At 70.8% G+C, this 175,437-nt stretch carries 148 protein-coding genes, 4 tRNA genes and 5 pseudogenes; 91 read left to right on the forward strand and 66 right to left on the reverse strand.

The features are described from left to right. Both ACHBTE_RS20305 and ACHBTE_RS20310 read right to left on the reverse strand, forming a co-directional pair. Positions 1–479 (reverse strand): annotated as a pseudogene (locus ACHBTE_RS20305) (plasmid transfer protein); the annotation flags it as partial. Between the two features lie 2 nt (positions 480–481). Next, entirely contained in the window at positions 482–841 is a 360-nt protein-coding gene (locus ACHBTE_RS20310; protein WP_394725395.1) for a hypothetical protein, read from the reverse strand. A 185-nt stretch (positions 842–1,026) separates the two neighbouring features. Here ACHBTE_RS20310 and ACHBTE_RS20315 point away from each other — a divergent pair, with 185 nt between their 5' ends. Then, positions 1,027–1,386: a GntR family transcriptional regulator gene (locus ACHBTE_RS20315; protein ID WP_394725396.1), complete on the forward strand. Its 360-nt coding sequence runs from the start codon at positions 1,027–1,029 to the stop codon at positions 1,384–1,386. Between the two features lie 126 nt (positions 1,387–1,512). On the opposite strand, the gene ACHBTE_RS20320 is transcribed toward ACHBTE_RS20315, so the two are convergent. Then, positions 1,513–2,727 carry a multiprotein-bridging factor 1 family protein gene (locus ACHBTE_RS20320; protein ID WP_394725397.1) on the reverse strand — a complete coding sequence of 405 codons (1,215 nt, stop codon included), beginning with the start codon at positions 2,725–2,727 and terminating at the stop codon, positions 1,513–1,515. 929 nt (positions 2,728–3,656) lie between these two features. Beyond that, positions 3,657–4,376, reverse strand: coding sequence for a type II toxin-antitoxin system Phd/YefM family antitoxin (locus ACHBTE_RS20325; protein ID WP_394725398.1), 720 nt, complete (start codon positions 4,374–4,376; stop codon positions 3,657–3,659). A gap of 899 nt (positions 4,377–5,275) precedes the next feature. Here ACHBTE_RS20325 and ACHBTE_RS20330 point away from each other — a divergent pair. Beyond that, positions 5,276–8,089 (forward strand): DNA methyltransferase, encoded by a 2,814-nt coding sequence (locus ACHBTE_RS20330; RefSeq protein ID WP_394725399.1) that lies wholly within the window; start codon positions 5,276–5,278, stop codon positions 8,087–8,089. Positions 8,090–8,296: 207 nt separating this feature from the next. On the opposite strand, the gene ACHBTE_RS20335 is transcribed toward ACHBTE_RS20330, so the two are convergent. Beyond that, positions 8,297–9,589 carry a competence protein CoiA family protein gene (locus ACHBTE_RS20335; protein WP_394725400.1) on the reverse strand — a complete coding sequence of 431 codons (1,293 nt, stop codon included), beginning with the start codon at positions 9,587–9,589 and terminating at the stop codon, positions 8,297–8,299. Positions 9,590–9,996: 407 nt separating this feature from the next. Between ACHBTE_RS20335 and ACHBTE_RS20340 the strand changes: the two genes are divergently transcribed. The 3 genes and pseudogenes from ACHBTE_RS20340 to ACHBTE_RS20350 all read left to right on the forward strand — a co-directional run bounded on the left by ACHBTE_RS20340 (position 9,997) and on the right by ACHBTE_RS20350 (position 11,461). Then, the gene (locus ACHBTE_RS20340; RefSeq protein ID WP_394725401.1) at positions 9,997–10,275 is read left to right on the forward strand and encodes a type II toxin-antitoxin system Phd/YefM family antitoxin; all 279 of its coding nucleotides are present in this window, start codon (positions 9,997–9,999) and stop codon (positions 10,273–10,275) included. Then, positions 10,265–10,723, forward strand: coding sequence for a type II toxin-antitoxin system VapC family toxin (locus ACHBTE_RS20345; protein WP_129803556.1), 459 nt, complete (start codon positions 10,265–10,267; stop codon positions 10,721–10,723). Before ACHBTE_RS20340 ends, ACHBTE_RS20345 begins: the two co-directional genes overlap by 11 nt. 305 nt (positions 10,724–11,028) lie before the next feature. Then, a pseudogene (locus tag ACHBTE_RS20350) lies at positions 11,029–11,461 on the forward strand (NUDIX hydrolase). 171 nt (positions 11,462–11,632) lie between these two features. On the opposite strand, the gene ACHBTE_RS20355 reads toward ACHBTE_RS20350, so the two are convergent. The 6 genes from ACHBTE_RS20355 to ACHBTE_RS20380 form a co-directional block, all read right to left on the reverse strand. Further along, on the reverse strand, positions 11,633–11,992 hold the full coding sequence (locus ACHBTE_RS20355; RefSeq protein ID WP_394725402.1) for a DUF6463 family protein: 360 nt from the start codon (positions 11,990–11,992) through the stop codon (positions 11,633–11,635). A gap of 496 nt (positions 11,993–12,488) precedes the next feature. Beyond that, entirely contained in the window at positions 12,489–12,986 is a 498-nt protein-coding gene (locus tag ACHBTE_RS20360) for a hypothetical protein (protein WP_394725403.1), read from the reverse strand. 387 nt (positions 12,987–13,373) lie between these two features. After that, positions 13,374–14,717 carry a hypothetical protein gene (locus ACHBTE_RS20365; RefSeq protein ID WP_394725404.1) on the reverse strand — a complete coding sequence of 448 codons (1,344 nt, stop codon included), beginning with the start codon at positions 14,715–14,717 and terminating at the stop codon, positions 13,374–13,376. A gap of 5 nt (positions 14,718–14,722) precedes the next feature. Beyond that, positions 14,723–15,022 carry a hypothetical protein gene (locus tag ACHBTE_RS20370; protein ID WP_394725405.1) on the reverse strand — a complete coding sequence of 100 codons (300 nt, stop codon included), beginning with the start codon at positions 15,020–15,022 and terminating at the stop codon, positions 14,723–14,725. A 183-nt stretch (positions 15,023–15,205) separates the two neighbouring features. Continuing rightward, a complete protein-coding gene (locus tag ACHBTE_RS20375; RefSeq protein WP_394725406.1) occupies positions 15,206–16,168 on the reverse strand; it encodes an SDR family NAD(P)-dependent oxidoreductase in 963 nt (320 codons plus the stop codon). A gap of 14 nt (positions 16,169–16,182) precedes the next feature. Then, positions 16,183–17,139: an NAD-dependent epimerase/dehydratase family protein gene (locus ACHBTE_RS20380; protein WP_394725407.1), complete on the reverse strand. Its 957-nt coding sequence runs from the start codon at positions 17,137–17,139 to the stop codon at positions 16,183–16,185. A gap of 159 nt (positions 17,140–17,298) precedes the next feature. On the opposite strand from ACHBTE_RS20380, the gene ACHBTE_RS20385 reads away from it, so the two are divergent. Further along, a complete protein-coding gene (locus tag ACHBTE_RS20385) occupies positions 17,299–18,258 on the forward strand; it encodes a D-2-hydroxyacid dehydrogenase family protein (RefSeq protein ID WP_394725408.1) in 960 nt (319 codons plus the stop codon). A gap of 13 nt (positions 18,259–18,271) precedes the next feature. Here the strand turns inward: ACHBTE_RS20385 and ACHBTE_RS20390 are convergent, their stop codons facing one another. The 5 genes from ACHBTE_RS20390 to ACHBTE_RS20410 all read right to left on the reverse strand — a co-directional run bounded on the left by ACHBTE_RS20390 (position 18,272) and on the right by ACHBTE_RS20410 (position 21,761). Continuing rightward, on the reverse strand, positions 18,272–18,871 hold the full coding sequence (locus tag ACHBTE_RS20390) for a DUF2087 domain-containing protein (RefSeq protein WP_394725409.1): 600 nt from the start codon (positions 18,869–18,871) through the stop codon (positions 18,272–18,274). A 95-nt stretch (positions 18,872–18,966) separates the two neighbouring features. Then, complete coding sequence (locus ACHBTE_RS20395) at positions 18,967–19,827, reverse strand: tyrosinase family protein (protein ID WP_394725410.1); 861 nt, start codon at positions 19,825–19,827, stop codon at positions 18,967–18,969. Then, the gene (locus tag ACHBTE_RS20400) at positions 19,811–20,305 is read right to left on the reverse strand and encodes a tyrosinase family oxidase copper chaperone (RefSeq protein WP_394725411.1); all 495 of its coding nucleotides are present in this window, start codon (positions 20,303–20,305) and stop codon (positions 19,811–19,813) included. The genes ACHBTE_RS20395 and ACHBTE_RS20400 overlap by 17 nt, the downstream gene beginning before the upstream one ends. Before the next feature lie 131 nt (positions 20,306–20,436). After that, positions 20,437–21,054, reverse strand: a complete 618-nt coding sequence (locus ACHBTE_RS20405; protein ID WP_394725412.1) for a vitamin K epoxide reductase family protein — start codon at positions 21,052–21,054, stop codon at positions 20,437–20,439. After that, a complete protein-coding gene (locus tag ACHBTE_RS20410; RefSeq protein ID WP_394725413.1) occupies positions 21,048–21,761 on the reverse strand; it encodes a beta-glucanase in 714 nt (237 codons plus the stop codon). Before ACHBTE_RS20410 ends, ACHBTE_RS20405 begins: the two co-directional genes overlap by 7 nt. 367 nt (positions 21,762–22,128) lie before the next feature. Here ACHBTE_RS20410 and ACHBTE_RS20415 point away from each other — a divergent pair, with 367 nt between their 5' ends. The 4 genes from ACHBTE_RS20415 to ACHBTE_RS20430 all read left to right on the forward strand — a co-directional run bounded on the left by ACHBTE_RS20415 (position 22,129) and on the right by ACHBTE_RS20430 (position 23,938). Then, a complete protein-coding gene (locus ACHBTE_RS20415) occupies positions 22,129–22,401 on the forward strand; it encodes a hypothetical protein (RefSeq protein WP_394725414.1) in 273 nt (90 codons plus the stop codon). Between the two features lie 418 nt (positions 22,402–22,819). Continuing rightward, complete coding sequence (locus tag ACHBTE_RS20420; protein ID WP_394725415.1) at positions 22,820–23,176, forward strand: hypothetical protein; 357 nt, start codon at positions 22,820–22,822, stop codon at positions 23,174–23,176. Positions 23,177–23,236: 60 nt separating this feature from the next. After that, a complete protein-coding gene (locus ACHBTE_RS20425) occupies positions 23,237–23,557 on the forward strand; it encodes a hypothetical protein (RefSeq protein WP_394725416.1) in 321 nt (106 codons plus the stop codon). A gap of 60 nt (positions 23,558–23,617) precedes the next feature. Then, positions 23,618–23,938, forward strand: a complete 321-nt coding sequence (locus ACHBTE_RS20430; RefSeq protein ID WP_394725417.1) for a hypothetical protein — start codon at positions 23,618–23,620, stop codon at positions 23,936–23,938. 361 nt (positions 23,939–24,299) lie between these two features. On the opposite strand, the gene ACHBTE_RS20435 is transcribed toward ACHBTE_RS20430, so the two are convergent. Beyond that, positions 24,300–24,602 carry a hypothetical protein gene (locus ACHBTE_RS20435; RefSeq protein ID WP_394725533.1) on the reverse strand — a complete coding sequence of 101 codons (303 nt, stop codon included), beginning with the start codon at positions 24,600–24,602 and terminating at the stop codon, positions 24,300–24,302. Between the two features lie 409 nt (positions 24,603–25,011). Here ACHBTE_RS20435 and ACHBTE_RS20440 point away from each other — a divergent pair, with 409 nt between their 5' ends. Genes ACHBTE_RS20440 through ACHBTE_RS20475 form a run of 8 tightly spaced genes read left to right on the forward strand, consistent with a single transcriptional unit; the run spans position 25,012 to position 34,592 of the window. Next, complete coding sequence (locus tag ACHBTE_RS20440; protein ID WP_394725418.1) at positions 25,012–26,154, forward strand: glycosyltransferase; 1,143 nt, start codon at positions 25,012–25,014, stop codon at positions 26,152–26,154. Beyond that, entirely contained in the window at positions 26,151–27,617 is a 1,467-nt protein-coding gene (locus ACHBTE_RS20445) for an exopolysaccharide biosynthesis polyprenyl glycosylphosphotransferase (RefSeq protein ID WP_394725419.1), read from the forward strand. The genes ACHBTE_RS20440 and ACHBTE_RS20445 overlap by 4 nt, the downstream gene beginning before the upstream one ends. Positions 27,618–27,623: 6 nt before the next feature. Continuing rightward, on the forward strand, positions 27,624–29,063 hold the full coding sequence (locus ACHBTE_RS20450; protein ID WP_394725420.1) for an O-antigen ligase family protein: 1,440 nt from the start codon (positions 27,624–27,626) through the stop codon (positions 29,061–29,063). After that, on the forward strand, positions 29,060–30,862 hold the full coding sequence (locus ACHBTE_RS20455) for a lipid II flippase MurJ (RefSeq protein ID WP_394725534.1): 1,803 nt from the start codon (positions 29,060–29,062) through the stop codon (positions 30,860–30,862). Before ACHBTE_RS20450 ends, ACHBTE_RS20455 begins: the two co-directional genes overlap by 4 nt. Beyond that, on the forward strand, positions 30,852–31,643 hold the full coding sequence (locus ACHBTE_RS20460) for a polysaccharide deacetylase family protein (protein WP_394725421.1): 792 nt from the start codon (positions 30,852–30,854) through the stop codon (positions 31,641–31,643). Before ACHBTE_RS20455 ends, ACHBTE_RS20460 begins: the two co-directional genes overlap by 11 nt. After that, complete coding sequence (locus tag ACHBTE_RS20465; RefSeq protein WP_394725422.1) at positions 31,640–32,782, forward strand: glycosyltransferase; 1,143 nt, start codon at positions 31,640–31,642, stop codon at positions 32,780–32,782. Before ACHBTE_RS20460 ends, ACHBTE_RS20465 begins: the two co-directional genes overlap by 4 nt. Beyond that, complete coding sequence (locus tag ACHBTE_RS20470; protein WP_394725423.1) at positions 32,779–33,450, forward strand: lipopolysaccharide biosynthesis protein; 672 nt, start codon at positions 32,779–32,781, stop codon at positions 33,448–33,450. Before ACHBTE_RS20465 ends, ACHBTE_RS20470 begins: the two co-directional genes overlap by 4 nt. Beyond that, entirely contained in the window at positions 33,447–34,592 is a 1,146-nt protein-coding gene (locus ACHBTE_RS20475) for a GNAT family N-acetyltransferase (protein ID WP_394725424.1), read from the forward strand. Before ACHBTE_RS20470 ends, ACHBTE_RS20475 begins: the two co-directional genes overlap by 4 nt. Here ACHBTE_RS20475 and ACHBTE_RS20480 read toward each other — a convergent pair. The 11 genes and pseudogenes from ACHBTE_RS20480 to iolC form a co-directional block, all read right to left on the reverse strand. After that, positions 34,583–35,902, reverse strand: a complete 1,320-nt coding sequence (locus ACHBTE_RS20480; protein WP_394725425.1) for a glycoside hydrolase family 26 protein — start codon at positions 35,900–35,902, stop codon at positions 34,583–34,585. The genes ACHBTE_RS20475 and ACHBTE_RS20480 overlap by 10 nt on opposite strands. An 88-nt stretch (positions 35,903–35,990) precedes the next feature. Continuing rightward, positions 35,991–37,931, reverse strand: a complete 1,941-nt coding sequence (locus tag ACHBTE_RS20485; protein WP_394725426.1) for an AMP-dependent synthetase/ligase — start codon at positions 37,929–37,931, stop codon at positions 35,991–35,993. A gap of 104 nt (positions 37,932–38,035) precedes the next feature. Then, entirely contained in the window at positions 38,036–39,586 is a 1,551-nt protein-coding gene (locus ACHBTE_RS20490) for a von Willebrand factor type A domain-containing protein (RefSeq protein WP_394725427.1), read from the reverse strand. A gap of 147 nt (positions 39,587–39,733) precedes the next feature. Beyond that, positions 39,734–40,600, reverse strand: a complete 867-nt coding sequence (locus ACHBTE_RS20495; protein ID WP_394725428.1) for an ABC transporter permease — start codon at positions 40,598–40,600, stop codon at positions 39,734–39,736. Next, the gene (locus tag ACHBTE_RS20500) at positions 40,597–43,257 is read right to left on the reverse strand and encodes a CocE/NonD family hydrolase (protein ID WP_394725430.1); all 2,661 of its coding nucleotides are present in this window, start codon (positions 43,255–43,257) and stop codon (positions 40,597–40,599) included. The genes ACHBTE_RS20495 and ACHBTE_RS20500 overlap by 4 nt, the downstream gene beginning before the upstream one ends. A gap of 91 nt (positions 43,258–43,348) precedes the next feature. Continuing rightward, positions 43,349–44,764: an APC family permease gene (locus tag ACHBTE_RS20505; protein ID WP_394725431.1), complete on the reverse strand. Its 1,416-nt coding sequence runs from the start codon at positions 44,762–44,764 to the stop codon at positions 43,349–43,351. A gap of 199 nt (positions 44,765–44,963) precedes the next feature. Continuing rightward, entirely contained in the window at positions 44,964–46,466 is a 1,503-nt protein-coding gene (mmsA, locus tag ACHBTE_RS20510) for a CoA-acylating methylmalonate-semialdehyde dehydrogenase (RefSeq protein ID WP_394725432.1), read from the reverse strand. A 14-nt stretch (positions 46,467–46,480) separates the two neighbouring features. Next, positions 46,481–48,365: pseudogene (iolD, locus tag ACHBTE_RS20515) on the reverse strand (3D-(3,5/4)-trihydroxycyclohexane-1,2-dione acylhydrolase (decyclizing)). Further along, a pseudogene (locus tag ACHBTE_RS20520) lies at positions 48,362–48,679 on the reverse strand (5-deoxy-glucuronate isomerase); the annotation flags it as partial. The pseudogenes iolD and ACHBTE_RS20520, both read right to left, overlap by 4 nt. Before the next feature lie 121 nt (positions 48,680–48,800). Continuing rightward, on the reverse strand, positions 48,801–49,682 hold the full coding sequence (locus ACHBTE_RS20525; RefSeq protein ID WP_394725433.1) for a deoxyribose-phosphate aldolase: 882 nt from the start codon (positions 49,680–49,682) through the stop codon (positions 48,801–48,803). Continuing rightward, a complete protein-coding gene (gene iolC / locus ACHBTE_RS20530) occupies positions 49,679–50,629 on the reverse strand; it encodes a 5-dehydro-2-deoxygluconokinase (protein ID WP_394725434.1) in 951 nt (316 codons plus the stop codon). Before iolC ends, ACHBTE_RS20525 begins: the two co-directional genes overlap by 4 nt. Before the next feature lie 137 nt (positions 50,630–50,766). On the opposite strand from iolC, the pseudogene ACHBTE_RS20535 reads away from it, so the two are divergent. The 3 genes and pseudogenes from ACHBTE_RS20535 to ACHBTE_RS20545 all read left to right on the forward strand — a co-directional run. Then, positions 50,767–51,039 (forward strand): annotated as a pseudogene (locus tag ACHBTE_RS20535) (2-keto-myo-inositol dehydratase); the annotation flags it as partial. 371 nt (positions 51,040–51,410) lie between these two features. Further along, positions 51,411–51,614 (forward strand): helix-turn-helix transcriptional regulator, encoded by a 204-nt coding sequence (locus tag ACHBTE_RS20540; RefSeq protein WP_394725435.1) that lies wholly within the window; start codon positions 51,411–51,413, stop codon positions 51,612–51,614. A gap of 70 nt (positions 51,615–51,684) precedes the next feature. After that, positions 51,685–52,275: a GNAT family N-acetyltransferase gene (locus tag ACHBTE_RS20545; RefSeq protein ID WP_394725436.1), complete on the forward strand. Its 591-nt coding sequence runs from the start codon at positions 51,685–51,687 to the stop codon at positions 52,273–52,275. A 104-nt stretch (positions 52,276–52,379) separates the two neighbouring features. Here ACHBTE_RS20545 and ACHBTE_RS20550 read toward each other — a convergent pair whose 3' ends face one another. Next, positions 52,380–54,611: an MMPL family transporter gene (locus ACHBTE_RS20550; protein ID WP_394725437.1), complete on the reverse strand. Its 2,232-nt coding sequence runs from the start codon at positions 54,609–54,611 to the stop codon at positions 52,380–52,382. Between the two features lie 183 nt (positions 54,612–54,794). Here ACHBTE_RS20550 and ACHBTE_RS20555 point away from each other — a divergent pair, with 183 nt between their 5' ends. The 3 genes from ACHBTE_RS20555 to ACHBTE_RS20565 all read left to right on the forward strand — a co-directional run bounded on the left by ACHBTE_RS20555 (position 54,795) and on the right by ACHBTE_RS20565 (position 58,266). Next, on the forward strand, positions 54,795–55,490 hold the full coding sequence (locus ACHBTE_RS20555; protein WP_394725439.1) for a TetR/AcrR family transcriptional regulator: 696 nt from the start codon (positions 54,795–54,797) through the stop codon (positions 55,488–55,490). A gap of 185 nt (positions 55,491–55,675) precedes the next feature. Beyond that, positions 55,676–55,915 carry a heavy-metal-associated domain-containing protein gene (locus ACHBTE_RS20560; protein ID WP_394725440.1) on the forward strand — a complete coding sequence of 80 codons (240 nt, stop codon included), beginning with the start codon at positions 55,676–55,678 and terminating at the stop codon, positions 55,913–55,915. An 8-nt stretch (positions 55,916–55,923) separates the two neighbouring features. Further along, positions 55,924–58,266, forward strand: a complete 2,343-nt coding sequence (locus ACHBTE_RS20565) for a heavy metal translocating P-type ATPase (RefSeq protein ID WP_394725441.1) — start codon at positions 55,924–55,926, stop codon at positions 58,264–58,266. 674 nt (positions 58,267–58,940) lie between these two features. Here ACHBTE_RS20565 and ACHBTE_RS20570 read toward each other — a convergent pair. From ACHBTE_RS20570 to ACHBTE_RS20580, 3 genes are all read right to left on the reverse strand, one after another. Further along, positions 58,941–60,230 (reverse strand): citrate synthase, encoded by a 1,290-nt coding sequence (locus tag ACHBTE_RS20570; RefSeq protein WP_394725442.1) that lies wholly within the window; start codon positions 60,228–60,230, stop codon positions 58,941–58,943. A 263-nt stretch (positions 60,231–60,493) separates the two neighbouring features. Continuing rightward, on the reverse strand, positions 60,494–62,749 hold the full coding sequence (locus ACHBTE_RS20575) for an ATP-dependent RecD-like DNA helicase (RefSeq protein ID WP_394725443.1): 2,256 nt from the start codon (positions 62,747–62,749) through the stop codon (positions 60,494–60,496). A gap of 227 nt (positions 62,750–62,976) precedes the next feature. Beyond that, positions 62,977–63,342 carry a hypothetical protein gene (locus ACHBTE_RS20580; protein WP_394725535.1) on the reverse strand — a complete coding sequence of 122 codons (366 nt, stop codon included), beginning with the start codon at positions 63,340–63,342 and terminating at the stop codon, positions 62,977–62,979. A gap of 314 nt (positions 63,343–63,656) precedes the next feature. Between ACHBTE_RS20580 and ACHBTE_RS20585 the strand changes: the two genes are divergently transcribed. The 12 genes from ACHBTE_RS20585 to ACHBTE_RS20640 all read left to right on the forward strand — a co-directional run bounded on the left by ACHBTE_RS20585 (position 63,657) and on the right by ACHBTE_RS20640 (position 73,333). Beyond that, positions 63,657–64,745, forward strand: coding sequence for a LacI family DNA-binding transcriptional regulator (locus tag ACHBTE_RS20585; protein WP_394725444.1), 1,089 nt, complete (start codon positions 63,657–63,659; stop codon positions 64,743–64,745). After that, positions 64,742–66,274, forward strand: coding sequence for a sugar ABC transporter ATP-binding protein (locus ACHBTE_RS20590; protein ID WP_394725445.1), 1,533 nt, complete (start codon positions 64,742–64,744; stop codon positions 66,272–66,274). Before ACHBTE_RS20585 ends, ACHBTE_RS20590 begins: the two co-directional genes overlap by 4 nt. Further along, the gene (locus tag ACHBTE_RS20595; RefSeq protein WP_394725446.1) at positions 66,264–68,219 is read left to right on the forward strand and encodes a substrate-binding domain-containing protein; all 1,956 of its coding nucleotides are present in this window, start codon (positions 66,264–66,266) and stop codon (positions 68,217–68,219) included. The genes ACHBTE_RS20590 and ACHBTE_RS20595 overlap by 11 nt, the downstream gene beginning before the upstream one ends. A gap of 150 nt (positions 68,220–68,369) precedes the next feature. Further along, on the forward strand, positions 68,370–69,272 hold the full coding sequence (locus ACHBTE_RS20600; RefSeq protein ID WP_394725447.1) for a ribokinase: 903 nt from the start codon (positions 68,370–68,372) through the stop codon (positions 69,270–69,272). After that, positions 69,269–69,658 carry a D-ribose pyranase gene (gene rbsD, locus ACHBTE_RS20605; RefSeq protein ID WP_394725448.1) on the forward strand — a complete coding sequence of 130 codons (390 nt, stop codon included), beginning with the start codon at positions 69,269–69,271 and terminating at the stop codon, positions 69,656–69,658. Before ACHBTE_RS20600 ends, rbsD begins: the two co-directional genes overlap by 4 nt. Before the next feature lie 283 nt (positions 69,659–69,941). Further along, the gene (locus ACHBTE_RS20610; protein WP_394725449.1) at positions 69,942–70,373 is read left to right on the forward strand and encodes a DUF937 domain-containing protein; all 432 of its coding nucleotides are present in this window, start codon (positions 69,942–69,944) and stop codon (positions 70,371–70,373) included. A gap of 43 nt (positions 70,374–70,416) precedes the next feature. Then, positions 70,417–70,707, forward strand: coding sequence for a gas vesicle protein (locus tag ACHBTE_RS20615; protein ID WP_394725450.1), 291 nt, complete (start codon positions 70,417–70,419; stop codon positions 70,705–70,707). A 46-nt stretch (positions 70,708–70,753) separates the two neighbouring features. Beyond that, entirely contained in the window at positions 70,754–71,245 is a 492-nt protein-coding gene (gene gvpJ, locus ACHBTE_RS20620; protein ID WP_394725451.1) for a gas vesicle protein GvpJ, read from the forward strand. Positions 71,246–71,252: 7 nt separating this feature from the next. Next, positions 71,253–71,801, forward strand: a complete 549-nt coding sequence (locus ACHBTE_RS20625; protein ID WP_394725452.1) for a gas vesicle protein — start codon at positions 71,253–71,255, stop codon at positions 71,799–71,801. Beyond that, the gene (locus ACHBTE_RS20630) at positions 71,798–72,637 is read left to right on the forward strand and encodes a GvpL/GvpF family gas vesicle protein (protein ID WP_394725453.1); all 840 of its coding nucleotides are present in this window, start codon (positions 71,798–71,800) and stop codon (positions 72,635–72,637) included. Before ACHBTE_RS20625 ends, ACHBTE_RS20630 begins: the two co-directional genes overlap by 4 nt. 20 nt (positions 72,638–72,657) lie before the next feature. Then, on the forward strand, positions 72,658–72,951 hold the full coding sequence (locus ACHBTE_RS20635) for a gas vesicle protein (RefSeq protein WP_394725536.1): 294 nt from the start codon (positions 72,658–72,660) through the stop codon (positions 72,949–72,951). After that, positions 72,935–73,333 carry a gas vesicle protein K gene (locus tag ACHBTE_RS20640; protein WP_394725454.1) on the forward strand — a complete coding sequence of 133 codons (399 nt, stop codon included), beginning with the start codon at positions 72,935–72,937 and terminating at the stop codon, positions 73,331–73,333. The genes ACHBTE_RS20635 and ACHBTE_RS20640 overlap by 17 nt, the downstream gene beginning before the upstream one ends. A gap of 565 nt (positions 73,334–73,898) precedes the next feature. On the opposite strand, the gene ACHBTE_RS20645 is transcribed toward ACHBTE_RS20640, so the two are convergent. Beyond that, a complete protein-coding gene (locus ACHBTE_RS20645) occupies positions 73,899–74,945 on the reverse strand; it encodes a LacI family DNA-binding transcriptional regulator (RefSeq protein ID WP_394725455.1) in 1,047 nt (348 codons plus the stop codon). A 282-nt stretch (positions 74,946–75,227) separates the two neighbouring features. Between ACHBTE_RS20645 and ACHBTE_RS20650 the strand changes: the two genes are divergently transcribed. From ACHBTE_RS20650 to ACHBTE_RS20660, 3 genes are read left to right on the forward strand one after another with little or no spacing between them, the layout of a single operon-like run. Then, positions 75,228–76,385, forward strand: a complete 1,158-nt coding sequence (locus ACHBTE_RS20650; RefSeq protein ID WP_394725456.1) for a Gfo/Idh/MocA family protein — start codon at positions 75,228–75,230, stop codon at positions 76,383–76,385. Further along, positions 76,382–77,533: a dihydrodipicolinate synthase family protein gene (locus ACHBTE_RS20655; RefSeq protein ID WP_394725457.1), complete on the forward strand. Its 1,152-nt coding sequence runs from the start codon at positions 76,382–76,384 to the stop codon at positions 77,531–77,533. Before ACHBTE_RS20650 ends, ACHBTE_RS20655 begins: the two co-directional genes overlap by 4 nt. A gap of 32 nt (positions 77,534–77,565) precedes the next feature. Next, entirely contained in the window at positions 77,566–78,366 is an 801-nt protein-coding gene (locus ACHBTE_RS20660) for a sugar phosphate isomerase/epimerase family protein (protein ID WP_394725537.1), read from the forward strand. Positions 78,367–78,415: 49 nt separating this feature from the next. Here ACHBTE_RS20660 and ACHBTE_RS20665 read toward each other — a convergent pair whose 3' ends face one another. Then, on the reverse strand, positions 78,416–78,994 hold the full coding sequence (locus tag ACHBTE_RS20665; RefSeq protein ID WP_394725458.1) for a TetR/AcrR family transcriptional regulator: 579 nt from the start codon (positions 78,992–78,994) through the stop codon (positions 78,416–78,418). A 178-nt stretch (positions 78,995–79,172) separates the two neighbouring features. Between ACHBTE_RS20665 and ACHBTE_RS20670 the strand changes: the two genes are divergently transcribed. The 3 genes from ACHBTE_RS20670 to ACHBTE_RS20680 all read left to right on the forward strand — a co-directional run bounded on the left by ACHBTE_RS20670 (position 79,173) and on the right by ACHBTE_RS20680 (position 81,646). Continuing rightward, positions 79,173–79,769 (forward strand): dihydrofolate reductase family protein, encoded by a 597-nt coding sequence (locus ACHBTE_RS20670; RefSeq protein WP_394725459.1) that lies wholly within the window; start codon positions 79,173–79,175, stop codon positions 79,767–79,769. 79 nt (positions 79,770–79,848) lie between these two features. Further along, positions 79,849–80,781, forward strand: coding sequence for a GNAT family N-acetyltransferase (locus ACHBTE_RS20675; RefSeq protein ID WP_394725460.1), 933 nt, complete (start codon positions 79,849–79,851; stop codon positions 80,779–80,781). Between the two features lie 64 nt (positions 80,782–80,845). Further along, positions 80,846–81,646, forward strand: coding sequence for a sugar phosphate isomerase/epimerase family protein (locus ACHBTE_RS20680; RefSeq protein WP_394725461.1), 801 nt, complete (start codon positions 80,846–80,848; stop codon positions 81,644–81,646). A 20-nt stretch (positions 81,647–81,666) separates the two neighbouring features. Here the strand turns inward: ACHBTE_RS20680 and aroA are convergent, their stop codons facing one another. Then, positions 81,667–82,905 (reverse strand): 3-phosphoshikimate 1-carboxyvinyltransferase, encoded by a 1,239-nt coding sequence (gene aroA, locus ACHBTE_RS20685; protein ID WP_394725462.1) that lies wholly within the window; start codon positions 82,903–82,905, stop codon positions 81,667–81,669. A 407-nt stretch (positions 82,906–83,312) separates the two neighbouring features. On the opposite strand from aroA, the gene ACHBTE_RS20690 reads away from it, so the two are divergent. From ACHBTE_RS20690 to ACHBTE_RS20705, 4 genes are all read left to right on the forward strand, one after another. Continuing rightward, positions 83,313–85,163, forward strand: coding sequence for a glycoside hydrolase family 3 protein (locus ACHBTE_RS20690; RefSeq protein WP_394725463.1), 1,851 nt, complete (start codon positions 83,313–83,315; stop codon positions 85,161–85,163). A gap of 142 nt (positions 85,164–85,305) precedes the next feature. Next, a complete protein-coding gene (locus ACHBTE_RS20695) occupies positions 85,306–86,016 on the forward strand; it encodes a hypothetical protein (RefSeq protein WP_394725464.1) in 711 nt (236 codons plus the stop codon). 92 nt (positions 86,017–86,108) lie between these two features. Then, the gene (locus ACHBTE_RS20700; protein ID WP_394725465.1) at positions 86,109–86,423 is read left to right on the forward strand and encodes a CU044_2847 family protein; all 315 of its coding nucleotides are present in this window, start codon (positions 86,109–86,111) and stop codon (positions 86,421–86,423) included. Between the two features lie 4 nt (positions 86,424–86,427). Continuing rightward, on the forward strand, positions 86,428–90,555 hold the full coding sequence (locus ACHBTE_RS20705; RefSeq protein WP_394725466.1) for a trypsin-like peptidase domain-containing protein: 4,128 nt from the start codon (positions 86,428–86,430) through the stop codon (positions 90,553–90,555). Positions 90,556–90,596: 41 nt separating this feature from the next. Here the strand turns inward: ACHBTE_RS20705 and ACHBTE_RS20710 are convergent, their stop codons facing one another. From ACHBTE_RS20710 to ACHBTE_RS20725, 4 genes are all read right to left on the reverse strand, one after another. After that, a complete protein-coding gene (locus ACHBTE_RS20710; protein ID WP_394725467.1) occupies positions 90,597–90,986 on the reverse strand; it encodes a hypothetical protein in 390 nt (129 codons plus the stop codon). 78 nt (positions 90,987–91,064) lie between these two features. Beyond that, entirely contained in the window at positions 91,065–94,784 is a 3,720-nt protein-coding gene (locus ACHBTE_RS20715; RefSeq protein ID WP_394725468.1) for an ABC transporter ATP-binding protein, read from the reverse strand. 88 nt (positions 94,785–94,872) lie between these two features. After that, positions 94,873–95,898, reverse strand: a complete 1,026-nt coding sequence (locus tag ACHBTE_RS20720) for an esterase-like activity of phytase family protein (RefSeq protein WP_394725469.1) — start codon at positions 95,896–95,898, stop codon at positions 94,873–94,875. A 53-nt stretch (positions 95,899–95,951) separates the two neighbouring features. Further along, complete coding sequence (locus ACHBTE_RS20725; protein ID WP_394725470.1) at positions 95,952–96,839, reverse strand: serine hydrolase; 888 nt, start codon at positions 96,837–96,839, stop codon at positions 95,952–95,954. 234 nt (positions 96,840–97,073) lie between these two features. Between ACHBTE_RS20725 and ACHBTE_RS20730 the strand changes: the two genes are divergently transcribed. Beyond that, a complete protein-coding gene (locus ACHBTE_RS20730) occupies positions 97,074–97,922 on the forward strand; it encodes an endonuclease I family protein (protein WP_394725471.1) in 849 nt (282 codons plus the stop codon). A gap of 49 nt (positions 97,923–97,971) precedes the next feature. Here ACHBTE_RS20730 and ACHBTE_RS20735 read toward each other — a convergent pair whose 3' ends face one another. Genes ACHBTE_RS20735 through ACHBTE_RS20745 form a run of 3 tightly spaced genes read right to left on the reverse strand, consistent with a single transcriptional unit; the run spans position 97,972 to position 102,163 of the window. Beyond that, positions 97,972–99,660 carry a thiamine pyrophosphate-binding protein gene (locus ACHBTE_RS20735; protein ID WP_394725472.1) on the reverse strand — a complete coding sequence of 563 codons (1,689 nt, stop codon included), beginning with the start codon at positions 99,658–99,660 and terminating at the stop codon, positions 97,972–97,974. Continuing rightward, positions 99,657–100,637, reverse strand: coding sequence for an agmatinase (gene speB / locus ACHBTE_RS20740; protein WP_394725473.1), 981 nt, complete (start codon positions 100,635–100,637; stop codon positions 99,657–99,659). Before speB ends, ACHBTE_RS20735 begins: the two co-directional genes overlap by 4 nt. Before the next feature lie 53 nt (positions 100,638–100,690). After that, on the reverse strand, positions 100,691–102,163 hold the full coding sequence (locus tag ACHBTE_RS20745; protein ID WP_394725474.1) for a sodium:solute symporter: 1,473 nt from the start codon (positions 102,161–102,163) through the stop codon (positions 100,691–100,693). 203 nt (positions 102,164–102,366) lie between these two features. Here ACHBTE_RS20745 and ACHBTE_RS20750 point away from each other — a divergent pair, with 203 nt between their 5' ends. The 3 genes from ACHBTE_RS20750 (at position 102,367) to ACHBTE_RS20760 (ending at position 105,969) form a co-directional block, all read left to right on the forward strand. Continuing rightward, positions 102,367–104,310 (forward strand): PucR family transcriptional regulator ligand-binding domain-containing protein, encoded by a 1,944-nt coding sequence (locus ACHBTE_RS20750; protein WP_394725475.1) that lies wholly within the window; start codon positions 102,367–102,369, stop codon positions 104,308–104,310. 74 nt (positions 104,311–104,384) lie between these two features. Continuing rightward, on the forward strand, positions 104,385–105,173 hold the full coding sequence (locus ACHBTE_RS20755; protein ID WP_394725476.1) for a phosphatase: 789 nt from the start codon (positions 104,385–104,387) through the stop codon (positions 105,171–105,173). 154 nt (positions 105,174–105,327) lie between these two features. Next, positions 105,328–105,969 carry a DedA family protein gene (locus ACHBTE_RS20760; protein WP_394725538.1) on the forward strand — a complete coding sequence of 214 codons (642 nt, stop codon included), beginning with the start codon at positions 105,328–105,330 and terminating at the stop codon, positions 105,967–105,969. Between the two features lie 36 nt (positions 105,970–106,005). Here the strand turns inward: ACHBTE_RS20760 and ACHBTE_RS20765 are convergent, their stop codons facing one another. The 4 genes from ACHBTE_RS20765 to ACHBTE_RS20780 all read right to left on the reverse strand — a co-directional run bounded on the left by ACHBTE_RS20765 (position 106,006) and on the right by ACHBTE_RS20780 (position 109,409). Beyond that, positions 106,006–106,872 (reverse strand): acyl-CoA thioesterase, encoded by an 867-nt coding sequence (locus tag ACHBTE_RS20765; protein ID WP_394725477.1) that lies wholly within the window; start codon positions 106,870–106,872, stop codon positions 106,006–106,008. A 56-nt stretch (positions 106,873–106,928) separates the two neighbouring features. Then, the gene (locus ACHBTE_RS20770) at positions 106,929–108,086 is read right to left on the reverse strand and encodes an acyl-CoA dehydrogenase family protein (RefSeq protein WP_394725478.1); all 1,158 of its coding nucleotides are present in this window, start codon (positions 108,084–108,086) and stop codon (positions 106,929–106,931) included. Between the two features lie 97 nt (positions 108,087–108,183). Beyond that, positions 108,184–108,759 (reverse strand): Uma2 family endonuclease, encoded by a 576-nt coding sequence (locus ACHBTE_RS20775; protein WP_394725539.1) that lies wholly within the window; start codon positions 108,757–108,759, stop codon positions 108,184–108,186. A gap of 56 nt (positions 108,760–108,815) precedes the next feature. Next, entirely contained in the window at positions 108,816–109,409 is a 594-nt protein-coding gene (locus tag ACHBTE_RS20780; protein WP_394725479.1) for a TetR/AcrR family transcriptional regulator, read from the reverse strand. Between the two features lie 95 nt (positions 109,410–109,504). Here ACHBTE_RS20780 and ACHBTE_RS20785 point away from each other — a divergent pair, with 95 nt between their 5' ends. The 10 genes from ACHBTE_RS20785 (at position 109,505) to ACHBTE_RS20830 (ending at position 122,565) form a co-directional block, all read left to right on the forward strand. Then, positions 109,505–111,121, forward strand: a complete 1,617-nt coding sequence (locus ACHBTE_RS20785) for a carboxyl transferase domain-containing protein (protein WP_394725480.1) — start codon at positions 109,505–109,507, stop codon at positions 111,119–111,121. Between the two features lie 14 nt (positions 111,122–111,135). Further along, positions 111,136–113,064: an acetyl/propionyl/methylcrotonyl-CoA carboxylase subunit alpha gene (locus ACHBTE_RS20790; RefSeq protein WP_394725481.1), complete on the forward strand. Its 1,929-nt coding sequence runs from the start codon at positions 111,136–111,138 to the stop codon at positions 113,062–113,064. Beyond that, positions 113,061–113,996, forward strand: coding sequence for a hydroxymethylglutaryl-CoA lyase (locus ACHBTE_RS20795; protein ID WP_394725482.1), 936 nt, complete (start codon positions 113,061–113,063; stop codon positions 113,994–113,996). Before ACHBTE_RS20790 ends, ACHBTE_RS20795 begins: the two co-directional genes overlap by 4 nt. A gap of 6 nt (positions 113,997–114,002) precedes the next feature. Continuing rightward, on the forward strand, positions 114,003–115,163 hold the full coding sequence (locus tag ACHBTE_RS20800) for an acyl-CoA dehydrogenase family protein (RefSeq protein WP_394725483.1): 1,161 nt from the start codon (positions 114,003–114,005) through the stop codon (positions 115,161–115,163). Positions 115,164–115,359: 196 nt separating this feature from the next. After that, on the forward strand, positions 115,360–116,406 hold the full coding sequence (locus ACHBTE_RS20805; protein WP_394725484.1) for an ABC transporter substrate-binding protein: 1,047 nt from the start codon (positions 115,360–115,362) through the stop codon (positions 116,404–116,406). 112 nt (positions 116,407–116,518) lie between these two features. Next, complete coding sequence (locus ACHBTE_RS20810) at positions 116,519–117,373, forward strand: siderophore-interacting protein (RefSeq protein ID WP_394725485.1); 855 nt, start codon at positions 116,519–116,521, stop codon at positions 117,371–117,373. Between the two features lie 162 nt (positions 117,374–117,535). After that, positions 117,536–118,978, forward strand: coding sequence for a lysine decarboxylase DesA (gene desA, locus ACHBTE_RS20815; protein ID WP_394725486.1), 1,443 nt, complete (start codon positions 117,536–117,538; stop codon positions 118,976–118,978). Continuing rightward, on the forward strand, positions 118,962–120,245 hold the full coding sequence (locus ACHBTE_RS20820; protein WP_394725487.1) for a lysine N(6)-hydroxylase/L-ornithine N(5)-oxygenase family protein: 1,284 nt from the start codon (positions 118,962–118,964) through the stop codon (positions 120,243–120,245). The genes desA and ACHBTE_RS20820 overlap by 17 nt, the downstream gene beginning before the upstream one ends. Continuing rightward, positions 120,242–120,796, forward strand: coding sequence for a GNAT family N-acetyltransferase (locus ACHBTE_RS20825; protein WP_394725488.1), 555 nt, complete (start codon positions 120,242–120,244; stop codon positions 120,794–120,796). The genes ACHBTE_RS20820 and ACHBTE_RS20825 overlap by 4 nt, the downstream gene beginning before the upstream one ends. Then, positions 120,793–122,565, forward strand: a complete 1,773-nt coding sequence (locus ACHBTE_RS20830; RefSeq protein ID WP_394725489.1) for an IucA/IucC family protein — start codon at positions 120,793–120,795, stop codon at positions 122,563–122,565. Before ACHBTE_RS20825 ends, ACHBTE_RS20830 begins: the two co-directional genes overlap by 4 nt. 130 nt (positions 122,566–122,695) lie before the next feature. Here the strand turns inward: ACHBTE_RS20830 and ACHBTE_RS20835 are convergent, their stop codons facing one another. Beyond that, a complete protein-coding gene (locus ACHBTE_RS20835; RefSeq protein ID WP_394725490.1) occupies positions 122,696–124,270 on the reverse strand; it encodes a beta-N-acetylhexosaminidase in 1,575 nt (524 codons plus the stop codon). 95 nt (positions 124,271–124,365) lie between these two features. Here ACHBTE_RS20835 and ACHBTE_RS20840 point away from each other — a divergent pair, with 95 nt between their 5' ends. From ACHBTE_RS20840 to glmS, 3 genes are all read left to right on the forward strand, one after another. Beyond that, positions 124,366–125,253 (forward strand): DUF4429 domain-containing protein, encoded by an 888-nt coding sequence (locus tag ACHBTE_RS20840; protein WP_394725491.1) that lies wholly within the window; start codon positions 124,366–124,368, stop codon positions 125,251–125,253. Between the two features lie 132 nt (positions 125,254–125,385). After that, positions 125,386–125,643, forward strand: coding sequence for a hypothetical protein (locus tag ACHBTE_RS20845; RefSeq protein WP_394725492.1), 258 nt, complete (start codon positions 125,386–125,388; stop codon positions 125,641–125,643). Positions 125,644–125,657: 14 nt separating this feature from the next. Continuing rightward, on the forward strand, positions 125,658–127,475 hold the full coding sequence (gene glmS / locus ACHBTE_RS20850) for a glutamine--fructose-6-phosphate transaminase (isomerizing) (RefSeq protein ID WP_394725493.1): 1,818 nt from the start codon (positions 125,658–125,660) through the stop codon (positions 127,473–127,475). A gap of 169 nt (positions 127,476–127,644) precedes the next feature. Here the strand turns inward: glmS and ACHBTE_RS20855 are convergent, their stop codons facing one another. Continuing rightward, positions 127,645–128,211: a GPR1/FUN34/YaaH family transporter gene (locus ACHBTE_RS20855; RefSeq protein ID WP_394725494.1), complete on the reverse strand. Its 567-nt coding sequence runs from the start codon at positions 128,209–128,211 to the stop codon at positions 127,645–127,647. Between the two features lie 151 nt (positions 128,212–128,362). Then, positions 128,363–128,890 (reverse strand): universal stress protein, encoded by a 528-nt coding sequence (locus ACHBTE_RS20860; protein ID WP_394725495.1) that lies wholly within the window; start codon positions 128,888–128,890, stop codon positions 128,363–128,365. A gap of 358 nt (positions 128,891–129,248) precedes the next feature. Here ACHBTE_RS20860 and ACHBTE_RS20865 point away from each other — a divergent pair, with 358 nt between their 5' ends. From ACHBTE_RS20865 to ACHBTE_RS20880, 4 genes are all read left to right on the forward strand, one after another. Further along, positions 129,249–129,563, forward strand: coding sequence for a hypothetical protein (locus tag ACHBTE_RS20865; RefSeq protein ID WP_394725496.1), 315 nt, complete (start codon positions 129,249–129,251; stop codon positions 129,561–129,563). A 377-nt stretch (positions 129,564–129,940) separates the two neighbouring features. After that, positions 129,941–131,170, forward strand: coding sequence for a GlxA family transcriptional regulator (locus ACHBTE_RS20870; RefSeq protein ID WP_394725497.1), 1,230 nt, complete (start codon positions 129,941–129,943; stop codon positions 131,168–131,170). 151 nt (positions 131,171–131,321) lie between these two features. Beyond that, positions 131,322–131,924 carry an oligoribonuclease gene (gene orn, locus ACHBTE_RS20875; RefSeq protein ID WP_394725498.1) on the forward strand — a complete coding sequence of 201 codons (603 nt, stop codon included), beginning with the start codon at positions 131,322–131,324 and terminating at the stop codon, positions 131,922–131,924. 116 nt (positions 131,925–132,040) lie between these two features. Continuing rightward, positions 132,041–132,113 (forward strand) — tRNA-His (locus tag ACHBTE_RS20880). 100 nt (positions 132,114–132,213) lie between these two features. Here the strand turns inward: ACHBTE_RS20880 and ACHBTE_RS20885 are convergent. Beyond that, positions 132,214–133,269, reverse strand: a complete 1,056-nt coding sequence (locus ACHBTE_RS20885; RefSeq protein WP_394725499.1) for a LacI family DNA-binding transcriptional regulator — start codon at positions 133,267–133,269, stop codon at positions 132,214–132,216. Between the two features lie 383 nt (positions 133,270–133,652). Here ACHBTE_RS20885 and ACHBTE_RS20890 point away from each other — a divergent pair, with 383 nt between their 5' ends. The 4 genes from ACHBTE_RS20890 (at position 133,653) to ACHBTE_RS20905 (ending at position 138,467) form a co-directional block, all read left to right on the forward strand. After that, on the forward strand, positions 133,653–134,978 hold the full coding sequence (locus tag ACHBTE_RS20890) for an ABC transporter substrate-binding protein (protein ID WP_394725500.1): 1,326 nt from the start codon (positions 133,653–133,655) through the stop codon (positions 134,976–134,978). Further along, positions 134,975–136,003: a carbohydrate ABC transporter permease gene (locus tag ACHBTE_RS20895; protein ID WP_394725501.1), complete on the forward strand. Its 1,029-nt coding sequence runs from the start codon at positions 134,975–134,977 to the stop codon at positions 136,001–136,003. The genes ACHBTE_RS20890 and ACHBTE_RS20895 overlap by 4 nt, the downstream gene beginning before the upstream one ends. Further along, positions 136,000–136,902 carry a carbohydrate ABC transporter permease gene (locus ACHBTE_RS20900; RefSeq protein ID WP_394725502.1) on the forward strand — a complete coding sequence of 301 codons (903 nt, stop codon included), beginning with the start codon at positions 136,000–136,002 and terminating at the stop codon, positions 136,900–136,902. Before ACHBTE_RS20895 ends, ACHBTE_RS20900 begins: the two co-directional genes overlap by 4 nt. A 134-nt stretch (positions 136,903–137,036) precedes the next feature. Then, the gene (locus ACHBTE_RS20905; RefSeq protein ID WP_394725503.1) at positions 137,037–138,467 is read left to right on the forward strand and encodes a GH1 family beta-glucosidase; all 1,431 of its coding nucleotides are present in this window, start codon (positions 137,037–137,039) and stop codon (positions 138,465–138,467) included. A gap of 77 nt (positions 138,468–138,544) precedes the next feature. Here ACHBTE_RS20905 and ACHBTE_RS20910 read toward each other — a convergent pair whose 3' ends face one another. From ACHBTE_RS20910 to ACHBTE_RS20920, 3 genes are all read right to left on the reverse strand, one after another. After that, positions 138,545–140,017 (reverse strand): cellulose binding domain-containing protein, encoded by a 1,473-nt coding sequence (locus ACHBTE_RS20910; RefSeq protein ID WP_394725504.1) that lies wholly within the window; start codon positions 140,015–140,017, stop codon positions 138,545–138,547. A 107-nt stretch (positions 140,018–140,124) separates the two neighbouring features. Further along, complete coding sequence (locus ACHBTE_RS20915) at positions 140,125–141,528, reverse strand: sensor histidine kinase (protein WP_394725505.1); 1,404 nt, start codon at positions 141,526–141,528, stop codon at positions 140,125–140,127. After that, entirely contained in the window at positions 141,525–142,229 is a 705-nt protein-coding gene (locus tag ACHBTE_RS20920) for a response regulator transcription factor (RefSeq protein ID WP_394725506.1), read from the reverse strand. Before ACHBTE_RS20920 ends, ACHBTE_RS20915 begins: the two co-directional genes overlap by 4 nt. 142 nt (positions 142,230–142,371) lie before the next feature. On the opposite strand from ACHBTE_RS20920, the gene ACHBTE_RS20925 reads away from it, so the two are divergent. Then, positions 142,372–142,893 (forward strand): hypothetical protein, encoded by a 522-nt coding sequence (locus ACHBTE_RS20925; protein ID WP_394725507.1) that lies wholly within the window; start codon positions 142,372–142,374, stop codon positions 142,891–142,893. A gap of 57 nt (positions 142,894–142,950) precedes the next feature. Here the strand turns inward: ACHBTE_RS20925 and ACHBTE_RS20930 are convergent, their stop codons facing one another. Next, a complete protein-coding gene (locus ACHBTE_RS20930) occupies positions 142,951–143,820 on the reverse strand; it encodes a spermidine synthase (protein WP_394725508.1) in 870 nt (289 codons plus the stop codon). A 46-nt stretch (positions 143,821–143,866) separates the two neighbouring features. Continuing rightward, positions 143,867–144,298, reverse strand: coding sequence for a hypothetical protein (locus ACHBTE_RS20935; protein WP_394725509.1), 432 nt, complete (start codon positions 144,296–144,298; stop codon positions 143,867–143,869). A 288-nt stretch (positions 144,299–144,586) separates the two neighbouring features. On the opposite strand from ACHBTE_RS20935, the gene ACHBTE_RS20940 reads away from it, so the two are divergent. Continuing rightward, on the forward strand, positions 144,587–146,164 hold the full coding sequence (locus ACHBTE_RS20940) for a hypothetical protein (RefSeq protein WP_394725510.1): 1,578 nt from the start codon (positions 144,587–144,589) through the stop codon (positions 146,162–146,164). Between the two features lie 98 nt (positions 146,165–146,262). Here ACHBTE_RS20940 and ACHBTE_RS20945 read toward each other — a convergent pair whose 3' ends face one another. Beyond that, positions 146,263–146,859: a histidine phosphatase family protein gene (locus ACHBTE_RS20945; protein WP_394725511.1), complete on the reverse strand. Its 597-nt coding sequence runs from the start codon at positions 146,857–146,859 to the stop codon at positions 146,263–146,265. Between the two features lie 183 nt (positions 146,860–147,042). Between ACHBTE_RS20945 and ACHBTE_RS20950 the strand changes: the two genes are divergently transcribed. The 7 genes from ACHBTE_RS20950 to ACHBTE_RS20980 all read left to right on the forward strand — a co-directional run bounded on the left by ACHBTE_RS20950 (position 147,043) and on the right by ACHBTE_RS20980 (position 153,459). Beyond that, positions 147,043–148,065, forward strand: a complete 1,023-nt coding sequence (locus ACHBTE_RS20950) for a phosphatase PAP2 family protein (RefSeq protein ID WP_394725512.1) — start codon at positions 147,043–147,045, stop codon at positions 148,063–148,065. After that, entirely contained in the window at positions 148,016–149,188 is a 1,173-nt protein-coding gene (locus ACHBTE_RS20955) for a hypothetical protein (protein WP_394725540.1), read from the forward strand. The genes ACHBTE_RS20950 and ACHBTE_RS20955 overlap by 50 nt, the downstream gene beginning before the upstream one ends. Further along, the gene (locus tag ACHBTE_RS20960) at positions 149,179–150,792 is read left to right on the forward strand and encodes a hypothetical protein (protein WP_394725513.1); all 1,614 of its coding nucleotides are present in this window, start codon (positions 149,179–149,181) and stop codon (positions 150,790–150,792) included. Before ACHBTE_RS20955 ends, ACHBTE_RS20960 begins: the two co-directional genes overlap by 10 nt. Before the next feature lie 26 nt (positions 150,793–150,818). Next, positions 150,819–152,168 carry an AAA domain-containing protein gene (locus ACHBTE_RS20965; protein WP_394725514.1) on the forward strand — a complete coding sequence of 450 codons (1,350 nt, stop codon included), beginning with the start codon at positions 150,819–150,821 and terminating at the stop codon, positions 152,166–152,168. Positions 152,169–152,276: 108 nt separating this feature from the next. After that, positions 152,277–152,642 carry a hypothetical protein gene (locus tag ACHBTE_RS20970; RefSeq protein WP_394725515.1) on the forward strand — a complete coding sequence of 122 codons (366 nt, stop codon included), beginning with the start codon at positions 152,277–152,279 and terminating at the stop codon, positions 152,640–152,642. Between the two features lie 174 nt (positions 152,643–152,816). After that, positions 152,817–153,395, forward strand: coding sequence for a bifunctional DNA primase/polymerase (locus ACHBTE_RS20975; protein WP_394725516.1), 579 nt, complete (start codon positions 152,817–152,819; stop codon positions 153,393–153,395). Next, a tRNA-Lys gene (locus ACHBTE_RS20980) sits at positions 153,386–153,459 on the forward strand. Before ACHBTE_RS20975 ends, ACHBTE_RS20980 begins: the two co-directional genes overlap by 10 nt. A gap of 455 nt (positions 153,460–153,914) precedes the next feature. On the opposite strand, the gene ACHBTE_RS20985 is transcribed toward ACHBTE_RS20980, so the two are convergent. Next, a complete protein-coding gene (locus ACHBTE_RS20985) occupies positions 153,915–155,525 on the reverse strand; it encodes a M6 family metalloprotease domain-containing protein (protein ID WP_394725541.1) in 1,611 nt (536 codons plus the stop codon). A gap of 405 nt (positions 155,526–155,930) precedes the next feature. Here ACHBTE_RS20985 and ACHBTE_RS20990 point away from each other — a divergent pair, with 405 nt between their 5' ends. Beyond that, positions 155,931–157,754: a putative bifunctional diguanylate cyclase/phosphodiesterase gene (locus tag ACHBTE_RS20990; protein WP_394725517.1), complete on the forward strand. Its 1,824-nt coding sequence runs from the start codon at positions 155,931–155,933 to the stop codon at positions 157,752–157,754. A gap of 83 nt (positions 157,755–157,837) precedes the next feature. Here the strand turns inward: ACHBTE_RS20990 and ACHBTE_RS20995 are convergent, their stop codons facing one another. The 3 genes from ACHBTE_RS20995 to ACHBTE_RS21005 all read right to left on the reverse strand — a co-directional run bounded on the left by ACHBTE_RS20995 (position 157,838) and on the right by ACHBTE_RS21005 (position 160,620). After that, the gene (locus ACHBTE_RS20995) at positions 157,838–158,941 is read right to left on the reverse strand and encodes an LLM class flavin-dependent oxidoreductase (RefSeq protein WP_394725518.1); all 1,104 of its coding nucleotides are present in this window, start codon (positions 158,939–158,941) and stop codon (positions 157,838–157,840) included. 136 nt (positions 158,942–159,077) lie between these two features. Next, positions 159,078–159,809, reverse strand: a complete 732-nt coding sequence (locus ACHBTE_RS21000; protein WP_394725519.1) for a decarboxylase — start codon at positions 159,807–159,809, stop codon at positions 159,078–159,080. Between the two features lie 10 nt (positions 159,810–159,819). Further along, on the reverse strand, positions 159,820–160,620 hold the full coding sequence (locus tag ACHBTE_RS21005; RefSeq protein ID WP_394725520.1) for a decarboxylase: 801 nt from the start codon (positions 160,618–160,620) through the stop codon (positions 159,820–159,822). A 219-nt stretch (positions 160,621–160,839) separates the two neighbouring features. On the opposite strand from ACHBTE_RS21005, the gene ACHBTE_RS21010 reads away from it, so the two are divergent. Together ACHBTE_RS21010 and ACHBTE_RS21015 are read left to right on the forward strand one after the other, a co-directional pair. Then, positions 160,840–161,805: a D-2-hydroxyacid dehydrogenase gene (locus ACHBTE_RS21010; RefSeq protein WP_394725521.1), complete on the forward strand. Its 966-nt coding sequence runs from the start codon at positions 160,840–160,842 to the stop codon at positions 161,803–161,805. 23 nt (positions 161,806–161,828) lie between these two features. After that, the gene (locus ACHBTE_RS21015; RefSeq protein ID WP_394725522.1) at positions 161,829–163,229 is read left to right on the forward strand and encodes an amidase; all 1,401 of its coding nucleotides are present in this window, start codon (positions 161,829–161,831) and stop codon (positions 163,227–163,229) included. Here ACHBTE_RS21015 and ACHBTE_RS21020 read toward each other — a convergent pair. Then, positions 163,210–163,704, reverse strand: coding sequence for a DUF3830 family protein (locus ACHBTE_RS21020; protein ID WP_394725523.1), 495 nt, complete (start codon positions 163,702–163,704; stop codon positions 163,210–163,212). The two genes, ACHBTE_RS21015 and ACHBTE_RS21020, sit on opposite strands and share 20 nt — an antisense overlap. A gap of 47 nt (positions 163,705–163,751) precedes the next feature. Between ACHBTE_RS21020 and ehuB the strand changes: the two genes are divergently transcribed. The 6 genes from ehuB (at position 163,752) to ACHBTE_RS21050 (ending at position 167,959) form a co-directional block, all read left to right on the forward strand. Beyond that, the gene (ehuB, locus tag ACHBTE_RS21025) at positions 163,752–164,669 is read left to right on the forward strand and encodes an ectoine/hydroxyectoine ABC transporter substrate-binding protein EhuB (RefSeq protein ID WP_394725542.1); all 918 of its coding nucleotides are present in this window, start codon (positions 163,752–163,754) and stop codon (positions 164,667–164,669) included. Next, entirely contained in the window at positions 164,666–165,385 is a 720-nt protein-coding gene (ehuC, locus tag ACHBTE_RS21030) for an ectoine/hydroxyectoine ABC transporter permease subunit EhuC (protein WP_394725524.1), read from the forward strand. Before ehuB ends, ehuC begins: the two co-directional genes overlap by 4 nt. Continuing rightward, on the forward strand, positions 165,385–166,035 hold the full coding sequence (ehuD, locus tag ACHBTE_RS21035; RefSeq protein WP_394725525.1) for an ectoine/hydroxyectoine ABC transporter permease subunit EhuD: 651 nt from the start codon (positions 165,385–165,387) through the stop codon (positions 166,033–166,035). The genes ehuC and ehuD overlap by 1 nt, the downstream gene beginning before the upstream one ends. Positions 166,036–166,045: 10 nt before the next feature. Further along, a complete protein-coding gene (ehuA, locus tag ACHBTE_RS21040; RefSeq protein ID WP_394725543.1) occupies positions 166,046–166,822 on the forward strand; it encodes an ectoine/hydroxyectoine ABC transporter ATP-binding protein EhuA in 777 nt (258 codons plus the stop codon). Between the two features lie 196 nt (positions 166,823–167,018). Next, positions 167,019–167,777, forward strand: a complete 759-nt coding sequence (locus ACHBTE_RS21045) for an IclR family transcriptional regulator (RefSeq protein WP_394725526.1) — start codon at positions 167,019–167,021, stop codon at positions 167,775–167,777. 108 nt (positions 167,778–167,885) lie between these two features. Beyond that, positions 167,886–167,959, forward strand: a tRNA-Lys gene (locus ACHBTE_RS21050). Between the two features lie 55 nt (positions 167,960–168,014). Here ACHBTE_RS21050 and ACHBTE_RS21055 read toward each other — a convergent pair. From ACHBTE_RS21055 to ACHBTE_RS21075, 5 genes are all read right to left on the reverse strand, one after another. Beyond that, positions 168,015–169,688 (reverse strand): AMP-binding protein, encoded by a 1,674-nt coding sequence (locus ACHBTE_RS21055; protein ID WP_394725527.1) that lies wholly within the window; start codon positions 169,686–169,688, stop codon positions 168,015–168,017. Between the two features lie 114 nt (positions 169,689–169,802). After that, on the reverse strand, positions 169,803–170,267 hold the full coding sequence (locus ACHBTE_RS21060; protein ID WP_394725528.1) for a hypothetical protein: 465 nt from the start codon (positions 170,265–170,267) through the stop codon (positions 169,803–169,805). Positions 170,268–170,359: 92 nt separating this feature from the next. Further along, entirely contained in the window at positions 170,360–170,965 is a 606-nt protein-coding gene (locus ACHBTE_RS21065) for a lytic polysaccharide monooxygenase (protein WP_394725529.1), read from the reverse strand. 141 nt (positions 170,966–171,106) lie between these two features. After that, positions 171,107–172,216, reverse strand: coding sequence for an SPFH domain-containing protein (locus tag ACHBTE_RS21070; protein ID WP_394725530.1), 1,110 nt, complete (start codon positions 172,214–172,216; stop codon positions 171,107–171,109). 85 nt (positions 172,217–172,301) lie between these two features. Then, positions 172,302–173,834 carry a peptidoglycan-binding protein gene (locus ACHBTE_RS21075; protein ID WP_394725531.1) on the reverse strand — a complete coding sequence of 511 codons (1,533 nt, stop codon included), beginning with the start codon at positions 173,832–173,834 and terminating at the stop codon, positions 172,302–172,304. Positions 173,835–174,018: 184 nt separating this feature from the next. Here ACHBTE_RS21075 and ACHBTE_RS21080 point away from each other — a divergent pair. Then, positions 174,019–174,092: transfer RNA gene (locus ACHBTE_RS21080), tRNA-Lys, on the forward strand. Positions 174,093–174,336: 244 nt separating this feature from the next. Next, entirely contained in the window at positions 174,337–175,053 is a 717-nt protein-coding gene (locus ACHBTE_RS21085; protein WP_394725532.1) for a FadR/GntR family transcriptional regulator, read from the forward strand. The last annotated feature ends 384 nt before the right edge of the window (positions 175,054–175,437 follow it).

Raw genomic sequence — 175,437 nt, forward strand, 5'->3', positions numbered from 1 at the left:
GCGACCGGGATACGCAGCTCGCCCCGCTCGGTCCGAGCCGGCATCTGCACCCGCTTGAGCACGTCGTAGCCGGTCGTGGCGATCTCGACCACTCCCGGCTTGATCTCGCGGGAGGTGACCTGGTGGACGCCGAAGGCGTGCCGCAGCCGGTCGACAGCCGCCGAGTAGTCGAAGGTGTCTTGTCCCGGCATCATCCGGATCCGCAACCGCAGACCCGTCCGGGTCGGCTTGATCCACATCAGGCGGGGGACGCGTTGGCGCGGAGTGTGCCATTTGAAGAGCCGGGCCAGCCACAGCCGGAACCGGGAGGCCGGAACCGTCAGGTCACAGGCATCCATGACCGACGCGTAGCGGATGCGGACCTTGGCCATGGCGTAGACGACACCGAAGGTCATCCAGAACCAGGCGGGAAAGCGCCACCGAAGCAGCAGCGCCAACCCGGCAACGTCCAGCACGACGGCGATCACTAACCACTTCACGGTCAGGCTGCCTTCAGGTTGTTCGCGCCGCCGGCGTCCACGGCGGTTACCGCGACCGCACGGAAGCTGATGCCGTGCCGCTTCTGGCCGTTGAACTCGTTCTCCCACGGCCGCGCCACCAGACCAGTCAACGCAACCGGGGTACCCATGGCCAGCTCACCGGAGATGGCCGACTCCCCCACCGTGACCTTGACTACCTCGGCGTTGCCGTTCATCACGAACAGCACGTCCAGCGTCACCAGAAGCTCACCGGTCTGCCTGTCTGCAGCCCGCTCCTGGGTCTTCTGGTTCGCGTACTTCGGCTGAGGCGGCTGAGCCACCATCAACGTCGCGCCGGCGGTGTCCACGGGGATCTGCTGCATGATGGAACTCCCTTTGATTGAGGGGCGGGGGCGGCGAATCTGCTTGGCGGTAGGAGCGCCGCCCCCAGGCTTAGACAAGTAGTGAACCTGTCTAGCTTCTCTTGTGTTACCTAGATTAGTTGCTTCATGGCTGTGCGCAAGGCCTAGGGGCAGATTTCTTTAGGTCACTTAGGTAACCTGGGGATGTGACCGTGAGCCAAGACGACCCCCGTAGCGCCTATGAGCAGGTAGCCGACGATCTTCGGAAGAAGATCGCTTCCGGAGTCCTCAAGGCTGGTCAGAAGCTCGACGGAAACGCCAAGATGGCGGAGCACTACGGCGTTGCCGCCATGACGATCCGCCATGCGCTCGACATCCTTCGAAGCGAACGCCTGATCGTCAGCCAGCAAGGGCGCGGCACGTTCGTGGCTAGTGATCCAGTAGGCACGGACTCGGCCGAGCGGGACGGCAACATGGTCGACGAGCTGAGCGAGATCAGGGCTGCCTTGGAGCTGATTAACTCGCGGCTCGATCGGCTCGAAGGCCAGGTTCGCGAGCGTCCTTGACGGAGGAAGACAGCCGATCAACACGATGAGTGGCTTCGGCGAGCTTCCGTTTGATCTCGTGCAGCTCGATCAATAACCGTGCCCTGTCCGCGACCCTCACGGCAGTCTTCCCCCTTCCAGTAGTGATCAGCTCAACTTCATGCTCGCAGCGAGACGCCTGATCTCTGTCGAGCGAGAGTGCCTGTCCGTCGACCTAAGGTCGTCCACGAGGTTGCGAGCAATCGGCCTGTTGCGCACGTGCTGAGGGGCGATCGCGTCGGCCCGCAGGATCGCATCAGCCGCAAGCGCGGGTTTGCCGTTCATCATCTGGCCGGCTGCCGTGCAGACCCAAAAGTGAGACTGACGCTCGCCCGAGGCGATGCGCGCGATGTTGACCAGCTCAGCGCGTGAGAGCACATCGCGAGGGTGCCCCAGTTCCAAGCTCACTTCCACGGCGTGGATCTCTGTATTCATGGCGTTGAACTGAGTCTGGAAGACGTTGCCGTCTTCCGATACGCCGGCTGAAGCCTGACGAGCCTCCGTCAGGTGCGACTCAGCCTCCGTGCGATCCCAGAGCCTTGACCATGCAACTGCCGCGCGAAGGTGCATTGCACCCCACAACGCACGCACTGTCTGATCATTCGTAGACAGGTGAGGTTCGAGATCATCGAGAGCCTTGCGCGCCATGTCACGGGCCGAGCCAAGTTCCCCTTCATGCAGCCAGACGCCGCAGAGATCCCAGCGTGCAGCCGCCTGGAGGACAGGTGACCCAGCCTTCTCAGCGGCCACTAGCTCCCGCTGAACAGCACTCCAGCCGAGATCATGATGTCCGAGCAGGTTGGAGGACACGCGCGCCATATGGCTTGCTCGAAGCATGAGCGCTTCAGCCCTAGCTACGTCATCCCCTTCGGCTACGTCGCACAGGACCACCAGGTCACGGAGGATCTGGGGAAGCAGGTCGCCCAGGGCCGTGAACTTCGCATCTTGCCTCAGACTCTCGGCAGCCTCCACGCGCGCCGTAAGGTCCGGAAGAGTGGGGAGTGCAGTCGTTGTGATCAGAGCCGCACCGCCGGGCATGGTCGCCTGTTGGAGAGCGAGGCGAAGGCCGGGGATGGCGGCGTGCCCGGACTCGAGTTCCGCGGTGTCATGCCGATATGGCTGACCCGTCAGCTCTATGACTTCTACGCCGAGCACTTCGGCAAGCTGGCCAAGGACGCTCATGCGATCGAGCGGGAGGCGACCGGTTTCGATCTTGGATACCCAACTGACAGACCGATCGACAGCAGCCGCCAGTTGCGCTTGATCCCAGCCGTGGCGGCGCCGTGCGCGCGCTACGCGCTGCCCTGTGCTCAGTTCAGCCATCACCATGAGTTCCCTTCGACACTACGACGGTACCCACACGGATCCGTGACGCTGTCAGTAAAAGTGACAGTCGGCGCACGAACGGTCCACTGGCGTACCGGAGTTGTGGCCTCCTCGGCATCAATGACGCCATCGCCAGCCGAGCGCGGACAGAGTTTCCCTACTTCATCAAGGCTCGCTGCGCTCGCTGGTCCGGCGGCTGACTTTGCTTGTCGATCATCGCCAACCCGACCGCCGCACACTCCGCCCAAGCGCATCAACGGCCGCTCACGGCCCCCATGCCACCGCCACCACGATCCGGCCTCGGGAGGAGAAAAACCCACCAACGGCCAGGACCTCAACGCCCTGCTCACGGGACCACGCCGCACCCCTTTCCACCCGGTTGCCTACACCCGTAGGTCGGTCGAATCGAACCGAGGGCCGCGCCAAGCGCGGCGGCGCCGGTCGGTCGCCGCCGCGCCGCCTCAATGTCTTCGCCCCGGCCGCACGTCGCCGCCCGCCCGTCGCCGCACGCAGCGGCCACATTCCAACACGGGCACGGGGCGAACGATGATCCCCAACAGTGCAGGACAAAGACGCTTTGTGTTACCGCAAGAGGCCGGATCGTGGTGGCGGTGGCATGCGGGCCGACGATGCCAGATGCGCGGGCGTTCATGCAGCCCGCTGGTCCCGCACAGGGCCGCCGGCCGGACAGCGGGCGTGGCAATGAGACGGGGAGAAACCCGCTGTGGCTGGGGCGGTCGGCTCCACGGCTTTAGGCAGCCACTTTGGGGCGAGCCTCTAAGATCATGGCCCCAACGTCGTGCTTTAACGGGCAGGTCAACGGCCTGCCCGACGCGCCGGAAGCTTACGGGGCCATGATCACTCGCCCCAAAGCAGCTCCCGCCCAAAGCCGCTACGCCAACCTCGGCGAAATTCTGCGACAACGATCAACGATCGGCCCAAAATTCTTCCCTCAGCCATTCATCCGAACCATACATTATTTCTTGGGCGGCCCCATCGCCTAAAATCGCATTCACAAAATCCGCGAGAAATAATGTCGCGGAGACCCACGTCATCAACTCATCCCAGCTAATCGGAACATCTATAGAATTACGCCACCCATGGAGGTCCTCCCCCATTTGTAGAGCCCATAGGCCACCAGCGACAATCGGTATTCCCTCGCCGGTATAGGATTCACTCCCATGTCGCTCTCGGAATAACTTTGGCATGATCAATTCCTCAAGGGAAATTCGACGCTCCGCTTCACTCTCCTCATCTTTCATAGGGAACACGAAGACATCTCCATCACTCGAGAGCTGCCCAAATGGAGCGTACAGAACCGTTATCAGGATCGCGAGTTCCCCAACTAGTTCGCTACGTTCCTTTAGCTCCTCCAATATGTCGGCGGGCATTAGTCCGGAATTAGATGTCATCATAGCTTCAACCAGGCCAATCGCCTTTCGTGTGCTCCGCGGAACCCAAATCTTCGGGCTGTCTGCACTCGGCTCGAAAGAAGGTGCGACCAAGGCTGCGGCGCGACGTCCGTTTCGAGTCAGGTACACGACGGCGCCATCTTGCTCCACCTGGTCAATTAAGCCCCTCAGGTTGGCACGTGCCTCACGAATCCCAACCTCAAGGTCAGGTTTCTCGTCGCGATCCTCAGTCATGGAGCGAGCGTAACGCATCAATCACGACCCCGCATACGTCTGAGCAAAAGCGTGTGTACACATGTGTACACACCGACCTTTGCCCTCTCCCTATGCGTTTCGGCATCCTGTGCTTGAAACGCCGCCAAGGCGATGCGAAATCGCCTCCATTAAAAGAGGCGTCGAATCCTGTAGGGGGTACCGTGATGCCTGACTCCGATAGCTCCTCTGTGTCACGGAAGAGGTGGATGCGCTCCATCATTCCTTTGACATTGGCGATCATTCAGGGATTCCTGTATTTGTCCTACCCGGTTGTAGGGCATGCAGTTTCGGCAGCTGTTGCTATCTACCTTGCCGTGGTGGATGCGACTCAACGCACGAGCCGCAATCTCACGGGAAGGCAAGTTTCTGAGACGTCACCCCAACCGTCACAAATTTGCCGAGGCGAGTGAGAGGTCACGCAGCGTTCTCGTCCGGCCCCATCGGCGTCAGGCCACCCCGCCGCCAAGGCCAGTGTGCGCAGGCCGCCGGGCCGTCCCCGGACGACGCGTGCGGTACAGCAGCGACGTACAGCAACTGCATGAACCCTCGCCGGTCATGAGTGACCCTGGCAACCTTGCTGAGCAGCCCGAGAGACCTCAGCGACCCTCGTGTCCGTAGTTCACATCGAGGGGCAGCACGACGCAAAGCCTGCACGGGGGCGCCGTCCTAAGCCCATGGACGGCGCTCTTTCGGCTTGACTCGGTCGTTGAGACTCCACCGACCTTGTCAGGTAGTCAGCCGGTTTAAGGCGATATGTTCGATTGGTGGACGCCGACAGAACTGCACGCAGCGTCGTGCCGTAACTGCCGACGCCCAGTGCACCACTTACGCAACGCAGCGTTGTTGTTTGTCACAGCATGCAGCCGTAAGATCCACCCATGGCGAAGCCCTTGTCCCTGAACGAGATCCGCATTCGCGCCGCAAGGTTTCTTGGTGAGTGGAAGAACTCGCCCGGCGATGAGCGGCAAGATGCCCAGTCGTTCGTGCGTGATCTCCTGAAGGTCTACGGCGTGACCGAGACCCGCGCTGCGTTCTACGAGAAGCGCGTCAAGAAAGCCTCTTCAGGTGGGCAGGGGTACATCGACGCCCTCATTCCAGGCTTGGCCCTGATCGAGATGAAGTCAGCGGGCAAGAATCTCGTCGTTGCCGAACAGCAAGCTTTGGACTACGTAAACGGCCTGACCGAGGTCGAGTCCCCACGCTGGATACTCACTAGCGATTTCAAGAAGTTCCGCCTTCTGGACCTGACAGCCCCCCAGGGCGAAGATATCGCTGAATGGAGCATCGAGGATTTCCCCAAGAATTCGGATCGCTTGGCGTTCTTCGCCGGTTACGGGGTGCGGCAGTTCGCTTCGCACGCGCAGGAGCAGGCCTCCATCTCGGCAGCGCAGCTCATGGCCGGCCTCTACGAGAGCCTTGAAGGCTCAGGGTACGACGATCACTCTGCCAGTGTCTTCCTGGTGCGCACGCTGTTTGCCCTATACGCCGATGACTCCGGCGTGTGGGAGCGCGACTTGTTCCTGCAGTTCCTGACCGACCGCACCAGCGAGGATGGATCCGACCTCGGCGCACAGCTATCGATGCTTTATCAAGTCATGGCTACCCCGGTCGGGGAGCGGCAAAAGAACCTCGACGAGCTTATGGCCCGCTTCCCGTATGTCAACGGCGGCGTGTTCGAGGAACCGCTGAAAATCCCAGCGTTCAACGCCGAGATGCGCGGCAAGCTCATGGACGCCGCCATGTACAACTGGTCATCCATCAGCCCCGCCATCTTCGGCTCTCTCTTCCAGGCTGTGAAAGACAAGACAGCCCGGCGCGAGCTCGGGGAGCACTATACGACCGAGACAAATATATTGAAAGTCATCGGTCCAATGTTCCTCGACGACCTGCGCCGGCGCTTCGCCGACCACCAGCATGACATCAAGAAGCTGGAAGGCCTCCGCGAGGACATGGGAAGAATGCGCTTCCTTGACCCCGCTTGCGGGTGTGGCAACTTCCTCGTCGTCGCCTACCGTGAAATGCGGGCTCTGGACTTGGCGGTCCTCGAACGACTGCAGGCACTGAGAGGGAAGGGCTGGCAAGAAGGAACCATGTTCTTCGATGAGACGCTCCTGCCAGTGCGTCTGGAGAACTTTCACGGAATCGAGCTCGAGGAGTGGCCGGCCCGCATCGCTGCCACCGCACTGCATCTGGTCGAGCACCAAGCCAACCAGGCCCTCGAGCTCGCACTGGGCGTGGGTCCTAACCCTCTGCCTCTGAATAAAATCGACACCATCCAGGTCGGCAATGCCCTCCACATGGACTGGAACTCGGTGCTGCCTGCAAGCAATGACGTCTACGTGCTGGGCAACCCACCGTTCATTGGCATGACCCGTATGACCCCGGAACAGCAGAAGGACAACCGCCTGGTGTTCACCAAGGTCGATGCGAAGGGGCTACGAACGGGACGCCTGGATTACGTGGCCTGCTGGTACGCCAAGGCGATGGATTACTTGCGCAATACAGGAGAAGCACGGGTCGCTTTTGTATCCACGAATTCCATCACTCAAGGTGAACAAGCGCGCACCATGGTTCCACTTCTAGACCGCCACGGCTTCGCCGTGGACTTTGCCCACCAGACCTTCAAGTGGACCTCCGAGGCCCCCAAGGCAGCTGTTGTCCACTGCATCGTCGTCGGCTTTTCTGGCAAGACGCGACGCGCCCGTAAGACCCGCCTGTTCTCCTATAAGGACATCGCCGGAGCACCTATTGAAAGGCCCACCAGCCGTCTCAATTTTTATTTGTCTGACGGCCCTGATTTGGTGCCAGCAAAACTGACGGCCCCTGCAGTTCAAGGCATGCCCAATGCCCACAAGGGCAGCCAACCCACCGACGGCGGACACCTACTGGTCACCGAAGCGGAGTACCCGAAAGTCGCAGCCGACCCTAACGCAGCCCCTTACTTGCGTCGCTTCGTTCAAGGCAAGGATATGTTGCAGGGTAAACCACTGCGCTGGTGCCTGTGGCTTAAAGACGCCAACCCCGCCCATATCAAAGCGTCCGCATTGCTCCATGCTCGTCTAAATGGCGTAAAGGAGGCCCGTCTGGAGTCTCCGACTGAATCAGTAAAGGAGTACGCAAACCAACCGGGCCTGTTCACGCAGGATCGCCAACCCAGCACGACCTATTTCGCCATTCCAGAGGTTTCCTCAGAGAACCGTCGATGGATCCCTGGGCGCTTCTTCACGCCTGAGACTGTAGCCGGGAATAAGCTCATCATTTTCCCCGATGCCCAGCCCTGGCACGCAGCACTTCTTCAGTCCTCCATGTTCATGGCCTGGGTTGAAATCTTCGCCGGGCGTCTCAAGTCCGACATCTCCCTGTCCCCTGGGCTGGCCTATTTCCCGATCCCATGGCCGATCCCAAACAGAAATCAGAAGACTTCACTAGCCGAGGCTTGGCAAAAGGTCGAGGAAGTACGAGCAGCTTATCCCACATCGACTCTTTCTGACCTCTACGACGAATACGCAATGCCGGACCGTCTTTTGAAAGCGCACCAGAGCCTGGATGTCGTAGTTGATGGCTTGTTCGGCGGGCGGAAAAAGCTTTCGGACAACACCGAGCGTTTGAAGGTGCTACTGACAGCCTACGAACGAATGACCACCGCCGGACAGCTCACGATGCCGAAAACCCGACGCCGGGCCAGAAGTTGAGAGGCCGGGGGGCCGCGTCGGGATCTGGCGGTTCTTCCATACTGGTGGAGCCGACGTCAGGGTGCCACGACTGCTCCCAGCGGAGATGCAGGCTTGGACCATCCGTGGACGAGATGACAACTGACACAGGTCAGTGCTCCTATGACCTGCAGCGTTACCTCAAGCCCATGCGGCCTCCGGAGCCGTGTGCACGTCGCCCCGGCGGCGCTATGCCAACAGTGCGACGACGCAGGTCCCCTCTGGGGCCGAGCAGAGCAGGGCTTGTCGATCGGCGTCGCTGGGAACAAAGATGACCATACGCGTCAAGAGCTTCCAGTCGACCCTGGAGGGGTCGGGATGCATGACTCCATATGGTCGCCCGTCGACGCAGACTGGCACGCCAGATGCCCAGTTCCAAGCGATCCATTGGGGTCTAAATGTTGGTTCCTTTCCTGTCTCTGTGCGTATCCATTGGGCAACTGCGGGGCGCAGGGCCTGCAGTGTTCCTTCTGGGAGATTCTCCTGCCACTCCTGAACCAAAATGCGGTTAGCCTCGGGCCACTTGCGGGCATCCCGTTCCAAGTTCGCCCGCGCCTGTCGTTGCTGACCCTCCCGTTCAGCTATGCCAAATCGTGTCGCGACGGCGACGTGATGCGGCGAACTCCAGACCTGAGACCAGGAGCCATCGCTCAAATAGATCTGCTCCGTAGGTTGGTGTGCCACCACGCTGCCCTCAATGACCTGCCTCACGAACGCCGGCAGCGTGACGTCCACGCGATGCCAGTCGCCATGCTCCCTCAAAGGGCACTGCCAGGGCTTCTCGTGCACGTAGCACTCTTCGATCTCAAAGGCCGCGAGTCCCGCGGTGACCTGCCAGTCTGGATCATCCGTAGGTGGAGGGGTGACCACTATCGAGGGGACGGCACCGTGCCACGGCCGCAGGCGTGTGGACACCCAGCAAACGCCAACACCATCGGCAGCAAGCCGTTGAGTGCGCGCGTCGATCTCCTGGGGCGTGATTGCGGATAGCTGCGCCTCCCATGCCATCTGGATCGCGCCATCCGGGGAGGATGACAATACGTCTGCACGCCAACGGCCTCCTGGGCCGCGCACCTCTAACTGGGCCTGGTGTCCTGCCGCACGGATGGCAATAGCCAACTCCAGCTTTAGCAGGTGGTGTTCTAGGGACTCCCCCGCCATTGCGCAGTTTGGCCCGTTTGGATCGTGTGCGAAATATCGCGTTCCCCGAGGTGAGACCTTGGCATGGACGCGATGGGCGCACTCGGGACAGGCCAGATCAATTCGCGGCCGCACTCGGTGCACTGCTTCCCAAGACCACCCACTCCCAAGATCCGTCAGCGTCGCATCCAGCAAGCCCCGTACCGCATGCCGTGCAGTCAAGGACAAGGCGTACCCCCTTGCGTCACCCATTCGGTGGGCTGTGAAGTACTCACAGCTTGTCCGTCCTGGATCGCGAAGCCAACTGCGGAGGTCGGCTCGAGCGGTCACGTGTGAGTCCATCGGGAAGATCTAGGGTCGGCGTCTTCCGACGCAGTCCGGCCCGGCCGCTACATTGCAGGCCCGTCCACGAACGGGGCCCGTGTCGAATGCGTGTCGAAGTTGGCGACTTGGGCGTCACCATCATCGAAATACCCGCAGGTCAGGGCTCACCGGCGAGAGCAGTGACCACGGCCCTTCTAAGCGCTTGGCCGCAGGTTCGAGTCCTGCCGGGGGCGCAAACAGCCTCTCACCTGCGGATACGCGCGAGGGGCTCTTCCATGTCCGGATTCACATCGCTCTATGCGCAGCGCCTTCGCCTGCCCAAGATCGTGGGCACAGACAGACCCTGCGGCGTGGCGACAACGCCTCTCGCCAGCGAGTCCACACCCGAAGCACGATGTAGCACCGGATAGCACACCGCCGCTACCATGGGCCGCATGACAGCGCAGCCCGAGATCACTCAGCGCGATCTGCGCACCCGCTCCAAAGAGATCATGGACGCCGTCCAGGGAGGACAGGCGTTCACCGTCACCCGCGACGGGCACCGTGTCGGCGAGCTGATCCCGCTCCGCCGCCGTCGCCGCTTCGTTCCCCGTGCCGAGTTCGCGGCCATGTCCCGCACCGCCCCTGACATCTCGCCGGACGCCTTCCGCGACGACCAGGACGCCGTCGTCGAGCAGGAGTTGGACGACCCGTATGCCCGTTGAGCACGAGCAAGGCCTGCTCGATACCAACATCATGATCTTGCGCAAGTGGATCGACGCCGACGAACTGCCCGCCGAGATGGCCATCAGCACCATCACCCTCGCGGAACTCTCCGCAGGCCCCCACCAGGTACGCGGCAACGACGAGCAGAGCGACTACGACGAACACGCCGAGCGGGCCCGCCGCATGGACGTCCTGCAACGCGCCGAGAACGAATTCGACCCCATCCCCTTCGACGTGGAGGCCGCCCGCCTCTACGGCAGAATCTCCGCCGCCGTCGTCTCCACAGGCCGCAAGCCCCGTCGCCGTGTGGCCGACCTGATGATCGCCGCCATCGCGGCCGCCGAGGAACTCCCCCTCTTCACCACCAACCCCGACGACTTCAAGGGCCTCGACGACTTGATCACCATCGTGCCCGTAACGCGGCCCGAGATCCTGCACGACCGGTAGCGCCGCGCCCACCCCGCCCTACACCGGCGGCCGAGGTGGTTCCGCGCCCGGGGCGGGCACCCACCGCCCGTCACTCGACCTGCGCGGAGATGACACCCGGAGCCCCGGTGACCAACACGCGCCAATACAGTCGCCCTATGCCGCCGGCACGGCCACGCTGTTCCGGGCCCAGTCGGCCACCTGGGCGGGCGGGATCCCGTCGTTCAGCCACTTCGTCAGGCGCGTGTTCCGGGTCGTGGACGCGCCGTCCGGTCGGCGACTCGAAGACGTGCGGGACCAGTGCGTGTCTCGCCCTCCGCGCGGCCCTGCAGATCGCGTTGCTCTCCGTGTCCGTGGCCGGAGTAGTGGCGCGCGAGGACGGGTGCCTCCTGGCCACCCGCCGAGCCGACAACGGCACCTGGGAACTCCCCGGCGGCATCCTCGAACTCGACGAGACCCCCGAGGCCGGCGTGGCCCGCGAAGTCCTGGAGGAGACGGGGATCCGCGTCAAGGTGGCCAAACTAACGGGTGCCTACAAGAACTTGACCCGCGGCATCGTGGCCCTGGTCTTCCGCTGCAAGCCTTCCGGCAGCACCGAGCGCGTCTCAAACGAAACCACGGCCGTCTCGTGGCTCACGCCCGACGAGGTCAGCGAGCAGCATGTCCGAGGTCTTCGCAGTCAGGCTCTTTGACGCCTTGGACGGCAGCGGCCCGTACGTACGCAGCCATGACGGGAAGCGCCTCATCCCAGCGAGATAAGACTTCCTCCCCTTCATCAAGGCGGCTCGCTCCGCTCCCCGCGCAGGCCCGACCCCCGGCCGAGCCTGCGCATCGCCACCCGCTACGAGAAGACCGCAACCATCTACCTGGCCGGACTCCACACCTCAGGCATCTTCCTCCGGTCTGCTCAATGACCCTGAACACAACGTCTCAGCCGCGCAGCGACCTGCGCAGCAGGAGGCCGCCGATCCCCACCAGGGTAGGGAAGCCGCTCTTTGGCATGGCTGCGGTGCCGATCACGCCGAAGGCGGTCAGAACGACGCCCGCGGCGCGCTGGGCCGGGATGTCCTTGTGCTCCTCCGCGGACCGGAGCAGTCGGCCGCCCATCCACAGGGTCGGCGCAGCGGCCATGAACCAGAAGGCGGCGGCGCGATCGCCCCGGTCGGGCACGGAGTTGAGAGGGTTTCCGCGAACCATGTCGGCGAACACATCGCGGTAGATCACGGCGCCGATGGCAGCGTGACCGACGCCGACAACCTGGAGGCAGCGTCCTGCTGAATGTCGCTGCATAGCCTCATCGTATGGGCCGACCTGGGCGTCCCCGGGGGCCTGGCCCGCAGGCTCGTATCAGCAGGAGGCAAGTGATCCCGTCGAAGGGAGCCGTGGAACAGAACATTGCCCGCTGATCCGAACGAAGGCCCCTAGCCCTGCCCCTGCCACCTGTCGAAGTCGAATACGTGTCGAAGGTCGATCGGCGATACACCCAGCGGCGGAAGAGACGCAGGTGGGGCAGCAGAGTGGCACACCCGACCCAGGGCACCGTGCCCCGCCATGTCGCGGACGATGTGCGGCAGGATGCCGAGACCGACCTGCCACCCTCCCTCCGCAGCCTTGTCGATCAAAGGCTTGGCTGCTTCGCCGGCCACCCGACCCGCGACAGCTGTCAGGATGCTGGTAAACGGATCCATCGGCCCATGGTGGCAGCTTCCGCCTGATACTGCGGCATTTTCCGTGAAATGCCTCTTCGGAAACAGCGCACGTCCGGCCCTCGATTTGCCGCCCGGCGTCAGGTGCCGCGGCGTTGTTCCTGGACGATCTTCATGAGGTCCGCGATGGCGGACTGGGTGTCGCGGTCGCGGCCCTCGTCGATCGCCTCGAGGGCGGCTGCCGCGGCGGTGCGTACCTGGTGCGGCAGCCCTTCGGCGGCCGTGAGTCGGTAAGCGGCCTTGCGGCGCGCCATGCGCTCGGCTGCGTCCACCGCGTCGGGGCCGGACAGGGGGAACACGGAGGCTCCGTAGGCGGAGATGCCCAGCACCATCATGTCGGCGATGCCGTCGGCGTATCCGAGCGCGGCGGCCTTGCCCTGGCCCTCCTTGATGGTCGCGACGATGCGACGGCGGGACAGGGCCGTGCCGACCGCGGCGCCGCCTCCGAGGGACAGGGCGCAGGTGACGGCCAGGAACGGCCCGCTCCAGGCGTATCCGGTGAATCCCCCGAGGACCGCGAGCGCGACCGTCCACGCTGCGGCTGTGCGGGAACTTATCTGCTCGGGCGTGGTGGCCATGGTGGCAGTGTGCCAGCAGGGGCGGACGGCACCGTAAGAGGGTTGCCCGCTCGCAGCATCAATGGTCCAAGACCCAGTTCTGCGTGCAAGTCGCCGTCGGGCACCGCGAGTTCGGGCGGATCCCCGGGTCAGCGTGCCGGCAGGAACACCGTGAGGCGTCCCCATGCCGCCATCGTGAGCACTGCGCACGGGATGATCCACACAGGTAGGCGACGCCGGTTGCCGCGCCCGCCGCGAGGAAGCCGATGACCAGCACGGCCGCGCATGTGGCGCCGACGACGCGTGATGCTCGTGATGCCCGTGACCCCTGTGATGCCGGCGAGCCCTGTGAAGCTCGCGAGCCCTCCGGCCCTTCCCATGCCGGTGGCGGCCCCGTCCCCGTTCCCGTCATGAGTCGAGCGCCCGTGCCGCCTCGTCGACGTTCGCGGCGAATCCGTGGCCGTACGACTGGGCCTGGGCGCTGCGGTAGTAGGGGCCGCCGTTGTAGCGGGCCGCCAGTTCCTGCATCTGAGCCCTCGTCATCCGCTCGGGCGGCACGTCGGCGAAGTCGCTCTCGGCCTTGAGCTGGGCGAGATACTCCGAGGCGATGTAGATGTTCTGGCCCGGGTCCTTGGTCGCGTCGACCAGCTCTTCCCGCTGTGCGGTGGTGAGGTTCTCCGGGTCGTAGCCGAGGACTTCGGCGGAGCGGCGTATCTGGATGGCGATGGGGCCCATGGAGGTCTGGTCCGCCTCTCCCGTGCCGGGTATGTGACGGCGGACCCCGTAGGCGGCGTCGTCGATCCAGGAGGGGTCGCCCTCGACCTCCATCCAGGCGACGCCCGCCACCAGCTCGGGCGGCAGTCCCGAATTGTGCGCGGCGTCATTGATCAGCGCCTTGTTCCCGGAGATGTACGTGCGACGGCCGGCGTCGTCGTCGGACGGCAGACAGAGGTAGTGGTCCTGGGCGCCCGGCAGTTGCGCGAGCCTGTCCCGTATGCGCTGCAACGACGACGAGACCCGGGTGTCGCTCGCAACGCCGGAGAGTGAGTCGACCTTCGTGCCGGTGCCCGGGAGCTGGACGTTCGGGTCGCGGCTCGCGTCGCCGACTTCGCGGCGCAGTGCGTCCACGGCACCGACCAGCAGGGCCGGAAGGGTGCTGTCGCCACCGCGGAAGTCGGGCAGGGACCGCAGGGCTGCCCGTATCTCGTGCACGCAGTCCTCCCGGGCCGCGGACTCGACCCGCAGGGCGTCGCCGTAGTGGTGCCTGGTGGCGTTGTAGTAGTGCTCGGCCTCTTCGCGGATCGCGTCCACGTCGACGGTGAGTTCCGCCACCCAGTCGAGGAAACCGGTGGTGGCTCTCAGGTCCTCCCACTGGTGCAGGGGTTCCGCGGCCCGCGCCGTGGGAGTGATCGCCACCGCTTCACGCGACATCACCTCGGCCAGCCGGTCTTCCGTGGCCTGTCCGTTCTCGAAGTGCCCCTTTGCCCGCGCGACGGCCGTAGCATAGGCGTCCAACGCCGTGCGCACGCGTCTGAAGGCTGCCGAGAGGTGTTCCGCCAGGTCCAGTGCTTCCTTCAGCCGCTTGGTGTAGCGCTCGCGGTGCTCACTCTCCCACTCGACCTTCCCGGCCTTGCGGAAGTCGTCGTCGCACGAGGCCAGGAGCGTGTGCAAGCGGCCGTACTCGGCCGCGGACCGTTCGATCAGCTGCGGGTTCGCCGCCTCCAGGAACTCCACGTCCGCGCGGTGGGCCATGGCGCTCACCGGTCCTCGGGCGCGACGTAACGGCCCTTGTCGAGCAGTTCGTCCATCGCCCGCCGCGCGTCGGCGTCGGCCTGCACATAGGCGTTTCCCGTCGACCGCAGCTTCGTCGACAGGGCCGACAGCAGTGTCACGAGGTCCCCGTACTGGTCCTGTGTGTACCTGGCAAAGTCCTCTACGGCTTCCGCGACTTGAGGGTGCACGCGCGGCACACGGCACTGCGTGGCGTTCTCCCCGTCCATGCGCCCGGCGTAGAGGAGCCCGGCCAGCTCGTTCAAGAGGTGCGAGCTACCGTCCATGGATGCGGCTCGCGCCGAGAACCCTCCCGGCCCTGTGGTCATCGTTCCCCCGATGTCGACAATGATCGCGAATGATCGCGACCGTGAGCATGCCAGTTGCGGATGCAACCTGTCACGCGGTCAGCGACAACGACAACGGCAGCAGCGACAGCGCGATCAGGTGGCGGACGGCGGCATACGGCGTCACAAGTCGGTACCACCACTGACATCCAGGTACTGGCCCGTGATCCACCGCGCGTCGTCGGAGGCGAGGAAGGCCACCACGTCCGCCACATCGGCCGGTCGGCCGATCCGGTCGAAGACCGAGCGTGCCGCCAGGGCGGCCCGCGCTTCGGGGGTGGTCCTGCGCCGGGCGTTCATGTCCGTCTCGATGAACCCCGGCCCGACCGTGTTGACGGTGATGCCACGGCCGCCGAGTTCCTTCGCCAGGCACAGGGTCATCGTGTCCAGCGCGCCCTTGGACATGGCGTACGCCACCGACTCGGGGAAGGCCCGCCGCGAGGCGAGCGAGGAGATGTTGACGATCCGCCCGCCGTCCCGCATCCGCGGCAGCGCGCTCTGCACGAGGAAGAACGGTGCCCTGGCGTTGACGGCGATCATCCGGTCGAAGACCTCGGGAACCGCCTCCCCGACCGGTCCCGAGCCGCTCACCCCCGCGTTGTTCACCAGGATGTCGAGCGAGCCCACGGCGTCCGACCCGGGCCGGCCTGCCCCCGGTCCGCCCTGTTCCCCCAACTCCCCCCGGTCCCCCTCCTCCCGGACACCCGCCTCTTCCGGCATCCCCGCCTCTTCCCGTACCCCCGCCTCTTCCCGTATCCCCGCCTCCTCTCGCATCCTCGCCTCCTCCCGCATCCCCGCGTCAAAGGCCGCGAAGACGGCGGCGGCGTCACCCGGCACCCCCAGCTCCGCCCCGACCGGGAAGGCACGCCCGCCGTTCTCGCGTATCTCCGCGACGACTTCCACGGCGGCAGCCGCGCTGTGGCCGTAGTGGACGCCGACGACGGCTCCGTCCTGGGCCAGTCGCCCGGCGATGGCTCGGCCGATCCCACGGGCGGCCCCGGTGACCAGCGCGATCTTTCCGGTCAGCCTGCGATCGGCATGGGTGTCGAGACCGGAATTGCAACGGGTACTGGTATTGGCATCCACGAAGACCTCACCTATCAAGAACAGTTCAGGAACTGCCCGTACCAGGGCGCATGTTCCGCCAGGCTGCGTCCCGGCCCCGGCCCCGGATCCACCCCCACCCCCGCCCAGAAACCGTCGTCCGCGAACCAGTGGTCCACGGCGAGCATGCCGAGGTGGTGGAGGGCGCGCGGCTGGTCGGCGAGCTGGGCGCGGGTCTCGTCGAGGTCCAGTGGGGCGTTCGGGAGGCGCAGGTTCAGCCGGTCGGTCACCGTGTCGAGCAGCTGCGAAGTGCTCACCGGCTCCGGGTGGTTGACGTGATGCGCGCCCGCCAGGTCGCGGTCGGACAGCCCTGCCGCGAGTACCGCGCGCGACAGCGCCCGTACGTCGACGACGGAGTGCCGGGCGCTGACGCCTTTCAGGCCCGCCGACAGCGCCCTCATCAGGGCGACCAGCCCGGGCACCACCCACCGGTCGCCGTCCCCCAGCACCAGGTGCGGGCGCAGCACCACACCGCCCGCGTCCAGCACATGGCGCTCGGCGGCGGCGCGTGAACGGCTGGTCGGGGAGGACGGGGCGAGGGCGAGTTCGGGCACGGCTGCCCCGGTGAAGGGTCCTCGGCCGTACACGGCGGCCGTACTCACGTAGACGATCCGGGACACTCCGGCGCGGGCCGCCTCCTCGACGAGGGCGCGGGTGCCGCGGTCGTTGACGGTCTCGGTGCGGCGTTCGTCGTCACCGATGTGGGAGGCGCAGTGCAGGACGACGTCGACGCCGTCGCAGATTCCGCGCAGTGAGGCCGGGGCGGCCAGGTCCGCTCGTACGATCTCCGGCGCGGCGAGGGCACTTGCGGCCGTGTCCGGCAGCTTCGCCGGGTCGCGCAGGAGGAGCCGCACACGGGACGGCGCGGCGACGCCTTCCGGCTCCGCCATGGCCGCGACGACATGGCCGCCGATGAAGCCACTGGCTCCGGTGACGAGGATGCTCCGTAACAAGGTGCGGTCCTCCCGGGGACGGATACGGGACGGGTACGGGACGGGTACGCGGGTCCCGGCGCCGTGATCGTCACCGTACAGCGGAGGGCGTCGCCGGCATCCCGCCGGGTCGGGCGCGCCTGCGTACAGTCGGTTTCCCGGCCATGGAAAGGAACCACCGTGCGGCTGCGCTGTGCTGTGCTCGACGACTTCCAGAACGCTGCGACCGAGGTCGCCGACTGGTCACCGGTCGCGGACGACGTGGAGGTCGTCCCGTTCACCACCCACTTCGCCGACGAGGACACCCTGGCCGCGGCCCTCGCCGACTTCGACATCGTGGTCACGCTGCGCGAACGCGTCCCGTTCCCGGCCGCCCTGTTCGCCCGTCTCCCCCGGCTGAGGCTGCTGATCGCCTCCGGCATGCGCAACACGGTCATCGACTACGCCGCCGCCGAGGCCCACGGCGTCACCGTCTGCGGTACGGCCAGCTCCTCCACGCCGCCCGTCGAGCTCACCTGGGCCCTGCTGCTCGGCCTCGCACGCGGCATCGTCCAGGAGAACGACGCCCTGCGCGGCGGCGGGCCGTGGCAGAGCACCGTCGGTGCCGATCTGCACGGCCGTCGCCTCGGCCTGCTGGGCCTGGGCAAGATCGGCAGCCGGGTCGCCCATGTCGGGCTCGCCTTCGGCATGCGCGTCAGCGCCTGGAGCCAGAACCTCACCAAGGAGTACGCCGACGAGGTCGGTGTCCATCTGGCCGGTTCCAAGGAGGAGTTGCTCGCAGACAGCGACTTCGTCTCCGTCCACCTCGCACTGAGCGAGCGTACCCGCGGGCTGCTCGGCGCGTCCGAACTCGCCCTCCTCAAGCCCACCGCCTACCTGATCAACACCTCGCGCGCGGCGATCGTCGATCAGGATGCCCTGCTCGCCGCCCTGCACGAAGGCCGCATCGCGGGTGCGGGAGTCGATGTGTTCGACACCGAGCCTCTCCCCGCCGACCACCCGATGCGCACGGCCCCCCACCTCCTCGCCACACCCCACCTGGGCTATGTCTCGCGGGCCAACTACGCCACGTACTACGGCCAGGCGGTGGAGAACATCCAGGCGTACCTGGCGGGTTCACCGGTACGACGGCTGCCCTGACGACGCGACGCGGTCAGGCGGTGTCCGCGGCCGGGGCCCGTTCGTCGTCCTGCGCCGGCCGTCGGTAGATGCCCTCGCTCCGGTGCAGATGGTGCAGGTCGACCAGATAGCGCCGGAGCGTCACATGGTCGATGTCGTCGCTGTCCTCGCACCAGGCGCGCAGCTTGTCGTCGACGGTCCGTTCCGGGTAGTCGACGCCCGGCTCGAAGGTCTGTTCGGCGATGTGGCGCAGCACCAGCTTCTTGCGGGTCCACGCCGCGGGAAGCCGTACCAGCCGGCCGTCGCGGACGAAGGTGCCCAGGACGATGTCGGCCCGCCCGTCCCCGGACGCCCGGCCTCCGGTGGGCGCGGAGTCCTGCTCGCGCCGTGCCGCCGCTCGGGCGTACTCCTTGAACAGCCCGTACGCCACGGACAGCTCTCCGGCGTCCCCGGCCGTCACCACGCCCTGGTCCCCCAGCCGGCGCAGCGCCACGGCCGTCTCCCTGGGGGACAGGCCGGCCGTCCGGGCGACCTGCTCGGCGCTTCCCGCGCCCAGTGCCACGGCGGCGAAGGCGCGCACCCGGCTCTCCTCGGCGAAGAGTCGGACCAGTTGTTCCGTGGGATCGGTTGCCATGCCCGGAGGCTAGTGGACGTCACCTCGCGGCACGGAGCGATTTTTCCGCCGCCGCCCCGCCGCCACCCCCATGCAGGCGGGCAGGCGGGTGTGCCTCAGCCGTACCGGTAGATCTTGGACACGTCCTCCAGCTCGTCCGGTGTCACATCCCACGGTGGCAGCCGCTCGTGGCGGGCGACGATGCGGTTGTACTGGGCGCTGTCCCGGCCGGGTGGCCGTGCCGGCAGATACCTGTGCTTGCGGTGGCGTCGTTGCCAGCGGGACCACTGCATGTCCACGAAGGCGTGGTGCAGCCAGAAGACGGGGTCGTTGACGGACGCGCCGCCGAGCATGTGGCCGCCGACCCAGCGGTGCACCCGGTTGTGGTTGCGCCACGGGTTGCTGCCACTGCCCCACCCCTCCATCTTGTTGCGGAAGCCCTTGGAGACGGTGGAGTTCCACGGGGCGACGTCGTAGACGGGGTCCTTCAGCGCCCATTCGAGGTCGGCCTTGGTCGGCAGGTCGATCGGGCTGCGGGAGCGTCCAAGGTCCCGGGTGAGGAAGCGGCCGTCGGTGATGCCCGCCCTGATGGTCCATCTGCCCGTCGCGAAGGCGAACGGCCCGGTCGTCACCCGCCGGTCCTCGCGCCGCCCGTTGCCGCCGAGCAGGTCCTCGGTCCACGGCCGCGCCGTGGCCGAACGGTCCCGCGTCCAGTCCCAGTACGGCACGGTCACCGAGGAGTCGACACGGCGCAGGGCGTTCTCGAGGTCCAGCAGGAACTGGCGGTGCCAGGGCAGGAAGGAGGGCGTCATATGGGCGGCGCGCAGCCCCCGGTCGCCGTCCCCGACGAAGTGCGCGATGTGCAGCCGTACGAACTCGTCGTACTCTCCGCGCCGTTTGACCTCGAGCATCGCCTGGACGAACCTCCGGCGCTCGGTGGCCGTCAGTTTGGTCACGTTCTTACGCACGTACACCATGCGCTGCCTCCGAGTGCGCGTGTGCGCCGCCGAACGGGCCGGGGGCCAGGTCGCGCAGTCGCCGGGTGCCGAGTTCGTCGACGGCCGCGCGGGTCGCCTCCAGGGGGGTGCGGTACCAGCTGTAGTGGTCGAGCATGCTCAGCCAGGTGCCGTCGGCGCGGCGCATCAGATGCAGCGGGCTGCCGTCGACGGTGACATGCCAGGGGGTGCCCAGGGCGCTGAGGTTCTCCAGGGGCAGCGGGGCGCCCCGGATGTGGCGGCCCCGGTACGTCTCGTCGAAGGGCAGGTCGGTGTCCCGCTGCCCGTCCGCGGACTGCGAGGGCCGGGAGGCGGCGAGCACCGGTGTGAGGGCCACGGCGGAGGAGGCGAGCAGCAGCCGCGCCAGTTCCCGTCGTGTCCGCCGCTTCGGCTCGCTGCCGGCCGGGGCGCCCGCCCCCTGGGCCGCGCCCACCGACATCCCGTCTGCGCTGACGGCCATCGCTCACTCCTCGTACGGTTCGGCTGTTCGTACGAGTAACCGCGCACACCCCCGCGGGGTCACCACCGAGGCGTCCATACGGAGGTGTCGCCGCGTCGGACGCGGTGGCCGGCGGCGCGGCCGGACGCGTCTCAGCGGGTCCAGAAGTCCCACCAGCGGGTCAGGATCAGCATTCCCACGATGCCGATGTGCAGCACGGGAACGACCCAGGTGAACTCCGCGAAGAAGGACTTCGCCAGGTCCGGGGCGGGCAGGAAGCCGGCCCGCACGACGAGCGACGTCACGTACCAGAACAGCACGATGGTGGCCAGCCAGGCGAGGCAGCACCACAGGCACAGGGCGTTGATCCGGTACAGGGACTCGAACTGGAGCCAGGAGACGAACCCGATCCCGAAGACGCAGCCGGCCTCGAAGGTCAGCCAGTACCAGCGCGGGAACGCGGCCCCGGCGAGCAGGCTCACGCCGACGCAGACCACGACGGCGTAGGTCGCCAGGCCCAGCATCGGGTTGGGGAATCCGAACGCCTCGGCCTGGTCGCTCTCCATCACGCTGCCACAGGACAGCACGGGGTTCAGGCTGCACCCCGGGACGAAGTCCGGGTCCTCGAGCAGCTTGAACTTGTCGAGGGTGATGACCCAGGAGGCCAGCAGCCCGGCTGCCCCGGTGAGCACCAGCAGCACGGCGAACGCCCGTCCGGCACCTCCGGCCCGTGGCGGGCCGGAGGTGGAGCCAGGGGCGGGGGTCACCATCGTGTGGCCTCGCGGTAGACGCGGACGTAGTCGACAGCGAAGGTGATCGGTGCCGGGGCGCAGGGGGCCGGGTGGTACTGGCCGGCGCACACCGACAGATTCAGGATCAGATACGCCGACCAGTCGTGTCCGACTCCGGCGTCGTCGCGGCCGGCCAGGCCGCCGTTGACGTACCACTCGACGGACCGGGCCCCGTAGCGGGTGCCGATGGTCACCCATCGGTCCGGGGCGATGGCGTCGGCGTCGGTGTGGTAGGTGGAGGAGCAGTTGACGTGGTTGGACAGCTCCAGCAGGTGGGGGTTGTCCGGGTGGTACTCGAAGCAGTCGACCTCGTTCTCGCCGTCCTTCCAGGTCCACAGCGCCGGCCAGGCTCCGGTCCCCGAGGGGAGCCGGACCCGGGTCTCGACGTAGTCGCCGGTGCGGACCTGGAAGCTCTCGGCGGAGTACTCGGTGGTGAGCAGTCCGGTGTGCCAGGCCCGCCGGCCGTTCTCGAGGATGCGGTCGGCCGGGGTGGCGGTGAAGGTGGCGATGCCGTCCGAGACGGTCACACAGTCCGGGCTCAGCCAGTCGAGCTTGTTGTCGTCCGGGTTGTGATCGCAGTAGCGGTAGGCACTCGATCTGTCGCCGACCCACCTGGAGCCCCAGGCGATCGGGGTGTCGAACTCCTCCGACCAGGTCGGCGTGAACGTGGCGGTGTCGATGGTCATGGCGGCGAGGGTAGGCCACCCGCCGAATTTCCATTTACGTTCGCGCGGACGCCCGTACCGTGCCGGGCGCACCATACGATCAATTGATTCGCGGACCAGATGTCAATCCATCCGAATGTCTCTGTGCATTCCATTCTTCACCCCCGCCACTTTCACGCGTATGGAGCAACGAGCAGCTTTTGCGAGGCCCATGGGCTGCTATGTTCTCCAACCGTCGGATCAGAGGTACTTTCAAGCGAGGTGAATGATGAAGAAGGCAGTTTTCACCACGGCAGCGTTGGCCATCGGTGCGGGTCTTGTGGGTGGTTCCGCCGCCGCTGCGGCGGCCGTCGGAGGATCGGGCGGCTCCAGCGGTCCGTTGGGTCTCATGTCCCCGACCAAGGTGACCCCCGCGGTCGTGCCGGCGACCGATGTCGTGTCCCGACTGGCCCGCGACGGCGGCATCACGAAGGGCAGCGCGTTCGAGAAGAGCAGCAAGAGCGCGGTGGGAGTGTCCGGCGTATACCTGGACGGTGTCGACCCGGACGCCGCCAAGCGGCCCACGATCCCCGTGAAGAACCCGGCCGGCAAGGGCACGGTCCAGGTGCACCCGCTGAAGGCGCCGACTGCCGCCGGGCTCGGCACCTTCCTTCCCAAGTGACGACCGGCAACCGTTACGAGTCCTTGGCTGTCCTGGCCCCGGAATTCCTGAGACTCTGATCCGGTTCTCGGCACCCCGTACCAACACCCCGGCCCACCGGCCCGTATGTCGACCGGTGGGCCGGAGGCATGTCGGGGCCCGAGCGGGGCCGCGTGCGTCCGCCGCGTTCCACCGGCCTCATTCGGTCCAGCACCCAGGTTTTCCGGCGGCACGGCGTGGATTCGAAAAATCCGCTCCGACCCCGGTGCGACGCCACTTCAGGAATCAAGCTAAAGCCGCGAGCCCCGACCGGCACGTCGCATTGCGCCATCCGATGGAATCTACGCCCGTTTGATTGTTCTCGCCGTGACTTATGCGTGCATATACGGGTTTCCTTTTCGTAAGCGTGCGCAACCGTGAATTCAGGAAGGAACCCGAGTTGCCCAAGAAGTTCGCGGTCATCACGGCCCTCGCCCTCAGCACCGTAGTCGGCTCGGCCGGTATCGCCTCTGCCGGTGGTAGCTACGGCTCCAACGGCACGAACGGCACCACCGGCAACCACACGACCGTCAAGGGTGGTAGCGGCTTCTCGACGTCCCCGGTCGTCGCCAACGGGCCCCAGCAGGGCGTCGTCGTCGCCAACGGCACTCTCGTCGATCTGGCCTGTGCCGCCCCGTGGTCCAACGGTGCCGTCCTCGCCGGCACCATCGCGCCGAACTCGAAGTACAGCGGCTGCAACGCCGGCGAGATCGAGCAGGGACGCGCGTCTTTCCACCGCGGCGGCCTGCTGTTCTGATCCCTGCTTCGAGTGTCACAGCAGGTAACCCCCCTAGCGAAGCCCGGAAAGGCTCAGCTCATGCGTAACAAGGTTACGGCCATTTCCGCCATTGCCGCGGGTATCGCCCTCGCGGCCGGCGGCACCGCCGCGGCCGACAGCAACACCACCACGGCCAAGGGCGGTAGCGGGTTCTCGTCGTCCCCGGTCGTGGTGAACGCGCCTCAGCAAGGCGCAGTCGTCGTCAACGGCTCCCTGGTCGACGCCGAATGTGTCGTGCCGTGGTCCAACGGCGCCGTCCTCGCCGCCGTCGTCGCACCGAACTCGAACTACGTCGGCTGCAACACCGGCGAGATCGAGCAGGCCCGCCAGGCCCTCCACAGGGGCGGCCTGCTGTTCTGACCCCTGCTTCGAGCACTCGCAGCAGGTAAATCCCAAACGCAGCCCGGAAAGGCTCAACTCATGCGCAAGAAGGTTACGGCCATTTCCGCCATCGCCGCGGGCATCGTCCTCGCGACCGGTGGCACCGCCGCGGCCGACAACGACACCACCACCGTCAAGGGCGGTAGCGGTTTCTCGTCGGGCCCGGTCGTCGCGAACGGTCCCCAGCAGGGTCTCGTCGTCGCCAACGGCACGCTCATCTACGCTCCGTGCATCGCCCCGTGGTCCAACGGAGCCGTCCTCGGCATCGTGCCCGCGCCGAACTCGAAGTACAGCGGCTGCAACACCGGCAAGATCGAGCAGGGCCGGAACTCCGTGCACGCCGGCGGCTTCCTGTTCTGAGCAGTACCTCTTCTCGTTGGCGGCCCGCCGGTTTTCCGGCGGGCCGCCAACGCCTTTGTGCCCGCCGCCGTCCGGCGGCCATGCTTCCCGGAGGAACCTCGGGCCCGGTCCGCGCTGTATGCGGACCGGGCCCGAGGTGCAAGAGCGCCGGCAAGGAGGAAGGAGCGGCCACTCGATCGGTCCAACGGCGGCGCTTTGCCCCTGGTCACTCCTGACCATTCGTTCGGCCCAATGACGGCGGCGACCATATGCGCGGCGCCGGCCAAAAGCCGAAGGGCCGGCTCCGCCGAATGCGGAGCCGGCCCGGAACGTCGAGCCGACGGGCGACGAAGTCGAGGAACGAATCGCCTGCCTGATCGCCTTACTTGTTGAGCGGGAGTCCGCCGAGCAGACGGCCGTCGACGGGGTTCGGCAGGGTGCCGCCGAAGACCGGGGTCTTCACCATGCCCGACCGGTTCACGCCCTTCTTCACCCCGTCCGCCGTGCGCTTCACGTTGGTGCCCAGGCCCGTCGGCAGCGTGGCGGCGGAGGGGAGGCTGCCGGCGACCGTCTTCCCCTTGTCGGCGAGGCCTCGCGCCGGCATGTCCAGCGCGGCGGCGGGACCTGCGACTCCGGCGACGGCGAGGGAGCCCGCGACGATGGCGGCAGCCTTCAGCTTCTTCATCATGTTCCTTTCCTGGAAACTCGTCTTCCGTAACTCGCCTGTGCCGTAAGGGATTTCAATCCGGCTGGCTCGCGAGTGACTCGGTCTCGGTTCTCCTGGGCTAACGACAGGGGCTCCCTCGGGAAACTCTGCCGTGGCCAACTTCCAGGAACTCATACGAAAAGACCCGGCGCCGGGGGCCGAACGGGTGATCCGCGTGAGAAACCAGCCGCAAAGCGCCGCCATTCCAACACGACTGACAGCTAGACAGATAAATATAAAAAAGTGGCAGCTGCCCCTCATACCCCGATGCCAGGACGCCGGTTGAAGCACAGATCCCATTGAACGGAGCCGGGATCTTACATCGGGAACGCGAGCCACACATCGTGTTGCTGGTTCGGACTCTTTCTTCGGAAGGGCAGCCTCGGTCATGCGCAATACCGCGTCGCACATCCTGCATGTGGCTCAGCCCGTCGAGGGCGGGGTCGCGCGGGTCGTGACCGACCTGGCGGCGGCACAGCTCGCCGCGGGGCTGCGGGTGACGGTGGCCTGTCCCGTGGGCGGCACCCTGACCGACGCCCTGCGCTCGGCGGGCTGCACGGTCGTGCGCTGGGACGCCACCCGCTCGCCGGGGCCCGGACTGCCCTACGAGGTGCGGCAGTTGGCGCGGCTGATGCGTGCGGTACGGCCCGATCTGGTGCATGCGCACAGCGCGAAGGCGGGGCTCGCGGTGCGGCTCGCGGTGCGGGGGCGTCGGCCCACCGTGTTCCAGCCGCACGCCTGGTCGTTCGAAGCCGCCGAGGGCCTCGTCGCACGGTCGGCACTCGGCTGGGAGCGGTTCGGCGCGCGGTGGGCGACGCGCGTGGTGTGCGTGAGCGAGGCCGAGCGGCGGACCGGGGAGCGCCACGGCATCACCGCCACCTGGCGTGTGGTGCCCAACGGGGTGGGCACCGGCCGGTTCCGGCCGGACGGGGACAGGGCGATGTCCGGGGCGGGGCCGCTCGTGGTGTGCGTGGGCCGGCTGTGCCGTCAGAAGGGGCAGGACGTGCTTCTCGCCGCCTGGCCCGAGGTGGTGCGGCGGATGCCCGGCGCGCGGCTGGTGCTGGTCGGCGACGGTCCCGACGCGGACCGGCTGCGCCGCGACGCGCCGGCGTCGGTGACGTTCGCCGGCGCCGCCCGCTCCACCGCGGCCTGGTACCGGGCCGCCGACGTCGTGGTCCTGCCGTCCCGTTGGGAAGGCATGGCGCTCGCTCCGCTGGAGGCCATGGCGTGCGGCCGGCCGGTCGTCGTCACGGACGTGGACGGGGCGCGCGAGAGCCTTCCGCCCGGTCGGGCGCCGTCCTGCCTGGTGCCGTCGGAGGATCCCGCGGCGCTGGCCCGGGCGCTCACGACACTGCTGCGGGACGAGCCGCTGCGGGTGGCGCTCGGCGCCGAGGGCCGCGCGCACGTGCTCGCCTCCCACGCCCTGCGGCACGTCACGGACGCAGTGACCGACGTGTACCGCGAACTGCTCGGCGTCGCTACCGCGCCGGTCGTCGGACCCAACGAGGGCAGGAAGTGCATCACCACATGACCGCGGAAAGCACCGTTGCCTCACCCGTGGGGCAGCACGGGGCGCCCGAGGGCGCCGTCTCCGTTCTCGGCCAGCGCGGCCACGCCACCGGACTCCGGGCGCCCGCCGGCCCGGGATCTCGTCGCCCGCGGCCGACCACCGGGGCGTTGCTGTGGACCGTCGACGGCGCCGCCGCCCTGGCGGCTGCCCTGGTCGTGCCCGTACCGCACAGACAGCCGCTGGTGCTCGCCCTGCTGGCGCTGGGCGTACTGATCCTGAACCGGCGGGCCGCGCTGTACGACACCTCGGTCGTGCCCGGCGCGTTGGACGAACTCCCCGCCGTCTGCGGGCGGATCGCCATCGGCTGGGCTGCAGTCGTGACGCTCTCCCCGCTGCGGTCGCTGCCGCTGACGGTGCTGGCCGCCGCGGTCGCCGTGCACTGCGCGGCGGCCTGCGCGGGCCGCGCTGCGGTGCACGGGTACCGGCGTCGGGTGCTGCGGCGTGACCCGGCTCCCGCCCTCGTGGTCGGTCCGCTCGTCACGGCCCGGCAGGTCGCTGCCGCGCTGGCGCGCCAACCGGAGTGCGGAGTACGGCCGGTGGGGCTCGTCGTCGACGAGCCGGAGGCCCTCGGCGACACCGACGACGAGCCGGGGCTGCCGGTGCTGACCTCGGCGCTCCAGGCGCGCAGGGCGGTCGTCCAGAACGGTGTGGCGACGGTGCTCGTCGTCGGCGCCGCCACCCGGGTGGAGAAGGCCGCCGTGCTGCGCGGGCTCGCCGCGTACGGATGCGTGCTGTGGGAGCTGGAGGCGGACCTGCCGTCGTACGGCCTCGGGGGCTCCCGTGCGGGCTCGGTTCAACTCGCCGGGTTCTCCCGGCGGTTGCTGGGCGCGGCGGGTGGGCGGGCCCGCGGCGCCGCGGCCAAGCGGGCGCTCGACGTGACGCTCTCGGGGGCGCTGCTGGTGCTGGCCGGGCCGGTGCTCGCGGTGTGCGCGCTCGTGCTGCGGGTCACGGACGGGCCCGGCGTGGTGTTCCGGCAGGAGCGGATCGGCAAGGACGGACGGCCGTTCACGATGCTGAAACTGCGCACGCACCGGCCCGCCAGCGCACATGAGGCGGCGACCCGCTGGAGCGTGGCGAACGAGCAGGACATGAGCCGCTTCTGCCACTTCCTGCGCCGCACCTCGCTGGACGAGCTGCTCCAGCTGTGGAACGTCTTCCGCGGCGACATGAGCCTGGTCGGGCCCCGGCCCGAACGGCCCTACTTCGTCGCCCAGTTCAGCCAGGCCTATCCGGGCTATCCGGAGCGGCACCGGATGCGGACCGGGATCACCGGGCTCGCCCAGATCAACGGGCTGCGCGGCGACACCTCGATCGAGGACCGGTGCCGTTACGACAACGCCTACATCGACAACTGGTCGCTGTGGCAGGACGTCTGCATCCTGCTGCGCACGGCGGCCCAGGTCGTCCGGCCGACGGGGAGCTGAGCACCGATGAGCACTCCTGCGGCGGCCTCCTCATGGCCCGTCCCGCTGCCGGTGGCACTGCGCCGGGTGCGGCCCGTGCTGTCCGTACTGCCCGTCGTGGCGGTCGTCGTCCTGCTGGGGCTGCCGGTGCCGCCGGACAGCTCGGCCACGCCCGCCGACGCGGCCTCGGGACTGGTCGTGATGTGCGCGCTCGTCCAGGCCGTGCGGCGGGCCGGGCGGCCGTTGACACGGACGGCCGCGGTCGTGCTGGGGCTGCCCGTGGTCGGCATCGCGGTCGCCGCGGCGGGGGCGGCGAGCACCGGTGACGCGATCACCGGGCTCGCCCGCTACCTCCAGGCGTTCGTGCTGGTGCCGATCGCGGTGCTGCTGCTGGTGCGGGACCGGCGTGGCGCCCGGCTGGTGCTGTGGTCGCTGGTCGGCCTCGCGCTGTGGCAGGGCGGGATCGGCGTGCACCAGTACCTCACCGGGACCGGGGCCTCGTATCAGGGGGCCGACATCAGGGCGGTGGGCACGTTCGGGCCGTCCTTCGTGATGGGCATGGCGACCGTCGTCGCCTTCGGGGTGGTGGCCGCGACCGGTCTGGCCCTCGGGACTCGCGTACGGCGCCAGCGGCTGGTGGCGGCCGGATGCGCGCTGGCGCTGCTCGTGCCGCTCGCGCTGTCCTTCAGCCGGGGTGCCTGGATCGCCACGGCGGTGGCCTGCGGGGCGCTGTTGCTGCTGGCCGGGGTGCGGCAGGCGGCGAAGGTGTGCGCGGCGGGGGTGGCCGTCTCGGTGGTGCTGGTGGGCGGGTTCGGGCTGGGCGCCGCGGTGCTGGAGGAACGGCTGACCAGCATCACGAAGGTCACGGACGCGCCGGACCAGTCGGTCGTGGACCGGTACAGCATGTGGGCCGCGGCGGTCGACATCTGGCGGGGGGACCCGGTGACGGGCGTGGGGCTGAAGTCCTTCGCCGCGCACCGGGACTCGCACGCCTCGCTCGCGCTGTCGTCGGCCAGCGACACGGAGGGTGCGGGGCAGGCCTTCCGGCGCCAGCCGCTGCTGTCGCCGCACAACATGTATCTGCTGATCCTCAGCGAGCAGGGCATGCTGGGGCTGCTCACGATGGCGGGCAGCTGGCTGGCGCTGCTGGTGTGCGCGCTGCGCCGGATGCGGCGGGGCGGACGCGGCGCCCGGGACTGTGCGCTCGCGGTGTGCGGCCTGCTGCTGTGGCAGCTCGTCAACTTCCTGTACACCGACATCGGCGGCCCCTCCACCATCCTGACGGCCGTCTGCCTCGGCCTCGCCGCCTGGTGGGCCCTGACACCCGCCGACGCCGCGGCCCCGACGGCCTCGGTCACCCCTGGCGCTCCGAGCACCCCGGTCACCCCGACCACCCGGACCGTCCCGAGCACTCCGAGCACTCCGAGCACCCCGACCACCCCGACGACCAAGTCGGCCCCCCGGTGAACTCCCGCCCGGCGGCGTCGCCCGAGGGCACGGACGCCCCCGCGGCCGGCGCCGACGCCCCGTCCCCGTCGAGCGCACGGATCGGTCCGCCCGCGCGCACCCGGCGCCCGCTCGCGCCGGGCCCACGCCCCGTGGCCGGCCCGCCCGTCGAGGACGCCCGCCCCGTCCGCGACGCGGGCCGGCGTTCCGGTGTGCCCTCGGGGCGGTTCCTGGCCAGGGCGACCCTGTTGTCCGCCGCGTTGTCCATGGCGGCGGCGGTGCTCGGGCTCGGGCGGGATCAGGTGCTGGCGCACTTCTTCGGGGCAGGGGCGGAGAGCGACGCGTTCCTGGTGGCCTGGACGGTGCCCGAGATGGCGTCGACGCTGCTGATCGAGGACGGCATGGCGTTCGTGCTGGTGCCCGCGTTCAGCGTGGCGCTCGCGCGGCGGGCGAGCGGCGTCGCCGGTCCCGATCCGGTGCGTGCCCTCGTCGCCTCCTCGCTGCCACGGCTGTGCCTCGCGCTCGCCGCCACGGCCGCCGCGCTGGCGGCCGGTGCGCCCCTGCTGGTGTCGGTCCTCGCGCCCGGGCTGCCCGACCCGTCCCTGGCGGTGTCCTGCACCCGGCTGACCGCGACCTGTGTGCTCAGTTTCGGGTTGGCCGGATACTTCAGCGCGGCGCTGCGGGCCCATCGCGACTACCTCGCCCCGGGCGCGATCTACATCGCCTACAACCTCGCGATCATCACCACGCTGTTCGCCGTCGGTGCGCGCTGGGGCGTACGCGCCGCCGCCCTCGGTGTCGCGATCGGCGGCTGCCTCATGGCCGCCGTACAGGCACCGTCGCTGTGGCGGCGGATCGCCGGGCGGCCCGGCACGGACCGTGCCAAGGCGCCCGCCGAGGGGTCCCCCACCCTGCCGGCGGCGCCGTCGCCGGAGCGGGCCCTCGCGTTCGGGCTCGTCTGCGCGGTGCTGCTGTTCGCGCTGTGCCGGCAGTCGCAGGTGCTCATCGAGCGCTGGTTCGCCTCCGGGCTGCCCGCCGGTGCCATCTCGCACCTCAACTACGCGCAGAAGGTCGCCCAGTTGCCGATGTCGCTGTCGATGATGGTGTGCGTCGTCACCTTCCCGGTGGTGGCGCGGGCCCTCGCCGAGGGCGACACCGTGCGGGCCCGGGAGCGGGTCGAGCGGGACCTGGCGCTGATGGCCTGTCTCGTGCTGCTCGGCGCCGCGGTGGTCGTGTCCTGCGCGCCGCAGATCGTCCAGCTGCTGTTCCAGCGCGGCGCGTTCACGGCCGAGGACACCGCCGCGACCGCCGCCGTGATGCGGGTGTACGCGGTCGGGCTGCTCGGACACACCCTGGTGGGCGCGCTCGTGCGGTCGTACTTCTCGGCCGGCCGGACCACCTGGTACCCGCTGGCCGCGATGGGCGCCGGCGCACTCCTCACCGTCGTCCTCAGCGCCTGGGCCATCGGGCCCTGGGGCGCCCGGGGCATCGCCGGGGCCAACGCGGCCGGCATCACCCTGACCGCGCTGCTCCTGCTGCACGGCCTGAGCCGGCGCAGCGTCCCGGTGCGGGTCCGCCGGGTCGTCGTCGAACTGGCCCGTCCGGTGTACGCGGCCGTGTGCGCGGGCGGCGCCGGTCTGCTGTGCGCGCAGCTGTTCACCTCGCCCGCCGCGGCCGTCGCCGCCTGCTGTGCGGGCGTGCCCGCACTGTTCCTGCTGCTGGCCCGGAGTCTCGACGCGGCGGGCGCCCGGGCCCTGTTGCGGCCCGTCGCGCACGTTGTCCGTCGTTCCGTCACACGAAAGCCTCGCCATGGTCGCTGACATCTCCGCCGCGCCCCGCGCGGACGAACCCGGCCCCGGACCAGCCGTCGAGGCGCGCCCGAAGCGGCGTGCCGCGGCCTGGGTAGCCATGTACCACTCCGTCTCGGACTGCCCGGACGATCCGTTCGACGTCACCGTCACTCCCGCACGCCTCGACCGGCAGCTCGCCTGGCTGGCCGCTCGCGGCCTGCGCGGGGTGAGTGTGCGGGAGCTGCTCGCGGCGCGCGCCCGAGGCGCGGAGCGGGGTCTGGTGGGGCTCACCTTCGACGACGGGTACACCGACTTCGTCACCGAGGCCGTGCCGGTGCTGCGCCGTCGGGGCTGCACGGCCACCGTGTTCGTGCTGCCCGGGCTGCTGGGCGGCGCGAACACCTGGGAGTCGGGCGGCCCGCGCAAGCCGCTGCTCGACGTGGACGGCATCCGCGGGGCGGCAGCCGCCGGCATGGAGATCGCCTCGCACGGGCTGACCCACCTCGATCTCACCGGCGTCCCGGACGACGTGCTGCACACCGAGGTGACCGAGAGCCGGCACCGGCTCGCGGCTCTCACCGGCGGCGACATCGAGGGCTTCTGCTACCCGTACGGATATCTGGACGAGCGGGCCACCGCCGCCGTACGCCGGGCCGGTTACCGCTACGCCTGCGCGATCGCCCCCGGTCCGGCCGGCTCCGGCGACTTCGCGCTCCCCCGTATCCACATCGGGCAGGCGGACACCTCGCTGCGGCTGGAGCTGAAGCGCCGGCTGGCCCGGCGCTACGGGCGTGCCCTGGAGTCCGTGTGAAGGCCCTGCACGTCATCACGGGCCTCGGCGTCGGCGGCGCGGAACAGCAGCTGCGGCTGCTGCTGCGGCACCTCGCCGCCGAGTGCGACGTGGTGGCGCTGACCAATCCCGGCCCGGTCGCCGCCGGCCTGGCCGCCGACGGCGTGCGGGTCGTCCACCTCGGGATGGGCGGCAACCGCGACATCGGGGCGCTGCCCCGGCTGACCAGGCTGATCCGCGTCGGCCGCTACGACCTGGTGCACACCCATCTGTACCGGGCCTGTCTGTACGGCCGGCTCGCGGCGCGGATCGCGGGGGTACGGGCCGTGGTCGCCACCGAGCATTCGATCGGGGACACCCTGCTGGAGGGCCGCCCGCTCACCCCGGGCGTCCGCGCGCTGTACCTGGCCGGTGAGCGTCTCGGCCGGGCCACGGTCGCCGTCTCACCGACGGTCGCCGAACGGCTGCGGCACTGGGGTGTGCCCGCGCCGCGCATCCATGTCATCCCGAACGGCATCGACGCACCCCGGTTCCGCTTCGACCCGGTGCGCCGCAAGGAGGCCCGCACGTTCCACGGGCTGCCCGAGGACGCGTACGTCGTCGGGGGCGTGGGGCGGCTCGCGCCGGGCAAGCGGTTCGACCTGCTGGTGCGGGCGCTGGCCCGGCTGCCCGGCGACGTACGGCTGCTGCTGGTCGGCGGCGGGCCCGAGGAGGCGGCGCTGCGGCGCCTGGCGCTGACGCTGGGCGTCGCGGACCGGGTGGTGCTGGCGGGCGAGCGGCCCGCGCTGTCCGGCCCCGGGGACGACGCCCCCGATCTGGTCGCCCTGCTGTCCGCGATGGATGTGCTCGCCTCGCCGTCGGCGCAGGAGTCGTTCGGCCTGGCCGTGGTGGAGGCGCTGGCGGCCGGGCTGCCCGTGCTGTACGCGCGCTGCCCCGCCGTCGAGGACCTGCCGCCCGACGCGGTGCCCGGTGCCCGGCGGGTGACGGGCGACGCCGAGGCGTATGCACGCGAACTGCTGCGGCTGCGGGCGGCGGGGCCGGGCGAGCGGACCGCCCCGCAGGCCCTGCACCGCTACGACATCGCATGCACCGCCCGGCAGCTGATGGATCTGTACACGGCCGCTGTGTCCGGCTCGACCCTGGAAGTGAGTTCCTCATGACAGACAACTCCGAACGGCGCGCCCCGGTGTCCGACCGTGCGCGCACCCGTCTGAAGACGATTCCGGCCTGGCGGTGGCTGCCGGCCGGCGCGCTGCTCGGCGCGGTCGCCGGTGGCGCCTACGGCCTGCTGACGCCGGCGCAGTACACGGCGACGAGTTCGGTCGTGGCCGTGCCCAACGGCGGGCAGGAGGCCGACTGCACCGACGCGCTCGGGTTCGCGCAGGCGTACGGCCGGGTGGCCACCCAGCTCGCGGTGCTCGGGGACGCGCAGGTGTGGGCGGGGGTGCCGGTGTCGACGCTGCGCGAGAGCGTGGAGACCGCGACCTCGCCGGACGCGCCGATGGTCGCGGTCTCGGCGACCTCCACGCGGCCCGGCCAGGCCGTCGACATCGCCAACGCCGTGTCCCGCGCGCTGGTCACGCACGCGGACCACGCCAAGGACCGCACCGGCATCCGGCTGGAGCGGCTCGCCCGTGCCATGAAGCCCACCCAGCCGTCGTCCGCGTCACCGGCGCTGACCGCGCTGGTGGGCGCGAGCGCCGGAGGGCTGCTCGGCGGTCTCGCGCTGCTGGCCCGGCCGCGGCGGGGGACGGACGACGACGACCAGAGCCGGGCGTCGGTGCCCGGTCCGGCCAACGCCGCCGACGCGCACGGGACGTTGGGATGACGGCGCCGGTCCGCCCGGTCCCGTCCTCCCGTGCGCTGCCGTCCGCCCGCGCCCTCACGGTGGAGGTGTGCACCGACGAGCGCGCCTTCGCGGGGCTGGCCGGGGAGTGGGGGCGCCTGTACCGGGCGTGCCCGTCGGCGACGCCGTTCCAGACTCATGCCTGGCTGCACTCGTGGTGGCTGTCGTACGGCAGGCCGGGTGCGCTGCGGCTCGTCCTGGTGCGCCACGGCGGCGAGTTGGTGGCGGTGGCGCCGCTGATGCGGGTGCACCGGCCGCTGCCGGCGCTGGTGCCGCTCGGCGGCGCCATCACCGACCTGTGCGATGTGCTGCTCGACGAGGCGGTGGCCGCGCCGGCCGCCGGGGCGCTGGCGGAGGCCCTGGCCGAGCTGGCCCGTACGGCCCTGGTCGACTTCCCGGAGGTGCGGCCGGGCGGCGCGATGGAACGGGTCTACCGGTGCTGGCGCGGCCCGCGGCGCCGGGTGCCTGCCTCCCTGTGCCTGGAGTTGCCGGCCGTCTCCATGGCGGAGCTGGTGGGGCGGCTGCCGACGGGGCGGGCCCGGCGGATCCGCAGCAAGGTCAACCAGCTCGGCCGGCTCGGCCTGGAGTGGCGCGTCGTGGGCCACGACGAGACGGAGGCGGCGCTGACCCGGCTGCTGGAGCTGCACCGGCTGCAGTGGCAGGGCCGCCAGGTGTCGCCGGAGCATCTGCGGCCGAGGTTCCTGGAGCACCTGGTCCGGGCGGCGGTCCCGCTGTCCCGGACCGGGGAGGTCATCACGTCGGAGTTCCGGCTCGACGGCGCGGTGGTGGCGGTCAACGTCACGCTGGTGTCGCCGCGGCTGGCGGGCATGTACATGTACGGCTTCCACCCGGAGCTGCGGGCGCGCAAGGTCGACGTGGCGACAATGCTGCTGAACGCGTCCACCGAGCACCTCGCGGACGGCGAACGGGAGTCGTTGAGCCTGCTGCGGGGCGACGAGCCGTACAAGTACCGCTGGCAGCCGGAGCCGGTCGTCAACCAGCGCTTCCTGCTGGCGCGGCGCCGCACCGCGCCGCTGCTGGCGGTGGCGGCCGGCGAGGCGTACGCCCGGCGCAGGGCCAAGCAGATCCTGCGCAAGGGCCCCGCGCCGGACGATCAGCGGTAGCGCTCCGCCCAGTTCAGGCAGACGTTCAGCTTGCCGCCGGTCTGGTGCTCCCGCCACTTCGCGAGGTCCAGCGGTGTGCAGTACGGCAGCTGGGAGGGTTCGGCCGCCGGCTTCCCCGTCCCCGTCGCCGGCTTGGTGCCGGGGGGTGTGGACACGGCCGGGACGGGGGCGGTCGGACCCGGTTTCGGCCGTGGCAGCCGCGGCAGGGACAGCAGGGTGCGGTACAGCGCGGAGGCGCGTGGATTGTCGGAGCACAGCCACACGCCGTGCGGACAGTAGTCGGTGATGGTGTTGTACAGCGGCTTGTGCTCGTCCATCCAGGCGAGCATCCGCAGCATGTACGTGATGTTGTCGCCGTTGCGGAACAGCCCCCACTCCGGGTACGAGATCGGCTTGCCGTGCCGGCGCGCGAAGTCGACGTGGTGCTGGAGGCCGTAGGGCTCGGACACCTGCTGGTCGAAGCCGGCTCCGTGCGGCTGGTCATAGGCGTCCATGCCGATGATGTCGACGAAGTCGTCGCCGGGGTAGCACTCCGGCCAGGGGATCGCGTCCATGCCCCGGCTCGGGGCGAAGTCGAACTTGAACTTCTGGCCGGGGACCGAGCGCATCACGGTGACGATGCGCTTCCAGTACCGCTTCCAGCTGTCCGGGTCGGGGGCGCAGCGGTGGGTGTAGGTGATGCCGTTCATCTCCCAGCCGAGCACGATGACGGTGTCCGGTGCGCCCAGGTCGACCAGCCGTTCGGCCAGCACCTCGAAGTGGTCGTCGAAGGCGCCGGACGCGGCGCGCCGCAGCAGCCGTCTGACCTCGCCGTCGGGGACGTTCGCCTCGTTGCGCTCCATCATCGGGACGTTCAGCACGAACAGCCGGTCGGCCTTGGCCCGCCGCCACTTCGCCCAGCTGTCGAGGAAGCCGTGGCCGCCCTCGATGTTCCGCCACACGTCCCCCGGCAGATAGGTGTGCCCCACCCGCACCTCGTGGCCGCCCAGCCAGCGGCCGAGCTCCTTCATGCGTTCCAGGCCGGCGGGCCCGTAGTGGAGGTAGGCGCCGAAGGCGGGGCCGCGCGCGGCCACCCCGGGCGGGGAGTGCGCGCCCGGGGGCGCCGGTGACGAGGGGCTTTCGGTGCGGGGAAGCGGGCGGGCCCCGTCCCGTGGCGCGGAGTGCGTGACGGGTGCGGGGCGGCGGGGGTCGGGACGGGATGCGGTGTCGGCCCCGTGGGCGGTGCCCGCGGCGAACGCCGCCGACACGACGACTCCGGCGGTGATGAACGCCAGGCCCCTGGGGGCGGACCGGCGACGGGCAGGGGCCATGCATCCTCCTCGGTACAGCTCCTCTCACTGAGTGATACGTAGTCACATCCGCCGCCGCCGCACCATCGGAGTGCGCCCGAACGGACCCTCACTTGCGGTACAGCGCCTCGATCTCGTCCGCGTAGGCCGTCGTCACCGCGTGCCGCTTGACCTTCAGCGAGGGGGTGAGCATGCCGTTGTCCTCGGTGAACTCGCCTTCGACGAGGACGAAGGCCCGAATGGACTCGGCCCGGGAAACGGCCTCGTTGGCGTGGTCGACGGCCCGTTGGACGTCCTCGCGCATCCGCGGGTCCTCGATCACCTCGGCCAACGGGGTGTCGACGGGCAGCTTGCGTACGGCGAGCCAGTGGGCCACCGCCTCGGGGTCGAGGGTGATGAGTGCGCCGACGAAGGGGCGGTTGTCGCCGACGACGAGGCACTGGCCGATGGGCGGGCGGCTGCGCAGCCGGTCCTCCAGGACGGCCGGGGAGACGTTCTTGCCGCCGGAGGTGACGAGGATGTCCTTCTTGCGGCCGGTGATGGTGAGGTAGCCGTCCTCGTCGAGGGCGCCGAGATCGCCGGTGGCGAACCACTCGTCGTCGAGGACGGCGTCGGTGGCGGCCGGGTTGTTCCAGTACGAGCCGAAGACGATGCCGCCCTTGATGAGCACCTCGCCGTCGTCGGCGATCCGGACGGCGGTGCCCGGGACGGGCCGGCCGACCGTGCCCGGGCGCGGCCTCAGGGGCGGGACGATGGTGGCGGCGGCCGTCGTCTCCGTCAGGCCGTAGCCCTCGTAGACGAGGATGCCGGCGGCGTAGAAGAACAGGCTGAGGTCGCGGTCGAGCGGGGAGCCGCCGCTGATGGCGTAGCGCACCCGGCCGCCGATCTCCTTGCGGATACGGCGGTAGACCAGCAGGTCGTACAGGGCCCAGGCGGCGTACAGGCCGGGGCCGGGGCCCTTGCCGGTGCCGAGGAACTTGTGCAGGTGGGCTTCGCCGAAGCGGACGGCGATGCGGTGGGCGCGCTCGAAGGAGGCTCCGCGGCCGATCTTCTCCGCCGTCGCGCGGCCGGTGTCGTGGATCTTCTCGAAGAGGTACGGGACACCGACGAGGAAGGTGGGCCGGAACTCCCTGAGGGCCGGGCGCAGTTCGTCGGGTTTGATGCCGGGGCAGTGGCCGATCTCGATGCGGGCCATCAGACAGGCGATCTGGAGGGTGCGGCCGAGGATGTGGGCGAGCGGCAGGAAGAGGAGGGTGGACGCCTCCTGGTCGGTGACCTCCTTGAAGATCGGGTGCAGCAGCTCGACCGTGTTGGCGGCCTCGGCGTGCAGGTTGGCATGGGTGAGCACACAGCCCTTCGGCCGGCCGGTGGTGCCGGAGGTGTAGCAGAGGGTGGCGATGGTGTCGGGGGTGAGGGCGGCGCGGCGCTTGGTGACCTCGTCGTCGGGGAGGTCCTCGCCGAGGGCGGTGAGCTCGGCGATGGCGCCGGGGGCTCCGGGGGCGGGGTCCTGATCCAGCTGCCATATTCGCGGCTGCTGTTGATGGGCGGCCGTTCCCGTGCGCACCGTGCGCGTGTTCTCCGGTGTCTCGGTGATGACATGGCGGGCGCCGGAGTCCCTGACGATCCACTCGACCTGGTCGGCGGAGGACGTCGCGTAGACGGGGACGGTCTGGCCGCCGGCGGCCCAGACGGCGAAGTCCAGGACCGTCCACTCGTAGCGGGTGCGGGACATGACGGCCACGCGGCCACCCGGCTCCAGGCCCGCCGCCATCAACCCCTTGGCCACGGCGGTGACTTCACGGGCGAAGGCGGCGGCGGTGACGGGGTGCCAGGTGCCGCCCTGGTCGCGGCGCAGGACCACGGCGTCGGGGGCCTCGGCCGCGTTGGTGTAAGGGAGGTCGGCGGTGCTGCCGGTGGTGGGGGGTGGGGCAAGGGGCGGGGTGCGGGCCTCACGGACCACTCCCCCGGCGTCCTTGACCACGTCGACCTGGATGCGGTCCATCAGGTCGGTGCGCTTCTTGGCCCGCTTCAGATCCTTGCGTACGCCCATGTCGGCTCCCGGTGCCAGGTGTACTTACTGGAGAGTCAACTTACTCATGCGTAGCTGAAGGTCAATGCCCGTGACGGACCGGCGCCGCCCCGGCGCGGGCGCGCTCAGTCCAGCAGGTCGGCCGCGCGTCCGATGGTCTCGGCGAGTTCGCGTACGTCCGTGTCCTGAGTCCTCCTCGCCAGGCCCTCGGTGTGTTCCTCGAGGTCGTGCAGGGACGGCGCGCCCGGCAGCGGGGTCCGGCCGGAGTCCTCCTGGCGCAAGGCGTCGGCGAAGTAGGCGGCGGTCGCCGTCACCTGGAATTTCGCGGAGGCGTCGCCGAGGCTCTCGTGCAGGGCGCCGGTCTCCAGCCGGCCCGACTCCTCGTGCGGGGCGCGGCTGGTGGGGTCGAGCCAGCGGACGCTCGCTGTGGCGAGATGGCCCGTCGTGCCGGGGCGGGTGCGCACCGCGTACAGGGCGGTGACCGTGTGGCCGGGGCCGGTCTCGCCGCCGTCGACGGTGTCGTCGCGGAAGTCGTCGTCGGCGACCTGGCGGTTGTCGTAGCCGATGAGGCGGAAGTCGGCGACGGTCGCCGGGTCGAAGGCGATCTGTGCCTTCGCGTCCCGGGCGGTCAGGTCGATGTTGCGGGGGAGCTCCTCGCAGAAGGTCCTGTGGGCCTCCTCGCTCGTGGAGACGTACGTCGTGTGGCCGTCGCCCTTGTCCGCCAGGCGCTCCATCAGGGCGTCGCCGTAGTCGCTGCCGACGCCGACTCCGAAGAGGGTGATGCCGTGTTCGCGGCGTTCGGAGGCGATGCGTTCGAGGATGGCGTCCGCGTCGGTGTCGCCCGTGTTGGCCAGCGCGTCGGAGACCAGGACGACGCGGTTCGTGGCACCCTCGCGCAGCCCCTCGACGGCCGTCTCGTAGCCGGTCTCCACGCCGGCGCCGAGGTTGGTGGAGTCGGTGGGCTCCAGGCCGTCGATCGCGTCGTGGATCTCGTCGCGGTTGCCGTCGAGGCGGGTCATCGGCTGGACGGTCTCGGCCTCGTCGCTGAAGGTGACGAGAGCGACGGAGTCGTCGTCGCGCAGCCGGTCCGTCATCACGCCGAGGGACTTCTTGGCGAGGTCGAGGCGGCCCGGTTCGGCCATGGAGCCGGAGATGTCGATGACGAAGGTCAGCGCGGCGGGCGGGCGTTCGTCCGGGTCCTCGGCGGGGCGGGTGGCCAGGCCCACGCGGACCAGGGACCAGTCGTCGCGGGCGGTGCGGGCGCCGTCGACGGTGACCGTGAAGCCGTTGCCGTCGGGGCGTTCGTAGTCCTGCCGGAAGCTGTTGACGAATTCCTCGGGGCGGACCGTGGACGGCTCGGGCAGCCGGCCCTCGGCGAGGGTGCGGCGGGCGTAGCCGTAGGAGGCGGTGTCGACGTCCAGGGCGAAGGTGGAGAGATGGTCGGGCTCGGGGGCGAACTCCCGGGAGTCCCCGTTCTTGCCGTCGCGCTGCTCGTCCGTGCCGCCGCCGTCGCCGGGCGCGGGGGCCGGTGCCGGGAAGCCGCGCTCCCTGCCGCCGCGGTCCGCGGAGCTGTTCCCGCCGCTGTCGCTCGCGCCGCATCCGGTGAGCAGCAGTGCGCCCGCCGCGGTGAGCGCCGGCAGCGCCGCCCGCAGCCGTCGTGTCCGGTACCGCCCCATCGTCCCTGCCCCCTTGGTCCGTTGACGTCGACTTCTGTGACTGTGACGGGCCGGGGGGCCGGAACGTGCGCTACGGGGCGTTGCGGATGGGTCTCGAAGAGGGCACGGTGACGGGCCGCCGAGACCGGTGGGTGATCTTCCGTTGACCTACGACACGATGTCCTTGCGGGCGAAACCGCGGAAGGCCAGGGCGAACAGCACCAGGGCGTACGTTACCGACAGGGACGTGCCCTGGATCATGTCGGACCAGTCCGGTTGAGGCCGTACGGCGTCGAGCCAGGCGTACTGCCAGTGCGCGGGCAGGAAGTGGCGCCAGTCGCCGAGGGCCGTCACCTCGTCGAGGACGTTGCCGATGATGGTCAGGAACACCGCGCCGCCGACCGCGCCGAGCGGGGCGTCGGTGCGGGTGGACAGCCAGAACGCCAGGGCGGCGGTGACCAGTTGGGACACCATGATGTAGGCGACGACGATCAGCAGGCGCTGCGCGGCGGTGCCGGTGTCCAGCGCGCCGCCGGTGGGCAGCTGGAGCGGGCCCCAGCCGTAGGCCGCGGTGCCGACGGCGAGGGCGACGACCGGGAGCAGGACGAGCGCGGCCAGGCTGAGGCTCAGCCCGACTGCGAGCTTGGACCACAGCAGCCGGCCCCGGGGCACGGGCGCCGCGAGCAGATAGCGCAGGGACGACCAGCTCGCCTCCGAGGCGACCGTGTCCCCGCAGAACAGCGCCACCGGGATGACGAGCAGAAAGCCCGCGGAGGCGAAGAGGTTGACGGCCGCGAAGTTGGCCCCGGACACGGTGGCGGTGTCCATGAGGTTCATCCGGGCGTTGCCGTCGCCCGGTTCGCCGCCCACCTGGAAGGCGACGAGCAGGACGATCGGCAGGGCGAACAGGACGCCGCCCATGACGAGCGTGCGGCGCCGCTTCAGCTGCCGGACCAGCTCGACCCGGAACGGCAGGGTGCGGCCCGCGCGGTAGCCGTCGGCGACCTCGACGGGCGGCTCGGCGAGCTTGCTCATGCTTCGGCTCCGATCAGGGTGAGGAAGGCGTCCTCCAGGCGGCGGTGCGGGCCGACCGACCGCACGGGCACGTCCAGCCGTACGAGGTCGGCGACCAGGCGTTGCGGGGTGCCGTCGGCGTCGAGCTGGACCAGCAGGCCCTCGTCGGCGCGCACGGCGGAGGCGACGCCGGGCAGGGCGGTGACCTTCTCCATGAGGGCTTCGTCCACGGGTGCCGCGGTGCCCACGAGCAGGGTGTCGCCGGAGCCGACGATGTCCTCGACGGGGCCCGCCTGGACGAGCCGCCCGTGGTCCATCACGACCAGGTGGGTGCAGGTCTGCTCGACCTCGGCGAGGAGATGGCTGGAGACGATGACGGTGCGCCCGTCGGCGGCGTAGCGGATCATCACCTCGCGCATCTCCCGGATCTGCGGCGGGTCGAGGCCGTTGGTCGGTTCGTCGAGGATGAGCAGGTCCGGCAGCCCGAGCATGGCCTGGGCGATGGCGAGGCGCTGGCGCATGCCCTGGGAGTAGGTGCGCACGGCTCGGGCGAGGGCGCCGCCCAGGCCGGCGATCCGCAGGGCTTCGTCGAGGTGCGCGTCCTCGGCGGGGCGGCCGGTGGCCCGCCAGTACAGCTCCAGGTTCTCCCGGCCGGACAGATGCGGCAGGAAGCCCGCGCCCTCGACGAAGGCGCCGACGCGGGAGAGCACGGGGGCGCCCGGCGCGATCGCGTGGCCGAAGAGGCGGACCTCGCCGCCGTCCGGCTTGATCAGCCCCATGAGCATCCGCAGGGTGGTCGTCTTGCCGGCGCCGTTCGGCCCGAGCAGGCCCAGCACCTGCCCCTTCTCCACCCGGAACGACAGGTCCTTGACGGCGTACCGGTCGGCGGACTTGGCGTAGCGCTTGCTCAGATCCGTGATCTGGAGCGGCACTTCGGCCAGTGCGGGGTCGGGTGCGGCGGGGGCCGTGGTCCGGCGCCGGCCGGTCAGCAGCAGGGCGAGCGCGACCAGGGCGCCGGCGAGCGGCAGCCACCACACCCAGGCGGGCAGGGACGCCGGCCCGTCCGTGTCGCCGAGCGCCGTCGGCACCTCCAGGTCGCCCTTCAGGGAGACGGTGTACGTCGCCGGGGCGGTCGGGGAGGCGTAGCCGAGGTCGGTGGAGGCGAGGACCAGCCGCAGTCGGTGGCCGTCGTCGATCTCGTGGTCGATCGCCGGGAGGGTGATCGTGACGTCCTTGCCGGCCTCGGCGCCCTCCACCCTGACGGGTTCGACCAGTTGCGAGGGCAGCACCTGCCCCGCCCGGCCGCCCGGGCCGACGTCGTACACCTTGGCGAAGAGCACGGCGTCCTCGCTGGTGGACTTCACATGGACGGTGACCTTCGGCGACCCGGTGATCTGGAGGTCCTCCCGGACGGGCGCCGACTCGAACGCGGCGAACTGGCCGGGGAAGTCGAGGGAGACGCCGACTCCGAGCGAGGACAGCTGGGCGAGGCCGCCGGCGCTGCCGAGTCCGGGGAGGCCCGACACGGCGGGCGGGTTGGCGCCGGCCGGGTTGGCGAAGCGCTGTTGAGCCCGTCCGGTGAGGGCGATGCGCCGCATGTCGCCCGCCAGGCCGGGGTAGGTGTCCGCGTCGACGCCGCTCAGCCGGGGCTCGCCGTCTCCGCTGCCGGTGCCCAGGGTGCGGGTGACTCGGAACGCGGGTCCGGTGTCGGCGCCCTTGTCGCCCTTGAGGTAGCGGTCGAACCAGGACTTCACGCGCCCCTGGATCCGGCCCGGCTCCATGTCGCCGCCGTCATGGCCGCCCGAGATCCAGTCGACGTCGACGGGCGCCCCGTTGGCGCTGATCGCCTTCGCCGCGGCGTCGGCCTGGTCCAGCGGGAACAGGGAGTCGGACTGGCCCTGCATCAGCAGCGTGGGCACGTCGATGCGGTCGCCGACCGCGGACGGCGAGCGCTCCTGGAGCATCGCGCGGGCCTCGGCGTCCGGGGTGCCGGATTCGGCGACCCGGTCGTACATCTCGCAGACCGGCTTGACGAACTTGTCGCAGCCACCGGCGGTGTTGACGAAGATGCCGGCCCACAGCTTCTTGAACACACCGTTCGGGAACAGGGCGTCCGCGAGGTTCCAGTACGTGATCGCCGGGGCTATGGCGTCCACGCGGTCGTCGTGCCCGGCGGTCAGCAGCGCGATGGCCCCGCCGTAGGAGCCGCCCGCCATGCCGACCCGGGGGTCGCCTGATCCGTCGAGCTCGACCGCCGGCTGCTCGGCCAGCCAGTCGAGCAGCCGGGAGACGTCGGCGACCTCGCCCTTCGGGTCGTTGAGCCCGACCTTGCCGGTCGACTTGCCGAAGCCGCGGGCCGACCAGGTCAGGACGGCGTACCCGTCCCGGGCCAGGTCCTCGGCCTGCTGCCGTACGTCGTCCTTGCTGCCGCCGAAGCCGTGGCCCAGCAGCACGGCGGGCCGGCGTCCCGAGCTGCCCGAGGTGAAGTAGGAGGTGTCGATGCGCACCCCGTCCCCCATGTTCATGACCCGGTCGGTGCTGCGCACCGGCGGCGCGTCGTCGTCGGCGACGGCCGTCCATGTACCGGCGCCGGCGAGGACGACGACGCAGGCCGCGGCGGCGAACCACCGTCGCGGCCTGCGTACGCGACCCCGCAGGGCGGGCAGTCGAAGATCCATGCTTCAACCGTACGGGGTGAAGCTGTCGGTCAGTTGTCGACCGAGGGCTGAATCGTGGGACCTTCCACAGAGGTACGGCGGGGTGATTTGTCTACCGCGTTCGTGGTACGTCCGGCGTCTCGTCCGCCGGGATCGACACCAGCCATCGGGTGTCCCGGCGGGGGCGGAGGTACCCGGCCCAGTAGAGGGTCGCCGCCGCCGTGATGCCGCCCGTCCACAGCAGGTGGCCGGTCTCCTGCTCGCTCAGGATGTACACGAGGACCACGATCAGCAGGACCGGCACCGCCGGCCACAGGGGCATCCGCCAGGCGGCCGTGTGCCGGTGGGCGCCCCGGCGGGACAGCAGCGCGGCGATCGCGACCAGCAGGTACATCCCCGTCACCGAGACGCCCGTGACGCCGTACAGGGTGTCGAGGTCGACGAAGCAGAGGGCGGCGCCGGGGACGCCGACGGCGAGGGTGGCGACCCAAGGGGAGCCGAAGCGGCCGAGCTTGGCGAGGACCGAGCTGACCGGCGCGGGCCAGGCCTTGTCGCGGGCCGAGGCGAACAGGACGCGGGAGTTCTGGATGACCATGACGATGCCCGCGTTGATGATCGCCAGGGCCACGCAGAGGCTGACGAAGGCGCCGACCGCGGAATTGGACCAGGCGGTGACCATGGTGGAGATGTCACCGCCGGTCAACTCCCCGATGTCCGGGGCGCCGAGGGTGATGGCGACGACCGGGACGAGGATGATGACGGCGGAGATGCCGAGGGTGGCCAGGACGGTGCGGGCGACGTTGCGGCGCGGGTTCTCCAGCTCCTCGGAGAGATAGACGGCGGTCGAGAAGCCCTGGGTGACGAAGAGGGCGATCGCGAGCCCGGAGACGATCAGCAGCGCCGTCACGGTGTCGGTGCCGCCGTCCGCGCCGGCCACCTGCATCGAGACCAGGCTGCCGGGGCCGCGCTCGGCGTGGGCGAAGCCCAGCACCGCAACGACGGCCGCCGCGATCACCTCCAGGACCAGGAAGACGCCGGTGATCCAGGCGTTGGCGCGCAGGTCGAGCAGTCCGGCGAGGGTGGCGAGCAGCATGACGGCGGCGCCGGCCATCGAGGGGTCGAGGTGGGCGATCGGTGCCAGGTAGTCGGCGGTGCCCATCGCGATGACCGGCGGGACGATCATCACGACCAGCAGCGACAGGACGAAGACGAGCCAGCCCGCGAGCCGTCCGGCAAGCGTCGACACCATCGCGTACTCGCCGCCCGCGCTCGGGATGAGGGTGCCTAGCTCCGAGTAGCAGAACGCCACGGCGATGCAGAGCAGGGAGCCGATGGCGATCGTCGCGGCGGTGGCGGTGCCGAGCGAGCCGAACAGGTCGGGGACGACCACGAAGAGGGTGGAGGCCGGGGTCACGCAGGAGAGCGTGAGCAGGGTGCCGCCGACCACGCCGATGGAGCGCTTGAGCTTCTTCGGGCTGTCCGACGCCTGTGCGACGGGGGCCTCGACAGGGGTGAGGGTGTCGGTCACGAGGGGGATGCAACAGTGACGGAAACCATCGCGTCAATGGCTTGTTACCTACGAAATCCGTTGCTGGAGGGCCTGTTGACGCGTGTTAACGTTGCGTCAAAGCCGTGTACAGCGCGACTTCCGGGCCTGCGGGAACCGCAGAGCGGGCCCGCAAAAAAATGGGGCCGTCCGCGATCCGGACGGCCCCAGACGCTCGGCGTCAGTGGTTGCGCGGGAACCCGAGGTCGACGCCGGAGGGCGCGTCGGCCGGGTCCGGCCAGCGGGTGGTGACGACCTTGCCGCGGGTGTAGAAGTGCGTGCCGTCGTTGCCGTAGATGTGGTGGTCGCCGAAGAGCGAGTCCTTCCAGCCACCGAAGCTGTGGTAGCCGACGGGGACCGGGATCGGGACGTTCACGCCGACCATGCCGGCCTCGATCTCCAGCTGGAAGCGGCGGGCGGCGCCGCCGTCCCGGGTGAAGATCGCGGTGCCGTTGCCGAACGGCGAGGCGTTGATCAGGGCCACGCCGTCCTCGTACGTCTCGGCGCGCAGCACGCACAGCACCGGGCCGAAGATCTCGTCCTGGTACGCCTTGGCGCTGGTCGGCACCTTGTCGAGCAGCGAGATGCCGATCCAGTGGCCGTCCTCGAAGCCGTCGACGGTGTAGCCGGTGCCGTCGAGGACGACCTCGCAGCCCTCGGCCGCCGCGCCCGCGACGTACGACGCCACCTTGTCGCGGTGCACGGCCGTGATCAGCGGGCCCATCTCGGAGGTCGGGTCGTTGCCCGGACCGATCTTGATCTTCTCGGCGCGCTCGCGGATCTTCTCCACCAGCTCGTCACCGATCGCCCCGACCGCGACGACGGCGGAGATGGCCATGCAGCGCTCGCCCGCGGAGCCGTAGGCGGCCGACACGGCGGCGTCGGCGGCGGCGTCCAGGTCGGCGTCCGGCAGGACCAGCATGTGGTTCTTGGCGCCGCCGAGCGCCTGCACGCGCTTGCCGTTGGCGGAGGCGGTGGTGTGGATGTAGCGGGCGATCGGGGTCGAGCCGACGAAGGAGACGGCCTTGACGTCCGGGTGCTCGAGGAGGCGGTCGACGGCCACCTTGTCGCCGTGCACGACGTTGAAGACGCCGTCCGGGAGGCCGGCCTCCGACAGCAACTCGGCGATCTTGACAGCCGCCGACGGGTCCTTCTCGCTCGGCTTGAGCACGAAGGTGTTGCCGCACGCGATGGCGATCGGGAACATCCACATCGGGACCATCGCCGGGAAGTTGAACGGCGTGATGCCCGCGACGACACCCAGCGGCTGGCGGATCGACGAGACGTCGACGCGGCTGGCGACCTGCGTGGACAGCTCGCCCTTGAGCTGCACGGTGATGCCGCACGCCAGGTCGACGATCTCCAGGCCGCGCGCCACCTCGCCGAGGGCGTCGGAGTGCACCTTGCCGTGCTCGGCGGTGATCAGCTCGGCGATCGCGTCCCGGTTGGCGTCCAGCAGGGCGCGGAACTTGAACAGGATCGAGGTGCGCTGGGCCAGCGAGGACTGGCCCCAGGTCAGGTACGCCTCCTTGGCGGCGGCGACCGCGGCGTCCACCTCGTCGACCGAGGCGAACGCGACCTTCGTGGTGACCGCGCCGGTCGCCGGGTCGGTGACCGGCCCGAACGTGCCCGACGCGCCTTCGGCGGTCTTACCGCCGATCCAGTGGTTGACGATCTTCGTCATGCCCAGATACTCCTTCACAAGTGGCGGCGTCGGGTCGAGACGTGCCGTTCGTACAGCTCACGTGCCTTGACCGCCGACGGTCGGGTCGCGGTCTCGGCCACAGGAACATCCCACCAGGCATGCGCGGGCGGCGCGCCCGACACAGTGTCTGCCGTTTCGGTCTCGACGTAGACACAAGTGGGAGTGTCGGCCGCACGGGCCTCGGCGAGCGCCTCGCGCAGGTCGCGCACGGTCTTCGCGCGCAGCACCCGCATGCCCAGACTGGCGGCGTTGGCGGCCAGGTCGACGGGGAGCGGGGCGCCCGTGAACGAGCCATCGGCCGCCCGATGGCGGTAGGCGGTGCCGAAGCGCTCGGCACCCGTCGCCTCCGACAGACCGCCGATGGACGCGTACCCGTGGTTCTGCACCAGCACCACCTTGATCGCGATGCCCTCCTGCACCGCGGTCACGATCTCCGTCGGCATCATCAGATAGGTGCCGTCGCCCACCAGCGCCCACACGGGCCGGTCCGGGGCGGCCGTCTTGACGCCGATCGCCGCCGGGATCTCGTAGCCCATGCAGGAGTAGCCGTACTCCACGTGGTACTGGTCCCGGGAGCGGGCCCGCCACAGTTTGTGCAGATCGCCGGGGAGGGAACCGGCCGCGTTGACGATCACGTCCGTCTCGTCGACGATCGCGTCCAGCGCGCCCAGGACCTGCGGCTGTGTCGGCCGTACGTCCGGCTCGTCGGCCTCGTAACAGGCGTCGACCCGCTGCTCCCAGCGCTCCTTGTCCTCGGTGTACTCGGTGACGTACGCGTCGGCGGCCCGGTAAGCGTGCAGGTCCAGGGCCACCGTCAGCTCGGTCAGTCCGCTGCGGGCGTCCGCGATCAACGGCATCCCGGCGAGTTTGTGACCGTCGTAGGGCGCGATGTTGAGGTTGAGGAAGCGGACCTCGGGGTGGGCGAAGAGGGTGCCGGAGGCCGTCGTGAAGTCGGTGTGGCGGGTGCCGACGCCGATCACCAGGTCGGCGGTGCGGGCGAGCTCGTCGGCGGTGGCGGTGCCGGTGTGGCCGACGCCGCCGACGTCCTGGGGGTGGTCGTGGCGCAGGGAGCCCTTGCCGGACTGGGTGGAGGCGACGGGGATACGGGTGAGCGCGGCGAACTCGGCGAGGGCCTCCTCGGCACGGCTGTGGTGGACGCCGCCGCCGGCGACGACCAGCGGCCTGCGAGCGTCCCTGATCGCCCGCACCGCCTCGGCCAGTTCGGTCGGGTCGGCGCCCGGCCTGCGCACCACCCAGGTGCGCTCGCTGAAGAACTCGTCCGGCCAGTCGTACGCCTCGGCCTGCACGTCCTGCGGAAGCGCCAGTGTGACCGCGCCCGTCTCCACGGGATCCGTGAGGATCCGCAGCGCGTTCAGCGCCGACGGGATCAGGGCCTGCGGGCGGGTGATCCGGTCGAAGTACCTGGAGACCGGCCGCAGACAGTCGTTGACCGACACATCGCCGGCGTACGGCACCTCCAGCTGCTGGAGAACCGGGTCGGCGGGGCGGGCGGCGAAGACGTCGCCGGGCAGGAGCAGGACCGGGAGGTGGTTGACGGTCGCGAGCGCGGCGCCCGTGACGAGGTTGGTCGCGCCCGGGCCGATGGACGTGGTGACCGCGTGGGTGGCCAGGCGGTTCGACTGCCGGGCGAAGCCCGACGGCCGCGTGCACCATCGCCTGTTCGTTACGCCCCTGGTGGTACGGCATGACATCGCCGTACTCGAGGAGCGCCTGGCCGATCCCGGCGACATTGCCGTGCCCGAAGATGCCCCAGGTGGCGCCGATCAGACGCCGCCGTACGCCGTCGCGTTCGGTGTACTGGACGGACAGGAACCGGACGAGCGCCTGTGCGACCGTGAGCCTCGTCGTCGAGGTCATCGGCAACTCCCTGTGGCTGCTGCGTGGACCGGACGGGGGCAGATCCGCCACTGCCGGGACGCGGCCCGAACGGCCCTCACCTTCCAGTAGTACATGGCATGGCCGGGCCCGGCGATCGACGGGCCGTGCCCGGCGCCGGGGACGAGCGCGGGGTCACCGGAGCGGACCCGCGCGAGGACGCCGGATCCGCCCGTGGGTGAGGGAACCTCCGGCGCGGGGCCGTAGCGGGCGGGGAGTCTTCGCTCGCACTTCGCTCCTGCCAAAGCAAAGCGGCCACCCGCGCCGGAGGCGATCTGTGTGCCGGCGCTCCGCGGGGAGGGCCGGCGGGGAACTGCGGATAGTGCGGTGCCGACCGCACCGGTACGGAGGCACTCCGCGGCGACAGCGCCACGCGGCCTTCCGGTCCGGCACGTCCGGCTCCTGGTCATGGGAACCTCACAGCAGTCCTACGGTCGTGTCGACGGCGGCGGCCACGTCCCCGTCCGCCGGGTAGAGCAGCGAACGGCCGACCACCAGGCCCTGCACGGTGGGTAGTTGAAGAGCGCCCCGCCACTTCTCGTATGCCCCGTCCTGATCGTCACCGACCTCGCCGCCGAGGAGAACGGCCGGCAGCGTGGAGGTTGCCATGACCTCGGCCATGTCGTCAGGGTTTTCGGTGACCGGCAGCTTCAGCCAGGTGTAGGCGGAGGTGCCGCCCAGCCCGGAGGCGATGGCGATCGACTTGGTGACGGCCTCGGCCGACAGGTCGTTGCCGACCTTGCCGTCGGGGGTGCGGTGACTGAGGAAGGGCTCGACGAAGACCGGGAGTTGGCGCGCGGCCATGTCGTCGACGGCACGGGCGGTGGACTCCATGGTGGTGAGGGAGCCCGGGTCGTCGTAGTCGATGCGCAGCAGCAGCTTGCCCGCGTCGAAGCGCAGCCGCTCGATGTCCTCGGGGCGGTGGCCGGTGAAGCGGTCGTCCAGTTCGAAACGCGCGCCCTGGAGGCCGCCGCGGTTCAAGGAACCCATGACGACCTTGCCGTCGAGGGCGCCGAGCAGCAGCAGGTCGTCGAGGATGTCGGCGGTGGCGAGAACGCCGTCGACACCCGGGCGGGACAGCGCGAGGCAGAGGCGTTCGAGCAGGTCGGCGCGGTTGGCCATGGCCATGCCGCGACCGCCGACGCCGAGCGCGCCACGGGCCGGGTGGTCGGCCGCGACGATCATCAGCCGCCCGGAGTCGCCCAGCAGCGGCCGGCGGGTCCGGCGGGCGGCGGCCTCGGTGATCGCTTCGGGGTGCCGGGTGCGCAGGCGGACGAGTTCCGCGATGTCCACGCTCACTTGACGGCCCCCGCGGCGAGCGCGGCCTCGATCTCGTCGGGCCTCGGCATCGCGGAGGAGCACTCCAGCCGGGAGGCGACGATGGCGCCGGCGGCGTTCGCATGGCGCACGGTCCTCTCCAGGTCCCAGCCCTCGATCAGCCCGTGACACAGGGAGCCGCCGAAGGCGTCACCGGCGCCGAGGCCGTTGAGGACGGTCACGGGCAGGGGCGGGACCGCGGCCTGATCGCCCTCGCGGTTGACGGCGAGGACACCCTTGGGACCCTGCTTGACGACGGCGATCTCCACACCGGCGGCCAGCAGCGCGCGGGCGGCGGCGTGCGGTTCGCGGACGCCCGTGGCGACCTCCACCTCGTCGAGATTGCCCACGGCGACGGTGGTGTGCCTCAGGGCCTCGGCGTAGAAGGGGCGGGCCGCGTCCGGGTCGTCCCAGAACATGGGGCGCCAGTCGAGGTCGAAGACGGTGATGCCGGACCGGGCGCGATGGGCAAGGGCCGCGAGCGTCGCCGTACGGCTTGGCTCCTCGCTCAGGCCGGTGCCGGTGACCCAGAAGATACGGGCGTCGCGGATGGCGTCGAGGTCCAGCTCGTGGGCGTCGATCTCCAGGTCGGGGGCCTTGGGCCGCCGGTAGAAGTACAGCGGGAAGTCGTCCGGCGGGAAGACCTCGCAGAAGGTGACCGGGGTGGGCAGGCCGGGGACCGGGGTGACCCAGCGGTCGTCGACGCCGAAGCCCTTCAGGGCCTCGTGGAGGTAGGTGCCGAAGGGGTCGTCGCCGGTGCGGGTGATCACCGCGGACCGCCGTCCCAGGCGCGCCGCGGCGACCGCGACGTTCGCGGCCGAGCCGCCGAGGAACTTCCCGAAGGACGTGACCTGCGGCAGCGGGACGCCGGTCTGGAGGGGGTAGAGGTCCACTCCGATCCGCCCCATGGTGATCAGGTCGTGCGCCATCGCGTTCCCTTCGTATCGGCCCTTCGTATCGGCCCTTCCGGCTTTGTAGTCCGAGGAATGCGACCCTGTCAATGTTTTGTCCAGACATACGGACCAGACCTTGCCGGTGCTTGTCGCGCGCGCTGAAGCCGACCGCCATGACGTCGTTGCCACCGCAGTCCTCACTGTCCCGCATCCGCATCGGGACGGCTCCCGACCCATGGGGCGTCCGGTTCCCCGACGACCCCTGGCAGGTCCCCTGGCGGCGCTTCCTCGACGAGGTCTCGGGGTCCGGCTACGAGTGGATCGAGCTGGGCCCGTACGGGTATCTGCCGACCGACCCCGCCGTCCTCGCCGAGGAGACGGAGCGGCGTGGCCTGAAGGTGTCGGCCGGTACGGTGTTCACGGGCCTGCAGCGCGGCGTGGCCGTGTTGTGGTCGTGCGGGGCGCAGGGGGCCGGTGGGGCGCCGGGGCCCGGCCCACCGTTGCGTCCGCGTCAGCGGTGTCGGCGGCCCGGACGAGCTCGCGGCCACTGCGCCTTCGACTACTGTGCACACCCCCGCTGTCAACGCGCCTCGCCCTTCAGCCGGCGTGCGCTGTTTGCGGCAGCTGTGTCACAAGCGCACCTCTTCTGTCACACGTGTCCCATGTACGCGGGTCTTGCGTCACACCCGCGCACGGGCCCTGTCCGCTGCTCACTTCGCGTCGTTGACCGGACACAGGCTTTGTGATCGCCAGCGCGCCGCACGGTCCCCCCGACGACCGCTCCCGGTCGCCACCGAGGCGCGCGCAGGGAGGTGCAATGACGACCGACCGAATGCTCTGGTCCTACAAGGAGATCGCGGCGCACATCAAGGTCCAGCCGGACACCGTGCGGTCCTACCGCAAGCACGGGCTGCTGCCGCCGCCCGACCATGTGGAGGGCGGCAAGCCCTTCTGGTACCCGGACACCGTCCGGGCCTGGGTGGCCTCCCGCCCGGGCAACCGGGGGCGCAGGGCGGACTGACCGCGCGGCACGGACCGGCCTCCCGGAAAACCAGCTGTGCCCCACCCCTGGTGTGGGGCACAGTCTGTCCATGAGCGACTTCTCCGTGAAACCCGTACTCCGCGGCGAGCGGGCGCTGTTGCGTCCCTTCGAGGCGGAGGACGTGCCCGTGCTGGCGCGGATCCTTGACGACCCCGAGGTGGCCCGGCTGACCGGCAGTCCGGAGGAACCCCTCGGGATGGACCGGCTGCGCGCCTGGTACGGGAGCCGCAACGACCAGACCGACCGGCTCGACCTCGCCGTCGTGGACCTGGCGAGCGGTGCCCTCGTCGGCGAAGTCGTGCTGAACAACTGGGACGAACCCAACCGCAACTGCAACTTCCGCATCCTGATCGGCCCCGGCGGACGCGACCGCGGACTGGGCACGGAGGCCGCCAGGCTGATCGTGGGGTACGCCTTCGAGCAACTCGGTCTGCACCGCGTCTCGTTGCACGTCCTGTCCCACAACCCACGGGCCCGGCGCGCCTACGAGAAGGTCGGATTCGTCGCCGAAGGCGTCGACCGGCAGTCGCTGTGGCAGGGCGGCGAGTGGATCGACGAGATACGCATGGCGATCCTCGCCCCGGAATGGGCCACCCACCACGGCCGCCCGGACATCGCATCCGTACCGGCGACGACGTGACCCTTACGCCGTCCACTCCGTGACCGTCATGCCCCAGCCGCAAGCCGGCTCGCCCCCGCGCCGCTGGTGTTCCCGCGACGCGGTCGGAACCCACGCGGGTCGGGTCAGCCGTGGACACTCACCTTGTCCCGCGCCCGGGCCGGCTCGGCCGCCGGGGTCGGGGCCGGCTCCCCCTCGCTCAGCCCGAACCGTTCGTGGAAGCGCCGCAACGTCCCCGGCGCCCACCATGTCGCCCGCCCCGTGAGGCGCATCACCGCGGGGACCAGGAGGCTGCGGACGATCATCGCGTCCATCACCACCGCCAGGGCGATGCCGAGCCCGAGCATCTTGGTGTTGGTCACCCGCGAGGTGCCTATCGCGACCATCACCACCGCGAGGATCACGGCGGCTGCGGTGATCAGGCCACCGGTGCGGGCCAGGCCGTGCCGGACCGCCTGGTCGTGGTCGCCGGTCGTGTCGTACTCCTCCTTGATGCGGGACAGCAGGAACACGCCGTAGTCCATGGAGAGGCCGAAGGCCACGCAGAACATCAGCACCGGGAGGGTCGTCTCGATCGAGCCGGGGCTGGTGAAGCCGAGCAGGCCGGAGAGATGACCGTCCTGGAAGACCCAGACCACCGCGCCGAACATCGCCGTCAGGCTCAGCGCGTTGAGCACCACCGCCTGGATCGGGATCAGCACACTGCCGGTCAGCAGGAAGACCAGCAGCAGGGTGACGATCACGATGAAGACGGCCGCCAGCGGGAGGCGCTCGGCTATCGCGTCCTTGGAGTCGACGAGGACCGCCGCGGCGCCGGTCACCTCGGTGTCGAACGGGGCCTCGGTGGCGCGCAGTTCGCCCACCAGGCGCTGGGCAGGATCGTCGACCGCCTCGCCCCTCGGCTGCACCGTGAAGTACGCAGACTCGCCCTTCACCAGTGGTCCCTCGACCCGGAGCACATCGGGGAGGGCGGCGATGCGCCCCTTGTAGTCGGCGTACTGCGCCTGTGTCGCAGCGCCCTCGGCCAGCACCTCCAGGCCGCCTCCGGGGCTGCCCGGGAAGCCTTCACGGATGTGCTGCTGCACCACATGGGACTCCGCGCTGGACGGCAGCTGGCGGTCGTCGGCGGTGCCGAACTTCACGCCCAGGAAGGGCAGTCCGAGCAGGACCAGGACGGTGGTGGTACCCAGGGCGAAGAACGGGGCCCTGCGCATGACGACGTTCGCCGTACGGGTCCAGCCCCTGCCCTCCTGTGCTCCGGCCGCACCGTCGGCTCCGGACGGCTCGGGCCGTGCGCGCCGGAACAGGCGACGCAGATCCAGCGAGTTGACCCGGTGGCCGAGCAGGATCAGCGCGGCGGGGAGCAGGATCAGCGCAGCCGCCGCGGCCAGCAGCACGACCGCGATCCCGGCGTAGGCGAAGGACCGCAGGAAATACTGCGGGAAGAGCAGCATCGCCGCGAGGGAGACGGCCACGGTGAGGGCCGAGAACAGGACCGTGCGCCCGGCCGTGCGCAAGGTGGTGCCGATCGCCGTCAACGCTTCGGCGCCGGTGGCGAGTTCCTCGCGGAAGCGGCGGACGATGAACAGCGCGTAGTCGATGGCCAGGCCCAGACCGAGGGCCGTGGTGAGGTTCATCGCGAAGACCGAGACGTCGGTGAACTCGGTCAGGCCGCGCAGCACCGCGTTCGTGCCGAGGATGGCGACGATGCCGATGCCCAGCGGCAGCAGGGCCGCCACCGCGCTGCCGAAGACCATCACCAGCAGCACCAGCGTGACCGGCAGGGCTATCACCTCGGCACGGAGCAGGTCCTCCTGGATGATCGTCTGCATCTCGTGCCGTACGGCGACGGGGCCGCCGACGGTGACCTCCACCGGGCCGTGAGTGCCGCGGAGTTTCGGTGCGAGGCGGTCCAGGGTCTCGCCCGCCTCCTTCTCCTCGCCGGTGATACGGGCGGCGATCAACGCTTCACGGCCGTCCTGCGCGCGCATGGCCGGCGACTCGGTCTGCCAGTAGGAGCCGACCCCGGTGACGCCCTTCTCACGGGCCAGGCGCTCGGCGAGCCGCTTGGCCTCGGCGGCGACCGCGGGGTCGTCCACGGAGGCGCTGCCCGCGTCCACCAGCAGCAGAAGGTTGGGCTGGGAGGCGGGGAACTCGCGCTCCAGTGCCTTCGTCGCATAGGTCGACTCGGCGTGCGGGTCCTCCCAGCCGCCGCTGCCCAGGCGGTCGGCGACACCGCTGCCGGCCAGCACGGCGAGCGCGGTGATCACCAGGGCCACGAGCAGCGACAAGCGGGGCCGGGCCGTGACGAAGCGGGTCCAGCCTCCGATACGGGGTGGCCTGTTGACTTCGGTCATTGTGCGGTGTCCCCTTCACCCTGATCCATGCTGTGCGCAGCGGGCAGCATGGATCAGTCGTCGCCGATCACTGCCTTACTGCCATTGCCATAGACTGAAAACACGAGACATCGCTCGCGTTTCTCAAGAATGCGAGCGACCACTCGCGTTTGTCAATCGCGTTCGGAGAGCTGGGGATAACGCGTGTCCGCCAATCAGGAGAAGGGCGACCGGGCCCGCCAGGGGAAGGGCGACCAGGCCCACGAGGAGAAAGAGCAGCCGCGCCGCCGCCAGGCCCGCGGCGAGCGCCGCGTCGCCCAACTGCTCGAGGCCGCGGCCAACGTCTTCACCACCACGGGCTACACGGCCGCCAGCACCAATGCCATCGCCCGCGAGGCGGGCGTCTCGCCGGGCACGCTGTACCAGTTCTTCCCGAACAAGGAAGCGATCGCGATCGAGCTGGGCAGCCGGCTCATGGCCGAGATGCGCGCGACCTACGGCGAGGCGCTCGCGCCGGTCGACCCCGCGACCCCGCTGGAGGAGGCCGTCGCCGCGGCGGTGGACCGGTTCATCGCCTTCAATTGCGAACACCCGGTGTTCTTCGCGCTGATGCATGGCCCCGACATCCCAGGCCGGATCGCCGAGGAGCACGACGCCCTGCACGCGACCCTGCTCTCCCGGATCGTGGACCTGCTCTCCTCCCTCCTCCCCGACACCCCGCCGGCGGACCTCACGCGCACCGCGCATATGAGCCTCGGCATGTATATGGCGGGCCTGGAGCTGGTCCTCGCCCACGACGGGCCCGAGCGCGACGCCTATGTGCGGGAGTTGAAGAACGCCCTGATCCGCTATCTCGCACCCCTGGTGGGTGACGGCCCCGGCCGCCTCGACCCGACCTGAACCGACCCGACCTGAACCGACCCGGCCTGAACCGACCCGGCCTGAACCGGCACGGAACCCCCGGGGTGAGGCCCGCCGGACCACGGCGACCCCTCTTGGAGAAATACCCCGTAGGGGTATACCGTGGAGACTGGAGGGGCCCCCACGGTCCCGTCAGCCCCACATGCCTCGACGAGGAGAACGACATGACCGCCCAGACCGACACCCCGGGTTCCGTCACCGCCGTCTACAAGGTGAACGGCATGAGCTGCGGCCACTGCGAGGGTGCCGTCTCCGGCGAGATCTCCGAGCTTCCCGGGGTCAGCTCGGTGAAGGCCGTCGCCTCGACCGGCGAGGTCACCGTCGTATCGGCCGCCCCGCTGGACGAGGAGGCCGTACGCGCCGCCGTCGACGAGGCCGGTTTCGAACTGGCCGGCAAGGTCTGAGCCTGGCCATGCCCCGCACCACCGACCACTCGCCGATACCCGGACCGACCGGTGCGACCGACCCGCCCGGCCCGACCGGCACGCCCCGCACCACCGAAGTGGAGCTCCGCATCGGCGGGATGACCTGCGCCTCCTGCGCGGCCCGCGTCGAGAAGAGGCTCAACCGCATGGACGGCGTCCGGGCCACGGTCAACTACGCGACGGAGAAGGCGAAGGTCAGCTACTCCACGGAGATCCAGGTCGCCGACCTGATCGCCACCGTGGAGCGCACGGGCTACACGGCGGAGGAACCCACTCCGCCGCGACCCGCACCCCTGGAGACTCCGGCCGACCCCCACAAGGCCCCCGAAGGCCCCGAAGACCCCGAAGGCCCCGAAGCGGCGGCCGATGCTCCCGAACTGGCCTCCTACCGCCGGCGCTTCACCGTCTCCGCCCTGCTCGCCGTCCCCGTCATCCTGCTGTCGATGATCCCGGCGCTCCAGTTCGACAACTGGCAGTGGCTCGCCCTCACCCTCGCCTCACCGGTCGTCGTCTGGGGCGGGCTGCCCTTCCACCGGGCCGCGTTCACCAACCTCCGGCACGGCGCCGCGACCATGGACACGTTGGTCTCCGTGGGCACGTTGGCCGCCTACGCGTGGTCCCTGTGGGCCCTGTTCCTCGGCGACGCCGGTATGGCCGGCATGCGCGACGACTTCGAGTTCACCGTCTCCCGCGTGGACGGCGCCTCGCAGATCTACTTCGAAGTGGCCTCCGGAGTGGTCACCTTCATCCTCCTCGGTCGCTATCTGGAGGCCCGGGCCAAGCGGCGCGCGGGTGCCGCACTGCGCGCCCTGATGGAACTCGGCGCGAAGGACGTGGCCGTGCTGCGGGACGGCCGTGAGGTCAGGGTCCCGGTCGGCCGGCTGGCCGTCGGCGACCGGTTCGTCGTGCGGCCCGGCGAGAAGATCGCCACGGACGGCACCGTCGTCGAGGGCGCTTCCGCCGTCGACGCCGCCATGCTCACCGGCGAGTCGGTGCCGGTCGACGTGACCGTCGGGGACGCGGTCACCGGCGCGACGGTCAACACCGCCGGGCGGCTCGTCGTCGAGGCGACCCGGATCGGCGCCGACACCCGGCTCGCGCGCATGGCGCAGCTGGTGGCGGACGCACAGAACGGCAAGGCCGAGGTGCAACGGCTCGCCGACCGCGTCTCCGCGGTGTTCGTCCCGGCGGTGATCGTCCTCGCGGTCGCCACCTTCGGCCTGTGGCTCGGCGCCACTGACGACACGGTCGCCGCGTTCACCGCGTCCGTCGCGGTCCTGATCATCGCCTGCCCCTGCGCCCTGGGGCTCGCCACCCCCACCGCCCTCATGGTCGGCACGGGACGCGGCGCCCAGCTCGGCATCCTCATCAAGGGCCCCGAGGTCCTGGAGTCCACGCGTCGCATCGACACCGTCGTCCTGGACAAGACGGGCACGGTCACCACTGGCAGCATGACCCTCCAGCGGGTGTACGTCACCGAAGGCGCCGACGAGGAGCAGGTGCTGCGCCTCGCCGGCGCGGTGGAGCACGCGTCGGAGCATCCCGTCGCCCGTGCGATCGCCCTGGGCGCCGAGGAGCGCCTCGGCCGCCTGCCGGAGGCCGAGGAGTTCCAGAACGTGCCCGGGCGGGGCGTACACGGGCGGGTGCGGGGCCATGAGGTGGTCGTGGGGCGACTCGCCGAGCAGGCGGTCGCGCTGCCCGCCGGGCTCGCCCGCGCCAAGGACGAGGCCGAGCGGGACGGCCGTACGGCTGTCGTGGTGGCCTGGGACGGGGTGGCCCGCGGGGTCCTCGCCGTCGCGGACGCGGTGAAGGAGACCAGCGCGGAGGCGGTGCGCGAGCTGCGCGCGCTGGGCCTCACGCCGGTACTGCTGACCGGCGACAACCGGGCGGTCGCCGAGGCGGTGGCGCAGGCCGTCGGCATCGATCAGGTGATCGCGGAGGTCCTGCCCGAGGACAAGGTGGAGACCGTACGCCGGCTCCAGCGCGACGGGCGGTGCGTCGCCATGGTCGGCGACGGCGTCAACGACGCGGCTGCGCTCGCCGTCGCCGATCTGGGGCTCGCCATGGGGACCGGGACGGACGCGGCGATCGAGGCCGGCGATCTGACGCTGGTGCGCGGGGACCTGCGGGTGGCCGCCGACGCGATCCGGCTGTCCCGCAGGACGCTGGCGACGATCAAGGGCAACCTCGCGTGGGCCTTCGGCTACAACGTCGCCGCCCTGCCGCTGGCCGCGGCGGGGCTGCTGAATCCGATGATCGCGGGGGCCGCGATGGCCTTCTCGTCGGTGTTCGTGGTGACGAACAGTCTGCGGCTGCGCACGTTCCGGTGAATTCGTAGCAAGAACCGCACTGGGTCCCTCTGGAGTCCGGCGCCCGGCTCACATAAGCTCTTCACAAGACTCGCGCATCGTCCTTACGCTTGGGTCTCGATCGCCATATCGGTTCCCTTGCGCATCTAACGGACATATGCAAGAGACGCAGATCACAGTGATGTGAACGTAACCATCGAAGGGGTTCGACGGTCTAAGTTGACGATGTCAGACGGCGTCTTGGGGGGCGCCACCTGGCATCTGAGGATGTCTTGGGGGACTTCCTCAGAGTTGCGTTGCCGGGGCACGCACGTCGGGAAGCTTTGAGCGGCCCTCCCGAGCGTGCGCTGTCCCGGCAGATCGCAGAGACAACCGCATACATGAGTACGTCGAGTTTTGCTCGTTCTGCTCAACAGCGATTCAGGCGCTGTCTTCACAGACGCCCGGGCCGGATCCCGTGGGGGGAATCCGCACCGGGACATGGGAAGGCGCCCTGGACGTCGGCCCGTGGGGGGACCGGCGCCAGGGCGCCTTCTTTTTGCCCCGCTTGATCGCACGCCTTCCTCTTTGCCCGCCCGTGCGCACGCCCCCCCGCTTCGCCCTCTCGTACGCACGCCCCCCGCTTCGCCCTCCCGTACGCACATGAAAGCCCCGCACCCGGCCGACGCCGGATACGGGGCTCCTGGTGAGGAGGCTCAGCGCTCCTCGACGGGAACGAAGTCGCGCTCCACCACGCCCGTGTAGATCTGGCGCGGGCGGCCGATACGGGAACCCGGCTCCTTGATCATCTCGTGCCACTGGGCGATCCAGCCCGGCAGGCGGCCGAGGGCGAACAGGACCGTGAACATCTCGGTCGGGAAGCCCATGGCCCGGTAGATCAGACCGGTGTAGAAGTCGACGTTCGGGTAGAGGCTGCGCGAGACGAAGTAGTCGTCGGAGAGCGCGTGCTCCTCCAGCTTCAGCGCGATGTCCAGCAGCTCGTCGGACTTGCCGAGGGCGGACAGCACGTCGTGCGCGGCGGCCTTGATGATCTTGGCGCGCGGGTCGAAGTTCTTGTAGACCCGGTGGCCGAAGCCCATCAGGCGGACGCCGTCCTCCTTGTTCTTCACCTTGCGGATGAAGGTGTCGACGTCGCCGCCGGAGTCGCGGATGCCCTCCAGCATCTCCAGCACCGACTGGTTGGCACCGCCGTGCAGCGGGCCCCACAGGGCGTTGATGCCGGCGGAGATCGAGGCGAACATGTTCGCCTGCGAGGAGCCGACCAGGCGGACCGTGGAGGTCGAGCAGTTCTGCTCGTGGTCCGCGTGCAGGATCAGCAGCTTGTCCAGGGCGGAGACGACGATCGGGTCCAGCTCGAACTCCTGCGCGGGGACCGAGAAGGTCATGCGCAGGAAGTTCTCGACATAACCGAGGTCGTTGCGCGGGTAGACGAACGGGTGGCCCACGGACTTCTTGTAGGCGTACGCCGCGATCGTCGGAAGCTTGGCGAGCAGGCGGATGGTCGAGAGGTTGCGCTGCTGCTCGTCGAACGGGTTGTGGCTGTCCTGGTAGAAGGTGGACAGCGCGGAGACGACCGAGGACAGCATGGCCATCGGGTGGGCGTCGCGCGGGAAGCCCTTGTAGAAGTTCTTGACGTCCTCGTGCAGCAGGGTGTGCTGCGTGATGTCGTTCTTGAACGAAGAGAGCTCGTCGACGGTGGGCAGCTCGCCGTTGATCAGCAGGTAGGCGACCTCCAGGAAGGTGGAGCGCTCGGCCAGCTGCTCGATCGGGTAGCCGCGGTAGCGGAGGATGCCCGCCTCGCCGTCGAGGTAGGTGACGGCGGATTTATAGGCGGCGGTGTTGCCGTAGCCGCTGTCCAGCGTCACCAGACCGGTCTGGGCGCGGAGCTTGCCGATGTCGAAGCCCTTGTCGCCGACGGTGCTGTCAATCACCGGGTAGGTGTACTCGCCGTCGCCGTACCGCAGTACTACAGAGTTGTCGCTCACGTCTTCCCTCACCGACGTTGTGCCTCATCTTCGAGGTTGCCCTGACTGTCTCTACCCTCCCCCATTCGGCTCAGGAGAGTGCACTCGGGGTCGACCATTGGGCCTATTGGCGGCACTGAGTGCCGCCAACCTGTCATCCTGCCCGCTGTTTTCCCCATCTGGAAGTGCTCTGTGACCTTCACGACTCGTTTGATCGATCATTTTTTTCGATGCCTCACGAACCGGCAGGTCAGAAGGGTGTGCCGCGGGGGCCGAAAACAGGTTCAGTACGCCGAGAGCCGGTGGTCCAGTGCCGTGCAGCGCCGGCCCGCCGACACCGTGCGCACCGCCTGACCGATCGCCTTGCGGGAGCCCACGAGGACGACCAGTCGCTTCGCGCGGGTCACCGCTGTGTAGAGCAGGTTCCGCTGAAGCATCATCCATGCTCCGGTGGTGACGGGGATCACCACCGCGGGATATTCACTTCCCTGTGAACGGTGGATCGTCACGGCGTACGCATGCGCCAGTTCATCCAGTTCGTCGAATTCGTACGGGACCTCCTCGTCCTCGTCCGTCAGCACCGTCAGACGCTGGTCGACCGGGTCGAGCGAGGTGACCACTCCCACGGTGCCGTTGAAGACGCCGTTCTGTCCTTTCTCGTAATTGTTGCGAATCTGCGTGACCTTGTCGCCGACCCGGAAGACCCGGCCGCCGAACCGCTTCTCCGGCAGATCGGGGCGCCCGGGGGTGACGGCCTGCTGGAGCAGGCCGTTCAGCGTGCCCGCGCCGGCCGGGCCGCGGTGCATGGGGGCCAGGACCTGGACGTCCCGGCGCGGGTCGAGGCCGAACCTGGCCGGGATGCGCCGGGCCGCCACATCCACGGTGAGCCGGCCGGCCGCCTCCGTGTCGTCCTCGATGAAGAGGAAGAAGTCCTTCATGCCGTCGGTGACGGGATGCTGCCCGGCGTTGATCCGGTGCGCGTTCGTCACCACGCCCGACTGCTGGGCCTGGCGGAACACGCGCGTGAGCCGCACGGCGGGGATGGGGCCACCGTCGGCCAGCAGGTCCCTGAGCACCTCCCCGGCGCCGACGCTGGGCAACTGGTCCACGTCCCCCACGAAGAGCAGATGAGCACCCGGCGGTACGGCCTTGACCAGCTTGTTGGCGAGCAGCAGGTCCAGCATGGACGCCTCGTCGACCACCACCAGGTCGGCCTGGAGCGGGCGGTCCCTGTCGTAGGCGGCGTCGCCGCCGGGCTTGAGCTCCAGGAGGCGGTGGACGGTGGAGGCTTCGGCGCCGGTGAGTTCCGCGAGGCGCTTGGCGGCGCGGCCCGTGGGGGCGGCGAGCACGACCCTGGCCTTCTTGGCGCGGGCCAGCTCCACGATGGAGCGCACGGTGAAGGACTTCCCGCAGCCGGGACCGCCGGTGAGGACGGCGACCTTCTCGGTCAGCGCCAGCTTGACGGCGGCCTCCTGCTCGGGGGCCAGCTCCACGCCCGTGCGGCCCTTCAGCCAGCCGAGGGCCTTGTCCCAGGCCACGTCGCCAAAGCCCGGCATCCGGTCCTCGTCCGTGCGCAGCAGGCGCAACAGCTGCCCGGCGAGGGAGAGTTCGGCTCGGTGGAAGGGGACGAGGTAGATGGCGGTGACCTGTTCCGAGCCGCCGTCGGGGCCGGGCACCTTTTCCCGTACGACCCCGGGGTCGCCGCCGTCCTCGGGGACCTGGGCCAGCTCCGCGAGGCACTCGATGACCAGGCCCGTGTCGACCTGGAGCAGCTTCACCGCGTCGGCGATCAGCCGTTCCTCGGGGAGATAGCAGTTCCCCTGGTCGGTGGCCTGCGACAGCGCGTACTGAAGGCCCGCCTTCACCCGCTCCGGACTGTCGTGCGGGATGCCGACGGACTGGGCGATCTTGTCCGCGGTGAGGAAGCCGATGCCCCAGACGTCGGCGGCGAGGCGGTACGGCTGGTTCTTCACGACCGAGATCGAGGCGTCGCCGTACTTCTTGTAGATGCGCACCGCGATGGACGTGGACACCTCGACGGTCTGGAGGAAGAGCATGACCTCCTTGATCGCCTTCTGTTCCTCCCAGGCGTCCGCGATCTTCTTGGTCCGCTTCGGGCCCAGACCGGGGACCTCGATGAGCCGCTTGGGCTCCTCCTCGATGACCTTGAGGGTGTCCAGGCCGAAGTGCTGGGTGATGCGGTCGGCGAAGACCGGGCCGATGCCCTTGACCAGGCCGGAGCCGAGATAGCGGCGGATGCCCTGAACGGTGGCCGGCAGGAGCGTCGTGTAGTTCTCGACGGTGAACTGCTTGCCGTACTGCGGGTGGGAGCCCCAACGGCCCTCCATCCGCAGCGACTCGCCGACCTGGGCGCCGAGCAGCGCGCCGACGACGGTCAGGAGGTCGCCGCCGCCGCGTCCGGTGTCCACGCGGGCGACCGTGTAGCCGTTCTCCTCGTTGGCGTAGGTGATGCGCTCCAGGACGCCTTCGAGTACGGCAAGTCGTCGCTCGCCCGTGGAAGTCCCCGCCTGATTGGACATGATCCGACGCTACCCCCAGGGTCCGACAACGCGGGCGGCCTGTGGACGAACCCACCTTCCTCCGGCCGGTCTTCCCGGCCGGCCACCCCCTGGCCGGCCTCTTCCGACCGGCCTCTTCCGACCGGTCTCTTCCGACCGGTCTCTTCCGACCGGTCTCTCCCGGCCGTCTCCCCCGGCCGGTCCCGCCGGGCCGGCCTTCCTGGGGCGCCCCCGTCGTTCCCTCCCAGTCAGCCCGCCTGCGACTTCACATGGTCCAGAACCGCCTGGAAGTCCTCGACCGGTGAGAACTCCACGAACTCGCAGTCCTCCAGGGCCACCGGGACATGGCCGGGCCCCCAGTAGTACGCCTGGCCTGCCTCGTAGTACTCCTCACCCTCGGGTGTCAGCATCCGCAGGCGGCCCTTGAGCAGGTAACCCCAGTGCGGGCACGGGCAGGCGTCGCCTTCGAGGCCCTTGAGGGCGGGGCCCATGTCCGTGCCCTCGGGCAGGGTGATGTAGCCGACGGACATGCCGCCGCCGATCGCCTTGGTGCGCACCTCCACGCCGTCGCCTCCGAGGGTGACGGGTACGTCGTCGCGCGTGGCTGCCGTCATGACTCCTCCGCTCCGGCCCTCGATGGCCGCGATGGCCGCGATGGCCGCGATGGCCGCGATGGCCTCGATGACCTCGATGACCTCGATGACCTCGGTGGCTCGATGGAAGACCTCCGCTCTTCCAGCCTGGATCGCCCGGGAGCGGACCGCGACATCACGATCCGGTTGCGAGATGCGGTCGAGGGCTTGATAGACCCTCATGTAATCGATTCCAATCCTCCGTGCGAGCCGTTGTAATCGATTCCACCAGCGATTCCACGAGGCCATCGGCCCGCGATCGGACCACGAACGATCCACAAGGAGGTGGAGCGGCGATGGCGAGCATCAAGGACGTCGCTGCCGAGGCGGGCGTCTCCGTCGCCACGGTCTCGCGTGTCCTGAACGACCATCCGTCGGTCAGCGCCGAGGCACGCACGCGCGTGCTGGCCGCCGTCGAGACCCTGGGCTACCGCCCGAACGCCGTCGCCCGCTCCCTGCGCACCGACCAGACCCGCACCCTCGGCCTGGTCATCAGCGACGTGATGAACCCCTACTTCACCGAGCTGGCCCGCTCCGTCGAGGAGGAGGCCCGCGCGCTCGGCTACAGCGTGATCATCGGCAACGCCGACGAGCGGCCCGATCTCCAGGACCACCATGTGACGACCCTGCTGGACCGGCGGATCGACGGACTGCTGGTCTCCCCGACCGACGGCGGTTCGCCGCGCATGCTGGACGCCGCGCGGGCCGGGACCCCGATGGTCTTCGTGGACCGCTGGATCCCCGGCGTGGACGTGCCGGTGGTGCGGTCCGACGGACGCGGTGCCGTACGGGACCTGGTGGCGCATCTGCACGGGCTCGGGCACCGGCGGCTCGCGATCATCGCGGGACCGGCGGCGACCACGACCGGACGCGAGCGCGTCGACGCCTTCCGGGAGGCGCTCGGCGCGCACGGCCTCGAACTCCCCGCCGCTTACACAGGCCAGGGCGACTTCCAGGCAGAGAGCGGGCGCCGGGCCACCGAGGGCTTCCTCGACCTGCCGGAGCCGCCCGAGGTCGTCTTCGCGGCCGACAACCTGATGGCGCTCGGCGCGCTGGACGCGGTACGCGCGCGTGGGCTGCGCGTACCGGACGATCTCGCACTGGCCGCGTTCGACGACATCCCCTGGTTCGTGCACACCGATCCGCCGGTCACCGCGATCGCCCAGCCGACGGGCGAGTTGGGCCGCGCCGCCGTACGGGCCCTGGTCGACCGCATCGAGGGACGGCCCGGCGAGTCCGTCACCCTCCCCGCCCGGCTCGTCGTACGCCGCTCCTGCGGCGAGAACCCCGCCGGATCCCCTGCCGGCGAACGCGCCGGAAACCCCGCCGAGAACGCCGTCGAGGACCTTGCCGAGAACCCCCTGACGAACAGGAGCCAGTCGTGAGCGACGCGGACGAGTTGCTGCGCATCGAGGGCATACGGAAGACCTTCCCGGGCGTGGTCGCGCTGGACGGCGTCGACTTCGACCTGCGCCGGGGCGAGGTGCATGTGCTGCTCGGTGAGAACGGCGCGGGCAAGAGCACCCTCATCAAGATGCTCTCCGGCGCCTACACGCCCGACGCCGGCCGGATCCTGGTCGGCGGCGCGGAGACGCGCATCCAGGGCGCGCAGGACTCCGAGCGGCTCGGGATCGCCACCATCTACCAGGAGTTCAACCTCGTTCCCGATCTGACGGTCGCCGAGAACATCTTCCTGGGGCGGCAGCCGCGCCGGTTCGGGATGATCGACCGCAAGCGGATGGAGGCGGACGCCGAGGTTTTGCTGAAGCGGGTCGGGGTCAGCGTCTCGCCACGCGCGCGTGTCCGCGAACTGGGCATCGCGCGCCTGCAGATGGTCGAGATCGCGAAGGCGCTCAGCCTGGACGCGCGTGTTCTGATCATGGACGAGCCGACCGCCGTGCTGACCTCCGAGGAGGTCGAGAAGCTCTTCTCCATCGTGCGCAGGCTGCGCGAGGACGGCGTCGGCATCGTCTTCATCACGCATCACCTGGAGGAGATCGCCGCCCTGGGCGACCGGGTGACGGTCATCCGGGACGGCAGGAGCGTCGGGCAGGTCCCGGCCGCCACGCCGGAGGACGAACTGGTCCGGCTCATGGTGGGCCGCTCCATCGAGCAGCAGTATCCGCGTGAACGGCCCGACAGGGGCGCCGCGTTGCTGACCGTGGACGGGCTGACCCGGGACGGCGTCTTCCACGACGTCAGCTTCGAGGTGCGCGCCGGTGAGGTGGTCGGCATCGCCGGGCTGGTCGGGGCCGGGCGCACCGAGGTGGTGCGGGCGGTGTTCGGAGCCGATCCCTACGACCGGGGCGCGGTGCGGGTGGCCGGCAGCGCGATCGCCCGGCACGACGTCAACGCGGCGATGACCGCGGGCATCGGGCTCATCCCCGAGGACCGCAAGGGACAGGGCCTGGTGCTGGACGCGTCGGTCGAGGAGAACCTCGGCCTGGTGACGCTGCGTTCGGCCACGCGCGCGGGGCTCGTCGACCTCAAGGGGCAGCGCGAGGCCGCCGCGCGGATCGCGCGGCAGCTGGGGGTGCGGATGGCGGGCCTCGGCCAGCACGTGCGCACCCTGTCCGGCGGCAACCAGCAGAAGGTCGTCATCGGCAAATGGCTGCTCGCGGACACCAAGGTGCTGATCCTCGACGAGCCGACGCGCGGCATCGACGTCGGCGCCAAGGTCGAGATCTACCAGCTCATCAATGAACTCACCGCCCAGGGCGCCGCCGTCCTGATGATCTCCAGCGATCTGCCGGAGGTCCTCGGCATGAGCGACCGCGTCCTGGTGATGGCCCAGGGCCGGATCGCGGGCGAGCTGACCGCCGACGAGGCGACCCAGGACTCCGTCATGGCGCTCGCCGTCAGCGCCCCCACCACCGAAGCAACGACCGAACTGGAGGGCCCCCGTGGCCACTGACACGCTCAAGAGCCCGGCGGGCGGGCGTGCCGCCTCGGGCGGCCTGCGCCGGCTCCTGCTCGACAACGGCGCGCTGACCGCACTGATCGTCCTGGTCATCGCCATGTCGGCGCTGTCCGGCGACTTCCTGACGGCCGACAACCTGCTGAACGTCGGCGTCCAGGCGGCCGTGACCGCGATCCTCGCCTTCGGCGTCACCTTCGTGATCGTCTCGGCGGGCATCGACCTGTCGGTCGGCTCGGTCGCCGCCCTGTCCGCCACCGTCCTCGCCTGGAGCGCCACATCGGAAGGCGTCCCGGTCCTCCTCGCCGTCCTGCTGGCCGTCGCGACCGGCATAGCGTGCGGCCTGGTCAACGGCTTCCTGATCTCGTACGGCAAACTCCCGCCGTTCATCGCGACGCTGGCCATGCTCTCGGTGGCCCGCGGTCTGTCGCTGGTGATCTCGCAGGGCTCCCCCATCGCCTTCCCCGACTCGGTCTCGCACCTCGGTGACACGCTCGGCGGATGGCTGCCGGTACCGGTGCTGGTGATGATCGGCATGGGGCTGATCACGGCGTTCGTGCTGGGCCGGACGTACATCGGGCGCTCGATGTACGCGATCGGCGGCAACGAGGAGGCGGCCCGCCTGTCGGGTCTGCGGGTGAAGCGGCAGAAGCTCGCCATCTACGCCTTCTCGGGGCTGTTCGCCGCCGCCGCGGGCATCGTGCTCGCCGCCCGGCTGTCCTCCGCGCAGCCGCAGGCCGCGCAGGGCTACGAGCTCGACGCCATCGCGGCCGTCGTCATCGGCGGCGCCTCGCTCGCGGGCGGCACCGGCAAGGCGTCCGGCACCCTGATCGGCGCGCTGATCCTGGCGGTGCTGCGCAACGGGCTCAACCTCCTTTCGGTGTCCGCCTTCTGGCAGCAGGTCGTCATCGGCGTCGTCATCGCCCTGGCGGTGCTGCTGGACACGGTGCGGCGCAAGGCCGGGGCGAGCGCGGCGCCGGCGGGTGCGGGGGCACCGGGGGGCCGGGGCAAGCAAGCGGCGACGTACGTCCTGGCGGCCGTGGTCGCCGCGGCGATCGTCGGTGCCACGTCGTTCCTGCACGGCGGCTCGTCGTCCGCGGCGTCGCAGAAGGTCGGCCTGTCGCTGTCGACTCTCAACAACCCGTTCTTCGTGCAGATCCGGGCCGGCGCCGAGGCGCAGGCGGAGAAGCTGGGCGCCGACCTGACCGTCACCGACGCGCAGAACGACGCCTCCCAGCAGGCCAACCAGCTCCAGAACTTCACGTCCGAGGGCGTCGGTTCGATCATCGTCAACCCGGTGGACTCGGACGCGGCAGGCCCGTCGGTCCGCGCGGCCAACAAGGCCGACATCCCGGTCGTGGGCGTCGACCGCGGCGTCAACAAGGCCGATACGGCGGCCCTGGTGGCCTCCGACAACGTCGAGGGCGGCAAGCTGGGCGCGCGGGCGCTCGCCGAGAAGCTGGGCGGCAAGGGCACCGTCGTGATCCTCCAGGGCCAGGCCGGCACGTCCGCCAGCCGGGAGCGCGGCGCGGGCTTCGCCGAGGGGCTCAAGGACTACCCGGGCATCGAGGTCGTCGCCAAGCAGCCGGCCGACTTCGACCGCACCAAGGGCCTGGACGTCATGACCAACCTCCTCCAGGCGCACCCGGACGTCGACGGCGTCTTCGCCGAGAACGACGAGATGGCGCTCGGCGCGATCAAGGCACTCGGCGCCAGGGCCGGGAAGGACGTCCAGGTCGTCGGCTTCGACGGGACTCCGGACGGTCTGACGGCGGTCGAGGACGGCACGCTGTACGCCTCGGTCGCTCAGCAGCCCAAGGAGCTCGGCAGGATCGCGGTGGACAACGCGCTGCGGGCCGCCGAGGGCAAGAAGGTCCAGGAGACGGTCAAGGTGCCGGTGAAGGTGGTCACGAAGGAGAACGTGGCCGGTTTCGGCGGCTGACATCCGCGAACGGCGAACGGGAGGGCGGTCGTTGCAGGAGCATGGAGGCCGGGCCACGGGCTGTGCCCGACGGCACGGTGACCCGGCTTCGTGCCTCGCGGCGGCCGTCCGCCCCACGTCATACCGGGGACCTATCAGGGGAGCAACCTCATGTACGACTACGACCTGTTGGTCGTAGGGTCGGCCAACGCCGACCTGGTGATCGGTGTCGAGCGCCGGCCGGGTGCCGGCGAGACCGTGCTCGGCTCCGACCTGGCCGTCCACCCGGGCGGCAAGGGCGCGAACCAGGCGGTCGCGGCCGCCCGGCTCGGCGCCCGTACGGCCCTGCTGGCCAGGGTCGGCGACGACGCGCACGGCCGGCTGCTGCTGGACTCGCAGCGCACGGCCGGCGTCGACACGGTGGGCGTCCTGGTCGGCGGCTCGCCGACCGGCGTCGCGCTGATCACGGTGGACCCGTCCGGGGACAACAGCATCGTGGTCTCGCCGGGGGCCAACGGCAGGCTCGCACCGGACGACGTCCGGGCCGCCGCGAGTCTCTTCCAGGCGTCCCGGGTGGTCTCGGCCCAGCTGGAGATTCCGCTGGAGACGGTCGTCGAGGTCGTGCGCAGTCTGGCGGAGGGCAGCCGGTTCGTCCTCAACCCCTCCCCGCCCCGCCGGCTGCCGACCGAGGTGCTGGTGGCCTGCGATCCGCTCATCGTGAACGAGCACGAGGCGAGGGTCATCCTCGGTGACTCCGCGGTGGGCGAGACGCCGGAGGACTGGGCGCGGATCCTGCTCGCCAAGGGGCCCCGCTCGGTGGTGGTGACCCTGGGGGCTCAGGGGGCGCTGGTGGCCTCCCCGGCGGGGGTGACGCGGGTGCCGTCCGTGAAGGTGGACGCGGTGGACACGACGGGCGCGGGAGACGCGTTCACAGCCGCGCTCGCCGTCGAGCTGGGGGCGGGCTCGTCGCTGGCGGACGCGGCGGCGTACGCGGCCCGGGTCGGGGCGGTGGCCGTGACCAGGCAGGGCGCTCAGGAGTCCTTCCCGACGGCCGCGGAGGTCGAGGCGCGGTGAAGAAGGCCGGAATCCTGAACCGTCATCTCTCCGGCGCGCTGGCCGAGCTGGGCCACGGCGACGGTGTGCTGGTGTGTGACGCGGGCATGCCGATACCCGACGGGCCCCGGGTCGTGGACCTGGCCTTCCGGGCCGGAGTGCCGTCGTTCGCCGTGGTGCTGGACGGTCTGCTGGCCGAGCTCGCGGTCGAGGGGGCGACGGCGGCCACGGAGGTACGGGCGGCGAACCCCGCGGTGGCTGCGCTGCTGGAGCAGGAGTTTCCCCGGCTGGAGCTGGTCACGCACGACCGGCTCAAGGAGCTGTCGGCCGGGGCGCGGCTGGTCGTACGGACCGGTGAGGCACGCCCGTACGCGAATGTGCTGTTGCGCTGCGGGGTCTTTTTCTGACCGCTTCAAGACGTTTCCAGCTTGAAGACGTTCCAGCTTGAAGACGTTCCAGCTTGGGGCCGCTTCGAGCTTCAGGACGTTTCGAGGGGCCCGGTCCGTCGACCGGGCCCCTCGCGTTTTCCCCTCCCGTCAGAACCCCCTCGATCCCCCCGGATCCCCCTCCAAGGGTTCTGATGCCAAGTACGACCGGCGAAGTGGAGGAAGGGTTGCACAGTCCCCGCGAATTTTTTCTCAGCGCCCTCTCGGCGTGACTACGAATCGGTGCAGACGTAGCGTTTCAGACATGTCAGAGGTAGCGGAGAACCCCCTCACGTCCCTCCAGGACGACGTGCTCGACGAACTCGGCGACGAGCGGATCGGGCACATCGCGGGGCTGCTGGGCACGGACGAGGCGGGGGCCAGACAGATGGTCGGTACGACGGTCTCGGCGCTGTCCGGTGAAGGGGAGGCCGTGGCGACCCTGCCCGAGGCCCCGCTCACCGGCGTGGCCACACAGGGCGGCTTCGCCACGGGCGGCCTCATGGCCGGTCTGCTGGCCGAGGAGGCCGAGCCGGTCGCCGACGCGGTGGCGCGCAGAACGGGACTGCCGTCGGGCGGGGTGGCCCGGGTGGTGGAGATGGTGGTCCCGGTGGTGCTGGCGGTGCTCACCAAGCGGGCGGCCGGCAGACAGCGCACCGGGCAGGCGGTGCTGCGCCGTACGAGAGAAGTGGCATGAGCCGTACGGGAAGCCGATGATGGAGAACGAAGCGAGAAGGTGAGTGATCACGAGCGATCGTGAGCCGCGGATACGCATCGCGGAGGCGATGCGATGCGCGCTGGAGCAGCTCGCCGGGCTGCTGGGGAGGGCACCTGAGTCGGTTTCCGCGATGGAACCGACCGATCAGGGCTGGGAAGCCGACGTCGAGGTCGTAGAAGTGGAACGCATTCCCGAGACGACCAGCGTGATGGCCAGCTACCACGTGGTTCTGGACCAGGAGGGGAAGCTGCAGTCGTACAGGCGCGGGCGTCGCTACACGCGCGCGCAGGTGGACAGGAGGGACGGCCGCTAGGCCGTCTCCCCTTTCGCCGGGGAGTCGGGCCGGAAGGGATGGCACCGTGACTGTGGTGCCGCAGGGCAACGGTGGAGCCGGCGTACCCGCCCCCGCGGGCGGCGGGACGGGGACGGGAAACCTGTACGACGTGCTGGAACTCGTCCTCGACCGGGGCCTGGTCATCGACGCGTTCGTGCGGGTGTCCCTGGTCGGCATCGAGATCCTGAAGATCGACGCACGGGTGGTCGTCGCCAGTGTCGACACCTATCTGCGCTTCGCCGAGGCGTGCAACCGGCTGGATCTGGAAGCGAGCGGCAAGGCGCCGGCGCAGCTCACCGACCTCGTCCAGGGATCCGTGGAGGAAGGTGCCGGCGGCCGGAGCAAGGGGGCGCTGTCGGGCGCCGCCGAGGCGGTCACCGACGCGACCGAGGGACGCGGCGGAGACGAGGGCGAAGGCAAGGACGAAGCCGACGAGCGTGAACGTACGCGCGAGAAGCGGCGCGAGCGCCCCGAGCGCGGCTCGGCCCGCCGATCCGCGCGGACCCGGGAGGAGTGAGAGTGCCGTGACCGAACCCGCCCCCCGCTCCTCGCCGTCCCAGGGGCTCTACCCGTACGGCGGCGGGGGCTCCAGCGCCAATCTCGCGGACATCCTTGAACGCGTGCTCGACAAGGGCATCGTCATCGTCGGCGACATCAAGATCAATCTGCTCGACATCGAGTTGCTGACCATCAAGCTCCGTCTCCTGGTGGCCTCGGTCGACAAGGCCAGGGAGATCGGCATCGACTGGTGGGAGCACGACCCCGCGCTGTCCTCCCGCGCCAGGCACCGGGACACCCTGGAGGAGCAGAACGAGAGCCTGCGGGCCGAGGTGGAGGAGCTGCGCCGCAAGGTCGAGCGAGTGGAGCGGGCCGGGCGGTCCGACAGGACGGGGAAGGTCGGGAAGGCGGAATCCGCGGGCGAGCTGACCGCCCGCGACTCGGGCACCCGGCGCCGGTCGAAGGAGGCGGAGCCCGAGCCGGAGTCCGGCGCGCAGCCCCAGCGCGCCCGGCGCAAGAAGGACGACGACGCCGAGGACCGGGAACGTGACCGGGGCCGGGGCCGAGAGCCGTGAACGGGCATCGATTGAGGTACGCGTACGCCGTGGTCCGCTCGTCCGGTACGGCGGCACGCTCGGCGCAGGCGGCGCTCGCCGGCGTCCGCGGTGTGGCGGGCGCCGCGGTCACCCTGGTCACCTCGCACCCGGTCGCCGCAGCCGTCAGCGCCGTGCCCGGCGAGCAGTTCTCGGAGTCGGCGCTGCGGGCCCGCCTGGAGGACCTCGCCTGGCTGGAGTCGACGGCCCGGGCCCACCATCTCGTGATCGAGACCCTCGCCGCCCGCACCACGGTCCTCCCGCTGCGCCTGGCCACCGTCTACCTCGACGACGCCCGGGTCGAGCGCATGCTGAGCGAACGGCGGGAGTCCTTCACCGCGCTGCTGGACCGGTTCGACGACCATGTGGAGTGGGGCGTGAAGGTGTACGCCGAGGTGCCCGCCGCCCTGGACCCCGTCCCCGCGCCCCCGGCAGCCGGCAGCCCGGCCGACGACCCGGCCCCCGGACGCGCGTATCTGCGCCGGCGCCGGCAGCATCACCAGGCGCGTGAGGAGACCCGGCGCTGCGCGGAGGAGGCCGTGCGCCGCACGGAGGAGCAGGCCCGCGCCCTCGCCGTCGAACGCGCCCGGCACAGCACCCAGCAGGGCACCCTGGCCCGCCCCGGCGCCGAGAACCTCGCCAACGACTCGTACCTCGTGCCGCGCCGGCTGGCCGAGGAGTTCCGCTCCCGGATGCTGCACACCGCCCACGACCTGCCCGGGGTGCGGGTCGAGGTGACCGGGCCCTGGGCGCCGTACTCCTTCACCGCGCCGGCCGAGGAGGGCGCCGCCCGCCCCGAGGGGGCGCGACAACGGTGACCGAGGACGACGAGGCCCGCCTGTACGAGACCTACGGCTCTTACGAGTCGTACGGCGGCTACGACGACGACAGCCCCCTCAGTGGCCGCCAGGTCGCGCTGATCGATCTGCTCGACCGGCTGCTGAGCGGCGGTGTCGTCCTCACCGGCGACCTCGTCCTGTCGATCGCGGACATCGACCTGGTGCGGATCTCGCTGCGCGCGGTGGTGATCGCCGTGCGCGAGCAGATGGAGGAGCAGTGGGCACCCGTGCTGCCGCAGCGGCCCTCCACCAGAGCAGAGGATTCAGAGGATTCCGGTGACCGGCCCGGCTGACCGACCGTCCCCCGACCGGCTGCGGGAGGTGGCACAGGCCGCGCACCGGGCGTTCTCGCTGCTGCCCGCGCGGCCGGACGACATGACCCCGCCGCCCGCGGGCCAGAGTGCCGCGCGCCGGCTGCACGCCGATCCGGACACCGTGGAGCGGGACCTGGTGAAACTGGTCCTCACCATCGTCGAACTGCTGCGCCAGCTGATGGAGCGGCAGGCCCTGCACCGCGTCGACCAGGGCGACCTGACCGAGGAACAGGAGGAGAGGCTGGGCCTGACCCTGATGCTCCTGTACGACCGGATGAACGAGCTGTGCGACCGCTACGGCCTCACCCTGGACGACCTGAACCTCGACCTCGGCCCACTGGGTCCGCTGCTCCCGCCGTGAGGACGGACGGATCGAGCCCCTCGACAGGACCGGGCCCGCAGCGATCACAGTCCGCCGCCCCGGACCACCGACGCCGGACCACGGGCCCCGGACCGCGGACCACAGGCGCCGGGCCACGGCCCCCGGACCACAGGCGCAGCTCCTCCAGGCCGCGGCCCACCCGCAACTGCCCGGCGACCACCCAGCCCCGGCACGCGGCACCGACCACCTCGACCCCCTCGCCGCGCCGCCCGCCGGGACCCCGGACCATGGACCACGGGCCCCGGACCACAGGCGCCGGACCACGGACCCCGGACCACGGACCACATGCGCCGGACCCCGGACCCCGGCCGTGCCCATCACGCCCCACACGTGCCCGGCGGCCAGGGACCGGACCACGAACCCCGGACCCACGAACCTGCGGACCACGATCCCCGGACCACGAACCTGCGGACCACGAACCCCGGACCCCAGGCCCCGGACGCCGCCCGCAGTGGCCTCGTCCTCGGGGCGCGGTCTCGCGCGGGACGTGGGCGGTTCGCCGATCGCACCCGCCCCTGCCGCCCCCGCCGAACCACCCCGACGCTCAGCCCCGAGGCCCGCCGGACGAGCCCCGGACCATCAGCTCCCCCCGGATCGTGGCGATCCCCCCTGGCGGCGGCTCCTCCCTCGCCATCGCGATCCGTCCGGCCCGCGCGCCCGCCTCCGCCAACGGCAGCCGGACCGTCGTGAGCGAAGGCATCGCGTCCACGCTGAACGGAAGGTCGTCGAAACCGGCCACCGACATGTCGTCCGGGATCCGCAGCCCGGAGTCCCGCAGCGCCGCGCACGCCCCCAGCGCGACGGAGTCGTTCGCGGCGACCACGGCCGTCAGGGACGGGTCCCGGCGCAGCAGCTCCAGCGTCGCCTCGTAGCCGGACTGCCGGTCGTAGCGGCCGTGCACCGTCCAGCGCTCGTCCTGCTCGATGCCGTGCGCCTCGAGCGCGGCCCGGTGGCCCTCCAGCCGGTGCCTGGTCGTCGTCCGCTCCTCCGGGCCCGCGATGTAGCCGAGCCGGCGATGGCCCAGGCCGATCAGGTGCTCGGTCAGCTCACGCCCGCCGCCGCGGTTGTCGAAGGTCAGCGCGATCGCCCCGGTGTCCGCCGCCGGCGGGCGTCCGCACAGCACCACCCGGGTCCCGGCCTCCGTCAGCTTCCGCAGCTTCGCCGCCATCGCCGCCGCGTGCGGGGCGTCCTCCATGGCGCCGCCGGTCAGCACGACCGCCGCGGCCCGCTGGCGCTGGAGCAGCGTCAGATACGTCAGTTCGCGCTCGGCGGAGCCTCCGGTGTTGCAGACCACGGCCAGCCGTTCGCCGCCCGCGCGCCCGCCCGGGCCGCCGATCTCGGACTGGATCGCGCTCGCCATGATCCCGAAGAAGGGGTCGGCGATGTCGTTGACCAGGATGCCGACCAGATCGGAGGTGGCCGCGGCCAGCGCGCTCGCGGGACCGTTCAGGACGTAGTCCAGCTCGTCCACCGCGCGCAGCACCCGCTCCCGGGTGGAGGCGGCCACGGGGTAGTTCCCGTTCAGTACGCGCGACACCGTCGCGGGGGAGACCTGGGCGCGGGCCGCCACGTCCGCCAGGGTCACCGTCATCTCGTCTTCCTCCGGTCGCGCATCTCGTCGAACCGCCTCGTACGTGCTCGTAGACAGGCCACCGCGGCCCGCGGTTCCAGGTGTGACGAGCTGACCTTAAGGCCAGAACCCCCCTGTTGTTCGCCCCCTCGAACAACTCAGGCTGGTCACGGTCTTGCCCGGACGGCTGCCCAGAGGCTAGCTTCTAGTTGATAGAAAGCGCTTGCCATCACGCTCGCTACTGCACTCACCGGCCGACGGGCGGGCCCCACTCGGGCCCACCCCGCGCGCGAAGGGAATGACGTGACTCGCAAGACGGTGCGTATCGCCATGAACGGTGTCACCGGGCGCATGGGCTACCGCCAGCACCTGGTCCGCTCCGTCCTGGCCATCCGTGAGCAGGGCGGCCTCGACCTCGGCGACGGCACCGTGCTGTGGCCCGAGCCGGTCCTGGTCGGCCGCCGCGAGCACGCCCTGAAGGCGCTCGCCGAGCGGCACGGCCTGGACCCGGGGCACCTCTCCACCGACCTCGACGCCGTCCTCGCCGACCCGGGCGTGGACGTCTACTTCGACGCCCAGGTCACCTCCGCGCGCGAGGAGGCGATCAGGAAGGCGATCGCCGCGGGCAAGCACGTCTACACCGAGAAGCCGACGGCCACGGGACTGGAGGGCGCCCTGGAGCTGGCCCGGCTCGCGAACGAGGCCGGCGTCAAGCACGGCGTCGTCCAGGACAAGCTCTTCCTGCCGGGCCTGCGCAAGCTGAAGCGGCTCATCGACGGCGGCTTCTTCGGCCGCGTCCTGTCGGTGCGCGGCGAGTTCGGCTACTGGGTCTTCGAGGGCGACTGGCAGCGCGCCCAGCGCCCGTCGTGGAACTACCGGGCCGAGGACGGCGGCGGCATCGTCGTCGACATGTTCCCGCACTGGGAGTACGTGCTGCACGAGCTGTTCGGCCGGGTGACGTCCGTCCAGGCCGTCGCCACCACCCACATCGCGCAGCGCTGGGACGAGAACGACAAGCCCTACGACGCGACGGCCGACGACGCCGCGTACGGCATCTTCGAACTGGAGGGCGGCGTCATCGCCCAGATCAACTCCTCCTGGGCCGTGCGCGTCAACCGCGACGAGCTCGTCGAGTTCCAGGTGGACGGCACCGAGGGCTCGGCCGTCGCGGGCCTGCGCAACTGCCGGGTCCAGCACCGCTCGATGACCCCCAAGCCGGTCTGGAACCCCGACGTCCCGGCCACCTACTCCTTCCGCGACCAGTGGCAGGAGGTCCCCGACAACGAGGAGTTCGACAACGGCTTCAAGGCCCAGTGGGAGCTGTTCCTCAGGCACGTCCACGCCGATGCTCCCTACCAGTGGGACCTGCTCGCGGGTGCCCGCGGCGTCCAGCTCGCCGAGCTGGGCCTGAGGTCCTCGGCCGAGGGCCGCCGTCTCGACGTACCGGAGATCCAGCCGTGACCATCCGACTGCCCGACGCCACAGGCGGCCTGCGGGTCCACGAGCCGCGCGCCGAGCCGCGCAGCCTCACCCCCGGCGCCCCCTTCACCTCCCGTACGGTCTTCGCCGCGGCCCATGTGGTGGCCGACCCGTACGCCGACGTCTCCCCCGACTCGCCCGCCGCCGTCGACTGGGACGCCAGCCTCGCCTTCCGCCGGCACCTGTGGTCGCACGGGCTCGGCGTCGCGGAGGCCATGGACACCGCCCAGCGCGGGATGGGCCTGGACTGGGCGGGCGCCGCGGAGCTGATCCGCCGGTCGGCCGCCGAGGCCCGGGCGGTCGGCGGACGGATCGCCTGCGGTGTGGGCAGCGACCAGCTCGCGGCCGGGTCGCTCGCCGAGGTCCGGGCCGCCTACGAGGAGCAGCTCGCCGTCGTCGAGGAGAGCGGGGCGCAGGCGATCCTGATGGCCTCGCGGGCACTGGCCGCCGCCGCCCAGGGCCCCGAGGACTATCTGGAGGTCTACGGCCATCTGCTCCGCCAGGCCGCCGGACCGGTGATCCTGCACTGGCTGGGCCCCATGTTCGACCCCGCGCTGGAGGGTTACTGGGGCTGGTCCGACCTGGACAGGGCCACGGAGACCTTCCTGGAGGTCGTCGCCGCCCACCCGGACAAGGTGGAGGGGATCAAGGTCTCGCTGCTGGACGCCGGGCGGGAGATCGACATCCGCCGCCGGCTCCCGCGAGGCGTGCGCTGCTACACGGGCGACGACTTCAACTACCCCGAGCTGATCGAGGGCGACGAGAAGGGTTTCAGCCACGCCCTGCTCGGCGTCTTCGACCCGCTGGGGCCGCTGGCCGCCGAGGCGGTGCGGGTGCTGGACACGGGGAACGCGGCCCGCTTCCGTGAACTGCTGGACCCCACGGTCGAGTTGTCCCGCCATCTGTTCCGGGCGCCGACCCGTTTCTACAAGACGGGTGTGGTCTTCCTGGCCTGGCTGGCCGGTCATCAGTCGCACTTCACCATGGTCGGCGGCCTCCAGTCGGCCCGCTCCCTGCCGCACCTCGCCCGCGCCTACGAACTCGCCGACGGGCTCGGCCTGTTCCCGGATCCCAAGCTCGCCGAGGAGCGGATGCGCACCCTGCTCGCCCTGTACGGAGTGGCCCGGTGAGCACCGGACTCGAGCGCTTCTCCATCAACCAGATGACCGTCCGGCAGCTGTCCATGCCCGAGCTGGCCGACGCCTGCGGGCAGTTGGGCATCACCCACGTCGGCCTGTGGCGCGAGCCCGTCCAGGCGTACGGACTTCAGGCGACGGCCGAGCTGGTCCGCGACGCCGGGCTGACCGTCACCACGCTGTGCCGCGGCGGCTTCCTCACGGCGATCGACCCGAAGGAGCGGGCCGGGGCGATGGAGGACAACCGCAGGGCGGTCGACGAGGCGGCGACGCTGGGCACCAGTGTCCTGGTCCTGGTGTCCGGGGGGCTGCCCACCGGCTCCAGGGACCTGCACGGCGCACGGGAGCGGATCGCCGACGCGCTGGGCGAGTTGGGCCCGTACGCCGAGGAGCGCGGGGTGAAGCTGGCGATCGAGCCGCTGCACCCGATGTACGCCTCCGACCGCTGCGTGGTGTCGACCCTGGCCCAGGCACTGGACCTCGCGGAGCGCTTCCCGGCCCGGCAGGTCGGCGTCGCCGTGGACACGTACCACGTCTGGTGGGACGACACCGCGCCCGCGCAGATCGCCCGGGCCGGTGCGGCCGGCCGGATCCACACCTTCCAGCTCGCCGACTGGACGACCCCGCTGCCGCAGGGCGTGCTCACCGGACGCGGTCAGCTCGGGGACGGGGCCGTCGACCTGCGGGAGTGGCAGGGGTACGTGGAGGCGGCCGGGTACACCGGGGCCATCGAGGTCGAGCTGTTCAACGACGGGCTGTGGGCCCGGGACGGCCGCGAGGTGCTGGCGGAGACCGCCGGGCGGTTCCTGGAGCACGTGGTGCGGTGACGGCGCGGGGCGGGATCGAGGAGCCCCGCTCCCGCGCCCGTGGCCGGTGCTAGTCCGGCACTACGAGCCGCTCGACCGCGGCCCTGACCAGCTGCTCCCGTTCCGCCGCCGAGAAGACGTCCGGCAGGGTGAGCTGCTCGACGATCAGCCAGTTCAGGGTCAGCATCAGCAGCTTGACGGCCATGGCGTCGCCGGGGAGGCCGGAGTCCGCGTGATAGGCGACGTTGGCGTCGACGTCCGCCCTGACCCGCTCGGTGAGCACCTTGCGCAACTCGGGGCGGCGGGTGGCCTCCAGGCGGAGTTCGAGCAGCGCAAGGTAGCCGGTGCGGAAACCGGCGACCCGGCCGACGAGTTCCCGCATGAGCTCGGCGTACGTCTCCCGGTCGCGGCCGGCCGCCCGCTGGCGGGCGATGGTCGCCTCGTCGGGCTGGAGCCGCTCGTAGACGCGGGCCCCTGCCTGGGTGAGCAGCTCGTCGCGGCCGGAGAAGTAGTTGGATGCGGTCCCGGCCGGTACGGCGGCCTGCTTGTCCACCGCCCGGAAGGTCAGGCCGCGCGCGCCTTCCTGGGCCAGTACCTCGATCGCGGCGTCGACGAGCGCGGCACGCCGCTGGTCGTTCCGTCTCACCATGGGCGTCACTCCCCCCGTGGCGGCATCCGCGCCACCCGATCGGACCACTACGGGGAGAGTACTACGTATGCAGTTATCAACAGTGTGGCCCGGGCCATGCAGTTGCCACCGATGAGTTTCCGGCGGCGGCCCGGTCTCTCCTCCGTCCGCGTCCGAACGACCCACAGGAGCGCCTCCCATGCGCATCGTCATCACCGAGTTCATCAGCCTCGACGGCGTCGTCCAGGCCCCCGGCGGCCCCCAGGAGGACACCGACGGCGGCTTCGCGCACGGCGGCTGGTCGCACCCGTACTTCGACGCGGAAGTCCTCGGCGGCGCCTTCGACGCGGGGATGCAGAAGGCCGAGGCGCTGCTGTACGGGCGCCGCACCTATCTGACGATGGCCGCCGCCTGGCCCGGGCGCGCCGGCGACCCCTTCGCCGACCGGCTGAACTCCCTCAAGAAGTACGTCGTGAGCGACACCCTGACCGACGACGAGCTGACCTGGAACAACACCACCCGCATCCCGGGCGGCGAGGCCGTCGCCCGGATCCGTGAGCTGCGACAGAGCGCGGGCGGGGATCTGGCGATGATGGGCAGCCCCACCCTCGTGCGCACCCTCATCCAGGAGGGTCTGGTCGACGAGCTCCAGCTCATCGTCATGCCGGTGCTGCTGGGCGGCGGAAAGTCGATCTTCCCCGCGGACGGCGGGAAGCGGCCGTTCGAGCTCGTCTCCACCACCACCGCCAAGACGGGCGCGCAGGTGTGCGTCTACCGGCCCGCCGCGCAGGGGTAGCCCGCGCGGGCACGGACGACTTACGCTCGGACCGAGGCACCTCTGACTGAGTCAAGTATCCGAGGCGACGAGGAAGACCATGAGCGTCCAGGACATCCGCGCCTTCAACCGCTTCTACACCAACGTCATCGGGGCCCTCGACTACAGCCGCCACCTGTACGCCCCCTACACCCTCACCGAGTCCCGCGTCCTGTACGAGCTCGCGCACTCCCCGCGTACCGACGCGGCCGATCTGCGCGCCGAGCTCTCCCTGGACGCGGGATATCTGAGCCGGATCCTGAACAAGTTCGAGCAGGACGGGCTGATCGAGCGCACCACCTCCGACCGCGACCCGCGCCGCCGGCGCGTCACGCTCACCGCGCGCGGCCGGGAGACCGGCAAGCTGCTGGAGGAACGGGCGGACCAGTCGGTGGGATCCCTGCTGGCCACGGTGCCGGCAGCGCAGCGGCCCCGCCTGACGGAGGCGATGGCCACCGTGCGCACCCTGCTGTCCGAGGGCCGCCCGCCACGCCGCGAGGACGTCCTGCTGCGCGAGCCCGGACCCGGCGACCTCGGCTGGATCGTGCAGCGCAACGCCGCGCTGTACGCCGCCGAGTACGGCTGGAACGCCGACTACGAGGGGCTGGTGGCGAGGATCGTCGCCGACTTCGCGCAGGATCACGATCCGCATCTGGAGCGGGTGTGGATCGCCGAGCTGGACGGCAGGCCGGTCGGCTGCGTGATGTGCGTACGCGACGAGGCCCCCGCCACCGCCCGGCTGCGCCTGCTGCTCGTCGAGCCCGACGCCCGCGGCCTCGGCATCGGCGACCGCCTGGTCGCCACGGTCGTCGACTTCGCGCGCGGCGTCGGCTACCGCGACCTCGTCCTGTGGACCAACGACGTGCTGACCGCCGCCCGCCACGTCTACCAGCGGCACGGCTTCGTCCTGGCGGCCGAGAAACCGCACCGTTCCTTCGGCAAGGACCTGGTCGGCCAGGACTGGCGGCTGGATCTGCGGGGCACGCCGGAGTGACACCGCCGGCATCGCATCGCCGTCCCCATGTGTGACCCCGCGTTTCCCTGGCAAGGTGGAACTCATGAAACTGGCGTTCTCCACCCTCGGCGTCCCCGGCCTCCCCCTGCCCGACGTACTGCGGCTCGCGACGGGCCACGGCTATCACGGCGTGGAGCTCCGCACCCACCCTCAGGAGCCGGTTCACCCCGGCCTCGATGCGGGTCAACGGGCCGAAATCGTGGGCGAGTTCAAGGCGGCCGGCGTCGAACTCCTGGGCCTGGCCGGGTACGCCCGGGTCGCCGCGCCCGGTGACGACGGCCCCGTCATCGAGGAGATCCGCGCCCTCGTCGACCTCGCCCACGACCTCGGCACCGGCTTCGTAAGGGTGTTCCCGGGCGCCGACCCCGAGCAGACCGCGCAGTCGGCGGACGCGATCGCCGCGCGGCGCCTGGGCACGGCCGCGGAGCACGCCGCCGACATGGGCGTACGCATCCTGCTGGAGACCCATGACTCGCACCGCACGGCCGCGGACGCGATCCGTGTCCTCGGACTGGTCGGCCACCGCCATGTCGGCTCGCTGTGGGACGTCATGCACACCTGGCTGGGCGGCGAACAGCCCTCGGAGACCTACGCGGCCCTCGCCCCCTACCTGGGCTATGTCCAGGTCAAGGACATCGCCTCCGCCGCCGACACCACCCCGCTGCCGCTGGGCACCGGAGTGCTCCCGCTCGCGGACTGCGTGGAGGTCCTCTCACGGCACGGCTGGGACGGCTGGCTGTGCTGGGAGTACGAGAAGCGCTGGTACGAGGACGCCGCCCCGCTGCCCGAGCTGCTGACGGCCGGACGGGAACACCTGGGCCGCCTGCTCAACGACTCGGCATGAGGAGGCGGGCGCGGCCCCCGTCACAGCCTCGCGCGCAGCGCCCCGAACTCCTCGTGGAAGCCCGGGAAGGTCTTCCGTACGCAGCCGGGGTCGTCGAACGAGACACCCGGCACCCTGAGCCCGGTCACCGCGAAGGACATCACGATGCGGTGGTCGCCGTAGGACTTGATCTCCGTTCCGGTCGGGCCGCCCGGTCCGGCGGGCTGGATCTCGATCCGGTCCGGGCCCGTCCGCGTCCGCACGCCGAGCCGCCGCAGGTTCTCCGCGCACGCCTCCAGCCGGTCGCACTCCTTCACCCGGGTGTTGGCCACGTCCTCGATCCGCACCGGCCCGGAGGCGAACGGGGCGATGGCCGCGAGGGTGGGCATCGTGTCGGAGATGTCCCGCATGTTGACGGTGACGCCCCGCAGTTCGCCCGTGCCGCGCACCGTCGTCGACCGCGCGCCCACCGACACCTCGGCGCCCATCCGCCGTAGTACGTCGACGAAGCCCAGGTCGCCCTGGAGCGCCCCCTCGCCCAGGCCCGGGACCGTCACCTCGCCGCCCGTGACGGCCGCCGCCGCGAAGAAGTAGCTCGCGGTCGAGGCGTCGGGCTCGACCGGGTAGGTGGTGGCGCGGTAACCGCCGGGCGGGACTTCGTAGGTGTGACCCGCCCGGCCCACCTGCACCCCGAAGGCCCGCATCATCGCGAGCGTGATCTCGACGTACGGCACCGAGACCAGGTCGGTCACGGTGATCCGCAGTCCCTCACGGGTCAGCGGGCCGAGCAGCAGCAGGGCGGTCAGATACTGCGACGACTGCCCGGCGTCCAGCGTCACTTCGCCGCCCTTGACGCCGGCCGCCGTCACGGTCAGCGGATGGTGGCCCTCGCGCTCCTCGTGCCGCAGCTCCACGCCCAGGTCGCGCAGGGCACGGGTGAGGGGCAGCAGAGGGCGGCGGCGCATCTGCGGCGAGGCGTCGAAGCGGAAGGTGCCGTGGCCGGCGGCGGCCAGCGTGGGCAGGAAACGGGCGGTCGTCGCGCCGTCGCGGCAGTGCACGTCCGCCTCCGCGACCGCGGGGCCCTGCGGGCGGCCGTCGATCTGCCAGGTGTCCGGGGTCCGGCCGACCCGGTACCCGAGCCGGGTCAGCCCCTCGGCGAAGCCCTCCGTGTCGTCGGAGCGCAGCGGGCGCAGAAGGGTGGTGACACCGTCGGCCGCGGCGGCCAGGAAGAGGGCGCGGGCGGTGATGGACTTGGAACCGGGGATGTCGACCAGGGGCATGCCGTCATGATCGCCCGAGGCCCGCAGCCGTCGCCGGGGCGTCCATGGGATGGACCGGCGACGGCCCGCTGCCCGACGCCCACGCGTCACTTCCGCCCCGGCGGTACCGACTTCATGGATTCCGGCCATCCCCGGGAACCCAGCCCCGTCCTCACTCGTCCAACACGCAAGCTGCCGGAGAGTCACCGTGGTGCGGTGTCGGCCCTCGCTGCTGGCTGCGATCGCTGACCAACCCTCTCCGCCGTGCCGCGGCCGGCAGCACGCCGTCATCGGCGCGCCCCCCTCCAACTGCGCCGATGGCGGCCCCTTCCTGGTTACGGTGCACTCCCTTGACTGGCAGAAACTTCCCGGATATTGGTGACTTCTCGGAAGTTTCCTTCAGCGCACCACCTCCGGAAGGAGCGCACGTGCCCGACACCAGCACGGGAAGCATGGGAAACACCGCACCACCGTCAAGACGTACGGTCCTCGCGGCCGGCGCCGGCCTCACCACCGCCCTGGCCGTCGGCGGCACCGCCCACGCCGGCGCAGCCACCCACGACGACCGAGGACTGCGCGCCCTCATCGCCAGGATGACGCTGGAGGAGAAGGTCGGCCAGCTGTTCGTGATGCGGGTGTACGGCCACTCCGCCACCGCCCCCGACCAGGCCGACATCGATGCCAACCTCAAGGAGATCGGCGTCCGCACGGCGGCCGAGCTGGTCGCCAGGTACCGCGTGGGCGGCATCATCTACTTCACCTGGGCGCACAACACCCGCGACCCCCACCAGATCGCCGACCTGTCCAACGGCATCCAGCGGGCCTCCCTGACCCAGCCCCGCGGGCTGCCCGTGCTGATCTCCACCGACCAGGAGCACGGCATCGTCTGCCGCGTCGGCAAGCCCGCCACCCTGTTCCCGGGCGCCATGGCCATCGGCGCCGGCGGCTCACGCTCCGACGCCCGCACCCTCGGCCGCGTCGCCGGCCGGGAGCTGCGCGCGCTGGGCATCCGGCAGAACTACTCCCCCGTCGCCGACGTGAACGTCAACCCGGCCAACCCGGTCATCGGCGTGCGCTCCTTCGGCGCCGACCCGGCCGCCGCCGCCGGCATGGTCGCCGCCGAGGTGGCCGGATATCAGCGCTCCCGTCAGGTCGCGGCCACCGCCAAGCACTTCCCGGGGCACGGTGACACGGCCGTCGACAGCCACTACGGCTTCCCCGTCATCACCCACACCCGTGAACAGTGGGAGACCCTGGACGCCCCGCCCTTCCGGGCCGCCGTCCGCGCCGGCATCGACTCCATCATGACCGCCCACATCATGGTCCCGGCCCTCGACGACTCCGGCGACCCGGCCACCCTCTCCCGCCCGATCCTCACCGGCATCCTGCGCGAGGAACTGGGCTACGACGGCGTGGTGGTGACGGACTCCCTCGGCATGGAGGGCGTAAGGACCAAGTACGGCGACGACCGCGTCCCCGTCCTCGCGCTCAAGGCGGGAGTGGACCAGCTCCTCAACCCGCCCTCGCTGGACGTCGCCTGGAACGCGGTCCTGAAGGCGGTGCAGGACGGCGAGCTGACGGAGGCACGCCTCGACGAATCGATCCTGCGCGTCCTGCGGCTGAAGGCGAAGCTGCGCCTCTTCGACGAGCCGTACGTCAGCCAGGGCGGAGTCGACCGGCACGTGGGCACCCCGTCGCACCTCAGGGTCGCCGACCGCATCGCCGAGCGGACGACGACTCTGCTGGTGAACACGGGCCGGCTGCTCCCGCTGTCCCGCCGCACCCACCCGAGGCTCCTGGTCACCGGCGCCGACCCGGCCTCACCGTCCGGCACCACGGGCCCGCCGACCGGCGTCCTCGCCGCCGCCCTCGCCGAACTGGGCTTCACCACCACCGCCCTGTCGACAGGGACGGCGCCCTCCGCCGCGACCATCGCCAGGGCCGTCGCGGCGGCGGGCGCGGCGGACGCGGTGGTGGTCGGGACGTACAACGTCACGGCGGCAAGCGCGCAGAAGGCACTGGTGGAGCAACTGCTCGCGACCGGCAGGCCGGTGGTGGCGGTGGCGATCCGCAACCCCTACGACGTGGCCCATCTGCCCGCCGTCCCGGCCTGCCTGGCGTCCTACTCCTGGACCGACGTGGAACTGCGCGCCGCCGCACGCGTCATCGCCGGCCGAGTGTCACCGCGCGGCAGGCTCCCGGTGCCGGTGCAGCGTGCGGACGATCCGACGCGCGTGCTCTACCCGGTCGGCCACGGGCTGTCGTACCGGCGCGATTAGCTCGCGGTAGCACCTTGGACGTACCGCCCGTACGTCATATACCCACCCCACTCACCACCGACTTACGCAAAGGACCCCGTCCGCCTGGCGTGCGCCCGCTGCGGCGGGTCACGCTGGACGGGGGCACCGGGGGGAGTGGGCGATGCGCGTAAGAAGTGCCGTGGGGGTGGCGTGTGCGTGGCTGGTACTGCTCGCCGCGCTGTCGACGGGATGCCGGCAGGCGCCCGGTGCGTCGGACGCGTCGGGCCCCCCGGGCGCGGTGGCGGCGGGGGACGGCCGCCTGAGCGGGCCCGGCACAGGGAGTGAGGACGATATCGGCACCGGCACCGGCACCGGTCCGGAGACGACGCCGACCCGGCCGGCCGGCTACGGCGCGGTGTTCCTCGGCGTCGACGAGTGCAGCTCCTTCGGTACGACGAGCTTCACCGAGGTCTCCTGCACCGGCGAGCGGGCCGCCGCGCGGGTCGTGGCCCGCCATGACGGCCGGGTCGGCGACGGGCCCCGATGCCCCGGCACCACGGACTTCGTCCTGCACATCAGCGAACAGAGCCGCACCTCCGACGAGGACGGCGACGGCGCCATCCCCCAGGGCTTCGCCTGCATGCGCAACCTGACCCCACCCCACCCCGGCGACCCGGGCGGCGGAGGCGGCCCCCGCACGATCGTCGGCGACTGCGTCTACGACTCCGGCGACGGCCAGGTCCGCGAGACGTCCTGCGACGGCAAGGGCGAACGCGAACCCCAGTACAAGGTCACCAAGGCTGTACCCAAGCGGTCCGAGTGCCCCGTCTCGACGGCCCTGTACGTCCAGCTGGGCGGTGAGCGGGCGGTGGGGTGCGCACGGCCGGTGTGAGGTGGCCGGCGTGAGGCGTACGGCCTACTCCGGGGGGCCGTCCGTGGCCTGATGTGGTGATCCTGGCCAGGACGACACCTGTGGGAGGCGTCTTGGCACCACTGACCCGAATACCGCTGGAGGGCGGGGGCTCCGTTCTCTTCGAGGCGCCGGCCCCTGTGGAGGGGCCGGTGAAGGCCGGCCGCGTCGGCGACGCCGTCCGTGAAGTGCCGAGGACTCTGCAAGAGGCCCTGGAGCCGGTCACGGAGGCGGCACGCGCGGCACTCGATCAGCTGCGCCGGGCTCGACCCGACGCGATCACGGTCGAGTTCGGTGTCGACCTCGCGTTCGAGGCAGGGGCGGTGATCACCAAGAGTCAGGCCGGCTGCCATCTGAAGGTGACCGTGTCGTGGCAGAGTCCGGTCTGATCCGATGGCCGGAGCCGAGTACGTCCCCGACGACGGCATGGCGGCGCACCTGCCCGCCGCCGTCGCGCAGGTGCTGGGGCCGGACGGCAGGGCGGCGGGGGCGGGCTTCCTGGTGACCGAGGGTGTCCTTGTCACGTGCGCACATGTCGTGCAGGCCGCCGGGAGCGGGCCCGGAGGGCGTGTGAGCCTGGCCTTTCCGCACCGTGAGGGTGCGGACGGGGTCGGGGGCGACGTCGTCCCCGACCTGTGGCGTGCGCCCGAGACGGAGGACGTGGCCTTCATCCGGCTGCGCGGCACGCCGACGGACGGACGGGCACTCGCGCTGGGCTCGGCGGAGGGCTGCCGGGGCCATGAGGTGCGCTCGTTCGGGTTTCCCGCCCAGGCCCCGCCGGAAGGGCACTTCGGCTACGGAGTGGCCGGCGACCTGCTGCCGGGCTCGGACGGCAGAGGGGCGCTTCTGCAACTGACCGCCGCCAACGACCTCACCACCGGGTTCAGCGGCGGGCCCGTCCTCGACGAGGTGACCGGCCTGGTCATCGGCATGCTGACGGAGATCACCGCTCCCGACGCGTACGAACGCGGGCAGGGCATCGCCTACGTCACCCCGACCCAGACCCTGCGGGAGATCCTGCCGGAGCTGGCCGAGCGGGAGGTGTGCCCCTATCGGGGGCTGGAGCCCTTCACCGCGGAGCACGCGCGGTGGTTCGAAGGCCGGACGGACGCGGTGCAGCAGGTCCTGACGAACCTGGCACAGCAGCGGCGACTCACCCTGCTGCTCGGGCCGTCGGGCTCGGGCAAGTCGTCGCTGATCCAGGCGGGGGTGCTGCAGGCACTGGCGCAAGGGGAGCTGCCCGGCAGCGACCGCTGGCTGCCCGTCCTCGCCCGTCCTCGCAAGGACATGCTGGCCGAGATCGAGCGGGCGGGGCTGCCGGGGGCCGGCACGGTCGGCATCACGACGGCGGTCAACCGCAGGCTGGCCACCGAGCCCTCGTATCAGCGGATCCTGCTGGTCATCGACCAGTTCGAAGAGCTGCTGGTCCAGACGTCCAACGGCCGGCTGCGGGAGGTACTGGGGGTCATCGACGAGGTGACGACGGCCGCCGACGCGTACACGAAGATCACCGTGATCCTGATCATGCGTGACGACTTCTATCCTCAACTGGCCGCGCGAGCCCCCAGGCTGCTGGAAGCCGCCACGCCGGGGCTGCTCAACGTGCCGGGCACGCTCAGCCCGCAGGACCTGCACGACATCATCGTCCTGCCCGCCGAGGACGTGGGCCTGCACTTCCAGCCCGGGCTGCCGGAGCAGCTCATCAGCGACGTCCTGGAAAGCACGCCGGAAGCCTCCCTCACCCGCCAGGCGCCTGTCACCGTACTGCCCCTGCTGGAAATGACCCTCCGGCAGCTGTGGGACAGACGCAAGGACGGCTACCTCACCCACGAGGCGTACCGGCGCATCGGCGGGGTCAGCGGAAGCGTGACCACGTGGTGCGACAGCGCGCTCGACGAGCTCACCTCCGAGCAGCGGCTCATCGCCCGGCGGGCACTGACCTCGCTGGTGCACCCGGCCGACCCCAGTTACAACGTCACCGCCGTACGCACGCAGGTTCCTTTGGACGAGCTGCGCGATCTGGCAGCCGCCCCCGGCACCGTCGCCGACCGGGCCGCCGTCGACACCGTCATCGCCGCGCTCGCCCACCGACGCATCATCACCACCCAGACCCTCCGCGTCCCGCAACACCCCGGCGCCCCTACCGGCGAACCGGTGGCCGAGCTGATCCACGACGCGCTCATCCGTGACTGGGGCGCGCTACGGGCGTGGGTCGACCAGGATCACCGCTTCCAGGAATGGCTCGAACTCACCCGCGATCGCCGGGCCCGCTGGGCCGACCAGAAGGACCCGGGCGACCTGCTCGGCGGCACGGCGCTGGCGGAAGGCATGGAGTGGTCCGAGCAGCGGCGACTGCCTTCGGACATCAGGGAGTTCCTGACCGCGAGCAAGGAGCGACAACGGGCGGCGATCCGGCGCAGCCGGGTGCTCAACGGGTTCCTCGGGGGATTGCTGGTGCTGGCGCTCGTGGCGGCGGGGGGTGTGCTGTGGCAGTGGCGGAAGGTGGACGCCGCGAAGGAGGCGGCATTGTCACGGCAGCTTGCCGCGCAGTCGGACGAACTCATCGTCACCAACCCGGAACTCGCCGCGCTCCTGGCTGTCAAGGCATACCGCAGCAGCCACACGTCCGAGGCCGTCGACAGTCTGAGAACTGCCTCGGCCCTGCCGACGCATCGCCGACTGTCCGGGCACACGGGCGAGGTGCGCGCCGTGGCCTACAGCCCCGACGGCGGCACCATCGCCACCGGCGGTATGGACTGGTCCGTCCGTCTGTGGGACTCGGCCACGAGGAAGCCCCGGGCCAGACTCCGAGGGCACAAGGACGCCGTGAACGCCGTGGCGTTCAGTCCGAACGGCCGCACCCTGGCCACCGGCAGCGCCGACCACACCGTCCGCCTGTGGAACGCCAAGACCGGCGAACCCGGCAGGACACTCGAAGGACACCGGGATTCGGTCAGGGCAGTGGCGTTCAGCCGGGACGGCCGCACCCTCGCCACCAGCGGCGCCGACCACACCGTCCGCCTGTGGAACCCCGAAACCGGCGAACCCGGCAGGGCACTCGAAGGACACACGGAGCCGGTCACGACCTTGGCGTTCAGCCGGGACGGCCGCACCCTCGCCACCGGCAGCGCCGACAACACCGTCCGCCTGTGGAACCTCGAAACCGGCACGTCCCGCACGCTCAAGGAGCACACCCTGCCCGTGACGTCGGTGGCCTTCAGCCCGGACGGCCGCACCCTCGCCACCGCCGACAACGCTGAAGCCCACCTGAGGGACCCGAGGACCGGCACGAAGCGCACCACGCTGTACGAGCCGGCTCTCCTGATCGCCTTCAGCGCGGACAGCAAGTCGTTCGCCACGGCCTACGACCGCTATGTGCGACTGTGGGACGCGTCCACCGGCGCACCCCGCGCCGCGCTCACCGGGCACGCCAACGAGGTGACCGCACTGGCGTTCAGCCGCGACAGTCGGACCTTGGCCACCGCAGGTCGCGACGCGACCGTACGGCTATGGGACTCGACCGCAGGCAACGACCGCACGACCCTCAAGGGCCATACCAGCAACGTGTATTCGGTGGCATTCAGCAAGGACGGCCGCACCATCGCCACCAGCAGCGCCGACAAGGCCGCCCAGCTTTGGGACCCGGTCACGGGCCAACGCCGCAAGACTCTCGTCGGTCATGGTGACGAGGTGAACGCGGTCGCCTTCCACCCAGACGGCCGCATCGTCGCCACAGGCAGCGACGACGGAACCGTCCGACTTTGGGACCCTGCCACGGGAAAGAACCGCGCGACATTGGAGGAACACCAGGACTGGGTGCGGACGGTGGCCTTCAGCCCGGACGGCCGGACCCTCGCCAGCGCGGATGACACGGGCGCGGCGTTCCTTCGCGATGCGGCCTCCGGCGAGGTGCGCCTCCCACTCGACGCCCACGACCGCGTCGTGTACGCGATGGAGTTCAGTCCCGACAGCAAAATCCTCGCCACGGCCAGTGAGGACTCCACGGTGGCACTCTGGGACGTGGCCTCCGGAAAGAGGCGCGCCACACTCACCGGACACAGCGGATACGTACTGTCGGTGGCCTTCAGCCCCGACGGTCACAGGGTCGCCACCGCAAGCGACGACGGCACCGTCCGACTGTGGGACAGAGCCACCGGCAAGACGCTCGCCTCGCTGACCGAACACACCACCGCCGTGCTGACGGTGGCCTTTCACCCCGACGGCGACACCCTTGCCACAGGCAGCGCTGACGGCACGGTCCGTCTGTGGGACGCCGCAACCGGCAAGGCCCTCGCCACGCTCGCTGCGGGATTCAGTGGGGTGAATTCGCTGGCGTTCAGCCCCGACGGCCGCACCCTCGCCATCGTGGGCGGGGACGGGACCGGGCGCCTGTGGGACGTCGCCACGCCCCCCGATCCCGATCAGGCCGTCCAGCAGATCTGCCGCACCTTCGGCCGCGACCTCACCCCGGAGGAACGCGCCGCCTACCTCCACGACTCGGACGCATCCGTGTGCGGATGATCCCTACGCCGGGCGGACGCAACGGGTGCGGGGCCACCCCGTCAGCAAAGAATCCACCCCTTGCTCACCGCCCCCCGCCCCACCTTTCCCTTCACCCACACACACCGCTGCCCGGCATGCACCGTCACCGGTCCCGCCTGGTAGCGGTAGCGGGAGGCGTCGACGACGGGGTTGGCTCGGCGGGCCTGGACGCTGACCATCATCCACTGTTTGCGGCCGGGGTCCTTGGCCTTGGTGATGGCGCAGACGTAGCCGCGCTTCTTGTAGACGTACAGCGTGCCGGTGGAGAACGGGTAGGTCTTGACCTTGCGGCCCTCGCAGCGCGTGGGCGCCGCCTGGGCCTGCGTCGGGGCCGCGAGTGCCAGCAGTCCGGACGCGGTCAGCACCGCCATGCCGACGGCCAGTCGTCGGCGTATCGCACCTCTGTCCACCGTGTTGTCCTCCCCGTACACCGGCATCGAGCGTACTGGTGTACGGACGCACGACGTATGCCGGATGGTTGCACGGCCCTACCGGGACGCGGCGACCGGCTCCTCCGGTTCGGCCTGCCCGAGGAAGGTCCGCCACAGTTCGGCGTAGTGGCCGCCGCGGGCCAGCAGCTCCTCGTGGGTGCCGTCCTCCGCGACCCGGCCGTGGGCCATCAGCACGACCCGGTCCGCGCGGGCGGCCGTGGTCAGGCGGTGGGCGACGACGAGGGTGGTGCGGCGGCCCGCGAGACGGTCCGTCGCCTGGTTGACCTGGGCCTCCGTGGCCAGGTCCAGCGCCGCCGTCGCCTCGTCGAGGAGCAGGATGTCGGGGTCGACCAGCTCGGCGCGGGCCAGCGCGATCAGCTGGCGCTGCCCGGCGGAGAGGTTGCGTCCGCGCTCGGCGACCTCGTGGAGGTAGCCGCCGTCGAGGGTGGCGATCATCTCGTGGGCGCCGACCGCGCGGGCCGCAGCCTCGACCTCGGCGTCCGTCGCCGCCGGGCGGCCGTAGGCGATGGCGTCGCGGACGGTGCCCTGGAAGAGGTACGCCTCCTGCGGGACGACGCCGAGCCGGTGGCGGTACGCGGTGGTGTCCAGGGAGCGCAGATCCTTGCCGTCGACCGTGACCCGGCCGGCGGTGGGGTCGTAGAAGCGGGCCACCAGTTTGACCAGCGTCGACTTGCCGGCGCCGGTCTCGCCGACGAAGGCGACCGTCTGGCCGGCGGGGATGCGCAGCTCGATGCCCGACAGGGCCTCCTCGCCGTCGCCGTACCGGAAGTGCACGTCCTCGAAGGCGACCTCGCCGCGCAGCGACGGCACCTCCAGTGGCTGCTCGGCCGCCTTCGTGGACGTCGGCTCGCGCAGCAGTTCCTGGATGCGGCCCAGGGAGACCGTGGCCTGCTGGTAGCCGTCGAAGACCTGGGAGAGCTGCTGGACGGGGGCGAAGAACAGGTCGATGTACAGCAGGTACGCCACCAGCGCACCGGTCGTCAGGGTCGCGGCCTCGATCCGGGCGCCGCCCGCGATCAGCACCGCGGCCGCGGCGGCCGACGACAGGAACTGCACGAACGGGAAGTAGATGGAGATCAGCCACTGGCCACGGATCCGGGCCTGGCGGTAGCTGTCGCTGCGCTCGGCGAACCGCGCACCGCCGTCCCGCTCGCGCCGGAAGGCCTGCACGATCCGCAGCCCGGCGACCGACTCCTGGAGGTCGGCGTTGACGACCGACACGCGTTCCCGGGCGAGTTCGTACGCCTTCACACTGGCCCGGCGGAAGAAGAACGTCGCGACGATCAGCGGCGGCAGCGTCGCGAAGACGACGAAGGCGAGCTGGAAGTCGAGCACCAGCAGGGCGACCATGATGCCGAAGAACGTGACGACGGAGACGAAGGCGGTGACCAGGCCGGTCTGGAGGAACGTCGACAGCGCGTCCACGTCCGTCGTCATCCTGGTCATGATCCGGCCGGTCAGCTCGCGCTCGTAGTAGTCCAGCCCGAGCCGCTGGAGCTGGGCGAAGATCTTCAGGCGCAGGGAGTACAGGACGCGTTCGCCGGTGCGGCCGGTCATCCGGGTCTCGCCGATCTGCGCGGCCCACTGGGCGATCACCGCGAGCAGCGCGAGCAGGGAGGCCGCCCAGACGGCGCCGAGGGCCGCCGCGCTGACACCGTCGTCGATGCCGTGCCGGATCATGACGGGCAGCAGCAGGCCCATCCCGGCGTCCATGGCGACCAGACCGAGGCTGATCAGCAGGGGCAGCGCGAAGCCGCGGAGCAGCCGCTTGAGCCCGTACGACTCCTCCGGCCGGACCGCCTGGGCCTCGTCGACGTCGGGGGTGTCGGTCGCGGGGGGCAGGGCGTCGACCTGGGCGAGCAGCTCGGGGGTGGCCGGGGACTCCGACAGCGCCAGGTCCTTGCGTTCGCGGTCGCCGGTCCACAGCCTCGGCGTGACCCCGCGCTCGGCGTCGAACTCGGCGTCCAGCTCGTCCCGTACGGAGGTGTCCTCCTGGGGGCAGGCCGGCTGGGTGTGGCCGGGTGAGACGCCGCCGAGTTCGTCGGGGTCGGTGAGCAGACGGCGGTAGAGGGCGGAGCGTTCCTGGAGTTCCTCGTGGGTGCCGATGTCGGCGAGGCGGCCGGCGTCCAGGACCGCGATGCGGTCGGCGAGGCCCAGGGTGGAGCGGCGGTGGGCGATGAGGAGGGTGGTGCGGCCCTCCATGACGTGCTTCAGCGCCTCGTGGATCTCGTGCTCGACGCGCGCGTCCACCGCCGACGTGGCGTCGTCGAGGACGAGGAGACGGGGGTCGGTGAGGATGGCGCGGGCGAGCGCGACACGCTGACGCTGGCCGCCGGAGAGGGTGAGGCCCTGCTCGCCGACCTTGGTGGCGTAGCCCTCGGGCAGCTCGGTGATGAAGCGGTCGGCCTGGGCGGCGCGCGCGGCGGCCTCGATCTCCTCGTCGGTCGCGTCGGGGCGGCCGTAGGCGATGTTGTTGCGGACCGTGTCCGAGAAGAGGAAGGAGTCCTCGGGGACCAGCCCGATCGCGGCCCGCAGGGAGTCGAGGGTCAGCTCGCGCACGTCGTGGCCGCCGACGAGGACGGCGCCCCGGGTGGCGTCGTAGAAGCGCGGCAGGAGCAGGGAGATCGTGGACTTGCCGGAGCCGGAGGAGCCGACGACCGCGAGGGTCTCGCCGGGGCGTATCGCGAAGCTGAGCCCGTCGAGGACCGGGCGCTCGTCGGCGTAGCCGAAGGACACGTCGTCGAACTCGACGGTCGCGGGGGCGTCGGCCGGGAGGGTTCTGGTGCCGTCCTTGATCGACGGTTCGGTGTCGATCAGCTCCAGGACGCGTTCGCTGCCGGCCCTCGCCTGCTGTCCGACGGTGAGGACCATGGCGAGCATCCGGACCGGGCCGACCAGCTGGGCGAGGTAGGTGGAGAAGGCGACGAACGTGCCCAGCGTGATGTGCCCGCGCACCGCCAGCCAGCCGCCGAGGGCGAGCATCGCGACCTGCCCGAGCGCCGGGACCGCCTGGAGCGCCGGGGTGTACTTGGAGTTGAACCGGATGGTGCGCAGCCGCCCGGCGAACAGCCGCCGGCTGACCTCGCGCAGCTTCCCGGTCTCCTGGTCCTCCTGCCCGAACCCCTTCACCACCCGTACGCCGCTGACCGCGCCGTCGACGACGCCGGCGACCGCGGCGGCCTGGGCCTGGGCGTACCAGGTGGAGGGGTGCAGCTTGGACCGGCTGCGCCGGGCGACCCACCACAGGGCCGGGGCGACCGCGAGGGCGACCAGGGTCAGCGGCAGCGACAGCCAGGCCATGACGACCAGGGAGATCAGGAAGAGCGCGAAGTTCCCGATGGTCATCGGGAGCATGAAGAGCAGGCCCTGGATCAGCTGGAGGTCGCTGGTGGCCCGGCCGACGACCTGGCCGGTGGACAGCTCGTCCTGACGGCGCCCGTCGAGCCGGGTGATCGTGCCGAACATGTCGGTCCGCAGATCGTGCTGGACGTCGAGGGCGAGACGGCCGCCGTAGTAGCGGCGGATGTAGGTGAGGACGTAGACCACGAGGGCGGCGGCGATCAGCAGCCCCGCCCAGAGGGCCATGCCCCGGGTCCGGTCGGTGATGACGTCGTCGATGATCACCTTGGTGATCAGCGGGACGACCGCCATGACGGCCATACCGGCGAGGGACGAGCCGAGGGCGAGGATCACGTCCTTGGGGTAGCGCCAGGCATAGCCCCACAGTCGTTTCGCCCACCCCTGCTGCGCTGCCACGCCGGTGCCCTCCGTTCGTCCTGATCTACCGGAAGGCACCAACACGGTGACGGACGGATTTCATCCCTCCGTGACAATCGGTTCGCGATCAGACACGGACCCGCAGGTGGTAGAAGCGCGTGGTCTGCACCGCGTTCTGGTTGTCGTCGCTGACCAGCAGCACCCTGAGGCGAGCGCCGGCACGGCCCGTGACCGCCATGCCCTCGATGTTGTCGAGCAGCGGGTTCGGCTGGGGCTGCCCGGTGGTCGCTCCGAGTGACGGGCAGGTCACGAGGTCGGTGAGCAGCGTCTTGCCGATCAGGCGTACGCCGTCCTGCCCGGTCAGCCGCTCGACGCCGCTCGTGTCCGTGGCGCGGCGCGGGTCGGCGAGGTAGAGGCGGACGGTGTTGCCCACGCCGGAGGTGAAGCCGCGTTCCAGGACGAGGAGGCGGCCGTCGGGGGTGGCCTGGACCTCGGGGACGCCGAGGCCGGTGTCGGTGCGGTAGGCGTACTGCCGGCCGAGCTGGAAGTGGCCGCCCCTGGTCTTGCGCCAGGTCTGGAAGCGGACGATGCCGGCGCTGTCGCCGGAGAGCGCGTACTCCATGGAGGCGAGCAGGGTGCGTCCGCCGGGGAGCAGGGTCAGTCCTTCGAAGGTGCCGTTGGGGACGCCGCGGCCGACCGGGGCGGTCTTGAGCGCGTCCGGTACGGGGAGCCGGTCGAGGATCCGGCCGTCGCGGGCGTGGCGGCGTACGGCGGGCTCGGTCTCGGAGGAGACCAGCCGGGTGCCGTCGCGCTGGACGACCAGGCCCTCGGAGTCGAGGGCCGCGCCGCTCTCGTCGGCGAGCGGGACGACGCCCTTCGGCGCGAGTGTCCTGCGGTCGAGGCGGAAGAGGGCGGAGCGGTCGGAGACGGCCGCGAGCGAGCCGTCCCGGTCCACGGCGAGGGCGGAGAGGTTGCCGACGAAGGTGCCGTCGTACGTCGTCTTGTCGAGCGCGTCGGAGAAGCGGTCGATGGAGACGGAGGGCGAACAGGCGTGGCGGCCCCGTGAGTCGGCGGTCGCCGGGCCGGCGGCGGTGAGGCAGGTGGCCGCCACCAGGCCCGCGGCGAGGGTCGCGAGTACGGTTCTCAGGCGCATGGACGTCACCGTAGGTCGGGTGGGTGACGTGGGGTAGGCCGCCGCGTGAAGGGTCAGCTTGCCGCCAGGTCCTTGTGGATGACCTTCGCCACGCCCTGGATGGTGGAAATGCCGTAGTTCATGGTGCTGTTGCCGTGCGTCAGCACCGTGATCATGTAGTCGTGTCCGCCGCCCTTGAACGCGCCGACGCTGTGCACCCGCCAGCCCTGCGTGGACCGCTTCAGCCAGCCGTTCTTGACGGCCACGGTGACACCGGACGGCACTCCGTACGGCGTGCCCCAGCGCTGCGAGGAGACGACCTGGCCCATCAGCTTCAGGATGTAGGCGCGCGAGTTGTCGCTGAGTACCGCGTTCTTGGCGGTGATGAGCCCCAGCAGCTTCTGCTCGTCGGTGACGGTGATCCGGGTCAGGCCCCAGTAGCCGTCCGCGCCGGGCTTGGTCTGGGTCATGCCGGCGGCGGCCAGGAAGCCCTTGATCTTCGTCATCCCCAGCTGCTTCCAGAGCGTGCTGGTGGCGGCGTTGTCCGACTTGGTGATCATCGCCTTGGCGAGGGACACCTCACGGTCGGTCAGGAACCGGTCGTTCTTCTTCGCGTCCCACAGCAGTGCGGCCAGCACGGTCACCTTGACGACACTGGCGGAGTCGTAGGCGCTGGAGGCCCGCAGGGTACAAGTGGTCTTCGTGGAGCGGTCGTAGAGCCCCACCGCGACGGTGCCCTTGCGGCCCGCCAGCGCCGCGGTGATGTCCCGCTTCAGCTTGTCGGCGAGGCCCGCCTTGGCGGACGTACAGCTGACGGCGGGGGCGGGGGCGGGGGCCGCGGCGGCGGGGGTGGCGGCGGCGACGGACGGTATGAGGATCCCCGCGCCCACACCGACGGCCACGAGCGCCCGCACCCGTCTGGCCCCGCCCGTTGTCTTCTCGCTCGTTGTCCCGTGAGTCATGTCCTGTTGACCAACGAGCCGACATGAAAGGTTGTACGCAAGATGACCGCTGACGGCGTAGCGGCGGGGCAGTCCACACGCCGAGGCGGTCACGGATCGCTTCGGGACCCGAACAGGCCCGATGTGCCGTTTCCCGTCATCCGATCGACACGTTCAAGCCATCGACAACGCCGCATGTCCATGCCACCCTCCTCTGTGCCGCCTCCATTCAACCCGCGTAGATGGGAACCCCACATGCTGGCGACACGCATACGCCGCGGCTTCAAGCCGCTGGCGCTGACCACGGCCGCCCTCCTGGCCGGCCTCACCCCCGCGCTCACCGCGGCCCCGGCCGCCGCGACGACCCCGGCGTACGACGGGACGTACGGCGAGACATACGGCGAGACGTATGACGACGCGTACGACGACACGTACTACGCCGACGCGATCGGCAAGTCCGGTGCGGCGCTGAAGGATTCGCTCCACGAGATCATCAGCGACCAGGACACCCTCTCCTACTCGGCCGTCTGGAACGCCCTGAAGGTCACCGACGAGGACCCGGCCGACAGCGACAACGTGAAGCTGCTGTACTCGGGCATCTCCCGCAGCAAGTCCCTCAATGGCGGCAGCACCGGCAACTGGAACCGCGAGCACGTGTGGGCCCAGTCCCACGGCGACTTCGGCACCTCCGCCGGCCCGGGCACCGACCTGCACCATCTGCGCCCGGAGGACGTCCAGGTCAACTCCATCCGCGGCAACAAGGACTTCGACCATGGCGGCAGCGGCTTCACCAACTCCGGTGGCAGCCTGACCGACTCCGACTCCTTCGAGCCGCGCGACGCCGTCAAGGGCGACGTGGCCCGCATGATCCTCTACATGGCGGTCCGCTACGAGGGCGACGACGGCCGGCCCGACCTGGAGGCCAACGACTCCATCAACGGCAGCGTCCCCCTGCACGGCCGTCTCTCGGTCCTGAAGCAGTGGAACGACGAGGACCCGCCGGACGCCTTCGAGGAGCGCCGCAACGAGATCATCTACGACACCTACCAGGGCAACCGCAACCCGTTCATCGACCACCCGGAGTGGGTCGAGTCGATCTGGTAGGGGCCGCACCTCCGGCCCGGCAGCCCGGCAGGGGCAGCCGGGCTGCCCGTCAGCCGTCCAGGTGCGTCGGCGCGAACATCCGCAGCACCGCCGGGAGCACCACCACCGACGGGCCGGGCGCGGCCAACGCCTTCGCCAGGTCGGTCTCCAGCGTCTCCGGGGTCGTGCGGACCCCGGGGACGCCGAAGGACTCGGCGAGGCTCACATAGTCCGGCCGGGTCAGTTCCGTCGCCGTCGCCCGGCCGAAGGTGTCCGTCATGTACTCACGCAGGATGCCGTAGCCGCCGTCGTCGACGATGAGCCAGGTGACGTTCAGGTCGTACTGGCGGGCCGTCGCCAGCTCGGCGATCGAGTACAGGGCGCCGCCGTCGCCGGAGACCGCGAGCACCGGGCGGGTCGGGTCGGCGACGGCCGCGCCGAGGGCCGCGGGGAAGCCGTAGCCGAGGCCGCCCGCGCCCTGGGCGGAGTGCAGATGGTTGGGGCCCTTGGCGTCGAAGGCCGACCAGGCCCAGTAGGCCAGGATCGTCATGTCCCAGAAGGACGGGGAGTCGGCGGGGAGGGCACGGCGTACGGCGGCCAGGACCTCCTGTTCCAGGGTGAGTTCCTGAGCGGCGATGCGCTCGGCGACCTTCGCGAGCACCTCCTGCACGCGCTCGGGCACCGTCGCGTCCGCCCGCTCCGGCACCGTCTCCAGCAGCGCCTGCAAGGCGAGACGCGCATCCGCGTGGATGCCCAGCGCCGGGTGGTTGGACTCCAGCTTGCCGAGGTCGGCCTCGATCTGGATGACCCGGCCGCGCGGTTTGAAGGTGTGGTAGTTGGAGGAGAGTTCACCGAGCCCCGAGCCCACGACCAGGAGGACGTCGGCGTCCTCCAGGAAGTCCGTGGTGTGCCGGTCCTCCAGCCAGGACTGGAGGGACAGCGGGTGCTTCCAGGGGAACGCGCCCTTGCCGCCCGGGGTCGTGACCACCGGCGCCTGGAGCCGCTCGGCCAGCTGCCTCAGCTTGCCCGAGGCGTCCGCCCGTACCACTCCCCCGCCCGCGATGATCGCCGGGCGCTCGGCGTGGGACAGCAGATGAGCGGCGACCGCCGTCAGTTCGGGGCGCGGCGGCAGCTCCTCGGGGAAGGCGTCGCCGCCCGTCACCACCGGGATCGACGTCTCGGCGAGCAGCACGTCCTGCGGGATCTCCACCCACACCGGGCCGTGCGGGGCGGTCAGCGCCGACTTCCAGGCCGCCTCGATCGCGGAGGGGATCTGGGACTGGGTGCGGACGGTGTGGACGGACTTCACCACGCCCCTGAACGAGGCCGCCTGGTCGGGGAGTTCGTGCAGGTAGCCGTGCCGGCCGCCGCCCAGCCCGGCCGTCGGGACCTGGCTGCTGATCGCCAGCACGGGGGCGGAGGCCGCCACCGCCTCCTGGAGCGCGGCCAGCGAGGTCAGCGCCCCGGGGCCGGTGGACAGCAGCAGCGGCGCCGCCTCGCCCGTGATACGGCCGTACGCGTCCGCCGCGAAACCGGCGTTGTTCTCCACCCGCAGACCGATGTACCGCAGGTCGGAGCGGCGCAGCGCGTCGAACATGCCCAGGGCGTGCTGGCCGGGCAGTCCGAAGACGGTCGTCGCGCCGAGCCCGGCCAGCGTCTCCACGACCAGGTCTCCGCCGTTGCGGCCGGCCGGAGGGTTCAGGGCGGCGGCGGTCTGCGCCTCGGTCGGGCGGAGTACCAGGTCGTGGTCGTGGGTCACTTGCCCTCGTTCTCCTCACGGGCCGCCGCGATCTGGCGGGACATGATCGTGGTCAGTTCGTACGCCGTGTGGGACGCGGCCACCGACGTGATCTCGGCGTGATCGTACGCGGGCGCCACCTCGACGACGTCCGCCGAGACCAGGTTGCAGGACGCCAGGCCCCGCAGGATCTCCAGCAGCTCGCGGGAGGTCATGCCGCCCGCCTCGGGGGTGCCGGTGCCGGGCGCGTGGGCCGGGTCGAGGCAGTCGATGTCGATGGAGATGTACAGCGGGCGGTCGCCGATGCGCTGGCGCAGCTGGTCGGCCACCTCGTCGGCGCCGCGGCGGTAGACGTCGGACGACGTCACGATGCCGAAGCCCATCTTCTCGTCGTCGGTGAGGTCCTGCTTGCCGTACAGCGGGCCGCGGATACCGACGTGGGAGAGCGCCTCGGTGTCGAGGATGCCCTCCTCCACCGCCCGGCGGAACGGGGTGCCGTGGGTGTACTCGGCGCCGAAGTAGGTGTCCCAGGTGTCGAGGTGGGCGTCGAAGTGGAGCAGGGCGACCGGGCCGTGCTTCTTGGCGACCGAGCGCAGCAGCGGCAGCGCGATGGTGTGGTCGCCGCCCAGGGTCATCAGCCGGGCGCCGGTGCCGATCAGGTCGTCCGCGGCGGCTTCGACCGTCTCGACGGCCTCGTTGATGTTGAAGGGGTTCACCGCGATGTCCCCGCCGTCCGCGACCTGGGCGAGGGCGAACGGGGACGCGTCCTGCGCCGGGTTGTACGGGCGCAGCAGCCGGGACGCCTCACGGATGGCGTTGCCGCCGAAGCGGGCGCCCGGCCGGTACGAGACGCCCGAGTCGAACGGCACACCGACCACGGCGACATCGGCGCGGCCGACCTCGTCGAGGCGGGGGAGCCGGGCGAAGGTCGCGGGGCCCGCGTACCGCGGAATGCGGGAGGAGTCGACGGGGCCGCGGGGCGTCTCGTTGCCAGTCATGATGAAATGCCTTCTTTCCTACGCTTCATCGCGTATGTGCTTCTGCCTTGACTCTACTGGGGAGCCGGCACCGGTTCGGACACGAGTTCGGGGGTCTGCCCGGCGAGGCGCTCACGCCAGGCGGTGAGGACGGCCTCGTCGGTCGGCTTCGTCATCAAGGAGACGGCGAGGTACGCGGCGAGGGAAGACAGCAGCCCGTAGTAGACCGGTTCGTTGGCCAGAATGCCGTGGGTCGCCATCAGGGCGATCACCGCGACACCGCCGACGACGACGGAGGCCAGCGCCCCGTGCGCGGTTCCGCGCCGCCACAGCAGCCCGCCCAGGATCGGCACCAGCAGTCCGCCGACGAGCAGGTTGTAGGCGACGGTGAGCGCCTCGACGACGTTGTTCAGCGCGATGGCCGTGGCGATCACGGCGATGCCCATGAGGAGGATGAAGGCGCGGTTGCCCTTCACCTCGTCGTGCACGCCGTCGTGCGCGTCCTCGGTCCGGCGCACGGCACCGCGCAGCCGCGACCAGATGTCGTTGTTGGCGACGGTCGCACAGGCGATGAGCGCGCCGGAGGAGGTGGACATCACGGCGGCGAGGGCGGCGGCCAGCACCAGGCCCCGCACGCCGACCGGGAGTTCGTCCTTGACGATGGTCGCGAAGGCGTCGTCCGCGCTGCCGAGCTTGGGGTAGAGCACCTTGGCGGCGGTACCGATGACGGCGCCGGCGAGGGCGTAGGCGAGGCAGTAGGTGCCGGCCACCGTGCCGCCCCACTTGGCCGTCTTGTCGCTGCGCGCGGTGAACACCCGCTGCCAGATGTCCTGCCCGATCAGCATGCCGAAGGTATAGATCAGGACGTAGGTGAAGATCGTCTCGCCGCCGATGCCCAGCGGGTCGAAGTACTCGGTCGGCAGCTGCGCCTTCATCTCGCTGAACCCGCCGGCCTTGACGACCGCGATGGGCAGGAGCAGAAGCAGCACGCCGACGGTCTTCACCACGAACTGCACCATGTCGGTGAGCGTGATGGACCACATGCCGCCGAGCGTGGAGTAGGCGACGACGATCGAGCCGCCGAGGACGATCGCGACGGTCCGGTTCATGTCGAACAGGACGTCGAAGATGGTGGCGTACGCGATGGTCGAGGTGACCGCGAGCATGAGGGTGTACGCCCACATGACGACACCGGAGATGACGCCGGCCCGGCCGCCGTAGCGCAGGTCCAGCATCTCGGAGACGGTGTAGACCTTCAGCCGGGCGATGCGCGCGGAGAAGAAGACGGACAGCGCGAGCAGGCCGACGCCGATGGTGACCACCATCCAGGCGCCGGAGAGCCCGTACTGGTAGCCGAGCCCCACGCCGCCGATGGTGGAGGCGCCGCCGAGGACGATCGCGGCCATGGTGCCGGAGTACATGGCGGGCCCGAGCCGGCGCCCGGCCACCAGGAACTCGCTCTTGGACTTGGCGCGGCGCATGCCCCACCAGCCCATGGCCAGCATGCCGGCCAGATAGACGACGATGACTGTGTAGTCGACGGCCATGTGGGGCCTCCTTCGCGCACATCCCGGTGGCGTGTCGTGCAGATACGTGGGGTTTTCCTGAGACCAGGCGGTTGGCAGCGGCTCGCGGGGACATCCGCCCGTACCCGCGGCTGCCGGTCCGGATCGACAGTAGGTGGCCGGAAAGCGACTGCGAAGTGTACGTTTCATCCATCCGAGGCCGCATGACTGGAGGAAACGTCCACATGCCGGAGCTCACCGTTCCGCCGACCCCACCGGTACCGCTCTCGGCCCTCCTGGCCCGTGAGGACCTCGGCCTGCGCCAGATCGCCGGGCCACGGGACGCGGACACGGTGATCCACTGGGCGCACACCTCGGAGATGGCCGATCCGTACCCCTACCTCCTGGGCGGCGAGCTGCTGCTCACGGCCGGAGTGCACATCCCGAAGCCTGCCGGTGCGGGCACCTACTTCGACGACTACGTCGCCCGGATCGTCGCGGCGGGCGGCGCGGCGCTCGGCTTCGGACTCGCCCCCGTCCACGACACGGTGCCCGGCGCGCTGGTGGCGGCGTGCGAGGCATACGGCCTCCCGCTGCTGGAGGTCCCGCCCCGGACCACCTTCTCGGGCGTCGCCCGCGCGGTCTGGCAACTGATGGCCCGGGCCCGCCTCGCCGAGCTGCGCCGAGTGACGGAGGCCCAGCAGAGCCTCGCGGCGGCGGCCTCGCGCCCGGACCCGGTACCGGCGGTGCTGCGCCGGCTGGCCCAGCGGGTGGGCGGCCGGGCGGTGCTGTACGGGCCGGAGGGCACGGTGATCGGGGAGGCGGGCCGCGCACCGGCGGGCGGGACCCGGCAGGCACTGCGCGAGCTGGCGGAGGTCGTAAGGCCGACAGGTGCAGCCGACTCAGCCCGCGGGGCGGGCGCGCCGACGACGACCGCCGGGGCGGCGGCGACTTCCGGGGCGGCAACCACTGGGGGGACGGCGACCTCCGGGGTGACCGCGGCGTCCGGGGGGACGGCGGCGTCCGGGGGGACGAAGACCTCGGGTGCGACGACGACCGCCGGGGCGGCAACGGCGGCTGGCGGCGAGCCGAGGGAGACCACCGCCCTCGGCCGAACCACGGACCCGGCCGCCACTGCCGGCCGAACCTCGGACCCGGCCGCCACTGCCGGCCGAACCACGGACCCCACCTCCGCTCCCGCCGGCACCCCGGCCTCCACCCCTCCCCCTGCCCTGCCCCCTCCCCCACCCACGCCCCCCGCCCCGGACCGATCCGCCCCCGCCGCCGACCACTCCAACCCCGCCACCGCCCCTCCCAGCGCCGAGAACCCCGGCACCGCCGCCCCCCGCCCCGGCACCGCGAGCACCCGCCCCGCCCCCACGTCCGCCACCGACACCACCCCCTCCGGCACCCACCTCGCCGTCTACGCCCTCGGGGCCGGGCAGGGCTTCGTGCTCGGGGTCGCCGCCCCGCGCCGGGACACCGGTGACCACACCATCGCCTCCGTCGCCGCCGTGCTGCTCTCCCTCCTCACCGGCGAGCATCACAGCGGCTCCGGAGCGGCCCGGTCCTCGGCGCTCGTACGGCTGCTGCTGGGGGCCGAGCCGGAGACGGTCGCGCCGCTGCTCGGCGGCGACGCCTGGCTCGTGGTGCACGCCCGCCCCGACGCCCCGCCGTGCGACCCTGTGGCGGCCTCGGCGCTGGGCGCGGCCCTCGGCTCCCCGCTGGTCGACCTGGCACCGGACGTCGTACGCGTCCTCGTCCCGGCGGGCCGGGAGCCGTCGCCGCAGGACGGCTGGACCCTGGGCGTCAGCGCCCCCGCGGCACCCGACCAGTGGCCGGCGGCCGACGCCCAGGCGGCCCGGGCGCTGTCCCGTGCGCGGGCCACTCGCGCACCCCTCTTCCAGCACGGCACGCACCGCCCTGCCCTGACGGACCTGCTCTCCCCCGACGAGGCACAGGCCCACGCCCACGCCCTCCTCGCACCCCTGACGGCCCCGCTCACCGAGACCCTGCGCACCTGGCTCTCCCTGCACGGCAGCTGGGACCGCACCGCCGTGGCCCTGTCCGTGCACCGCAACACCGTCCGCCAGCGGATCGCCCGGTGCGCGGCGCTGCTCGGCACCGACCTCGACGACCCGGACGTACGCATGGAACTGTGGTTCGCCCTGCGGCACATCGAGCGGTGATCTGCACAGTGACGCGTATCGCACGCGCACCGGAGGCCACCGTTCCCGCAGTTGTCTGCCTCACAATGGGACCCATGCCGATACCCGGGACACCCAGCCGCGCCGAGCTCGTCGACCATCTCGTCAGTACCCGTATCGCGGGCGATGTCGCGACGCCACGCGAGAACAACCTCTCCCACTACCGCCAGTTGGCGAACGGCAACCGCCACTACTGGCTCGGCCTGGAACTCGGCGACCGGTGGACCGACGAGCAGGACGTGCTCGCGGTGATGGCGGAGCGCGTGGGGGTGAACGACGACGCGGAGTACCGCCACGGCCAGGACACCATCGACCCCGAGCTGACCGTGGCCGCGCTGGAGCGGATGGCGGCGCGGCTGCGCAAGGCGGCGGACGGCGGGCAGCGCGTGCTGTTCGCGACCGGGCACCCGGGCGGCCTGCTGGACGTCCATCGCGCCACCGCGAGCGCGCTGCGCACGGCGGGCTGCGAGATCGTCGTGATCCCGGACGGCCTCCAGACGGAGGAGGGCTACGTCATGCAGTTCGCCGACGTGGCCGTCCTCGAGCACGGCGCGACCCTCTGGCACACCCATTCCGGCGAGCCGATGAAGGCCATCCTGACGGGGCTGGAGCGCGAGGGGCGCCCGCTGCCGGACCTGGTGGTCGCCGACCACGGCTGGGCGGGCTGTGCCGGACAGCACGGCGTCGACGCGGTCGGCTACGCGGACTGCAACGACCCGGCGCTGTTCCTCGCGGAGGCGGAAGGCACCGTGCAGGTGGTCGTGCCGCTGGACGACCATGTGGTGAGCCCGCGGTTCTACGACCCGATGACGGCGTTCCTGCTGGCGGAGGCCGGGCTGGCCTAGGCCCTGTCACTCGGGTCGCTCGGGTCGCTCCGGCGTCGCGGGGCAGGGCACTCACCGCGCCTTTAGGTCAAGACTTCGTAAAGTGGCAGGCATGATCTTTGCTGCTGCCTCGGACGCGCCCGTCGGCGGGGTCGCCGGTTGGGCCGCCGGGCTGATGGAGAAGCTGGGCGGACCGGGGGCCGGACTGGCCATCGCCCTGGAGAACCTCTTCCCGCCGCTGCCCAGCGAGGTGATCCTGCCGCTGGCCGGCTTCACCGCAAGCCAGGGGCGAATGGACGTCGCAGATGCCATCGCCTGGACGACGGCGGGGTCGGTGGCGGGAGCCCTGGTCCTCTACCTGCTGGGCGCGCTCATCGGCCGGGAACGCCTGATCGCGGTCGCGGCCAGGCTGCCGCTGGTGAAGGCCTTGGACGTGGAGCGGACGGAGGCGTGGTTCGCGCGGCACGGCACCAAGGCCGTCTTCTTCGGCCGCTTCGTGCCGGTGTTCCGCAGCCTGATCTCGATACCGGCGGGCGTCGAACGCATGCGGCTGCCCGTCTTCCTCACCCTCACCGCGCTGGGCAGCCTCATCTGGAACACCGCCTTCATCGCCGCCGGCTACGCCCTCGGCGCGCGCTGGCACCAGGTCACGGATCTGGTGGGGCTGTACTCCAAGGCGATCCTGGCCGTACTGGCCGTGGCGGCCGTCGGCTTCGTGGCCCTGCGCATCCGCCGATCGAGGACGGGCCGGCGCACCCCCGGACCCACTCCGACGAGCACCGCCCACCCCGCACGGGAGCCCTCGGACAGCCGCTGACGGTCGCCGTGGGCGCCTGCATCCTCGGACACGGCGTCACCGGGGGACGCGGACCACGCCCTCCTGGATCACCGACACCGCCAGCTGCCCGTCCTGCGTGTAGATGCGGGCCTGCCCGAGCCCGCGCCCGCCGTGCGCCGACGGCGACTCCTGGTCGTACAACAGCCACTCGTCGGCCCGGAACGGCCGGTGGAACCACATGGCGTGGTCCAGCGAGGCGCCGACCACGTCCCCGACGGCCCAGCCGCCCCGGCCGTGCGCGAGCAGCACCGAGTCGAGCAGGGTCATGTCGGAGACGTATGTGGCGAGCACGACATGCAGCAGGGGGTCGTCGGCCAGCTTGCCGTTGGTGCGGAACCACACCTGGGAGTGCGGTTCGCGGGGCTCACCGAAGCGGCCGTACGGCGGCTCGTCGACATAGCGCAGGTCGACCGCCTGACGCGCCTCCAGGAACCGCTCGACGACCGCCGGGTCGAGATGGCCGTACCCGCGCAGCCGCTCCTCGGAGGTGGGCAGCGTCGCCGGGTCGGGCGCGGGCGGCATCGCGGTCTGGTGGTCCAGCCCTGCCTCGTACGTCTGGAAGGAGGCCGACAGCGCGAAGATCGGCTTGCCGTGCTGGACCGCGACGACGCGGCGCGTGGTGAAGGACCGGCCGTCGCGCATGCGGTCGACGTTGTAGACGATGGGCGCGCCCGGGTCCCCCATGCGCAGGAAGTACGCGTGCAGGGAGTGGGCGTGACGGTCCCCGGGGACCGTCCGCCCCGCGGCGACCAGCGCCTGGGCCGCGACCTGGCCGCCGAAGACCCTGGGGACGACGGCGGACCGGGACTGGCCGCGGAAGATGTTCTCCTCGATCGGCTCCAGGTCGAGCAGATCGAGGAGATCCTGTAGTGCCTGGTTCATGGCACCTTTTCTGTTGACCGGTGACTACCGGTGCTGTCGGCCGTGAACTGCGGGCCTTACAGGCCCATGTCCTTCGCGATGATCGTCTTCATGATCTCGCTGGTGCCGCCGTAGATGCGGTTGACGCGGTTGTCGGCGTACAGGCGGGCGATCGGGTACTCGTTCATGAACCCGTAGCCGCCGTGCAGCTGGAGGCAGCGGTCGATCACGCGGTGCGCGACCTCGGTGCAGAACAGCTTCGCGGAGGCCGCCTCGGCCGGGGTCAGCTCACCGGCGTCCAGGGCCTCCAGCGCGCGGTCGGCGACGGCCTCGGCGGCGTCGACCTCGGCCTGGCAGGAGGCCAGCTCGAACTTGGTGTTCTGGAACGAGGCGACGGACTTGCCGAAGACGGTGCGGTCCTGCACGTACTCCTTGGCGAACCGGACGGCCGCCTTGGCCTGCGCGTAGGCGCCGAAGGCGATGCCCCAGCGCTCGGAGGCCAGGTTGTGGCCGAGGTAGTAGAAGCCCTTGTTCTCCTCGCCGAGGAGGTCCTCGACGGGGACCTTGACGTCGACGAACGCGAGCTCGGCGGTGTCCGAGGTGCGCAGGCCGAGCTTGTCGAGCTTGCGGCCGATGGAGTAGCCCTCGGACTTGGTGTCCACGGCGAACAGGGAGATGCCGAAACGGCGGTCCTCGGCGGTCGGCGCGGCGGTGCGGGCGCAGACGATCACGCGGTCGGCGTGGACGCCGCCGGTGATGAAGGTCTTGCTGCCGTTGAGGACGTAGTGCGTGCCGTCCTCGGAGAGCTTGGCGGTGGACTTCATGCCCGCGAGGTCGGAGCCGGTGCCCGGCTCGGTCATCGCGAGGGCCCACATCTCCTCACCGGAGACGAACTTCTCCAGGTACCGCTTCTTCTGCTCGTCGGTGGCGAGCATCTTGATGTACGGCAGGGCGAGCAGCACGTGCACGCCGGAGCCGCCGAACTGGACGCCCGCGCGCGCGGTCTCCTCGTACAGCACGGCCTCGAACTTGTGCGTGTCGAGGCCGGCGCCGCCGAACTCCTCGGGGACGTTGATCCCGAAGATGCCCAGCTCGCCGAGCTTGTAGTAGAAGTCGCGGGGCGCCTGGCCGGCCGCGAACCACTCGTCGTAGACCGGGACCACTTCGGCCTCGATGAAGGCCCGGATGGTCTCCCGGAACGCCTCGTGATCCTCGTTGAACACCGTACGGCGCACGCCGTCCACCTCCACCGGTACATGTCTAAGCGCTTGCTCACTCAACGGTACCGGCGAGTAGCGAGCGGCGTCCAGGGTGGAAGGTCCGTAACGCTCGTCACTCTCCGGCTCTGCCGTACCGGCGGAACTCGGATGTCGCGACCGTCCAGGAGCCGAAGGGCACCTCGTCGCCGTAGATATAGGAGTCCTTGCGGGTGTACCGCCCCTTGCAGGGGTCGGAGTGCACTTCGATCGTGCCGGTGCGCGGGTCGACGATCATGTAGTGGGGAATACCCATGGCCGGATAATCGGCCAGCTTCTCGATGTAGTCGTTGTTGGGATTGGACGGCGAGACGATCTCCACGGCCGCGAGTGCCTGTGTCGCATCGACGGCGATGCCCTCCTCGTCGAGAGCCGCCTCCGGGATGACGACCGCGTCAGGCAGGCGCATGCGACCTAGGGCCGGGTGCTCGATCTCAGGGCCACTGGCACAGATGTATCCGGGGTCGGTACCTGGAAGCTGGTCGTCCAACTGCTTGCAGATGCGGCGCACCGTGCCCTCGTGGCGCTTCGACGGGCACATCATGGCCAGTATCGGGCCGGAGGGACCGATCTCGACGCTCCAGGCGCCTTCAAGGCGCTCAGCGTAGGCTCCGAGCTCTTCGGCGATCGCGCGCATCTTCGCGTAGTCCATGCCCATGGCCCCAGAGTACTGAGCCAAAGGCCCGCAGACAGGCCCGTCGCCGCAGCTCAGCCCCCCGCCGCCCCGAACGCCCCCCGCGCCATTCGGTGCAGCAGTTCCGCCGTGACCCCCCGGCCCGGCAGCGACCCCGGGCGCCCGAGGTGAGGTGTCGAGTTCAGCAGGCCGAACACCGAGTGCACGGCCGAGCGGGCCGCCGGTTCCGCCAGGTCCGGGTAGACCTTGCGGACCACCTCGACCCACAGCTCGACGTACTGCCGCTGGAGCTGTCGTACGAGCTTGCGGTCGCTGTCGCGCAGGCGGTCCAGCTCGCGGTCGTGCAGGGTGATCAGGGGGCGGTCGTCGAGGGCGAAGTCGATGTGGCCCTCGATGAGGGAGTCGAGGACCGCCTCGGGCGGCACCCCGTCGGCCTCCGCCAGCCGCCGCTTCGCGCCCGTCAGCAGCTGGCCGCTGATCCCGACCAGCAGCTCGGCGAGCATGGCGTCCTTGCCGGCGAAGTGCCGGTAGAGACCGGGGCCGCTGATCCCCACGGCGGCGCCTATCTCGTCGACGCCGACGCCGTGGAAGCCGCGCTCGGCGAAGAGCCGCGCGGCCTCCCGGAGGATCTGCTCGCGGCGGGTGGGGGCGTCGGTTCTGGTGGCCATGCAAGCAATTCTAGACAGGGAGGTTAGCGGTCGTTAACCTGAAGGAAATGGTTAACGCTCATTAACAGTCGATCACTGGGTGAGGGGACCGCAGGATGCACGAGGCACCGGAGCTTGCGAGCGCGGCCGACCCCGCGTCGGAGGCGTGGCGGGCCAACGAGGAGGCCCACCGGGCGCTGGTGGAGGAGCTGCACGGCAAGCTCGCCGCCGCCCGGATGGGTGGCGGGGAGAAGGCACGCGCCCGGCACACCGCGCGCGGGAAGCTGTTGCCCAGGGACAGGGTGGACACCCTTTTGGACCCCGGCTCACCCTTCCTGGAGCTCGCCCCCCTCGCCGCCGACGGCATGTACGACGGCCAGGCCCCGGCCGCCGGCGTCATCGCCGGTATCGGACGGGTCAGCGGCCGTGAGTGCGTGGTCGTCGCCAACGACGCCACGGTCAAGGGCGGCACGTACTACCCGATGACCGTGAAGAAGCACCTGCGCGCGCAGGAGGTGGCCCTGGAGAACCGGCTGCCGTGTCTCTACCTGGTCGACTCCGGCGGCGCCTTCCTGCCCATGCAGGACGAGGTCTTCCCCGACCGCGAGCACTTCGGGCGGATTTTCTACAACCAGGCCCGCATGTCCGGCGCCGGGATCCCGCAGATCGCCGCGGTCCTCGGCTCGTGCACGGCGGGCGGCGCGTATGTGCCCGCGATGAGCGACGAGGCCGTGATCGTGCGCAATCAGGGCACGATCTTCCTCGGCGGCCCCCCGCTGGTGAAGGCCGCCACCGGCGAGGTCGTCACCGCGGAGGAGCTCGGCGGCGGCGAGGTCCACTCCCGGGTGTCCGGCGTGACCGACCACCTCGCCGAGGACGACGCGCACGCCCTGCGGATCGTGCGCGACATCGTCGCCACCCTCCCCGCGCGCGGCTCCCTGCCCTGGCAGGTCACGCCCACCGTGGAGCCGAAGGTCGACCCCTACGGCCTGTACGGCGCCGTCCCGGTCGACTCCCGCACCCCCTACGACGTACGCGAGATCATCGCGCGCGTGGTCGACGGCTCGCGCTTCTCGGAGTTCAAGTCCGAGTTCGGCCAGACCCTGGTCACCGGCTTCGCCCGGATCCACGGCCACCCGGTCGGCATCGTCGCCAACAACGGCATCCTGTTCTCCGAGTCCGCCCAGAAGGGCGCCCACTTCATCGAGCTGTGCGACCAGCGCGGGATCCCGCTGCTGTTCCTGCAGAACATCTCCGGGTTCATGGTCGGCAAGGACTACGAGGCCGGCGGCATCGCCAAGCACGGCGCCAAGATGGTCACGGCGGTGGCGTGCACACGTGTGCCGAAGCTGACGGTGGTGGTCGGCGGTTCGTACGGCGCCGGCAACTACTCCATGTGCGGGCGGGCGTACTCCCCCCGCTTCCTGTGGATGTGGCCGGGCGCCAAGATCTCCGTCATGGGCGGCGAGCAGGCCGCGTCCGTCCTCGCGACCGTCAAGCGGGACCAGCTCGAGGCGCGCGGCGAGTCCTGGCCGGCGGAGCAGGAGGACGCCTTCAAGGCGCCCATCCGCGAGCAGTACGAGCGCCAGGGCAACGCGTACTACGCCTCGGCCCGGCTCTGGGACGACGGGGTCATCGACCCCCTGGAGACCCGTCAGGTGCTGGGCCTCGCCCTGACCGCCTGTGCCAACGCGCCCCTGGGTGACCCCCAGTTCGGCGTCTTCCGGATGTGAGGGGGACGGAACCCATGTTCGACACAGTGCTCGTGGCCAACCGGGGCGAGATCGCCGTACGGGTCATCCGTACGCTCCGCTCGCTGGGCGTCCGCTCGGTGGCCGTCTTCTCCGACGCCGACGCCGACGCCCGGCATGTGCGCGAGGCCGACACGGCGGTACGGATCGGTCCGGCGCCGGCCGCCGAGAGCTATCTGTCCGTCGAGCGGCTGCTGGAGGCGGCTGCGAGGACCGGCGCCCAGGCGGTGCACCCCGGCTACGGCTTCCTCGCGGAGAACGCCGAGTTCGCGCGCGCGTGCGCCGACGCCGGGCTGGTCTTCATCGGGCCGCCCGCCGAGGCCATCTCCCTGATGGGCGACAAGATCCGCGCCAAGGAGACGGTGAAGGCGGCCGGAGTGCCGGTCGTGCCCGGCTCCAGCGGCAGTGGCCTGAGCGACGCCGAACTGGCGGACGCGGCCCGGGAGATCGGCATGCCGGTGCTGCTCAAGCCCTCCGCCGGCGGTGGCGGCAAGGGCATGCGCCTGGTGCGCGAGCCCGGGCAGCTGACGGACGAGATCGCCGCCGCCCGCCGTGAGGCCCGCGCCTCCTTCGGCGACGACACCCTCCTCGTCGAGCGGTGGATCGACCGCCCCCGGCACATCGAGATCCAGGTCCTGGCCGACGGCCACGGCAATGTCGTCCACCTCGGCGAGCGCGAGTGCTCCCTCCAGCGGCGCCACCAGAAGATCATCGAGGAGGCACCGAGTGTGCTGCTCGATGAGCCGACCCGGGCGGCGATGGGCGAGGCGGCCGTGCAGGCGGCGCGCTCGTGCGGCTACCGGGGCGCGGGCACGGTGGAGTTCATCGTGCCCGGCGGCGACCCCTCCTCGTACTACTTCATGGAGATGAACACCCGCCTTCAGGTGGAACACCCGGTCACCGAGCTGATCACCGGCCTCGACCTGGTGGAGTGGCAGCTACGGGTCGCAGCGGGCGAGCAACTCCCCTACGGGCAGGACGACATCACGCTCACCGGGCACGCCATCGAGGCCCGGGTGTGCGCCGAGGACCCCGCGCGCGGCTTCCTGCCGTCGGGCGGCACCGTCCTGATGCTCCGCGAGCCGCAGGGCGAGGGCGTACGCACCGACTCCGGGCTCAGCGAGGGCACCGAGGTCGGCAGCCTGTACGACCCGATGCTGTCCAAGGTGATCGCGTACGGGCCGGACCGCGAGACGGCGATCCGCAAGCTGCGGGCGGCGCTGGCTCAGACGGTCACGCTGGGCGTGCAGACGAACGCCGGGTTCCTGCGCCGGCTGCTCGGGCATCCGGCGGTCGTGGCGGGCGACATGGACACGGGCCTGGTGGAGCGCGAGGCACCCGACCTGGTCTCCACGGACGTGCCCGACGAGGTCTACGAGGCGGCGGCGGCCGTACGGCTTCGGGCGCTGGAGCCGAAGGGGGACGGCTGGACGGACCCGTTCTCGGTGCCGAGCGGCTGGCGGCTGGGCGGCGTCGTGAAGCCCGTGGCCTTCCCCCTGCGCGTGCAGGAACCGGTGGCGTACGTCCCGCGCGGCACCCACACCGTCACCCCGGACCAGGTGTCCGTCCTGCTCGACGGCGTCCGCCACACCTTCCACCGCTCCGGCGACTGGCTCGGCCGCGACGGCGAGGCATGGCACGTGCGCGACCACGACCCGGTGGCCGCGTCCCTGACCGGTGCCGCGCACGCGGGCGCCGACTCCCTGACCGCGCCGATGCCCGGCACCGTGACCGTCGTGAAGGTCGCGGTCGGCGACGAGGTGACCGCCGGTCAGAGCCTGCTGGTGGTGGAGGCGATGAAGATGGAGCACGTCATCTCGGCCCCGCACGCCGGGACGGTCGCCGAACTGGATGTGACGCCGGGCACCACGGTCGCCATGGACCAGGTGCTGGCGGTCATCGCGCCGGTGGAGGAGGACCGATGACGCTGCCCATGACGGTGCCCGCACCGAACCTGCCCGCCCGCGTGCGGATCCATGAGGTCGGCGCGCGCGACGGCCTGCAGAACGAGAAGTCGACCGTGCCGACGGCGGTCAAGGCGGAGTTCGTCCGCCGGCTCGCCGAGGCCGGCCTGACGACCATCGAGGCGACCAGCTTCGTGCACCCGAAGTGGGTGCCCCAACTCGCGGACGCCGAGCAGCTGTTCCCGCTCGTCTCCGGCCTGGAGGGCGTGCGGCTGCCGGTCCTGGTCCCCAACGACCGCGGTCTGGACCGCGCCCTGGCCCTGGGCGCCCGCCGGGTCGCCGTCTTCGCCAGCGCCACGGAGTCCTTCGCCAAGGCCAACCTCAACCGCACGCTGGACGAGTCGCTGGCGGTCTTCGCCCCGGTCGTCCGCCGCGCCAAGGACGAGGGCTTGCATGTGCGCGGCTATGTCTCCATGTGCTTCGGCGACCCCTGGGAGGGCGCGGTCCCGGTCCCGCAGGTGGTCCGGGTGTGCAAGGCGCTGCGCGACATGGGCTGCGACGAGCTCAGCCTCGGCGACACGATCGGCGTCGCGACCCCCGGCCATGTGGGGGAGCTCCTCGCGCTGCTGGGCGAGGAGGGCGTGCCGACCGACGTGATCGGCGTCCACTTCCACGACACCTACGGCCAGGCCCTGGCCAACACCTACGCGGCCCTTCAGCACGGCGTCACGACGATCGACGCCTCCGCGGGGGGCCTCGGCGGCTGCCCGTACGCCAAGTCCGCCACCGGCAACCTCGCCACGGAAGACCTCGTGTGGATGCTGCGGGGCCTCGGCATCGACACCGGAGTCGACCTCGACCGTCTCGTCGCCACAAGCGCGTGGATGGCCGAGCAACTGGGCCGACCCAGCCCGTCCCGCACCGTCCGAGCTCTCTCCCACAAGGAGCACTGAACAGCCATGAACCACCGCCTCTCCCCCGAACTGGAGGAACTCCGCCGCACGGTGGAGGAGTTCGCGCACGACGTCGTGGCGCCCAAGATCGGCGACTTCTACGAGCGTCATGAGTTCCCGTACGAGATCGTGCGGGAGATGGGCCGCATGGGCCTGTTCGGTCTGCCGTTCCCGGAGGAGTACGGCGGCATGGGCGGCGACTATCTGGCGCTCGGCGTGGCGCTGGAGGAGCTGGCCCGGGTGGACTCCTCGGTCGCCATCACCCTGGAGGCGGGGGTCTCGCTCGGCGCGATGCCGCTCCATTTGTTCGGCACCGAGGAGCAGAAGCGCACCTGGCTGCCGAAGCTGTGCTCCGGCGAGATGCTAGGCGCCTTCGGCCTCACCGAGCCCGACGGCGGTTCGGACGCGGGCGCGACCCGGACGACGGCCCGCCTGGACCCGGAGACCGACGAATGGGTGATCAACGGCACGAAGTGCTTCATCACCAACTCCGGTACGGACATCACCGGTCTGGTCACGGTCACCGCCGTCACCGGCCGCAAGGCCGACGGCAAGCCGCAGATCTCCGCGATCATCGTCCCCTCCGGCACTCCCGGCTTCACCGTCGCCGCCCCGTACTCCAAGGTCGGCTGGAACGCCTCCGACACCCGTGAGCTGTCCTTCTCCGACGTCCGGGTCCCGGCGGCCAACCTGCTGGGCGAGGAGGGCCGCGGCTACGCCCAGTTCCTGCGGATCCTGGACGAGGGCCGGATCGCCATCGCGGCGCTGGCGACGGGCCTGGCGCAGGGCTGTGTGGACGAGTCGGTGAAGTACGCCAAGGAGCGCCACGCCTTCGGCCGTCCCATCGGCGCCAACCAGGCGATCCAGTTCAAGATCGCCGACATGGAGATGAAGGCCCACACCGCCCGGCTCGCCTGGCACGACGCGGCCTTCCGGCTGGTGGCCGGGGAGCCCTTCAAGAAGGAGGCGGCGCTGGCGAAGCTGCACTCGTCGACGGTCGCGGTGGACAACGCCCGGGACGCGACGCAGATCCACGGCGGCTACGGCTTCATGAACGAGTACCCCGTGGCCCGGATGTGGCGGGACTCCAAGATCCTGGAGATCGGCGAGGGCACCAGCGAGGTGCAGCGGATGCTGATCGCCCGTGAGCTGGGTCTCGCGGGCTGACGGCCGAGTGACGCTGCGAGGCCCAACTTTCCCTAAATGCAAGGGAGTTGGGCCTCACCGGCTGTGACCCCGGGCTTCACAGGGCGTACACAGTTGGGAAAGCAAGGCCCCCACCCCTGGACATCAGCTCAGGTTAGGCTAACCTACCTTCGAATTGTCCCGCGGGTGATCAGCCCTGTTCGAAAGCAGCGTATCCATGTCCAACGCCAGAGCCACCCACCTCACCCGCCGCGGCATCCTCGCCGCGGGCGGCGCCCTCGGCCTCGGGGCCGTGCTCGCAGCCTGCGGGGACGACGACGCGAAAGACGGTGGTTCGGACAAGGGCAACGGCGCCGCCAAGTCCGGCCCCTGGACGTTCAAGGACGACCGCGGCACCACCGTGAAGCTCGACAAGGTCCCGGCCAAGATCGTCGCCTTCGTCGGCGTCGCAGCGGCGCTGTACGACTACGGCATCGAGGTCGAGGGCGTCTTCGGTCCGACCAAGACGCAGGACGGCAAGGCCGACGTCCAGGCCGGCGACATGGACGTCAGCAAGCTGACCGTCTTCGGCAACGTCTGGGACCAGTTCAACGTCGAGAAGTACGCGGCGTTCGCCCCCGAGGTCCTCATCTCCACGACCTTCGACAGCGCCGGCACCCTCTGGTACGTCCCCGAGGCGTCCAAGGACAAGATCGCCAAGCTCGCCCCGAGCGCCGCCATCTCCGTCTACGACCGCCAGCTGACCAAGCCGCTGGAGCGGATGTGGGAGCTGGCCGAGTCCCTCGGTGCGGACATGAAGGCCGACAAGGTCGCCCGGTCCAAGAAGGACTTCGAGGCCGCCGCCGAGCGCCTGCGCAAGGCGGCGAAGGCCCGCCCGGAGATCAAGGTGATGGCCGGCTCCGCCAGCCAGGACCTCTTCTACGTCTCCGGCACCAACCTCTCCATCGACCTCGAGTACTTCAAGGCCCTCGGCGTGAACTTCGTCGAGCCGCCGGAGAGCGCCAAGAAGCAGGGCGGCGGCTGGTTCGAGTCGCTGAGCTGGGAGAACGTCGACAAGTACAAGGCCGACATCATCATGATGGACGACCGCACCTCCACCATCCAGCCCGCCGACATCAGCGAGGCGACCTGGAAGAAGCTGCCGGCGGTCAAGGCCGGGCAGGTCATCGGCCGTTCGCCCGAGCCGATCCTGTCGTACGCCAAGTGCACGCCGCTGCTGACGAGCCTGGCCGAGGCCATCGAGAAGGCCAAGAAGGTCGCCTAGACAAGGGCCACTTGGGGTTGCGGGGCGACTGCGGGTCCGTTGCCGGTCGCGCAGTTCCCCGCGCCCCTGCAAGCAGGTCGGATTCCCTGACGTCGATTCAGGAGCTACCCCCATGACCACCGCCGTCGCCGCCCCCTTCCGCTTCTTCTCCCTCCAGGTCGTACGGACGAGGCGGCTCGGGCCGTCCATGGTCCGGGTCACCTTCGACGGGGCGGATCTGGAGTACTTCTTCTCCGACGGGTGTGACCAGTCCCTGTCGCTGTTCCTGCCGCACCCGGGCCAGAGCGAGCCACAGGTCCCCCTGGAGCTCGGCGACGGCTGGTGGCAGGGCTGGCGTGAACTGCCGGACGACGTACGGGCGGTGATGCGGTCGTACACCCTGCGGGCGCTGCGCCGGAACCCGGACGAGATCGACATCGACTTCGTCCTGCACGGCGTCGAGCCCGGCGCCGCCACCCCTGCCGGCCCCGCCTCCCGCTGGGCCTCCCGGGCCGCCGCCGGTGACCGGGTCCTGCTGCTCGGCCCGGCCGTCGCCGACAACCGCGCGATCCGGTTCCGGCCGCCGCAGGACACCGACCTGGTGGTGATCTGGGGCGATGAGACCGCGCTGCCCGCCGTGTCGGCGATCGTCGAGTCACTGCCGGCCGGCACCCGCGCCCGGGTGTGGCTGGAGGTGCACGACGCCGGGGACATCCAGCACCTGGTGACCGCGGCGGACGCCGAGATCACCTGGCTGGTCCGGGACGAGACGTGCGCCGAGGGGTCCCCCATGGCCCTCGACGCCGTCCGCGCCGCCCGACTCCCCGCCGCCGAGCGGCCGTACGTCTGGATCGCGGGCGAGTCCGGCTGTGTGAAGACCCTGCGCCGGCACTTCGTCGGTGAGCGCGGGGTGGACCGCCGGCGCGTCACCTTCGTGGGGTACTGGCGGCAGGGGCTGACCGAGGAGCAACTGCGCGAGCAGGGCTGACGGCCCCCGAAACCAAGGCAATCGGGTAACAACTGCGACTGAAGTGATCGTAGTCACCCTTGAGGCTGCCGTGATTCAAGATTAATTAGGTTAGGCTAACCTAAGTTGAATCCCCCACTCCGCACAGCACTTCACGGCCCGTCCCCACCGGAGGACCTCCCCATGCGCTCGCACCTGCTCAACGACACGACCGCGGAGCAGTACCGCCGTTCCGTGACCGAAGGTATCGAGCGGGTGGCGGCCAAACTCGCCACCACCGACCGTCCGTTCACCGGCGTCACGGTCGACGCCCTCGCCGCCGGCATCGACGCGATCGACCTCGACAAGCCGCTGCTCGACACCACTGCGGTCCTCGACGAGCTGGAGGACGTCTACCTCCGGGACGCGATCTACTTCCACCACCCCCGCTACCTCGCCCACCTCAACTGCCCGGTCGTCATCCCGGCCGTGCTCGGCGAGGCGATCCTGTCCGCCGTCAACTCCTCCCTGGACACCTGGGACCAGTCGGCCGGCGGCACCCTCATCGAGCGCAAGCTCATCGACTGGACGACCGAGCGCATCGGTCTCGGCCCGGCCGCCGACGGCGTGTTCACCTCCGGCGGCACCCAGTCCAACCTCCAGGCCCTGCTGCTGGCCCGTGAGGAAGCGAAGACCGACAACCTCGCCGACCTGCGCATCTTCGCCTCCGAGGTCAGCCACTTCAGCGTGAAGAAGTCCGCGAAGCTCCTCGGGCTCGGCCAGGACGCCGTGGTCTCCATCCCCGTCGACAACGACAAGCGCATGCAGACCGTCGCGCTCGCCCATGAGCTGGAGCGCTGCAAGAAGGACGGACTGGTGCCCATGGCCGTCGTCGCCACCGCCGGCACCACCGACTTCGGCTCCATCGACCCGCTGCCCGAGATCGCCGAGCTGTGCGAGCAGTTCGGCACCTGGATGCATGTCGACGCCGCCTACGGCTGCGGTCTGCTGGCCTCCGTGAAGTACCGGGGCCGCATCGACGGCATCGAGCGCGCCGACTCGGTCACCGTCGACTACCACAAGTCCTTCTTCCAGCCGGTGAGTTCGTCCGCCGTGCTGGTCCGCGACGCCGCCACCTTGCGGCACGCCACCTACCACGCGGAGTACCTCAACCCGCGCCGTATGGTCACCGAGCGCATTCCCAACCAGGTCGACAAGTCCCTCCAGACCACCCGCCGCTTCGACGCGCTCAAGCTGTGGGTCACCCTGCGCACGATGGGCGCCGACGGCATCGGGCAGCTCTTCGACGAGGTCTGCGACCTGGCCGTTCAGGGCTGGCAGCTGCTGGCCGCCGACCCGCGTTTCGACGTCGTGGTCGAGCCGACCCTGTCCACCCTGGTCTTCCGCTACATACCGGCGTCCGTCACCGACCCCGCCGAGATCGACCGCGCCAACCTGTACGCCCGCAAGGCCCTGTTCGCCTCCGGCGACGCGGTGGTAGCGGGCACGAAGGTCCAGGGTCGCCACTATCTGAAGTTCACCCTGCTCAACCCCGAGACGACCACCGAAGACATCGCCGTCGTCCTCGATCTGATCGCCGGCCACGCCGAGCAGTACCTGGGAGAGTCCCTTGACCGCGCGTCCTGAAAACCCGACCAAGACCCATGACTTCGTGGGGATCGGGCTCGGCCCGTTCAACCTCGGCCTCGCCTGTCTGACCGAGCCGATCGACGAGCTCGACGGCGTCTTCCTGGAGTCGAAGCCCGACTTCGAGTGGCACGCGGGCATGTTCCTGGACGGCGCCCACCTCCAGACGCCGTTCATGTCCGACCTGGTCACCCTCGCCGACCCGACCTCGCCGTACTCCTTCCTGAACTATCTGAAGGAGAAGGGCCGGCTGTACTCGTTCTACATCCGCGAGAACTTCTACCCGCTGCGGGTCGAGTACGACGACTACTGCCGCTGGGCCGCGAACAGGCTGAGCAGCGTCCGCTTCGGCACGACGGTGACGGAGGTGACGTACCAGGACGAGGACCAGGTCTACGTCGTACGGACCACCGCCGGTGACACCTACCGGGCCCGTCACCTCGTCCTCGGCACCGGCACCCCGCCCCACATACCCGAGGCCTGCCAGGGGCTGGGCGGCGACTTCATCCACAACTCCCGCTATCTCCAGCACAAGGCGGAGCTCCAGAAGAAGGAGTCGATCACGCTGGTCGGCTCCGGGCAGTCCGCGGCCGAGATCTACTACGACCTGCTCAGCGAGATCGACGTCCACGGCTACCGGCTGAACTGGGTCACCCGCTCCCCGCGCTTCTTCCCGCTGGAGTACACCAAGCTCACGCTGGAGATGACCTCCCCGGAGTACGTCGACTACTTCCGCGAGCTCCCGGAGGCCACCCGCTACCGGCTCACCGCCGAGCAGAAGGGCCTGTTCAAGGGCATCGACGGCGATCTGATCAACGAGATCTTCGACCTGCTCTACCAGAAGAACCTCGGCGGTCCCGTGCCCACCCGTCTGCTCACCAACTCCGCGCTCACCGGCGCGACGTACGAGAACGGCACGTACACCCTCTCCTTCCGTCAGGAGGAGCAGCTCAAGGACTTCGAGCTCGCCTCGCAGGGCCTGGTCCTGGCCACCGGCTACAAGTACGCCGAGCCCGAGTTCCTCGCACCCGTGCGGGACCGTCTGGTCTACGACTCCCAGGGCAACTTCGACGTCGCCCGCAACTACGCGATCGACGTCACCGGCCGCGGTGTGTTCCTCCAGAACGCCGGCGTCCACACGCACAGCATCACCAGCCCCGACCTGGGGATGGGCCCCTACCGCAACGCGTACATCATCCGCGAGCTGCTCGGCACCGAGTACTACCCGGTCGAGAAGACGATCGCGTTCCAGGAGTTCTCGGCATGACCATCGGCACGTTCACTTTCCGCCCGCTCGACCCTCTGAAGGACGCCGAGCTGCTGCACCGCTGGGTCACCGACCCCAAGGCGGCGTTCTGGATGATGCAGGACGCCAAACTCCAGGACGTGGAGCGCGAGTACATGCGCATCGCGGCCCATGAGCACCACCACGCCTTCCTGGGCCTGCACGACGGCGAACCGGCCTTCCTGATGGAGAGCTACGACCCCCGGTACGTCGAGCTGGTCGGCCTGTACGACCCCGAGCCCGGCGATGTCGGCATGCACTTCCTGGTCGCCCCGACCGACCGGCCGATCAGCGGCTTCACCAGGGCCGTCATCACCGCCGTGATGGAGGAGCTGTTCGCCGACCCGCGCACCCGGCGGGTCGTGGTCGAGCCCGACGTGTCCAACAAGGCCGTGCACGCGCTGAACGAGGCCGTCGGCTTCGTGCCCGTGCGTGAGATCGACAAGCCGGAGAAGCGCGCGCTGCTGAGCTTCTGCACGCGTGACCGCTTCTTCAACAGGCCCAGCCTGGCCGCCCGAGGAGTATCTGTATGACCCTGTCCGACGCCGTAGCGCATCTGTCCCCCCACCGCTGGGCGCGGGCCAACCGCCTCCTGATCCGCAAGGCCCTCGCCGAGTTCGCCCACGAGCGGCTCCTCACGCCGGAGGGGTCCGGCGACGGCGCGTACGTCGTCCGCAGCGACGACGGCCTGACGCGGTACACCTTCACCGCGGTGATCCGCGCCCTCGACCACTGGCAGGTCGACGCCGACTCGATCACCCGCCACCGTGACGGCGCCGAACTCCCGCTCGCCGCCCTGGACTTCTTCATCGAGCTCCAAAAATCCCTGGGCCTGAGCGACGAGATCCTGCCCGTCTACCTGGAGGAGATCTCCTCCACCCTTTCCGGCACCTGCTACAAGCTCACCAAGCCGCAGATCCCGGTCGCCGAGCTGGCCAAGAGCGGCTTCCAGGCCATCGAGACCGGCATGACCGAGGGCCACCCCTGCTTCGTCGCCAACAACGGACGGCTCGGCTTCGGCATCCACGAGTACCTGTCGTACGCTCCCGAGACCGCGAGCCCCGTCCGGCTGGTGTGGCTCGCGGCCCACCGCTCCCGCGCGGCGTTCACCGCCGGGGTCGGCATCGACTACGAGTCCTTCGTACGCCAGGAGCTGGGCGAGGTGACCGTCGAGCGCTTCCATGGCGTCCTGGGCGAGCGGGGCCTCGACCCCGCCGAGTACCTCCTCATCCCGGTGCACCCCTGGCAGTGGTGGAACAAGCTCGCCGTCACCTTCGCCGCCGAGGTGGCCCGCGGGCACCTCGTCGTACTGGGCGAGGGCGACGACGAGTATCTGGCACAGCAGTCCATCCGGACCTTCTTCAACACCACAAGCCCCGAGAAGCACTATGTGAAGACGGCCCTGTCCGTCATCAACATGGGCTTCATGCGCGGCCTTTCGGCCGCCTACATGGAGGCCACGCCCGCCATCAACGACTGGCTCGCCCAGCTCATCGAGAACGACCCGGTCCTGAGCGCCACCGGACTGTCGATCATCCGCGAGCGCGCCGCCGTCGGCTACCGGCACCTGGAGTACGAGGCCGCGACGGACCGCTACTCGCCGTACCGCAAGATGCTGGCCGCCCTGTGGCGCGAGAGCCCGGTGACGCAGCTCAAGGACGGCGAGTCCCTGGCGACCATGGCCTCGCTGGTCCATGTCGACCACGAGGGCGCGTCCTTCGCGGGCGCCCTGATCGAGCAGTCGGGACTGACGCCCACGCAGTGGCTGCGCCGCTACCTCCGGGCGTACTTCACCCCGCTCCTGCACAGCTTCTACGCCTACGACCTGGTGTTCATGCCGCACGGCGAGAACGTCATCCTCGTCCTGAAGGACGGTGTCGTCGAGCGCGCGATCTACAAGGACATCGCCGAGGAGATCGCCGTCATGGACCCGGACGCGGTGCTGCCGCCGACGGTCGAGCGGCTGCGCGTGGACGTGCCGGAGGACAAGAAGCTCCTGTCGATCTTCACGGACGTCTTCGACTGCTTCTTCCGCTTCCTCGCCGCGAACCTGGCCGCCGAGGGGATCCTCACGGAGGACGACTTCTGGGGCACGGTCGCCGAGGTCACCCGGGACTACCAGCACTCGGTGCCCGAACTCGCCGAGAAGTTCGAGCGGTACGACATGTTCGCCCCCGAGTTCGCGCTGTCCTGCCTCAACCGCCTCCAGCTGCGCAACAACGAGCAGATGGTGGACCTGTCGGACCCGGCGGGCGCCCTCCAGCTGGTCGGCAACCTGAGGAACCCCATCGCGGGGCTCTGACACAGACAGGCGTGCACCCCCGGAGTACGGTCCTCCGGGGGTGCACGTCTATACGTCCGGGGCGTGCGCGCCCCATTCTTCTAGGGGCGCGGGGAACTGCGCGACAAGCCCCCACCGGCCCGCAGAAAAATCACCAGGGAACCTGCGGCGACCGGTAGAACCCGATCCCCAACGCCTCCCACCGCTCAGCCTGCGCAGCAAGCCGCACCTTGTAGGCGTCCCAGTCATGCGTGGCGGCCGGCGACCACCCCAGCTCGGCCACCCCCGGCAGCCTCGGGAACGCCATGTACTCCAGGTCGGCCGACTTGCTGAGCGTCTCCGTCCACAGGGGAGCCTCCACGCCCCGGATCGCCGAGGCGGGCGCCCCCGGCAGATAGCTGCCCGGATCCCAGTCGTACGACCGCTTCACCTCGACCAGACCTGCCCAGTCCAGCCCCAGCGGAGTGTCGGCCGTGTACTTCATGTCGAGGTAGATCCGGTCGGCCGGGGAGAGGACGATCCCGGTCCCGTTCCGCGCGGCGGCCGCGACCTGCGCCTTCTCCTGCGCACTGGTGCCGTCCAGTCCCCAGTACTGCGCGAGGGCGCCCTTCGCCGGAGTGGCCCCGGTCAGCTGGTGCCACCCGACCACGGTCTTGCCGTACCGGGCGACGACCGGCTGGACGCGCTCCATGAACGTCACATAGTCCTCGTGGCTGGTGGAGTGCGCCTCGTCGCCCCCGATGTGGAGGTACTTGCCCGGCGTGAGCGCGGCGAGCTCGCGGACGACGTCGTCCACGAAGTCGTAGGTGAACTCCTTGCCGACGCACAGCGAGCTGAAGCCGACCTCGGTGCCGGTGTAGAGCGGGGGCGCGACGCCGTCGCAGTTCAGCTCGGCGTAGGAGGCCAGCGCCGCGTTGGTGTGGCCCGGCATGTCGATCTCGGGGACGACCTCGAGATAGCGGGAGGAGGCGTACCGCACGATCTCCTTGTAGTCGGCCTTGGTGTAGTGGCCGCCCGGGCCGCCGCCGACCTGGGTGGAGCCGCCGTAGGCCGCGAGGCGGGGCCAGGAGTCGATGGCGATGCGCCACCCCTGGTCGTCGCTGAGGTGCAGATGCAGCTTGTTGATCTTGTAGAGGGCGAGCTGGTCGATGTAGCGCTTGACCTGGTCGACGGTGAAGAAGTGCCGGGAGACGTCGAGCATCGCGCCGCGCCAGCCGTAGCGCGGGGTGTCCTTGACGGTGCCGCCCGCGACCAGCCAGGGGCCGGGCTGGACGGAGTCCTTCTCGACGGCGGCGGGGAGCAGTTGGCGCAGGGTCTGGACGCCGTGGAAGAGGCCGGCGGGCCGGGCGGCGGTGATGGTGACGCCCTTGCGGCCGCTGTCGAGGCGGTAGCCCTCGGCGCCGAACGCGCCCTTGGCCAGGCGCAGTCGGATGCTGCCGACGGCGTGGGTGGTGACGGGGAGGCGGTAGCCGGTGGAGGGGCGCAGGACGTCGGCGAGGTACTCGCCGATGCGGCGGGCCTCGTGCGACCGGTCGACCCGTATGTGCGTGTCACGGGTGATGCGGTAGGCGGATCCGTTCGCGGTGGCCGACGCGGGCGCGGGGACCACACGGTCGAAGGGGGTGGACGGTGCTGGCTGTGCGGGGGCGGCCCCTGTCACGCAGACGCCCATCGCGACCAGCAGCAGGGAACCGAGAAGGCGGAGCGTTCTGTGGGGGTGTTTCACACGGCCATCTCTCACAAGCGTGTCCCTTCCATGAGCCGTTGAGCTCCAAGAGGTCTGGACCACTCTCTCGTGAGACTGGTGGAACAATCCACCCCATGGCGGAAATCATCCAGAAGGACGGCACGTGGGTCTTCGACGGCGACGCGCTGCGGCTGACCCCCGGACGGGACAAGAACGTCAGCCTGTTCCGCAAGACACTGGGTGAACTGACCGTCCCGCTGGGCGCGTTGGCGGGCGTCTCCTTCGAGCAGGGCAAGAAGTCCGGGCGACTCAGGCTCCGGCTGCGGGACGGTGCAGACCCGCTGTTGCACGCCACCGGCGGCCGGCTCACCGAGCCCCACGACCCGTATCAGCTGATCGTCGAGTCCGACCGCTACGGCGTGGCCGAGTACCTGGTGGACGAGGTGCGCGGCGCCCTGCTGCTCGACCAGGTCCCCGCCGACCCGGTCGACGCGTATCTGCTGCCGGGCCCCTCTGTGCCGCTGTCGGTCTCCGCGGGGGACGGCACCGCGAGCTTCGACGGGGAGCACATCCGTCTGGAGTGGAACTGGAAGACGGAGGACGCCAAGGCCGCCGCCGGCGCCCGCTCCCTCACGCTGGCCGACATCGCGGCCGTGGAGTGGCAGCCGGCGGTGGGCCTGGAGAACGGCCACCTCCGCTTCACCGTGCGCAACGCGCCCACCAAGGCCCCGGCGAAGTACGACCACAACTCCGTGGAGCTGTGGGGCTTCAAGAAGGACCCGTTGATGGCCCTGGTCGCCGCGGCGGTGCAGGCCCGCCTCCCGCACCCGGCCACGGCCACGGCCACCGCGACGGACGTGGCTCAGACACGGCCGCAGCTGCCGTCCCAGGCCGCCGCCACCGAGGACGACCACGACGCCCTGCTGCGCCGGCTGCGCGAACTCGGCGAGCTGCACCGCACGGGGGTGCTGACGGACGAGGAGTTCACGCTGGCCAAGCAGGCCGTCCTCAAGCGGATGTAGGACGGCCCGGGCACGCTGTCCGCAAGGCGTGGCATTCGGCTCCCCCCAACCCCCAGAGAACCCCGAGATACCCTTGCCCGAAATCGGGCAGGATTCTTGCGAACCGATCTCCCATCCCCCAGGATCTACCGAGTGCACGACGACCTTGTTGATCATCTGACCCGCAGCACACCCCTCAGCCGGGGTGAGGCGCTGCGGGTGATCCAGGACGTGCTCGCCTACTTCGACGAGACGACCGAGGACTTCGTCCGTCGCCGCCACCGCGAGCTCCAGGCCCAGGGCCTGGTGAACGCGACGATCTTCGAACGGATCGAGGCGGACCTGAAATACCGGGCGGTGGCACCGCCGGAGCTCACGCTCCGCCAGCTGCGCCGGATCGTCTACGGCTAGGGATACCTATATACATGTGCGGAATCGTCGGATACATCGGGAAGCGTGACGTGGCTCCCCTGCTGCTGGAGGGCCTCCAGCGCCTGGAGTACCGCGGCTACGACTCGGCGGGCATCGTCGTCACCTCCCCGAAGGCGGCGGGCCTGAAGACGGTCAAGGCCAAGGGCCGGGTTCGCGACCTGGAGGCCAAGGTCCCGGCGCGCTTCAAGGGCACGACCGGCATCGCCCACACCCGCTGGGCCACCCACGGCGCCCCCTCCGACGTCAACGCCCACCCGCACCTGGACGCCGAGGGCAGGGTCGCCGTCGTCCACAACGGCATCATCGACAACGCCTCCGACCTGCGCCGCAAGCTGGAGGCGGACGGTGTCGAGTTCCTCTCCGAGACCGACACCGAGGTCCTCGTCCATCTGATCGCCCGCTCCCAGGCCGAGAAGCTCGAGGACAAGGTCCGCGAGACGCTGCGCCTGATCGAGGGCACGTACGGCATCGCCGTGCTGCACGCCGACTTCCCGGACCGCATCGTGGTCGCCCGCAACGGCTCCCCGGTCGTCCTCGGCATCGGCGAGAAGGAGATGTTCGTCGCCTCGGACATCGCCGCCCTGGTCACCCACACGCGGCAGATAGTGACGCTCGACGACGGCGAGATGGCCACGCTGAAGGCCGACGACTTCCGCACCTACACGACGGAGGGCACCCGCACCACGGCCGAGCCCACCACCGTCGAGTGGGAGGCCGCCTCCTACGACATGGGCGGCCACGACACCTACATGCACAAGGAGATCCACGAGCAGGCCGACGCCGTGGACCGCGTGCTGCGCGGCCGCATCGACGACCGCTTCTCCACCGTGCACCTCGGCGGCCTCAACCTGGACGCACGTGAGGCCCGCCGGATCCGCCGCGTGAAGATCCTCGGCTGCGGCACCTCGTACCACGCGGGCCAGATCGGCGCCCAGATGATCGAGGAGCTGGCCCGTATCCCCGCGGACGCCGAGCCCGCCTCCGAGTTCCGCTACCGCAACGCGGTGGTCGACCCCGACACCCTCTACATCGCCGTCTCCCAGTCCGGTGAGACCTACGACGTCCTGGCGGCCGTCCAGGAGCTGAAGCGCAAGGGCGCCCGGGTCCTGGGCATCGTGAACGTCGTGGGCTCGGCGATCGCCCGCGAGGCCGACGGCGGCATCTACGTCCACGCGGGCCCCGAGGTCTGCGTCGTCTCGACGAAGTGCTTCACCAACACGACGGTCGCCTTCGCCCTCCTGGCCCTGCACCTCGGCCGTACCCGCGACCTGTCCGTCCGCGACGGCAAGCGCATCATCGAGGGCCTGCGCAAGCTGCCCGCCCAGATCGCCGAGATCATGAAGCAGGAAGCGGAGATCGAGAAGCTGGCCGCGCAGTACGCCGACGCCCGCTCGATGCTCTTCATCGGCCGCGTCCGCGGCTACCCGGTCGCCCGCGAGGCTTCCCTGAAGCTCAAGGAGGTCTCCTACATCCACGCCGAGGCCTACCCGGCCTCCGAGCTGAAGCACGGCCCGCTGGCCCTGATCGAGCCGGCCCTCCCCACGGTCGCGATCGTCCCCGACGACGACCTCCTGGAGAAGAACCGCGCCGCCATGGAGGAGATCAAGGCCCGCAGCGGCAAGATCCTCGCGGTGGCCCACCAGCATCAGGAGAAGGCCGACCAGACGATCGTCGTCCCCAAGAACGAGGACGAACTCGACCCCATCCTGATGGGCATCCCCCTCCAACTCCTCGCCTACCACACGGCACTGGCGCTCGGCCGGGACATCGACAAGCCCAGGAACCTGGCCAAGTCGGTGACGGTCGAGTAGGACACCCAGGGGCGCGGGGCTGTGCCGAGATGCGGCTCCGCCGCGTGGGCGCGACCGGCCCACACACACCCGCAGCGGCGAACAAAGAGGACGGACCCCCACGTGATGCCACCACTCACGGGGGGTCCGTCATCAACGCCGGGGGCCGCCCAACCCCCGGCCGGCGCAGCTAACCGGTGGCCGTCACTCCCCGGCCCGCAGCGCGTCGCGGAAGTGCCGTCGGCCAGTGGGCCAGTGCCGCGGTCGCCGCGTACCAGGACACCGCCCCCGCGGCGACGGCGAACCAGCCGCCCGCCTCGGTGAGCCCGTCGTTGCCGGCGAACCCGGCTATCGCCATCAGCACCAGGGAGACGAAGAGCAACCCGTAGGTAACCCGGCCGAGTTGGTCGCCACCGGCGAGGGTGAGGGACAGCGCCACGAGGGCGAACAGCAGCAGGAAGAGCCCCGCCGCATTGTCGGAGACCGTCGCGTCGGCGGAGACGGCCCAGGTGAACCAGAGGGCCCCGAGGGCCACGAACGCGGTGCCGTTCGCGGCGTCATGGTCCCGCAGGGCCAGCAGCCCGGCGACGAAGAGGGCAATGCCGCCCACGTACTGGGCGATTGATACGGCGTCAGCAGCCGACACACCGTCGATCACACCGGTGTACCCCAGCCCGAAGGCCAACAGGGTGATACCCAGGGCGAGTCGGCCGACCACGGTGGTGGTTGCGCTTCCCGCAGAGACGTCGTTGTCCACGGCGGGCTCCCTTCATGCATGTGCAGTTGTGCGGTGAGCGATATATGCCCTTCACAAGGGCACAAACACCTCTACGCACGAGTAGATTCATGCACTGCACAAAGAGAGCCGGACCCTTCCCAGGCGCCATCTCACCTGGGCCAACGGCGAGTTACGGAATGACAACGACGGGCCGCTTCGCCCGCTTGGCCAGCCGTCCGGCGACGGAGCCGAAGATCCGGCCGACGAGGCCGTGGGTGGAGCCGACGACGATCGCGTCCGCCTCGTACTCCCGCCCGACCTCCTCGAGTTCATGGCAGATGTCACCGCCGCGCTCGACGAGGATCCAGGGCACCTCGGCCAGATACTCCGCACAGGCCAGTTCGAGGCCGAGCACTTCGGTGCGGTGGTCCGGGACGTCGACGAAGACCGGCGGCTCGCAGCCGGCCCACACCGTGGTGGGCAGCCGGTTGGCGACATGGACGATGATCAGGCCCGACCCGGAGCGATGGGCCATGCCGATGGCGTACGCGAGGGCGCGCTCACTGGAGGTCGAGCCGTCGAAGCCGACGACGACGCCGTGCTTGAAAGCGGGATCGCAGGAGTGGCGTGGCTCGTCCGCCGCCAGGGGCTCGGCCGCCGTGGGATCGGCGACGGGCCGCTTGCGGTCCGCGGGTTCGAAGAATTCGTGACCGGCCATGGCTGTCTCGGCGTATTGATCCTTTTATGGGTGGGCCCGCGAGCGGGGCTCGCTGACGGATGCAGCAGGTGCGGCGGAGCTGTGTCCGGGAAAGGTCTTCCCAACCCCATACCCCAAGGGTACGGCGGCACGCCTCCTTAGCCCAGATACCCGTTCGCGGTCGGTGCGGGTCCCAGGGAGCATGCACGAGGGTGCGCCCGTAACGCAATGGTTGCTGCGGTGTACAGGCGGTTTGCACAGGATTCACGCACCGCTTCGGTCATGACCGCCACTGGGACGGCCCCGCGGCAGTGACCCACCGCCCGCACCGGCGTTGATCACCGTGTCCACCGCCCAGGGAGCCCAGGAGCACGCATCCATGACCGGACCCCGCACCCCCACCGAGGACAGCGCCACCGTGGTCCGGTGGGCGGTGTTCAGCTGCGTCCTGGTCCCGGTGGTCCTCCTCTGGTACGGCACCTCCCTGGCCGGCGCCGCGGGCACCGCGCTCGGCCTCGCGGCCGTGACGGCGGTGTGCCGCGTGCTGCTGCGGGAGTCGGAACGCGGCGCGGCGCGCATGCGGGACGAGGACCGCGTCACCCAGTCCACATCCCGTCGCGGTCGCCATCACCGGACCGGAACCGGAGCCCACAGAGGCGGACGTCACACCGGGGGAAATACACCGGTCGGCTGACCGGTTTCCGCGCACACGAACGCCTGTTTTCAGCCAACTTCCGCGACGCCTGCATCACCCCCTCACAACACCCCCCAACCCCCGTTCCACCTGCACGGAAAGGGTCTCAGGGGACCTGCGCACCCTACGTGGATTGGCCACCGCGACAAGGCGCACTTCCCTGCACGGCCTGGGAGTGCAACGCTTCGTGATCGAATGCTTCACGCCAAGTTGCCAAGTCGACAATGTGCCGAATGCCTAACCGGCCACTGCGGCACGACGCGACACAGTAGATTCGATCTTGACTGTCTACGGCGGGGGACTCGTGCAGGACCGAGGGGAAACGTGCAGGAGCGACACAACCGAGGAGCCGCGACCACCGAGGGGGGCTTAGCAGTATGAGCCACGACTCCACTGCCGCGCCGGAAGCTGCGGCCCGGAAGCTTTCCGGACGACGCCGCAAGGAGATCGTCGCGGTGCTGCTGTTCAGCGGCGGCCCCATCTTCGAGAGTTCCATACCGTTGTCGGTGTTCGGGATTGACCGCCAGGACGCCGGCGTACCGCGCTACCGACTGCTGGTGTGCGGCGGTGAGGAAGGCCCCCTGCGGACCACAGGGGGCCTGGAACTCTCGGCACCACATGGCCTGGAGGCGATCGCACGGGCGGGCACGGTCGTCGTGCCGGCCTGGCGCTCGATCACCTCACCGCCACCGGAGGAGGCGCTCGACGCACTGCGCCGGGCGCACGAGGAAGGCGCCCGCATCGTCGGACTGTGCACCGGCGCCTTCGTGCTCGCCGCGGCCGGGCTGCTGGACGGCCGGCCCGCGACGACCCACTGGATGTACGCGCCGACGCTGGCCAAGCGCTATCCGTCGGTGCATGTGGATCCGCGCGAACTCTTCGTCGACGACGGAGACGTACTGACCTCGGCCGGTACCGCGGCCGGAATCGATCTCTGTCTCCACATCGTGCGGACGGATCACGGCAACGAGGCGGCCGGGGCTCTGGCCCGCCGTCTGGTGGTCCCGCCGCGCCGGTCCGGCGGTCAGGAGCGCTACCTCGATCGATCTTTACCGGAGGAGATCGGCGCCGACCCCCTCGCGGAGGTCGTCGCCTGGGCGCTGGAGCACCTGCACGAGCAGTTCGACGTCGAGACGCTGGCGGCACGCGCGTACATGAGCCGCCGCACCTTCGACCGCCGCTTCCGCTCGCTGACGGGCAGCGCGCCGCTGCAGTGGCTGATCACCCAGCGGGTGCTTCAGGCGCAGCGCCTGCTGGAGACGTCCGACTACTCGGTGGACGAGGTCGCGGGCCGCTGCGGCTTCCGCTCGCCGGTGGCGCTGCGCGGCCACTTCCGCCGCCAGCTCGGCTCGTCGCCGGCCGCCTACCGGGCTGCGTACCGGGCCCGGCGCCCCCAGGGCGAGCGGCCGACCGACCCGGAGCCAACGGTGGGCCACGCCCCGGCGCCCTCGGGCCCGCTGCCGTCGCCGTACCCCGAGGGTGGCCCGGTGCCGCTCCAGACCCGCCGCACCCCGGCGTCGCTTGGCCCGGCCGCGCACGCGGAGCACGGGCGCGAGCTGTACATCGGGGGCCGGGCGCATCTGCCGGGGCAGCGCAGCGGAGCGTGACCTCAGGACGCCGGGCGGGCATCGCGGCCCGCCCGGCGTCGGCGCGCGAGGACTTTTCGTGCCCCGGGCCGGGGCCCGGCGGCACCGCCCTCGCTGCGGCCGACCGCGACGCCGGGAGCTAAAAGGGCGACGCCAGCTTTAGGGTGGTCGCATGAACGATCGCATGGTGTGGATCGACTGCGAGATGACCGGCCTCTCGCTGTCCGACGACGCGCTCATCGAGGTTGCCGCCCTCGTCACCGACTCCGAGCTGAACGTCCTCGGCGAGGGCGTCGACATCGTCATCCGGCCGCCGGACTCGGCGCTGGAGACGATGCCGGAGGTGGTGCGTCAGATGCACACCGCGTCCGGGCTGCTCGCCGAGCTCGCCGGCGGCACGACGCTGGCGGACGCCGAGGAGCAGGTCCTGGCGTATGTACGCGAGCATGTGAAGGAGCCCGGCAAGGCCCCGCTGTGCGGCAACTCCGTCGGCACCGACCGCGGCTTCCTGCTGCGCGACATGCCGACGCTGGAGGACTACCTCCACTACCGGATCGTCGACGTCTCCTCGATCAAGGAGCTGGCGCGCCGCTGGTACCCGCGCGCCTACTTCAACAGCCCCGAGAAGAACGGCAACCACCGCGCCCTCGCCGACATCCGCGAGTCGATCGCCGAACTCCGCTACTACCGCGAGGCCGTCTTCGTACCGCAGCCCGGCCCCGACTCGGACACCGCGAAGTCGATCGCCGCCAAGCACGTACTGCCTGCTCAGTAGGTGTGGGAGGGGGTCGCGGAGGGGCGCCGTAAAAGCTGTGCGCGAGCACCCCTTCGGACCCTGTACACTTTTTCTCGGCCGGTCGGGGACTCCTCGGAAGTCAACCGCCGGTCATGGTGGGTGTAGCTCAGCTGGTAGAGCACCTGGTTGTGGTCCAGGATGTCGCGGGTTCGAGTCCCGTCACTCACCCTGATCGATCAAGGGCCGGCCTGTGCGAACAGGCCGGCCCTTCGTCATGGGCCGACGGCCGCGGCCGAACGTGCCGACGGCCCCGGCCGACGCGCCGTCGTCACGACGACGTACGCGTCACCAACTCCGTGGCCAGCACGACCTGCGGGCGCTCCGGGCCCCGGGAGGCCGCCGGGCGGCGATCGGCGATCTCGGCGAGGAGCAGGTCCAGCATGCGCCGGCCCATGTCCTCGATGGGCTGGCGGACGCTGGTGAGGGGCGGATCCATGTGGCGGGCGATGGCCGAGTCGTCGTAGCCGACGAGGGCCACGTCGTCGGGGATGCGCCGGCCGGCCTCCCGCAGCGTCTGGCGGGCACCCGCCGCCGTCACGTCCGACCCCGCGAAGACCGCGTCCACGTCGGAGCAGCGCTCCAGCAGGGCCGCCATCGCCCGGGCGCCGCCCTCCTCCGTGAAGTCGCCCGCCTCGATGAGCCGCTCGTCCACGCCGAACCCGGCGTCGGTCAGCGCCTCGCGGTAGCCGTCGACGCGGCGCTGGGCGCCGTAGACGTCGAGGCGGCCGGTGATGTGGGCGATGCGGGTGCGGCCACGCGCGAGCAGATGCTCGACGGCCGAGCGGGCGCCGCCGTAGTTGTCCGAGTCGACCGAAGTCAGGGTCTCCGCCGCCGATCTGGGGCCGCTGATCACCGCGGGGATCTCCAACTGGGCCAGCAGATCCGGCAGCGGGTCGTCCGCGTGGACCGAGACCAGCAGCACTCCGTCGACGCGGTGTGCGGCCAGGTACTGGGCCAGCCTGCGGCGTTCACGGTCGCTGCCCGCGAAGATCAGCAGCAGTTGCATCTCGGTGTCGGCGAGTTCGGCACCGACGCCCTTGAGCATGTCCGAGAAGTACGGCTCCGCGAAGAACCGTGTCTCCGGCTCGGGGACGACGAGGGCGATCGCGTCCGTGCGGTTCGCCGCCAGGGCACGGGCCGCGGTGTTCGGGACATAGCCGAGCTCGGCGACCGCGGCCTCGACGGCCGCGCGGGTGGCGTCGCTGACCCGGGGCGAGCCGTTGATCACCCGGGAGACCGTGCCGCGGCCGACGCCCGCGCGGGCCGCCACCTCTTCGAGGGTGGGCCGGCCACCGCTCCGGCTCCGCGCTCCGTGGCCTGCCATGGGGTCCGCCCTCCCGCTGTCATCGTGCCTGGCCTGGAATGTAACAGCCCCGCCCGTCGCCGTGACCGCCCCGGTGGCTCCCGGCCGGGCAGCCCGGATGCGGCCCGGACGGCCTTGTCCCGAAGGGCCGGACGAGCCTGCCGCGGGTCCAGCTAACGGCCGGATAACTGAACGCATCTCTGCGCGTCGACGCCCTTGACACCCCCGCCACGACCGGCGAACCTTCAACACATCACTGATGGGAGCGCTCCCACAGTACCTGACACATACACATCCCGCACGTTCCCCGCCCGAGCCGCAGCGATGCAAGATGTCATTTTCAACGGGCCCGACAAGGAAGCCGTTGGCCGGGGGGTCGGCACGTCAGGCAACAGGAGGACGCAATGCGCACGAGTACCCGCGGGTCCCGCAGGCTGACGACCCTCGCGGTCGTCGCCGCGCTGACGACAGGGCTGCTCGCCGGCTGCGCCGAGGACTCGGACGACGGCTCTTCGAACGAGGGCGGTGGCAACGGCGGCGGCGGCAAGACCACGCTCACCGTGGGCACGTTCGGCACCTTCGGCTACAAGCAGGCCGGCCTCTACGACGAGTACATGAAGCTCAACCCCGACATCACCATCAAGGAGAACGTCACCACCCGCACCGACGTCTACTGGCCCAAGGTCCTCACCCGCCTCCAGGCCGGCTCCGGCACCGACGACATCCAGGCCATCGAAGTCGGCAACATCACCGAGGCCGTGCAGACGCAGGCCGCCAAGTTCGTCGACCTCGGCAAGGAGGTCGACAAGTCCCAGTGGCTGGACTGGAAGAACGCCCAGGCCACCACCCAGGACGGCAAGCTGATAGGTCTCGGCACCGACATCGGCCCGATGGCGATCTGCTACCGCAAGGACCTCTTCGAGAAGGCCGGCCTGGAGACCGACCGCACCAAGCTCGCCGAGCAGTGGAAGGGCGACTGGAACAAGTACGTCGCCCTGGGCGAGGACTACATGAAGAAGGCGCCGAGCGGCACCAAGTTCGTGGACTCGGCCTCCTCCGTCTACAACGCGGTCCTCAACGGCGAGAGCGAGCGGTACTACGACAAGGGCGGCGACGTCGTCTGGGACAAGTCCGCAGGCGTGAAGAAGTCCTGGGACATCGCCATGAAGGTCGCGACCAGCGACATGTCGGCGAAGCTGAAGCAGTTCGACAAGCCGTGGGACCAGGGCTACGCCAACGGCACCTTCGCCACGGTGGCCTGCCCGGCCTGGATGATCGGCTACATCCTGGAGAAGTCCGGTGACTCGGGCAAGGGCAAGTGGGACGTGGCCGTCGCTCCCACCTCCGGCAACTGGGGCGGCTCGTTCCTCGGTGTGCCGACGGCGAGCAAGCACCAGAAGGAGGCCGTCGCCCTGGCGAAGTGGCTGACCGCGCCCGAGCAGCAGGCGAAGGTGTTCGCCAAGCAGGCGAGCTTCCCGTCGACTCCGTCGGCGTACTCGACCCTGAAGCCGGCCGCCGCCACCACCGAGTACTTCTCGAACGCGCCGATCACGGAGATCTTCTCCGCGTCGGCCGAGTCCATCCCGACCACGTACCACGGGCCGAAGGACCAGCCGATCGGCACCGCGATCACCGACATCGGCATCCTCCAGGTCGAGCAGAAGGGCAAGAGCGCCGACGACGCCTGGGACGCGGCGTCCGAGGAGATCAAGGACGTGCTCGGCCAGTGACCAGCCCCAAGCAGGCCCTCGCGCACCCCGCGAGCGCCGACGCCGCGCCCGGTGAGCAGCCGGGCGCGGCCGGCCGCGCGCACGGTCGCGGTACGCCACCTCCGCCGGACCCCGGTTCCTGGCGCAGCCGGCTGTACCGCTGGGACATGAAGGCGTCGCCGTACGCGTTCATCGCCCCCTTCTTCATCGTCTTCGGGGCGTTCTCGCTCGTTCCGCTGCTCTACACGGCCTGGTACTCGCTGCACAACGTGCAGCTGGCCAACCTCGACGGCCAGACCTGGACCGGCCTGGACAACTACCGGAACCTGCTGTCCTCGGACTTCTTCTGGAACGCGCTGTGGAACACCTTCACCATCGGTGTGATCTCCACGGTGCCCCAGCTGCTGATGGCCATCGGCCTGGCGCACATGCTCAACTACCGGCTGCGCGGCTCGACCGTCTGGCGGGTCGTGATGCTGACCCCGTACGCCACGTCGGTGGCGGCGGCGACGCTGGTGTTCGTGCTGCTGTACTCGTGGGACGGCGGCATGATCAACTGGCTGCTGGAGTTCGTCGGGATCGACCCCGTCAACTGGCGTGAGTCCGACTGGGGTTCGCAGTTCGCCGTCTCGTCGATCGTGATCTGGCGCTGGACCGGCTACAACGCGCTGATCTATCTCGCCGCCATGCAGGCCATCCCCGCCGATCTGTACGAGTCGGCCTCCATCGACGGCGCCAACCGCTGGCAGCAGTTCATCCATGTGACGATCCCGCAGCTGCGGCCGACGATCCTGTTCACGGTGGTCGTCTCGACGATCGGCGCGACCCAGCTGTTCGGCGAGCCGCTGCTGTTCGGCGGGGTGAGCGGCTCGAAGGGCGGCTCCGAGCACCAGTACCAGACGCTCGGTCTGTACATGTACGACCAGGGCTGGATCATCGGCAACCTCGGCAAGGCGTCCGCGATCGCCTGGTCGATGTTCCTGATCCTGCTGATCGTCGCCGTGATCCAGCTGCTGATCTCCCGACGGCTGAGGAAGTCCCAATGACCGCAAGTGAACTCACCCGCCCTCGGGCCGAGCAGGACGTGTCGCCCAAGCGGGAGCGGCCCCGGGTGATGGGCGCGGGCAAGCAGCTGCACGCCGGCCCGCTCACCTATGTCGTGCTGTCCGTCTTCGCGCTGGTCTCGCTGGCCCCGCTGGTGTGGACGGCGATCGCGGCCTCGCGCACCGACCGGCGGCTCGCGCAGACCCCGCCGCCGCTGTGGTTCGGCGGGAACCTCTTCAAGAACATGGAGCGGGCGTGGGAGGAGGCCGGGCTCGGCACCGCGATGCTCAACACCACGCTCGTCGCGGGCACGATCACCATCAGCACGGTGCTGTTCGCCACGCTCGCCGGTTTCGCCTTCGCCAAGCTGCGGTTCCGGTTCTCCGGCGTCCTGCTGCTGCTGACGATCGGCACGATGATGATCCCGCCGCAGCTGGCGGTCGTACCCCTCTATCTGTGGATGGCGGACCTCGGCTGGTCGAACCAGCTCCAGACGGTCATCCTGCCGACGCTGTGCACGGCCTTCGGTACGTTCTTCATGCGCCAGTACCTGCTCCAGGCACTGCCGGGCGAGCTGATCGAGGCGGCCCGGGTGGACGGCGCGAGCAGTCTGCGGGTCGTCTGGCATGTGGTCTTCCCGGCCGCGCGGCCCGCGATGGCCGTCCTGGGCCTGCTGACCTTCGTGTTCGCCTGGAACGACTTCCTGTGGCCGATCATCGCCCTGAACCAGGAGAACCCGACCGTGCAGGTCGCCCTCAACTCGCTGGGTACCGGCTATGTCCCCGACCAGGCGGTGATCATGGCGGGCGCGCTGCTCGGCACGCTGCCGCTGCTGATCGCCTTCCTGCTGTTCGGCAAGCAGATCGTGGGCGGCATCATGCAGGGCGCGATCAAGGGTTGACGCCCGCGGCCCCCCGGGGGCCGAGTCACCGCGGCCTCGGCCCCTCGCACCGCCACCCCTCCTTTTCTTCCTCTTCTCATCTTTTCTTCCTCTTCTCACCCGTCGGTCTCCATGACCCCAATGGGAGCGCTTCCATGCCTGAGCCCCTGACCTCCGTGTCCTTTCCCCCCGCCTTCCTCTGGGGAGCGGCCACGTCCGCGTACCAGATCGAGGGGGCGGTGCGGGAGGGCGGTCGCACCCCGTCCATCTGGGACACCTTCAGCCATACGCCGGGCAGGACGGCCGGCGGCGAACACGGTGACATCGCTGTCGACCACTACCACCGCTACCGCGAGGACGTCGCGCTGATGGCCGAACTCGGCCTGAGCGCGTACCGCTTCTCCATCTCCTGGCCGCGCGTGCAGCCGACGGGCCGGGGCCCGGCGGTGCAGGTGGGCCTGGACTTCTACCGCCGTCTGGTCGACGAGCTGCTGGCGCACGGCATCAAGCCCGCCGTCACCCTCTACCACTGGGATCTGCCGCAGGAGCTGGAGGACGCGGGCGGCTGGCCGGAGCGCGAGACGGCGTACCGGTTCGCCGAGTACGCCCAGATCGTCGGCGAGGCCCTCGGCGACCGGGTGGAGCAGTGGATCACGCTCAACGAGCCGTGGTGCAGCGCTTTCCTGGGCTACGGCTCCGGGGTGCACGCGCCCGGCCGGACCGAGCCGATGGCCTCGCTGCGGGCGGCCCACCACCTCAACCTGGCGCATGGGCTCGGCACTTCCGCGCTGCGTGCGGTGATGCCCGCCCGCAACTCGGTGGCGCTCAGCCTCAACTCCGCGACCGTGCGCCCGCTGACCCGGGACCCTGCCGACCTGGCGGCGGCCCGGAAGATCGACGACCTGGCCAACGGGATCTTCCACGGCCCGATCCTGCACGGCGCGTACCCGGAGTCGCTGTACGAGGCGACGGAGCTGGTGACGGACTGGTCCTTCGTCCAGGCCGGTGACCTGGCGGCGATCCGCCGGCCGCTGGACGCGCTGGGCCTGAACTACTACACCCCCGCGCTGGTCTCCGCGACCGACACCGAGCCGAGCGGCGCGCGCGCCGACGGTCATGGGGCGAGTGCCCACTCGCCGTGGCCGGGCGCGGACGATGTGCTGTTCCATCAGACGCCGGGTGAGCGCACGCAGATGGGCTGGAGCATCGACCCGACCGGGCTGCATGAGCTGATCATGCGGTACACCCGGGAGGCGCCGGGCCTGCCGCTCTACATCACCGAGAACGGCGCGGCCTACGACGACAAGCCGGACCCCGACGGCCGCGTCCACGACCCGGAGCGCGTCGCCTATCTGCACGGCCATCTCTCGGAGGTCCGCCGTGCGATCTCCGACGGCGCCGATGTCCGGGGCTACTACCTGTGGTCCCTGATGGACAACTTCGAGTGGGCGTACGGCTACGAGAAGCGGTTCGGCGCGGTGTACGTCGACTACGCCACGCTCGAGCGGACGCCGAAGTCGAGCGCGTACTGGTACGGGAAGGCCGCCCGCACCGGGACGCTGCCGGCGGTGGAGGAGGAACTGTAGCGGCGGGACACACGCGTGCCCCGGCCGGATGGGGGGAAGACCGGCCGGGGCACGCCCCCCGTGGTTCGCCGCTCTGGTCAGTTGTAGGCGGCGAACGCCTTGGAGAACGCGTTCTTCTCCTGGTCGATGGAGCTGCACGTCGCGTCGGCCGCGGGCTTCGGGCCGCCCGGGCAGGACTTGTCACGGGTCGCCGACCACATCGACAGCCAGCCGAGGCCCTTGGACTTGGCGAAGTTCACCAGCTGGGTGGCGTCGTCGACCTTGAAGATCTCGGTGACGACGTCGTTGACGCCGATCATCGGGGTGACGGCGACGGTCTTCCAGGCCGCACTGTCGGAGAGGCCGAGCACGCCCTTGATCTGGGCCTGGGTGGCGGTGGCCGCCTGCTCGGCGTAGGTGCCCATGTCACCGCTGTAGGCGGGGCCGTAGTCCATCGCCATGATGTTGACGGATGTGATCTTCACGCCGTTCTTCTTGGCGTCGGCGAGGAGGTCGACGCCGGGCTGGGTCAGGCCCTCCGGCATGACCGGGAGGGTGAAGGAGACGTCCAGACCGGGGTGCTGCTTCTCCAGCTTGGCTATCGCCTGGGCGCGGCGGGTGTTGGCCGCCTTGTCCGGCAGCGCGCCGCCCTCGACGTCGAAGTCGACCTTGGTCAGCTTGTAAGCCTTCACGACCTTGTCGTACGCCGCCGCCAGGGCGTCCGCCGAGGAGCAGGTCGTGGCCAGCTCGCTGCCGGCCGCGCCGCCGAAGGAGACACGGACGTCGCCGCCCTTGGCGCGCAGATCGCCGATCTGTGCGGCCACCGCGTCGGAGCCGAGGTCGGTGACACCGCCCCACTTCGGGGTACAGCCGCCGCCGTCGGTGACGAAGGCGAGGTTGTAGTCCTTCACGCCGGTCGCCTCGGCGCTCGCCACCAGGTCGAAGGCCGGGTGGAGGGAGGTGTCGACGTACGGGGCGAAGCCGGCCGTGGTGCCCGTCCCGGTGCCGGGGCTCTGCGAGGGCTCGGCGGTGGGGGTCGCGGACTGGGTCGGGGTCGCGGACTGCGTGGGCTCGGCGGTCGGCGTCGGGGTCGGGGTCGGCTTCGGTGACTCGGTCGGACGGCCGCTCGGCTGAGGGGTGGCGGTGTCGTCCGTGGAGCACTTCGCGTCGTCGATCAGACAACCGGTCGGGCTGCCCGTGCCGTTGACCACGAAGCCGACCGTCACCGATTCACCGGCGCCCAGACCGTCGGTGTCCCACTTCGGCGGCGTCACGGTGACGTGCTGTCCGCTCACCCGCGACTCGGCGTTCCACAGGGAGCTCAGCTTGGTCCCCGACGGCAGGTCGAACTCCAGCGTCCAGTCCTTCTTCGCGGCACCGCTGTCGTTCGTGACGACGTACTGGGCGGTGTAACCCGTCGACCATGCACTGGTCTTGGTGTACGCGGCCCCGGTCCCGGCTGCCTGGGCGGTACCGGTGAACACGAGCGCGCCACCGCCGACCACGGCCGCAGCCACGAGAGAGCCGATCGCCTTGTTCCTGCCACTGAGCCTGCGCCGGTGGGTGCTCATCGCGTGTCTGCCTCACTGTTCACGGGGGTGGGTGCGGCAGCACGCTAGCGATCCGGAATCGGGCAAAACTCCTGATCCAGACCGGCGTTGCGGATCTTAGGGCGCGCTTAAGGAAGGGATCGGGGACGGTTAAAGGTCGAGACCAGTCGGCCGGGGCGGCGCCTGCGGACCGCTCCTCGATGCCCTCTGCGTATGGGCGCCCGTCCGTCCAGCTGGATCCAGATCCGCACCTCGGTGCCGCCGAGCACCGACGACCCGATGCGCACGTCCCCGCCCGTCGACTCCGCGAGCCGCCGCACGATGTCCAGCCCGAGCCCGGTCGACCCGTCGCTGCCCGAGCCCCGCCCGCGGGCCATCGCCGCCTCGGGGTCGGATATGCCGGGCCCCGCGTCGGAGACGAGGACGATCACCGCGTCCTCGCCGTTGTGCACGTCGACCGCGAAGGCGGTGCCCTCGGCGGTGTGCCGGAAGACGTTGCCCAGCAGGGCGTCCAGAGCTGCGGCCAGATCCGCCCGGGCCACGGGTATGCGCACCGGCCGGTCCACTCCGGCGACCCGGACCTTGCGGCCCTCGTCCTCCGCCAGCGCCGACCAGAACGCCATGCGCTCACGCACCACTTCGGCCGCGTCGCACCCGGCCCCGGGACCGGCCGCGACCGTCTGCGGCTTGGCCTCCCGGGCGGTACGGATGATGGTGTCGACCTCGCGCTCCAGCTGGGCGACGGCGGCCCTGGTCTGGTCGGCGGCCGGGCCCTCCCCGAGCGATGCCGCGTTCAGCCGCAGCACGGTCAGCGGTGTCCGCAGCCGGTGCGACAGGTCGGCCGCCAGCTCCCGTTCGTTGGCCAGGAGTTGGACGACCTGGTCGGCCATCGAGTTGAACGCCACCGCCGCCAGCCGCAGTTCGGTCGGCCCCTCCTCCGGCACCCGGGCGCCCAGCTTCCCGTCCCCCAGTTCGTGCGCGCCCTCGACCAGGCGCTGGGCGGGCCGCACCATCCGGACGCCCAGCCGGTCGGCGACCGCGACCGAGCCGACGATCAGCGCGACGCCGACCCCGGCGAGCACCGCCCAGGCGGTCGCGAGGCCGTTGGTGACCTCGGCTTCGGGGACGTACACCTCGACGACGGCGATCTCGCCGGTGCTCAGCGCGACCGGCTGGAGCAGCGTGGACCCGCCGGGCACCTCGGAGGTCGAGGCGCGGCCCAGCCGCCGCACGGTCGCGATGTCGCCGTCGGCGGCGCGCTGCCGGCCGAGGTCGACGGCGTCCGTGTCCCCGGAGGCGGGTATGTGCACGGCCATGCCCGCGTCCGACCCGGCCGAGGCGACGACGCGCTCCAGCTGGTCCCGGTCGGTGGTGATGGACAGCGCCGGGGCGACGGCGGCGGCCTCGCGCTCGGCGTTGGAGAAGGCGCGGTCGCGGGCCATCTCCCTGATGACCAGTCCGAGCGGCACGGCGAAGGCGACCACGACCATGGTGGTGACCGCCAGGCAGACCTTGACCAGGGCCCATCTCATCGCGGCAGCCCCTCACCGGGTGGTTCGAGCTTCACACCGACGCCGCGCAGGGTGTGCAGATAGCGCGGTCGCGCGGCGGTCTCGCCGAGCTTGCGCCGCAGCCAGGACAGATGGACGTCGATCGTCTGGTCGTCGCCGTAGGACTGTTGCCAGACCTCGGCGAGCAGTTCCTTGCGGGGGACGACCACCCCGGGCCGGGCGGCCAGGAAGGCGAGGAGGTCGAACTCGCGCCGGGTGAGGTCGAGTCGGGCACCGTCCAGCTCGGCCTGGCGGCGCAGCGGGTCGACGCTGAGGCCGCCGACGCGCAGCACGGCCTCCGGCGGCGCATCACCCGCGGTGGCTCGGGACCGCCGCAGGACCGCCGCCATGCGCGCCGAGAGATGCTCGACCGAGAAGGGCTTGGTGAGGTAGTCGTCCGCCCCGGCGTTCAGCAGCCGGACGATCTCCGTCTCGTCGTCTCGCGCGGTGGCGATGATCACAGGGACGTCGGTGATCCCGCGGAGCATCTTCAGGGCCTCGGAGCCGTCCAGATCGGGCAGTCCCAGGTCCAGTACGACCACGTCGAAACGGAAATGGGCGACCTCGCGCAGCGCCTCCAGCGCCGTCCCGACACTGCGCACGGTGTGCCCCGCGTCGGTCAGGTGCCGGATGAGCGCCGAGCGAACGAACGGATCGTCCTCGACCACGAGCACACTTGCCATGCGCCGCACCGTACGCCATGCGGGGGACACGCATCCGGGCCTGTGGACAACTCGGCCCGGGTACGGTCCGGGTGCGGTCCGTGCCACATCCATGCGGCATGCATGAGACATCCGTGAGACCGGTGAGGCAGTATGGCCCGCGATGCGCAGAGGACTCGTACACACACTCGCTTGGTCGCTCGCCACCGGCGCGGCGGTCACGCTGTCGTGGTGGGGTGTCCACACGGTGATGGCCGGCACGGTGTACGACCGGCCGCGCGCCCTGCCCATCACGGCGGCCGACGCGACGACCCAGGAGTCGAAGCCGCTGGCGTCGTCGACGAATCGGCCGACCCCGTCCAAGAGTGGGCCGAGCCCCTCGCCGAAGCCGACCGGGACACCCCGGGCACCGAGCCCGTCGAAGACCCCGCCGAAGAGCCCCGGCCCGCCGTCCACCGGATCCGGGCAGGTGAAGGGCTACGACACCGAGGGCGGCCGGGCGGTCTTCGACATCGGCGAGCGCTCCGCGACCCTCGTCTCGGCCACTCCGGGCGCGGGCTGGTCGATGCAGGTGTGGAAGACGGAGACCTGGATCCGGGTGGAGTTCAGCTCGGGCGCGGACCGGGTGTCGGTGTTCTGCACGTGGCACGACGGGCCACCGCGGGTGGACATCGGAACCTACTGAGTCACTGGCGCACTGTCACCGGAACACCGTCACCCGAGCCCCGTCACCGGAAAACCGTCACCGGAACACCGACGGGGGTGGCGCCGGGGAGGCCACCGCCGCGAGGTCCTGCACGGGGACGGCCCCGCCGGTGAAGTCGGTGAGCGCCTTGCCGTGCTCGACGCGGGCCGGGTGCGGGTCGGAGGCGGCGCTGCGGGTCAGTTCGGCGACCGGGAGCGGCCGGTCGGCGGCGACGAGGACGGCGTTGCCGAACCGCTTGCCGCGCAGTACGGCCGGGTCGGCGATCAGCGCGAGCTCCGCGAAGCGGTCGGCGGCGGTGGCGATCTGGCCGCGCAGATGCGCGAGCGGCGGACCGTCGGCGAGATTGGCGGCGTACACACCGCCGGGCGCCAGGACCCGGCGTACGTCGTCGAGGAACTCGGTCGAGGTCAGGTGGGCCGGGGTGCGGGTGCCGCTGAAGACGTCGGCGATGACGAGGTCGGCCCACCCGTCGGGCAGCTTGGCGAGTCCGTCCCGGGCGTCCGCCGACCGCACCCGGATCCGGGCGCCCGGGTCCAACGGCAGTTCCCGGCGGACCAGTTGGACGAGAGCGGCGTCACGTTCGACGACCTGCTGGGTGGAGCGGGGGCGGGTGGCGGCGACGTAGCGGGCGAGAGTGAGGGCGCCGCCGCCGAGGTGGACGGCCCGTACGGGTCTGCCCGGCGGGGCGACGAGGTCGATGACGTGTCCCAGGCGCCGCTGGTACTCGAAGGAGAGGTACGCCGGGTCGTCCAGGTCGACGTGCGACTGCGGGGCCCCGTCGATCAGCAGTGTCCAGGCCCGGGCGCGGTCCCGGTCGGGTATCAGCTCGGCGAGCCCGCCGTCGACGCGTTCGACGACGGCTTCGGCTGCGGCCGACCGGCGCCGGGCGTTCCTGGACCTTCCCATGGGGTCATTGTCGCAAGCCGGTGGCCGGGCCGCCCGGGCAGGCGGGTCACCGGCAGTTGTCGGCCGCCTCGATCAACCGGGCCGCCTCCCCCAGCGCCGCCCGCAGGACCGTGGGGTCCGTCGCGAGGTCCGCGTCGCCGGGCGGCAGCAGCCAGTCCGAACCCTCGACCGGCGGCTCGGGATCGAGGTTCAGGCTCAGGCCCCGGCCGTCGGTCTCCGTGCAGGTGCTGCCCGGCAGATCCCAGGCCGCCGCGGTGCCGGGCGGGACCACGAAGCCCAGCGTGTCACCGCCGCCGTCGTGCAGCACCGGGCCGACACCGTCGCCGGGGCCCCGCCGCAGGATGTCGACCGCTTCCAGGCCCTGTCGCGCCGGGACCGTGACCACGTCGCAGCCCGGGGGCTCGCTGCACTGCGCGGTCGGTACGTGCCCCACCGTCGTCGACGGCGTACGAGGGACGATGCTCTGGCTGGTCTCCATCACGGCCTCCACCACGGAACCCCTTTTGCAGTCCGAAGAGTTCAACGCGGCGCCGCGTCAACGGCTACGGCGGAAGTCCGCCGCAAAGGATGGCAGTTCATGGCAGATCCAGCATGAGATATCCGGTTTGTAGCCAAACCCAGCGTGCCGGGTCCGATACAGCAGGTACGTTCTTGCCCGCCGGAGACAAGGACATCACACGGATATTCGGCCCAACTCACCGATATCCGGTTCGACTTTGCCCCCACTCCGGCAATGGTTCGACGGTTCGCACGAGAGGACCCGGCCATGGCGTCGTCAGAGCTGACCTCGTCCCAGCCCCCAAGGCCGCCGCGGCCGAACCTCGCGTTCCGGCAGCTGCGCGGTCAGCGCTCGCCGGCCGAGTTCGCCGCGGCGGTGCGGCGGGCCGCTCGCGAGATCGGCGAGCGGGTCAGCTGTGACGCGCGTTACGTCGGGCGCGTCGAGGCCGGCGAGATCCGCTGCCCCAACTACGCGTACGAACGGGTGTTCCTGCACATGTTCCCCGGCCGCACGCTCACCGACCTCGGCTTCGCGCCCCGCTCGTCCGTACGCGGACGCCGGGCGCACGCGGAAGAGGACACGCCCTTGGTGCACACCACGCTCCAGGTGCGCGCGTCGTGTGAGACGTGGGGGGCCCGTGAGCCGTATGACCCCTCGAACCCTCAGGACCCGTACGACCCGCATGACCCGCATGACCCGTACGACCAGTGCGGCCCGTGCGGCCCGTGCGGCCCGTGCGGCCCGTGCGGCCCGTGCGGCCCGTGCGGCCCGTGCGGCAGACAGCGGAACCACCCGAACGACGAGAACCACGAGATCCACGAGGAGAGCGACGTGCTGCGTCGCGCATTCATGACAGGCGGAGGCGCCACGGTGGCCGCCGCCTCACTGAGCCCCCTGGGGCTCGCCTTCGACGCCGCGGCTGCGGAGCGTCCCGTCAGACGTGTCGGGGGACGTGAGGCGGACGCGCTCGAGGAAGCCGTACGCCGCATCCGGCTGCTCGACGACCGGCACGGCGCGGACGGCCTCTACCGGCGTGCCGCCGCCCCGCTGCGCGCCGCCTACGCGCTGCTCGACGCCGGGACGACCCGGCAGGCGACCGGCGACCGGATCCATGCGGGCGCGGGGGAACTGGCCATCTCGGTGGGGTGGCTCGCGCATGACTCGGGGCGGTTCGACGACGCGCGCTCGCACTACGCGGAGGCGCTGGCGACGGCCCGGATGGCCGGGGACGCGGCACTGGAGGCGCACGCCTTCTGCAACACGTCGTTCCTCGCCCGGGACGCCGGCCGCCCTCGTGAGGCGGTGCGGGCGGCCCAGGCCGCACAGCGTGTCGCGCGCGCCCTTGGTTCCGCCCGGCTGATGTCACTGCTCGCGCTGCGGGAGGCGGGCGGCTGGGCGGGGCTCGCCGATCGCACCGGCTGCGAACAGGCACTCGTGCGTGCGCAGGCCCTCTTCGGGCGGGGCCGCTCGGACGCCGATCCCGAGTGGATGAGCTTCTACGGTGAGGCCGAGCTGGAGGTCCTGGAGGCGCAGTGCTGGTCGACGCTGGGCAACTGGCGGCGGGCGGCGCGGCATGCCGGGCGGGCGGCCCAGCTCCAGGATCCGCACTTCACGCGCAACATCGCGCTGTACACGGCGGAACTGGCGGACGACCTGGCCCGTGGGGGGCGCCCCGACGAGGCCGCGGCGGCGGGCATGCGGGTGCTGGATCTGCTGGACCAGGTGCAGTCCTCGCGGGTGCAGACGATGCTGGCGGGGACCGCGCGGGTGCTGCTGCCGCATCGGCGGGCGAGCGGGGTGTCCGCGTTCCTGGAGCGGCATGCGTCGGTGCCGCGGATGGTGTGAGCTGCGTTCCCGGTCACCGCGCGCGAGACGGCGGTCGGCCTGGTTGCCGGTGGTCCCGGTCACCGGTCGTCCCGGTGACCGGTCGCCCCGGCGGCCCGCTAGCCGACCAGGTGGCCCAGGTCGTTCCACGCCTCGATCGCCGGTTCGCCGTATGCCCAGCCCAGGACGGACAGCGACGTGGGGTTGAGGCGGATGCGGGCCGCGAAGTCGAGCGGCATACCCAGCCAGCGCGCGCCTATGGACCGCAGTATGTGCCCGTGCGCGAAGACCAGGACGTCCCGGTCCTGCTCGCGGGCCCAGGCCACCACCTCGTCGGCGCGGGCCGTCACCTCGGCGCGGGTCTCCCCCTCGGGGACTCCGTCGCGCCAGATGAGCCAGCCGGGCCGGACGGCGTGGATGTCCGCCGGGGTCATGCCCTCGTACGCGCCGTAGTCCCACTCCATGAGCGTGTCCCAGGCACGCGCGCGGTCACCGAAGCCGGCGAGTTCGCACGTCTCCCGCGCGCGTGACAGCGGGCTGGTGCGCACCTCGACGCCGGCCAGCCCGTCGTACGGCGGCTGGTGCAGGCGTTCGCCCAGGAGCTTCGCGCCCCTACGGCCCTCCTCCAGGAGCGGTACATCGGTCCTGCCGGTGTGCTTTCCGGACAGCGACCACTCGGTCTGTCCGTGCCGGGCCAGCAGGATGCGCGGTGCCATGAAGGGGCCTTCCGGGAAATGAGAGGCGGAACACCTCCATCATCGCGCACGCTGTGCGCGGGCAACCCGCGGGGCGATCTCTGCGTCTTGAGGGCCGGGGCGCCCGAAGGGGGCGCACGCATACACCGTAAAGTAATACGACCGGTCAACCGGGCGCGGTGACGAGAAGGGGGAGGCGATCGGATGCCACACGCCGAAACAGCTGGCGTGGAGGCGACGCCGCGGACCCGCCTGCGTTGGTGGACCGAGCTGCCGCTGATACTCCTGGTCTACGCCTGCTACTCGGCGGGCCGGCTGCTCGCCCGGGGCGACGTGTCCACCGCCGTGGATCACGGCGTCGCGATCCTGGACATCGAGAAGGCCCTCTTCCTCAACGCCGAGCACCCCCTCAACCGTCTCTTCACCCGTGAGCCCTGGATAGGCGTCCCGGCCGACTTCTGGTACGCGTCGCTGCACTACCTGGTGACGCCCGTGCTCCTGGTCTGGCTCTTCCGGTCGCGCACCCTGCACTACCGTGCGGCCCGCACCTGGCTGATGACGTCGACCTTCATAGGTCTGATCGGCTTCACCCTGCTTCCCACCTGCCCGCCCCGGCTGCTGGCCGAGAGCTACGGCTTCGTGGACACGATGGCCCACTACAGCTCGTACGGCTGGTGGGGCGGCGAGGCGAGCGCGCCCCGGGGCATGGGCGGCATGACGAACCAGTACGCGGCGATGCCGAGCCTGCACGTCGGCTGGGCCCTGTGGTGCGGCGTGATCCTGTGGCGCCACGGCGGCACCCGCCTCGCCAAGATCGCGGCGATCGCCTACCCCCTGATCACCACGATCGTGGTCATGGGCACCGCCAACCACTACTTCCTCGACGCTGCCGCGGGCGCCGCGGTGATGGGCGTCGGCCTGCTGCTCGCACCGCTCGTCATGCGGACCGCCGACCGGGTCCGTGCCCGCTTCGGGACGGCAGCCGCAGCGGTCGCACCGGCCTCCGGCGGCACGGCCCGGACCGGCTCCGACGCGACCGTCGCCGGATCCGCCGCCCCCGTTCCGGTGGCCACTGCCGACGCTCCTTCCCCGGTTGTCAGTGGTGGATGCCAGACTTCCGCGGGTGAGCGAATTCCACGGCAGCGCGATTCCCGGTTCGGATCCGGAGCCGAGCCGAGTGCCGCCCCCCAGGACGCGGGGGACGGCTCTCCGGCACCGGCTCGCTGAGCTGCGCGGTCCCGACGTACCGGCCAGGGCACTGGACGCCCGCGCCCTGGCCGCCCTCGCCGCCAACCCCGGCTGCAAGCGGCGCGCGATCCTCGACGGCGCCGGGGTGAACAAGGCGGCGGTGGCGAGCGCGTTGGGCGCGCCGTCGGCGTTCGGGCAGTCGCAGTTCGCCTTCACCCGCGGGAACGCCTTCGAGGCCAAGGTCAAGGCGGACGGCGGCGCGGAGCTGCTGCGGCTGGTGCACGAAAGACTGGACCGCGGCGCCGAGCCGCCCGCCCACGCGCGCGTGCCCGAGCTCACGGCGATCGGCCCCGAGGGCCGCACGGCGCGTACGGCACTGGCGTTGCGCGAGGCCACCGAGGCGCGCGGGGAGTGGACGCTGCTCGACCATCCGATGCTCGCGCTGGACGTCGCCGGCTCGCCCGCCTTCCTGGAGCCGGACGCGGTCGTCGTGCATCCGGACGGCAGCTGGACGGTCGTGGAGATCAAGTCCTTCCCGATGCTCGACGGTTCGGCGGACCCCGCCAAGGTGGGCGCCGCCGCCCGGCAGGCCGCGGTGTACGTGCTGGCGCTGGAGCAGGTCGCCGCCCGGCTGGACCCCGCCCCGCGCGTCCGCCACCGGGTGCTCCTGGTCTGCCCGAAGGACTTCTCCAACCTGCCCACCGCCTCGGCCGTGGACGTCCGCAAGCAGCGCGCGGTGACCGCCCGGCAGCTGGCCCGCCTCACCCGCATCGAGGACATCGCCGACGCTCTCCCCGCCGGCACCTGTTTCGACCCCGAGCTGCCCCCGGCCGACCTGACGGCCGCCGTCGAGTCGGTCCCGGCGACCTACGCGCCCGAGTGTCTGTCCGCCTGCGAACTGGCCTTCCACTGCCGCGCGCGTTCCCGTGCGTCCGGCGCGGTGACATCGCTGGGCCGCGCCGTGCGCGCCGAGCTGGGCGGCCTGACGACCGTCGAGGACGTTCTGTCGGCGGCCCGCGGCGAGTCCGGCGACCCCGACGACCCGGCGGTGGCGGCATTGCGCAGGGCGGCCCGGCTGCGCGCCGAAGCCCTCGGTGAGCCGGCCCCGGGCGGGGTCACCTCCGCCGCCCTCGGCCCCGAGGCGGTGGCCCCGTGTCGCTGATCTCCACCCTCGCCCGCCTCGAAGCCGTCAGCACCGGTCGCGCCCAGCGCGCCGCCACCGTCCGCCATCGCCGCCTGTCCGAGCGCCCCCTGGTCTTCGTGCCGCTGACCACCGCCGGTGAGGCGGGCGCCCCGCTCGGCGCGCTGGTCGGCACCGACCGGGACGCCCCGCATCTGCTGGTCGTCCCGCAGCCGCGCGACCGGGACCTGAGGTTCGCGTTCCTGGCCGAGCTGGCGGACGTCGTCCTGCCGTACATCGACTCCTACGCCACCGATGTCGAGGCCGCCGAGCGCAGCGAGACCGATCCGGAGACCGGCAAGCGCGTCAAGGTCGAGGTCGAACTGTGCGCGGACGCCCCGCAGCTGCTCGTGCCGAGCCGCGCGGGTATCGAATTCGTACGGCTGTTGGGCCGCTCCATGCGTTTCCGGCGTACGGCGGAGCAGGACCCGGAGGCGCCCCATCCGGCGCCTCCGCGCGTGCCGTTGCTCGGCCGGTGGCTCACCCACTTCGGTGAGCGCGCCCGCGTGCCCGGCTCCTCGCTGCTGCTGGCCATGACGGACGTACTGGCCCGGCACTGGGCGACCGGCCAGTCCACCCTGGAGGATCAGCACCTCGGCGCGCTGCTCGCCTGGATCGCCCCGCCCGAAGGCGAGACAGGCGCGGAGGCGGCGCTGCGGGCGGAGCTCGCCCGGGACCGGGAGGGCCAGTTGCTGTGCCCGCCGGCCGGTCCCGCGACCGACCCGGCGTTCGACAACAAGCTGCTCGCGCCTGCGATCGAGCGCTACGACCGTGCGCGTACGGCTCTCGCCGCCGCCGAGGACGGGCTGGAGGCCGACGACCGGCTCGGTGATCTCACCACGGCCGAGCGGGACATCCGCAAGCTCGTCGAGAGTCGGACGCTGCCCACCTGGCAGGCGGTGTGGCATGGCCTGGATCTGCTGCGGGCCCAGCTGCCCGAGGCCGGGCGGCACGTCGAGGAGCGGTGGACGCGCGACCGCTGGTCGTTCACCGGCCACCGCGACCGGGTCGTGGCCGGCGAACCTCCGCAGCCGCGCCGCGACGACGCGGTCACCGCCGCCGGCAAGCTCGCCGCGCGTGAGCGCGAACAGGCCCGTCTGGAGGCGCAGGAGGCGCTCGACGATCCGCTGGTGATGGCGGGCCGCAGGCTGGCCGGAGAGGCGTTCGCGGGCGAGGTCGTCGACGTGGTGATGGCCTACAGCGAGGGCAAGCGGCCGAGCCCGCGCCCGCTGGTCACCGTCCGCACGGACGACCGGCCGCAGCCGGCCGAGCGGGCCAAGGTGTTCCGGTCGCTGGGCGGCAAGCCCCAGTCGGCGGAGTTCGTCGGGTACGCCGGGGCACCCGACGACGACGGCGGCGCCCTGCTCGTCCTGCGCGTGCTGGACAAGATGGGCCGCGGCAAGGAACCGGAGGAAGGGTCCGTGCCGGAGAAGGGCGACCTGGTCTGCTTCACCCTGTTCGAGCATGAGCAGCGGGGCGGTGCGAAGCTGCCCGACCCGGAGGAGACGCCGTGGACGCATGGCGGGCCGCCCGGGGAGCAGGTGCCCGAGGCCGCCGACCGGCCGACCGAGGAGGACGTCCTGTGACCGCCGTGCCTGTGACCCCCGGGCCTGTGACCGCAGTGCCCGAGACCGCCGTGTTCGACCCCGGTGCCGCCGCGGCCGAGGCCACCGGCGCGATTCTCGCCGACACGCTGCACGGCACCGCGCGCGGTGTCGTCGTCGACTCCCCGCCCGGCGCCGGCAAGTCCACTCTGGTCGTCCGGGCGGCGCTCGAACTCGCCGACGCCGGCCGGCCGTTGATGGTCGTCGCGCAGACCAACGCCCAGGTCGACGACCTGGTGCTGAGGCTCGCCGAGAAGAGTCCCGGGCTGCCGGTGGGGCGGCTGCACAGCAGCGACTCCGACCCGTACGACAAGGCGCTGGACGAGCTGGCGAACGTACGCAAGTCGGCGAAGGCGGGCGACCTCGCGGGGCTCGCCGTCGTCATCTCCACGGCGGCGAAATGGGCGCATGTGAAGGTCGACGAGCCTTGGCCGCACGCGATCGTGGACGAGGCGTACCAGATGCGCTCGGACTCCCTGCTCGCCGTGGCGGGCCTCTTCGAGCGGGCCCTGTTCGTCGGCGACCCCGGCCAGCTGGACCCCTTCTCCATCGTCGGCAGCGAGCAGTGGGCGGGCCTGACCCACGACCCCTCGGCGTCCGCGGTCACCACTCTCCTCGCCCACAACCCCGAGCTGCCCCAGCACCGTCTGCCGGTCTCCTGGCGGCTGCCCGCGTCCGCGGCGCCTCTGGTCTCCGACGCCTTCTACCCGTACACGCCGTTCCGCAGCGGCACGGACCATGACGACCGCCGTCTCTCCTTCGCCGTCCCCTCGGACGGCTCGGGCCCCGACCGGGTGATCGACGAGGCGGCGGAGTCGGGCTGGGGGCTGCTGGAGCTGCCCGCCCGGCACACCCCGCGCACGGATCCGGAGGCGGTGCGGGCGGTGGCGACCGTCGTACGGCGTCTTCTGGACCGCGGGGGCGCGGCGACATCGGAGCGCTCACCCGACCCCGCGCCCCTCACCGCCGACCGGATCGCCGTCGGCACGGCCCACCGGGACCAGGCGGCGGCGGTCCGGGCCGCCCTCGCCGAGCTGGGCGTGACGGACGTCACCGTCGACACCGCGAACCGCCTCCAGGGCCGCGAGTACGACGTGACGGTCGTCCTCCATCCCCTCTCCGGCCGCCCCGACGCCACCGCCTTCCACCTGGAGACGGGCCGCCTCTGCGTCCTCGCCTCCCGCCACCGGCACGCCTGCATCGTGGTGTGCCGGGCGGGGGTCAGCGACCTCCTGGACGACTATCCGTCGACGGAGCCGGTGCAGCTGGGGACCGTGGTGAAATTCCCCGACGGCTGGGAGGCCAACCACGCGGTGCTGGCGCGCCTGGCGGAGCATCGGGTGGTGTGGCGGGCGTGAGCCGCGCCCGATGCCCACTTGCGCGAGCGCGGGACAATGGACGGTGGATCGGTCCACAGGCGGTTTCCGGTGGCCTGCGAGATCGGTGACGTACGAGGAGGAGACAATATGGCGGAGCCCACGCCGCGACCGAACCAACCGCGGCTACGCCCCGCGCCCCTGCTCTTCGAGCCCGCGCAGGTGGCCGCCGACCCGGAGCACTTCTTCGACCTGGAGTCCATCGACGACCCGCGGGCACTGCTGGTGCGGGCGACCGAGCTGACACAGGCGTTCCGGGCGGCGACCGACCGTGCGGTGGAGTTCCAGGCCATCGCGGCGGCCCAGCTGGCGGACCCCCGGCGGTTCGACCGGCTCACGCCCGCCGACATCGCCGCGCAGGCCGAGTGGACCGAGGACTACGCCAAGAAGATGGTGGAGTTCGGCCGGGATCTGATGAGCGGCGTCGAGGGCCCGGGGCACGTCGACCCGGTGTGACCGGCACTGCGACCGCAGGTCCATCCGGCGCCACAGCCGACACTCCGTCCGGCGTGAAAGCCGGCGCGGCACGGCATATGCCAGGCGGGCAAGATACGCCCTGCCACCCGGCCCTGTCCTGATTTCCAGGAACTCCCGAGAACGGACTGCTCACCGTCGGTAGATGTATTTGCCATGAGCAGCACACGCAACGCCCCGTTCTCCCCGGCCTCCCTCACCGCGGACGGCGCCGCCTGGCTCGCCTCCGCAGAACCGTATCCGCGCAGCACCCTGGCGCTCTGGGACGAGCGGCCCACGGCCCCCGTGGTGGTGGCCTGCGGCTCCGTCTTCGACGTCGTGAGCACACCCGCGGTCTTCGGGCGCCGGATGGTCGACCAGCTGTGGGACTTAGGGCCCGGCACCGGACCGGTGGCCGTGTTCCGGGGCCGCATGCTGCTGTTCGCCGCGCCCGGCACGGCCCAGCGACTGCCCTCGCTGCTGCGGTGGGAGGAGCTCGGCCGCGCGGGTGACGTCCCCCCGCTGCTGTGCCACGGCACCGGAGACGCGGTGACCGTCCCGGCCGCCCGGTCCGGCTTCGCGGCTTCCGCCGGCTCCCGCTGGCTGGTCGCCCCGGACACCCGTGATCCCTGGTTACCGGGCCCGGAAGTACTGCTCTGGGCAGCCGTGCGGGCGGCTCGCGCGGCCGTTCGGATATCGATTTTTCCCCACGCCGATCAGGGTGCTAAGGTCTACGACGTCAGCAGGCGCCGCTAGCTCAGTTGGTTAGAGCAGCTGACTCTTAATCAGCGGGTCCGGGGTTCGAGTCCCTGGCGGCGCACAGACAATCGAAGGCCTCTCGCAGCAGCGGGGGGCCTTCGCTCATGCACCAGGTCCCCCCGGGGGGCGGCTGGGGGTCCGGGGGTCATCCCCCGGGAAACACAGCATCAGCGGGTCCGGGGTTCGAGTCCCTGGCGGCGCACAGACAATCGAAGGCCTCTCGCAGCAGCGGGGGGCCTTCGCTCATGCACGGGGTACCCCAGGGGCGGCTGGGGGTCCGGGGGTCATCCCCCGGGAAACGCAGCATCAGCGGGTCCGGGGTTCGAGTCCCTGGCGGCGCACAGACAATCGAAGGCCCCGAGCAACAGCGGGAGCCTTCCCACGCCGAGGTGCGAGCGCCCCGTACCACCCGGCGTACGGCCCCTACCACCAGTCACCTCCCGTCTGCCACCAGGCGCACCGCCACCCCCCGGCGCAATCCCCACTCGACGCGCGACCCCCCGTTCGGCGCGGGCGCTATCCCCCTGTCGCGATCTTCACCGTCCACGCCCCCGAAGCGGTACGCCCCTCCACCTCCACCCGCACGCCCTCCCCCGGGACCGTGAAGCTCTCCCCAAGGCCGACCGGCGCGTCCGCGAGCGGCGGGTACACCGACTGCTCCCAGCAGGCCGCGGTGCGCGGATGGGCGTCGATCACCTGGACCGGACCGCCACCGGACTCGGTACGGCTGCGCACCCGGTACACCAGTACCCCCTGCCGGCAGGCCGCCACGTCGTTGCCCACCGGCCCGCGCACCTCGAAGGCGAGCGCGCTCTCGGGCCCGGTGCGGACGACAGCGAGCTTGATGCCGTTCCCCAGCCCGAAGCCGGGAACGCCACCGACCGCACCGGATCCGCCCACCGCCCCCCATCCACTCACACCACCCACCGCACCCGATCCACCCACCGCACCGGATCCTCCGACCGCCCCGGCCCGGTCCAGCCCGGCGAGCGCACCCCCGTCGAGCCGGCCCCCTCCCCCGAACGCACCGACCCCGCCCACCGCTCCCTCCGCAGTGCCCGCAGTACCCGCCGCCCCCGCACTCACCGCAGCACCCGCACCCCCCACAGTCGCCGCACCCTCCGAACCCTCCGAACCCTCCGAACCCAGCGAGCCCTTCGAACCGTCCACGCCCCCCAATCCCCCCGAACCGCCCGCCACCCCCGCCGCCCCCGCCGCCCCCACCCGCGCCGACTCCCCGGGCCCCGCCGCCAGTGGTTCCAAGGTCAGTCGGGTCGGGCCGGATCCCGAACCCCGCACGCACATCACCTGCCGCGGATCCAGCCACCCCAGCTTCCACTTGTGCCAACCGAACAGGTCCGGTGCCATGCCGAACTGGCTGCCCATCAGGTCCCAGTCGCCGACGTGGGTGTCCCAGTCACCCTTGCCGTCGACCGGGCGGTGGTAGAGGTCCGGCAGGTCGAAGACATGGCCGGTCTCATGCGCGAGGACCAGCCGGTCCGGCGGGTGGTTCTCGAACACCGTGACGACGCGCCGGATGTCCGTGCCGTCGGCCCGCAGCGGCTCCTCCAGGTTGACGACCTTCGTGGCGTCCGAGTCGACGCCGGGCGCGTCCGGATCGGCGACGAAGTAGACGATGTCGTGGCGGGAGAAGTCGACCTCCCGGTCCGCCAGGGCGAGGGCATCACGCAGATAGGCGGCGCGACGGGCCATGTCCCAGTCGCGCTGTATGGCGTACGCCGTCGAGGGGCGGGGCATACGAAGCCAGTGCCGGAGCGTGTGCGGGCGCAGGGTGAATCTGCCGTAGGAGGCACGCTCGAAGAAGCGGGTGGTGAGCGGGAAGTGGTCGGCCGTCAGTTCCTCGGGGGTCGTCAGGGGCTGTGAGTCCGGGAAGGACAGGAACACCATGACCGCGTCGAGCGCCCGGGTCGGGCGCGGATAGGCGGCGTTCCAGGTGTCCAGGCCCTCGGAGTGATGCGCGTCGGTGCGTTCGAGGGTGCAGGGTGCCGTGTCGAACGGCTCGGCGACCGATGGTCCGGCGATCAGCCCGGTCGCGACGAGCGCCGACATCGTGGTGAACACGGCCGCGACACTGCGCAGTCGGGGCCATTCCCGCAGCCGACCCATGCAAGGGAGCAGGGGGAACTGACGCGGCACGAGGACCTCCGGGGACGGTTCGCGGGACACCGAACCCAGCCTGAGTCAGATTGTCGTACTACGCCCTGTTTGCCTGGACCGGATGGGTGAGAGGGCCGGGAATTCGCCCGCACCGACACCTCGAATCGCTCACGGAACGTCACAACTGGTCGGGACGCTGAAGAAGCCGTCCAGGTGCGGGCAGAAACGATCTGTCGGAAGCTCAGATCCCATGGGAACACTGAACTGTGGGTGGAAGGCCCCTGAACCAGCCTCTATGATCGGCACACTTTCCTGACACTTTCCTGCACGGACACGGCCTGGCGGCCGACCGCCCCCCGGCCGGCCATTCCGATGAGACCCATCCGAAGAACGAGTGCACTGCGGGAGCGAGCGGTGAGCGGAACGTCCGAAGGGCCGATGCCCGCGGCAGACCTCATCGGGCCAGCCGTCACAGAGAGTAATACAAAGGCATCCCCCGGTACCGGAGCGCCGCCCTACTCCTCCGCCTTCGGCGCCGCGCCGCTGGCGATGGCCGTGGTCGACCGCGAGGGTCTGGTGACGGGCGCCAACTCCGCCCTCGCCGACCTGCTCGGCACGGCACCCGGCGAGTTGGCCGGTGCCGTCGCCGCCGACCTGGTGGACCTCACCTCCGACACGCGCACCTGGCACGCGTATCTCGAGGTGCTGCGCGGCCGTCAGGCGAGACTGCGCTGCACGCGCCGGCTCAAACACCCGGACGGCCATTTCCTGTGGGCGCAGGTCACGGTCGCACCGCTGACCGGCGAGGAGCGCGGCGGAGTCCTGCTCTCCGTCACCGACGTCAGCGCCCACCGCGAACTCCAGGCGCGGCTGCGGCACTTGCAGATGCACGACCCGGTGACCCGGCTGCCCAACCGCACCCTCTTCTTCGAGCGGCTGTCGGCGGCCCTGGAGGAGGAGTCGTACGACGACAGCGGCGCCACCGGCCGTATCGGCCTGTGCTATCTGGACCTCGACGGCTTCAAGGCGATCAACGACACCCTCGGCCATCGCATCGGCGACACCCTGCTGGCCGCCGTGGCGGAGCGGCTCACGCAGTGCGCCGAGGAGGCGGGCCACGCCCGGTCGAGCCCACCTCTGGTGGCACGCCTCGGCGGCGACGAGTTCGCCCTGCTGGTGGAGAACTCGACGGGCACCGAGCAACTGGCCGACCTGGCCGAGTCGGTGCTGGAGTCCCTGCGGGCCCCCTTCGACATCTCCGGCCGGCGGCTGTCGGTGTCGGCCTCGATCGGCGTCGTGGAACGCCAGGCCGCCGGCACCACCCCGACCGCCCTGATGCAGGCCGCGGACACCACGCTGTACTGGGCGAAGGCGGACGGCAAGGACCGCTGGACGCTGTTCGACCCCGAGCGCAACGCCCACCGCATGACCCGCCAGGCCCTCGCCTCCACGCTCCGGCCCGCCATCGAGCGCGGTGAGTTCGCGCTGGAGTACCAGCCGCTGGTGAGCATGGAGGACGGCCTGCTGCGCGGCGTCGAGGCGCTTGTCCGCTGGAAACATCCTCAGTTCGGCGTACTGGCGCCGAATCGGTTCATCGGACTGGCCGAGGAGGACGGCTCGATCGTGCCGCTCGGCCGCTGGGTCCTGGCCACCGCCTGCCGCCAGGCACGCGCCTGGCAAGTGACGCACCCGGACGAGCCGCCGATCTTCGTGAGCGTGAACGTGGCCGTGCGCCAGGTCTGGGACTCGGACCTGGTGGCGGACGTGGCCCGGATCCTCGACGAGACGGGACTCGCCCCGCATCTCCTCCAGTTGGAGCTGACGGAATCGGCCGTGATGGGCTCGGCCGGCCGTCCGCTCCAGGCCCTTCAGGCGCTCAGCGACATGGGCGTGCGCATCGCCATCGACGACTTCGGCACGGGCTACTCCAACCTCGCCTACCTCAGCCGGCTGCCGGTCTCGGTGCTGAAGCTGGACGGTTCCTTCGTCCGGGGCTTCCAGTACGAGAGCGACAACAACACCGCGGCCGCCCCGCCGAACCCGGCCGACGAAGTGGTCGTCGAGGCGATGATCCAGCTGGCCCACCGCCTCGGCCTCACGGTCACCGCGGAATGCGTGGAGACCCTGGCACAGGCGTCCCGGCTGCGGCGGATCGGCTGTGACACCGGCCAGGGGTGGCTGTACTCACGGCCGGTGTCGCCGGACCGCATCTCCGAACTGCTGGGTGTGCAGGTCTGAGGACCGCCGGAGGGGCAGGACCGCTGTCTTGCCCGGGTGCGGTCATGCCGTCACGTGGGCCATGTGGGCATGCGCCCACGCGGTCACGTGGTCGGCAAGTCGTAGGCGTCCGCTATGAGTTCGTACGAGCGCAGGCGCACGTCCGGGCCGGGCGCGTTGCTCGTGATCATCAACTCATCGGCTCCGGTGCGCTTCTGGAGGTCGTCGAGGCCGGTGCGGACCTCGTCGACGGTGCCGTGGATGACGTTGGCGTTCCAGGAGTCGGCGAACTCGCGCTCCAGCGGCGTGAACTCGTACGCCTCGGCCTCCTCGGGTGTCGGGATGAGGCCGGGGCGGCCGGTGCGCAGCCGGATCATGCTGAGGGCTGCCGCCGCGACCTGGCGGCGGGCTTTGCGCTCCTCGTCGGCGGCGAGTGCGGAGACGCCGATGAGGGCGTAGGGGCGGTCCAGGACGGCGGACGGCTGGAAGGACTCCCGGTACAGGTCCAGGGCCGGGACGGTGTTGCGTGCCGAGAAGTGGTGCGCGAAGGCGAAGGGCAGTCCGAGCATCGCGGCGAGGCGGGCGCTGAAGCCGGAGGAGCCGAGCAGCCAGACCGGCGGGCGGTGCGGGGACTGGACGCCACCGGGCGAGGTCGCTTGGACGGGGCCGGGGACGGCGTGGATACGGCCGTAGGGGTGGCCGTCGGGGAAGTCGTCGTCGAGGAAGCGGGTGAGCTCGGCGAGCTGCTCGGGGAAGTCGTCGGCTCCTTCGTTCAGGAGCTCGGTGCGGCGCAGGGCCGCGGCCGTGGCGCCGTCCGTGCCGGGGGCGCGGCCGAGGCCGAGGTCGATCCGGCCGGGGGCCATGGCCTCCAGCGTGCCGAACTGCTCCGCGATGACGAGCGGGGCGTGGTTCGGGAGCATGACGCCGCCGGAGCCGAGCCGGATGCGGTCGGTGTGGGCGGCGAGATGGGCGAGGATCACGGCGGGCGACGAGGACGCCACGCCCGGCATGGAGTGGTGCTCGGCGACCCAGAAGCGGTGGAAGCCGCGGGACTCGGTGAGCCGGGCGAGGTCGACGCTGGTGCGCAGGGCGTCGGTCGCGGTGCGGCCGGAGCTGACCGTGACCAGGTCCAGGACGGAGAGGGGGACGGGGGCGGTGCCCCGGGTGGTGCCCCGGATCTCGTCCGGCCGGGTGTCGTCTGCCGCCACGTGTGCCTCCTGCTGTCGCCGTGCGGTCTGCCTCGGCGATAACAGGAGGGGGGCTCCGGTTTATTTCCTCGTCGCCCCCGCCACCCCCGCCTGCCCCTGTCCGTCCCTATTCATCCCTGTCCGTCCCTACTGGTGGTCACACCTGGACGATGGGCTCCTTCGTGAAGAGCGAACCCAGTTCCGGTGCGTTCACGCGGCGGTCCGTCAGCCTCAGCGCCTCCCAGACCGTGACCTGGTTTGCGGTGAGGACCGGCTTGCCCACGAGCTCTTCCAGCGCCGGGAGGTGGGAGGCGGTGTGCAGGGCGGTGTCCGGGAGCAGGATCGCCTCGGCGTCCGGGTGGTCCGCCTCCCGTGCCAGGGCGTGCAGCTCCTTGTCACCCCAGGTCCCCACCTCGGCCGCGGTGATGATCCCGGAGCCGCGCACCGCCACCACGTCCACGTCGGCGGCCCGCAGGAACTCCGCGAACAGCTGCGCCACGTCGTCCGGGTAGGTCGCGCCGATCGCGACCCGGCGCGCCCCGAGCTCCTGGATCGCGTGCACGAAGGCGAAGGACGTCGAGGAGGCCGGCATACCGGCCGCCAGGGCGAGGGCGCGCACCTGCTCATGGGCGCCCTCCCAGCCGTACACGAAGCTGCCGGAGGTGCACGCCCATACGACCGCCTCGGCGCCCGTCAGCCGCAGGGCCTCCACGCCCGCCGCGAGCCGCTGCGCGGAGCCCATCTCCCGCAGCGCGTCCTCCCGGTGCGCGTCCTCGCCGATGTCGGTGTGCACCAGGTCGAGACGGATGTCGCTGGCGAGCAGCTGCTCGATGCGTGGGTAGTCGTCCTCGGCGGAGTGGCCCGGGTAGAGGAATCCGAGTGCGGTCATGTCTGCCTTCCTACTGCTGTTCCTGTTCTGGAACGTCCGGCACGTCCGGCATCACGGGGCCGCCACGCGCCGCCGGATCGATCAGCGCCTGATACGGTCCCACCGCTCGGGTACCCAGTCGGCGCAGCGCCGCCCACATCGTGACCTGGTTGGCCGAGAGCACCGGGATGCGCAGCTCGGCCTCCAGCTGGGGGATCACGTCGTAGGTCGGCAGGTTGGTGCAGCTGATGAACAGGGCGTCGGCGGCGCGGCGCACGGCCTTGCGGGCCATGTCGGCCACATCGCGGTAGGGCACCTTCCAGATGTGCCGCGTCAGCCCCATGAACGCGCACCCCGTGACGACGGCCCCCGCCTCCGCCACGTACGCCTCCAGCGACCGTGTCACCGACACGGTGTACGGCGTCACCAGCGCCACCCGTCGCACACCCAGCTCGGTCAGCGCCTCCAGCAGCGCCCCGGACGTGGTGACCGCGGGGATCGCCCCGGCCCGGGTCATCGCCGCGCACATCGCCCGCTCGCCCGCGATGCCGCCGACGAAGCTGCCGGAGGTGCAGGCGTAGGCGACCACCTCGGGCGCGATGGCGGTCAGGGTGCGGACGCCGTCGCTCAGCGTCTCGTGCTCGCTGACGAGGCGGGCCAGATCGAGGCTGACCTCGACCGGCACATACGGAGTCCGGGTCAGGTGCAACGAGACCTCGTCCGGCATCCAGCGCCAGAGTTCGCGGTCCAGCGCGAAGTCGAAGGGGGCGACGACGCCGACCCCGCGCTGGGGTCGTGGTCCGCCGAGGAAGGAGATGTCCAGGGAGCTCATTGCAGGCACCGCCCTCACAACGAGAAACAGGTGAGCAACGGACCGTACGCACGCCCGTGTTGACGAAGGTAGGTTCGGGTGCGAGCGTGGTCAAACCTCGCATGTCAGACGGCCACCGCCGGCCGGTGCACCGCCCGGTGACGGCGCGGGCGCACACACGAGCAACGCCCCCACGCCCCCCGCACACGCCCCCACACACCCCCGGAGAAACGACCCCGCATGACGGCACCCGCGTCCGGCCTCCCGCCCACCCTCCTCGTCCTCGACGCCGATCCCCTGCCCCGCCTCGGCCGCCTCACCGGCCGCGCCCGCGTCGAGCACGCGGACGAGTCGACCCTCGCCGAGCGGCTGCCGCGGGCGGACGTCCTGCTGGTCTGGGACTTCACCTCGCACGCCGTACGCCACGCCTGGCCCGGCGAAGGGCCACGGCCGCGCTGGGTGCACACGGCGAGCGCGGGCGTGGACCATCTGATGTGCCCGGAGCTCACTGCGTCCGACACGGTGGTCACCAACGCGCGCGGGGTGTTCGACCAGCCGATCGCCGAGTACGTGGCCGCGCTGGTGCTGGCGATGGCGAAGGATCTGCCGCGCACCCTGGAGCTCCAGCGCTCGCGCGAGTGGCGGCACCGCGAGGGGCAGCGGGTGGCCGGCACGCGCGCGTGCGTGGTGGGATCCGGGCCCATCGGCCGTACGATCGCCCGCACGCTCAAGGCCCTCGACATCACCACCGCGCTGGTCGGCCGCACCCCGCGCACCGGCATCCACGGCCCCGACGACCTCGACCGGCTGATCGCCCGCGCCGACTGGGTGATCGCCGCCGCGCCGCTCACCGAGCAGACGCACGGCATGTTCGACGCCCGCCGCTTCGGCGTGATGCAGCCCTCCGCGCGGTTCATCAACATCGGGCGCGGGCAGCTGGTCGTGGAGGAGGCGCTGGCCGAGGCGCTGTCGAAGCGGTGGATCGCGGGGGCCGCGCTCGACGTCTTCGAGCACGAACCCTTGGGCGTCGACAGCCCGTTGTGGGGGCTGCCGGGTCTGATCGTCTCCCCGCACATGAGCGGCGACACCATCGGCTGGCGGGACGAACTCGGCCGTCAGTTCGTGGAGTTGTACGAGCGGTGGGAGGCGGGCAGACCACTGCTGAACGTGGTCGACAAGCAGCGCGGGTACGTACCCGGACGCTGACGTCTACGGCTGGAGGGCGACGCATGACGGATCTCACCGAACTGACCGCCGTACAACTCCTCGACGGCTACCGCAGGGGCGAGTTCAGCCCGGTCGACGCCGCGCGCGCGACGCTCGAGCGGGCCGAGCGGATCCAGCCGGAGGTGGGCGCCTTCGTCCGGCTCACCGCCGAGGCGGCCCTCGCGCAGGCACAGGAGTCGGCCGAGCGCTGGCGGCGCGGCGCACCGGCCGGTCTGCTGGACGGCGTGCCGGTCACGGTGAAGGACATCCTGCTGATGCGCGGCGCGCCGACGCTGAAGGGCTCCAGGACCATCTCCGAGCAGGGCCGTTGGGACGAGGACGCCCCTTCCGTGGCCCGGCTGCGCGCGCACGGCGCGGTCTTCCTCGGCAAGACGACCACCCCCGAGTTCGGCTGGAAGGGCGTCACCGACTCGCCCCTGTGCGGCATCACCCGCAACCCGTACGACCCGACCCGCACCGCGGGCGGCTCCAGCGGCGGCGCGGGGGCGGCCGTGGCGCTCGGCGCGGGGCCGCTCGCGCTCGGCACGGACGGCGGCGGCAGTGTCCGCATCCCGGCGGCGTTCTGCGGCATCTTCGGCCTGAAACCGACGTACGGCCGGGTGCCGCTCTATCCCGCGAGCGCGTTCGGCACGCTCGCGCACGTCGGCCCGATGACCCGGGACGCGGCCGACGCGGCACTGCTCCTCGATGTGATCGGCACCCCGGACTCCCGTGACTGGTCGGCGCTCCCGGCGCCGCCCGGCTCGTTCGTGACGGCCCTGTCCGGCGGGGTCCGCGGTCTGCGGGTCGCCTACTCACCCTCGCTCGGCGGGCAGGTGGCGGTACGTCCAGCGGTCGCGGCGGCGGTGCGGCGGGCGGTGGAACGGCTGGCGGGTCTAGGGGCGTACGTCGAGGAGACCGACCCCGATTTCACCGACCCGGTGGACGCCTTCCACACCCTGTGGTTCACCGGAGCGGCCCGGGTGACCCAGCATCTCGGGCCGTATCAGCGGGAGTTGCTCGACCCGGGCCTGAGGGAGATCTGCGCCTCGGGGGCCCGCCTCGGCGCCCTCGACTATCTGGCCGCCGTCGACGTGCGCATGGAACTCGGGCGCCGCATGGGCCGCTTCCACGACACCTACGACCTCCTCGTCACCCCGACCCTCCCGCTCACCGCCTTCGAGGCGGGCGCGGAGGTCCCGAAGGGCTCGGGGCACCGCCGCTGGACGGGCTGGACGCCGTTCACCTACCCCTTCAACCTCACCCAGCAGCCGGCCGCGACCGTCCCCGTCGGCAGGGACGGGGACGGTCTGCCGATCGGCCTCCAGCTCGTGGCCGCCCGGCACCGGGACGATCTGGTGCTGCGGGCGGCTCACTCGCTGTACGAGGCCGGTGCGGCCGGGCTCACAGCCTCCGGAAGCTGAGCGACTCGCCCAGCGCGCCGGACCGCCAGAGGTCGTTGCAGCCCTCGGCCATCTCCTCCAGCCCCTCGACCACCTGGCCCCAGACGATCCCGGGCACCCAGCCCACGTCGCCGTTCAGGAGCAGGTTGTTGCGCTCGTAGAACAGGGCCAGGTCGACCAGCGTGGTGCCGGCGCGGACCTCACGGTCGTAGCCGTAGGACTTGGTGCCCAGTTCGGTGCCCGCGAAGGCGAAATAGCACAGATCGCCGGGGATGGGGGTGACTGTCGGGTTTTCCAGGGGCGGCTCCGTTTCCGCGAAGGGCGGGAAGAGGGCGTAGATCTCGTTGCGGGCGTATTTGGCGTGGTAGACGTCGCCGGTCAGGGGCAGGGCATCCCAGACGGCCGCGCAGGTGAGCGGGGCGCGGTCGTCCAGGAGTTTGGCCGTGCAGTTGATTCCCCGCTTGACCAGCGACACCTCGATGAACCGTTCAGTCATGCATTCCAGGGTGCATACATCGCATGGACTCGGGTAGCCGCGCCGCCATGGCTCCACCACTGGAACATGTAGAGACACATGTCGGACACAGATCCGGGACCACACGCCGGTCGCTGCTCGCGGGGGTGGCGGCGCTCGGCGCGCTGGGCGCGGCCGGATGCTCGCGCGTGGCCACGGCGTCCACCAAGGAGGGCGGCGAGCTGCTCGACCGGCTGCGCGCCGCCGGTGTCGTACGGCTCGGGATAGCGGGCGAGATCCCGTTCGGGTACATCGACAAGAACGGTGAACTCACCGGCGAGGCGCCTGAGCTGGCGAAGGTCATATTCAAGCGGCTCGGCGTGGACCGGGTACAGCCGGTGCCGACCGAGTTCGGCTCACTGATACCCGGGCTCAACTCGCAGCAGTTCGATGTCGTCGCCGCCGGGATGTACGTCAACCCCGAGCGCTGCGAACAGGTCATCTTCTCCGACCCCGACTACCAGATGCTGGACTCCTTCATCGTCCGCAAGGGCAACCCGAAGGGGCTGCGCTCGTACAAGGACGTCGTCGAGAAGAACGCCAGGTTCGCCACCGGCACGGGCTATGCCGAGATCCAGTACGCCGTCGAGGCGGGGTACAAGGAGAGCGACATCCTCATCGTGCCGGACCAGGTCGCGGGGCTGAACGCCGTCGAGGCGGGACGCGTGGACGTCTTCGCCGGTACGGCCCTGACCACCCGTGAGGTCGTCAAGAAGTCGGGCAAGGCCGAGGCGACCGAGCCGTTCAAGCCGATCGTCGGCGGCAAACCGCATGTGGACGGCGGCGCGTTCGCCTTCCGGCCGACCGAGACGAATCTGCGGGACGCCTTCAACGTCGAGCTTCACAAGCTGAAGAAGAGCGGGGAGCTGCTGCGCATCCTCAAGCCCTTCGGCTTCACCGAGGCCGAGATGACCGACCTCACCGCGAAGGAGCTGTGCGGCGGATGACCTCGGGACTCTGGGAACTCGTACTCCAAGGAATCTGGATCACCGTCCAGCTGCTGGTGCTGAGCGCGCTGGTGGCCGCGGCGGTCGCCTTCGGGGTCGGCATGGCCCGCACCCACCGGCTGTGGATCGTCCGCTTCCTCGCGGGCTTCTACACCGAGGTGTTCCGCGGGACCTCGGCCCTGATCATGATCTTCTGGGTGTTCTTCGTACTGCCGGTCGCCTTCGGCTGGCAGCTGGTCCCGCTGTGGGCCGGCACCCTCGCGCTAGGACTGACCTACGGCGCGTACGGCGCCGAAATCGTGCGCGGCGCCCTCAACTCCGTCGACCCGGCGCAGCGCGAGGGCGGGATCGCGCTCAGCTTCACGCCGTGGCAGCGGATGCGGCTGATCCTGCTGCCGCAGGCGATACCGGAGATGATCCCCTCCTTCACCAACCTGCTGGTGGAGCTGCTCAAGGGCACCGCGCTGGTGTCCGTGATGGGCATGGGCGACCTGGCCTTCAGCGCCAACCTGGTGCGCCTCGCGCTCCAGGAGAGCGCGGAGATCTACACGTACGTCCTGCTGATCTACTTCGTCATCGCCTTCCTGCTCACGCGCGGCATGCGCGGACTGGAACGCAAACTCAAGGCCGGTGTCGGCAAATCCGTCGGGCGCACGCCCGACCAGGAGCTGCACCGTCCTGAGACGACCGGTGTGGGCGCGGGAGGTGCTCTCTGATGGACTGGGACTGGGGCGCCGTCGCCGACTTCATGCCACGCTTCTGGGACGGGCTGCTGCTCACCCTGCAGATCCTGGCCCTCGGCTCACTGATCTCGTTCGCGCTGGGCCTGGTGTGGGCGCTGCTGATGCGCACGCCGACCCGCTGGGTGCGCTGGCCGGTCGGGGCGGTCACGGAGTTCATCCGCAACACCCCGCTGCTCGTGCAGCTGTTCTTCCTCTTCTACGTGCTGCCCGAATGGGGCTTCACCTTCTCCGCGCTGACCACCGGTGTCTTCGCGATCGGGCTGCACTACTCGACGTACACGATGCAGGTCTACCGCGCCGGCATCGAGGCGGTGCCGGCCGGTCAGTGGGAGGCCGCGACGGCGCTGAACCTGCCGGTGACCAAGACATGGCGGGCGGTGATCCTGCCGCAGGCGATCCGCCGGGTCGTGCCGGCGCTCGGCAACTACGTCATCGCGATGCTCAAGGACACCCCGATCCTGATGACGATCACGGTGATGGAGATGCTGGGCGAGGCGCGGCTGTTCGCGCAGGACAGCTTCCAGTTCACCGAGCCCCTGACGGTCATCGGTGTGGCCTTCATCTTCATCGCCTATCCGGCCTCCCTTCTCGTACGAGCCCTGGAGCGACGCCTTGTCCGCTGACACCCCGCTGATGAAAGATCCCGACGCGAGCGCCAACCCGCCGGTGGACGGCGCCGAGCTGATCCGTTTCGACAACGTCACCAAGCGGTTCGGCTCCAACACGGTGCTGGACGGGCTCGACTTCTCCGTCGCGTCCGGCAAGCACGTCACGCTGATCGGCCCGTCCGGCTCCGGCAAGACGACGATCCTGCGGCTGCTGATGACCCTGCTCAAGCCGGACGAGGGCACGATCACGGTCGCCGGGGAGAAGCTCTTCCCGGCCCCGGAGAAGCAGATCCGTGAGGTCCGCAAGAACATCGGGATGGTGTTCCAGCAGTTCAACCTGTTCCCGAACATGTCGGTGCTGCGCAACATCACCGAGGCCCCGGTCACCGTCCTCGGCCTGTCCAAGGACGAGGCGGAGGCACGCGCCCGTGAGCTGCTGGAGATGGTGGGCCTCGCCGACAAGTGCGACGCCCGTCCGACCCAGCTGTCCGGTGGCCAGCAGCAGCGCGTCGCGATCGCCCGGGCGCTGGCCATGCGCCCGCAGGTGCTGCTGCTCGACGAGGTGACCTCCGCGCTCGACCCGGAGCTGGTCGCGGGCGTCCTCGACGTGCTGCGGGACATCGCCCGCAGCACCGACATCACGATGCTCTGCGTGACCCACGAGATGAACTTCGCCCGGGACATCTCGGACCAGGTCCTGATGTTCGACTCCGGCCGGGTCATCGAGTCCGGCTCGCCGGAGAAGATGTTCAACGACCCCGAGAACGACCGGACCCGGGAGTTCCTCAGCGCGGTCCTGTGAGCGCTCGCCGACGAGGTTCGGCGGGCTCTGGCGGGCTTCGGCAGATCATGCGCAAGGCATATGCCAGAGGGTTATCACCGCAGTTGAGGGCATCGCAATCTCGTCAACAACCGCTCACTACAAGCCTCTTGCCGGTTATCGTGAAGGGGACTGGCTGACTGCAACCCGGCCCAAGAGAGCGACCGCAGGGGGAACCGTGGCGCTGAAGCACGAGCCGACCGCGCCGTACCACTCGGCCCAGGACGCCCTGCGCGTCCTGGAGACGGTGGCACGGCGCCGCACCGGAGTCACCGACGCCGAGCTCGCCCGGCACACCCGCATCAGGCCCGAGCGCCTCACGGGCCTGATGCGGATGCTCCGCCGCGAGGGCTATGTCGAACAGACCGCCGACGGGGCCTACGTCACGGGCGAGGCCCTGACCCGCCTGGGCTCAGCGCAGGGCCACGACCAGGCCCTGCGCGAGAACCTCCAGCGCACCCTCGACCGGCTGCGCGACTCGGTGGGCGCCGCGGTCTACATCAGCCGGTACATCGACGGCGAGGTCAGGATCGACCAGTTCGCGGCCGGTCCGGCCACGCCCGTGGTCAACGAGTGGGTCGACTTCCGCGACTCCGCCCACGCCACCGCGATCGGCAAGAGCCTGCTCGGCCAGCTCGACCACAACGGCCGGCGCGACCATCTCTCCCGTCACAAGATGGCCCGCCTCACCTCCCGCACGATCACCAGCGACAAGGTCCTGCTCTCCCGCCTGGAGTCCCAGCCGCCGACCGTCCCCCACCTCGACCTCCAGGAGTACGCGGTGGGCACGGTGTGTGCGGCGGTCCCGATCACGGCCGGCTCCTCGGTGGGCTGCCTCGCCCTCTCCCTCCCGGTCGAGCACGCGCACCGCCTGCGCCAGGCCGCCGACACCCTGAACCGCAACGCGGCACCGGTGCTGCTGTCGCTGGCGATCTAGGACCCCGGCACCGCACCTGCCGGTGGTCAAAAGCACCCCCCTGCACCAGGTAGTATTTTCTTCGTCGCCAGCCGCGAACCCCCTGGGAACGCGGTCGGCGGGAGTCATGCGCCGCTAGCTCAGTTGGTTAGAGCAGCTGACTCTTAATCAGCGGGTCCGGGGTTCGAGTCCCTGGCGGCGCACGATGACGATGGCGAGGCGTGTTCGCAGAAAGCGCGAACCACCTCGCCATCTCTGTCATTGCGCGGCTACGCCGCGCGTTGTGGGGGCTTCGCCACCCACACCACCTGCCGAAGGGCCTCTCGTGGGAGCGAGGGGCCCTTCGGCATCTTCCGGGGTGAACCTGCGGTACGCCTCCTCCCCGGGTGGCCGCCACCACACCGGGTCCGCGCATCGGGGACCCTCCGCCCTGAGCAGCGCCCGCTGGATCTTGTTCGTGGCCGTGACCGGCATCCGCCGCACGACCCGTACGAACCGAGGCGCCATCTTCGTCCCGAGGTCGGGCTGGGCGGCGAGGAAGGCCGCGAAGTCCTCCGGCTCGAAGGTCCCGGCGAGCGCGGCCATCACCTGGTCACCGGTCACCGGATCCGGCACCGCGTAGACGGCGACGGCGTCGGCACCCTCGTACCGGGCGAGGATGTTCTCGATCATCGCGGCGGCCAGGTTCTCGCCGTCGACGCGCAGCCGGTCGTCCGTACGGCCCGCGAAGTACAGGAACCCGTCGGCGTCCCGGCAGAACAGGTCCCCCGTCCAGTACCAGCCCTTCCACCGCCGCTCCCCGTCCGCCGCCGCGTTACGCCAGTACCCCTCGAAGAGGTTCGGTCCGCGGTTGACGAGCTCCCCTATGGCCTCGTCCCCGTTGACCAGCCGCCCGGCCGCGTCGAACACGGCCGGCGGACACTCCGCACAGGTCCGCGGATCGAGTACGACGAGCCCCGGCGCCGCCCGCCCCACGGCCCCCGCGGGCGTCCCCGGCGACCACTGCACGGCCGCCCCGCCCTCGGAGGAGCCGTACCCCTCCACCAGGCGCACCCCGAACCGCCGCTGGAAGGCGGCGGCGTCCTCGGCGCCCGCCTCGGTGCCGAAGCCGAGCCGCAGCGGATGGTCACGGTCGTCGGGGCGGGGCTCGGTGGCGAGCAGGTACTGGATCGCCCGGCCCACGTAGGTGAAGTACGTCGCCCCGCACGCCCGGACGTCCGCGAGGAAGCCCGACGCCGAGAACCGGCGCCGCAGCGCCACTCCGGCGCCGGCGGCGAGGGCGGGTGCCCAGTCGGCGATCACCGCGTTGCCGTGGAACATCGGCATGCAGATGTAGTGCATGTCCTCGGGCCGCACCTGGAACTGGTCGGCCAGGGAACGCCCGGCCGCGGCCAGCCGACCCTGGGAGCAGATCGCGGCCTTCGGAGCGCCGGTCGAGCCGGAGGTGAAGTAGAGCAGGAGCCGGTCGCCCGGGGCGGCCCGGGAGGCGTCGGGCTGAGCGTCGGCGTACGGGGCGAGCAGGGCCTCGTACTCCGGGGTGCCGGTCAGCAGCAGCCGTACGCCGGGCAGGTCGAGGCCGTCGAGCAACGGCAGCCGGCCGCGCTCGGTGACCAGGATCCGGCACTCGGTGTGCAGGATGTCGCGGGCGAGCTCCGGTCCCCGGCGGGTCGGGTTGATCCCGGCGACGGCGGCCCGCGCGAGGGCCGCCGCGGCCAGCCACATCGGGTACTCCGGGGTGTTGTCGAGCAGGACGCCGATGTGCGGCTCGGCCCGGGGCGGCAGTAGGCCGGCCAGCAGTGCGGCCCGGGCGGCGGCACCGGCGGTCACCTCGTGCCGCGTCAGCGTCGTGCCCTCGAACCACAGGCCCGGACGGTGGTCGCCCCACCCCGCCGCCACGAGTTCCGCCACCGTGCGTCCCGCAGTGGACTCCATGGGTGCGCACGGTAGTTGACGAGGCGTCAGATGTGGAGGGGTGGAGTGAGCGCGAGCGGGCCGGAGTGGACCGGAGCGGACCAAGCGGACCGAGTGGACCGAGTGGACCGCGGATCAGAAACCCGGCGCGGCCATCTCGGCGGACACCTGGGCATAGGTAACGATGAAGCCGATGCAGAACACCACGACCACGCCGAGGAAGGCGAGCATGCCGAAGGAGGTCACGGCCTGCCTGCCGCGGCTAGGGCGGTGCGCGGTGGCGACCACCTCTGCGCCGTCGGCGTAGTACACGGTGACGATGTCGCCCTCGACCGTGGTCCCCGGGCCGTCCTCCTCCTCGAACCGGACGAGGCGGCCGTCGTGGGTGGCGAACTCGTAGACGTGGTGCAGCGTGGTGCGCACGTGCGAGTCATGGCCGCCGCCGTGCGTCGTGGTGTACATCCGCAGACACCGGCCCTGCGCGGTGAGCCCGCTGTTCCAGGCGCTGCGCAGCTGCAACGAGCGGCGCACCACCCGGTACGCCATGAACAGGGCCACGGCCATGATCAGGCTCGGTACGACGTAGAAGATCACGTCCATCGTTCAGTCCCCCGAGGTCGATGCGCCGACCCCGTGCGGCCGGCGTGGCAGGAACCTACCCACGCCGGCCGGGGCGCTGACTCAAGAGAACCTCAGAACGTGACGTCCGAGCACGCGTAGAACGCGTTGCCCGTGTCGTGGACCGTCCACACCGCGAGGATGACGTGGTGCCCGCTGAGGCCGGACGGCAGCCTGCCGCTGTGGGACAGCGTGGACGGCGGCCTCTGACCGTTGTACGGGACCGTGAAGAACGGCGTGAGGTTGAGGTCGGAGCGGGACAGGTTGTGGTTCTGGTTCCAGCCCGGCTTGGTGACGTAGTACCGGAAGTCGGTCGTGGCGTGCATGGCCGTGAACTGCCAGCGGAAGGTGTAGTTCTGACCTCCGGTCACCCTGGTGGTGGGCCAGGCGCCGCCGGACGGTGTCCTCGGCGAGCTGAGCTGGCTGAACTGGCCGAGGCCGGCGTTGCATATCTGGCCGTCGGCCGGGCCGGAGCCGGGGAAGCCCTTCGGGCCCTCGACGCTCTGCGGCTCCCACTGGATCGAGCCGCAGTTGGTCACGGTGCCGTTCTGACAGAGCTTCTGGCGACTGATGGGGAGGTCGGTGTAGCCGTGACCGCTGGCGCCTCCGCTGGAGAGGACGAGGGCGCCCGCCGTGGTCAGTCCTAGTGCGGCGGCGTACCACTTGGTCTTTCTGCGCATGCTGCTGCTCCTGGGAACGTGGGGGAGGTTCGATGAGCTTGCAGGTCTAGACCAAGTCTCAGATTATTGCTGACTGTTGAACATGTCCATACCAATAGGGGAACCTGTTCGACGGGCCGTCATCCGATCGCGGGCCGAGCGCTAACCGCCCGTCTCACCGCGTCCCGCACAGAACGCCACCGTCAAGTCCTTGACCAGCGCCTTGCGTTCGTAGTCGTCGAGTTCGACCAGGCCCCGCACCGTCAGCCGGGTCACCGTGTCCTCCACCGAGTCGACGACCGAGGTGAGCACTGTGGCCCGGTGCTGCGCGTCCAGCGCCGCGATACGGCGGCGGTGCATGGCGGCGGCGACCTCCGGGGCGTACTCCACCCGCACCGGGCGCACCGAGAACACCTCCAGCCCCACCGCCTGCGCGTCCCGCACCACCAGCCGGGTCAGCGTCTCTCCGGCCGCCTCGACGGAGCCACGCGAACCGCCCGGCATCTCCACCGGCACCCGGGCCAGCGCCGCCTCGACGCACTCACGCAGATACGACTCGTGGTCCTCCACCGCGAGCAGCGCCCGCGCGGTGTCCCGCACCCGCCACACCACCAGCACGATCACCCGCAGCGCCACTCCGCTGCCGTCGGCCGCGGGCATCGGCTCGCTGCGCCAGTGCCGCAGCCGTACGTCGACACGGCGGCGCAGCAGCAGCGGGTTGACCCACAGCAGGCCGGTGCGCCGGACCGTGCCCCGGTAGCGGCCGAACAGCCCGAGCACCCAGGCCCGGCCGGTCCGCCCCCGCGCCAGCCCGCCGAGCCCGACCAGCCCCAGCGCCCCGGCGCCCGTGTACGCCGCCCACTGCACGGGCCCCAGCCCGGCGCCGGCGGACACCGGCAGCCGCAGCGCCTCCACCGCGAGCGACGGCAGGACCCCCGCCCACCACGAGGTGGCCAGGCATCCGGCCGCGCCGCAGGCCCCGGCGAACACCCCGGCCGCCCCGGGCAGCACCCGCGCGGGCCGCTCCACCAGATCGGGGTCCACCTCCGGGGCGGGACGCGGCTCGGTCTGCATCGGGCGGCGCAGCCGGGGTTGCTCACCCGTGCCCTGCCGACGGGCCACGATCGCCGGCTTGAGCGGCACGGACACCGGGCCGGCGTCGTCGCGGAACAGCAGATGAACGGGGATCTCGGTGGTCGCCTCGTTCTGGATCAGCCGACCGGGGCGGGCGGGCCCCTCGGGCTCGGGCGTATGAGAAGTGGTCGTGGTCATGCGTGCCTCCAGCCTCCGCGCCAGATGCGTCACAGAAAGGTCGTACAGCCGGTCGTGCGCCCAGCGTCCTGAATCCCCTGCGCCCCTACGAGAAGAGCCGGCGCCAGGTCTCCGGCCCCGGAAAACCGTCCGCCGCGCCGCCTCGCCAGCCCTGGGTTCGCTGGAAGGCCGCCACCGCCCGCCGGTCCGCCTCGCCCCAGTGCGGTCCCGGGCCGGTCGGGTAGTGCTCGCCGAATCCCTTCTCCCGCAGCTGCCTGCCGAGCTGGGTGACATAGTCGTTGTGCGCGCCCGGCCGGAACATCGCCCGCCCGGGATAGCCGGGCACTCCGTGCGACGCCGGCGCCCGTCTGCCGCCCGGCCCGGCGGCCCCGGCCGCCTGGATGTCCTTGCCCTTGCCGCTCGCCAGCAGCGTCCAGGTCCCCGGCCCCGGCAACCCGTCCGCGTCCGCGCCGCGCCAGCCCTGCGCCAGCTGGAAGGCCCGGGTGGCCCTGCGGTCCGCGTCCGTCCAGCGCGGGCCCGGGCCCATGGAGTAGTACCGGCCGGCGCCGCGCGCCACGAGCATCCGGCCCAACTCGGTGACATGCCGGTTGTTGGCCCCGGCCCCGAAGTAGGCCCGCCCGGGGTAGGGCACAGCGCGCTGCGGCTTCGGCGGCTCCTGCACCTTCCCCATCCCCTGAGCCTTCTGCGCCCCGACCGGTGTCTCCGGCCCGGCGGGCTTCTCCGGCCCCGTGGGCCTCTGCGGCTCCGGCGCCTTCTTCAGCTCCCCCGGCTTGTCGGCGACGGGCTGCCCGGCGCCCGCCGGATCCCCCGCGGGTGGCCCACCGTCCGGCCGCACAACGGCAACGGCCTGCTGCCCGGACTCCCCCTTCGTACCCGTCGCGCCGGCCGCGAGCCCCTTGTACCGATAGGCGAGGTAGCGGTCGGAATGGCTCCAGTAGGCGTACGGGGTGACCAGCCGGCGGGCGTGCGGGCGCGTCGACTCGTAGGCGACGTAGTGGCTGTGCGTGTAGTCCGTCCAGCCGCCGAAAATGACGACGTGCGAGCCTTTCTCGGGGTCCGCCGGATTGTGGAACAGCAGAATGTCCCCGGGCTGGAGATCCTCCCGGGCGATTCGTACGCCGTACTGGTGGAGACTGCCGGTCCATTCGTTCCCGGGCAGATTCCAGGCCATCGAGACGAAGCCGGAGCAGTCCTGCCGGTATCCGTCGGACCAGTACCGGGACATGCTGTACGGCACCTTTGCGGCGACCCATTTCTTGGCCCGCTTGATGATCTCCGCGCGGGTGGTCGCGGGCGTCTTGACCGGCGCGGGCCCCGCCGGCCGACCAGCCGGACCGTGCAGCGGGGCCTGCCCGCCTTGCGGCGAGTCGGGCTCGTCACCTGCGGGAACGTCGGGACTGCCGGGTCGCTCGGGGGCGTGGGAGGCGGCGAGGGCCGGTGCCGCGTGACCGACGGCGAGGGCGGTGGAGGCGGCTGCGGCGACGATCAGCACCCGGGCGGTCGCCGGGTGGCGGCCGGTCGTGGAATGCGGCAGGACACGCCGCCAGTGGACGCATCCGGGGCAGTCGCAGTCACGCTCCGGATCGAATTCCTCGAATACCGGAGTCCGAGTCTCCATGCGATTCCCCTCACACTCCAGATCGAAATCTCCGCGGCTGTACACACCGTCAGTTTCACAACTGTCTTCCGCACGCGCATGTTGACGGTCCGAATGGTTTACGGCACCCCCGCCGCCCCGGCCCCCTCCCCGGCAGGTGGTCCGAGGCACCCCCGCAGGTCATGTAGAGTGACGACGTCAGCAGGCGCCGCTAGCTCAGTTGGTTAGAGCAGCTGACTCTTAATCAGCGGGTCCGGGGTTCGAGTCCCTGGCGGCGCACAGACGGTCGAAGGCCTCTCGCGACAGCGGGGGGCCTTCGCTCATGCGCGGGGTCCCCCGGGGCGGCTGGGGGTCCGGGGGTCATCCCCCGGGAAACGCAGCATCAGCGGGTCCGGGGTTCGAGTCCCTGGCGGCGCACGATGACGATGGCGGGATGTGATCGTGAGAGAGGCGATCACATCCCGCCATCGTCGTTTCTGTGCGCGAGGGGCCCGCGCTGTGTTTGGCCGGATACCCTCTGGCCATGGCAGCGCGTGACCTTCAGGAGCGGATCAAGAGGCTCATCATCGAGCGCCGGCTGCCCTCCGGGGCGCCGCTGCCGACGGAGCCCGAGCTGATGGCGCATCTGGGGGCCAGCCGGAATTCCGTGCGTGAGGCGCTCAAGGGGCTTCAGGCGATGGGGATCGTGGAGATCCGGCACGGGTTCGGGACGTACGTCGGGTCGATGTCGCTCGCACCGATGATCGAGGGCCTCGTCTTCCGGACGGTCGCCGGGCACTACCGCGGTGAGGACACCCTGCTCCAGCTGCTGCAACTGCGCGAGGCGGTGGAGACGGGGCTGGTGTCCCGGCTCGCGGGGCGGATCACGGACGCCGACCTCGTTGAACTGGACGCGCTCGTCGACCGTATGGAAGGGCAGGCGGCGCGGGGCGGCGAGGGGATCGCAGAGACCGACCGGGCCTTTCACGCCACCCTCTACCGGGGGTTGGACAACGCGCTGCTGGGTGAGGTCATGGAGGCGTTCTGGGACGCCTTCCACCGTGTCCACACCGATCTCGGCGGTGCACCGCAGGATCCGCTGGTCACCTGCCGGCAGCACCGGGAGATCGTGGACGCGGTGCGGTCGGGCGATGCGTTGCGGGCGGAGGAGGCCATACGGGAACACTTCGGCAACATCCGCGCCCGCGTGTCCACAACGGGTACACGGCACCCCCACAGGTGCCACAATGAGCGCGTATGACCGGTAAACACCTCGTTTCGCATCTTGCGATCATGTGGAACGACGTAGAACCTGGTGATTGGTTTTTCAAGATGCTGCGCATACGCGGCAGTTGGGGGGCAAGGAGCCGGTTGCCGGTTTTTGCCGGGGAGTAGGGGCCCCGTTCATGACCGCATGCCGAGGGGGGCATGATGCAACCGGAAGGTCGCGTTTCCATGTCTAAGGTGTGGAGGATGTGGTGACCGCGGCCCACCACTGATACGCCTGTGACGGTCGAGGGGGATCGGAACAGCCGTACAAGGAACCGACAGACACGCAGCGAACCTGCGTGTGGGGGGATGACTCATGACGTCGACGCCGACGGGCGCCCGGCAGAACTCCGACCCGTCTCAGACCACCCAGCTC

It is taken from the genome of Streptomyces sp. M41 (assembly GCF_043673425.1).
In the GTDB taxonomy this organism is placed as follows: domain Bacteria; phylum Actinomycetota; class Actinomycetes; order Streptomycetales; family Streptomycetaceae; genus Streptomyces.

What these genes read in the sequence shown, in the direction of transcription:
- ACHBTE_RS20310 (WP_394725395.1), bottom strand. Translation starts at nt 841, where the DNA reads ATGCAGCAGATCCCCGTGGACACCGCCGGCGCGACGTTGATGGTGGCT.
- ACHBTE_RS20320 (WP_394725397.1), bottom strand. Translation starts at nt 2,727, where the DNA reads ATGGCTGAACTGAGCACAGGGCAGCGCGTAGCGCGCGCACGGCGCCGC.
- ACHBTE_RS20325 (WP_394725398.1), bottom strand. Translation starts at nt 4,376, where the DNA reads ATGACTGAGGATCGCGACGAGAAACCTGACCTTGAGGTTGGGATTCGT.
- ACHBTE_RS20330 (WP_394725399.1), top strand. Translation starts at nt 5,276, where the DNA reads ATGGCGAAGCCCTTGTCCCTGAACGAGATCCGCATTCGCGCCGCAAGG.
- ACHBTE_RS20335 (WP_394725400.1), bottom strand. Translation starts at nt 9,589, where the DNA reads ATGGACTCACACGTGACCGCTCGAGCCGACCTCCGCAGTTGGCTTCGC.
- ACHBTE_RS20340 (WP_394725401.1), top strand. Translation starts at nt 9,997, where the DNA reads ATGGGCCGCATGACAGCGCAGCCCGAGATCACTCAGCGCGATCTGCGC.
- ACHBTE_RS20345 (WP_129803556.1), top strand. Translation starts at nt 10,265, where the DNA reads ATGCCCGTTGAGCACGAGCAAGGCCTGCTCGATACCAACATCATGATC.
- ACHBTE_RS20355 (WP_394725402.1), bottom strand. Translation starts at nt 11,992, where the DNA reads ATGCAGCGACATTCAGCAGGACGCTGCCTCCAGGTTGTCGGCGTCGGT.
- ACHBTE_RS20360 (WP_394725403.1), bottom strand. Translation starts at nt 12,986, where the DNA reads ATGGCCACCACGCCCGAGCAGATAAGTTCCCGCACAGCCGCAGCGTGG.
- ACHBTE_RS20365 (WP_394725404.1), bottom strand. Translation starts at nt 14,717, where the DNA reads ATGGCCCACCGCGCGGACGTGGAGTTCCTGGAGGCGGCGAACCCGCAG.
- ACHBTE_RS20370 (WP_394725405.1), bottom strand. Translation starts at nt 15,022, where the DNA reads ATGGACGGTAGCTCGCACCTCTTGAACGAGCTGGCCGGGCTCCTCTAC.
- ACHBTE_RS20390 (WP_394725409.1), bottom strand. Translation starts at nt 18,871, where the DNA reads ATGGCAACCGATCCCACGGAACAACTGGTCCGACTCTTCGCCGAGGAG.
- ACHBTE_RS20395 (WP_394725410.1), bottom strand. Translation starts at nt 19,827, where the DNA reads ATGGTGTACGTGCGTAAGAACGTGACCAAACTGACGGCCACCGAGCGC.
- ACHBTE_RS20400 (WP_394725411.1), bottom strand. Translation starts at nt 20,305, where the DNA reads ATGGCCGTCAGCGCAGACGGGATGTCGGTGGGCGCGGCCCAGGGGGCG.
- ACHBTE_RS20405 (WP_394725412.1), bottom strand. Translation starts at nt 21,054, where the DNA reads ATGGTGACCCCCGCCCCTGGCTCCACCTCCGGCCCGCCACGGGCCGGA.
- ACHBTE_RS20410 (WP_394725413.1), bottom strand. Translation starts at nt 21,761, where the DNA reads ATGACCATCGACACCGCCACGTTCACGCCGACCTGGTCGGAGGAGTTC.
- ACHBTE_RS20415 (WP_394725414.1), top strand. Translation starts at nt 22,129, where the DNA reads ATGTCCCCGACCAAGGTGACCCCCGCGGTCGTGCCGGCGACCGATGTC.
- ACHBTE_RS20425 (WP_394725416.1), top strand. Translation starts at nt 23,237, where the DNA reads ATGCGTAACAAGGTTACGGCCATTTCCGCCATTGCCGCGGGTATCGCC.
- ACHBTE_RS20430 (WP_394725417.1), top strand. Translation starts at nt 23,618, where the DNA reads ATGCGCAAGAAGGTTACGGCCATTTCCGCCATCGCCGCGGGCATCGTC.
- ACHBTE_RS20435 (WP_394725533.1), bottom strand. Translation starts at nt 24,602, where the DNA reads ATGAAGAAGCTGAAGGCTGCCGCCATCGTCGCGGGCTCCCTCGCCGTC.
- ACHBTE_RS20440 (WP_394725418.1), top strand. Translation starts at nt 25,012, where the DNA reads ATGCGCAATACCGCGTCGCACATCCTGCATGTGGCTCAGCCCGTCGAG.
- ACHBTE_RS20445 (WP_394725419.1), top strand. Translation starts at nt 26,151, where the DNA reads ATGACCGCGGAAAGCACCGTTGCCTCACCCGTGGGGCAGCACGGGGCG.
- ACHBTE_RS20450 (WP_394725420.1), top strand. Translation starts at nt 27,624, where the DNA reads ATGAGCACTCCTGCGGCGGCCTCCTCATGGCCCGTCCCGCTGCCGGTG.
- ACHBTE_RS20460 (WP_394725421.1), top strand. Translation starts at nt 30,852, where the DNA reads ATGGTCGCTGACATCTCCGCCGCGCCCCGCGCGGACGAACCCGGCCCC.
- ACHBTE_RS20470 (WP_394725423.1), top strand. Translation starts at nt 32,779, where the DNA reads ATGACAGACAACTCCGAACGGCGCGCCCCGGTGTCCGACCGTGCGCGC.
- ACHBTE_RS20475 (WP_394725424.1), top strand. Translation starts at nt 33,447, where the DNA reads ATGACGGCGCCGGTCCGCCCGGTCCCGTCCTCCCGTGCGCTGCCGTCC.
- ACHBTE_RS20480 (WP_394725425.1), bottom strand. Translation starts at nt 35,902, where the DNA reads ATGGCCCCTGCCCGTCGCCGGTCCGCCCCCAGGGGCCTGGCGTTCATC.
- ACHBTE_RS20485 (WP_394725426.1), bottom strand. Translation starts at nt 37,931, where the DNA reads ATGGGCGTACGCAAGGATCTGAAGCGGGCCAAGAAGCGCACCGACCTG.
- ACHBTE_RS20490 (WP_394725427.1), bottom strand. Translation starts at nt 39,586, where the DNA reads ATGGGGCGGTACCGGACACGACGGCTGCGGGCGGCGCTGCCGGCGCTC.
- ACHBTE_RS20495 (WP_394725428.1), bottom strand. Translation starts at nt 40,600, where the DNA reads ATGAGCAAGCTCGCCGAGCCGCCCGTCGAGGTCGCCGACGGCTACCGC.
- ACHBTE_RS20500 (WP_394725430.1), bottom strand. Translation starts at nt 43,257, where the DNA reads ATGGATCTTCGACTGCCCGCCCTGCGGGGTCGCGTACGCAGGCCGCGA.
- mmsA (WP_394725432.1), bottom strand. Translation starts at nt 46,466, where the DNA reads ATGACGAAGATCGTCAACCACTGGATCGGCGGTAAGACCGCCGAAGGC.
- iolC (WP_394725434.1), bottom strand. Translation starts at nt 50,629, where the DNA reads ATGGCGCACGACCTGATCACCATGGGGCGGATCGGAGTGGACCTCTAC.
- ACHBTE_RS20540 (WP_394725435.1), top strand. Translation starts at nt 51,411, where the DNA reads ATGACGACCGACCGAATGCTCTGGTCCTACAAGGAGATCGCGGCGCAC.
- ACHBTE_RS20545 (WP_394725436.1), top strand. Translation starts at nt 51,685, where the DNA reads ATGAGCGACTTCTCCGTGAAACCCGTACTCCGCGGCGAGCGGGCGCTG.
- ACHBTE_RS20550 (WP_394725437.1), bottom strand. Translation starts at nt 54,611, where the DNA reads ATGACCGAAGTCAACAGGCCACCCCGTATCGGAGGCTGGACCCGCTTC.
- ACHBTE_RS20560 (WP_394725440.1), top strand. Translation starts at nt 55,676, where the DNA reads ATGACCGCCCAGACCGACACCCCGGGTTCCGTCACCGCCGTCTACAAG.
- ACHBTE_RS20565 (WP_394725441.1), top strand. Translation starts at nt 55,924, where the DNA reads ATGCCCCGCACCACCGACCACTCGCCGATACCCGGACCGACCGGTGCG.
- ACHBTE_RS20575 (WP_394725443.1), bottom strand. Translation starts at nt 62,749, where the DNA reads ATGTCCAATCAGGCGGGGACTTCCACGGGCGAGCGACGACTTGCCGTA.
- ACHBTE_RS20580 (WP_394725535.1), bottom strand. Translation starts at nt 63,342, where the DNA reads ATGACGGCAGCCACGCGCGACGACGTACCCGTCACCCTCGGAGGCGAC.
- ACHBTE_RS20585 (WP_394725444.1), top strand. Translation starts at nt 63,657, where the DNA reads ATGGCGAGCATCAAGGACGTCGCTGCCGAGGCGGGCGTCTCCGTCGCC.
- ACHBTE_RS20600 (WP_394725447.1), top strand. Translation starts at nt 68,370, where the DNA reads ATGTACGACTACGACCTGTTGGTCGTAGGGTCGGCCAACGCCGACCTG.
- ACHBTE_RS20610 (WP_394725449.1), top strand. Translation starts at nt 69,942, where the DNA reads ATGTCAGAGGTAGCGGAGAACCCCCTCACGTCCCTCCAGGACGACGTG.
- ACHBTE_RS20645 (WP_394725455.1), bottom strand. Translation starts at nt 74,945, where the DNA reads ATGACGGTGACCCTGGCGGACGTGGCGGCCCGCGCCCAGGTCTCCCCC.
- ACHBTE_RS20660 (WP_394725537.1), top strand. Translation starts at nt 77,566, where the DNA reads ATGACCGTCCGGCAGCTGTCCATGCCCGAGCTGGCCGACGCCTGCGGG.
- ACHBTE_RS20665 (WP_394725458.1), bottom strand. Translation starts at nt 78,994, where the DNA reads ATGGTGAGACGGAACGACCAGCGGCGTGCCGCGCTCGTCGACGCCGCG.
- ACHBTE_RS20670 (WP_394725459.1), top strand. Translation starts at nt 79,173, where the DNA reads ATGCGCATCGTCATCACCGAGTTCATCAGCCTCGACGGCGTCGTCCAG.
- ACHBTE_RS20675 (WP_394725460.1), top strand. Translation starts at nt 79,849, where the DNA reads ATGAGCGTCCAGGACATCCGCGCCTTCAACCGCTTCTACACCAACGTC.
- ACHBTE_RS20680 (WP_394725461.1), top strand. Translation starts at nt 80,846, where the DNA reads ATGAAACTGGCGTTCTCCACCCTCGGCGTCCCCGGCCTCCCCCTGCCC.
- aroA (WP_394725462.1), bottom strand. Translation starts at nt 82,905, where the DNA reads ATGCCCCTGGTCGACATCCCCGGTTCCAAGTCCATCACCGCCCGCGCC.
- ACHBTE_RS20695 (WP_394725464.1), top strand. Translation starts at nt 85,306, where the DNA reads ATGCGCGTAAGAAGTGCCGTGGGGGTGGCGTGTGCGTGGCTGGTACTG.
- ACHBTE_RS20705 (WP_394725466.1), top strand. Translation starts at nt 86,428, where the DNA reads ATGGCCGGAGCCGAGTACGTCCCCGACGACGGCATGGCGGCGCACCTG.
- ACHBTE_RS20720 (WP_394725469.1), bottom strand. Translation starts at nt 95,898, where the DNA reads ATGCGCCTGAGAACCGTACTCGCGACCCTCGCCGCGGGCCTGGTGGCG.
- ACHBTE_RS20725 (WP_394725470.1), bottom strand. Translation starts at nt 96,839, where the DNA reads ATGACTCACGGGACAACGAGCGAGAAGACAACGGGCGGGGCCAGACGG.
- ACHBTE_RS20730 (WP_394725471.1), top strand. Translation starts at nt 97,074, where the DNA reads ATGCTGGCGACACGCATACGCCGCGGCTTCAAGCCGCTGGCGCTGACC.
- speB (WP_394725473.1), bottom strand. Translation starts at nt 100,637, where the DNA reads ATGACTGGCAACGAGACGCCCCGCGGCCCCGTCGACTCCTCCCGCATT.
- ACHBTE_RS20745 (WP_394725474.1), bottom strand. Translation starts at nt 102,163, where the DNA reads ATGGCCGTCGACTACACAGTCATCGTCGTCTATCTGGCCGGCATGCTG.
- ACHBTE_RS20750 (WP_394725475.1), top strand. Translation starts at nt 102,367, where the DNA reads ATGCCGGAGCTCACCGTTCCGCCGACCCCACCGGTACCGCTCTCGGCC.
- ACHBTE_RS20755 (WP_394725476.1), top strand. Translation starts at nt 104,385, where the DNA reads ATGCCGATACCCGGGACACCCAGCCGCGCCGAGCTCGTCGACCATCTC.
- ACHBTE_RS20760 (WP_394725538.1), top strand. Translation starts at nt 105,328, where the DNA reads ATGGAGAAGCTGGGCGGACCGGGGGCCGGACTGGCCATCGCCCTGGAG.
- ACHBTE_RS20765 (WP_394725477.1), bottom strand. Translation starts at nt 106,872, where the DNA reads ATGAACCAGGCACTACAGGATCTCCTCGATCTGCTCGACCTGGAGCCG.
- ACHBTE_RS20775 (WP_394725539.1), bottom strand. Translation starts at nt 108,759, where the DNA reads ATGGACTACGCGAAGATGCGCGCGATCGCCGAAGAGCTCGGAGCCTAC.
- ACHBTE_RS20780 (WP_394725479.1), bottom strand. Translation starts at nt 109,409, where the DNA reads ATGGCCACCAGAACCGACGCCCCCACCCGCCGCGAGCAGATCCTCCGG.
- ACHBTE_RS20785 (WP_394725480.1), top strand. Translation starts at nt 109,505, where the DNA reads ATGCACGAGGCACCGGAGCTTGCGAGCGCGGCCGACCCCGCGTCGGAG.
- ACHBTE_RS20790 (WP_394725481.1), top strand. Translation starts at nt 111,136, where the DNA reads ATGTTCGACACAGTGCTCGTGGCCAACCGGGGCGAGATCGCCGTACGG.
- ACHBTE_RS20795 (WP_394725482.1), top strand. Translation starts at nt 113,061, where the DNA reads ATGACGCTGCCCATGACGGTGCCCGCACCGAACCTGCCCGCCCGCGTG.
- ACHBTE_RS20800 (WP_394725483.1), top strand. Translation starts at nt 114,003, where the DNA reads ATGAACCACCGCCTCTCCCCCGAACTGGAGGAACTCCGCCGCACGGTG.
- ACHBTE_RS20805 (WP_394725484.1), top strand. Translation starts at nt 115,360, where the DNA reads ATGTCCAACGCCAGAGCCACCCACCTCACCCGCCGCGGCATCCTCGCC.
- ACHBTE_RS20810 (WP_394725485.1), top strand. Translation starts at nt 116,519, where the DNA reads ATGACCACCGCCGTCGCCGCCCCCTTCCGCTTCTTCTCCCTCCAGGTC.
- desA (WP_394725486.1), top strand. Translation starts at nt 117,536, where the DNA reads ATGCGCTCGCACCTGCTCAACGACACGACCGCGGAGCAGTACCGCCGT.
- ACHBTE_RS20825 (WP_394725488.1), top strand. Translation starts at nt 120,242, where the DNA reads ATGACCATCGGCACGTTCACTTTCCGCCCGCTCGACCCTCTGAAGGAC.
- ACHBTE_RS20830 (WP_394725489.1), top strand. Translation starts at nt 120,793, where the DNA reads ATGACCCTGTCCGACGCCGTAGCGCATCTGTCCCCCCACCGCTGGGCG.
- ACHBTE_RS20840 (WP_394725491.1), top strand. Translation starts at nt 124,366, where the DNA reads ATGGCGGAAATCATCCAGAAGGACGGCACGTGGGTCTTCGACGGCGAC.
- glmS (WP_394725493.1), top strand. Translation starts at nt 125,658, where the DNA reads ATGTGCGGAATCGTCGGATACATCGGGAAGCGTGACGTGGCTCCCCTG.
- ACHBTE_RS20860 (WP_394725495.1), bottom strand. Translation starts at nt 128,890, where the DNA reads ATGGCCGGTCACGAATTCTTCGAACCCGCGGACCGCAAGCGGCCCGTC.
- ACHBTE_RS20865 (WP_394725496.1), top strand. Translation starts at nt 129,249, where the DNA reads ATGACCGGACCCCGCACCCCCACCGAGGACAGCGCCACCGTGGTCCGG.
- ACHBTE_RS20870 (WP_394725497.1), top strand. Translation starts at nt 129,941, where the DNA reads ATGAGCCACGACTCCACTGCCGCGCCGGAAGCTGCGGCCCGGAAGCTT.
- orn (WP_394725498.1), top strand. Translation starts at nt 131,322, where the DNA reads ATGAACGATCGCATGGTGTGGATCGACTGCGAGATGACCGGCCTCTCG.
- ACHBTE_RS20885 (WP_394725499.1), bottom strand. Translation starts at nt 133,269, where the DNA reads ATGGCAGGCCACGGAGCGCGGAGCCGGAGCGGTGGCCGGCCCACCCTC.
- ACHBTE_RS20890 (WP_394725500.1), top strand. Translation starts at nt 133,653, where the DNA reads ATGCGCACGAGTACCCGCGGGTCCCGCAGGCTGACGACCCTCGCGGTC.
- ACHBTE_RS20900 (WP_394725502.1), top strand. Translation starts at nt 136,000, where the DNA reads ATGACCGCAAGTGAACTCACCCGCCCTCGGGCCGAGCAGGACGTGTCG.
- ACHBTE_RS20905 (WP_394725503.1), top strand. Translation starts at nt 137,037, where the DNA reads ATGCCTGAGCCCCTGACCTCCGTGTCCTTTCCCCCCGCCTTCCTCTGG.
- ACHBTE_RS20910 (WP_394725504.1), bottom strand. Translation starts at nt 140,017, where the DNA reads ATGAGCACCCACCGGCGCAGGCTCAGTGGCAGGAACAAGGCGATCGGC.
- ACHBTE_RS20915 (WP_394725505.1), bottom strand. Translation starts at nt 141,528, where the DNA reads ATGAGATGGGCCCTGGTCAAGGTCTGCCTGGCGGTCACCACCATGGTC.
- ACHBTE_RS20920 (WP_394725506.1), bottom strand. Translation starts at nt 142,229, where the DNA reads ATGGCAAGTGTGCTCGTGGTCGAGGACGATCCGTTCGTTCGCTCGGCG.
- ACHBTE_RS20925 (WP_394725507.1), top strand. Translation starts at nt 142,372, where the DNA reads ATGCGCAGAGGACTCGTACACACACTCGCTTGGTCGCTCGCCACCGGC.
- ACHBTE_RS20930 (WP_394725508.1), bottom strand. Translation starts at nt 143,820, where the DNA reads ATGGGAAGGTCCAGGAACGCCCGGCGCCGGTCGGCCGCAGCCGAAGCC.
- ACHBTE_RS20935 (WP_394725509.1), bottom strand. Translation starts at nt 144,298, where the DNA reads ATGGAGACCAGCCAGAGCATCGTCCCTCGTACGCCGTCGACGACGGTG.
- ACHBTE_RS20940 (WP_394725510.1), top strand. Translation starts at nt 144,587, where the DNA reads ATGGCGTCGTCAGAGCTGACCTCGTCCCAGCCCCCAAGGCCGCCGCGG.
- ACHBTE_RS20945 (WP_394725511.1), bottom strand. Translation starts at nt 146,859, where the DNA reads ATGGCACCGCGCATCCTGCTGGCCCGGCACGGACAGACCGAGTGGTCG.
- ACHBTE_RS20950 (WP_394725512.1), top strand. Translation starts at nt 147,043, where the DNA reads ATGCCACACGCCGAAACAGCTGGCGTGGAGGCGACGCCGCGGACCCGC.
- ACHBTE_RS20970 (WP_394725515.1), top strand. Translation starts at nt 152,277, where the DNA reads ATGGCGGAGCCCACGCCGCGACCGAACCAACCGCGGCTACGCCCCGCG.
- ACHBTE_RS20975 (WP_394725516.1), top strand. Translation starts at nt 152,817, where the DNA reads ATGAGCAGCACACGCAACGCCCCGTTCTCCCCGGCCTCCCTCACCGCG.
- ACHBTE_RS20985 (WP_394725541.1), bottom strand. Translation starts at nt 155,525, where the DNA reads ATGGGTCGGCTGCGGGAATGGCCCCGACTGCGCAGTGTCGCGGCCGTG.
- ACHBTE_RS21000 (WP_394725519.1), bottom strand. Translation starts at nt 159,809, where the DNA reads ATGACCGCACTCGGATTCCTCTACCCGGGCCACTCCGCCGAGGACGAC.
- ACHBTE_RS21005 (WP_394725520.1), bottom strand. Translation starts at nt 160,620, where the DNA reads ATGAGCTCCCTGGACATCTCCTTCCTCGGCGGACCACGACCCCAGCGC.
- ACHBTE_RS21010 (WP_394725521.1), top strand. Translation starts at nt 160,840, where the DNA reads ATGACGGCACCCGCGTCCGGCCTCCCGCCCACCCTCCTCGTCCTCGAC.
- ACHBTE_RS21015 (WP_394725522.1), top strand. Translation starts at nt 161,829, where the DNA reads ATGACGGATCTCACCGAACTGACCGCCGTACAACTCCTCGACGGCTAC.
- ACHBTE_RS21020 (WP_394725523.1), bottom strand. Translation starts at nt 163,704, where the DNA reads ATGACTGAACGGTTCATCGAGGTGTCGCTGGTCAAGCGGGGAATCAAC.
- ehuB (WP_394725542.1), top strand. Translation starts at nt 163,752, where the DNA reads ATGGCTCCACCACTGGAACATGTAGAGACACATGTCGGACACAGATCC.
- ehuC (WP_394725524.1), top strand. Translation starts at nt 164,666, where the DNA reads ATGACCTCGGGACTCTGGGAACTCGTACTCCAAGGAATCTGGATCACC.
- ehuD (WP_394725525.1), top strand. Translation starts at nt 165,385, where the DNA reads ATGGACTGGGACTGGGGCGCCGTCGCCGACTTCATGCCACGCTTCTGG.
- ehuA (WP_394725543.1), top strand. Translation starts at nt 166,046, where the DNA reads ATGAAAGATCCCGACGCGAGCGCCAACCCGCCGGTGGACGGCGCCGAG.
- ACHBTE_RS21055 (WP_394725527.1), bottom strand. Translation starts at nt 169,688, where the DNA reads ATGGAGTCCACTGCGGGACGCACGGTGGCGGAACTCGTGGCGGCGGGG.
- ACHBTE_RS21060 (WP_394725528.1), bottom strand. Translation starts at nt 170,267, where the DNA reads ATGGACGTGATCTTCTACGTCGTACCGAGCCTGATCATGGCCGTGGCC.
- ACHBTE_RS21065 (WP_394725529.1), bottom strand. Translation starts at nt 170,965, where the DNA reads ATGCGCAGAAAGACCAAGTGGTACGCCGCCGCACTAGGACTGACCACG.
- ACHBTE_RS21070 (WP_394725530.1), bottom strand. Translation starts at nt 172,216, where the DNA reads ATGACCACGACCACTTCTCATACGCCCGAGCCCGAGGGGCCCGCCCGC.
- ACHBTE_RS21075 (WP_394725531.1), bottom strand. Translation starts at nt 173,834, where the DNA reads ATGGAGACTCGGACTCCGGTATTCGAGGAATTCGATCCGGAGCGTGAC.
- ACHBTE_RS21085 (WP_394725532.1), top strand. Translation starts at nt 174,337, where the DNA reads ATGGCAGCGCGTGACCTTCAGGAGCGGATCAAGAGGCTCATCATCGAG.